The 230,686-nt window shown below is 37.3% G+C and carries 227 protein-coding genes, 2 tRNA genes and 1 pseudogene (2 of these 230 running past the window's edge); 87 read left to right on the top strand and 143 right to left on the bottom strand.

The annotated features are described in order from the left end of the window. The 5 genes from rpsA to AC5YGD_RS04000 form a co-directional block, all read right to left on the bottom strand. A protein-coding gene (gene rpsA / locus AC5YGD_RS04020) for a 30S ribosomal protein S1 (protein WP_416679339.1) crosses the window boundary here: on the bottom strand, positions 1-1,365 show its 5' portion. Its footprint begins 309 nt before the window's first position; only the first 1,365 of its 1,674 coding nucleotides appear in the window; the start codon lies at positions 1,363-1,365; the stop codon falls past the left edge of the window. 90 nt (positions 1,366-1,455) lie between these two features. Next, positions 1,456-2,121, bottom strand: a complete 666-nt coding sequence (gene cmk / locus AC5YGD_RS04015) for a (d)CMP kinase (protein ID WP_496142237.1) — start codon at positions 2,119-2,121, stop codon at positions 1,456-1,458. Positions 2,122-2,144: 23 nt separating this feature from the next. Beyond that, complete coding sequence (gene lysS, locus AC5YGD_RS04010) at positions 2,145-3,638, bottom strand: lysine--tRNA ligase (protein ID WP_496142235.1); 1,494 nt, start codon at positions 3,636-3,638, stop codon at positions 2,145-2,147. Positions 3,639-3,648: 10 nt separating this feature from the next. Then, positions 3,649-4,311: a tetratricopeptide repeat protein gene (locus AC5YGD_RS04005; RefSeq protein WP_496142234.1), complete on the bottom strand. Its 663-nt coding sequence runs from the start codon at positions 4,309-4,311 to the stop codon at positions 3,649-3,651. Positions 4,312-4,328: 17 nt separating this feature from the next. After that, complete coding sequence (locus AC5YGD_RS04000; protein ID WP_271558534.1) at positions 4,329-4,772, bottom strand: cytochrome c-type biogenesis protein; 444 nt, start codon at positions 4,770-4,772, stop codon at positions 4,329-4,331. Between the two features lie 36 nt (positions 4,773-4,808). On the opposite strand from AC5YGD_RS04000, the gene AC5YGD_RS03995 reads away from it, so the two are divergent. Together AC5YGD_RS03995 and AC5YGD_RS03990 are read left to right on the top strand one after the other, a co-directional pair. After that, positions 4,809-6,662 (top strand): ATP-binding cassette domain-containing protein, encoded by a 1,854-nt coding sequence (locus AC5YGD_RS03995; protein ID WP_496142233.1) that lies wholly within the window; start codon positions 4,809-4,811, stop codon positions 6,660-6,662. Beyond that, positions 6,652-7,197 carry a hypothetical protein gene (locus AC5YGD_RS03990; RefSeq protein ID WP_496142232.1) on the top strand — a complete coding sequence of 182 codons (546 nt, stop codon included), beginning with the start codon at positions 6,652-6,654 and terminating at the stop codon, positions 7,195-7,197. Before AC5YGD_RS03995 ends, AC5YGD_RS03990 begins: the two co-directional genes overlap by 11 nt. On the opposite strand, the gene AC5YGD_RS03985 is transcribed toward AC5YGD_RS03990, so the two are convergent. Together AC5YGD_RS03985 and uvrC are read right to left on the bottom strand one after the other, a co-directional pair. Then, complete coding sequence (locus tag AC5YGD_RS03985; RefSeq protein ID WP_271537817.1) at positions 7,194-7,373, bottom strand: hypothetical protein; 180 nt, start codon at positions 7,371-7,373, stop codon at positions 7,194-7,196. The two genes, AC5YGD_RS03990 and AC5YGD_RS03985, sit on opposite strands and share 4 nt — an antisense overlap. An 8-nt stretch (positions 7,374-7,381) precedes the next feature. Then, the gene (uvrC, locus tag AC5YGD_RS03980; protein ID WP_496142231.1) at positions 7,382-9,175 is read right to left on the bottom strand and encodes an excinuclease ABC subunit UvrC; all 1,794 of its coding nucleotides are present in this window, start codon (positions 9,173-9,175) and stop codon (positions 7,382-7,384) included. A gap of 38 nt (positions 9,176-9,213) precedes the next feature. On the opposite strand from uvrC, the gene AC5YGD_RS03975 reads away from it, so the two are divergent. The 4 genes from AC5YGD_RS03975 to hisD are packed head-to-tail and all read left to right on the top strand — an operon-like array spanning position 9,214 to position 13,049. Next, the gene (locus AC5YGD_RS03975; RefSeq protein WP_496142230.1) at positions 9,214-9,852 is read left to right on the top strand and encodes an ABC transporter substrate-binding protein; all 639 of its coding nucleotides are present in this window, start codon (positions 9,214-9,216) and stop codon (positions 9,850-9,852) included. Between the two features lie 3 nt (positions 9,853-9,855). After that, a complete protein-coding gene (gene murA, locus AC5YGD_RS03970) occupies positions 9,856-11,115 on the top strand; it encodes a UDP-N-acetylglucosamine 1-carboxyvinyltransferase (RefSeq protein WP_496142229.1) in 1,260 nt (419 codons plus the stop codon). Positions 11,116-11,136: 21 nt separating this feature from the next. Continuing rightward, positions 11,137-11,754 (top strand): ATP phosphoribosyltransferase, encoded by a 618-nt coding sequence (hisG, locus tag AC5YGD_RS03965; protein WP_496142228.1) that lies wholly within the window; start codon positions 11,137-11,139, stop codon positions 11,752-11,754. Continuing rightward, entirely contained in the window at positions 11,751-13,049 is a 1,299-nt protein-coding gene (gene hisD / locus AC5YGD_RS03960) for a histidinol dehydrogenase (protein ID WP_496142227.1), read from the top strand. The genes hisG and hisD overlap by 4 nt, the downstream gene beginning before the upstream one ends. Here the strand turns inward: hisD and AC5YGD_RS03955 are convergent, their stop codons facing one another. From AC5YGD_RS03955 to ffh, 7 genes are all read right to left on the bottom strand, one after another. Continuing rightward, a complete protein-coding gene (locus AC5YGD_RS03955; protein WP_496142225.1) occupies positions 13,050-13,829 on the bottom strand; it encodes an ATP-binding cassette domain-containing protein in 780 nt (259 codons plus the stop codon). It lies immediately after the preceding gene. A gap of 63 nt (positions 13,830-13,892) precedes the next feature. Next, the gene (locus tag AC5YGD_RS03950; protein ID WP_496142224.1) at positions 13,893-14,807 is read right to left on the bottom strand and encodes an EamA family transporter; all 915 of its coding nucleotides are present in this window, start codon (positions 14,805-14,807) and stop codon (positions 13,893-13,895) included. Continuing rightward, positions 14,804-15,658: an EamA family transporter gene (locus AC5YGD_RS03945; protein ID WP_496142223.1), complete on the bottom strand. Its 855-nt coding sequence runs from the start codon at positions 15,656-15,658 to the stop codon at positions 14,804-14,806. Before AC5YGD_RS03945 ends, AC5YGD_RS03950 begins: the two co-directional genes overlap by 4 nt. Positions 15,659-15,701: 43 nt before the next feature. Then, the gene (locus AC5YGD_RS03940) at positions 15,702-16,580 is read right to left on the bottom strand and encodes a DMT family transporter (protein ID WP_502319141.1); all 879 of its coding nucleotides are present in this window, start codon (positions 16,578-16,580) and stop codon (positions 15,702-15,704) included. 61 nt (positions 16,581-16,641) lie between these two features. Then, a complete protein-coding gene (locus AC5YGD_RS03935) occupies positions 16,642-17,229 on the bottom strand; it encodes a DUF6580 family putative transport protein (RefSeq protein WP_496142221.1) in 588 nt (195 codons plus the stop codon). A 34-nt stretch (positions 17,230-17,263) separates the two neighbouring features. Beyond that, entirely contained in the window at positions 17,264-17,638 is a 375-nt protein-coding gene (locus AC5YGD_RS03930) for a DUF4430 domain-containing protein (protein WP_496142220.1), read from the bottom strand. An 88-nt stretch (positions 17,639-17,726) separates the two neighbouring features. Continuing rightward, on the bottom strand, positions 17,727-19,130 hold the full coding sequence (gene ffh / locus AC5YGD_RS03925; RefSeq protein ID WP_496142219.1) for a signal recognition particle protein: 1,404 nt from the start codon (positions 19,128-19,130) through the stop codon (positions 17,727-17,729). Positions 19,131-19,189: 59 nt separating this feature from the next. Between ffh and AC5YGD_RS03920 the strand changes: the two genes are divergently transcribed. After that, a complete protein-coding gene (locus AC5YGD_RS03920; protein ID WP_496142218.1) occupies positions 19,190-19,972 on the top strand; it encodes a cytochrome c biogenesis protein CcsA in 783 nt (260 codons plus the stop codon). Next, the gene (locus AC5YGD_RS03915; protein WP_496142217.1) at positions 19,969-20,355 is read left to right on the top strand and encodes a GFA family protein; all 387 of its coding nucleotides are present in this window, start codon (positions 19,969-19,971) and stop codon (positions 20,353-20,355) included. The genes AC5YGD_RS03920 and AC5YGD_RS03915 overlap by 4 nt, the downstream gene beginning before the upstream one ends. On the opposite strand, the gene lepA is transcribed toward AC5YGD_RS03915, so the two are convergent. Beyond that, complete coding sequence (gene lepA / locus AC5YGD_RS03910) at positions 20,352-22,139, bottom strand: translation elongation factor 4 (protein WP_496142216.1); 1,788 nt, start codon at positions 22,137-22,139, stop codon at positions 20,352-20,354. The genes AC5YGD_RS03915 and lepA overlap by 4 nt on opposite strands. Positions 22,140-22,191: 52 nt before the next feature. Here lepA and AC5YGD_RS03905 point away from each other — a divergent pair, with 52 nt between their 5' ends. Together AC5YGD_RS03905 and ubiG are read left to right on the top strand one after the other, a co-directional pair. Beyond that, on the top strand, positions 22,192-22,641 hold the full coding sequence (locus AC5YGD_RS03905; protein ID WP_496142215.1) for a redoxin domain-containing protein: 450 nt from the start codon (positions 22,192-22,194) through the stop codon (positions 22,639-22,641). Then, positions 22,638-23,348 carry a bifunctional 2-polyprenyl-6-hydroxyphenol methylase/3-demethylubiquinol 3-O-methyltransferase UbiG gene (gene ubiG / locus AC5YGD_RS03900; protein ID WP_496142214.1) on the top strand — a complete coding sequence of 237 codons (711 nt, stop codon included), beginning with the start codon at positions 22,638-22,640 and terminating at the stop codon, positions 23,346-23,348. Before AC5YGD_RS03905 ends, ubiG begins: the two co-directional genes overlap by 4 nt. 15 nt (positions 23,349-23,363) lie before the next feature. Here ubiG and AC5YGD_RS03895 read toward each other — a convergent pair whose 3' ends face one another. Both AC5YGD_RS03895 and znuA read right to left on the bottom strand, forming a co-directional pair. After that, entirely contained in the window at positions 23,364-23,753 is a 390-nt protein-coding gene (locus tag AC5YGD_RS03895) for a toxin-antitoxin system YwqK family antitoxin (RefSeq protein WP_496142212.1), read from the bottom strand. Positions 23,754-23,793: 40 nt separating this feature from the next. Further along, on the bottom strand, positions 23,794-24,750 hold the full coding sequence (gene znuA / locus AC5YGD_RS03890; RefSeq protein WP_496142211.1) for a zinc ABC transporter substrate-binding protein ZnuA: 957 nt from the start codon (positions 24,748-24,750) through the stop codon (positions 23,794-23,796). 133 nt (positions 24,751-24,883) lie between these two features. Between znuA and AC5YGD_RS03885 the strand changes: the two are divergent. Together AC5YGD_RS03885 and AC5YGD_RS03880 are read left to right on the top strand one after the other, a co-directional pair. Beyond that, positions 24,884-25,591 (top strand): annotated as a pseudogene (locus AC5YGD_RS03885) (ATP-binding cassette domain-containing protein); the annotation flags it as partial. A gap of 34 nt (positions 25,592-25,625) precedes the next feature. Next, positions 25,626-26,471: a metal ABC transporter permease gene (locus AC5YGD_RS03880; protein ID WP_496142210.1), complete on the top strand. Its 846-nt coding sequence runs from the start codon at positions 25,626-25,628 to the stop codon at positions 26,469-26,471. 148 nt (positions 26,472-26,619) lie between these two features. Here the strand turns inward: AC5YGD_RS03880 and AC5YGD_RS03875 are convergent, their stop codons facing one another. The 5 genes from AC5YGD_RS03875 to hutU all read right to left on the bottom strand — a co-directional run bounded on the left by AC5YGD_RS03875 (position 26,620) and on the right by hutU (position 33,039). Further along, entirely contained in the window at positions 26,620-27,201 is a 582-nt protein-coding gene (locus AC5YGD_RS03875) for a HutD family protein (protein ID WP_496142209.1), read from the bottom strand. A gap of 96 nt (positions 27,202-27,297) precedes the next feature. Further along, on the bottom strand, positions 27,298-28,665 hold the full coding sequence (hutF, locus tag AC5YGD_RS03870) for a formimidoylglutamate deiminase (RefSeq protein ID WP_496142208.1): 1,368 nt from the start codon (positions 28,663-28,665) through the stop codon (positions 27,298-27,300). A gap of 21 nt (positions 28,666-28,686) precedes the next feature. Next, entirely contained in the window at positions 28,687-29,898 is a 1,212-nt protein-coding gene (gene hutI / locus AC5YGD_RS03865) for an imidazolonepropionase (protein WP_416688153.1), read from the bottom strand. Next, entirely contained in the window at positions 29,895-31,388 is a 1,494-nt protein-coding gene (gene hutH / locus AC5YGD_RS03860) for a histidine ammonia-lyase (RefSeq protein WP_496142345.1), read from the bottom strand. Before hutH ends, hutI begins: the two co-directional genes overlap by 4 nt. A gap of 7 nt (positions 31,389-31,395) precedes the next feature. After that, the gene (gene hutU / locus AC5YGD_RS03855) at positions 31,396-33,039 is read right to left on the bottom strand and encodes a urocanate hydratase (RefSeq protein ID WP_496142206.1); all 1,644 of its coding nucleotides are present in this window, start codon (positions 33,037-33,039) and stop codon (positions 31,396-31,398) included. 96 nt (positions 33,040-33,135) lie between these two features. Here hutU and hutC point away from each other — a divergent pair, with 96 nt between their 5' ends. Next, positions 33,136-33,831 carry a histidine utilization transcriptional repressor HutC gene (gene hutC, locus AC5YGD_RS03850; RefSeq protein ID WP_416688151.1) on the top strand — a complete coding sequence of 232 codons (696 nt, stop codon included), beginning with the start codon at positions 33,136-33,138 and terminating at the stop codon, positions 33,829-33,831. A 33-nt stretch (positions 33,832-33,864) separates the two neighbouring features. Here hutC and AC5YGD_RS03845 read toward each other — a convergent pair whose 3' ends face one another. Genes AC5YGD_RS03845 through AC5YGD_RS03825 form a run of 5 tightly spaced genes read right to left on the bottom strand, consistent with a single transcriptional unit; the run spans position 33,865 to position 40,286 of the window. After that, positions 33,865-34,434, bottom strand: a complete 570-nt coding sequence (locus tag AC5YGD_RS03845; RefSeq protein WP_496142205.1) for a sarcosine oxidase subunit gamma — start codon at positions 34,432-34,434, stop codon at positions 33,865-33,867. After that, positions 34,427-37,375, bottom strand: a complete 2,949-nt coding sequence (locus AC5YGD_RS03840; protein ID WP_496142204.1) for a sarcosine oxidase subunit alpha family protein — start codon at positions 37,373-37,375, stop codon at positions 34,427-34,429. Before AC5YGD_RS03840 ends, AC5YGD_RS03845 begins: the two co-directional genes overlap by 8 nt. Next, complete coding sequence (locus AC5YGD_RS03835; RefSeq protein WP_496142203.1) at positions 37,372-37,662, bottom strand: sarcosine oxidase subunit delta; 291 nt, start codon at positions 37,660-37,662, stop codon at positions 37,372-37,374. Before AC5YGD_RS03835 ends, AC5YGD_RS03840 begins: the two co-directional genes overlap by 4 nt. Positions 37,663-37,673: 11 nt before the next feature. Further along, positions 37,674-38,936: a sarcosine oxidase subunit beta family protein gene (locus tag AC5YGD_RS03830; protein WP_496142202.1), complete on the bottom strand. Its 1,263-nt coding sequence runs from the start codon at positions 38,934-38,936 to the stop codon at positions 37,674-37,676. 3 nt (positions 38,937-38,939) lie between these two features. Then, positions 38,940-40,286, bottom strand: a complete 1,347-nt coding sequence (locus AC5YGD_RS03825; RefSeq protein WP_496142200.1) for an FAD-dependent oxidoreductase — start codon at positions 40,284-40,286, stop codon at positions 38,940-38,942. Between the two features lie 391 nt (positions 40,287-40,677). On the opposite strand from AC5YGD_RS03825, the gene AC5YGD_RS03820 reads away from it, so the two are divergent. Together AC5YGD_RS03820 and AC5YGD_RS03815 are read left to right on the top strand one after the other, a co-directional pair. Then, entirely contained in the window at positions 40,678-41,568 is an 891-nt protein-coding gene (locus AC5YGD_RS03820) for a LysR substrate-binding domain-containing protein (protein WP_416653235.1), read from the top strand. A 97-nt stretch (positions 41,569-41,665) separates the two neighbouring features. Next, positions 41,666-42,826, top strand: coding sequence for an SRPBCC family protein (locus tag AC5YGD_RS03815; RefSeq protein ID WP_496142199.1), 1,161 nt, complete (start codon positions 41,666-41,668; stop codon positions 42,824-42,826). A 6-nt stretch (positions 42,827-42,832) separates the two neighbouring features. Here AC5YGD_RS03815 and folD read toward each other — a convergent pair whose 3' ends face one another. From folD to bmt, 12 genes are all read right to left on the bottom strand, one after another. Then, positions 42,833-43,666, bottom strand: coding sequence for a bifunctional methylenetetrahydrofolate dehydrogenase/methenyltetrahydrofolate cyclohydrolase FolD (folD, locus tag AC5YGD_RS03810; protein WP_496142198.1), 834 nt, complete (start codon positions 43,664-43,666; stop codon positions 42,833-42,835). Positions 43,667-43,794: 128 nt separating this feature from the next. After that, complete coding sequence (locus tag AC5YGD_RS03805) at positions 43,795-46,206, bottom strand: ABC transporter permease subunit (RefSeq protein ID WP_496142197.1); 2,412 nt, start codon at positions 46,204-46,206, stop codon at positions 43,795-43,797. Positions 46,207-46,224: 18 nt separating this feature from the next. Beyond that, on the bottom strand, positions 46,225-47,286 hold the full coding sequence (locus tag AC5YGD_RS03800) for a betaine/proline/choline family ABC transporter ATP-binding protein (RefSeq protein ID WP_496142196.1): 1,062 nt from the start codon (positions 47,284-47,286) through the stop codon (positions 46,225-46,227). A 199-nt stretch (positions 47,287-47,485) separates the two neighbouring features. Beyond that, the gene (locus tag AC5YGD_RS03795) at positions 47,486-48,427 is read right to left on the bottom strand and encodes an ABC transporter substrate-binding protein (protein ID WP_416653225.1); all 942 of its coding nucleotides are present in this window, start codon (positions 48,425-48,427) and stop codon (positions 47,486-47,488) included. Between the two features lie 165 nt (positions 48,428-48,592). Next, complete coding sequence (locus AC5YGD_RS03790; protein WP_496142195.1) at positions 48,593-50,893, bottom strand: DUF1989 domain-containing protein; 2,301 nt, start codon at positions 50,891-50,893, stop codon at positions 48,593-48,595. Positions 50,894-51,097: 204 nt separating this feature from the next. Next, a complete protein-coding gene (locus AC5YGD_RS03785; RefSeq protein ID WP_416653220.1) occupies positions 51,098-51,484 on the bottom strand; it encodes a hypothetical protein in 387 nt (128 codons plus the stop codon). Positions 51,485-51,498: 14 nt separating this feature from the next. Then, positions 51,499-52,833, bottom strand: a complete 1,335-nt coding sequence (locus AC5YGD_RS03780) for an FMN-binding glutamate synthase family protein (RefSeq protein WP_416653217.1) — start codon at positions 52,831-52,833, stop codon at positions 51,499-51,501. A gap of 35 nt (positions 52,834-52,868) precedes the next feature. Beyond that, on the bottom strand, positions 52,869-53,711 hold the full coding sequence (locus tag AC5YGD_RS03775; protein WP_416679270.1) for a GltB/FmdC/FwdC-like GXGXG domain-containing protein: 843 nt from the start codon (positions 53,709-53,711) through the stop codon (positions 52,869-52,871). Continuing rightward, the gene (locus tag AC5YGD_RS03770) at positions 53,699-54,637 is read right to left on the bottom strand and encodes a class II glutamine amidotransferase domain-containing protein (RefSeq protein ID WP_496142194.1); all 939 of its coding nucleotides are present in this window, start codon (positions 54,635-54,637) and stop codon (positions 53,699-53,701) included. Before AC5YGD_RS03770 ends, AC5YGD_RS03775 begins: the two co-directional genes overlap by 13 nt. A gap of 76 nt (positions 54,638-54,713) precedes the next feature. Further along, complete coding sequence (locus tag AC5YGD_RS03765) at positions 54,714-56,189, bottom strand: glutamine synthetase family protein (protein ID WP_416679266.1); 1,476 nt, start codon at positions 56,187-56,189, stop codon at positions 54,714-54,716. Positions 56,190-56,572: 383 nt separating this feature from the next. Then, positions 56,573-57,223 (bottom strand): helix-turn-helix domain-containing protein, encoded by a 651-nt coding sequence (locus AC5YGD_RS03760; RefSeq protein WP_416679264.1) that lies wholly within the window; start codon positions 57,221-57,223, stop codon positions 56,573-56,575. 93 nt (positions 57,224-57,316) lie between these two features. Next, a complete protein-coding gene (gene bmt / locus AC5YGD_RS03755) occupies positions 57,317-58,333 on the bottom strand; it encodes a betaine--homocysteine S-methyltransferase (RefSeq protein WP_496142193.1) in 1,017 nt (338 codons plus the stop codon). 413 nt (positions 58,334-58,746) lie between these two features. On the opposite strand from bmt, the gene AC5YGD_RS03750 reads away from it, so the two are divergent. Both AC5YGD_RS03750 and sucB read left to right on the top strand, forming a co-directional pair. Next, positions 58,747-61,449: a 2-oxoglutarate dehydrogenase E1 component gene (locus AC5YGD_RS03750; RefSeq protein WP_496142192.1), complete on the top strand. Its 2,703-nt coding sequence runs from the start codon at positions 58,747-58,749 to the stop codon at positions 61,447-61,449. Further along, positions 61,446-62,561, top strand: a complete 1,116-nt coding sequence (gene sucB, locus AC5YGD_RS03745) for a dihydrolipoyllysine-residue succinyltransferase (RefSeq protein WP_496142190.1) — start codon at positions 61,446-61,448, stop codon at positions 62,559-62,561. The genes AC5YGD_RS03750 and sucB overlap by 4 nt, the downstream gene beginning before the upstream one ends. Before the next feature lie 77 nt (positions 62,562-62,638). Here sucB and AC5YGD_RS03740 read toward each other — a convergent pair whose 3' ends face one another. From AC5YGD_RS03740 to AC5YGD_RS03700, 9 genes are all read right to left on the bottom strand, one after another. After that, the gene (locus AC5YGD_RS03740; protein ID WP_496142189.1) at positions 62,639-62,815 is read right to left on the bottom strand and encodes a hypothetical protein; all 177 of its coding nucleotides are present in this window, start codon (positions 62,813-62,815) and stop codon (positions 62,639-62,641) included. 11 nt (positions 62,816-62,826) lie between these two features. Next, positions 62,827-64,236: an ammonium transporter gene (locus AC5YGD_RS03735; RefSeq protein WP_496142188.1), complete on the bottom strand. Its 1,410-nt coding sequence runs from the start codon at positions 64,234-64,236 to the stop codon at positions 62,827-62,829. A 247-nt stretch (positions 64,237-64,483) separates the two neighbouring features. Further along, a complete protein-coding gene (gene def, locus AC5YGD_RS03730; protein WP_496142187.1) occupies positions 64,484-65,056 on the bottom strand; it encodes a peptide deformylase in 573 nt (190 codons plus the stop codon). A gap of 4 nt (positions 65,057-65,060) precedes the next feature. After that, positions 65,061-65,198 carry a hypothetical protein gene (locus tag AC5YGD_RS03725; protein WP_416679252.1) on the bottom strand — a complete coding sequence of 46 codons (138 nt, stop codon included), beginning with the start codon at positions 65,196-65,198 and terminating at the stop codon, positions 65,061-65,063. Between the two features lie 5 nt (positions 65,199-65,203). Continuing rightward, the gene (locus AC5YGD_RS03720) at positions 65,204-65,635 is read right to left on the bottom strand and encodes a glyoxalase (protein WP_496142186.1); all 432 of its coding nucleotides are present in this window, start codon (positions 65,633-65,635) and stop codon (positions 65,204-65,206) included. Between the two features lie 145 nt (positions 65,636-65,780). After that, a complete protein-coding gene (locus AC5YGD_RS03715; RefSeq protein ID WP_496142185.1) occupies positions 65,781-66,182 on the bottom strand; it encodes a c-type cytochrome in 402 nt (133 codons plus the stop codon). A gap of 67 nt (positions 66,183-66,249) precedes the next feature. Further along, complete coding sequence (locus AC5YGD_RS03710) at positions 66,250-67,176, bottom strand: phosphorylase family protein (protein WP_496142183.1); 927 nt, start codon at positions 67,174-67,176, stop codon at positions 66,250-66,252. Between the two features lie 236 nt (positions 67,177-67,412). Continuing rightward, positions 67,413-67,757, bottom strand: coding sequence for a cysteine-rich CWC family protein (locus AC5YGD_RS03705; RefSeq protein WP_496142182.1), 345 nt, complete (start codon positions 67,755-67,757; stop codon positions 67,413-67,415). 92 nt (positions 67,758-67,849) lie between these two features. Further along, positions 67,850-68,569, bottom strand: a complete 720-nt coding sequence (locus tag AC5YGD_RS03700; RefSeq protein WP_496142180.1) for a glutamine amidotransferase-related protein — start codon at positions 68,567-68,569, stop codon at positions 67,850-67,852. A gap of 401 nt (positions 68,570-68,970) precedes the next feature. Here AC5YGD_RS03700 and AC5YGD_RS03695 point away from each other — a divergent pair, with 401 nt between their 5' ends. After that, entirely contained in the window at positions 68,971-71,199 is a 2,229-nt protein-coding gene (locus AC5YGD_RS03695) for a S8 family serine peptidase (protein WP_496142179.1), read from the top strand. A 15-nt stretch (positions 71,200-71,214) separates the two neighbouring features. Then, entirely contained in the window at positions 71,215-71,823 is a 609-nt protein-coding gene (locus AC5YGD_RS03690; RefSeq protein WP_496142178.1) for a serine protease external chaperone, read from the top strand. Between the two features lie 10 nt (positions 71,824-71,833). Here AC5YGD_RS03690 and AC5YGD_RS03685 read toward each other — a convergent pair whose 3' ends face one another. Continuing rightward, complete coding sequence (locus AC5YGD_RS03685; RefSeq protein WP_496142177.1) at positions 71,834-72,718, bottom strand: hypothetical protein; 885 nt, start codon at positions 72,716-72,718, stop codon at positions 71,834-71,836. A gap of 61 nt (positions 72,719-72,779) precedes the next feature. Here AC5YGD_RS03685 and gspC point away from each other — a divergent pair, with 61 nt between their 5' ends. From gspC to AC5YGD_RS03610, 15 genes are all read left to right on the top strand, one after another. Continuing rightward, complete coding sequence (gspC, locus tag AC5YGD_RS03680) at positions 72,780-73,595, top strand: type II secretion system protein GspC (RefSeq protein ID WP_496142176.1); 816 nt, start codon at positions 72,780-72,782, stop codon at positions 73,593-73,595. A gap of 7 nt (positions 73,596-73,602) precedes the next feature. Continuing rightward, positions 73,603-75,447: a type II secretion system secretin GspD gene (gene gspD / locus AC5YGD_RS03675; protein WP_496142175.1), complete on the top strand. Its 1,845-nt coding sequence runs from the start codon at positions 73,603-73,605 to the stop codon at positions 75,445-75,447. Then, positions 75,440-76,900 (top strand): type II secretion system ATPase GspE, encoded by a 1,461-nt coding sequence (gene gspE / locus AC5YGD_RS03670; RefSeq protein ID WP_496142174.1) that lies wholly within the window; start codon positions 75,440-75,442, stop codon positions 76,898-76,900. Before gspD ends, gspE begins: the two co-directional genes overlap by 8 nt. Next, positions 76,897-78,105 carry a type II secretion system F family protein gene (locus AC5YGD_RS03665; protein WP_496142173.1) on the top strand — a complete coding sequence of 403 codons (1,209 nt, stop codon included), beginning with the start codon at positions 76,897-76,899 and terminating at the stop codon, positions 78,103-78,105. The genes gspE and AC5YGD_RS03665 overlap by 4 nt, the downstream gene beginning before the upstream one ends. Beyond that, the gene (gspG, locus tag AC5YGD_RS03660) at positions 78,105-78,497 is read left to right on the top strand and encodes a type II secretion system major pseudopilin GspG (protein WP_496142171.1); all 393 of its coding nucleotides are present in this window, start codon (positions 78,105-78,107) and stop codon (positions 78,495-78,497) included. The genes AC5YGD_RS03665 and gspG overlap by 1 nt, the downstream gene beginning before the upstream one ends. Further along, the gene (locus tag AC5YGD_RS03655; RefSeq protein WP_496142170.1) at positions 78,466-78,888 is read left to right on the top strand and encodes a prepilin-type N-terminal cleavage/methylation domain-containing protein; all 423 of its coding nucleotides are present in this window, start codon (positions 78,466-78,468) and stop codon (positions 78,886-78,888) included. Before gspG ends, AC5YGD_RS03655 begins: the two co-directional genes overlap by 32 nt. Then, the gene (gene gspI / locus AC5YGD_RS03650; RefSeq protein WP_496142169.1) at positions 78,885-79,250 is read left to right on the top strand and encodes a type II secretion system minor pseudopilin GspI; all 366 of its coding nucleotides are present in this window, start codon (positions 78,885-78,887) and stop codon (positions 79,248-79,250) included. Before AC5YGD_RS03655 ends, gspI begins: the two co-directional genes overlap by 4 nt. Beyond that, positions 79,247-79,753, top strand: a complete 507-nt coding sequence (locus AC5YGD_RS03645) for a type II secretion system protein GspJ (protein WP_496142168.1) — start codon at positions 79,247-79,249, stop codon at positions 79,751-79,753. Before gspI ends, AC5YGD_RS03645 begins: the two co-directional genes overlap by 4 nt. Further along, positions 79,746-80,651, top strand: a complete 906-nt coding sequence (gene gspK / locus AC5YGD_RS03640; RefSeq protein ID WP_496142167.1) for a type II secretion system minor pseudopilin GspK — start codon at positions 79,746-79,748, stop codon at positions 80,649-80,651. The genes AC5YGD_RS03645 and gspK overlap by 8 nt, the downstream gene beginning before the upstream one ends. Beyond that, positions 80,648-81,523, top strand: a complete 876-nt coding sequence (locus AC5YGD_RS03635) for a type II secretion system protein GspL (protein WP_496142166.1) — start codon at positions 80,648-80,650, stop codon at positions 81,521-81,523. Before gspK ends, AC5YGD_RS03635 begins: the two co-directional genes overlap by 4 nt. Then, positions 81,520-81,978, top strand: coding sequence for a type II secretion system protein GspM (gspM, locus tag AC5YGD_RS03630; protein WP_496142165.1), 459 nt, complete (start codon positions 81,520-81,522; stop codon positions 81,976-81,978). Before AC5YGD_RS03635 ends, gspM begins: the two co-directional genes overlap by 4 nt. An 8-nt stretch (positions 81,979-81,986) precedes the next feature. After that, positions 81,987-82,703, top strand: coding sequence for a type II secretion system protein N (gspN, locus tag AC5YGD_RS03625; RefSeq protein WP_496142164.1), 717 nt, complete (start codon positions 81,987-81,989; stop codon positions 82,701-82,703). 161 nt (positions 82,704-82,864) lie between these two features. After that, positions 82,865-84,454 (top strand): hypothetical protein, encoded by a 1,590-nt coding sequence (locus AC5YGD_RS03620; protein WP_496142163.1) that lies wholly within the window; start codon positions 82,865-82,867, stop codon positions 84,452-84,454. A 197-nt stretch (positions 84,455-84,651) separates the two neighbouring features. Continuing rightward, entirely contained in the window at positions 84,652-86,229 is a 1,578-nt protein-coding gene (locus AC5YGD_RS03615) for a hypothetical protein (RefSeq protein ID WP_496142162.1), read from the top strand. A 171-nt stretch (positions 86,230-86,400) separates the two neighbouring features. Further along, complete coding sequence (locus AC5YGD_RS03610) at positions 86,401-87,279, top strand: pirin family protein (protein ID WP_496142161.1); 879 nt, start codon at positions 86,401-86,403, stop codon at positions 87,277-87,279. A 129-nt stretch (positions 87,280-87,408) separates the two neighbouring features. On the opposite strand, the gene AC5YGD_RS03605 is transcribed toward AC5YGD_RS03610, so the two are convergent. From AC5YGD_RS03605 to AC5YGD_RS03575, 7 genes are all read right to left on the bottom strand, one after another. Then, positions 87,409-88,167: an opacity family porin gene (locus AC5YGD_RS03605; RefSeq protein ID WP_496142160.1), complete on the bottom strand. Its 759-nt coding sequence runs from the start codon at positions 88,165-88,167 to the stop codon at positions 87,409-87,411. Between the two features lie 37 nt (positions 88,168-88,204). Next, positions 88,205-89,527: an MATE family efflux transporter gene (locus AC5YGD_RS03600; protein WP_496142159.1), complete on the bottom strand. Its 1,323-nt coding sequence runs from the start codon at positions 89,525-89,527 to the stop codon at positions 88,205-88,207. A 22-nt stretch (positions 89,528-89,549) separates the two neighbouring features. After that, positions 89,550-89,900 carry a thiol-disulfide oxidoreductase DCC family protein gene (locus AC5YGD_RS03595; protein ID WP_416696152.1) on the bottom strand — a complete coding sequence of 117 codons (351 nt, stop codon included), beginning with the start codon at positions 89,898-89,900 and terminating at the stop codon, positions 89,550-89,552. Between the two features lie 36 nt (positions 89,901-89,936). Then, positions 89,937-90,206: a hypothetical protein gene (locus tag AC5YGD_RS03590; RefSeq protein ID WP_496142158.1), complete on the bottom strand. Its 270-nt coding sequence runs from the start codon at positions 90,204-90,206 to the stop codon at positions 89,937-89,939. Positions 90,207-90,239: 33 nt separating this feature from the next. Continuing rightward, the gene (locus tag AC5YGD_RS03585; RefSeq protein ID WP_496142157.1) at positions 90,240-90,986 is read right to left on the bottom strand and encodes a molybdopterin-synthase adenylyltransferase MoeB; all 747 of its coding nucleotides are present in this window, start codon (positions 90,984-90,986) and stop codon (positions 90,240-90,242) included. Between the two features lie 4 nt (positions 90,987-90,990). Continuing rightward, a complete protein-coding gene (gene msrA / locus AC5YGD_RS03580; RefSeq protein WP_496142156.1) occupies positions 90,991-91,479 on the bottom strand; it encodes a peptide-methionine (S)-S-oxide reductase MsrA in 489 nt (162 codons plus the stop codon). Between the two features lie 329 nt (positions 91,480-91,808). Beyond that, positions 91,809-92,279 (bottom strand): type IV pilin protein, encoded by a 471-nt coding sequence (locus AC5YGD_RS03575; RefSeq protein ID WP_496142155.1) that lies wholly within the window; start codon positions 92,277-92,279, stop codon positions 91,809-91,811. 691 nt (positions 92,280-92,970) lie between these two features. On the opposite strand from AC5YGD_RS03575, the gene AC5YGD_RS03570 reads away from it, so the two are divergent. The 6 genes from AC5YGD_RS03570 (at position 92,971) to AC5YGD_RS03545 (ending at position 96,270) form a co-directional block, all read left to right on the top strand. Beyond that, positions 92,971-94,053 (top strand): AI-2E family transporter, encoded by a 1,083-nt coding sequence (locus AC5YGD_RS03570; RefSeq protein ID WP_496142153.1) that lies wholly within the window; start codon positions 92,971-92,973, stop codon positions 94,051-94,053. A 16-nt stretch (positions 94,054-94,069) separates the two neighbouring features. Then, complete coding sequence (locus AC5YGD_RS03565) at positions 94,070-94,264, top strand: TIGR03643 family protein (RefSeq protein WP_416679224.1); 195 nt, start codon at positions 94,070-94,072, stop codon at positions 94,262-94,264. A gap of 79 nt (positions 94,265-94,343) precedes the next feature. Beyond that, positions 94,344-94,601: a hypothetical protein gene (locus AC5YGD_RS03560; protein ID WP_496142152.1), complete on the top strand. Its 258-nt coding sequence runs from the start codon at positions 94,344-94,346 to the stop codon at positions 94,599-94,601. Positions 94,602-94,694: 93 nt separating this feature from the next. Next, on the top strand, positions 94,695-95,111 hold the full coding sequence (locus tag AC5YGD_RS03555; protein ID WP_496142151.1) for a tetratricopeptide repeat protein: 417 nt from the start codon (positions 94,695-94,697) through the stop codon (positions 95,109-95,111). 219 nt (positions 95,112-95,330) lie between these two features. Next, a complete protein-coding gene (locus AC5YGD_RS03550; protein ID WP_496142150.1) occupies positions 95,331-95,849 on the top strand; it encodes a prepilin-type N-terminal cleavage/methylation domain-containing protein in 519 nt (172 codons plus the stop codon). Between the two features lie 7 nt (positions 95,850-95,856). Continuing rightward, entirely contained in the window at positions 95,857-96,270 is a 414-nt protein-coding gene (locus AC5YGD_RS03545; protein WP_496142149.1) for a prepilin-type N-terminal cleavage/methylation domain-containing protein, read from the top strand. A 4-nt stretch (positions 96,271-96,274) separates the two neighbouring features. On the opposite strand, the gene AC5YGD_RS03540 is transcribed toward AC5YGD_RS03545, so the two are convergent. From AC5YGD_RS03540 to AC5YGD_RS03480, 13 genes are all read right to left on the bottom strand, one after another. Next, the gene (locus AC5YGD_RS03540; RefSeq protein ID WP_496142148.1) at positions 96,275-97,525 is read right to left on the bottom strand and encodes a type II secretion system F family protein; all 1,251 of its coding nucleotides are present in this window, start codon (positions 97,523-97,525) and stop codon (positions 96,275-96,277) included. An 11-nt stretch (positions 97,526-97,536) separates the two neighbouring features. After that, entirely contained in the window at positions 97,537-99,366 is a 1,830-nt protein-coding gene (locus AC5YGD_RS03535) for an ATPase, T2SS/T4P/T4SS family (protein WP_496142147.1), read from the bottom strand. 12 nt (positions 99,367-99,378) lie between these two features. Then, positions 99,379-100,947 (bottom strand): type IV pilus secretin PilQ, encoded by a 1,569-nt coding sequence (pilQ, locus tag AC5YGD_RS03530; RefSeq protein ID WP_496142146.1) that lies wholly within the window; start codon positions 100,945-100,947, stop codon positions 99,379-99,381. After that, positions 100,931-101,344, bottom strand: a complete 414-nt coding sequence (locus tag AC5YGD_RS03525) for a pilus assembly protein PilP (protein ID WP_496142145.1) — start codon at positions 101,342-101,344, stop codon at positions 100,931-100,933. Before AC5YGD_RS03525 ends, pilQ begins: the two co-directional genes overlap by 17 nt. Then, positions 101,344-102,144, bottom strand: a complete 801-nt coding sequence (locus AC5YGD_RS03520) for a type 4a pilus biogenesis protein PilO (protein ID WP_496142144.1) — start codon at positions 102,142-102,144, stop codon at positions 101,344-101,346. The genes AC5YGD_RS03525 and AC5YGD_RS03520 overlap by 1 nt, the downstream gene beginning before the upstream one ends. Further along, a complete protein-coding gene (gene pilM, locus AC5YGD_RS03515) occupies positions 102,134-103,786 on the bottom strand; it encodes a pilus assembly protein PilM (RefSeq protein WP_496142143.1) in 1,653 nt (550 codons plus the stop codon). The genes AC5YGD_RS03520 and pilM overlap by 11 nt, the downstream gene beginning before the upstream one ends. Before the next feature lie 145 nt (positions 103,787-103,931). Continuing rightward, positions 103,932-107,420 (bottom strand): PilC/PilY family type IV pilus protein, encoded by a 3,489-nt coding sequence (locus AC5YGD_RS03510; protein WP_496142142.1) that lies wholly within the window; start codon positions 107,418-107,420, stop codon positions 103,932-103,934. A 3-nt stretch (positions 107,421-107,423) separates the two neighbouring features. Further along, positions 107,424-107,954, bottom strand: a complete 531-nt coding sequence (locus tag AC5YGD_RS03505; RefSeq protein WP_496142141.1) for a hypothetical protein — start codon at positions 107,952-107,954, stop codon at positions 107,424-107,426. Positions 107,955-107,968: 14 nt separating this feature from the next. Further along, positions 107,969-108,520, bottom strand: coding sequence for a hypothetical protein (locus tag AC5YGD_RS03500; RefSeq protein ID WP_496142140.1), 552 nt, complete (start codon positions 108,518-108,520; stop codon positions 107,969-107,971). A gap of 1 nt (position 108,521) precedes the next feature. Continuing rightward, on the bottom strand, positions 108,522-109,982 hold the full coding sequence (locus tag AC5YGD_RS03495; protein WP_496142139.1) for a prepilin-type N-terminal cleavage/methylation domain-containing protein: 1,461 nt from the start codon (positions 109,980-109,982) through the stop codon (positions 108,522-108,524). Next, positions 109,972-110,427: a prepilin-type N-terminal cleavage/methylation domain-containing protein gene (locus AC5YGD_RS03490; RefSeq protein WP_496142138.1), complete on the bottom strand. Its 456-nt coding sequence runs from the start codon at positions 110,425-110,427 to the stop codon at positions 109,972-109,974. The genes AC5YGD_RS03495 and AC5YGD_RS03490 overlap by 11 nt, the downstream gene beginning before the upstream one ends. A 13-nt stretch (positions 110,428-110,440) precedes the next feature. Next, positions 110,441-110,965, bottom strand: a complete 525-nt coding sequence (locus AC5YGD_RS03485; RefSeq protein ID WP_496142137.1) for a prepilin-type N-terminal cleavage/methylation domain-containing protein — start codon at positions 110,963-110,965, stop codon at positions 110,441-110,443. Beyond that, positions 110,966-111,991 carry a PilT/PilU family type 4a pilus ATPase gene (locus AC5YGD_RS03480; protein ID WP_496142136.1) on the bottom strand — a complete coding sequence of 342 codons (1,026 nt, stop codon included), beginning with the start codon at positions 111,989-111,991 and terminating at the stop codon, positions 110,966-110,968. 69 nt (positions 111,992-112,060) lie between these two features. On the opposite strand from AC5YGD_RS03480, the gene AC5YGD_RS03475 reads away from it, so the two are divergent. Next, positions 112,061-112,816 (top strand): prepilin peptidase, encoded by a 756-nt coding sequence (locus tag AC5YGD_RS03475; RefSeq protein WP_502319140.1) that lies wholly within the window; start codon positions 112,061-112,063, stop codon positions 112,814-112,816. Between the two features lie 30 nt (positions 112,817-112,846). Here the strand turns inward: AC5YGD_RS03475 and AC5YGD_RS03470 are convergent, their stop codons facing one another. From AC5YGD_RS03470 to AC5YGD_RS03460, 3 genes are all read right to left on the bottom strand, one after another. Further along, the gene (locus tag AC5YGD_RS03470; RefSeq protein WP_496142134.1) at positions 112,847-113,272 is read right to left on the bottom strand and encodes a tetratricopeptide repeat protein; all 426 of its coding nucleotides are present in this window, start codon (positions 113,270-113,272) and stop codon (positions 112,847-112,849) included. A gap of 111 nt (positions 113,273-113,383) precedes the next feature. Then, positions 113,384-113,644 carry a hypothetical protein gene (locus tag AC5YGD_RS03465; protein ID WP_496142133.1) on the bottom strand — a complete coding sequence of 87 codons (261 nt, stop codon included), beginning with the start codon at positions 113,642-113,644 and terminating at the stop codon, positions 113,384-113,386. Between the two features lie 104 nt (positions 113,645-113,748). Continuing rightward, the gene (locus tag AC5YGD_RS03460; protein ID WP_496142132.1) at positions 113,749-114,174 is read right to left on the bottom strand and encodes a hypothetical protein; all 426 of its coding nucleotides are present in this window, start codon (positions 114,172-114,174) and stop codon (positions 113,749-113,751) included. A 182-nt stretch (positions 114,175-114,356) separates the two neighbouring features. Between AC5YGD_RS03460 and AC5YGD_RS03455 the strand changes: the two genes are divergently transcribed. Next, complete coding sequence (locus AC5YGD_RS03455) at positions 114,357-114,803, top strand: hypothetical protein (protein ID WP_496142131.1); 447 nt, start codon at positions 114,357-114,359, stop codon at positions 114,801-114,803. 2 nt (positions 114,804-114,805) lie between these two features. Here the strand turns inward: AC5YGD_RS03455 and AC5YGD_RS03450 are convergent, their stop codons facing one another. The 7 genes from AC5YGD_RS03450 to thrS form a co-directional block, all read right to left on the bottom strand. Then, on the bottom strand, positions 114,806-115,096 hold the full coding sequence (locus AC5YGD_RS03450) for an integration host factor subunit alpha (RefSeq protein ID WP_496142129.1): 291 nt from the start codon (positions 115,094-115,096) through the stop codon (positions 114,806-114,808). Positions 115,097-115,101: 5 nt separating this feature from the next. Further along, entirely contained in the window at positions 115,102-117,465 is a 2,364-nt protein-coding gene (gene pheT / locus AC5YGD_RS03445; protein WP_496142128.1) for a phenylalanine--tRNA ligase subunit beta, read from the bottom strand. Between the two features lie 16 nt (positions 117,466-117,481). Then, positions 117,482-118,444: a phenylalanine--tRNA ligase subunit alpha gene (locus AC5YGD_RS03440; RefSeq protein WP_416653521.1), complete on the bottom strand. Its 963-nt coding sequence runs from the start codon at positions 118,442-118,444 to the stop codon at positions 117,482-117,484. 114 nt (positions 118,445-118,558) lie between these two features. Beyond that, a complete protein-coding gene (rplT, locus tag AC5YGD_RS03435) occupies positions 118,559-118,918 on the bottom strand; it encodes a 50S ribosomal protein L20 (RefSeq protein WP_271541909.1) in 360 nt (119 codons plus the stop codon). A gap of 15 nt (positions 118,919-118,933) precedes the next feature. Beyond that, positions 118,934-119,131 (bottom strand): 50S ribosomal protein L35, encoded by a 198-nt coding sequence (gene rpmI / locus AC5YGD_RS03430; protein WP_271541908.1) that lies wholly within the window; start codon positions 119,129-119,131, stop codon positions 118,934-118,936. Continuing rightward, a complete protein-coding gene (gene infC, locus AC5YGD_RS03425) occupies positions 119,109-119,714 on the bottom strand; it encodes a translation initiation factor IF-3 (protein WP_416688412.1) in 606 nt (201 codons plus the stop codon). The genes rpmI and infC overlap by 23 nt, the downstream gene beginning before the upstream one ends. Then, positions 119,714-121,606, bottom strand: a complete 1,893-nt coding sequence (gene thrS / locus AC5YGD_RS03420) for a threonine--tRNA ligase (RefSeq protein WP_496142126.1) — start codon at positions 121,604-121,606, stop codon at positions 119,714-119,716. Before thrS ends, infC begins: the two co-directional genes overlap by 1 nt. 115 nt (positions 121,607-121,721) lie before the next feature. On the opposite strand from thrS, the gene AC5YGD_RS03415 reads away from it, so the two are divergent. The 4 genes from AC5YGD_RS03415 to AC5YGD_RS03400 all read left to right on the top strand — a co-directional run bounded on the left by AC5YGD_RS03415 (position 121,722) and on the right by AC5YGD_RS03400 (position 128,639). Beyond that, entirely contained in the window at positions 121,722-122,894 is a 1,173-nt protein-coding gene (locus AC5YGD_RS03415; protein ID WP_496142125.1) for an MFS transporter, read from the top strand. A 151-nt stretch (positions 122,895-123,045) separates the two neighbouring features. Then, positions 123,046-125,295 carry a hypothetical protein gene (locus tag AC5YGD_RS03410; protein WP_496142124.1) on the top strand — a complete coding sequence of 750 codons (2,250 nt, stop codon included), beginning with the start codon at positions 123,046-123,048 and terminating at the stop codon, positions 125,293-125,295. Between the two features lie 145 nt (positions 125,296-125,440). Next, positions 125,441-128,143, top strand: coding sequence for an FG-GAP-like repeat-containing protein (locus AC5YGD_RS03405; RefSeq protein WP_496142123.1), 2,703 nt, complete (start codon positions 125,441-125,443; stop codon positions 128,141-128,143). 88 nt (positions 128,144-128,231) lie between these two features. Continuing rightward, entirely contained in the window at positions 128,232-128,639 is a 408-nt protein-coding gene (locus AC5YGD_RS03400) for a cell envelope integrity TolA family protein (protein WP_496142122.1), read from the top strand. Between the two features lie 5 nt (positions 128,640-128,644). On the opposite strand, the gene recJ is transcribed toward AC5YGD_RS03400, so the two are convergent. From recJ to lspA, 3 genes are all read right to left on the bottom strand, one after another. Then, entirely contained in the window at positions 128,645-130,339 is a 1,695-nt protein-coding gene (recJ, locus tag AC5YGD_RS03395; RefSeq protein ID WP_496142121.1) for a single-stranded-DNA-specific exonuclease RecJ, read from the bottom strand. After that, positions 130,329-130,889 (bottom strand): Lcl domain-containing protein, encoded by a 561-nt coding sequence (locus AC5YGD_RS03390; protein ID WP_496142120.1) that lies wholly within the window; start codon positions 130,887-130,889, stop codon positions 130,329-130,331. The genes recJ and AC5YGD_RS03390 overlap by 11 nt, the downstream gene beginning before the upstream one ends. A 70-nt stretch (positions 130,890-130,959) precedes the next feature. Continuing rightward, positions 130,960-131,421: a signal peptidase II gene (gene lspA / locus AC5YGD_RS03385; protein WP_496142119.1), complete on the bottom strand. Its 462-nt coding sequence runs from the start codon at positions 131,419-131,421 to the stop codon at positions 130,960-130,962. A 138-nt stretch (positions 131,422-131,559) separates the two neighbouring features. On the opposite strand from lspA, the gene AC5YGD_RS03380 reads away from it, so the two are divergent. Next, on the top strand, positions 131,560-132,345 hold the full coding sequence (locus tag AC5YGD_RS03380; protein ID WP_496142118.1) for an SDR family oxidoreductase: 786 nt from the start codon (positions 131,560-131,562) through the stop codon (positions 132,343-132,345). 28 nt (positions 132,346-132,373) lie between these two features. Here AC5YGD_RS03380 and AC5YGD_RS03375 read toward each other — a convergent pair whose 3' ends face one another. The 7 genes from AC5YGD_RS03375 to AC5YGD_RS03345 form a co-directional block, all read right to left on the bottom strand. Next, complete coding sequence (locus AC5YGD_RS03375; RefSeq protein WP_496142117.1) at positions 132,374-134,218, bottom strand: SurA N-terminal domain-containing protein; 1,845 nt, start codon at positions 134,216-134,218, stop codon at positions 132,374-132,376. 225 nt (positions 134,219-134,443) lie between these two features. Continuing rightward, positions 134,444-135,472, bottom strand: a complete 1,029-nt coding sequence (locus AC5YGD_RS03370; protein WP_496142116.1) for an aminotransferase class I/II-fold pyridoxal phosphate-dependent enzyme — start codon at positions 135,470-135,472, stop codon at positions 134,444-134,446. Positions 135,473-135,529: 57 nt separating this feature from the next. After that, entirely contained in the window at positions 135,530-136,519 is a 990-nt protein-coding gene (doeB, locus tag AC5YGD_RS03365; protein ID WP_496142115.1) for a N(2)-acetyl-L-2,4-diaminobutanoate deacetylase DoeB, read from the bottom strand. A 120-nt stretch (positions 136,520-136,639) separates the two neighbouring features. Next, positions 136,640-137,854: an ammonium transporter AmtB gene (gene amtB, locus AC5YGD_RS03360; RefSeq protein ID WP_496142114.1), complete on the bottom strand. Its 1,215-nt coding sequence runs from the start codon at positions 137,852-137,854 to the stop codon at positions 136,640-136,642. 12 nt (positions 137,855-137,866) lie between these two features. After that, entirely contained in the window at positions 137,867-138,211 is a 345-nt protein-coding gene (locus tag AC5YGD_RS03355) for a P-II family nitrogen regulator (protein ID WP_416653118.1), read from the bottom strand. A 233-nt stretch (positions 138,212-138,444) separates the two neighbouring features. Further along, positions 138,445-139,329, bottom strand: a complete 885-nt coding sequence (locus tag AC5YGD_RS03350) for an EamA family transporter (protein WP_496142113.1) — start codon at positions 139,327-139,329, stop codon at positions 138,445-138,447. A 168-nt stretch (positions 139,330-139,497) separates the two neighbouring features. Further along, positions 139,498-140,394: a LysR substrate-binding domain-containing protein gene (locus tag AC5YGD_RS03345; protein ID WP_496142111.1), complete on the bottom strand. Its 897-nt coding sequence runs from the start codon at positions 140,392-140,394 to the stop codon at positions 139,498-139,500. 197 nt (positions 140,395-140,591) lie between these two features. Here AC5YGD_RS03345 and AC5YGD_RS03340 point away from each other — a divergent pair, with 197 nt between their 5' ends. The 3 genes from AC5YGD_RS03340 (at position 140,592) to AC5YGD_RS03330 (ending at position 141,490) form a co-directional block, all read left to right on the top strand. Beyond that, positions 140,592-140,738 carry a hypothetical protein gene (locus AC5YGD_RS03340; RefSeq protein ID WP_496142109.1) on the top strand — a complete coding sequence of 49 codons (147 nt, stop codon included), beginning with the start codon at positions 140,592-140,594 and terminating at the stop codon, positions 140,736-140,738. A gap of 54 nt (positions 140,739-140,792) precedes the next feature. Beyond that, complete coding sequence (locus AC5YGD_RS03335) at positions 140,793-141,056, top strand: hypothetical protein (RefSeq protein ID WP_496142108.1); 264 nt, start codon at positions 140,793-140,795, stop codon at positions 141,054-141,056. Between the two features lie 68 nt (positions 141,057-141,124). Continuing rightward, complete coding sequence (locus tag AC5YGD_RS03330; RefSeq protein WP_496142107.1) at positions 141,125-141,490, top strand: DoxX family protein; 366 nt, start codon at positions 141,125-141,127, stop codon at positions 141,488-141,490. A 104-nt stretch (positions 141,491-141,594) separates the two neighbouring features. On the opposite strand, the gene AC5YGD_RS03325 is transcribed toward AC5YGD_RS03330, so the two are convergent. Further along, a complete protein-coding gene (locus AC5YGD_RS03325; protein WP_271541207.1) occupies positions 141,595-141,900 on the bottom strand; it encodes a winged helix-turn-helix transcriptional regulator in 306 nt (101 codons plus the stop codon). Between the two features lie 109 nt (positions 141,901-142,009). Between AC5YGD_RS03325 and AC5YGD_RS03320 the strand changes: the two genes are divergently transcribed. Further along, positions 142,010-143,017 (top strand): zinc-binding dehydrogenase, encoded by a 1,008-nt coding sequence (locus AC5YGD_RS03320; protein ID WP_496142106.1) that lies wholly within the window; start codon positions 142,010-142,012, stop codon positions 143,015-143,017. Positions 143,018-143,079: 62 nt separating this feature from the next. Here the strand turns inward: AC5YGD_RS03320 and AC5YGD_RS03315 are convergent, their stop codons facing one another. After that, positions 143,080-143,310, bottom strand: a complete 231-nt coding sequence (locus AC5YGD_RS03315; RefSeq protein ID WP_496142344.1) for a peptidase — start codon at positions 143,308-143,310, stop codon at positions 143,080-143,082. Between the two features lie 215 nt (positions 143,311-143,525). Between AC5YGD_RS03315 and AC5YGD_RS03310 the strand changes: the two genes are divergently transcribed. Next, complete coding sequence (locus AC5YGD_RS03310) at positions 143,526-144,071, top strand: hypothetical protein (RefSeq protein WP_496142105.1); 546 nt, start codon at positions 143,526-143,528, stop codon at positions 144,069-144,071. A 63-nt stretch (positions 144,072-144,134) separates the two neighbouring features. Here AC5YGD_RS03310 and AC5YGD_RS03305 read toward each other — a convergent pair whose 3' ends face one another. After that, positions 144,135-144,911, bottom strand: a complete 777-nt coding sequence (locus AC5YGD_RS03305) for a surface-adhesin E family protein (RefSeq protein WP_496142104.1) — start codon at positions 144,909-144,911, stop codon at positions 144,135-144,137. A gap of 161 nt (positions 144,912-145,072) precedes the next feature. Here AC5YGD_RS03305 and AC5YGD_RS03300 point away from each other — a divergent pair, with 161 nt between their 5' ends. Continuing rightward, positions 145,073-145,441: a cupin domain-containing protein gene (locus AC5YGD_RS03300; protein ID WP_496142103.1), complete on the top strand. Its 369-nt coding sequence runs from the start codon at positions 145,073-145,075 to the stop codon at positions 145,439-145,441. A 43-nt stretch (positions 145,442-145,484) separates the two neighbouring features. On the opposite strand, the gene AC5YGD_RS03295 is transcribed toward AC5YGD_RS03300, so the two are convergent. The 11 genes from AC5YGD_RS03295 to AC5YGD_RS03245 form a co-directional block, all read right to left on the bottom strand. Continuing rightward, on the bottom strand, positions 145,485-146,846 hold the full coding sequence (locus AC5YGD_RS03295) for an MATE family efflux transporter (RefSeq protein WP_496142102.1): 1,362 nt from the start codon (positions 146,844-146,846) through the stop codon (positions 145,485-145,487). Positions 146,847-146,928: 82 nt separating this feature from the next. Continuing rightward, positions 146,929-147,005 (bottom strand) — tRNA-Asp (locus tag AC5YGD_RS03290). A 7-nt stretch (positions 147,006-147,012) separates the two neighbouring features. Next, a tRNA-Val gene (locus AC5YGD_RS03285) sits at positions 147,013-147,088 on the bottom strand. A 57-nt stretch (positions 147,089-147,145) separates the two neighbouring features. Beyond that, on the bottom strand, positions 147,146-147,418 hold the full coding sequence (locus tag AC5YGD_RS03280) for an HU family DNA-binding protein (protein WP_271541196.1): 273 nt from the start codon (positions 147,416-147,418) through the stop codon (positions 147,146-147,148). Positions 147,419-147,575: 157 nt separating this feature from the next. After that, the gene (locus AC5YGD_RS03275) at positions 147,576-148,097 is read right to left on the bottom strand and encodes a DsbE family thiol:disulfide interchange protein (RefSeq protein WP_416688016.1); all 522 of its coding nucleotides are present in this window, start codon (positions 148,095-148,097) and stop codon (positions 147,576-147,578) included. Beyond that, positions 148,094-148,555: a cytochrome c maturation protein CcmE gene (ccmE, locus tag AC5YGD_RS03270; RefSeq protein ID WP_496142343.1), complete on the bottom strand. Its 462-nt coding sequence runs from the start codon at positions 148,553-148,555 to the stop codon at positions 148,094-148,096. Before ccmE ends, AC5YGD_RS03275 begins: the two co-directional genes overlap by 4 nt. Then, positions 148,552-148,719, bottom strand: coding sequence for a heme exporter protein CcmD (gene ccmD, locus AC5YGD_RS03265; protein ID WP_271541192.1), 168 nt, complete (start codon positions 148,717-148,719; stop codon positions 148,552-148,554). Before ccmD ends, ccmE begins: the two co-directional genes overlap by 4 nt. Beyond that, on the bottom strand, positions 148,716-149,453 hold the full coding sequence (locus AC5YGD_RS03260) for a heme ABC transporter permease CcmC (RefSeq protein WP_496142101.1): 738 nt from the start codon (positions 149,451-149,453) through the stop codon (positions 148,716-148,718). The genes ccmD and AC5YGD_RS03260 overlap by 4 nt, the downstream gene beginning before the upstream one ends. A 26-nt stretch (positions 149,454-149,479) precedes the next feature. Then, positions 149,480-150,136 (bottom strand): tRNA (adenosine(37)-N6)-threonylcarbamoyltransferase complex dimerization subunit type 1 TsaB, encoded by a 657-nt coding sequence (gene tsaB, locus AC5YGD_RS03255; protein WP_496142100.1) that lies wholly within the window; start codon positions 150,134-150,136, stop codon positions 149,480-149,482. Next, a complete protein-coding gene (locus AC5YGD_RS03250; RefSeq protein WP_496142099.1) occupies positions 150,136-150,801 on the bottom strand; it encodes a transglycosylase domain-containing protein in 666 nt (221 codons plus the stop codon). The genes tsaB and AC5YGD_RS03250 overlap by 1 nt, the downstream gene beginning before the upstream one ends. Next, positions 150,785-151,462, bottom strand: coding sequence for a copper homeostasis protein CutC (locus AC5YGD_RS03245; RefSeq protein ID WP_496142098.1), 678 nt, complete (start codon positions 151,460-151,462; stop codon positions 150,785-150,787). The genes AC5YGD_RS03250 and AC5YGD_RS03245 overlap by 17 nt, the downstream gene beginning before the upstream one ends. Before the next feature lie 169 nt (positions 151,463-151,631). On the opposite strand from AC5YGD_RS03245, the gene rpsF reads away from it, so the two are divergent. The 10 genes from rpsF to der all read left to right on the top strand — a co-directional run bounded on the left by rpsF (position 151,632) and on the right by der (position 159,716). Next, positions 151,632-152,009 (top strand): 30S ribosomal protein S6, encoded by a 378-nt coding sequence (gene rpsF / locus AC5YGD_RS03240; protein ID WP_496142097.1) that lies wholly within the window; start codon positions 151,632-151,634, stop codon positions 152,007-152,009. Positions 152,010-152,018: 9 nt separating this feature from the next. Beyond that, positions 152,019-152,276, top strand: a complete 258-nt coding sequence (gene rpsR, locus AC5YGD_RS03235) for a 30S ribosomal protein S18 (protein WP_271541182.1) — start codon at positions 152,019-152,021, stop codon at positions 152,274-152,276. An 8-nt stretch (positions 152,277-152,284) separates the two neighbouring features. After that, positions 152,285-152,740 (top strand): 50S ribosomal protein L9, encoded by a 456-nt coding sequence (rplI, locus tag AC5YGD_RS03230; RefSeq protein ID WP_416679118.1) that lies wholly within the window; start codon positions 152,285-152,287, stop codon positions 152,738-152,740. Positions 152,741-152,815: 75 nt separating this feature from the next. Continuing rightward, positions 152,816-154,258, top strand: a complete 1,443-nt coding sequence (dnaB, locus tag AC5YGD_RS03225; RefSeq protein WP_271537521.1) for a replicative DNA helicase — start codon at positions 152,816-152,818, stop codon at positions 154,256-154,258. Between the two features lie 33 nt (positions 154,259-154,291). Further along, on the top strand, positions 154,292-154,993 hold the full coding sequence (locus AC5YGD_RS03220) for a metallophosphoesterase (protein ID WP_496142096.1): 702 nt from the start codon (positions 154,292-154,294) through the stop codon (positions 154,991-154,993). Then, positions 154,990-155,454 (top strand): DUF1249 domain-containing protein, encoded by a 465-nt coding sequence (locus tag AC5YGD_RS03215; protein WP_496142095.1) that lies wholly within the window; start codon positions 154,990-154,992, stop codon positions 155,452-155,454. The genes AC5YGD_RS03220 and AC5YGD_RS03215 overlap by 4 nt, the downstream gene beginning before the upstream one ends. After that, the gene (locus tag AC5YGD_RS03210; protein ID WP_271541173.1) at positions 155,436-156,338 is read left to right on the top strand and encodes a 5'-nucleotidase; all 903 of its coding nucleotides are present in this window, start codon (positions 155,436-155,438) and stop codon (positions 156,336-156,338) included. The genes AC5YGD_RS03215 and AC5YGD_RS03210 overlap by 19 nt, the downstream gene beginning before the upstream one ends. An 86-nt stretch (positions 156,339-156,424) precedes the next feature. Then, a complete protein-coding gene (hisS, locus tag AC5YGD_RS03205; protein ID WP_496142094.1) occupies positions 156,425-157,690 on the top strand; it encodes a histidine--tRNA ligase in 1,266 nt (421 codons plus the stop codon). Further along, on the top strand, positions 157,687-158,304 hold the full coding sequence (locus AC5YGD_RS03200) for a tetratricopeptide repeat protein (protein ID WP_496142093.1): 618 nt from the start codon (positions 157,687-157,689) through the stop codon (positions 158,302-158,304). The genes hisS and AC5YGD_RS03200 overlap by 4 nt, the downstream gene beginning before the upstream one ends. 20 nt (positions 158,305-158,324) lie before the next feature. Continuing rightward, positions 158,325-159,716: a ribosome biogenesis GTPase Der gene (gene der / locus AC5YGD_RS03195; RefSeq protein WP_496142092.1), complete on the top strand. Its 1,392-nt coding sequence runs from the start codon at positions 158,325-158,327 to the stop codon at positions 159,714-159,716. A gap of 36 nt (positions 159,717-159,752) precedes the next feature. On the opposite strand, the gene AC5YGD_RS03190 is transcribed toward der, so the two are convergent. Together AC5YGD_RS03190 and pyrG are read right to left on the bottom strand one after the other, a co-directional pair. After that, entirely contained in the window at positions 159,753-160,991 is a 1,239-nt protein-coding gene (locus tag AC5YGD_RS03190) for an FAD-dependent oxidoreductase (protein ID WP_496142091.1), read from the bottom strand. Positions 160,992-161,038: 47 nt separating this feature from the next. Continuing rightward, positions 161,039-162,673: a CTP synthase gene (pyrG, locus tag AC5YGD_RS03185; protein WP_496142090.1), complete on the bottom strand. Its 1,635-nt coding sequence runs from the start codon at positions 162,671-162,673 to the stop codon at positions 161,039-161,041. Between the two features lie 157 nt (positions 162,674-162,830). On the opposite strand from pyrG, the gene AC5YGD_RS03180 reads away from it, so the two are divergent. Further along, entirely contained in the window at positions 162,831-164,468 is a 1,638-nt protein-coding gene (locus AC5YGD_RS03180; RefSeq protein ID WP_502319139.1) for an ABC transporter ATP-binding protein, read from the top strand. Between the two features lie 111 nt (positions 164,469-164,579). Here the strand turns inward: AC5YGD_RS03180 and AC5YGD_RS03175 are convergent, their stop codons facing one another. From AC5YGD_RS03175 to AC5YGD_RS03165, 3 genes are read right to left on the bottom strand one after another with little or no spacing between them, the layout of a single operon-like run. Continuing rightward, positions 164,580-165,188, bottom strand: a complete 609-nt coding sequence (locus AC5YGD_RS03175; RefSeq protein WP_496142088.1) for a transglycosylase SLT domain-containing protein — start codon at positions 165,186-165,188, stop codon at positions 164,580-164,582. Beyond that, the gene (locus AC5YGD_RS03170) at positions 165,189-165,494 is read right to left on the bottom strand and encodes a cold shock domain-containing protein (RefSeq protein ID WP_496142087.1); all 306 of its coding nucleotides are present in this window, start codon (positions 165,492-165,494) and stop codon (positions 165,189-165,191) included. Beyond that, a complete protein-coding gene (locus AC5YGD_RS03165) occupies positions 165,494-166,150 on the bottom strand; it encodes a thiopurine S-methyltransferase (RefSeq protein ID WP_496142086.1) in 657 nt (218 codons plus the stop codon). The genes AC5YGD_RS03170 and AC5YGD_RS03165 overlap by 1 nt, the downstream gene beginning before the upstream one ends. A gap of 50 nt (positions 166,151-166,200) precedes the next feature. On the opposite strand from AC5YGD_RS03165, the gene ung reads away from it, so the two are divergent. The 5 genes from ung (at position 166,201) to AC5YGD_RS03140 (ending at position 169,243) form a co-directional block, all read left to right on the top strand. Then, positions 166,201-166,872 (top strand): uracil-DNA glycosylase, encoded by a 672-nt coding sequence (gene ung, locus AC5YGD_RS03160; RefSeq protein ID WP_496142085.1) that lies wholly within the window; start codon positions 166,201-166,203, stop codon positions 166,870-166,872. After that, positions 166,869-167,909 carry an NAD(P)-dependent oxidoreductase gene (locus AC5YGD_RS03155; protein ID WP_496142084.1) on the top strand — a complete coding sequence of 347 codons (1,041 nt, stop codon included), beginning with the start codon at positions 166,869-166,871 and terminating at the stop codon, positions 167,907-167,909. Before ung ends, AC5YGD_RS03155 begins: the two co-directional genes overlap by 4 nt. 97 nt (positions 167,910-168,006) lie before the next feature. Continuing rightward, positions 168,007-168,426, top strand: coding sequence for a hypothetical protein (locus AC5YGD_RS03150; RefSeq protein ID WP_496142083.1), 420 nt, complete (start codon positions 168,007-168,009; stop codon positions 168,424-168,426). 9 nt (positions 168,427-168,435) lie between these two features. Then, entirely contained in the window at positions 168,436-168,654 is a 219-nt protein-coding gene (locus AC5YGD_RS03145) for a helix-turn-helix domain-containing protein (RefSeq protein WP_496142082.1), read from the top strand. 19 nt (positions 168,655-168,673) lie between these two features. Next, entirely contained in the window at positions 168,674-169,243 is a 570-nt protein-coding gene (locus AC5YGD_RS03140) for a DUF4389 domain-containing protein (protein ID WP_496142081.1), read from the top strand. Positions 169,244-169,283: 40 nt separating this feature from the next. Here AC5YGD_RS03140 and AC5YGD_RS03135 read toward each other — a convergent pair whose 3' ends face one another. The 3 genes from AC5YGD_RS03135 to AC5YGD_RS03125 all read right to left on the bottom strand — a co-directional run bounded on the left by AC5YGD_RS03135 (position 169,284) and on the right by AC5YGD_RS03125 (position 172,333). After that, positions 169,284-170,681, bottom strand: a complete 1,398-nt coding sequence (locus tag AC5YGD_RS03135) for an aspartate ammonia-lyase (RefSeq protein WP_496142080.1) — start codon at positions 170,679-170,681, stop codon at positions 169,284-169,286. A gap of 88 nt (positions 170,682-170,769) precedes the next feature. Beyond that, a complete protein-coding gene (locus tag AC5YGD_RS03130) occupies positions 170,770-171,531 on the bottom strand; it encodes a TSUP family transporter (RefSeq protein WP_496142079.1) in 762 nt (253 codons plus the stop codon). A 4-nt stretch (positions 171,532-171,535) separates the two neighbouring features. Further along, complete coding sequence (locus AC5YGD_RS03125) at positions 171,536-172,333, bottom strand: phytanoyl-CoA dioxygenase family protein (RefSeq protein ID WP_496142078.1); 798 nt, start codon at positions 172,331-172,333, stop codon at positions 171,536-171,538. A gap of 166 nt (positions 172,334-172,499) precedes the next feature. Here AC5YGD_RS03125 and AC5YGD_RS03120 point away from each other — a divergent pair, with 166 nt between their 5' ends. Together AC5YGD_RS03120 and AC5YGD_RS03115 are read left to right on the top strand one after the other, a co-directional pair. Beyond that, on the top strand, positions 172,500-173,195 hold the full coding sequence (locus AC5YGD_RS03120) for a YczE/YyaS/YitT family protein (RefSeq protein ID WP_416687981.1): 696 nt from the start codon (positions 172,500-172,502) through the stop codon (positions 173,193-173,195). 60 nt (positions 173,196-173,255) lie between these two features. Then, on the top strand, positions 173,256-173,708 hold the full coding sequence (locus AC5YGD_RS03115; RefSeq protein WP_496142077.1) for a molybdenum cofactor biosynthesis protein MoaE: 453 nt from the start codon (positions 173,256-173,258) through the stop codon (positions 173,706-173,708). On the opposite strand, the gene mobA is transcribed toward AC5YGD_RS03115, so the two are convergent. Continuing rightward, complete coding sequence (mobA, locus tag AC5YGD_RS03110; protein ID WP_496142076.1) at positions 173,705-174,283, bottom strand: molybdenum cofactor guanylyltransferase MobA; 579 nt, start codon at positions 174,281-174,283, stop codon at positions 173,705-173,707. The two genes, AC5YGD_RS03115 and mobA, sit on opposite strands and share 4 nt — an antisense overlap. Before the next feature lie 93 nt (positions 174,284-174,376). Between mobA and AC5YGD_RS03105 the strand changes: the two genes are divergently transcribed. From AC5YGD_RS03105 to AC5YGD_RS03080, 6 genes are read left to right on the top strand one after another with little or no spacing between them, the layout of a single operon-like run. Further along, the gene (locus AC5YGD_RS03105; protein WP_496142075.1) at positions 174,377-175,639 is read left to right on the top strand and encodes a molybdenum cofactor synthesis domain-containing protein; all 1,263 of its coding nucleotides are present in this window, start codon (positions 174,377-174,379) and stop codon (positions 175,637-175,639) included. Next, entirely contained in the window at positions 175,636-176,115 is a 480-nt protein-coding gene (gene moaC / locus AC5YGD_RS03100; protein WP_496142074.1) for a cyclic pyranopterin monophosphate synthase MoaC, read from the top strand. Before AC5YGD_RS03105 ends, moaC begins: the two co-directional genes overlap by 4 nt. Continuing rightward, the gene (gene moaA / locus AC5YGD_RS03095) at positions 176,112-177,107 is read left to right on the top strand and encodes a GTP 3',8-cyclase MoaA (RefSeq protein WP_496142073.1); all 996 of its coding nucleotides are present in this window, start codon (positions 176,112-176,114) and stop codon (positions 177,105-177,107) included. The genes moaC and moaA overlap by 4 nt, the downstream gene beginning before the upstream one ends. Continuing rightward, positions 177,104-177,340, top strand: coding sequence for a MoaD/ThiS family protein (locus AC5YGD_RS03090; protein WP_496142072.1), 237 nt, complete (start codon positions 177,104-177,106; stop codon positions 177,338-177,340). Before moaA ends, AC5YGD_RS03090 begins: the two co-directional genes overlap by 4 nt. Positions 177,341-177,348: 8 nt before the next feature. Continuing rightward, complete coding sequence (gene mog, locus AC5YGD_RS03085) at positions 177,349-177,879, top strand: molybdopterin adenylyltransferase (RefSeq protein ID WP_416653027.1); 531 nt, start codon at positions 177,349-177,351, stop codon at positions 177,877-177,879. A gap of 9 nt (positions 177,880-177,888) precedes the next feature. After that, on the top strand, positions 177,889-178,575 hold the full coding sequence (locus tag AC5YGD_RS03080) for a heparan-alpha-glucosaminide N-acetyltransferase domain-containing protein (protein WP_496142071.1): 687 nt from the start codon (positions 177,889-177,891) through the stop codon (positions 178,573-178,575). Positions 178,576-178,732: 157 nt separating this feature from the next. Here the strand turns inward: AC5YGD_RS03080 and AC5YGD_RS03075 are convergent, their stop codons facing one another. The 6 genes from AC5YGD_RS03075 to AC5YGD_RS03050 all read right to left on the bottom strand — a co-directional run bounded on the left by AC5YGD_RS03075 (position 178,733) and on the right by AC5YGD_RS03050 (position 186,042). Beyond that, positions 178,733-179,140: a N,N-dimethylformamidase alpha subunit family protein gene (locus AC5YGD_RS03075; protein ID WP_271541124.1), complete on the bottom strand. Its 408-nt coding sequence runs from the start codon at positions 179,138-179,140 to the stop codon at positions 178,733-178,735. Between the two features lie 20 nt (positions 179,141-179,160). Continuing rightward, positions 179,161-179,529 carry a hypothetical protein gene (locus AC5YGD_RS03070; RefSeq protein ID WP_416653022.1) on the bottom strand — a complete coding sequence of 123 codons (369 nt, stop codon included), beginning with the start codon at positions 179,527-179,529 and terminating at the stop codon, positions 179,161-179,163. Positions 179,530-179,555: 26 nt separating this feature from the next. Next, positions 179,556-181,934, bottom strand: coding sequence for a N,N-dimethylformamidase beta subunit family domain-containing protein (locus AC5YGD_RS03065; protein WP_496142070.1), 2,379 nt, complete (start codon positions 181,932-181,934; stop codon positions 179,556-179,558). 40 nt (positions 181,935-181,974) lie between these two features. Continuing rightward, the gene (locus AC5YGD_RS03060) at positions 181,975-183,969 is read right to left on the bottom strand and encodes a flotillin family protein (RefSeq protein WP_271556576.1); all 1,995 of its coding nucleotides are present in this window, start codon (positions 183,967-183,969) and stop codon (positions 181,975-181,977) included. A 43-nt stretch (positions 183,970-184,012) separates the two neighbouring features. Continuing rightward, positions 184,013-184,720: a bacteriorhodopsin gene (locus AC5YGD_RS03055; RefSeq protein ID WP_271556574.1), complete on the bottom strand. Its 708-nt coding sequence runs from the start codon at positions 184,718-184,720 to the stop codon at positions 184,013-184,015. A gap of 149 nt (positions 184,721-184,869) precedes the next feature. Beyond that, positions 184,870-186,042 (bottom strand): substrate-binding domain-containing protein, encoded by a 1,173-nt coding sequence (locus AC5YGD_RS03050; RefSeq protein WP_496142069.1) that lies wholly within the window; start codon positions 186,040-186,042, stop codon positions 184,870-184,872. Positions 186,043-186,340: 298 nt separating this feature from the next. Between AC5YGD_RS03050 and AC5YGD_RS03045 the strand changes: the two genes are divergently transcribed. The 3 genes from AC5YGD_RS03045 to AC5YGD_RS03035 are packed head-to-tail and all read left to right on the top strand — an operon-like array spanning position 186,341 to position 189,863. Further along, entirely contained in the window at positions 186,341-187,033 is a 693-nt protein-coding gene (locus AC5YGD_RS03045; protein ID WP_496142068.1) for a response regulator, read from the top strand. Positions 187,034-187,044: 11 nt separating this feature from the next. Beyond that, positions 187,045-188,289 (top strand): TMAO reductase system periplasmic protein TorT, encoded by a 1,245-nt coding sequence (gene torT / locus AC5YGD_RS03040; protein ID WP_502319138.1) that lies wholly within the window; start codon positions 187,045-187,047, stop codon positions 188,287-188,289. Between the two features lie 32 nt (positions 188,290-188,321). Beyond that, positions 188,322-189,863 carry a sugar ABC transporter ATP-binding protein gene (locus AC5YGD_RS03035; RefSeq protein ID WP_416653014.1) on the top strand — a complete coding sequence of 514 codons (1,542 nt, stop codon included), beginning with the start codon at positions 188,322-188,324 and terminating at the stop codon, positions 189,861-189,863. 21 nt (positions 189,864-189,884) lie between these two features. Here the strand turns inward: AC5YGD_RS03035 and AC5YGD_RS03030 are convergent, their stop codons facing one another. Beyond that, entirely contained in the window at positions 189,885-191,945 is a 2,061-nt protein-coding gene (locus AC5YGD_RS03030) for an ATP-binding protein (protein ID WP_496142067.1), read from the bottom strand. 84 nt (positions 191,946-192,029) lie between these two features. After that, positions 192,030-193,043, bottom strand: a complete 1,014-nt coding sequence (locus AC5YGD_RS03025) for an ABC transporter permease subunit (protein WP_496142066.1) — start codon at positions 193,041-193,043, stop codon at positions 192,030-192,032. A 310-nt stretch (positions 193,044-193,353) separates the two neighbouring features. On the opposite strand from AC5YGD_RS03025, the gene AC5YGD_RS03020 reads away from it, so the two are divergent. From AC5YGD_RS03020 to AC5YGD_RS03005, 4 genes are read left to right on the top strand one after another with little or no spacing between them, the layout of a single operon-like run. Then, positions 193,354-195,495: an ATP-binding cassette domain-containing protein gene (locus AC5YGD_RS03020; RefSeq protein ID WP_496142065.1), complete on the top strand. Its 2,142-nt coding sequence runs from the start codon at positions 193,354-193,356 to the stop codon at positions 195,493-195,495. A 42-nt stretch (positions 195,496-195,537) separates the two neighbouring features. After that, positions 195,538-197,691 carry an ABC transporter permease subunit gene (locus AC5YGD_RS03015; RefSeq protein ID WP_496142064.1) on the top strand — a complete coding sequence of 718 codons (2,154 nt, stop codon included), beginning with the start codon at positions 195,538-195,540 and terminating at the stop codon, positions 197,689-197,691. Positions 197,692-197,725: 34 nt separating this feature from the next. Beyond that, a complete protein-coding gene (locus AC5YGD_RS03010; RefSeq protein WP_496142063.1) occupies positions 197,726-199,141 on the top strand; it encodes an ABC transporter permease subunit in 1,416 nt (471 codons plus the stop codon). Between the two features lie 50 nt (positions 199,142-199,191). Then, a complete protein-coding gene (locus tag AC5YGD_RS03005; RefSeq protein WP_496142062.1) occupies positions 199,192-201,117 on the top strand; it encodes a sodium:solute symporter family transporter in 1,926 nt (641 codons plus the stop codon). Here the strand turns inward: AC5YGD_RS03005 and AC5YGD_RS03000 are convergent. The 7 genes from AC5YGD_RS03000 to AC5YGD_RS02970 all read right to left on the bottom strand — a co-directional run bounded on the left by AC5YGD_RS03000 (position 201,114) and on the right by AC5YGD_RS02970 (position 208,405). Further along, entirely contained in the window at positions 201,114-202,421 is a 1,308-nt protein-coding gene (locus AC5YGD_RS03000) for a malonyl-CoA decarboxylase domain-containing protein (protein ID WP_496142061.1), read from the bottom strand. The genes AC5YGD_RS03005 and AC5YGD_RS03000 overlap by 4 nt on opposite strands. Before the next feature lie 96 nt (positions 202,422-202,517). Further along, positions 202,518-203,051, bottom strand: a complete 534-nt coding sequence (locus AC5YGD_RS02995) for a hypothetical protein (RefSeq protein ID WP_271556415.1) — start codon at positions 203,049-203,051, stop codon at positions 202,518-202,520. 12 nt (positions 203,052-203,063) lie between these two features. Continuing rightward, complete coding sequence (locus AC5YGD_RS02990) at positions 203,064-203,324, bottom strand: hypothetical protein (protein WP_416687946.1); 261 nt, start codon at positions 203,322-203,324, stop codon at positions 203,064-203,066. Then, positions 203,321-205,684: a VWA domain-containing protein gene (locus AC5YGD_RS02985; RefSeq protein WP_496142060.1), complete on the bottom strand. Its 2,364-nt coding sequence runs from the start codon at positions 205,682-205,684 to the stop codon at positions 203,321-203,323. Before AC5YGD_RS02985 ends, AC5YGD_RS02990 begins: the two co-directional genes overlap by 4 nt. 9 nt (positions 205,685-205,693) lie before the next feature. Continuing rightward, positions 205,694-206,497 (bottom strand): CbbQ/NirQ/NorQ/GpvN family protein, encoded by an 804-nt coding sequence (locus tag AC5YGD_RS02980; protein WP_271556431.1) that lies wholly within the window; start codon positions 206,495-206,497, stop codon positions 205,694-205,696. 77 nt (positions 206,498-206,574) lie between these two features. Beyond that, a complete protein-coding gene (locus AC5YGD_RS02975; RefSeq protein ID WP_271537665.1) occupies positions 206,575-206,934 on the bottom strand; it encodes a ribulose bisphosphate carboxylase small subunit in 360 nt (119 codons plus the stop codon). A 49-nt stretch (positions 206,935-206,983) separates the two neighbouring features. Next, positions 206,984-208,405: a form I ribulose bisphosphate carboxylase large subunit gene (locus tag AC5YGD_RS02970; RefSeq protein ID WP_271537666.1), complete on the bottom strand. Its 1,422-nt coding sequence runs from the start codon at positions 208,403-208,405 to the stop codon at positions 206,984-206,986. 106 nt (positions 208,406-208,511) lie between these two features. Between AC5YGD_RS02970 and AC5YGD_RS02965 the strand changes: the two genes are divergently transcribed. Further along, on the top strand, positions 208,512-209,408 hold the full coding sequence (locus AC5YGD_RS02965; RefSeq protein ID WP_496142059.1) for a LysR substrate-binding domain-containing protein: 897 nt from the start codon (positions 208,512-208,514) through the stop codon (positions 209,406-209,408). Between the two features lie 3 nt (positions 209,409-209,411). On the opposite strand, the gene argJ is transcribed toward AC5YGD_RS02965, so the two are convergent. The 13 genes from argJ to ehuB all read right to left on the bottom strand — a co-directional run bounded on the left by argJ (position 209,412) and on the right by ehuB (position 224,295). Further along, positions 209,412-210,596, bottom strand: a complete 1,185-nt coding sequence (argJ, locus tag AC5YGD_RS02960; protein ID WP_496142058.1) for a bifunctional glutamate N-acetyltransferase/amino-acid acetyltransferase ArgJ — start codon at positions 210,594-210,596, stop codon at positions 209,412-209,414. Positions 210,597-210,685: 89 nt separating this feature from the next. Beyond that, positions 210,686-212,284 carry an ABC transporter permease gene (locus tag AC5YGD_RS02955; protein ID WP_416679026.1) on the bottom strand — a complete coding sequence of 533 codons (1,599 nt, stop codon included), beginning with the start codon at positions 212,282-212,284 and terminating at the stop codon, positions 210,686-210,688. A gap of 30 nt (positions 212,285-212,314) precedes the next feature. Further along, positions 212,315-213,334, bottom strand: a complete 1,020-nt coding sequence (locus AC5YGD_RS02950) for an extracellular solute-binding protein (RefSeq protein ID WP_416652987.1) — start codon at positions 213,332-213,334, stop codon at positions 212,315-212,317. 45 nt (positions 213,335-213,379) lie between these two features. Then, on the bottom strand, positions 213,380-214,261 hold the full coding sequence (locus tag AC5YGD_RS02945; protein ID WP_416652985.1) for a sterol desaturase family protein: 882 nt from the start codon (positions 214,259-214,261) through the stop codon (positions 213,380-213,382). Next, positions 214,254-215,651: a DUF4856 domain-containing protein gene (locus tag AC5YGD_RS02940; RefSeq protein WP_496142057.1), complete on the bottom strand. Its 1,398-nt coding sequence runs from the start codon at positions 215,649-215,651 to the stop codon at positions 214,254-214,256. The genes AC5YGD_RS02945 and AC5YGD_RS02940 overlap by 8 nt, the downstream gene beginning before the upstream one ends. An 83-nt stretch (positions 215,652-215,734) precedes the next feature. Continuing rightward, the gene (locus tag AC5YGD_RS02935; protein ID WP_416652981.1) at positions 215,735-216,385 is read right to left on the bottom strand and encodes an ABC transporter ATP-binding protein; all 651 of its coding nucleotides are present in this window, start codon (positions 216,383-216,385) and stop codon (positions 215,735-215,737) included. Positions 216,386-216,468: 83 nt separating this feature from the next. Next, positions 216,469-217,635, bottom strand: a complete 1,167-nt coding sequence (locus tag AC5YGD_RS02930) for a M24 family metallopeptidase (RefSeq protein ID WP_416679019.1) — start codon at positions 217,633-217,635, stop codon at positions 216,469-216,471. A gap of 19 nt (positions 217,636-217,654) precedes the next feature. Continuing rightward, entirely contained in the window at positions 217,655-218,863 is a 1,209-nt protein-coding gene (locus AC5YGD_RS02925; protein ID WP_496142056.1) for a diaminopropionate ammonia-lyase, read from the bottom strand. Between the two features lie 29 nt (positions 218,864-218,892). Continuing rightward, positions 218,893-219,669, bottom strand: coding sequence for an ectoine/hydroxyectoine ABC transporter ATP-binding protein EhuA (ehuA, locus tag AC5YGD_RS02920; RefSeq protein ID WP_271537677.1), 777 nt, complete (start codon positions 219,667-219,669; stop codon positions 218,893-218,895). A 46-nt stretch (positions 219,670-219,715) separates the two neighbouring features. After that, positions 219,716-221,998, bottom strand: a complete 2,283-nt coding sequence (locus AC5YGD_RS02915) for a molybdopterin-dependent oxidoreductase (protein ID WP_496142055.1) — start codon at positions 221,996-221,998, stop codon at positions 219,716-219,718. Then, complete coding sequence (ehuD, locus tag AC5YGD_RS02910; protein WP_271541644.1) at positions 221,995-222,660, bottom strand: ectoine/hydroxyectoine ABC transporter permease subunit EhuD; 666 nt, start codon at positions 222,658-222,660, stop codon at positions 221,995-221,997. Before ehuD ends, AC5YGD_RS02915 begins: the two co-directional genes overlap by 4 nt. 2 nt (positions 222,661-222,662) lie before the next feature. Next, a complete protein-coding gene (ehuC, locus tag AC5YGD_RS02905) occupies positions 222,663-223,331 on the bottom strand; it encodes an ectoine/hydroxyectoine ABC transporter permease subunit EhuC (protein ID WP_496142054.1) in 669 nt (222 codons plus the stop codon). A 121-nt stretch (positions 223,332-223,452) separates the two neighbouring features. Next, positions 223,453-224,295, bottom strand: a complete 843-nt coding sequence (gene ehuB, locus AC5YGD_RS02900; protein ID WP_271541642.1) for an ectoine/hydroxyectoine ABC transporter substrate-binding protein EhuB — start codon at positions 224,293-224,295, stop codon at positions 223,453-223,455. Positions 224,296-224,431: 136 nt separating this feature from the next. Here ehuB and AC5YGD_RS02895 point away from each other — a divergent pair, with 136 nt between their 5' ends. Next, positions 224,432-224,896, top strand: coding sequence for an Lrp/AsnC ligand binding domain-containing protein (locus AC5YGD_RS02895; protein ID WP_496142053.1), 465 nt, complete (start codon positions 224,432-224,434; stop codon positions 224,894-224,896). 50 nt (positions 224,897-224,946) lie between these two features. On the opposite strand, the gene AC5YGD_RS02890 is transcribed toward AC5YGD_RS02895, so the two are convergent. Then, positions 224,947-225,819, bottom strand: a complete 873-nt coding sequence (locus tag AC5YGD_RS02890) for an EamA family transporter (protein ID WP_496142052.1) — start codon at positions 225,817-225,819, stop codon at positions 224,947-224,949. 154 nt (positions 225,820-225,973) lie between these two features. Between AC5YGD_RS02890 and AC5YGD_RS02885 the strand changes: the two genes are divergently transcribed. Further along, positions 225,974-227,989, top strand: a complete 2,016-nt coding sequence (locus AC5YGD_RS02885; protein ID WP_271537771.1) for a sodium-translocating pyrophosphatase — start codon at positions 225,974-225,976, stop codon at positions 227,987-227,989. A gap of 47 nt (positions 227,990-228,036) precedes the next feature. Here AC5YGD_RS02885 and AC5YGD_RS02880 read toward each other — a convergent pair whose 3' ends face one another. Both AC5YGD_RS02880 and trkA read right to left on the bottom strand, forming a co-directional pair. Then, positions 228,037-229,488, bottom strand: a complete 1,452-nt coding sequence (locus AC5YGD_RS02880) for a TrkH family potassium uptake protein (RefSeq protein WP_496142051.1) — start codon at positions 229,486-229,488, stop codon at positions 228,037-228,039. Between the two features lie 39 nt (positions 229,489-229,527). After that, positions 229,528-230,686: the 3' portion of a Trk system potassium transporter TrkA gene (gene trkA / locus AC5YGD_RS02875; protein WP_416687919.1), read on the bottom strand. Its footprint extends 212 nt past the window's final position; only the last 1,159 of its 1,371 coding nucleotides appear in the window; its start codon lies off the right edge, out of view; the stop codon is at positions 229,528-229,530.

The raw sequence follows: 230,686 nt of genomic DNA, 5'->3' as shown, positions 1-230,686 counted from the left end.
AACAATCGAACCTTTAGAGTTTGCAGTTGCATATTGAGAGAAATCATCCGAAGTCAACTGTTTAATTCCTAAAGAAATTCTTTCTTTTTCAGCATCTATATTAAGAATTACAACATCAAGCTCTTGTCCCTTTGAATAAGTTGAGACAATTTGATCTGCAGACTGCTTCTCCCATGAAATATCTGCTAAATGAATAAGCCCATCAATTCCACCTGGAAGGCCAACAAAAAGACCAAAGTCAGTAATTGACTTAACTGTTACGTTAATCATGTCACCTTTATTATGCGTCCCCTCGAATGCTTCCCAAGGATTTTCTTTTGCTTGCTTCATACTAAGAGAAATTCTATGTTTAGACTCTTGCACATCAAGAACTACAACATCTACTTCTTGGCCAAGCTTAACAAACTTAGAAGGCCTAGCGTTAGCATTTGTCCAGTCCATCTCACTCACGTGAACAAGTCCTTCAACACCCTCTTCAATTCTTACAAATGCACCATAATCAGTTAGGTTTGAAACCACACCCGAAACTTTTTTGCCCATTGGAAGACGCTCTGAAATATTGTCCCAAGGGCTTGGTGTTAACTGCTTAAGTCCTAAAGAAACCCTCATTTTCTCTTTATCATAGTTGAGAATTTTTACTGTAATCTTGTCACCTATAGATAGCTTCTCAGACGGGTGGTTAACTCTCTGCCACGATATATCTGTAATGTGAAGTAACCCATCTACGCCGCCAAGATCAACAAATGCACCATAATCAGCTAAGTTTTTAACAATTCCTTCAACTTCTTTGCCAGTATCAAGATTTTCAATTAAAGCCTCTCTATCAGCTGAGTTGACTTCCTGCATAACAGCCTTTCTAGAAATAACAATATTATTCCTGACTTCGTCCATTTTAATAACAAGAGCCTCAATTTCTTGACCTAGTAAGAAATCAAAATCTTTAACAGGCCTTACGTCTACTAGAGAACCAGGCAAGAATGCTTTGATAACACCAATATCAACTGTCATACCGCCCTTAACAGAGCCTGTAACAATACCTTTAACAACTTCTTTAGTGTTCATTGCGTTTTCAAGCTCTTGCCACATCTTAATGCGTTTCGCTTTTTCACGTGATAAAAGAGTATGACCTAAGCCATCATCAATTGAGTCAAGTGCGACTTCAACAACATCACCTTCAGTGATCTCAAGCTCGCCTTTGGCATTTTTAAATTCGTGTAATGAAATAAAACCTTCAGACTTTAGTCCCACATTGATGATCGCTTTTTCGCGATTCATGCTGACTACAGTTCCCATTAAGAGGGCTCCAGGTTTTACGTTTTGTTGTATTTCGCTATTTTCAAATAGCTCGGAAAATGATTCTGACATATTTATCTCGATGTTGACCGGTAATTATTAAGCTGTGTCGGTTTAAGCTTAACTCATATCGGGTTAATTAAAAAATAAAGACTTGACCGCTCAAGTCTTAACTAGCGCCATCACTTTTGCAACGACTTCATTAATTGTAAGATTCGATGTATCTATAATCAATGCATCTTTTGAAGCAATTAAAGGAGAATGTTTGCGACTTGCGTCCCTCTCATCTCTCTTTTGAACCTCTTCCAAAGTTTGCGAAAGGATACCAGCAATACCATTGTCGTGCAACTGTTTTAGTCGTCTTTGTGCCCTTTCTTCCACATTTGCTGTCAAAAATACCTTAAAGGGTGCACTTTCGAATACAACAGTTCCCATATCTCGGCCATCAGCAACTAATCCTGGAGGCTTCTTGAACTTTTGCTGCCTTATTAAGAGTGACTCCCGAAGAGGGCCAATCATCGCAAATTTTGAAGCGAGCTCTGCAGTTTCTTCAGTTCGAAGTTCAGCTGAAACTTCAATATTATCAAGATAAATACTAAGTTTATTATTGGATAGATCTGACTCAAATTTCAAATCGAGGTTGGATGCTAACTTCAGCAGTTCATCAGTATTATCAATCTTAATATTTCGCTTAGAAGCCGCCAAAGCAAAAGCCCGGTATATTGCTCCAGAGTCCAACAAATTCCATTTCAGCTCATGAGCCATGATATTTGCTACAGTACCCTTCCCTACTCCACTAGGTCCATCAATAGTTAGAACTGGAATCATAATACTAACTAGAGGCTCTTAAACTACTTCTCATACTCAGGTCTCATATGAGGAAATAATAAAACATCTCTAATTGACGCCGAATCTGTAAATAGCATAACTAAACGATCAATACCAATACCTTCTCCTGCGGTTGGGGGCATTCCATACTCAAGGGCTCTAATATAATCAGCATCATAATGCATTGCTTCATCGTCTCCTGCATCTTTTTCACTAACCTGGTCTTTGAACCTTTGGGCCTGATCTTCAGGATCATTGAGCTCCGAAAATCCATTTGCTATTTCACGGCCACCAATAAAGAGTTCAAAGCGATCAGTAATAAATGAATTTTGATCATTGCGCCTAGCCAGAGGAGATACCTCTGTAGGATACTCAGTAACAAAAGTTGGTTGAATTAATTTTTCCTCAACAGTTGCTTCAAAGATTTCAATTTGAATCTTTCCTAAACCCCAGTTCTCTTTAAGATGAATTCCCAAATTGCTAGCAGTACTCCTAACATTATCTTCTGAAAGGTCAGAAGCTGATAACTTAGGATTGTATTTCAAAATTGAATCAAACACACTTAATCGTTCAAACGGTTTTGAAAAATCAAACTCATCACCCTGGAATTTTATTTTTGCTGATTTACAAACATCAATTGCAATACCTTTAAATAAGTTTTCAGTTAGGTCCATATAGTCATGATAATTTGCATAAGCCTCATAAAACTCAATCATTGTAAATTCAGGATTATGCCTTGGAGAGAGCCCCTCATTTCTAAAATTACGGTTAATCTCAAAAACCTTATCAAATCCTCCAACTACTAACCTTTTAAGATAGAGCTCTGGAGCAATTCTTAAAAATAAATCCATATCTAAAGCATTATGATGCGTAACAAAAGGCTTGGCTGCTGCGCCACCTGGAATGACTTGCATCATAGGGGTTTCTACCTCAAGATAACTGTGACGTATAAAGAACTGCCTAATGTAAGAAATTATTTCAGATCTTCTCTGAAAAACTTTTCTCGATCCTTCATTCATAATTAAATCAACATACCTTTGGCGATATATTGTCTCTTGATCAGTTAGTCCATGAAATTTTTCTGGCAAAGGTCTTAATGATTTTGTTAATAATTTAATATCACCCACTCGAATAGATAGCTCACCGGTTTGAGTCTTAAAAAGAACCCCAGACGCTCCAATTATGTCGCCAATATCCCACTTCTTGAATTGCTCATTGTACAAGCCCTCTTCCAGCTCATCTCTAGTCACAAAAAGTTGAATTTGGCCTGAAGTATCTTGAAGCTGAACAAAGCTTGCTTTACCCATTATTCTCTTGAGCATTAATCGTCCAGCAACAGTTACAAATTCTCCCGCTTCTTGAAGGTCTTCATTTGAAAAGCTATCAAACTTCTCATGAATAGAGCTTGCTAGGTTTTGAGGCTTAAAATCATTAATATATGGATTGCCTGACTCTCTAAGCAATGCTAATTTAGATTTTCTTTCTGCTATTAATTTATTTTCGTCTAGATCACTCACTTTAATCCTATTATTTGTTTGATTGTTCAATCTCTAACTGTGCAAGCTCTTTAGCTTTTTTAAAATCTTTTTCAGCTAGCTCAATTTTTCCTAATCGCCCATATACTGAGCCACGATTATAATATGCTTGATAAAAAGTATTGTCTAAATCAATCGCCTTATTTAAATCTTTCAAAGCCAACTTATCCTTTGCTATTTTAGAGTAAGCATTGCCTCGATTATAATAAGCTGCAATATATTCTGAATCTAAAGAAATTGCCTTTGAATAAGTTTTGATTGAGTCATGACTTTTATTTAACCGATCAAAACAGTTGCCCAAGTTATTTATAGCACCAACATCTTCTGGCTTAATCTTTAATGCAGCCTCAAAAAAATTAATTGCCTCATGGAAATTCTCTTTTTCTTGCTCCATATAAGCTAAACAGAAAAAAGCTTCAGAGCTATTCGGGTTTGAACTTATTGCTTTAGTCATACTTTCATAGGCAATATCATTATTACCCTGCTGCAAGTGTAAATTACCAAGATTTAAATGGGCATTAGAGGATAACTCTTGCGTGACTAAACTATGGTTTATTAGCTCATTCCATACTTGTATCGCCATAGAAATCTCACCAATTCTTTGATGCGCATAAGCCTTCACAATTAAATCACTAATTTCAGTATTGTTATTCATAGAAGCATTTTAATTTATCACTTTAATAATTTTTTAGCTCTTTCAATATCGTTATCTGAACTGGAAAGGTAAGTGTTTTTACTTCTTGTTATCCTATATAAATAAATAAAGCATAAAAATAGCAAGAGGAGAGGGGCAAACCATAATAGATATGTTTTGCTATTAATTGGCGGCTTAAAGTTAACAAAGTCCCCATATCGCTCGACCATAAATAAATAAATATCTTTGTCAGATTTATTATCTAATATCATTGTGCGAACTTGTTCACGAAGGTCACTAGCAAGACTAGAATTTGAACCACCAATGCTCTGACCCTGGCATACAGGGCATCGAATATTTTCAATTAAAACCGTGTAACGATTTTCCTGATCACGTGTTTCAAAGTCTTTTGCTTCAATACTTTCAGCTAAAGCTCCTTGAATAAGTAAAAGTGCAAGCACAAATTGAATAAAATAACGCATTCACATAGCTGTTATTTAAAATTTTAATTTTAACGTATGCCACTTATAACCTTAGACAATATTTCCCTTAGATTTTCTGAAAAAGTTATCTTAGATGAAATCAATGCGACCATCCTCAAAGGCGATAAGATAGGCTTAATTGGTCGCAATGGTGAGGGGAAATCAAGCTTCTTGAAGGTTTTAGCAGGACTGATTCATGCTGACGATGGTAATTTAAAAGTTAAAAATAACACTAAGATAAGCTACTTAGAGCAACAACCTCCAGAAGACAATGATCATTCGCTATTTAATATTGTCGCCCGAGGGCTCGGTGAAACTGGAAAGCTTCTTGCTGACTATCACGACTCATTACAAGTCGGCGATATTGAAAAAAGTGCTCAATTGCAAAATGAAATAGAAAGTAAAGATTTATGGCACTATTTACATCAAATTGAAACAATTTTGAATCGCTTTAAATTAGAACCAACAGCAAAACTTTCAACACTTTCTGGTGGCTGGAAAAGAAGAGTAATGCTTGCAAAGGCGATTGTTCAAGAGCCAACACTTCTCTTACTTGACGAGCCAACAAACCACATGGACATCACTGCAATTCTTGATTTAGAGAAAATGCTCAAGGATTTTCATGGAACCCTAATTCTTATCAGCCATGATCGATCATTTGTAAACGGCATCGTTAATAAGATTTTTGACCTCGATCGGGGAAAACTTTCAATATTTGACTGTGGCTATTTAGACTACTTAAAAAGAAAAGAAAATCTTCTTAACAGTGAAGAGCTGGAAAACGCAAGGTTTAATAAAAAACTTGCTCAAGAAGAAACCTGGATTCGTCAAGGAATAAAGGCAAGACGAACAAGGAATGAAGGGCGCGTCAGAGCTCTTGAGGATATGCGAAAACAGTTTATAAATAAACGAAAACATCAAGGTCAAGTTAGAATTCATGCGTTAGAAGATGAGAAACGAGTCTCCAAGCTAGTTTTTGAAGTTAAGAATGTAAGTTATAAAATTGGTCAACTCGAGCTCGTAAAGCTATTCTCTCTTTTAGTCTTAAAAGGTGAAAAAATAGGAATTATTGGAGGCAACGGATCAGGAAAATCAACATTAATTAAACTTCTTCTCGGCGAACTTACTCCAGATGAAGGAAATATCCGGCGATCCAAAACTATTCAGCTCGCTTACTTTGATCAAATGAGAGAGTCACTTAACCCTAACATGAAGGCTATGGATTTTGTATCCGGAGGCAAAGATTTCATAGATATTAATGGAAAAAGTAAACATGTAATTGGCTATATGCGTCAGTTTTTATTTACAGGAAAACAAGCAATGGCTCCGATTAAAATGTTTTCTGGTGGTGAAAAAAATCGTTTAATGCTTGCCAAAATACTATCTCAACCAGCCAATCTCTTAGTTCTTGATGAGCCAACCAACGATTTAGATGTCGAAACGCTTGAATTACTAGAAGAAATGTTAGTCGACTATGCCGGAACACTTTTACTGATCTCACATGACAGAACTTTTTTAAATAACATTGTAAGTTCAACAATCGTTATGGAAGGTGACGCTATTATTGATCAGTATGTTGGTGGTTATGATGACTATATCCTGCAAAAACATGAAAAAATAAATACTCAACCTAAAAAAGATGTAGAACTTAAATCTAAATCTAAAAATACTTCACAAAAGTTATCATTCAACGAACAGCAACTATTAAAATCATTACCTGAAAAGATTGAAGATCTCGAAAATGAAATTTCAATGTCACAAAAATTACTATCTGACCCTGACTTTTATCAAAACCCTGATGCACAAAACTTGACAATCAAATTAAGCTCAATGGAAAAAGAAGTGGGATTACTATATGACAAATGGAGTGAATTAGACAGTGGAAACTAACTCTATCCCATTAATTGTAGATCTAGATCACACACTAATTGATACGGATCTTTTATTCCTATCTTCTTTAGGCGTGTTAAGCAAAAGTCCATGGCTTATTGCACATTATTTTTTTTGGCTATGGAAGGGAAAGGGATATTTAAAAGATCAACTGGTTAGAAGGTTTGAAATTAATATCCCTGAGCTACCCTTCAATGAAAACGTTATAAGCTACATAATGAAGCGAAAAAAAGAAGGCTCAAAAATAGTCCTTGCTACTGCTTCACATAAAAATTATGCTTTTGCAGTTGCTAAGCACCTTAAGATTTTTGATGATGTTATGGCTAGCAATAAAGACTTTAACTTATCGAGTCACAATAAAGCAGTCACTCTGGTGGAGCGCTTTGGTGAGAGAAAATTTGATTATATGGGGGATCACATGAGAGACCTTCCTGTATGGGAAGTATCAAGACTATCAATCATTGTTAATGCAACAAGTCGCATAATAGCAAACACAAAACATCTAAAAACTCTCGTTATATCAAGTAAAGCTTAAAAACCTTCTACAAAATAAGATAACCCCGAAAGTATAAGATAGATCAAAAATGTTGCTGCTAAAACCCATGTTGCAACTTTTGATAACCCAAGGTTTTTTCCCATTACTCGATTATAGAAAAGCCAAATAACATAACTTACTACCATCGCTGCAATTAAAAGTCTTAATATAAACATAGCCAGATTTATTTTTTAAATGATTGGTTTATTTTAATCGCTAATTTAGAATTAATCCCAACTACTTTTTGTAACTCATCGACACTTGCATTTTGCACTTCTTGAAGACCTCCAAAATGGTTTAAAAGAGCACTTCTTTTATTTATACCAACCCCTTTAATTAGCTCCAAAGAAGACGTAGTACGTTTCTTTGCTCTTTTTTTACGATGATTTTTTATTGCAAATCTATGAGATTCATCTCTAATATGGTTGATTAAAAGGAGCGCTGGATCAAAGGGAGAGAGTGTTATTTTTTTGACCTTTTCATCTTCAACTGTAATAAGAGTCTCGAGCCCTGCTTTTCTTCCTTCACCTTTAGCAACTCCAACCAACATTACTGAATCCACTCCAATTGAGTTCATAACCATAATTGCTTGGTTAAGCTGACCTAAGCCGCCATCAATAAATACTATATCAGGCATAGCTTTTTTTGAACTAAGGAGGCGAGAATATCTTCGATATACTGCCTGGTTAATTGCAGCATAATCATCACCCGGTGTTATGTCTTTAATATTAAATTGCCTGTAACTGCTGACCTTTGGAAGTCCCATTTCGAACACTACGCATGAAGCAGTTGTTGCTTCTCCCATAGTATGACTTATATCAAAGCACTCCATAACTTTTGGTATCGTTTTTAATGCCAATGTTTTTTGAATTCCTTCGAGTTGCTTCATCTTAGTAAACCTTAATAGTAGATGTTGTTTTAAATTTTCTTTAGCATTAAGCGTAGCCATCTCTAAATAATGTTTTTTATCTACTCTAGGAGATTGAATAAGTTTTGTAGATAGGCCTGCCTCCAATACAGACATATCTTCCAACTTGTGGCTCAAAACTATCTCTTTAGGCGTTTTTGTGCCCAAATAATATAGCGGCAGGAATGCACTTAAAACCTCTTCACAAGAATCATTTTTTGCATTTTTTGGAAAGAAAGTTTCACTACCAACTTGTTTGCCTCCACGGACAAATACTAATTCGATGCAATGAGTATCAGCATCATTTACAATACTTACAACGTCCATATCAGAGCTAAATTGAGAACCATGCCTCTCTTGAATTGTTCTTAAGCCAATAAGTTGATCTCGATATTTTGCGGCAGCTTCAAAATCAAGATCAATCGAAGCATCTTTCATTTTCTGAGAAACCTTGTTTAAAAGCTTACTCGCCTTACCATTCAAAAAAAGTGACACCATATCAACATCTTGCTCATACTTATTATCTGAAATTTTTCCAACACAAGGCGCACTGCAAAGGCCAATTTGATACTCTAGACAAGGCCGAGAGCGAGCTCTATAAAAACTATTAGTACATTGCCTTACTTTGAATATCTTTTTAAGAAGAGCTAAAGCATCACGAGCAATATGCGAAGATGGGTATGGCCCAAAATAATGATAATTTTTATTTTTTTTACCCCTAAACATTCCTAAGCGAGGATGGACATCGTTACTGAGAAAAATGTAAGGGTAGCTTTTAGAGTCTTTTAAAAGTATATTAAATTTAGGTTTAAACTGTTTAATAAGCTCATTTTCAAGGAGCAGTGCCTGAGTTTCAGTTTTTGTAATAATAATAGAAAAATCATCTATGTTTTTCTGGAGGAGCTGAGTTTTTGTATTATGATTTGAACTAATAAAATAATTTGAAACACGGTTTTTTAAATTTTTTGCCTTGCCGACATAAATAACATCCCCTGTCTTATCAAGCATTTTGTAGACGCCTGGCTCTTTGGTCAGATTTTTAAGTTTTATTTTTAAATTTTGATTATGCATTTAGTTAATTTGTTTAACAGTTATAGTACAATAGCAAAATGAAATTTTTACCTAATATTTTAAAGGCTTTCCTGATCAACTTATGTTTTATCGGGATTATACTTGCCTCAGAATCTTGCCCCTCTATTTCGCCAAAAAGTGCTGGAAGTACACCAGTAGAGCAAGTGAGGGCAATTGCTAATGATATTGTCTGCTCTTTTATTGAATTGCAGTCTAATAATAATGGCACTATGGCATCGACTCTAAACCTCACTAAAAAGAAAATTATTCCTTACATTGATCTTGAATATAGTACTGAAATGGCCTTAGGTAGTTATTGGGGTCAGCTAGATTCAAGACAAAAGAAAATATTTGAACGTGACATGAAGAGTTCTCTAATTAATGAATATGTTGGAATTTTGTCTGATTTAGCAATTTGGAAAGATATTACAATATCTGTCAATGAAGACTTCAGTCAAAATGGAAATCATGCTAGAGTTAAAGTATCAGTATTGCTTGAAGAGGATAATGCAAGCGCCACAGTTACTCTTAAATTGATCCGTAAAAACCGCTGGAAAATCTATGATTTAGAGTATCAATCTATCAGCATATTAGATATAGAAAGAGTCGGTTATGACTCTAAAATAAAGCGCCAAGGTATTGAAAAGTTAATTCAAAAAATGCTATCAAAATCCTAGTATATGTATAAATTAGTAATTAACGGCGGAACTCCGTTAAATGGAAGTATGAAAACTTCTGGATCTAAAAATGCCACCTTACCCATCTTTTTTGCAACAATCCTTGCTGACGGGCCCTTAAAGCTATCAAATACCCCTCAATTAAGTGATGTTTCAACTACGCTTAGACTTTTAATGGATATGGGCTCTAGCTTTGTCTTAGAGGAAGACAGTTCAATCTCAATTGACTCATCAAGCCTTACAAAACTCACAGCAGAATATGAACTAGTCAAAACAATGAGGGCATCGATCTTAGCTTTAGGCCCAATGCTTGCAAAATATAAGAAAGCTAAAATCTCACTTCCTGGTGGCTGCGCTATTGGAACTCGTCCAGTTAATCTTCATCTTAGTGCACTTGAACAAATGGGCGCTAAAATTGAAGTTAAAAATGGATATATTTATGCGAGCACTAATGAGCTTGTTGGTGCGCAAATTAATTTTGATATGATTTCTGTAACGGCGACTGAAAATATAATAATGGCTGCAACTCTTGCTAAGGGAGCAACTACTATTAACAATGCTGCACAAGAGCCAGAGGTAACGGATTTAGTAAAATGCCTAAATAAAATGGGCGCAAAAATTACAGGTGAAAATACCTCTACCATTGTAATTCAAGGAGTTGATCATCTCAGTGGTATTGATTACTCCATTTGTCCAGATCGAATTGAAGCAGGAACCTACTTAGTTGCAGCTGCAATAACTGGAGGTAAAATTGTTGTTAATAATATTGAGCCTGACTCAATGCGCTCCGTTATTGGCAAACTTATTGAAACTGGCGCGGACATTCAAACAAATCAAAACTCAATTAAACTCGACATGAAAGGGAAAAGGCCTCAACCCGTTGATATTCGAACTAGTGCTTACCCAAATTTTCCAACGGATATGCAGGCTCAATTTATGGCTCTAAATTCTATCGCCGATGGAAGTAGTACTATTACAGAAACTATTTTTGAAAATCGTTTTATGCATGTTCCTGAACTCAGCCGTATGGGAGCAAATCTTAAGCTGGAGGGCAACACAGTTGTGTGCAAAGGAGTAAAATTATTAACTGGCGCAAATCTTATGGCAACCGATCTAAGGGCTTCCGCTAGTCTAGTGTTAGCTGGGCTTGCTGCCCATGGATCTACCACAATTGAGCGCGTCTATCATCTTGACCGAGGCTATGAAATGATTGAAGAAAAATTTAAAATGCTGGGAGCAGATATAGAGCGCGTTCAGCACTAAACTAATAATTGATATACTGACATGTTAACGATCGCACTTTCTAAAGGTCGAATATTAGACCAAACACTCCCTCTTCTTGAGAAAGCAGGCCTTTCTGTATCTAAAAAAGAACTTGAAAGTAGGAAACTAATTTTAGATACTAACCTAAAAGATATTAAGGTTATAGTTATCAGGGCAAGCGACGTTCCTGTTTTTGTCCAGCATGGGGCTGCAGATCTTGGAATTGCAGGAAAAGATGTTTTGATAGAGCATGGAGCCAATGGTATTTTTGAATTACTTGATCTTGGAATCTCTAAATGCCGCCTTATGGTTGCATCAAAGGAAAACCAAAACTTAAGCAAAAGTACTTTGAAGGTGGCAACAAAATATGTCAAATCAGCCAAAGAACATTTCTTTATAAAAGGCCAGCAAGTAGAAATTATTAAACTTTCTGGCGCCATGGAGCTTGCACCAATAGTTGGCCTTTCGGACTGCATTGTGGATCTAGTTGATACTGGCAATACTTTGAAAGCTAACAACTTAATCCCGCTAGAGGTAATTTGTGATATTAGCTCAAGGCTTATTGTAAACTCAGCTGCCTTTAATACCAAACATAGTCAAATTAATGACTGGATTAAAAGCATAGAAAAAAACTTATGATCAGCTTATTGTCTTCAAATAGTGAGGATTTTGATGCTCAACTTTCTTCTCTCATCACTCGGGAGAGTAATTCTAATGAAGAGATTAACAACAATGTCAGAAAAATTATTAAGGAAGTTCAAGATAAAGGGGATAGCTCTGTATTAAAATTTACTTCAGAGTTTGATTCACTTAACGCAAAATCAATCTCAGAACTAATAATCTCAAAAGAAAGTCTTAAAAAATCATTCGATAACTTAAACCAAAAACAAAAGAACGCACTTAATATTGCCGCTCAAAGAATTGAGTCTTATCACCTAAAACAAAAACAAGAGTCATGGAATTACACTGAAGATGATGGCACAGTATTAGGTCAAAAAGTTAGCCCCTTGGATCGCGTCGGTTTGTATGTGCCTGGTGGAAAGGCAGCCTACCCATCCTCTGTACTTATGAATAGCATTCCTGCAAAAGTAGCAGGCGTGAATGAGTTAATTATGGTTGTTCCCACCCCAAGAGGAGTTTCCAATGAACTGGTATTGGCAGCAGCCCATATTGTAGATGTCGACATGGTTATTACTATTGGAGGAGCTCAGGCAATTGCAGCACTTGCTTATGGAACTGAGACTATTCCAAAAGTTGATAAGATCGTTGGCCCTGGTAATATTTATGTTGCTACTGCAAAAAAACAAGTATTTGGGCAAGTTGGTATCGATATGATAGCTGGACCCTCTGAGATACTTATCATTTGTGATGGCTCAACAGACCCTGACTGGATTGCAATGGACTTATTTTCTCAGGCAGAACATGATGAAGAAGCTCAATCCATTCTACTTTGCCCTGATGAAGGCTTTATTGAAAAGGTTAGAAGTAGCATTCAAAGGCTACTTCCTACGATGGACAGGGAGCCTATTATTCGAACAGCACTTAAAAATAGAGGCGCATTAATTCTGACAAAAGATATAAATGAAGCAATTAAAATATCCAATAAAATTGCCCCAGAACATCTTGAACTTTCTGTTGAAAATCCAGAATCTATTCTTGATGACATCAAGAATGCTGGAGCGATTTTTATGGGTAAATACTCTTCTGAAGCTTTGGGTGATTATTGCGCTGGACCAAACCATGTTCTGCCAACTTCAAGTACTGCAAGATTCTCATCGCCACTAGGTGTTTATGATTTTCAAAAACGCTCTAGTATAATAATGGCATCAAAAGAAGGCGCTATAAATTTAGGTGAAACTGCAGCTACACTGGCTTATGGTGAAGGCCTTCAGGCTCATGCTATGTCCGCGCTTTATCGTACAGATAAGAAATAATTATCCAGGTAGCGCCTGATAATAGCCATTTTCTTTGACAACTTTAATAGGCCAATCAAAAAGATTAGTAAGGTTGCTATTCGTTAAAATTTCATCTTTATTGCCATCCATAACTACCCTTCCCTTCTTCAATAAAATTACTCTTGATATTTCTGGTGGGATCTCATGCACGTGATGCGTTACTAATATTACCTTCTTGCCCATACTCATAAGCTCTCTCATTATTTCAAGGTACTGAAAACAAGTACTTATGTCCAGCCCGCTTGTTGGCTCATCAAAAACCAATACTGCTGGGTCATTAACGAGTGACCTTGCAAGTAGAAATTTTCGCTGCTCGCCAGTAGACATGGATGAGTATTCTCTATCCTTTAAGCTTGATATTGAGAGAAGCTCCATAACTTCATTTGCACGGTCTAACTTCTCAGTATCAAACTTTTGATGCCTCCATATTCCATCACTAGAATAAAAACCAGATAGGGCAACGTGAAGCCCAACAGCAGTATTAGAATAATTATTTTGAAGGTGCGGCGAAACAACGCCAAGATTGGACCTTAGCTCCTGAACATTCCACCTCTCTTTATCAAATATTTTAATACTGCTACCCTCACTCTCAACTATGTAGAGCTCACGATTTAGTAACTTTAGAAGGGTTGTTTTACCGGAGCCGTTTGGCCCCAAGATAACAGTACTTTGACTCTCATCAATGGTTAAAGAGAAGTCATCAAATACTTTATTGCTTTCTTGAAATACTGTGATATTTTGAAGTTCAATAATATTCATTATATTTAAGTTAAGCCTATATTAATAACACTTAACAATCATACCAGTAGAATGGAAAAGTTCTCAAGTTGCTTTTTTTAAACTCAGATTTGGGAGTAGTTGCGATAAAAGCATTCCAATTAACATCAGCATGCATCCAATAAAACCTCTTGTTGTTAGTGTTTCATCAAGAATAAGCCACCCACCAAGCACAGCAAATGCCCCTTCTAGTCCTAAAATTATTGCTGCATGGGAAGATTTAGCGTGTTGCTGGGCAATAACTTGAAGCGTATATCCAATGCCAATTGACATAACGCCAGCATAGAGAAGTGGAACTGCTGTAATGATAATAGCATCCCACCCAATGTTTTCTTTTATGGCAATTGCAATAATAAGACTTAAAAACCCAGAAACAATATACTGAATGAGTGATAGCTTCAAAGGATCCATCCTTTTAGCAACATAACCTAGCACCAAAATATGGGCTGCAAAAAATACGGCACAAATAAGTTGAAATAAATCACCCTTCTCAATACTAAAGTCTTCATTGATGCTTAGAAGGAATAACCCAATAATTGCAAGGAATCCTCCAAGCCAAGTTCCAGAGTTAGTTTTTTGGCCTAAGAAAATTCCAATTAATGGGACAAAAAAGATATATAAGCCCGTTATAAAGCCAGCTTTTCCAGCCGTTGTGAATTCAATACCAACTTGCTGAAAACTTGAAGCAGTAAATAAAAATAATCCAGCAACAGTCCCAGCAAAAAGTAATTTTTTAGTTGAAACCTCTTTCTTAATTGGCGTTGTGTTTCTTTTAGATAGATACCAAACTAATGGCATTAATACTGAAGCTCCAATAAAAAATCTAGCTGCATTAAAGAAAAATGGCTCCATTGTCTCTGCCGCATCTTTCTGCGCGACAAATGCAAACCCCCAAATGGCTGCAGCAATGAGCATAATAATGTCAGCCCTCAATGCTTTATTTTTGCCTAATATTTTCATTTAGTTTGCAGCTTGGAGCTGTACCATGCATGAAAAAATAAAGTAATAACAACTATAGACCCACCTAAAATTGAGCTACTAGAAGGCTGCTCATTAATCACTAGCCACGCACTTATTATTCCAAAAATCGTTCCTAAAGGCATAAACATAGCCACCTCTGATGCAGGTATGAATCTTGGAGCAAGTGTAATTAGGCTAAAGGCAATCGCAAGCAATATGCCGCCTGCAATAACATACATTAGTGAATCAAAAGGCAAATAAAAGGAACTTGAAAACGCCAGTCCAACACCAGAAACAACGAGCGCATTAACTATCATAGCTGGAACCATATTGACGTTACTGTATTTTCGCGTAAGTGCAAATGAATAACCGCCAGCAATTATTGATATAACTGCCAATGAACTCCCCATAACGTTGAGGGTCCCTGTATCTCCTTTCATTACTATGTAGATACCAGTAACAATAATTAGCATTGAAATCCACGTATAAAGCTTAGGCTTTTCATTTATTATGACCCATGAAATAATTGCAACAACCATTGGTGCTGTACTAATAATAACTAATACTTTAGCAATTGAAGTGTATTGAATTGCAGCAATAAATGTAACGCCGCCAATTCCTGAAAGGATGCCAATCCAGATTCCAGGCCTACCTATATTTTTTAGCTCCTTAAAAGTGTTTTTACGGTATGTAGCAAACAAAATGGCCAATACGCCAAGTGCATAGAATATCCCACGCCAAAAAAGAATGGTAAAGGTGTCTGCATCTGCAAGCCTCACTAGTACTGGATCTGGAGTCAGCATCAAAACTCCAAAAAAAGCAATGAGTAGTCCTTTTAAATGATTATTCATATTTAAAGCTTGCGGAAGTTTATGTTAGTAAGATTATTAGGGGTCAGGTTAGCTGGTCTCTTGCCAGCTTAGTGCTATACCAAGAGTGACAGAATAAAGTCACAATAACAATCGTTCCACCAATTAAAGCATTCGTTGATGGCTCTTCATTTATAACATACCAAGCTATTAAAGTTCCCAACACTGTCTCTAGAGGCATAATCATTCCAACTTCAGCTGCAGGCATATATCTTGGCGCAATTGTTATTAAACTAAATGAAATTGAAAGTATTACCCCCATAGCGATTATGTATTTTACCACCTCGGGTGGAACTGAAATTTTACTAGCCATTACATAGGCTATTAGGGCAGCAATTACCCCACCAATTGCATTTACAGGAACCATATTGACATCTTTATATTTGCGAGTCAAAGTAAAAGTAAATCCCATCATTACTGCTGTAATCAAGGCAAAAAAGTCACCAACGAGGTTTTCTCCCCCAAGACTTCCACTCATAACAATGTAAATTCCAATAAAAACAATGATCATAGAAGTCCAGGTCACTAGACTGGATTTTTCTTTAAGTAGAAACCAAGAGACAATTGCTATCATTATTGGGCCAGTACTTATAATGACAAGAGCATTTGCAATGGATGTATAAACAATTGCGAATACGAACGTTCCTGTACTGATTCCAGAAAAAAAGCCTATTAATAAGCCCCCTCTTCCAATTTTTTTGAATTCTTCTAGCGTCTTTAAGCGATACTTTATAAAGACTAATAAAGAAACCCCTACGGCATATAAGAGCCCTCGCCAAAAAAGAACTGTCCAGCTATCAACCTCTGGAGAAGCCTCCTCAACTAACCTAATAAGAACAGAATCTGGACTTAACAGAATTACCGCAAAAACGGTCATTAGAAGTCCTTTTAGATGCCTAGACATAAGCTATAAATTCACTTTTATTAATGACCATTAGATAAGCTTTAAGGCAAAAAAATATAATCTAGCTAAAAATTGATTTATCTTTTTGATTCAAAATTCTTAAGTTTGAGAAGTTACGTAAAGCAAAGTAGGCACCAAATATAACGCCTGACCATACTAAGTTACCTGCCACTGTATTTTGAAAAAATGGAATTGCCATCGTAAAACACAGCATAAGACCTTCAAGAGTTTTTGCATACATTGGTGAAAATGCCCAAACTGCAAAATTAGTTGCTAAGAAAAAAACAATAGAACTTGCTAAAGCAGCTCCTGCAATTTTTAATACGCTAAGTTTCTTTTGTAGGAAGTTTTTAAATACAATTGGAAATAGGAGGGCAAGATAAACAACAAACATAGACTTAGAGCCAAACCAACTTGCCGAAAGTGAGCCAAAAGCAAAATAGTCACAAAGAAGCATAGTGGCCATAACAGCAACAATAGCCATATACCTTTTTATAAAAATAAATCCTGCAAATAATGCTATTGCAGCCATAGGCGTAAAGTTAGGTGGGTGAGGTAGCAATCTTCCTGCAACTCCTAATGAAATTAACACTGCTAGAATAACTAAATAACTAAAACTTGAATTAAGTTTGTGATCTTGATTGCTCATCATTTCTCTCCTAAATTTTTCAAACAATAATATATTAAAATGCTTCCATATTCAAGCGAATAAATGTATCCTCTAAAAGTATAACATCTTGCGCTCCAACCATTGACATTAAGCCATTAACGTACAATGCCCAATAAGTATTTCCAACTGCTTCAACTCCAGCTAAAGACATGATTTGAGGACCAAAACTTGTATCTTTTACGCCAACAGTAACTAACTCACTTATAGCTTCATATGCGTTAAGCCCCTTATCAACTTGTTTAATCGCCGTTAAACTTAACTCATCTGCAGAAGTAACTACTAACGAAAGCTGAATAGATTCAACGGACTCATCACCAAAAGATAATGAAGGCTGAAGAAAGAGAGAGCCAAGAAAAACTATGGCTAGGAGTTTTAGATTAAATTTCATTTCAATTAAAAATGGCAATATAAAAGTTCGGATTTTATATCAAAAACAATAAACTGCAATAGTCAACAAGCAAAAACAAGTAATTTGCTTAAAATGGAAATTTTTTATTTCCAAGTCCAGGCATCTTTGAAAAATCAGGCATTCCACCTTCACCTTGCATATCACCCATTTGCTGCATCATTTTTTTCATTTTACCGCCCTTCATCTTCTTCATTGTTTTTTGCATCTTTTCAAATTGCTTTAACAATTTATTTACTTGTTGAACATCTGTACCAGACCCATCAGCAATCCTTTTTTTACGAGAGCCCTTGATTAAATTAACATGATTTCTTTCTTTTGGAGTCATTGAGTTAATAATTGCAACCATTCGGCTGCTTTCAGTATCCCCGATTACTTGATTTTTAACACTTTGAGGTATCTTCCCCATTCCAGGCATTTTGTCCATTAAAGCCCCCATTCCACCCATTTGCTGCATTTGCATTAACTGATCCCTCATATCATCAAGATCGAATCTGCCTTTCGCCATTTTTTGGACATTCTTCTGAGCTTTTTTATGATCAACTTTTTTTGAAATCTCTTCAACCAAAGAAAGAACATCACCCATACCAAGAATTCGAGAAACAAGTCTGTCTGGATAAAATGGCTCTAGAGCGTCAGTCTTTTCACCAACACCCATAAATTTAATAGGCTTTCCAGTTATATGTTTTACAGATAGAGCAGCGCCGCCTCTTGCATCACCATCGGTCTTTGTTAATATGATTCCAGTAAGTGGAAGCATATCTGAGAATGTTTTTGCAGTATGCGCAGCGTCTTGCCCTGTCATTGAGTCAACAACAAACAACGTTTCTATTGGATTAACTTGCTTCTGAAGAATTTGAATTTCAGACATCATTTGCTCATCAACATGAAGTCTTCCGGCAGTATCAACTAGAAGAACATCATGAAACTGTGATTGAGCTTGTTTTTTTGCATCTGCAACTATTTTTTCTGGCTTCTCATCTATAGTTGAAGGAAAAAAATCAACACCTATCTGCTCAGCAAGAATTTTAAGCTGCTCAATAGCAGCAGGTCTATAAACATCTGCACTGACTACAAGAACTTTCTTTTTTTGCTCTTCTTTTAAATAACGAGCTAACTTGGCAATTGAGGTTGTTTTTCCTGAACCTTGAAGGCCTGCTACCATTACAACTGCTGGTGGCTGAGTTGCAAGGTTTAGAGATTCATTCTGGCCACCTATTACTTCTGTTAACTCAGCTTCAACTAGCTTAATAAAGGCTTGAGATGGGCTCAGCCCCTCCCCTACTTTAAGTCCAATTGCTTTACTTTGAACTCGCTCTATAAAATACTTAATTACATCAAGCGCAACATCAGCCTCCAAGAGAGATCTTCTGACTTCTCTTATGGCCTCTTTAATGTTTTCATCGGACAGCTTATTTTTGCCTTGAATGGCCTTAAAGCTATTGGATAGTCGTTCCGTTAAATTATCAAACATTATGTTCTAGTTGGGTGAAATATCGTATTATATAATCTTTTGCAAAGACAAAGCTAGAGATGCCTTTACTTCATGCTCTACCATTTATCGCTTATCTACTTTCTGGGCTTTTACTAACCAGATACTTTGTTTTAGATTCAGTAACAAATCAACATCGAACAATTGTGAATTTAATGCTTCTAATAGCTTGCTCTTCACATGGCTATATTTTGTTTGAGTTGTGGCAGCAGGATGGTGTATTTTTTGGACTAACTGTGAGCATTTCATTTGTAGCATGGGTTGTAGCTACGCTTTTATTTCTAACCTCTTTCAGTAAGCCTATTCACTCTTTAGGGATCCTTGTATACCCTCTAAGTGCATTTGCAGTTATTATTGCTTTTTTATTTCCAGGAACCCAAGGTAAGCTTATTTCTATGTCAATTGCAGCTCATGCTTTTCTGTCAATTGGCGCATACGCTCTTCTTGCTATTGCCGTTGCTCAATCTGTCCTTGTAAGCATCCAAGAGCGTTTTTTACATGAACACAACTTTAATACTTTTGTCGATAAGCTTCCAGCACTTCAAACTATGGAAGCGTTCCTTTATCAAACATTAAAGATGGGATTTTTGCTTCTTACCCTCTCTTTAATCTCAGGTTACATCTACATCGATGATTTTTTTACACAAAAACTTACCTATAAAACCATTCTTTCAATCATTGCTTGGATTGGTTTTGCTGGAATTCTGCTTGGGCATAAGATTTTTGGCTGGAGAGGAAAACTTATAGCAGTATCCACTCAAACTGCTTTTTCCATACTAGTTTTATCTTACTTTGGTACCAAGTTTTTTTTAGAGATCTTATGAGTATAAAAACTTTAAATGGAGAATGCCTTTGCGGCATAGTCTCATGGCAAATGAAAGGGCCTTATGAGTTCTTTGGAATGTGTCAGTGCTCCCGATGTCGGAAAGTAACTGGGGCAGCATTTGCAACAAATCTTTTTGTCAAGCCTGAGCAATTTTTATGGCTTTCAGGTGAGAATAAAAGGGGCGAATACACTTTACCTCTTCCAAATACCTTTGGAAATGCATTTTGTAACAAATGTGGATCACGAGTCCCAAGGCAAACTGCAAAAGGCTGGATGTTATTACCGTTAGGCAGCACAATGGAAGCACCCAATATTTCGCCTACTTTAGTTCAGATTGAAGACCATACTGAATGGTTTACTAAATTAAATGAAATAGTTTAATCAATATGAAGAACTGCAAGAAAAGCCTCTTGAGGAATATCCACTCTCCCAATTGAACGCATCCTCTTCTTACCCTTCTTCTGCTTTTCAAGTAATTTCTTTTTCCGAGTAATGTCACCACCATAACACTTTGCCGTAACATTTTTTCTAAGTGCCTTAACATTTGTTCTTGAGATTATCTTAACTCCAATGCATGCCTGGATTGCAACATCAAACATCTGTCTAGGGATAAGTTCCTTCATTTTTTCAGCAATTTCTCGGCCTTTATAAGTAGAGTTATCACGATGGATAATTAAAGCCAAAGCGTCAACACTTTCATTATTTATCAATATATCTAAACGTATTAAATCAGCAGCCTGATAACGCTCAAAATGATAGTCCATAGAGGCAAAACCCCTTGATGCAGATTTAAGTTTATCAAAGAAATCTAAAACCACTTCATTTAATGGGAGCTCATAAACAATAGAGACTTGCCGGCCCATATAGTTTATATTTTTTTGAACACCTCTCTTTTCAACACAAAGGCTTATTACTGGCCCAACATACTCACTGGTTACTAAAATATTTGCTGTAATAATTGGCTCTCTAAATTCAGCTATAGTCTGAACTGGAGGAAGTTTTGATGGGCTATCAATTTTTGTTACGTTGCCCTTAGTATCAAGAATTTCATAGATTACCGTTGGCGCAGTCGTTATTAAGTCTAAGTCATATTCACGCTCAAGACGCTCCTGAACAATTTCCATATGAAGAAGACCTAAAAAGCCAATCCTAAAGCCGAACCCAAGTGCGTCCGAGTTTTCGGGCTCATACTGTAAAGCCGCATCATTTAAGCGGAGCTTAGCTAGTGCATCTCTAAATTTCTCATAGTCTTCACCGGATGTAGGGAAAAGCCCTGCAAAAACTCTTGGCTGTACAGGCTTAAAACCATCTAAAGGCTGATCAACTGGATTTTTACTACTAGTTATGGTGTCGCCAACTGGAGCTCCATCAATATTTTTGATACTGGCAATTAAGTAACCAACCTCTCCAGCCTTTAAGCTATCGGTCTTAGTTCTTTTAGGTGTAAAAATACCTACTTCATCTACTAAATGCTCACTCTTATTAGAGAAGATTTTAATTTTTGTTTTAGCTTTAATTTCGCCATCAATCACTCTGATTAAAGAGACAACACCTAAATAATTATCAAACCATGAATCAATTATGAGCGCTTTAATTGGGGCATCTACATTGCCTTCTGGGGCAGGAATTTTTTCAACAATCTGCTCAAGAATCTCCTCAATTCCAATACCAGATTTAGCACTTGCATGGACCGCATCATGAGCCTCTACACCAATGACATCCTCTATCTCATCCACAACCCTTTCTGGCTCAGCAGCGGGCAAATCAATTTTGTTAAGAACCGCAACTACCTCAAGACCTTGATCTAAAGCAGTATAACAATTAGCGACTGTTTGAGCTTCAACGCCTTGAGAGGCGTCAACAATTAATAGTGCTCCCTCACAAGCAGAAAGAGATCTAGAAACTTCATATGAAAAATCAACATGTCCAGGCGTGTCAATTAAATTAAATTGATATGTTTGACCATCTTTTGCATTATATTTCAAAGAAACGCTTTGTGATTTAATCGTAATACCTCTCTCTTTCTCAATATCCATAGAGTCAAGAACTTGTGACGACATCTCACGATCACTGAGTCCACCGCAATGCTGGATAAAACGATCAGCAATTGTTGACTTGCCATGATCTATATGCGCAATGATAGAAAAATTTCGGATGTTTTGCATATCAATGTTAAAATGACTGCTTTAAAATTAAAGCCAAGAGATTATATCGTATATGAATAAAATAAACCCCACTACATGTGTCGCCACAAGTAATCTAAAAATTGACATTCCCGACAACCAGGGAAGAAACATTGTTCTCTACTTTTATCCAAAAGATGACACCCCTGGATGCACCATTGAAGGCAACGACTTTACTAGACTCAATGATGACTTTACTGCAAATAATTCAGTGATCTATGGCGTCTCTAGAGACTCCATTGCATCGCACGATAAATTCATCAAAAAGTTCAACTACACAATCGACCTAATCTCAGACGAGGACGAGTCTTTGTGTAAGCAGTTTGATGTTTTAAAACTTAAAAAAATGTACGGCAAAGAACACATCGGTATCGTCAGATCGACTTTCGTTATTAGCCCGGACGGAGACATTCTCAAGCAGTGGGATAAAGTCAAGGTGGATGGTCACGCTGAAGAAGTACTCGACTTTATAAAGGCACTATGAACTCAAACGTTGACCACGAAGAGGTAAATAAATTTGCAGTCCTAGCAGCGCGCTGGTGGGACAGAAATTCGGAGTTTAAACCGCTTCATGATATTAATCCGCTTCGTCTTAACTATATCAAAGAGCAGTGTGGTGGATCTCTTCAAGGAAAACGCATTCTTGATATAGGCTGTGGCGGCGGAATTCTGAGTGAATCCCTGGCCCTTGAAGGAGCTACTGTGGTTGGTATTGATCTAGCTGAAGCAGGCCTTGAAGTTGCTAAACTTCATTTGCTGGAGTCTGGCCTTGATATTGACTATAAGTTTATATCTGCAGAAGAATTAGTAGAATCTGAACAAGAGTCTTTTGATGTCATAGCATGTCTTGAAATGCTAGAGCATGTTCCAGACCCATCATTAGTTATTGAAGCTTGCTCTAAATTAGTTAAGTCAAATGGAAGGGTTTTTTTCTCAACAATAAATAGAAATCCAAAAGCATATTTCTTTGCTATTGTTGGTGCAGAATATATTTTAAATCTCCTACCTAAGGGGACTCATAACTACGAGAAGTTTATACGCCCAAGTGAGATTGATGGTTGGGCTCGAACTTGGGATTTATCAATTAGCTCAATGATTGGAATGACTTACAACCCAATTACTAAAAAATACAAACTAGGTGATGATGTAAGCGTTAATTATATGACGCAATACAAAAAAATAAACCTATAAGTTTTTTCTCTGAATTTAACAGCAAGAGCAGGATGGAGGATCTATCTTTGGAGGAGTAGCAATACCCTCTTCTGATATAACGCCGTCTTCATAAATAATATACTTGCCAGAGGGATTTCCTTTTTTCATCATGATTTCTGAACTGAGCTGACCTTTTTCATCCCAAGTTAAAGCCTTGCCATGCTCTAAATTATTTTTATAAGTCAGCTCTTGAAGTAGCTGTCCATCCTCCTTCCATTCTCGCAGTTTCCCTTGAAGAAGACCTTTGGAGTAATAAGCCTCTAATGCAACATTACCAGAGGCATATTTGTAAACTTCTTTCCCGTGCTTTAAACCATCCTTATAAAAAACATCAAGCGTCATACTATTTTCTAAGGTCTGTTTTTGTAATCCATCTTTCAGCATAAATAAAGTCAGTATTTAAATAATGAAACAGCAATTAGCCTTATTTAGAAAGACACTCCTTAAGACTATTTGCCATATTGTTTATCAGAGTAAAGTAGAGCTCAGGACCATCTTTTATTGATGCTCCAAGAGGATCAAGCATCCCTGTACTAGCATTTGTACCCTCTATAACGGTTGATACTAACTTTGGTTCAAACTGGGGCTCAGAGAAAACACAGAGGGCATTCAGCTCATTAATCTTGTCTTTGAGTTCTTTGATACGACTTGCTCCTGGCATGACTTCAGGTGAGACCGTTATTGAGCCTACAGCTGACAAACCAAAGCGCTCCTCAAAATACTGATAGGCATCATGAAAAACAACAAAACCCTTCTCTTTTTCAGGTGCAAGTTTGACTGAAACATCATCAATGAGCTGGTCTAGCCTAACCATAAGTTCATCCGAATTGAATTTATATTGAGCAGCATTGCTTGGATCAAGCTCTATAAGTGAATGCTTGATTTCATTCACCAAAACTTTGGCATTTTCAGGATCAAGCCATACGTGAACGTCAAACTCTCCATGACCACGTTCATCATGCTCGTCGTGTTCATCATGCTCATCATGCTCATCATGCTCATCATGGCCATGATCATCAAAAGCACCACCTTCACGCATTTTTATTCTTTTTAACTCATCAGTATTAATGAGCTCAACAACTTTCGCATTACTCGCAATAGCTTCAAGAGGCTTTTCTAAGAAAGATTCCAATTCATGACCCATCCAGAAAACCAGGTCTGCGTCCTCCAATTGTTTTGCCTGCGAAGGTTTTAGTGAGTATGTATGAGGTGACGCTGAACCTTTAACAATGAGTTCAGGCTTTCCAACACCTTTCATAACTCCCGAAACCAGAGAGTGTAATGGCTTAACTGATGCGACTACATTGATTTCAGCATGTGCACTCATTGAAAGAGCTGCAATTAAAGTTGATGTTAGAAGAATTGATTTGATAGGTTGCATTTTTTTTAAAATAAGTAGTTGAGAATCCGACAATGTTAACAGGAATTTTAATCTATTGCAATAATATTGCATTAATGATATATAATTGCAATAATAAGTTTCTTTAATATAATTACATCTTCATCGAATTATTATGACACCCAAAAATTCAACCTTAATCTCTATGAATAATGCAGGTATTTTTAGATCTGACAGTTGGTTAGTTCGTGGGGTTTCATTTAATTTAGAGCCTGGAGAAATTCTGACGCTCATTGGGCCTAATGGCTCTGGAAAATCCACAACAGCAAAAATAGCGCTCGGTATCTATAGTCCTGATGAAGGGAGTTCATATAGGCGTCAAAAGTTAAAGGTCCGTTATGTACCCCAGAGGTTTTCTATCGATTGGACGATTCCTCTTAAAGTTAGGCGCCTCATGAATCTTACTGGCCGGGTCAGCAATAAAAATGCTGATGAAGCTTTGTCACTGACTGGAACCCTACATTTAGCTAACTCAGAAGTAAGAACCTTGTCAGGGGGTGAAATTCAAAGAGTATTGCTTGCAAGAGCAATTGCATTCAAGCCTCAGCTTCTTGTTCTTGATGAGCCAGTTCAAGGCGTTGACTTTAAAGGTGAAATTGAAATGTATGAGCTTATAAGAAAAATCCGCGATGAGTTGAATTGTGGGGTTCTTCTAATCTCACATGACCTTCATATAGTTATGGCTGCAACGGACCGAGTCATCTGTCTGAATGGCCATGTCTGCTGCAGTGGCTCACCCATTAATGTGGCTGATAGTCAAGAATACAAAGAGCTTTTTGGAAGTAAAGCTTTGTCAGGTCTTGCACTTTATGAACACCATAATGTCAATAGAATTATTAACTAAAAGGAAGTGTTAAATGATGGATGATTTTTTTACTAGAGCCATAATTGCAGGAGTTGGAGTTGCTTTGGTGGCTGGACCCTTGGGTTGCTATATTGTTTGGAGACGACTAGCTTATTTAGGAGACACACTTTCTCACGCCGGTTTATTAGGTATTGCACTAGCCCTTCTCTTTCAAATTAATATTACTTTAAGTATTTTTTTAGTATCTGTTTTCGTTTCTCTTGCACTCATATTTCTACAGCGAAGAGTAACCCTTTCTTCAGATGCATTATTAGGGCTGCTTGCGCATTCCACGTTAGCATTTGGAATGGTAGCACTTAGTTTTATGACTTGGATTAGAGTCGACTTAATGGGTTTTCTTTTTGGTGATATATTAGCTGTAACACCATTCGATATTGCAATCATTTGGGGCGGCGGTTTATGCGTATTGATTGTATTAACAACCTTCTGGAAGTCTCTCTTTGCAGCGACTGTCAACCTTGAGCTTGCTCAAGCTGAAGGTATGAATCCTGAACAAGCTAACATTATCTTTATGCTTTTGTTGGCAGTGGTTATAGCGATTTCTATGAAAATTGTAGGCGTTCTGCTTATCACCTCAATGCTTATATTTCCAGCCGCAATTGCAAGGCGCTTTGCAACTGGGCCAGAACAGATGGCACTCCTTTCAGCTATTGTAGGAATAATTGCGGTTTTTGGAGGTCTTTTTGCCTCACTCCAATGGGACACTCCAGCAGGCCCAAGTATTGTTGTAACTTCCTCAGTATTATTTATCTTGACGGTTCTGCCTGCAATCTCCATTCAAATGCTTGGAGATGAGCGGAATAAAAAAACAAACATTAGTAAAGAAAATCATTTTTAAATTTAGATAATAAATTATGAATCAACTCCTACCTTTAGCTGCACTATCGGGTTTCCTGGGTGCAGTCAAGACTAATGTGCTTAGCCATATTCTCAATAATTGTCAAGGCAAAAAAAAGGGGTAGAAACAAAATAAACAAATTGATATCTTATTTTTTGTAGTTAATTTGAATCACAATTGCCTGAGTTTTATCTAATATCATTGTGTTGTTTATATAGTAATTAAATTGCAACAAATGATTGGCCTCAAGACTAATACTTGCCTCTAACCCAATTTGAATATTGACTGGCTTGATACTGTACACTAGTAATTTATCAGCATTAATATTAAGTAAAGACTCGCTAGTTTCATCAATAGCTGTGACACTTGAGGTACAAATCGAACGTAAAGTCATAATATTAAAATCTTTAATAGGGCCATTATGAAGAGTAGCGTCAATCAAATCCTCACCTTTAAAATTTGCATAATCAAGTAATGAATTTAGCACTTTAAAGACTCCATTAGGCTTATTGAGGGTTATCCCAGAACCTTCGAGTAATAACAAAGTACGATCATAACCACTGAAATCGGAAAAAGGGCCATCGTTGGCAACTGATGCAATACTTAAGCGCCAAGAAAAGGCCTCGTTTTTATTTGGAGTTTCAGCCAATAGTTCAACAGTTAAGCCTAAACCATTTCTCCAGGGGAGTGTCTGAAAACTCTGAGGTGAATATATTTTAAATGGCTTCATCATGATTTCTTAAGGACATTGAGAGCTCTTATCTCAAAATAAATCACTTCAAGCTAATTTTCACAATAAATCTGAACATATGCTAATGTCTCAGAATTAATTAATGTCATTTACAGTTTTGCTAAAATCTTGAGTAATTTCGTCATGAATGATGTGAACACCCTTCTTAACCAACCATTCACCAGACTTTAGTCGACCATAAATAGCAGAATTATCGAGCGCATAGACAATTGTTGATAACCGACCATCATTCGCATCTCTTGTCATTAAAGGCGAGTGAGAGTTGATAATTAAAGCATCTAGATCATCTCCCACTTGAAAATAATCATTTTTACTTTCACCTGATGCCAAATGACCATTATCAAAAATAGTGTCATAAGAAATAGCCGCACTATCACCCGGCTTGTCATTAAGAAGAACATTTCGTTTCTGCTTACTCATTCGCTGGCCATAATCTAACAATCTTAAATCTTCAAAAGGATTAATACCAATGTGAGAATCAGATCCAATACACCAACGACCTCCTGCCTCAATAAAATCTGAAATTGGGAAATATCCATCACCCAAATTACCCTCAGTACTTGGGCAAATCACCACATTAGCTTTTGCTCTAATTATGCTTTGCATTTCATTGTCAGTTATATGAGTACTATGAATTAAGTTAGTATTTTTGCCCACACCTACTTCATTTGCTAGCCACTCAACTGGACGAGCACCAAGATGCTTCAAAGAACCTTCAACCTCCTGAGTTTGCTCTGAAATATGAATATGGCATGGCATTTGGGAGCTATATGCAAAAATTTCTTTAGTCTCCTCAACGTCGGCTGCCCTCAGAGAATGCTGCCCATAACCAATTTTGACTTCAGAATCATCCTGGTATTTGCTTATTAAATCCTCAATCTGAGAAAAATAAGCATCCGTTGACTCATACTGAAAGCGACGCTGCGCTTCAGAAGGCCCCTGATTAAAACCGGCAGTACGATAGTAAACAGGAGTCATTGTAATTTTCATACCTACTCGCTTTGCAGCACTAATTAATCGCTCAGCCATTTCATTTGGATTATTATAAGACTGGCCATTTGAATCTTTATTTAAATAGTGAAATTCTACTACTTGATCATATCCTAACCTTAACATTTCAGCATAAAGCATTGAGGCAATAACTTCCATTTGTTCAGGATTTACTTGGTCTGCAACTGCATACATTCGCTCACGCCAAGACCAGAAGTTATCTCCCTGGTGTCCTTTTGGAATATTCTCAGTCAGGCCAGCCATAACATATTGAAAGGCATGTGAATGAGCATTAGGAATAGGAGCAATTGCGTAACCCTCAACAGATTCATCAACTACTACAGAAGAATGGGAGTCAATGCTTAAAATTTTACCATTATCATCAGTGCTGACATAGGCAGGTGAAATCCACCCCTTCTTAAGATACATTCCTTTAAATTTCCAGTTTTTCATCTAAAAATCCTTTTAATGGTATTACAGTTGATAAATGATATGTCCATTTTTAACCGTCAAACAATTAGCATTGGCTTTAAAATGATACATCCAATGCTCAATTGATGGCGTGTCTATTAACGCAAAATCTGCGCACTTTCCAACTTCTATAGAGCCAATTTTATCAGCCTTATCTAAAGCTTTAGCTGCATAAAGAGTTACCGCCTTTAACGTTTCTTTAGGGCTCATCCGGTTAAGCGTACAACCCAACATCATAGCTAATGGTAAGTGATTACTTGGAGCTGAACCGGGATTAAAATCTGTTGCCAAAGCAACCTCTACCCCAGCATCAATGAGCATTCTTGCATCAAGAGATTTTTGAAAGGTATAAAGACTAGCTAAAGGAAGGGTAACAGCTATAGTTCCTGATTTTTTTAGTGCTTTGATGCCCTCTTCAGACACATATTCCAAATGATCAGCTGAAAAGGCTCCACAATCAGCAGCAAATTCTGCACCACCATCCCCACTAAGTTGATCTACATGAAGTTTTATTTTTAAGCCATGTGCTTTGGCAGCCTCAATAATTGGTCGAGCTTCAGTCTGAGTAAAAGCATGATCATCAATAAATATATCACAAAATTCAGCCAACTTCTGCTCTGCAATTTTAGGAATCATTTCTTCAATTATCATTCGACAATAATCCTCTCTTGACGTTTCTTTTGGAACTAAATGCGCGCCCAAAAATGTCGACACTAAGGTCAAAGAAGTAATTTTTTTTAGATCATCATAAGCACTTAAAATCTTAAATTCATCATCAATATTGAGTCCATAACCACTCTTACATTCAACAGTTGTGACTCCTAAAGCTGTCATTTCAGTTAAAAACCCATTCGCTTTTTCAATCAATTCTTCTTTACTGGCTGCTCGTGTATCGGCAACAGTTGATGAAATACCTCCACCTCGCTTGGTAATTTCAGCATAAGGAGTGCCAGAAACTCGCTCACCAAACTCATCTGCCCTCCAGCCACCAAAAGCTAAATGAGTGTGGCAATCAATCAATCCTGGAACTAAAAAACCTCCATTTTGAAGGACAATATTGCTATGCTCATATTGCTCTGGCATTTCTTTTGTTTTTCCAACCCATACAATAATATCTTCTTGCCAGACAACTGTGGCATTTTCAATCAAATGAACATCATTTTGAACACCTTGATCTAAGCATTGAGCTATTGTAATATTTTCAATTCGATTCATTGAAGCTTACCTATTTTTTTTTCTACCTCTTTAAGGATGAGATTACCTCTTAGCATATCAATACAAGCATCAATATCATCTCCAAAAAACTCATCTGCATCTTTATGAGACACTCTTTTGCGAATCTCCTGATGCGCTGCCTCCACTCCTTTGCCAGCTTTTAAAGGTTTACGAAAGTCGAGTGCTTGAGCTGCAGTAAAAGCTTCAATTGCTAAAACTTGCTCAACATTATTTAACACTTCCAATAGCTTAATAGCAGAAATACTGCCCATACTCACATGATCTTCTTGTCCTAAGCACGATGGAATAGAGTCAACAGATGCAGGATGACAAAGCACCTTATTGTGTGAAACTAATGAGGCAGCAGTATATTGCGGAATCATAAAACCAGAATTGATACCAGAGTCATTCACTAATACAGTTGGGAGTCCATCCAGACCGCGCAATAATAAATAAATTCGACGCTCAGCAATACTAGCAATCTCTGCTATTGCAATAGCCGCAGAATCCATAGCTAGAGCAAGTGGCTGTCCATGAAAATTACCTCCACTGATTATGTCGCCATCACTAAAAACCAAAGGATTATCCGTTACTGAATTAAGTTCTCGCTCAATTACTCCAGATGCGTACTCCAATAAATCACGAGTAGCTCCATGCACTTGGGGAATACATCGAAGTGAATAAGGATCTTGCACTTTATCACAATTTTTATGACTTTCCAATATCGCAGAGTCGGTTAACAGTAGGCGAATATTCGAAGCTACAGCCTTTTGCCCTGGATGAGGCCTTATAGCCTGAATGCGCTCATCAAAGGGACGAGCACTTCCCATCAAGGCTTCTAAAGAAATAGCTGCTAAAATATCGGCATTTTTTAATAAGCTGTTTGCTCTCTCCAAAATATGCGCACCATAGGCTGTCATCATTTGAGTGCCATTAATAAGTGCAAGGCCATCCTTTGCCTTAAGATTAATTGGCTCTAAATTTGCATTTTTAAGGACCGTTTTTGCCCTAAGTTGCTCGTTGTCTTTAGCACTCCAAAAGTAGCCCTTTCCTAATAATGGTAAAGCTAAATGCGCCAAAGGCGCTAAATCTCCCGAAGCACCTAAACTACCTTTGCAAGGTACAACTGGTATCCAGTCATTTTTCAAAAATAGCATGAGACGTTCTACAACCTCAACTGAAACACCTGAATAACCCAAACTAAGAGCAACAATTTTAAGTTGTAACATTAACTTAGTAATATTTTTTGGAATAGAATCTCCAAGACCAACAGCGTGACTTAATAACAAGTTATGCTGTAATTTTTCCAGCTGCTCTGCGTCAATTTTTTTATTTGCTAAAAAACCAAACCCAGTGTTTATTCCGTAATAGCTATTACCATCATCAAGAGCATGATCAACTATAGCGCGTGATTTTTCTAGTGCACTCTTATCTTGATATAGCGCGTCAATCGTTCGCTCAAGGTCTGGGTATATATTATCTAAAGTAATCAATTTTTCACCCTATCATTGGCAAATCAACGCCTTTGTTTTTCGCAGTTTTAATAGCAACATCATAACCTGCATCTGCATGACGCATTACACCAGTTCCTGGATCCGCTGAAAGAACTCGAGATAACCGGCGATCAGCCATTGCCGTTCCGTCAGCAACACTTACCATACCTGAATGAATTGAATAACCAATACCCACGCCGCCGCCATGGTGAATAGAAACCCAGCTAGCACCGCAAGCAGTATTAAGCATAGCGTTCAATAGTGGCCAATCTGCAATAGCGTCTGAACCATCTTTCATACCTTCTGTTTCTCGATTCGGTGATGCAACTGATCCACAATCTAAATGATCTCTTCCGATTACAATTGGAGCAGCAACCTTACCTTTTTTGACTAACCAATTAAATTTAAGCCCCATTTCTTCTCGCTCTCCATACTTAAGCCAACAAATTCTAGCAGGAAGACCTTGGAATTGAATTTGATTTTGTGCCTTATGAATCCACTTAGCAAGAGACTCATTTTGGGGAAAAGTCTCTAAAATAACCTTATCAGTACCGTGAATATCTTTAGGGTCACCTGAGAGTGCAGCCCATCTGAAAGGTCCAGATCCCTCACAAAATAAAGGACGAATGTAGAGTGGTACAAAACCTTTAATATCAAAAGCCTCACTCATTCCACGATGATCAGCAACTTGGCCGCGGATGTTATTGCCATAATCAAAAGTGATAGCACCTTGTTTTTGCATTTCTAGCATTGCACCAATATGAACTTGCATCGAATCTAATACAGCCTCTTGATAACCTTTTGGATCTTTAGTACGAAACTCTTCAGACTCTTTAACGTTATATCCCGATGGAAGATAACCCAACAGCAAGTCGTGGGCAGATGTTTGATCTGTCAATACATCAGGAATAATACCTCGCTTTAACATTTCAGGCAAAACGTCTGCAACATTGGCAACAATAGCTACCGATAAAGGTTGCTTTTGCTCTTTTGCTTTTAGTACTTTTTCTAATGCTTCATCGAGGTTATAGCATATTTCATCAACATAACCCTTCTCTAAACGCTTTTGTGCGCGAGACTCATCAACTTCAATTGCTAAGCAAGAGCCACCATTCATGGTTGCAGCTAACGGCTGAGCTCCGCCCATACCGCCAAGACCTGCTGTAACCACTAATCTACCCACTAACTCACCATCAAAATTTTGTTTAGCACACTCAGCAAAAGTTTCGTAAGTACCTTGCAGAATTCCCTGAGAGCCAATATATATCCATGAGCCAGCAGTCATTTGTCCATACATAGTTAAGCCAGCTTGTTCATATTCTCGAAATTTATCCCAAGTCCCCCATCTAGGGACTAAGTGAGAGTTTGCAATAATAACTCGTGGTGACTCTTCATGCGTTCTAAAAACACCAACAGGTTTACCCGACTGAATTAAAAGTGTTTCATCATTTTCTAGTCGTTGTAATGTAGAAATAATTTTATGATAACAATCCCAATTACGAGCTGCTTTTCCATTACCTCCATAGACGATAAGATCTTCTGGATGTTCTGCCACATCAGGATCTAAATTATTCATTAGCATACGCATAGCAGCCTCTTGATGCCATCCTTTGCAACTTAATTTATTCCCATGTGGTGCTTTAATCATTTTGGTTCCTATTATTTAATTATCTATATACCAAAAGTATACTTGTATATACAAGTATAGACAATCAATTTTTTAAGAGTTGCGTATAATAGAAATATGAAAAAAAATACTCCTCATTATCAAGCCTTAAAACGTCATATTATTGAAGGCATAAGTAGCCAACAATGGCTTGAGCACAGCCAAGTGCCTTCGGAAAATAAACTTTGTGAGCAGTTTGGAGTAAGTCGTATGACGGCCAATAGAGCTCTAAGAGAGCTTACTGAAGAAGGCGTCTTGTACCGTATTCAAGGTTTAGGCACCTTTGTTAACGAAAACAAGCCCATTAAATCTGCCTTACAGATTAGAGATATTGCTAAAGAGGTCAAGTCACGTGGAAATCGCTTTCACTCGATAGCACTTCAACAAAAAGAAATTGTTGCACCATTACAAGCCTGTCATCACCTTAGCCTAAAGTCTGAGTCTCACATATTTTACTCACTGGTTCTTCATTTTGAAAATGACCAGCCTATTCAATTAGAGGAGCGTTATATCAATAAAGACTCGGCTCCTGACTATTTAGATATTGATCTTAGTAAAGTAACGGCAAATCACTATCTCAAAAAAATACTTCCTCTGTCTGGAGCTCAGCATATTGTTGAAGCTATTGCTGCAGATAAAGTGACTGCAAAATATTTACAAATTGAACCGTTAATGCCTTGTATTTTAATTTCTAGAGTGACATGGAGTGATAACATCCCAGTTACCTTTAGCAGATTAACGCATCCAGGTAATCGTTATCGTTTAGAGACTTGATTTTTCTGAAACTACTAATGAAACTAAATTTAATTACAAAACATTCTTCGCTGATACTTCTATAGCATGCAGCATTGAGACTCCGAAAGATCGCATCGTTAGAAGGACATAGGAGTCTTCTTTATCTCTATAAATTATCGTTCCAATATGCTCCATAATAGTTCTAGAGACATTACCAACAGAAAATACATTTTTACTTAGATCGATTGGACAAATTCGTTCCAAAACATCTCTGCTTCTTGGACCATTAACCCTAATCATCGCCCAAGTATCAGATTGATCAGTATAGTAGGCAGGAGCATTTAATCTGTTTGCAATATTTGCTTCCGCATCATTTCCTTCATAAGAAAAATAAGCTAGAACTTGGTTTTTCTGTAAACGCCAAAGCGTTATGGATGAGTCTTTAGATTGAGTTGATTGTTCCATTTCAGGAAGCGATAGGCCACAAGACTTTGTCATTGATGACTCAATCTCTTTAAATTTGAACCTTGGTAATGCAACCATAACTAATGACTTACCAACAACTTCTGAGACAGTTACTCCCTCAAACAGATGCTCAGCAGCATCAAGTGCGGATTCTACTACTAATTCATAATCAGACACGTAAACGCTCTCCTTCTGGATCAACAAAGTGAGGGCTGCATATCTCAACTTCAATATCATTGCCTCTCACTAAGTCAACTGCTCGAACAAATTCGCCTTTACGGCTGTGTCCGCTCTTAATAAAACCAATACCAATATAGTGACCTAATATTGGTGAATAAATACAAGATGAAATCCAACCTTGATCTGTTTCAGTCGATGGCTTATCTCTTAAATTAAGGAGGTGTGAGCCAGCCTGAAGAAGATCTTGAGTATTTACTGGCTTAAAACCAACCATCTGCATGCGATCGTCACGAAGAAGGTCTTCACGCAATCCAAGCTTGTAACCTATAAAGTCTTTCTTGCCAGAAATCATCCCACCCATTCCTAAGTCATAAGCGCTAGTTTGACCATTAAGCTCTGGACCAGCAGCGTGACCTTTTTCAATTCGCATTACGCCTAGGGCTTCGGTTCCATAAGGCACAACATTAAATTCTTCACCTGCCGCCATTAGGACTCTCATGAGTGAGTCGCCATAACGAGTTTGAACAGCAATTTCATACGCCAATTCACCTGAAAATGATATTCTAAACAGCCTTGCAGGTATTCCGCCGCAAACTGTAATCTCACCAGCACCCATGTATGGGAATGCTTCATTTGAAATATCACAATCAGAATCTACAACTTTTTGAAGTAACTTTCGCGAGTTTGGACCAGCAACTGCATACTGTGCAAACTGCTCCGTAACTGAAATCATATGAACATCTAGATCAGGCCATAAGCATTGATGACAAAACTGTAAATGACGATAAACGTTAACAGCATTTGCAGTGGTTGTGGTCATTACAAAATGATTTTCAGAAAGCCTCGCAGTTGTTCCATCATCCATTACCATGCCATCTTCACGAAGCATTAGGCCATAACGAGTTTTACCCACTGGCACTTTTGCAAAAGCATTTACATAGACTTTGTTAAGGAACTCTGAAACGTCAGCACCTTTAATATCGATCTTACCGAGAGTTGTTACATCACAAATACCAACTGATACTCTTGTTTGTTTTACCTCACGGTCAACAGATTCACGCCAATGAGTCTCGCCTGGAAGTGGAAACCATTGAGAGCGATACCACATTCCAACCTCTACAAAAATTGCATTTTGCTCAACAGACCATTTATGGCTTGGAGTATAACGCGTTGGATAAAATTCCATTCCACGCCTTCTTCCAGCAAATGCTCCAATTGCTACTGGAGAATATGGAGGCCTAAATATTGTAGTTCCAGTCTGTTCTATGGTTTGGCCCATATTGTCAGCCATAATACCAATTCCAAGAACGTTAGCAGTTTTACCTTGGTCAGTAGCCATACCTAAGGTTGTATAGCGCTTAACATGCTCAACTGATTTAAATCCCTCTTGGTTTGCAAGCTTAATATCTTTTGCAGTGACGTCATTTTGAAGATCAACCCAAGCACGATTTTTTCCACTTGGGACGCCCCAGTTTGCAGTTACGCTATATAAAACTTTAGGAGTTTGAGCTGGATCTGATTCTTTAACTTTATAGCCTAGATCTGAAGCAACAGAAGAACCCTCATTATGGCCTTCAACAATTGCATCAGACAAAACCATTGTTCCTTTAGCTCTTCCCGCAACTGACATACCAGGAGGATTTGACTCATCTGGAATAAAAGAAGCAATCTCATCATTCCACTTTGGAATCCCTCGGTGATGACATGTTAAATGTAAGTTTGGATTCCATCCACCCGAGACAGCTAGGCAATCCGTATTAATTATTTTTCCATTAGAAAGCTTTATTGATTTAAGTGCTCTTCGCCCCTTAGTGTCAACAACGTCTGTACCCATAAAAATTTCAGCGCCAGGTACTCTTAATACAGGACTAATCGAACGCGAATCAATTACAGCGACAACTCTAACATTTTTTAAAACTAAGTCTCTCGCAGTATTCCAGCCATCATCATTATTTGTATAGACTGAAACTTTATCACCTGTTGTAACTGCAAATCTATTTGCATAAGATCTAACGGCACTTGCAAGCATTATGCCAGGACGATCATTATTACCAAAAGCTATTGATCTTTCAATTGCACCAGCACAAAGAATTGAGCGTTTTGCATAGATTCTCCAATTCACCTGACGAGGCTTATCTTTATCTTCCCTAGCCTCTGAAGATCTATTTTCGATTGCGCCATAAATGCCATGATCATAAACACCAAAAATAGTCGTGTCAGACATCAATGTAACGTTTTCCATTGCGCTCAATGCAGCAACTGTATCTTTTGCCCACTTACTTCCAGACATACCATTAATTTTTATGGACTCAGTATTTAGCCTTCCACCCATTAAAAAATCTTCATCTGCAAGTATAACTTTTGCTCCAGAGCTAGCAGCCGTAATTGCAGCTGATAAACCAGTTGCGCCAGCACCAATAATTAGAATATCACAATAACGAAAACCTTTATCATAAGTATCTGGATCAGGCTCAGTCGAGAGAGTTCCTAGTCCAGCAGCATTTCGAATTGCAGGCTCATAAAACTTTTCCCAAAAAGCTTTAGGCCACATAAAAGTTTTATAATAAAAGCCAGCACCAACAAGCGGAGATAAAAAATCTATAATAGCCATAAGATCAAAGCCTAATGGGCCTTTATGGTTTTGACTATTTGCTTCTAATCCGTCATATAACTCTGTAATAGTTGCTCTAGTATTTGGATCTTTATAGGCACCATTTCCAATCTCCATGATTGCGTTTGGCTCCTCAGAGCCGGCAGTAACTATTCCGCGAGGACGATGGTACTTAAAAGAGCGCCCAACTAATTTTTTATTATTTGCGAGTAAAGCTGATGCAAGCGTATCACCTTCGTAACCAGTTAATATATGGCCATTAAAAGTAAAGCTTATAGATTTTTTTTGATTTACTAAGCCGTCTTTTATTCGATTAATTTGTCTCATTTTCCTCTACCTATGCCTCTTGAAACATCTTGAGCTAACTCAACCTTAAGAATTTCATGTGATAAAGTATTTCTAGTAACAACCAACCAAGACTGATCGCCCTGCTCGTGGTACCAAAGCTCACGATGATCGCCAGCAATATTTTCTCTAATGTATTGGTATTGGTAAAAGTCTTCAGCAGAAGCATCTTCCTCCCAATTAGTGGGACGTTTTATAAGATCAGCTGAACCTAGGTAAACAAATTCTTCAGAATCACGAGGGCCAAGTAATGGATGATTTATTATCATATTATGTCCTCCTAATGCAGATTTGGTTGAGCGCCAACACCTTTCTCATCTATCATTGCGCCGCGTCTAAATCGATCAAGCTTATATGCCGTTGCTACCTCGTGCGATGAGTTTGTAGCAAGTAAGTGGGCATAACAGTAACCACTAGCAGGTGTTGCTTTAAAACCACCATAACACCAACCGCCATTAAAAAATAATTCATCAATTTCAGTGCTATCTATAAATGGTGAGCCGTCCATTGACATGTCCATAACCCCTCCCCACATTCTAAGCAATCTAGCTCGGCCAATCATCGGCATTATAGCCATGCCGCCAGAGCAAACATCTTCAACAACAGGCAGGTTTCCACGTTGAGCATAAGTGTTATAGCCATCAATATCACCACCAAAAACAAGACCACCTTTGTCAGACTGAGAACAGTAAAAGTGTCCAGCACCAAAAGTAATTACATTATCTATTACTGGCTTAAGGCCTTCAGTTACAAAAGCTTGAAGAACATGGCTTTCAATGGGTAGTTTAATTCCTGCTTTAGCCATTACTCTTCCAGATGAGCCTGCAACGCAAACTCCAACTCTTCCAGCTTTAATTTCACCTTTAGTTGTTTGAACGCCTAAACATTTACCATTTTCAATGTTAAAGCCTGTAACCTCACAGTTTTGAATAATATCCACTCCAAGATCACTAGCGCCTCTTGCGTATCCCCAAGCGACAGCATCATGACGAACAGTGCCTCCACGAGGCTGAGCTAAAGCAGCTTTAATTGGGAATCTTGGGTTATCCATATCTAAAAATGGATACCTTTCTTTTACTTCTTTTGCTTCTATAAATTCACAGCCCGCATCAGCAAATAACATGCCGTTACCTCTTCGAATAAATGCATCACGCTGAGCATCAGAATGGATTAAATTCATAATACCGCGCTGAGAAACCATTGCGTTATAGTTTAAATCTTGCTCAAGATTCTCCCAAAGCTTCAGTGAAAATTCATAAAAAGGCTCATTTCCAGGCAGTAAATAATTTGATCTAATAATGGTTGTATTTCTTCCCACATTACCGCCGCCTATCCAGCCTTTTTCAACAACAGCAACATTGGTAATACCATGATTTTTTGCTAAATAATAAGCAGTCGCTAAACCATGACCGCCTCCACCAACAATCACAACATCATAGCCATCAGCTTTTGGCTCAGCATCACGCCAAGTTGGCTCCCAGCCTTTATGACCAGTTAGCGCCTCTTTGAGAACCTTAAAGCCAGAAAAGCGTTTTTTACTCACTTTTTAGCTCCAAGGATAAGGACTATTGGAAACTGGGTGTAACTTGCCTGCTTGAAAGCGGCTAAACCTAAATGGTTCTAGAAGCTCTTGCTTTTCACCTAATAACTCTTCAGCAACTAAACAGCCAACACCTAGCATTTTATATCCATGATTACTATCTGCAATTATTGTTACATTTTCATTGTAAGTATCAATTACAGGGAAACTATCTGGAGTAAAGCAACCAATTCCGCCTGATGCCTCTTTATGATAATGAGGCATCATACCTTCAAATCGTTTATGACAATGCGCAAGAGCAGAAACCCACATTTCAGGGAAATCTTTACTTGCTGTAAACTCTTTACTTTCAGGGCCATATGGATCGATAGCAACTTCATTAACAGGTGTATCAACTGTATAAGGTGAAGCCCCTCCCTGGATGCCACCAAAGCTCCAATCAGGCTTATAATATATTCCCCATAGCTCATCCGTAATAAGAGAGCCATCTACAGTAGAATACAAAGGCGCATCAGTATCAATATGAAGCACTGGTGGAATCTTACCATCATTGGTTACTAAAGTTTCAGGATCAATTTCTAAGACACCCTCTTCCAGTTGCCAAAAACGCCACATATCAATATCTTGATGAACCTCACCTTCAAGATCCTTTAATTCAATTTGAGAAGGAAGGCCTAACATACGCCAAAAATCACGAACCCAAGGACCCGCTCCTATAATTAGGTTGTCACATGCAATTGCTCCTTTATCTGTCTCAACCGCAGTAACTCTTTGGCCATTTCCCTCAGAAACAAAACCTGTTATCTCAGTTTCAAGAACTACAGTAACACCTAAATCCAATACTTTTTTAGAAAGACCTTCCATCGCTTTAACATTATTTGCATAGCCACCTGGCTTTTCATGAAGAACTGAAGTAATTCCTTGAGCTTGCCAATCATCAAACATGTTTAGCATGTAATCACGCGACTCTTCCTCACCCTCAATAAAAACACTTTCATAGCCAATTGCAGCTTGTTCAGCATGGATTTGTTTAACATCCTCACGCATTTTTTCGCATGAAATTTGCATATATCCGTTTGGATGATAACTAAAAGCATCTGGATCACTTTCCCAGATACTAACTGAATGGGCCATCAATTTTCTCATAGCAGGTTGAAAATAATTATTACGAACAACACCGCAAGCAATTCCAGTTGCTCCGGCTGCAATTCTATTTGCCTTATCAATTATGACAATACGACCATTAACACCCTCTCCATTTGCAGTGAGTCGCTCAGCTAATCTCCATGCAGTTGATAATCCATGAATTCCTGCACCAGCAATAACATATTCGGCTTGACTTGGTAAAGACATACTAAAACTCCTTGTATTTTTTTGTTTATAGAAATGAAAGCTTAAATTTAAATAAAATCTAGTTTTTTAGTTATCATTATTATCTTTAAATTGAAAGCACTAAGTAGTTAAAAAATTCAAACTAAAGTGAAAATAATTCTATAGTTATACAAAAAATAATAATATACTTTATTTAAGTTTTGTTAATGTGCCATAAATCAATAATATTTTAAATATATTTAGTTAATTATGCAATATAAGGCGCTAAATAGAGCTTGAAAAAACATGTATTAATAAGTATCAGTTATATTTAATTATGAATATTTGCTCTAATATAGTTAAAAAAGGTCTATTATGAAGGCTGCATATACAAAAAGAAAGTATACTTGGATTCAACATTTAGGAAACAACTATGTCTCGTAGATACTATAAATTACCGCCACTAACCTCTCTTGCAACCTTTGAGACTGCTGCTCGTCATAGAAGTTTTAAGGGTGCTGCTGAAGAACTTGGAGTTACTCCAGGTGCAGTTAGCCACCAAATTAAGTTTTTAGAAACCGAACTTGGTCTTTCGTTATTCGATAGGAAACACCACGGTAATAATTTAACCGATCATGGAGAATCTTTATTTGCCGTTCTTCAAAGTAGCTTTACAGCAATTTCTTCAACACTTGCAAATCTTAGGCGCTCTGCTACAGATAAAGAGGTAATTATTAGCGCTACTACAGCCATTTCTTTTCTTTGGCTACCGCCTCATTTAGCAGAGTTTTGGAAACAACACCCAGAAATACCTGTTAATCAACATGTAACTGATAATCCTGATTCTCAAGGGATTGCTGTTGATTTAAAAATTTGCTACGGCTTTGTTGAGAATGAGTCAAACCAAAAGCACACCCTTTTTCAAGATGAACTTGTTCCAGTATGTAGCCCTAGTTTTGCCAAAGAATACCCAAATATTACTGTTGAAGATTTAGCGCAAGCGCCTCTCATTCATCTCAGAGCAAAAGATAAAAATTGGTCAAATTGGTTCTCTTGGTTTAATGCTCTTGGATACAAAGGAAAAATCTCACCAGGAACTCATGTTAATAATTATATGATTGCCCTTCAAGCTGCTTCTGATGGAATGGGAATAGTCTTAGGCTGGAAGCGTCTGTGTAAACCTAAAATTGATAGTGGAGAGCTTGTTGTTCTGGGCGACACATCAATACCAGCTCCGTCGGCGATTTACATTATGAGTGAAAAAGAAGATTTACTCCCTGAAAATGTTAAAATTCTTAGAGATTTTCTAATTTCAAAATCATAAATTAATTGAAATATATTCAATTTTTTAGAGTAATTTTATTAAGAATAATTACTTTAGGCTGATAGTATCATAGCGTTTTTACTTCAACTTCCTCTTCATGTCTATTCCACTTAGTAACTTAGACTCTGTTCTAACATCAACTGATAAAGCTAAAGGACTTCCTAACGAGCACTATGTCAGTAATGCTGTTTTTGATGAGGAAAAAAAAGCAATTTTGTTTGACAATTGGTCAGCAATTGGCACTGGCAGTGATATACCAAATCCAGGCGATATAAAGCCACTGAACTTTGTTGGAATGCCTTTGATGTTGGTTCGCAACTCAAATGGAGATATTAATGTATTTCAAAATACTTGTCGCCATAGAGGAATGATTTTAGTTGATAAACCAACAAACATAAAAGGAGTGATAAGCTGTCCATATCATAGCTGGTGTTACAATCTTGATGGTGATTTATGTGCAACACCCATGGCTGGAGGAACGGATATAGATACTCATGAGTCTATTAAAAATGAAGAGCTTGGTCTCTTTAAAATTCGATCTGCAGTCTGGCAAGACGTTATCTTTGTGAATATTTCTAATTCTGCAAAGAAGTTTAATGAATACGCCTCAAAAGCAATTGAGAGATGGTCTGAGTTTGAAAAACCCCTTCATCATGGAGGTGAGAGCTCTTCATTCAAACTTAATCTGAATACTAACTGGAAGCTAGCAGTTGAAAACTATTGTGAAAGCTACCATCTTCCTTGGGTCCACCCTGAGCTTAATGTTACTTCAAGTATAGAAGATCACTATCATATTGAGGAGATGGGTCATTTCTCTGGGCAAGGCTCTCATGTCTATAACCAAATGAAAAGTGATGATGGCAACGTATTTCCAGATTTTGAAAATTTGTCAGATGAGTGGGATACGAAAAGTGAATACATAGCATTGTACCCAAACGTACTTTTGGGAATCCATAGAGATCACTTCTACTCAATAATTATTGAGCCCGTCTCCACTAATGAAACAATTGAGCATGTCTCACTATATTATGCAAAAAATCCTTCTGAAATGCCAGAACTAAAAAAACTTATAGACTCTAATGCCTCATTTTGGAAAACTGTATTTAAAGAGGATGTTGGAGTTGTAGAAGGAATGCAGCGCGGAAGAAGTGGATTAATGTTTGATGGCGGTAAATTCTCACCAGTAATGGACAGCGCTACTCATTGCTTTCATCAGTGGGTAGCTAAACTTTTAAAAGACTTTAGGGAAAAACAGTAAGCTAATTTATAACCTTGCTTTGTAGGCTGTTAAAGTATTCTCAAGCAACACTGCAATAGTCATTGGGCCAACACCTCCAGGAACAGGAGAGATAGCAGAGGCCATTCCTTTGACGGCTTCATAATCCACATCACCCGTCAGAGATCCATCTTCAAGTCTATTAATACCAACATCGATAATAACGGCGCCTTCTTTTATCCAGTCAGCATTAACTAAGTTTGCAACTCCAGCAGCGGCAACAATAACATCTGCTGACTTAGTTTTAAGCTTAATATCTTTTGTCTCCTTGTGGCAAACTTGAACTGTAGCACCAGCATTAAGAAGCTCCATTGCCATTGGCCTTCCAACAATATTTGAAGCGCCAATGATTACGCAATCCTTACCCCTTAAGTCACACTTGATAGAGGCTAACATTTTCATAACACCTCTTGGAGTGCAAGGACTAATGAACGGTTTTTTTAAACTTAACTTACCAATATTTTCACTACTAAAGCCATCAACATCTTTTTCAGGAATGATCGACTCAATTATTACATTTGCATCAATGTGAGCCGGCAAAGGAAGCTGAACCAAGATGCCATCAATATTATTATTTTCATTCAGCCTTTTAACTTCAGATAATAACTCCTCTTGAGTAATATTTGATGATTTATGAATTTGGTCTGAATAAAACCCAACCTGGACGCAAGCTTTAGATTTATTTCTTACATAGACCTTAGAGGCTTCGTCATCACCAACTAAAATGACTGCTAGGCCAGGAGGCCTAGAATACTGCTTTACTTCGTTAGCAATATTTTTTCTAAGATTTTCAGCAAGAACTCTGCCATCTATAATCTTCATCTTAACAACTCTCCAGATTTTATAAATACAAAATTGCTATTATCGTGACAAACAACATTTAAATTAGTAATTAATTTCAATTAGGTTTGAATTTTAAAAAAGAGTCTTTAAATCACCTTAGATTAGTTTTAATCTATGCCCAGTAATTTTCTTCTTTGTGTTGCCCATGTTTGAATAAGATGATCGACAGCAAGTCCAATAAAAGCAACACATAAGCCTAGCAACAAGCCATTACCGATACCCTGTTTGTCAGATAAAGCTTTCAATATAAATTGTCCTAAATCATCAGTTCCAATCATTGCACCAATGATGACCATAAATAGGGCAAAAACAACGGTTTGATTAAGACCTAACATGATGTGAGGTAATGCAAGAGGCATTTCTATTTTAAGCCATCTCTGCATCCGATTAACGCCAGACATTGAGCCAGCATCTTGAAGTGCTTGAGGAACGCTTGTGAGGCCCTCTACTGTGTATCGAGTTGCTGGAATAGTCGCATAAACAATTACAGCAATTAGTACAGAAGTATCTGTAACACCAAAAAGCATAATAACTGGTATCAAGTAGATAAACGAAGGAAAGGTTTGAAAGGTATCACAAACCAACAAAATAATCTTACTTGCAATCTTGTTTCTGGCACAAAGAGAGCCAACGGTTATTCCAATTAAACCAGATACAATAACGCCAAAACTTGCCATATAGGCAGTAATAAGAGCCCTCTCCCACCATTGTAAAAGAGCAATAACCAGTAAAAAACCACCAACGACCAGCGCAGACCTGATCCCGCCAATAATATAGCCAACGCCCATAACGAGTGTAAAGGTCGCTATGACTGGCATCGAGAGGTAAGCCGTCTTCATTGGAATAAGGACATCCTGAATTAACCAAGTGTTAAACCCCTGCAATGAAAAGAAAAAAGTATCCCAAATCCAGTCAACACCTGACTGCCAAAAAAGTTGAGATGTGTAACCCTTGTTGTGTGGAATCATATAAAGATAATTGATTCCGTCCCTAAACAAAAACGTTCCAAGATATGCCAACAAAGTTCCAACGAAAAGAATGGCAGCAAAAGATACCGCATACTTATGTCTTTCAATGAAAGGTAGGTCAGCAAAATAATCAGTTTGCTTATTAGCCCATGCCAGAGAAAGTTTATCTAAAAATACCGCAATAAGGACAATACAAATACCAAGCTCTAAAGCTTGGCCTATTTTTAGCTGATTTAGTGCAAGAAGTAAATTAAAGCCTAAACCTTTTGCACCAATAAATGAAGCAATTACTGCCATCGCTAGGCACTGCATAATTACCTGGTTTACGCCAATCAGAATATCTCTTCTAGCTGAAGGAATTAAAACTTTAGACATCAGTTGAAAGTTATTACAGCCACTCATCATCCCCGCATCAATAACTTCAGGAGAAACCTTTTTTAAGCCAAGAAGTGTCAGCCTGATCATCGGCGGCGTTGCAAATATAATAGTTGCTATAGCGCCTGCATGATCGCCTACACCAAAGAAAACCATGACTGGAACAAGGTAAGAGAAATGGGGCATTGTCTGTGCTACGTTTAGCAGAGGCATTAAGACTGTTTCAGTAGTTTTACTCTTATAGGCCCAAACACCAAGACTAAGGCCCAAAATAAAAGATATTGGAGCAGCAACTAGAACAAATGAGAGTGTTTCCATGGCAGGCTCCCACTGACCAAAAACACTGATATATATGGTAGAAAAAGCAGCCAATATTGCTAAACCTCTTCCACTTAAAAAATAGCCAATCATAATCGCTGAAGCAGACACAACAGTCCATGGAAGTCCGGGCCAAACTGCCCACTCATTCGCATCAGACCACTCCCAGCTTGTAAAGGCAACAATTGTTTTAATTCCACCCAATAAGATCTCACGAATAAACTCAATAGCAAAAAGAATAGAGCGAGAAAAACCTCTAGTTATCTCCTTAACCATTGCAGATTCGTCATAATCTTCAATATCTGGATCGTAAATTTCAACCGGCCACCATTCGTACATTACAAATTCTGCGGAATCATTTATGATTTGGTTCATTGACCAAAAACTACTTGTGGTGATGTCACCAAAAAACCAATTCAATAGTGTTGGTAGGATTAGAAAGCCAACAATAATTCCGGCAGGTATATAAACAAATAACTTTGTCCAGTTTTGTTTAAACCAGACAATTGGAAGATCTCTAGTTTCTTTAGTAGTCAAAAGAAAGTTTCTAAATAGCAAGCCAAGAATAGTTAAGAGAGCTATGAGTTTAAATACTAATGAAGTATCAGTAACTGGGTTAAAGAAGTTTAATTCTGGAAGTCTTACTAATTGGGGTGGGAGCTGACCACTTAGAATCATTCTAAATGACTCCGATAAACCAACTACGGCATCAATTTCTCCAGAATTAACTTTATTAGCAAAACCATCACGCAGCAAAATAATATCGTGATATTCTCCCGTCATAGACATGAGAATAAAAAAAACAATTAAAACAATGCCAAATTGAAGTAGTTTAGGATTATTTTTTAAAAATTCCATAGTCAGTTTATCTAAGTATTATGATTTAGAGCGATCACCAAAAAGGACATGAATAATAGTGGAGCAATTTAAAACGCCAACTATATTATTATTTTCATCTAAGACAGCTACCGGCTTTTGTTCACTAAGCACTGCCTCTGCAACAGTTTCAATAATTGCATCTTTAGACACCTGAAGTTTGCTCAACTCTTCATTAGAGCTGCCAACAGGATCCATTACTGACTCAATCTTTAGAACCTTTTCTCTAGGAACTTCTTCAGTAAACTTACGAACATACTCAGTTGCTGGATTAAGAACAATATTAGCTGGGGTATCTAACTGCTCAATAATGCCATCTTTCATAATTGCGATTCGATCAGCGAGTCTTAATGCTTCATCGAAATCATGAGTAACAAATAGAATTGTTTTATTTAATACACCTTGTAATCTCAAAAATTCATCTTGCATTTCTTTTCGAATTAATGGGTCCAGGGCAGAGAATGGCTCATCTAAAAACCAAATATCTGGCTCAACCGCTAATGAGCGAGCAATTCCAACTCTTTGTTGCTGACCACCTGAAAGCTCTCTAGGAAAGTAATTTTCACGGCCAGTAAGGCCAACAAGATCGACCATTTCCATTGCTCTTTTCATACTATCATTAGTACTACTTCCTTTAACCTGTAGAGGAAATGCAATGTTTTCTAGTACGGTTTTATGGGGCAGCAGTGCAAAGCTTTGAAACACCATTCCCATTTTATTTCTTCTAAGTTCGATAAGCTCTTTAGAATTAAGTGCAAGAAGATCCTCTCCATCAATATATATCTTTCCTGCTGTTGTATCAGTGAGTCTGGATATACATCTTAGTAGGGTTGATTTACCTGAGCCTGAAAGACCCATTACAACCAGCATCTCACCTTCATACACTTCAAATGAAGCACTATTCACACCAACTACGCAGCCAGCATCCTGGAATTCTTGAGCATCAACCTTACCGTTGGCTTCTTGCAATAATTTTTTTGCATTATCACCGAAAATTTTATAGACCGAGTCACACTTGATGACAGGTTGTTTGCTTTGAATGGTAGTTCCTTTAGGTGTCATATAAAAATTCCAAAATTGATTTAAATCTTATAACTGTAGTATACAAAAAATATCTTCTGTCTGAAAGTTATTAGTGGGTAATTCTATCTAAAGTTTTTCAAGGGCATAATAAATCTCCCCTAGCTGAGAAAGCCCAGGGGAGATATTTAAAACATTAACAAACTCCTTAAAAAATTAAGAAGTCTAAGCTATAGAAGCCTTATTTAAATGCTGAAACAACATCCTGATTAGCAGCAAGCCATGCAGATGCAGCATCTTGATGGCTCATGCCATCAACATCAACAAGTGCGGCCATTTGACCAATATGAGTTGTTGAGAAAGACATCTTTGTGAAAGCTGTATAAGCAGCTGGATGTGTCTTAGGGAACTTATAGTTAGCTGCTTTTTTCAACCAACCTTTAGGAGATCCACAAGCACCATCACCACCATCAACTGTTCTACAACCATCATAGTACTCAGGGAATTCAATGAATGCAAATCCATCAGCATCTGTAAAGTTTGGAGTCCAGTTAAAGACGATTGTTCCACGGCCTTCTTTTTTAGCAGCAGCTAAATCAGCCCATAGTGCATCTGCACCACCAGCAAACTTAACCATATAGTCATCACCAAGACCTAACGCAGCTATACGCTCTGGCATAAGGTTACCATGCCAACTTTGTGGTCCTTCTAACCAACGACCTTTACCACCTGAGTCTGCAGTAACAAAGACATCTTTACAGTCTTTAAGTGCTTCCCAGTTTGGAAGTCCTGGACATAGGTTTTCGTCCACAACCCATTGTGGAACACCCATCTCTTCAAGAGTCATTGCTTCATGGTTACCTGCATCGACAATTCCGCCTTTCTCCATTGCGTTATAAAAAGATGCGCCAAATGCAGACTGCCATACTTCGTGTGAAATAGTTACGTCTCCATTACGGATCGCTTCATAAACTGCTTGAGAGTCAGCAGGAACATATTCTACATTGTTACCCATGCTTTCAAAAATACCACCGATTACATAAGCCATAACAACTTGGCTTGACCAGTTATGAGTTGGAATGACAATTGGCTTCGAAGAGTCAGCTGCAAGAGCTTGACCCGATACAGAAGCTAAAGTCATCGTTAAAGCAGCAGCAGCTACCTTACTTGTAAACTTATTCATTTATTTCTCCTTTTATTGTTTAATCAAATCTATTTAAGAAAATTATAAAAAAATCTCAAAAAATTCAACTTTAAAATGATTTTTTTAACAAATACTGCCTTAAAAACCATACTTACAGCTTTAGACTTAATTACTAATCTAAAGCATTCTTTTGCCTGAAAATAACTACATTCTTACTCGAGTCTTTTCAGGGTCATAAAACGGAAAACGTACAATTTTTGCTGATATACGCTTTTGGTGTCCATCTAATTTTCCTACCTCAACTTCATTACCAATTTCTGACTCTGATACTGAAATTCTACAAAGTGCAATGTTCTTCTTTAAAATCGGAGAGCGAGTCGCACTTGTAATTATTCCAATTTGTTGTTTCCCAATATACACCCCATCCCCATGAAGTGCAAGCTCATTTGAACCTAATTCTAACCCAACCAGAACTCTCTGGGGAGAATTCTTACGAAGAATTAATGATTCCTTACCAGAAAAATCTTCCTCTTTTGTTTTCAATGGAACCGTAAACGCAATACCCGCTTCAAATGGGTCTGTTTGATCACAGAATTCATAACCTGCAAAAATTAAACCTGCCTCTATTCTTAGCATATCAAGAGCATTCAATCCTAAAGGACATATACCAAATTCTTTACCTGCGTCTGCAATAGCATCCCAAACGGCTTCACAATCATTAGGGTGTGCAAACACTTCATAACCTAGCTCACCGGAGTATCCAGTTCTTGATACCATGACGGGTATTCCAAACTCACCACCAATTCGACCAATAGTAAATCGAAACCACTTAAGGTCAACAAGATTTGTATGTAGTTTTGGCGTCCAAATAATTTTTTCTAGAGTTTCACGGCTCTTTGGACCCTGAACGGCGACATTATGAAGCTGATCTGTAGATGATTTAACGCGGACATCAAATCCTTTTTCATCTGCAATTTTTCGAAGCAGCTTCCCACCATCATCAGAGCCACCAATCCAACGAAAGTTATTTTCATCCATACGGAATAGCGTTCCATCATCAACCATACAGCCATTGTCATAGCACATGGCAGAATACACGACTTGTCCAATTGCAAGTTTTCGAACATCTTTGGTAATTGCATATTGCATTAAAGCTTCAGCATCTTGGCCATAAACTTCAAACTTCCTAAGAGGGGCAAGGTCTATCATTGCGACGCCTTCACGGCACTGCCAATATTCTTTAATGGCGCCTAAATTATCGTACTCAAGTGGCAGCCAATAGCCATTATAGTTATCAAAGTTCTTAGTTAATTTAGAGGTATTTTTATGAAAACCAGTTTCTTTAGTCATAGTCGGTATTGATTGTGGATCAGGCCTAAAAGCCGTCGCCGATGGGAAAGTATTAGATTTGTCATAAATCCTAACATGTATGTCCGTTGGATTCCATCCATTAGAAGAGGTTGTGTCATCTGGGCACGCTGAAGACACGCACACAAGGTCATCAACTGCTCTAAATAATACATAATCGCCAGGCCTAGACCACGAAACATCTGAGGTTAGTGAATGACACTCTTCAATTGCCGTATTAAAAAAGAGATTAACAGCCGCCCAATTTTTTCGAGGCGAAACTCCATGCTGTGAAAGGGATTTATTAAAATTATCAGTACAACTAATATGACCAGGGAATCCCCTGTCATCATAATATTTTGCGTTGCATGCAAGGCCAAAAGTGTCATGCCTACATACAGTGTCTTGAATTACTTCTACTAGCGGCACTGAGTTTTGATTATAAAATTTATCGTGGGTTCCAGGAGCTGGATAACTCGCCATCATCTGAGACCGTGTCACAGTTGGGTCAAGACACAACTCTAAACTGTTATTTAAATCTTCCTGTAAAAATGCTTGAAAATCTGAACACTGCTGGCCTTCAACATCAATAACCTGAATATACTCTCCAGTCTTTACCTTGTAGGCAACTGCACTACTATGATTGACCCTAATCTCCTTTGAGGTCTTAGCTAAAGGTTCTGGAAGACGCTCAGATGGGATTGTTGGGTTTGATCGAGAAACATTAATCAAAATCTCTGTTGGTGAGTTTTGCTTATCTACTGTCATTGGTCCACCTTTAGCATCAAATACGCATAAGGCATCATTTTTAATATCAAAAGATTGGCGAGAATCAGCAGGATTAGAGGATGAGAAAAGTTCAGCACCCGTTAGAGATTTAGATTTTATCTTGTTCTGTTTTAGAATTACTTTGAGCATATCTGAGCAATCATCAGAATTAACTTTGTAGGTTTTATTTGTGGGTTTTGTAACCCAGTTTAACGAGGATAATACAGATGAACTTTTAGAATCAAAAGCCAAGACACTGCACTGCTGATCTCCCTCTACATCAACTATTTCTACTGAATCACCACTCTTTAAGTCAATTGATATTGCCTCACCTCCAAGAATTTGGTAGGTTTCAAAATCTCCATCATATTTAATATTAGAAACTCTCATTTAGTAGACTAATTTAACAGATAGTTTGAGTATACATAGAATAATTTATAGGTCAATTTGAAAATATTCAAGCACCAATGAAATAAATTAAAAAATAGAAAGGTAGTTTATACGGCACTCCAGGGGGTGGAATGCCGACAAACTAAGGAGTTAAGATTTTGAGCTTTACTCTAAACTAACCCCTTTTGAAATCACTTACAGTAGTTAGAATTTACGGTAAGCGTTATTTAGGTCAACCATCGGATGATTTTCTGACATTTGAAACTTAACCAATAATTCACGAGCAATCATATCTCGCTCTTGCTGGTTATTTGGAAGTTTTATATTGTCTGGAATAGTGACCCAACCATTAATATTTCTATCAAAAACAGCAGCTTGATCGCCCTCATAACCCATATGAATATCTTCTAACCAGTTAAGATCTTTCCAGCCCATTTTTTCAATATATTTTTGTAAAAAAGGCGTTATAAACTTAAGATCAGGAACAAGGTTTACATCATATCTATAACCGATATGCTGTCCAATCATTTGCTCGCGATCGGTATCTAAGCCGTCAGCACCAACTTCAAATGTTTCTTCATTTTTACTCATAATAACTCCTTATCTTAAAAACGTGTCATATCAGGACGGCCAACCGTGTGCTGTGAACCTGCAATAGGAACTTGTGCACATGCTGAAGCCTCCATAGTAAGCGCAGCTAAATCTTCTGGCTCTAATGAGTGAATATTTGTCTTGCCACATGCACGAGCCATCATTTGTGTTTCGATTGCTAGTGTATGTAAGAAGTTGTATACACGCTCTGATGCTTCATCCGGATCTAGACGCTTTCTAAGCTCAGGATCTTGAGTTGCCACACCAACCGGACAGCGCCCAGTATGACAGTGATAACATTCACCGGCTTTAACGCCCATTTCAGCTTCAAAATCAGCCTCAGGAATATCTCTATTACAGTTAAGGGCCATAAGCGATGAGTGGCCAATCGCAACTGCGTCAGCACCAAGTGCAACCGCTTTAGCAACGTCACCACCATTTCGAATACCACCAGCATAAACTAAAGAAATTCTGCCGCTCATTCCAACATCATCAATTGCTCTTCGAGCTTGGCGAATTGCAGCAATTCCTGGAATTCCAGTTTCTTCTGTTGCAATATGTGGTCCAGCAGCAGTTCCGCCTTCCATACCATCAATATAAATACTATCACAACCAGTTTTAGCGGCCATTCTTACATCATCGTATACACGCGCTGCACCAAGTTTTAGCTGAATTGGAATCTGACCATCTGTCGCTTCACGAATTTCTTCAATTTTAAGCGCTAAATCATCTGGTCCAAGCCAGTCTGGATGTCTAGCAGGAGAGCGCTGATCAATACCGGCAGGCAAAGAACGCATTTCAGCAACTTGGTCTGTAACTTTTTGACCCATTAGGTGTCCACCTAATCCAACCTTACAACCTTGGCCAATAAAAAACTCAACACTATCAGCTAGACGTAAATGTTGTGGATTGAAGCCATAACGAGACTGGATGCACTGATAAAACCATTTACTTGAGTAGCGCCTCTCATCTGGAATCATTCCGCCTTCACCAGAACAAGTAGCTGTTCCTGCCATCGTAGCGCCGCGAGCTAGAGCAGTTTTAGCCTCATAACTCAACGCACCAAAACTCATTCCTGTAATATAAATTGGAATGTCGAGCTCTAGTGGTCTTGGAGCCTCTGGCCCAATAATTGTTTTAGTTAAACATTTTTCTCTATAACCCTCAATAACAAAACGGGTTAATGTTCCTGGCATAAATGTTAAGTCGTCCCATGTTGGAATTTTTTTAAATAGAGAGAATCCTCTCATTCTGTATCTTCCCAAATCAGACTTAATGTGAATATCATCCATCACTGCTTTAGGGAAGATAAAACTTTTACCTAGTCTATGTTTTTCCGAATCACTCATAATATTTCCTTTTGTTTAATTTGTTAAAAGCACTATTAAAGAATTAGTTTTTTCTCATTAGGCTCTAAGTTAGCGTAGTTCCATAACATTTTTCCAGAAACATGCTTCTGCATTTTCTCAACGCCTCTAGGGCTCTTCATGCCATAAAGGGCTAATTTCTCTGTTAAGTAGCGAACGTCAAGCTCTGTCATATCAGCCTGCACGCAGTCCACTCCAAGTTCTTCAACTTCACCGCCAACATAAATGGTGCCGTCATACATTGAGTCACCTAAGTTCATTCCAGCATCACCCAAAACAATCATACGACCACGCTGCATCATGAATCCAGAAAACGCGCCTGTCTTACCGCCAACAATAATTGTGCCGCCCTTCTGATCAATACCAGTACGAGCGCCAACACTGCCTTTACAGACAAGATCGCCGCCACGAATAGCAGCGCCAAAAGTTGAGCCAGCATTTTTATCAATAACAACAGTTCCAGCCATCATATTTTCTGCGCATGACCAACCAACACGACCTTTAATATGAACATTAGGTCCATCAATCAAGCCGCAACCAAAATAGCCTAAGCTATCTGAGAAAGTTAAGTTAAGTCTGTTTAAGATACCAACACCAACTCCATGCCTTGACATAGGGTTATCAACAGTAATGTCACCAATACCTTTTTCCATTAATTCTCTGATTTCACGATTAATCTCTCTTGGCGTCATGTCAAGTGCATCAATCGTAGCAGTCTTGCTAGTATCAACATCAAATGAGTGAAAATATGTTAAATTTTCACTTTCATCAACAGAGAAGAATTTTTTTTGAGTTCTTCCTTTTAATTGCTCATCGTGAAGTCCCATTTCTTGGGACGTTTCCTTCCTTAGTTCTGCCATACTTTTACCTCTCCGTGATATGGGTCAAATGTATCAATACGATGATCAAATAGAGTTCTAATTGCAACCTCTTCAGAAGCTAGCGCAATCATATCTTCGCCTTCGTATACAACCATTGGTTTAGCAGCCATAACATCCTTGGCCATACCAAGTTGATCTTTTGTTGCAACCAAATAAGTGAAAACGCCATCAAGGTAGTCTATTGAGCCTTTCATAGCAGTTTCTAAATCGTCACCTTGACTCATTCTGTCTGCAAGATAAACAGCAATGAGTTCTGAGTCACAGTTCGATGAAAAACGGTGGCCAGAGCGCTCAAGTGAGCGTCTATTTGTCCAGTAGTTTGTGAGCTGTCCATTATGAACAACTGCAACGTCACTAAAAGGATAAGCCCAATAAGGGTGGGCTGAGCGAATATCTACGTCAGACTCTGTCGCCATTCTGGTGTGTCCAATTCCGTGAGTGCCATTAAAGTCATTTAAGCCATACTGACTAGAAACAACCGATGCATCTCCTAAATCTTTTACTAACTCAAGTGAGTTACCAATAGATAAAATCTCAACACCTTCAACATCTTCGACAAAGTCAGCAACTTTTTTCATGTCACCTGAAAACTCTACCTCATAACGATGGGCATACTCAGTTGGACTCTCTTTCTTAACAACCTTAACGCCTAATTCAGTAAGTCTTGAGTTGACTGTCTCCAAGCGATCTTTAATAGTAGCATGAATATCATAGCTACCTTCCAGATCAGCAGCTTCAGCAACTTTGAATCTTAATATTTGATTTCCATTGTCTTTACCGTACATTGCATATCCAGTTGAGTCTGGACCTCTATGCTTTAAAGCCTGAAGCATTGATGTCATCTGCTGACCAATGTTTACGCCTTTTCCAGCTTTTTTATGAATAATTCCTGCTATTCCGCACATAAAATAATCTCCCTTTTCCCGAAAAATTGCCCACCGTTAAGTGGGCATTCTAAAACAACCTTAAGAAAACTTAACCCTATGGCAAGCAGTCTATATAAGTCTCTAAATCCCAATCTGTAACTGTGGCATTAAATCTTTCCCATTCATCTTTCTTATAATGATGAAAAACTTTATACATTTCATTTGGCATCGATGATTTAATTACCTCATCATTTTCTAACTCATTTAATGCTTCACCTAAAGACATAGGAAGCTTCTTAACTTGCTTTCCTGCCTCCATAGCTGCATAAATATTACGCTCTTCAGGCTCACCTGCATCAAGGTTATTATCAATACCGTCACCCATCGCTTTTAATAGCGCTGATCCCATTAAGTAAGGATTAACCATTGAGTCAACTGAGCGGTATTCAAAGCGCCCTGGCGCAGAAACGCGAAGTGCACATGTACGGTTTTGATAGCCCCAATCTGCAAAAATTGGCGCCCAAAAGCCAGTATCCCAAAGACGGCGATAAGAATTCACTGTAGAAGAGCCAATTGAAGTTAGTGCGGGTAAATGCTTAATAACACCACCGATTGACTGAAGGCCAATTGGACCAGGCATCTTTTCATCAATTGAAGGGTCCGGCATAAATGTGTTCTTGCCGCCCTCTTTATACATAAAGTTGCCAGGCATTCCTGGAAGCTCTCCTTCGCCAGCAATTTCTGGATGGAATACATCTTTACCACCTTCCCATAAAGACATATTATGGTGACAGCCTGATGCAGATACTCCCATAAAAGGCTTACTCATAAAGCATGCAATTAAACCAAACTCACGAGCAACTTGCGCACAAATTTGACGATAAGTCGTCAAGCGGTCGGCATTTCTTAATACGTCATCAAACTGGGTATTAAGCTCTAATTGACCCGGCGCATCTTCGTGGTCACCTTGAATAATATCAAGACCCATTTGCTCTGAATATTCAATAACTTTCATAAACACAGGACGTAACTCTTCAAACTGATCAATGTGGTAACAGTTCGGCTTTGTTACTCCGCCATTTGGCTGACCATCTTCACCGCGCTTTAGCCACATCATTTCTGGCTCAGTGCCGCAGCGCATATCTAACCCATATTGGTCTTGGAATTCTTTGTGTTGTCTATATAAGTTACCACGACAATCTGACGTTAATGCTTCACCTGGATTTTCACGCTCTTCACGGTTTCTATAAAGTCTACAAAAAACGCGCGCTACTCTTTTGTCCCATGGAAGCTGACAAAATGTGTCAGGATCTGGAAGACCTACAAGCTCAGAAGACTCAGGGCCGTAACCAATATAGTCTCCATGACGATCTACAAACAAGTTGGCTGTTGAGCCATATACTAGTTGAAATCCTTTTTCAGCTAATCTCTCCCAATGGCGCGCAGGAATACCTTTACCTACAATGCGTCCTGTAACTGAAACAAATTGATAATATACATATGTAACGCCCAATGCTTCGATCTTAGCCTTGACTTCTTTTACAAGTTTGTCGCGACCGGGCTCGTTAACGTGCTGTTCTAAATCTGTCATTTAATCTCTCCGAAAAAATAAAAAAAATCTCTATTAAAGATTTACCCCCTATGCATGCTTTTATTTTGATTCGTAAGATATAAACCAAAACAGAAACACTAATGAATTTGCTGCCGTTTTAGTAATAGAGGTCAAATAAATTACTATATAAATGACTCTTTTTGACTCCAAATAGATGGAGTAACAGCAAATTAAAGTTTGAGTATACGCCTAAAGATATTCCATTGTCAAGAAATTTTATTGATTTTAAAGAAATATAATAAAGCGTTGATTTTCTTCTAAATAATTACAGAAAAACAAGAAAAAAGTTTTAATTTAGAGAGGGTTTAGGGAAGGATAATTTTAGAAAAAGAAAGTTTAAATTATTAAAACTTAAAGCCAGTCTAATCAGAATTATTTGAGCAAATAACCGTTAGAAACTGGCACTCATCACTAATGATTTTTTTAGGGCCGTGCGGTTTGTCAGAATCAAAGTATATCGAGTCACCCTTCTGGAAGTGGTATATCTCAGTTCCATAGTAATAATCCATTTCACCTTTGAGCATATAAATAAACTCAACCCCTTTATGCTGAAAGTCAGGAAAATCATAATCTCTTGAGGTTACCGTAATAAGGCAAGGCTCTACCTTAAGAGAGCCGCTAACGTTGTGACCGAGTAATTGGTAGTGCCTACTTTCATCTGATCCTGCTCTCTCAATTGTTAAGCCGTTACCTGACTTAATAAAGGTTGGCTCTACGTCTTTATCATGCTGTTTAAATAGTGAAGTAATTGAAATATTAAGTGCATGACAGATCAACTGAATTGTTTTTAAGGAAGCGCTAATTTGACCATTCTCAATTTTTGAGAGCATGCTTGCAGAAAGAAGTGACTGCTTTGAGAGTTGCTGCAAAGTAACGCCAGCATTTTTTCGAGAGATTCTGACTTGCTTTCCAATCGAAGCCTCTAGTTGCTTATCGGTTCCAAAACTAGGAAGATTTTTGTTTACTATGGAGACGCTTTGTGCTTTTTGCGCAGTATTTTTAATTGAAGCCATGAATTAATAATTTACTTAGAATAAATAAAATTACACTATAAAGAAAATTATCTTATCACAAAAACAACTAATTAATTAAATGAATTGTTGCTTTTAAGACCTTGAGCGTCTGCTCCTGCGCTCTTTAGTGGGTTTTGAATCATCACCTTCAAAGATAGCTCTAGACCCATTAGACATAACTCCAACTCGCTTTTCAATTTCAGCTAAAGTTGGAGGCATGGTTACTTGATGCTGGTCCATTGCTTTACGCATTGCCCGAACATGTGCATACGTTGTTCCGCAGCAGCCACCGATAATTTTTGCGCCAGAGTTCATAGCAATTTGAACGTAATCAGCCATTAGTTTCTCTGTTCCAGAATAAAGAATTTTCCCATCATGAAACTGAGGAATGCCGCAGTTTGCTTTTGAAATTACCACCGTACCTGATTCCACATTTCGAGATATGTCATTAATTGTTGCTAACAAGTCTGGCGCCCCAACGCCGCAATTTGCGCCAAATCCCGAAAGGTTAAGCCCTTTTGCTCTTAGAGCAAGATTTGCAGGAGTGATCCCCATCATTGTTTTACCTGCTGTATCAAAACTCATAGTCGCGCAAACTGGCAAGCCAATACCTTTAACGGCATCAAGAGCAGCCTCTAACTCCTCCATTGAGTACATTGTTTCCAGCCACAAAACATCAACGCCTCCTTCAGCAAGTCCTTCAGCTTGAGCCTTAAAAGCCTCAGTTGCTTCACCAGAGGTCATTAAGCCGTGAGGCTCAATCATTTCACCCGTTGGTCCCATTGACCCCGCAACAATGACTAACCGGTCTGCATGATCTGCGACCTCTCTTGCAACAGTTCCAGCAGCTTTATTTAATTCAAACACTCTGCTTTCAAGATTATGGAGTTTGAGCCGAAAAGAAGTGCCGCCGAAACTATTAGTTAAAAATAAATCAGAGCCTGCATCAACAAAGCCTTTATGAAGAGAACGGATTCTATCCCTATGATCTAAATTCCAAGGCTCAGGTGGGTCTCCTGTCTCTAGTCCCATTTCAAATAAGTTCGTACCCGTTGCGCCATCAGCAAGGATATGTTCTTTGTCTTGTAGAATTTTTAAAAAATTATTCATTAGGCTAGTTAGAAGAATTATTAATGATAGTTCTTCAAGAATTTTAAGTCGGATTAACCAATGCCTTAAATAATTTCAATTTTAAGAAATTCAATCTAGATTTATCATCATTCTTATAACAATATTCTATTAATAGCTCATCCAGTAGAAAAAAAATTTAAATGCAAACTAGAATTCATTTTGAATTCTAAAATTTATTGCAAGAATAGTAATTATTTATTTTAATAATTAACTACTCACAAACCCTATTCTCTATATAATTTCAAGTTAAATATTTAAGTCACAAATTGTGAATATTTTGATGTCAAAGCAAGTGCCAAATTGCATACTATTAATTAGTAATATAACTGACCTTGTTCAGTCAAAAATAAATTTAAATCTCCCCCTCTTCCATCACTTAATTCTTCCAAATAATGAATAATAATTCTAGCTCACACGATGATGTGATTAACCGCTTTATTGATTATGGTGAAAACAATTTTGAGTCAACTTCCAATACTAAAGTTGTCAGTCAAAGTGCTGCTCAGCTTGGAGTTCTTCGTTTAATTTACGCCTTTCGATTTTCAGGCCACCTAAGAGCAGGGCTAGACCCTTTAGAGAGGCCAAGGCACCACTCAACGCCGCCATTCACTCTTGAAGAGTTCGGCTTAAGAGACTCTGACCTTGATAAGACTTTTGATATGGGCTCATACCAAGGCCCAAACTGCAGTACCTTGAGAGATCTTTTTACTTCTCTTAATAAAACTTATTGCAGCAGTCTTGGTGTTGAGTATATGAACATTCCCGACCTTGAAGAGCGGAAGTGGGTCCAAACTAAAATTGAAACCATGTCTCTTGAAAAAGAAAATTCAGCGGACTATAAAAAATGGCTTCTTCAAAGACTTACAGCAGCCGAAGTATTCGAAAAATTTCTACATAATAAGTATGTCGGTCAAAAACGCTTTTCTTTAGAGGGGAGTGACACCTTAGTCCCACTATTAAATGTTTTAATTGAGCACTCAGGAGAGCACTCAATGAAAAGGATATGCCTAGGCATGGCTCATAGAGGACGCCTTAATGTCCTAATTAATATCATGGGCAAGAGGGCTGAAAGCTTATTTAAAGAGTTCGCGGGAGAGCTTGGACTGGGCAAGAATCAAACGGGTGACGTTAAATATCACCAGGGTTTTTCCTCAGACATTAAAACGAGCAAAGAAGATGTGCATCTTGCGCTCATGTTTAACCCTTCTCACCTTGAATTAGTGAACCCAGTGATTGAGGGCTATGCACGCTACCATCAGGACAAGATTAAGGATGCTGAGCGTCAACAAATTCTGCCCGTGCTTATCCACGGAGATGCCGCTTTTTCTGGCCAGGGAATTGTGATGGAGACCCTAAACATGTCTCAGTCAAGAGGCTACAGAACGATGGGCACAGTTCATATTATTATCAACAATCAGATTGGCTTTACTACCTCCAAGCAGGATGACGCAAGGTCAACGGATTACTGTACTGACGTTGTGAAGATGATTAATGCGCCGGTATTTCATGTGAACGCTGAAGACCCAGAAATGGTTAGCTTTATCACCAAGCTTGCACTTGATTATCGTATGAGGTATAAAAAAGATGTGGTTATTGACTTGATGTGCTATCGAAGACATGGCCACAATGAGGCCGATGAGCCAGCTGTGACTCAGCCCTTAATGTATGAGGCAATTCGAAAGAAACCGACTACGCGCGCAAACTATGCGACTACTCTAATGAAGCAAGGCGTCATTGAGCAAAAAGAAGTTGATGCAATGATCAGCGATTACCGTCAAGAACTAAAAGAAGGTGAGAGGGTTGCTTACAATATTATTCAGCCCAAAGATAAAAACAAGAGAGCCTGGGAAATGCTATGGGAAGATTACTTTGATGCTACTTGGCTCGACCCTTACGAGTCCGCTATCAGTAAAAAGCAAATTAAAGACTTAAACAAAAAACTTCAAAAAGTCCCAAGTCACTTTGAGATTCACCCGCGCGTTAAGAAGATGATGTCCGAGCGACAAAAGATGGCTGATGGAAAAATTAATGCAGACTGGGGTTTTGCTGAGACTCTAGCCTACGCAAGTCTTACTGACTTTGGAACGCCAATTCGCCTTACTGGTCAGGACACTGGAAGAGGAACATTTTTTCATCGTAACGCAGTACTTCACAATCAACTAGCAAACGAGGACTACACGCCGCTGCAAAATATTAGTGACAAGCAAGGAAGAGTTCAAATATTTGACTCCATTCTATCTGAAGAGGCGGCCCTTGGGTTTGAGTATGGTTACGCCACTGCAAATCCCGAGTCACTGGTTATTTGGGAAGCTCAGTTTGGTGACTTCGTTAATGGGGCTCAAGCGATTATTGATCAATTTATTGCTTCTGCTGAGGCTAAATGGGGGCGCCTATCTAACCTAGTTATGCTTCTTCCTCATGGACTTGAAGGACAAGGGCCTGAGCACTCATCTGCAAGACTTGAGCGCTTCCTTCAGCTTTGTGCGAGTCACAATATGCAGGTCTGCGTGCCATCAACCGCGTCCCAAATATTTCATTTGATGAGGCGTCAAATATTAAGAAAATTTAGAGCGCCTCTAATTATTATGTCGCCAAAAAGTCTTTTAAGAAACCCTCTAGCAGCTTCACCACTGCACAAGTTTACTGAAGGCAGATTTAGAGATGTTTACGAAGAGCAATATGACAACATCAAACCTAAAAAAGTTGACCGCGTTATTATGTGTAGCGGTAAGATATTTTATGAATTATTAACTCGCCGTCAAGATGAGCAGCTTAATAACGTCGCAATATTGAGACTTGAGCAGCTCTACCCATTTCCAGAAAAGCAGCTTATCAAAGAGCTTGAGAAATTTCCAAATGCAAAAGATATCGTTTGGTGCCAAGAAGAGCCAATTAATCAGGGCGCGTGGTACTCTTCCAGGCATAACTTTATGCAAAGTATTGTTAAAGGACAAACCCTTCATGTCGTTGCGAGAGACCTTTACTCTGCTCCTGCAGAGGGCAGCATTAGGCAGCACAACATTAACCAAAGCTATATCATTGAAAAAGCGTTAGGTATTCAAACTATGGGTACTGCTAGGAGCATTAAAAAATGAAAGAAGTAAAAGTACCGGTCCTCCCAGAATCTATAAATGAAGCGACAGTCGCTTTATGGCATAAAAAACTTGGAGACTATGTTGAGGTTGATGACGTCATCGTTGAAATTGAAACAGACAAAGTTGTCCTAGAGGTTCCCGCAGAAGAGGCAGGTATTCTCACTGAAATCTTAGCGGAGGAAGGTGAAACAGTTAACGCTCAGCAGGTTCTTGCTCTTTTAGATGATGACGCTGAAATGACGGCTGAAAAGACTGAGGCGCCTAAAGAAATTATTAAAGAAGCTCCAATAGAGGAAGCAAAAGAATCTCCAGTTGCAGCTAGTGAAGAGCCTCCTGAAATAAACCTTCAGGAGAATGTTCAAGAGGAGCCTATAAGCTCTCCTGAGCCAAGCTCGTCCAAGCCAACGAGTAATCGAATGGAAGAAAGAGTTCCAATGAGCCGTATTCGCAAAACAATAGCCAAAAGACTTCACTCTGCGACTCAAAATACAGCCATGCTGACAACCTTTAATGAAGTTGACATGACAGAGATACTGGCTATGAGAAAAAGTTACAAAGAGGCTTTTGAGAAGAAGTACTCGGTTAAATTAGGCTTTATGTCGTTCTTTGTTAAAGCGGCAGTCGAGTCACTAAAAAAATTCCCAACAGTAAACGCATACCTTGATGGCGATGACATTGTCTATCACGCATACTGCGACGTTTCAGTAGCTGTCTCTTCAGATCGAGGACTGGTTGTTCCTGTGCTTCGTGATGCGCACAAAATGGGAATGCACGACATCGAGAAAGGCATCGTTGATTACGCAGTTAGAGCGCAGGACGGAACCTTAGGAATTGAAGAGATGAGCGGAGGGACTTTCACTATATCCAATGGCGGCGTTTTTGGCTCGCTGCTTTCAACGCCAATCTTGAACTCACCTCAGAGCGCAATCCTTGGAATGCACAAAACGCAAGAGCGCGCAGTCGTTGTTAACGGCGAAATAGTCATCAGACCGATGATGTATCTTGCGCTCTCCTATGATCACAGAATTATCGATGGCAAAGAGGCGGTTCAGTTTTTGATCTCAATCAAAGATGCTTTAGAGGATCCAGCAAGGCTATTACTAAAAGTTTAAAAAGCTGACTATTTCAGATAAAAAAAAAGGGCGGTATTTTCATACCGCCCTTTTTAGTTTATTACTTTTACAGATTACTATTTGTAGTGATCTTGTTCGTCATTGTTTCCTTTGACTAAAATCGCTACCAACATAACCGATGCAATGACCGTATACCATCCAGGCATTGAACTGCCCGCACCAATATACATACCCATATCCATCCAAGCACCATCAGCATTTAGTTCAGTAAAAGATTCAATAAAATATCCCATATTATTCCTCCTTATTTAGAATCAGAATCGCCACTAACCATTGACTCAGGATAAGCCTGAGCAGGAACCTTGACTGAGTCAAGACCTTTGATTTGGACAGCATCTGGAATACGTAACATTCCAGCTTTGTTAACCAACCAGGATACAACGTATCCAGGAACGAATCCAAGCAAGAACATAACTACAGCGCCAACAATTTGGCCAAATAGGCTAATTGCAACTGTATCTTCTGGGGCACCTGCACCAAGTCCTGGTATACCAGAACCGAACACACCAAGAACAACAACGCCAAACAGGCCAATTGTTCCGTGGACCGTAACAGCGCCAACAGCATCATCAATGCCTAAGCCTTCTAGCCAGTCTGCACATGGTTTTAAAATCATGCCCGCAACGATTGAAATAATAATTACGTGTGAACCGAAGTAAACATCAAGGCCAGAAGCGACTGAAATAATACCTGCTAGACAGCCAGACATCATCCAGAAAGGGTCTCTAGTAAATACCCATGCACCGATAATTCCGCCTGATGCAGCTAAAGTTACGTTAAATGCTAGTGCTGAAAGCGTAATTGGCGTTCCATAAATAGTTGCTCCAGCATCACCATACCAACTCCAACCTTCACCAGGCAGAATAATACATGCCATTAGGAAGCCGAAGAAACCAACAATAATTAGCATTAAGCCAGTGATTGTTAGTGGGATGTTATGACCCGCAATTTTATTTGCAGAACCGTCTGCGTTGAATTTTCCAACACGAGGACCTAAATTTAATAGGATACCAAGCGCGAAGAATCCAGCAACCGCATGAACGAGACCAGCAGCACCAAAGTCATGAAAACCGAACTCTGTTACTAACCAACCATCGGCATGCCAGCCCCAAGCAGCAGCTACAACCCAGGCAAAAGAACCAAGGACAATCGCACAGATTACCCAACCTACAGTTTGTATTCTCTCGATTAGCGCGCCAGAAGCAATAGACGCAGTCGTTGCAGCAAATAAAGCAAAAGCACCCCAGAATACACCTGAAGCATGATCACCCATATTTGGACCCATATACTGAGCTGATTCGCCCCATGGTAATGCTATAGCACTTGCATACTCTAAACCTGAAGTTCCCATGAAACCGGCACCTGATACTAGGGACGTAACTGGAAACGTTGGTAAGGCCCAATAGAACCACCAACCGAACAGATAAAACGTTACGATTGTAAACGCGAACGCAAGTAAGTTTTTGATTCCTGATGACAGTACATTTGCCACACGAGTTTGACCCATCTCATAGAGAAGGAAACCAGCATGAATAAGAACCATCAAAGGAATTGTTAAGTAATAGTACGCTTCAGCAAACATGGTGTTTGTGACCTGAGCCGCACTTTTGACAGCAGCTAACTCTGCCGTTAAAGCTAAGATTTGATCTTCCAAAACAATTTCTCCTTTTTTTTGTTGTAAGTAAACTCTCTCCTTTTTACTTATAAGAACTTTTTGCTCTTACGCCCTCGAGTATAAACAATTCAAAACGACAAATCTATCAAATTTATCTCTAAATTAAGTCAATTACAGAAGGTTTTTAAAGTAAGTTAATAAATAACAAATACTTACGGAAGATAATTAATTTAGTAAGTCTAGTAGAATTGGCTTAGTTAAAGCTCATAGTGATCTATGACTTCAATTAACTGCCATAATTTTTAACGATACTGATGACTTGTTGCTTAAATTCTTCCTCTTGATTTGCAGCAAACTCATCAATAGTTGTCAGTGAGCTGGCATCGTTCATTCGATCGGTAAAGACAAGACCATCAAGATGATCAAGCTCGTGCTGAAAGGTTCCAGCGCTTATACCCTTTGCAACAAAACTGAGACTTTGGCCCTCTCGATCAAGGCCTTCAATTAGAACTTCAGGGCACCGATCAACCCTTCCTCTTAAGTTTGGAACCGACAGGCAGCCCTCATAAACATTGATTCTTTCTTCTGTTAAAAAGGTTACTTTAGGGTTAATTAAAACCGTCAAAGGAATATCTGGCTTGTAGGGATAGCGAGGGTTTTTATTGACTTCTATAACGCATATTCGATAAGGAACTGCAATTTGAGTTGACGCTAAACCTGCGCCATTTGCATCTCTCATTGTTTCAATAAGATCATCAATAAGACTTTGAATTTCCTTTGAAGCAATCTTACTTTCTTCAACAACATTTGCAATCACGCGCAGAGCTGGATTTCCAATTTGCACTATTTGTCTAATCATTTATTTAAATAAAATCCACAACAAGAATTAACAAAAGTAATATGCTTGCGCCCCAAAATAATTGATAGGCCTTATTCATAACGCCGCGTATATCTCTGAGCTCTTTTAGTATTTTTTCTACTTGGTCATCATTCAACTTCATACTCCTTATTGAGAGTCTCTAGAATTAACCATGTGTTTAATCTCTAAGACATTATGATTTGGATCTTTAACAAAGAATGTTTCCTGCTGGTAATCTGTTCCTTCAAAACGGATATATGGCTTATCTAAGAAGCCATTATTATTAAGAACATTTTCACGAACCTGCTTGTACTGATCCATTTCTAGGTGGACGCCAAAATGAGGAACAACAACATTTCCCATTGCAACATCATGTCTATTCATATCTAAATTTTTTGCTTTCCTAGGAGTTGAGCTGTGAAGCGTTAATTCATTTCCCCAAAAGTCAACATCTTGCCATAGCCCTTCCTCTGAGCCTAACTCTGACATATCTAACTTACATCCAAGAACCTCTTGATACCATACAACAGTTACCGATAAATCTCCGGCCTCAACAGCCAGATGAAATCTATTACTCATAATTAAAAACTCCGAAACTGGAAAAATATATTATTGTATAGAAAATAATGCGCTGAATTTGAGGATATTGATGGGAATCGTTCGAAAAAATGGTATTTAGGTAGAATTTTTAACTACTTAGATTGTATTTATATGGAATTTTTAACTACTTAAAGGTCTTGTCGTATTTTGTTTGAATTTCACTTGGCCATAAACTATAAATATAATCTATTAGTGCTAATTTTTCTTCTTCAGAAAGTCTTTGTTCGAATCCAGGCATCATTCCTCCCATCTCTCCCCCACCCTTATTAATTGTATAAAGCAGATCAGAAGGTGAATGATGCCAAGTATGCGCCGTGCCGTTCAGCGGCGGCGCTGGATAGTTACCGTTCTCATCTTTTACTTTCCAATCCTTAGCAAGGCCGACCCCTTTTGAGCCATGACAGCTGACGCAGTTTTTATTAAAAACGTCTTCTCCAAGTGCTATATTTAGCTCTGAGCTCTTTTCCTTTTCTCCAGAACTACACCCGGCTAAAATCGCAATTATTGCAATGATAAATATTTTCATAGAGGCGATTCTACTCTAAAGAAATATAAGTTAAGTGAATTTTAAATGTAGTTATTAAGCTTCTAAATTAGCTTGCTTTATTAAGGTCAACTAGCGTCTTCAGGCCAATTTTAATTGCGCTTCCTATAGCAGCGTCATAGTCTACAACATCATCGCTCGATGTAGAGGCACTAATCACCGTACAAATTGTCCCAGCGCGATAACCCATCTGGCCACATAAGTGAAAAAATAGACTGGACTCCATCTCCATATTAAGCACCCGAAGACCATCGACTTCAAGCTTTGAAAGGCTGCCCTTAATGTCAGGAAAGGTATATTTTAGGCCCTCAATAAAGCGCGAGGACGGGCCATAAAAGCCTGGAGAGGAAACCGTTATCCCGACTTCAAATTTAACATTTTGCTTCGTTGCTTGTTTTGCCAATGCCTCTGTAATTTCAGTAGATGCTTTTGATGCATAGGGAATAATTTTTCCTCTGAATCTTGAGTCTTTAAGCGCTGCATCAGTCAAAATTTTTCTTGCTTTAATCTCAATTTTTTCAACTATTTCATCTACTGGAGCCTCATCATAGTAGAGCCCAGTATTATCCAAGCCAAGTGCATAGGATGAGATTGCAAGAGTATCAGGAGCTATATCTGGGTGAACGCCACCAGACGTACCAAGCCTTATAAATGTCATCGGCGGACAGTCACTTTTACGGGTGTTATCTTTAAGGTTAAACTCATGGGCAATGAAGGCTTCAACCAAGGCAATTTCAACATTGTCTGTGCCAATTCCTGTGCCAATTACAGAAACTGGAATGCCCTTATATGTCCCTGTAAACGTTAGATATTCTCTATTTGAAATCTCTCGCTCAATCGTATCGAACTCTTTAGAAACGCGAATTGCACGCGCCGGGTCTCCAACGATAAAGACATTCTGCGCAAGGTCTCCTTTTTTTACTCCCAAGTGGTAGAGACGCTCATTAACAATTACGATCTCAGATCTATCAGTCATATGTATTAGGATTATTTTTTGTCATGCCAGTATTATATTAATAAGGCTCTAAAGATGCAATCGAAAATACTGTAAGATATTTGACATTAAAGGGAGGAAACATGGCTAAGGGAAAAGATTCTAGAAAAGAAAAGAAAAAACCAAAAAAAGATAAACCCATAAAGTAAATATTATTACAAAGGTTTACTCATAATACCTTGGAAGCTTTATCATCAAATTTATGCATAGTTCAAGTTTTAGTAAGGGCAGTTCTTACAGCCATTTTTACAGCAACTCCCCTGTTTTATTAGATACCATTTACTAAATACATACAACTCGTCTTCAATAGTGAAGTCCACATTCTTAATGAGCTTAGGTTGAGCGCGATAGGACTCAGCAAGTTTTTGAAGACTCTCCATACCATTCTCATCAATAAGTGGCTCAATTCTATTGCTAATTGCATCTCCAAGGCACGATGGACAAAAACAGTCTTGCTCTAGGGTTGGAGACATAATTGCAGGAAAACTCATACACCAGCAGTTGCCAGTCCCAGCATCACAACCAAATGATTGATTGCACTTAGAGCAATGTTTAGCAGTCATAGTTATAAAAAAATTAATTGATTCTAGATTTTGACATTGATTCTATTGCAATGCAACAACAATATATCTAATGCATAAAATAGGAAGTTGATTTAGTCAAACACTAAGTCACACCAATTTTTAAACAGGGTAAATGAAGCCTTATTATTAACCACTAAATTATCAGTAATACTGCTCGTTAAATCTTCAAGGCCGTTAACACTTAACTCTTCAAAAAAGTTAGGTACGCCAGGAATTTTCATCCAGCCATCCAAAGTGTGACTGCAGACCTCAGGATGAAACTGGCATGAATAGGCATTATCTCCAACCTGCATAATATGATTTTTACAAGCCTTAGAGGTTGCTAATATAACAGAGTTCTTAGGTGACTCGATTACCTCTACTAAGTGCGCATTGACCCATTTTTCAGAATCTTTAAGGTTATGAAGGAGTGGGTGATTTAGTCCTTCTTGGGTGGGCTCAATTTCAAATAGACCTACCTCATACCTTCCAGTATTGATCGCCTTTCCACCCATTGCTACCGCAAGGAGCTGATGCCCAAGGCAAATGCCTAAAAATGGCATATTTAAATCTTCAACCGCATGGCGAATAGCTTCTTTCTCCTTAATCAACCATGGAAACTCCTCCTCTTCCCACACGTTCATCGAGCCTCCCATCACCCAGAGACCATCAAACTTTTCTAATTTAGGAATTTTATCGCCAGCATGAAGATCAATCTCATGAAAACAAACATTTTGAATATCGGCAAAATCTCGAAAGATCCCAGGATTCTGAGAAGTCATATGTTTAAAAACCAGGATATTTTTTTTCAAAATAAAAAACTTTAACTAAAAATAATATTCTATTTTAGAATAGTAAACAGAGTGAGGCTTTATTTTGAAGCTTGAAGTGATTATATTTCAACTTACAAATGAAGTGCCCGACTACCCTCTTAGTCAGAAATAGAGACTCCATTTATTCCTTAATAGGCTTATTTATTAACCTCTCAACTAAATTTAATATAATTTCTTTATTTAATAATTATTCCAATATAAATGATTGATATTAATTTATGTTCAGCTAACTTTTGAATCTAGTTAGCTATAATTAGTAAGTATAGTATGAATTTATTTATACGGTTTATTTATACGGTTTATTTTGCAATATAGTAATTTTTTATATGAATTCAATTTTTAAAAAATAATAATGAACTTCACTGCCTTGCAGCGTTAATATGAAAAGTTTTAAATTAATTATTGTTTTTTCTTTATTTTTTCTACTTTCTGCATGTGGAAGCAAGAGTGGTGGCTCGGGGTTTAACATTGCTCCAGTCCTTGCAAGCATTAGTGCTCAAGCTACTAGAACCAATGTAGCGAAAACAGTCACCCTTTATGGCTCAGATGCTGAGAGACGATCACTGACTTATTCAGCAACCAGTTCAGCATCACAGATAACCATTGGAATTTCTGGAGCAACGCTCACACTAACGCCCGATAACAACTGGCAAGGCACTTCAACCATTACCGTCAAAGCGAATGATGGCGTGAAAGATTCTGCAGCAAAAACCTTTGTTTTGCAGGTCGGCAGCTCCACCCCTACCCTTGGAAGTATTAGCGCACAGGCAACCAACCAGAGCGTCAAAAAGACCTTAACTATTGCTGCTGCTGATGCAGATTTTGACCCACTAACCTATACCGTTACCTCAAACCCAACTGGCAAGGTTTCAGGCACCGTTGCAGGATCAACACTAACGCTAACTCCATTGGCTTCCTATAACGGAACAGCAGCGGTCACTTTAACGGTTAGTGACGGAACTAATACTGCTGCAAGAACCTTTAATTTAGTGGTTACCGCTAATGACCCTTTGTATCAATACCAGTGGCATCTCGATAACACCGGTCAAAAAAACTTTGCGACTAACGCTGGGACTGCAGGCCAAGACATAAATGTTGATGGAGTGATTACTGCTGGCTACACAGGAACGGGAATAACTGTTGCTGTAGTTGATCAGGGACTTGAGCTCGCTCATGAAGACTTAGCCAGTAATGTGGTTTCGGGTGGCTCTTGGGATTACGTACAAAATGATAATGATCCCACACTAATTTCCACTGGTGGAGATCATGGAACTTGGGTAGCAGGACAGATCGCATCGGCTGGCTGGAATGGCAAAGGTGGACGCGGCGTCGCGCCTTCAGCCTCACTCAAGGGCTTTAATATTCTTGGTTCTTCGACCACATTCACTACAAATAATGCTGTTGCTTCTCATGGAGGCGCAAGCTACGCTCAAGACGTTGATATCTTTAACCAAAGTTATGGGCTTACTACTCCAGTCTCTTCTGTAATGAATGCAACTATTCATGCTCAATACGTCTCAGCGGTTAACAGCCTTAGAAGCGGCAAAGGTGCAATTTTTGTTAAGTCATCGGGTAATGGTTATACTAGAGTGAAATATGGTGGAGTGTTTTACTTTTGTGACACACTGTGGGGCTTCAGTACTGGTTTAACATGCCAAAATGCAACTGCAGATCCTACTAACGCAATGCCTGAAAATATAGTCGTAGGAGCGCTTCAGGCAACAGGTATTAAATCAAGTTACTCTACCTCAGGAGCTGCTCTCTGGGTTTCAGCCCCTGGAGGTGAATACGGAAATACCCACCCAGCAATTATGACGACTGATGATTCGGGCTGCTCAAGAGGCCGTGTTCAAAGCGGTGCTTCAGGAAATGCCTTCAATAACCAAGGCAATCATTCAGAGAATTCAAGCTGTAATTATAATTCTCAGATGAATGGTACTTCTTCTGCTGCCCCAATAGCTTCTGGCGCTATCGCATTAATGCTTGAAGCGAACCCTGCCTTGACATGGAGAGATGTTAAGCACATTTTAGCCACAACCTCAACCCAGGTTGACGCCTCCAAAGCGAACATTTCAACAAATATTAATGGTCTAGGCTGGGTCGCTATTCCAGCTTGGACAACAAATGATGCTGGCCACAAGTTTCATGACTGGTACGGTTTTGGTAGAGTCGATGTCAACGCTATGATTACTGCAGCTAAAGCATACACTGCAGGAAGTCTTGGAACTTTAAATATTACTGACTATGCTGATAATACCAGTGGCACTATAAATATGGCCATTACTGATAATAGCGCTACTGGAATTACTAATGCAGTTACCGTCTCTGAGAGCGAAATCATTGAGGCTGTTCAAGTAAAAATTAATATATCACATGCCTGTTCTGGAGAGATAGGAGTTGAACTGGTATCACCAGCAGGCACAAGGAGTGTTTTATTTACCCCTTTTAGCTTTTTTCAATGCTATGATAATATGGTAAATTTCATACTGACTTCTAATGCATTTTATGGAGAGGAGACTGATGGAGACTGGACTATAAGAGTTATAGATGCTAGCAATAATGATGTTGGTTCACTGACTGACTGGTCTATTCGTTTCTATGAGCACTAATAAATGGAGTCTACAATGAAAAATATAACACTAATTTTACTGATCTCTCTTTCAGGGCTTTCCCATGGAACTGATAAATTAAATGTATTCCCGTCACTTTCAGTAAGCCCAATTGTTGTTCAGCAGGCACTTGCAAGCGGGGTAACATTTTTAAACAGTCAGGAGGAATATCAATTAATTTTAGGTGGAAGAGCATTTAATAAAAATAATAATATAAACAGTAACACCTCTTCTCTTTCTGGAAATGCAAATAGTAATAACCTATGGACTGGAGAACAAGGGAGCTTCCTACTCTCCATTGTTGGAAATGATACTTCAACTAATTCAGCTTCAGCGTCAATGGCTAATAGCAACTTCAATCAAATTGCCTACAACCCAAGAAGTGGGCAGATTGGTGTTATTATTGGTGACATCGTTGTCAAATTAAGGCCTTATTATAGGGCTGAGACAATCGCTAACATCTTCACTATTAACTTAATAACTAGCTTTGAAAATATCAATACGGCTATTTTTCGAATAAAACCAGGACAAAATATATTTACTATTGCCGAACAACTAAGCGGTTATGTAGGGGTTGAATTTGCAGAAATTGATATTATTGACAACCTTAATCAACTCCTTTAATTAAGAGTAGTTAAAATAAACTTCGGTAAATTAGTTTTACTTCACTACTTTTCCAGTTAACTTGGTTAAGCTTTTGACTAGCATCGCTTGAAGTCAGATGAAAGGTGTGGACTCCCTCTGCCTTGTATTTGTAATAGTTGCCCACCAAACTTAAGCTGCTGAAGTTTGAGACCGCCCTCTCATAAGAGGCGCTTATTTTAGTGCCGCTCCCATCACCCTTCTGGGTCATACTCTTAGGGTGTTTTAAGTCTGACCTTAGGTTCCAGTCGGTATACCCATTAAAATTTATATCCTGAAGCCTATAATTCAAAGAAAGAATACTTTTATTTATTTTATAATTAAGTCCTAAGCCTAATTGTGGGCCGCTCCAGTTTGCCTCATATAAGCTGTCTAGTCCGGTTAAATTTGCAGAGCCAATGACCATGCTGCCGTCGTAAATTTTTAAATGCTGACGGTGAAAGCTATAACCAATCATTGGGCTTAGTTTTAACCTACCCGAAATAATATAATCTTTTCCATAGTTAATCCCAGTGTCAAGCATGTATCCCTTCCCAGCATTGTTAAGAGAACGTGAAAACTCATCCCTTCGGTTATCTAGGTTATAGTCTGAGTCCTGATTTTCTCCATCATAGATGCGCCCATACTCACCAAAAATATTAAGAAAATAATCACCGTCCTGCCAAATACTTCCTAGCAAGAATTGATTGGACTTAACCTTACGCCAATCCAACTCTGAGATTATATTAGGGTTTGTTCCAGCTAGGTTTCCAGCGATACTCCAGTCAACCTTAGTTTCTCTATCTCCAAAACCATAAATAATCGAATTGCTTGCTTTACTTGCGTTTGCAGAAATACTAAATAACAATAATAAACTTGGGAAAAAAAATTTAGTCATAGCTTGTAAATATTCTCTAAAAGTATAAAAAAGCTCAAATTTAATTTAAAATATGGCTTAAATGAACACATTCAACCTTAAAAAAATTAATAACGTTACTGCCTTGATTTGTACTTTGGCATTAATCATAATCTTAGCCTCAATTATATCTAAGGTAGTTTGGCAAGTCTTGGATAAAGAGAATTCTTTTCCGATAAATAAAGTTTTGAGTAACACTCTCAAAATATCACCCCCATTACCCCTTCCAACAAATCTTTTTGGAGCATTAAACTCTCAAGAAGAGGTGAGCCATAGCAAGATAGAAAACACCCGCCTAAACCTAGTCTTGGTCGGAATTCTTTCTAAACAGGAAAACCCTTCAGTAATTATTATAAAAGAAGGTGAAAAAGAAAAAATTTATCAAATTAATGACCTCATAACCCCAAACACGATTTTGAAGGAAGTTTTCTCTCAATATGTAATCATTGAGCGCAATGGTTTCATTGAAAAGTTAGAGATAAAGCGCGAAAAAATGGATACCTCCAATACTGGCAAGGCATCAAGTTTTAAAATTACTCAATCGAACAAATTAAAGCTAAAAGACTATCTTAAAGATTTAAAAACAAGTCCTGAAAGCTTATTTGAGGTTTTGTCGGTTCAGCCTAATTTTGATAATGGAAAGCTTCGTGGATTTATTATTGCTCCAGGAATAGAGAAAGAGTTATTTAGGGATCTTGGATTTCAAAAAAATGATAACATAATTAACATAAACAATACTGATCTCAATAACCTACTAGAAGCAATTAAACTAAGAAGCATATTGGTTGAAGAAAAAATATTCAATATTACATTCAAGCGTAAAGGACAAATAAAATATTTAACAATCAATCTAAATTAATAAACCTATGATAAAAATATTAATCAATTTTTTCCTTCTATTGTTTTTAACTTCATCAGCAAGCGCGGTAACTTTAAATTTAAAAAATGCTGAGTTATTAACTTTTATTGAAACTGTATCTCAAGCCACAGGGAAGAATTTTATTATTGACCCTCAAGTTCAAGGCAAAGTAAACGTCATAAGCTCAACAGAAATAGATAATGAAGAGCTTTATCATTTATTTTTATCCGTACTTCGCGTGCATGGCTATATCGCAGTTGAAGGAGATGATTTTACTAAAATCCTTCCCCAGTCTAATCTTAAAGAAAACAGCTCGTTTATATCTAGCACCTCTAACGATGTCATCGTAACTACTACAATTGCTATTGCTAATGTTCCAGCAAATCAACTAATCCCTGTGCTGCGTCCAATTATTTCTCAGTACGGACTCCTTGCTGCTTATATGCCTTCAAATTCAATCGTTGTTACTGACACGCAGGCAAACATCACAAGATTAAACAAAGTAATTACTGAGCTTGATAAGGAAATTGATGAGGATTATGAGGTTATTGCCCTTAAAAATACCTCTGCTGAAGAAATAGCTCAAGTAATTAAGTCTTTGTTTCCTGATAATCAGGCCACTATTCCTCTTACCCTTGCCGTTGACAAATCTAATAATCAAATAATCGTTGGTGGAGCTCCTGCTAAACGACTAAAGGTAAGGTTTTTAGTGAAAGAGCTAGATAAAGTTCAAAACAAAGAGGGTGAAACCTCCGTTGTCTACCTGCGCTATGCAAATGCTAGCGAGATACTGCCTATACTTCAGAATATTGTTACTCTAGTGGATGACAGCACTGATGCTGCAAGTGAGAGCATTAAAACCAGTATTCAGGCGGACGAATCCACCAATGCAATTATTATTACCGCATCTATCTCCTCTACTAATAATATTAAAAATGTTATACGGCTTTTAGATATTCGCAAGGCTCAGGTTCTCATTGAAGCAATTATTGTTGAGATAAGCTCAAGTGACGCTAATGAACTCGGAATCCAATGGCTCGCTAAGGGAGGAAGTGTTATCGGCTTGACTAATTTTAATGGCGCAATTCCAGCGTTACTGTCTGCCACCACTGGAGACGCATCAAATATTGCAAATGCCCTTAATAAGGGAGTTAGTTTTGCAACAGGCTCTATTGATTCAACTGATAATAGCGGTTTTGGTGGAATTTTAAATGCGCTTGCGGGATCAGGTAAGGCAAATATCTTATCTACCCCTTCTATTGTAACGCTTGACAATGAAGAGGCTATGATCATGGTGGGTAAAGAGGTTCCATTTATTACCAATACAGAAATTAAGTCTGTAGGCAGTAATCCTTTTCAAAACTTTGAGCGTAAAGATGTTGGCTTAAAACTAACTGTCAAACCTCAAATTAATGAAGGTGACACTATCAAGCTAGATATTGAGCAAGAAATATCCAACATTCTTCCAGGCTCTAACGCTTCAGATTTAGTCACATCAAAACGTAAAATTAACACCTCTGTTATGGTCTCTAATAACAAAATATTAGTGCTCGGCGGGCTAATGGATGATACAGTTATTGACAGCGAATCAAAAGTACCTTGGTTTGGAGACCTCCCTATTCTGGGAGATGCATTTACATACAAAACGAAAAAGACCGAAAAGAGAAATTTATTAATCTTCATCCGTCCAACCATCCTTACAGACCAATCAACAGCTGACAGCGTTAGCGCACAAAAATATAAATACATCCGCGCTCAACAACTTCTCAACAATATTAATACTGAATCAGATCAAAATTTTGACTCTAGTTCCAACAACATAGAGTTACCTCTATGGATGGACTATGAGTAGTGCACCATTGCTGCCCTTTGCATTCGCAAAGGAATTCAATGTTCTTCTAGAGCAAGCCAATGAAAACAAAATTCTGCACTGCGTAACAACGCCTAAATACTCAATCCTTGGTGAGTTGCAACGCAAATTTGGCGCCTTTGAAATTCAAAATTCTACCAAAGAACTACTCCACAATAAAATCCAACGCCACTATGAGTCAAGCTCTGCCCATGAACTAGATTATTTTCAAGATGGGGCTGAAAGTGATGAGTCACTTGACGCCTTAGCGATGGACCTGCATGAGCCAATTGAGCTACTTGGCAATGATGATGATGCGCCTATTATTCGATTATTAAATGCATTGTTTGCTCAAGCTATCTTAGAGAAGGCCTCTGATATTCATATTGAGTCTTATGAGGGACGAATTCGAGTTCGCTTTCGAGTCAACGGGACCCTTAAGCAAGTATTAGAGCCTGGTGTAAAGATTGCCCCGCTCTTAGTCTCTCGAATCAAAGTAATGGCTAAACTGGATATTGCTGAAAAAAGACTCCCTCAGGATGGGCGAATCGCGATACAGCTCGGTGGCCGCGCGGTTGACATGAGGGTATCAACCATCCCTTCAGGTAATGGCGAAAAGGTTGTTCTGCGCCTACTAGACAAGCAGGTAGGTCGTCTTGAGCTTACAAAACTTGGTATGGATGACAAGACTTATGAAATGATACTAAAAATCATCCACCAGCCTCATGGAATTTTATTAGTGACGGGGCCAACTGGCTCTGGAAAAACTACAACCTTATATGCCGCACTTCAAGAGCTTAATAACAATGAACTTAACATCTCAACAGTGGAAGATCCTGTCGAGTATTTTATTGATGGAATTAATCAAACTCAGATAAACAATAAAGTAAAAATGAGCTTTGCTAGAGGCTTACGCGCCATTTTGCGGCAGGATCCTGACGTGGTGATGCTTGGAGAAGTGCGCGATTCTGAGACCGCACAAATTGCTGTTCAAGCAAGCCTGACTGGCCATTTAGTTTTTTCAACGCTGCACACGAACACAGCTGTTGGCGCTATTTCTCGTCTCAAAGATATGGGAATTGAGCCATTTCTTTTGTCCTCAAGCTTATCCGCAGTTCTTGCCCAGCGCTTAATTAGAACGCTGTGTCCTGATTGTAAACAGCCCCACTCAACCGATACAAAAGAAAATGAAAAACTAGGCATTAATAAGTCAATTGACATTTACCAATCTTCTGGTTGTGATCAATGTAATCAGACCGGCTATACTGGTCGAAGTGCTTTATATGAGTTATTGAGTATTGATGAAGGCATTAAAGAGCTGATTTATAATGAAGCGAGTGAGGCTCAAATACTAGAATCATCTAAAAGCCATTCAACTCTTTCAGAGCAAGCTATAAAAATGGTGATGAATGGAAATACAAGCCTATATGAGGCCATCAGAGTAGTCTCTTTGTGAGCTTTTTTGACTATAAGGCTATTGATGCCAATGGCAAAGAAAATAAAGGCGTCATAGAGAGTGACTCTCAAAAATCTGCTCAGAGTCTACTCCAATCAAAAAATTTAACCGTAGTTGAGATTGTTAAAAGTAAGCAGAAAATAAACCAAGCAAGAACGTGGCTAGCTCCTGAACTTAATAAGACTGATATTTCATTTTTTATGCGTCAATTAGCTTCGCTTCTGCAGGCTGCTATGCCAATTGACGAGGCACTTAAAACAATTGAAACTCATAGCAATAAGAAAGAGACCAAAAAAACAATTCAACAAATTCGCTCCTCTGTTCTAGAAGGCAAGAGTCTGGCTGTATCCCTTCAAATTAACACTAAAGGGCTTCCCCCCTATTTTATCGCTACAGTTGAAGCAGGCGAGCGCTCCGCTAAACTTGGGCTTGTCCTAGAAAATCTTGCAGATGAGGTTCAACAGCAAGAATCATTTAAGAAAAAAATATCAACCGCTCTTATTTATCCTTTGTTAATAAGCCTTGTTGCATTTGCTGTGGTAATCGCTTTATTGTTATTTGTGGTTCCTCAAATTGTCTCAGTGTTTGATAGTATGAATCAAATATTGCCGCCGCTTACAGTCGTCGTTATTGATCTTAGTAATTTTTTAACAACGTATATTGAGATCATAATAATTTCAGTCATCGCATTGGTTATTAGTTTCAAGATTGCCTCAAAACAAAAAATAATTAAAATTAAAATTCAAAAGGTACTCGCTCGTCTGCCTGTAATTGGAAAAATTATGATTGGCAGTAACGCTGTCCGTTTTTCCAGAACTTTGGCGCTTCTTCATGACAGTGGAACGCCTATTTTAATTGCACTTACTAATTCAGCAGAGTCATTGGACTACCTGCCAATGAAGGAAGGCGTTCTAAAAGCGACAGAGAAGGTTCGAGCCGGAAGCACCCTATTTAAAGCACTTGAAAGTCAAAACGTCATACCGCCTATGACCCTCTATATGCTTGCAAGTGGAGAGAAAAGTGCCCAGCTAAGTGAGATGCTAAATAAGGCTGCAGACATTCAAGAGACTGAGCTCGATATTTATACCGTTAAGGTCATTAGTTTATTCGAGCCCCTAATGATTTTATTGATGGGTGCTATTGTATTATTGATTGTCCTTGCTATACTGTTACCAATTTTTGAACTTAATCAAATCCCTCTATAATGAAGACCAATAAACCCAATAATCGCCCATCCTTTACTTTAATTGAGGTCATGGTTGTGGTCGTCATTATTGGCATCTTAGCAACCATCATTGTGCCAAGAATCATGGACAAGCCTGGGCAAGCAAGGACTCAAAAGGCTCAGAGTGATATTCAAACTATTAGTGCAGCGCTTGATTTATATAGACTAGATAAGTTTAATTATCCAACTACCAATGAAGGCTTAGATGCTCTCGTTCAGGATTATCTAAGTAAAAAACCTACTGACCCATGGGGAAAGGATTATTACTACTTGAGTCCAGGTGAAAATGGAGATTTTGATCTGTACAGCCTAGGTGCTGATAATAGAATTGGTGGTAAGGATGAAAATACCGACATCAATAACTGGGAGTAAGGGCTTTACTTTAATAGAGCTTCTAATTGTTCTATTAATTATTGGTGTTTTAGCCTCCTTTGCAACGCTAAGTGTTAATACTGCGAGACCCTCAGAATCTCAAGCACTCTTAACAAATTTGCAAAATCAGCTTAGTCAATCTCAAAAGATTGCACAGCTTAAGAATGTTAAGTTACGATTAATCATCAAAAATAACCAGAGCAGAATTGAACAGCTCGATCCAGAAACTCAAATGTGGCTTAATCTTCCTAAAGCTCAAACCTTGCAGTGGCAAAATATTGAATTAGCGCCAAGTGAATCTATAATATATATTTCTCCCAATGGCCAAACCACTAATGCCTCCTTGAGAATTAGTAATGAAAATGAATCTTACCAGCTCGAAGTTAAATGAATAAAAAAGCATTTACCCTAATAGAGGTATTGGTAGCCCTTAGTATTGTCAGTATTGGGCTTATAGCACTCACCAAATCTGAGTCTCAGCAATCTCAGAATTTGCATCGTCTAGAGCAAAAAACCATTGCCAATCTTGTCGCCTCCAATCTTGCAGTTGAGAATCGTCTTAGCGCAAATCATGCAATCGGCTTTAAAAACGGAAACTACCCTATGGGTAATCAAATCTGGTACTGGCAAAGCAACCTAAATGCCACTCCTGATGATCAAATTCTGAAACTCTCGTTGCTTGTTTTTGCTGATAAAAAAGCGATGGATAACAAAAATTCAAGTGCTCAGTTAGAGTTATATTTATCCAAATGAGTAGCCAAAGAAAAGCCTTTACCCTAATTGAGTTGATGGTGACAATATCAATTTTCGCTCTAATTGCTAGCATTTCATACTTCACATTAAACACCTCTTTCAAGAACAATGAAGTGCAAAATAATCACAGTGAGGATCTTTTTATACTTCAAAAAACACTTAATTTTCTTGAGCGTGATATTACTCAGATCTCTAATCAAAACATCACACTTGATGGCAATGGCCTAACCTTGTTTTCGCTGCAAAATGATGAGCTTCTGGTTATTAATTACTCAGTCATTTCAAATCAGCTCCTTCGTAAAGATATTACCAACCCCTCTGAGCCGATAACTCTGGAGCTATTAGATAAAATTAATATGCCAACGATTAGACTATTAGACCATCAAAATCAGTGGCAAATTGAGTGGACTCAAAACCTAAAAAAATCAGTTAAAGCTATCGAAATTAAGTTTAAACACCCTTTTTGGGGAGACCTAACCAAACTGGTCTTGCTCGATGAATAGCAGCTCTCATAATCGCCGAGGCATTGCAATCATCTCCGTTTTGATTGTCATTGCACTTATAAGCGCATCCGTTAGCCTAATGCTTCAGCGTTTTGGTAGAGACCTTAAGCAAACGCAATTTATTGTTACTCAGACGCAGAGTCTAAATCACCTATATAGTCTCGAGGCATGGGCAAAAAGCATTCTTTTGAGTGATGATTTAAGCGTTGATAGCCTGGATGAGGTCTGGGCAACTTCAATTACGCCCATTCAAGTTCCTGGCGGCTCAGTCTATGGCAAATTAACTGATTTACAATCAAGACTTAATGTCAATAACCTGATTGATTTAGAAACCAATATCTATTCACCACAATACCGCTCATTTTTTTATGACTGTATCAACCTTATAAACACGCAGCTTCAGCAACAATTAATGGCAGATACAATTTTTAGTTACGTTGTTAGTCAAAGCCCGAAGCCAAAACTATTTGAGCAATCAGTTGAAATAAGAAAAATTAAATCAATTAGTATCGAGGACTATATAAAAATTAAACCACACCTAACCGCCCTGCCTAGCCTGACCCCTATCAATATTAATACAGCAAGCAAAGAGGTTTTGTCTTGCATTCACCCCCAGCTATCGGGGCCATTAGTTAATAAAGTTATCCAAAATAGAAAAAATAAAGCATTTGGTATAATTGATGAATTTTGGACATTTACACACACCTTGCTGCCTAATTTAACACTCGATGAAATTAAAGAAAACTTCCCAGCTAAATTTGTTAATACAGTCAGCGACTATTTCTTATTAGAGACTCGTATTGTCCTTGAAAAAAATAAACTCATAGGTCGCACAATTCTTTATCGAAAAGATGGCAAAATAACCATCATGAGTCGCAGTTATCATCAGCCACTATGAATATTATCCATTACTCAAAAAATGGTAAGTTTTCTGAAGAAATTCTTGAGAATGCTAAAGACGTTGTTATTGCAATTGACTCTCAGTGCATTTCGTCTCACCAAGTAACTCTTCCTAAAATGAGTAAATCAAAGGCGCATAAGGCAATTCCTTTTGCACTTGAGTCCCAACTTCTGGATGAAATTGACGAACTGAACTATACTTTTCTAAAGTCGCTGACACAAAATATTTGGGATGTTTTTGTTATCTCTAAAGAGATCCTTGAAAATATTGAAAATCAACTCTTTAAAGTAAAATGTAATCCCGCTGCCATAGTTCCTGACTTTATGCTGCTGCCTTTTTCTGAGGGCAATATTAATTACTACGAACAAGATGGCTTTATCAAATTTAGAAACGGTACTAACCAAGGTGGGTGCTTAGCAAGCAAAAATTTTCATGCACTCTTCGCGGACTCCAATTTAATTAAAGCTGATTTTTCTTACTCTAGCGATAATAAAGTAAACATTCAAACAAGTAACTCTCCAAAAGGCGTTTCAGGGTTTTTGAGCGCATGGCGAATACCAGCGACCATTGCACTCATTGCTTTACTTTTAGCTACTTCGCAAATTGGGGTAAAAAATAACCAACTAAACAAACTATTACTTCTGCAAAAAAATGACAATGAGACTCGCTTCCTTGCCCTTTTTCCTGAGGTCGATCGAGTCGTTAATATTCGCGCGCAGACTAAGCAAAAACTTTCTGAGGTAGCTGAGAAGGATTCAAATTATCAGAACGACTTATTAGGCAAACTTTCCTCTGAAGTAATGCCCAACTCTAAAGCAAGAAAAATTACATTTGAGAATCAAATGCTCACCTTAGAGGTCTCCAAATGACATTAACAAGTATCACCAAGGTCGAGAATAGCGCAAGGTTATTAGTGACAATCTTATTAGTTATGGTGGTTATCTACTTAGCTATCATGACTCCACTATTTGATCAGAACAAACAGCTACAGGATGACATCAAGATTGAAAACGAATTATCACTTTACCTTGACACAGCTCAACAACAGCTCTCTATTGCATCACAATACCCAGTCATATCTCTGGAACAAGCTAATCAGATAATTGGAGACACTTTTAAGGCTCAAGGGGTCACGCTAGATAGCCTTAATATCAACAATGAAACAAGCATTACCAATATAAAAATCATTCCCTTTTCTCAGCTACTTGAAACACTTCAGCAACTCAAAGATCAGCATGGTGTTGTTGTCACTAAAGCAATCATTGAGATTGTTGAGCCTGGCCTGGTTAGCGCTCAATTAACCTTCTCAAACCCTTCTAGATAGAATAATCAATGCGTATTAGTAGAATCTGGGCCATACTCATAGCTGCTTTAGTTTTCTTTTTAATAGCCAACGCGCCTGCGCAAATACTTAAGCCTTATCTTAAAAATTCATTCAATTTTCCATTTACTCTTAGTGGAACTATTTGGAATGGCTCAGTGCAATCAAAATATTTTAACAAAGCAAGCTGGCAAGTTAATGCGCTCTCACTATTGCTACTAAAAATCTCAATAGACATTAAAGTAGAAATTGATAGTAAGAACGAATTAAATGCCAATGCTGAAAAGAATCCATTCAATAAATTAGAGCTTAATAATATTAATGGAGTCTTAACAACCCAATATCTTCAGCAGTTTTTACCCAATACGCCTTTCTTGTTGAGTTCAAATATCAATATAGATCAAACGAATGCCAAGTGGAGTAGCCAGCTACCTCCAAACACCCCCTCAGAGGCTGAGGGCAGTTTGATGCTTGAGAAAGTAAATTTTTTAGGTGAAAATTTGGGCAATTATAGATTTAATTTTGTCTACTTTGATCGATCACTTGCAGGCGATGTAACATCAACAGACAGCAGCGCTGTTGAAACTTCATTAAAGCTTAACATCTCTAATAGTAATCTTCTAACTCTTGATGGAGAGATTCTTCCCAAAACAAAAGGATTACAGTCTATCTTTAGAGAGCTAAATATCAACCTTAGTCCAAGAATCTCTTTTCAGCTTAATTTTTAAAACAATTATTGAAATTTTAATAGCCATAGCTAATTGTTTTCTGATTTTTTTATAGTTTATTATGGTCTACTTCCCTCAAAAAAAGGTCAGATAAAGTATAAATAAAGAAAAAAACGATATAATGGTCGCTGAATATTTATCATTAAGGAAACTTATCAACAATGAACATTAAGAACATATTAGTTATTTCATTAACCGCATCATTGGTTTACGGTTGCAATTCTACTACTCCTTCTTCTTCTTCTTCTTCTCAAACAAGTGGTATGTCACTACCTAATAACATTGAGTTGATTCCAGATAACAACGCTACGTCTTCGAACCTTGCTGCCGTTAATATGGCGGCCTTTAACAGCACAGGCACTGATTACTCTAACGCCATCGCTGAAGTTTTCCTTGATGCAGGTGATTGGCAAGATCCTTTGAATATGGCTGATTTTTTAATTTGCATTATGAACGCAACGGGTCCTGATATAGTTCCTAATGGCACTTATAGTGCGCTGGTTGATATGTCGCAGTGTGATCCTGCAGAAGGTGGTAGTCAAGCCGCTAAAGTGACACGTTTTGCTCAAGCCACCATTATAGCCGCAAGAGCAAGCAACACTGCCAACCAAACTGCAACGGCGTATTTCTTAGATGGTGAAGATGAAAATGGTAACGGCGTTATAACTGAAGCTGAAAATGGTAAGTACGTCGCAAATATAACAATTTCCGAATCCTCATCAACCACTAATCCTTTTGGCGCCTTTGCCTTTAACTGGAATCGCGTTGATGCGGTGGCTGATGGCTCAGCTGGAGACTACGAAAGAGGCTCTATGTCCTTTACTAGTAATAGTGCTACCGAAATGGGTTTTAGCCTTATTGAGGAGAGGTTAGTTGATGGTGAGAGCGATGATACATACACTATGTGGGGCAAGGGAGTAGGAGCTAAAAATGGTGACTCTGGAAAAGTATATGTCAATGATGACACAAACCGAGTTCATAAAGTTAACTTTAATTCAACCCATGCAAATGTCGTTACAAACGGCACTGCTGCTTGTATGGGTCTTGCTGAAAACACAATGGCAAACTATGTATATAACTACAATCTATACAACGCGACAACAGGCGCTCTAATTGATATTGTTGCAGGTGTTGAACTAGTTTATGGTACTGATAAAGATAAGCGAGGCTATGTAGGATCTTACTGGGATGACAGTGCTAACAGCTTAAAACTATGGATTCATACTGAGGACGGCACAATGCCTACTACTGTTTATAAAGAGAGCGACAAGGAAACTGCTCTTTCAGTCACGTGGTCTGGTCGCACGCCAACTATAAGCGGTATAACCCTGGTAGAGCCGATTCGATTTGAAGCTGACTTTTTAGCCACAGTCACAGCTGCAGGCGGTGCTTCTGCTGGAACTAAAACCAATGATCTAGTCTACGAAGGTGCTGGACAGTTATGGGGCATTCCTTGGACTCAACAAAGCGATGGTAATTGGCAGCCTGACTATAATCTTGCAGATGAACTTATTCTAACGGGATCAAATGGTATTTATGATGGCGTATCTTACAGAGTTAAGAGATTAGGCGCCTGGAAGTCGCTTGCAGTAGATAACACTAGTGGTGCTTGTGACTCTCTTCCGATTGCAGACTCGGAGTTTTCTACATTAACAACTGCGCCAACAATCACTGCTGTTTCAGAGACTTGGGCTTCCAAGCCAACAGTAACCACAGCAGTTAAAGTAATTCACGGCATTAAGCAGTATTAATTAAGTTGTTTTGGTAACTTAAAAAAACCCGCATAATGCGGGTTTTTTTTATTACTAAATTTAAGACATACCTATTAAATATTATTTATATTAATCATACTACAAAAAAAATAGCCTAAATTTACTCCCTTTTTTTTCTTTAATAAATTATAATCGAGGTATTTTTTTTTTAAACTATTAAATTGAGGATACAAACTATGAATTCTAAAAGTCTATTAATTGTGGGATTAGCGTCCTTAACTCTTTATGGTTGCTCTAGTAAAACACCTGCAACTTCTACTGAACAAATTGCAGGTCTAGCACTCCCACAGAATGTTATAGTAATTCAGGACCCTAGTGCAAGTGCGAGCCTTGCAGCAGTTAATAATGCAGCCTATAATTCTTCTGGAACCGACTACTCAAAGAGGAAAGCTGATATGTGGGTTGATGCTGGGGAGTGGCAAGAGCCACTAAACATGGCAGATATGTTGGTATGCATTATGGGGGCATCAAGTCACTCAACTCTTCCTAATGCCACTTATCGAGCTCTTGTTGACATGACTATTTGTAATAATGACGCTGGTGATCAAGCATCTGCGGTTGCAAGTTATGCTGACGTGGTGATGACAGTTTCTCGTGCAAGTAACACCGCCAATCAAATTGGTACAGGGTACTTCACTCAAACGGAAGATAATAATAGTGATGGTGATACTACAGATGCCGGTGAGAAACAAGAATTTGTAGCTGAAATTGTAATGACTGAAGGTGCAAGCGCTACTAATCCTTACGGCGTTGCAACCATGAACTGGAATTTGGACAATGCGTCTGCAGGAGATTACAATAGAGGTTCTCTAGCATTTACCAATGCAAGCACTACAGAGGTTGGTATTTCTTTTATTGAACAAAACAAAAACCAAAATGAGGGATATGAATATGCCCAGTGGGCTTTTGGTTCACTCAAGAAAGATGGGTCTGGAGGCTCTATAAAAGTTTCTAAGGTTGATGGTAGCACAACTAAAGTTTTCAAGGTTGCCTTTAATGGAACTCACGCTAAAATTCAACAAGATGCAGCAACTGCATCTTGTGTTGACTTAAATTCTATGACTACAATTATCCATAATTACGATCTTTTTGATTCCACAAGTGGTGCACTAAAAGATATCACTGCCGGCCTTCAGTTTCTTCATGGCGCTAGCAAAGATGTGCGTGGTTATGCGGGCACATACAAAGACGGTAATGGTGCTGTAAAATATTGGATGTGGACGGAAGACGGCTCTGCTCCAACAATCATCTACAAGGAAAGTGACCTTGCAACATCATATAATGTATCTTGGGCTTCAGGAATGCCTACCATTTCAGGAATTACGTTTGATGCGCCTATCAGGTTCGAGGCGTCTTTTGTAGGCGTAACGCCAGCTGGTGTATCTGCTACAAGAACTGATAACCTTAACTATGAAGGCCCTGGTCAGCTATACGGCATTAATTGGGCTATTTCAGGTGATACAAACACCAATGGTGAATGTGATCCGAGTGAATTTGATTGCGAATGGAACCCAGATTACAACCTTACTGACGGTCTTCTGTTAACTGCTACTGATGCAACACAGTGGCGGGTTAAGAGGACACAAGGTAAGTTAGTTCCTGCAGTCGTAGCTGCTTCAAACTGCAGCGCATTATCTCTTACAGCTGCAGATGCTTTCACAGCACCAACACTAACTGCGGTAACAAAAACGTTTACTACCAAGCCAGCACTTACTGCCAAAGCAAAAGTAATACACGGAGTGTTGCAAAACTAAACACTAAGGAAACGTTGATTTAGATTAAAAGCCCGCTCATGCGGGCTTTTTTATTGTTAAATTTCATTAGGACCTAGAGCCCTCAAAAGTCAACACAGTGTTTCAATAAATAAACAGAGTAATTAATAGAATACATCTATAATTTTATCTTTTAAGAGCACAACTAAGACAATGGCATTTAGGACAATAGAAGCTGTAATAGCACCAGGCAATCTTCATTTTGTAGGGGACGGCTTTAGGGTTCATGGAATTCTTGGAAGAGAGGAGCCTCTCACAATGAAGCGTTTGAGCCCTTTTCTATTAATGGACTATGGTCCAACGCATTACTTTCCGCCAAATAGTGGCGCCCCAAGAGGTGTTGGCTCGCACCCTCACAGGGGCATTGAAACCGTTACGATTGCCTACAAAGGAAGGGTTGAGCATCATGATAGCAGTGGCGGTGGCGGAATTATCGGTGAAGGCGACGTGCAGTGGATGACCTCAGGTTCTGGCATCCTTCACAAAGAATATCACGAGAAGAACTTTGGTAAAAAAGGCGGCGAAATGCAGATGGTTCAGCTCTGGGTTAACCTGCCCGCTAAAGACAAAATGACAACTCCAAAATATCAAAATCTTAACAAGAACGATCTCACCAAAGTTAAGCTAGAAAATAACGTAGGTTCAATTGACATTATTGCTGGAGAATTTGAAAAAAATAAGGGCCCTGCCTCGACTTTCAGCCCCCTAAGTCTTTTTAATGTTCATCTTAATAAAGGCAAAGGAATGGGCTTCAGTTTTGATAAAAATCACAATACTGGCCTCTTAGTTATCAAAGGCAGCATCACTGTCAATAACATTGAAAAGTCTCCAGCAAACCATTTTGTACTTTTTGAGAATGACGGCAAAGAGTTCACTATAAGGGCAGATGAGGATGCAACCATTCTTGTTCTAAGTGGTGAGCCTATCGATGAGCCTATTGCATCTTACGGCCCATTCGTGATGAACACCAATGCAGAGATAAAACAAACAATTGATGACTTCAATAGCGGTAAGTTTGGATATTTAGACTAGCAACTATTTAAAATGCCTCATCTACTGATTAGATTTTTACATAATAAAGCGAAATAGAGCAAGATGTGCCATTAAGTGTCTATAAAAATTCACAGTAAAGGCTTATAAGAAATAAATTTTACAAAAGGTTTAAAAGAAGACTCGATAGTCAATTGAATAGAGGATATTTTTAAACTCTGTCTTGTAGCCTTTAGTGAAGCTGCGAAAAGAGTCGCCATCACAATCGAGATTTTGAGACTTAACTGAAGCCCCAAAACCCTTTAAAAATCCTGAATTAGCAAACACACCTAGATTAGGGTTTAGTCCCCAACAAGTAGCCTTTGTCTCTGGACCACCCACACCATAGGTGCCAGTTCCAGAAACAGTCGGATAATTGGTATTCGTTACTTTTCCAGAAAAATATGAAACATTTAAACCTAGATAAGGGGTAAATCTTGACGAAGTATCAAACCTATAGCTTGGACCTAAATTAAGAGTTAAGCCCTTCGTTGTGAATGTTGGAAAAGGCGTAACAACATATCCACCCTCAAAAGTAGCTGCCGTGTCTTTAGTCTTCATGCTGCTTTCAGTCATTCCAGCATTAAAGTAAATGTTGTCACTAATTTTTCTATAGTAATCAACACTGAGAGCATAGTCTTTATTAGTTACAGTGTTGTCGTTGAGTGTGCCTTTTTTAACGTTTGTACCCAGGTTTCCTGGAAGCGCGGTATGCATACCGCTTGCAAAGGTGAGTGAGCCATTGGCAGAAACTGTGATACCGAATGAGAGCTCATTAACGCTTTGATCAGAAGAATCTTCTGCAATAGCGCTTGTTGAAAATAGCGCTGAGACTAAGAACAGCCCCACAAGCATTATTAGTTTATTTAGGAATAATATTTTAATTTTCATGAGTAAGAGTATAAATTAAAAATATGACTTTATTGGATTAGTTAGGCCCCACTGATGCCTCAAGCCTAGGATATTTAAAACCTAAAGTAATTCCCCTTGCTAAGGAAAATATAATCAACGAAGCCCAAAGCCCATGATTGCCATATTTAGGAAGCAAAATAGCGAGTGCTATTAGATAGATACAAAAAGAAATAAACATCATATTGCGCATATCAGCAGTCCTTGTAGCGCCAATAAAAATTCCATCTAACATCCATGCGGCAACCCCAGCCAATGGAGCGATCACCATCCAAGGCAGATACTCATAGCCAACAGTCCTCACATCCTGTGCAGTTGTCATGATATTAATGATACTATTACCAAAGACAAAGAATGCTAGCGCCATTAGGATCACTGAGCCAAGCCCCCATTGACTTGTCATTATTACTGCTCTTCTAAAAAGAGGTCTGTTTTTAGCGCCAAGAGCCTGCCCTACCAAAGCCTCTGCTGCAAAGGCGAACCCATCAAGGGCGTAGGCAGTAATATTTAAAAATTGAATCAGTACCTGGTTGGCAGCTAGCGTCGCATCATCAAAACTTGAGCCTAGAAATAAAAAGCTGACGAAACTAATTTCTAGCAAAATTGAGCGAATCATTATGTCACTATTTACTTTGGCCATTTGAATTAGGCGTACTCTATCAAATATCTGTAGCCAGTTTTTCCAGTAGCCATTATTAAAGCCCTCCCTTGCGAGCCAGAGTCCAAATATAAGGCCTGACCATTCTGCAATGAGAGTTGCAATAGCGACCCCTTCAACGCCCCATCCAAGCTTTAAAACAAACACTAAATCTAATGCAATATTAATCCCATTGAGAACCAATTGAAGTAGCAGAACTGCTCGAGTTTTTTCTTTAGCAATCAGCCAGCCGGTAATACCAAAAAGAGCAATAGCAGCAGGCGCGCTATAGACCCTAATCTGTAAATATTTTTGCGCTAAGCTCTCTACCTCCATAGAGGCAGGAGATAACTGTAGAGCCCCTAAAAAAATAGGCACCTGGGCAATGATTAATATCAGGCCAGCTGTGAAACCAATAATGACTCCTCTAACTAGAAGGGCTGATGTTTCAGGTTTGTCACCAGAGCCGATGGCTTGGGCGGTAAGCCCTGTTGTGCCCATCCGTAAGAAACCGAACAGCCAATAGATTGCGGTGATGATGATTGCGCCAATACCGACAGCGCCGATAGGAACAGCCAGTCCTAACTGCCCGACAACCGCAGTATCGACAGCGCCTAAAATTGGGATTGTGGCGTTAGCCAATACGATTGGAATAGCCACACCCAAGACTCTCTTATGCGAAAGGTCTCTAGGATTTGTTTGCATTTTTATGACTTAATTAATGCCGTTAAAGGGCGTCTCTTTTAAACTTTTGATTAAAGAGTTTAAATCGCCAGTACAGAATAAATGCAAGGAAAGCATAGACTAGCTTCGCAATACTAAAGACTCCTGGAGTGCTTACAAATCTGGCGAGCCAGTTATAGCCCTTGGTGTTACTCCACACATAGATAAAAGCCTCGACGCCTTTTATTTCCGAGCCATCTGGAAATTCAACATAAAGCGCCTTTAGGTACTTATCACCTTTCTGACTGCAGTTTTCATATTCGAGCTGTGAGCGTTTTTTGTAGTGCTTAATTTCAAAGTTACAGATACTGCACTCTTCATTAAACAAAACCTTTCCCTCTGATTCAGTTTTCATAATTCTATTCATTAGTTATTGAGATAGTGTTAGTAATTACTTACTAAACTTTCCATAAAGATAGCCAGCGATTGCTGCAAAAATAGCAAATGGCGCTGACATCATAAGCCAGTAAATTATATTATTGATACTCTGATCAACAACAAAAGGCCGAACATAAAAGGAGGTCGAAGCGAAAAGGCTCCAAGCAACAAAGGTTCGCGCGTAATAAATAGATTTAGATCCAGACTCTACCTTCGGTCTTGCAATCTTAAAGAAAAGATACCCAAAGCCAACTGACACAAAGATACTTATAAAGTTAATCATTTTTTAGATCTCCGAAAATATAAAAAATTAGGTCTACCTTGCGTTACATATGGGGCACTTTAAATCTTTACCAATTTTAACCTTTCTAAAACTTAAATCCAAGCCGTCAACGAGTAGAAGTGTTCCGCATAGCTCATCCCCTAAGCTCAATATAACCTTGATAGCCTGCAAAGCCTGAATCGTGCCAATGAGTCCAGCTACTGGCGCTAAAACGCCATTTTGAACGCAACTCTCATTGTCATCTCCCTCTTCAGAGTAGAGGCACTGGTAGCAAGGCTGATCCTTCTCGTAACCCTTAAAAACAGAGACCTGGCCTTCAAAGCGAATCACCGCAGCTGAAACGAGAGGCTTTTCAAAATCAACGCAGGCCCTGTTAATTTCAAAGCGACTTTCAAAGTTGTCTGTGCCGTCAAGAACAAGGTCAACATCTTTAACTAAGGAAGAAAGGTTGCCCGTATGAACGAGTTCATTTGCAATCGTCACTTTAATTTCTGGGTTAAGCTCAATCAATTTATCTTTAGCAGAATTGACCTTGTCCTTACCGATGTCTTTAGTTTGGTGAATGATTTGACGCTGAAGATTTGAAAGCTCTACCTGGTCAAAATCAGCAATAATTATATGGCCTACTCCCGCAGCTGCTAGATACAGCGCCGTAGGAGACCCAAGACCGCCCATACCAATAATCAGTACGGTCGAGTCCATAATTTTTTGCTGCCCCTCAATATCAATCTGAGGCAACATAATTTGCTTAGAGTATCTGAGTAGCTCCTGGTCTTTCATTAATTTATTGCTTAAAGTACTTATTAATTTTTGGCAAAATTACCATTTGACAGTACGGCTGATTGGCGTTGTTGTTGAAGTAATCTTGGTGATAAGCCTCTGCAGGATAGAATACATCAAGCTCTGTGACTTCAGTTACCGCGCCCTTTATGTTTCCAATCACTGAGGTTGCAATTTGCCTCTGTGAGTCATTGGTATAAAAGATAGCCGATCGGTACTGCGTTCCTTTGTCTGCGCCCTGCTGATTTAGGGTCATTGGATTGTGAGTCTCAAAGAAAACCTCTAATAAAGACTCATAGCTAACTTCGCTCTCATCAAAGTCAACTTTTAAGACTTCTGCGTGTCCAGTTTGGCCCGTACATATTGCCTCATACGTCGGGTTTTGAGTCGACCCATTACAATACCCATTTTTTACTTCTTTGACGCCGTTAACGCGCTGAAAGATCGCTTCTACGCACCAAAAGCAACCGCCAGCAAGGTAAGCTGTTTGCATAATTAATTGTCGTTTATTAAAAGAATATAGTATAACTTATGATGACAAAAGAATGAATAAATGGACTCTAAATCTTAGCTTTCAGACAATCCACTTAAGTCAAATAAATGTACTGGTTCTCTACCGGTTCATTAATGCAGACTTCGACCCTTCTTCTTTAACCCGCTTAATCGGTAATAATTATATATTTAATAATTGTTTTCTAATTAATACGCATTAACCAGTGGTTTAGTTAAATACTATTAAAGAGCTACTATCCCTCGCATATTTATACAGACTATGAAGGTATGGGGGAGAGGCTCATTGAACTCGGCTAACTATTAATAATATTACTCTCTTCTAATTTGAACCCACATATTACCTGGACCGCCAGGGACAGGGAGGAAGGCACTTCCCCCAGATTCATTGCCGATATTTGTTCTTATAAAAATAGTGTTACCTGTAGCAGTACCAGCAATCCCAGTTAGGCCTAATCTCGGGCCTCCAGACGGTGTGGCAGCGTCGGTTCCATTAAATGCGTTCTCACCATATGGGTTCGTGTTAATAGAGTTAAAGTATGTTATGAAATAACCAGCCCATAAGCTCGAATTATCACTACAATCTCGGACAGTACTTCCCAGCGTAACAGTTGTAGCACTAGTTGCACACCTGGTAAGCGTTGCTGTTACAAAGGATACTACGTTGTTGTGGTTTGTTGTGGCACTTTGCACTCTGGCAGAAGTCATATAGCCGTTGTACATTGGAACACCAACTCCAGCAAGAATACCAATAATAGCAACTACAATTAGCAGTTCAATCAATGTAAATCCCTTAATTCTTAATTTGAAATAAGTTTTGATAGTAAAGAGGCTCTTCTTGCCATTAATTTATTAAGATATAGAGAATCATATACTTAAATTACTAAAGATATAGAGGAAAATGAGCTACGTATGTATAAATAATTAATTTATAGCTATACACTCTAACTTCAGAGCAACCATCCCTCGCATATATATACAGACTTTGATGGTACGAGGGGAGGCTCATTGAACTCGGCTAACTATTAATAAACCCTCCCTCACAGATGAAACAAAGTTTGGAATTTAGTATTACGGCTCATTGCAATTGTGTCTTAGCGTAAAATATTTATTATACAATGTTAAAAATAATTTTACTTTCTTTTGCTATTGCTGCGCCCCTTGTAATAACTGGGGGAGAGAGTTTAGAGGAGTATCTTAGATATTCTTTAGTGCTAGTAGAAGCTTTTTTTTCCCCTGAATTATCATTTGATACCAACGAAGTAATTAATGAATAGAGCCACCCTCAAATATATATACAGACTTTGAAGGCACGAGTGGGGAGGCTCACTCAACTCGACTTCGATTTAATTGCAAATGCCGGTACTAAGTCTTTTCAAACTAAATCTCCGCACAAAATCCTATAACTACTTTAAGATATGCGTTTGAGTGTCTATAATTCTCAATAAGATATATATAGTCTAAAGGAGTGGTTTTGCAAGGAAGCATCAACAAAAGGCATGGTAATGGCCTAGTATTAATTCTTTTAGCGCTCGCTATACTCGCTTTAGTTTGGCTATTTACCCCCTTCATTGCCTACCTTTTCCTGTCCCTATTGATCTGCATATCGACTTTCAGTAGCTTTTTAAATCTGTCTCAAAAATACTCAAAAAATCGTGCTGCGATTTTAATGACGCTGCTTGTGACTACGCTCCTAATACTGCCCCTTGGATACATCCTGCTGGTTAGCGGAATAGAGATTACTGCTCTCATTAACAAACTGCAAAACGACTTTCAGATGAGTGAAATCAGCAGAATAACCGATGAGATAATTATGGGACTGCCTTTGTCAGACACGATACGTGAGTTTCTTGATAGCTCTCTACGCAACAACCTCGAATCAATTGCAATTGCCGTTAAAGACTTTTCGATCGTAATTTTGAAAAGCATTACTAAGCTCTCTAGCCAGTTTATCTTTTTCGTGATTATTACAATCTTCTCGCTTTACTACTTTTATATTGATGGCCCATCCTTCATTGACAAGATTAAAAAAGTGTCCCCTCTCGATAAAAAAATTGATGACCTGCTTCTTAATCAATTCTCTGGATTGTCTTTAACCCTTGTAGGCAGCGTCTTTTTAATTTCAATCACCCAAGGAGTGGCTTTTGCAATAGGGGTAATGATTGTTGGATTGCCGGCCTTGTTTTTTGGGGTTGCGATGGCTCTAGCAAGCTTTATTCCGGTACTAGGGGGAGTCCTAGTGTGGCTTCCGTTGTCGATCTATTTGTTTGCAACTGGGGAGTCGGTAAACGCCTTAATCATTATCTTTTTTGGGGCAGTTTTAGCGGGAACGCTCATTGATAATTTTCTTAGGCCCATTATTATTATGAAATTATCAAGCTCTATGAACCACAAAAGCGCGTTAAATCATACCCTTATTACTGTACTTTCAACCCTAGCTGGAATAATTAAGTTTGGCATCCTAGGGCTCTTTATTGGTCCAATCATTGCCGCAATGTCGATTACTATATTTGAGATTTATCAGATTCAATTTGGTAGCCCTGAGCGGCCTTCTTAATAAATAACTCAAAACTATGAATGTAAATGGATTAATTGAAATGGCTTGGAGCGATGAGGCAACTTTTTCAGATATTGAAAGAGAATTCGGCATCAAAGAGCCCGAGGTCAAACGCATCATGCAAAGCAACCTGAAGCCAGGATCTTATAGATTATGGCGGAAACGAGTGCGCTGGATAAAAGAAAAACAAAAGAAACACCTTAAAGTTTAAACACAATACTGCTATCTAACGGACAGGTATTTTCTAAAACAGCCAACTAAAAATTTGACTATAACAGTAAAATAATCACATGGGATTAAATACAGACATTAGTGAAGTTATCACTCAGATTGATAAGGTTATTGCATCACAAGATGGCAGATGGCTTGACGTGTCTGACTACAACCTCAAGAGTAAAGATCGTAAAAATATGAAATCAGTGTATGGTTTAATCCATGATATCCTGCATCATGTCGAAAATGACCAAAGAATTGTTGACCGGACCCATAAAGATAATCTAGAATATCTTTATAAAAAAACTGTTGAGCACGTAAAAAACCTTAGTTAGAAAAAGGCTCACTAATAAAAATCGTTACCACTGAATCCTTGACATCTTGAGGCCTCTAGATTTTTTAATTTATTAATTTAGTTTTTGTTCATTATGAAAGCACCGTTTATTCTATTACTTTTTCTATTTTCTTTTGGGCCTATAGGGGCCGTCTCAGCTGATTACTCCGATGGTTGGGACGCCTATAAAAAAGAAAACTATTTAAAAGCACTGGTTGAATGGCTTCCCCTTGCAGAACAGGGCGTCTCTCAAGCGCAATATAACTTAGCTGGAATGTATGCAAAGGGTTATGGGGTTAATATAGATGACGCAATGGCAGTTTACTGGTACAAAAAGGCAGCACAACAAGACCATCCCAGGGCTCAGTATAATTTAGGCGTCATGTACTTACTTGGTACTGGTGTTTATCAGTCCTATGATGAGGCAAAGAAATGGCTTCAGTTGTCCTATGCGAATGGGATTGATGAAGCTGAACTGCTCTGGAATAAGAATCAACTCTGGAAATATTGACTCTTAGTTTAAGGCTTTTAATTAACAATTCAGAATGAACCATAAAAAGAAATCACTAAAAATCATTGGATAATCTGGGTTTAGAAATAACATTTTTTATGGTATATTTAGCGAAAGGGTTATATGTAGTAAATTATCTAACCTTGTTTTACTTAATGATTTTATGAAAAATAAAATGATTAACCTTAAGAATTAATGAATTATAAAAAGGAAAATAAAATGAAAACAATCAAGACAATGATTAAAGATACCAAGAAAAAAGCTTTTACGTTAATTGAGCTTTTAATCGTAGTTGCAATTATTGGCATTTTAGCAGGAGTAGGGATACCGATGTATAACGGTTATATGACTGGTGCCAGAATCGCTAGTACAGAATCTAACCACGCAAGTGTACAATCCTTTATAGCTGCAACAGTTACCAGGTGTGCAACTGGTGCTGCCACCGTTAGAATTGGTACTACGAATAGAGCCTGTAATAGAGGAACTACAAGAACATCAGCTCAGCAATGGAGTGTATGGTTTGCCGCTTACTTTAATGAGCTCAATACTAACCCATGGTTTCCTGACAATCCTTCCACGATACGAAGTGGTAATGCGAATCCTGCTCTTGGCGTAACTCATATATCTAACAACGGTAATGCTGTTATTCGAGTTAGAACCAATATTGGTGATGATAATGCTCCAACTAGACGTGTTAATGTACCTTTGAGAAATTGGTTAGAAATTAGAGTTGAATAATTTATCAATGAAGAATAAAGCTAATAAAGCCCGCATTATTGCGGGTTTTACTTTAATTGAACTTTTAATTGTTGTTGCTATTATCGGTATTTTAGCAGGCGTAGGCATACCGATGTATAACGGCTATATTCAGGGCGCTAAAGAAGATGTTGCGCAGAATAACCTTAGATCAATTTCACTAATGGAAGCGGACTTTTTTTCTGACAACAATAGTTTCTATTTATCAAATAGAACTGCAGATATTAACACCAATCTCTTTAATAACAATACTCTGGATATCAATAGTGACTATGATTACCTAGTTTTAAATCATGCCACCGGATTTCAGGCAGTTGCGAGAGCGAAAGCTGGCATGAATGTAACGGCGTTCTGCCTTGATCAAAACAATAACTTACGAAGTGGAGCCCAGTGTCCAAGATAGAAGATTAAAAAGTATCTCCCATGGCAAACATTGGGGTGTACATTGCAACCAGAATACCTCCCACAGTAATGCCCATAAAAACCATCATTATCGGCTCAAGCATAGCGGTAAGTCTTTCAATTACAATATCCATCTCACCCTCATAATAGCTCGCAATTGAGCCGTACATTTCTTCCATATTACCCGTCCTCTCACCGACTGAAACAAGGGCCACAAAAGAAATAGGAAAGATATTTGGGTATTTCTCAAATAATTTAGATAATGGCTCGCCTGAAAAAACGCCACGACGCACGTTCACCATCGCTTCTCTGATAACAAGATTATTACTAGCACTCGCTGCAATGTCCAAAGCCTCCATTTCAGGGACTCCTGCCGCTCTCAAGTTGCCTTGGATCATCGCAATCTTAGAAAGCGAAGATTTATTAACTAAACCTCCAAATAGAGGCAATTTAAGAACTAATTTATGCCACACCTTCTTAGCCTTAAGGCTCTTTTTAATTGTAAATGATAATGACATATATGAAACCACTATTGAAATTGCAAGGACGCCACCTTTTAGCGGGTCTCGCAGAAAGTTACTCATATTAACAACAAACTGGGTAGCTGCAGGAAGACCACCCGCCTTACCTGCAAACATTTCTTCGAATACAGGGACAACAAAAACTAGCATCAAAGCAACCACCGCAATGGCAACAGTTAGGAGAATCATTGGATACATCATTGCACCCTTAATACTACTTTTGATTTTTTCCTGTTTCTCCATATTAATAACTAATTTAGACAAAAACAGCTGCACCTTACCACTCGACTCTCCAGCCCTAAGAAGATTGATATAGATATTATCAAAAGCCCCAGGAAATTTTTCAAAAGAGTCAGATAGGGTGTTACCTGTCTCAACAGATTGATGGATGTCACTAACAATCAACTGAAAACCTTTATGCTCTGTTTGGAGCTCAATCATCTTAATACTTTCAAGAATAGGTAATCCAGCACGGACCATGGTTTCGAATTTTTTCGTAAAGGTAATGACCTCTTTTATAGGGACTTTTTTTGGAATCTTTTTTACTTTTTTTGTTGCTTTTGCCTCTTTTTTTTCTTTAATGACTTCTTCTTTACCTGATACTTTCTCTAAAGAAGTAATGATAATCTTATCTTCCTTTAACTTAAACGCGGCCTCCTCTTTATTGATAGCAACAATTTTACCATCAGTATATTTATTACCGAGTATGCCTTTATAAGAGTATGTTACTGCCATATATAATCTAATTAATCGAGTATCAGTATTCTTTTGTATTCATCAATACAAATAGAGCCATCTTTAAGAAAAGTTCTACCAATCTCCTGCATGTTTAAAAATTTGTCTTTTTCTAATGCAATCTTTTTCAGTTCAGGAGTGGTTTTCTCTTGCAATATCCCTTCAATTAAATTATCAGTGATTCTTAGAACCTCATAGATACCTTTTCGACCTTTGTAGCCAGTATCATTGCAAGTATCACACCCCTTACCTTTAAACAAAGTAACCCTTGTAGACTCTTCAGCAGAAAAACCAACAGCACGAAGCTGACTTTCATTAATATTTTCGTCTTCAACGAGACAATCAGAGCAATTTTTTCTTGCCAAACGCTGAGCCACTATGAGAGTTAGGGCAGAGGTAATTAAGTACGGCTGGACCCCCATATTTAGAATTCGAGTAATAGTGCTTACCGCGTCATTGGTATGAAGCGTAGAGAGTACAAGGTGACCAGTTAAAGCAGCTTTAATCGCAATTTCAACTGTCTCTTGATCTCGGATCTCACCAACCATCACAACTTCAGGATCTTGCCTTAGAAAAGATCGCAGAGCAGAAGCAAAGGTCATCCCATAGTCTGGCTTAACATGAACTTGTCCAACACCATTAAGTGTGAATTCAACTGGATCTTCAGCTGTAAGAATATTAATATCTTCTTTGTTTATTTTATTAAGCGCTGCGTAAAGGGTTGTTGATTTACCTGAACCAGTTGGGCCGGTCACAAGAACCATACCTTGAGGCGAACTGATTGCATCAATAAATGCTTTTTCATCTTCCTCATGAAACCCTAGTTTTTCAATAGACAAGTCGATCCCATCAGTATCTAAAATACGCATTACAACCCTTTCACCAAAGCTTGTTGGCATACAGGACACTCGAAAATCGACTTCTTTTTCATCAACCTTTAGAGTAATGGCACCATCTTGAGCCTTTCTTCTCTCTGCAATATCAAGCTTTGACATAATCTTAATACGAGTAATAATTTTCGAATAATTATCAAATAACACCTTACTGGTTCCGGGCTCTTCCTTTAACACACCATCAAGCCTAAAGCGCATCCTAGCAGAATGCTTAAAAACCTCAAAATGAACATCACTGACACCTTCTTTGATTGCCTTCTTAAGGTTTGTATCAATAAATTGAACAACTACAGCGGAGTATTTTTCATCAGCCTCCTCATCGCTCATCGCAGCCTTAGCTTTAGGAGTCTCTTTCGCTTTATTATTTAATGGGGTTGGTATTTGAGGCTCAGATTTTTTTGCAGCTGCAATAGCTTTTTCTTTTTCAGCTAACTTGTTAGAGCTATTTGTTTTTAGAGGCTTTGGAGTTCTTGGAGCTGACGCGGATGATGGATCAATAGCGTTAAAACTATCTAAAATTTTAGAAATTTGACTAATAGTAACCAGATAAGGATTAACCTTCTTATCTGTCAGCAAAGCAATACTTTGCATTTGATTGAGTGCAGATGGCTCAGAAATAGCAACATCTAAAGTATGCCCATGAATGCTAATTGGGACTATTCTATTTTCAGTTATATACTTTTTGGGTAATATATCAGAAGTAGAAAAATCTATATTTTCTGCATCAAGGTTAGGTAGGTACTCAATGTCATAACTACTTGAAATGGCATCAGCAATTGTTTTTTCATCTGTAAATCTAAAATCAATAAGAGTCTCAATCAAGCATTTCTCACCCTCATCACTCGAGACCATAGCACTTTTTAAGTCACTCTCACTGATCAAACTATTGCTATGAAGTAAGCTCGCAATTTGTTCAGCTGATTCTGATGGTATTCCAAGAGTCGCCATATGAATAATATATTAAATTATAGTAGGGGCTAAAAAAACCAAAATCTCTTTTCGTTTATCTTTTTTAGTTTCTTTTTTAAATAGATTTCCAATAAGCGGTAGGTCACCTAATATTGGTGTTTTAGATCCTGCACCGACGAAATCTTCTATATATAGCCCGCCAATTACAACAATAGTTTGATCTCGAATTAGTAATTTTGTTGTGATCGTATTACTGGCTATTGGTGGATTCACAATAGTTGTATCAACGGTTGATTTTGTAATTGAAACTGTAAGTATGATATTCCCGTCACCCACAATTACTGGCGTTACTTTCAATGTGATCCCTGCATCTTTTAGCTCAACCGTCTTTTCTCCGTCTTCTACTTTTGTATACGGTATCTGATCTACTTGTTTAATTTGTGCTTCTTTTCCGTCTAGTGTAAATACTCTTGGGTTAGATAGAATCTTGGTAATGCCCTTAGTTTCTGATGCTTTTAAATCAATCGCTAAATTTTTAGTAGAAGTACCCAGGATTAATCCAAGTGCATTTCCAACAACAGTACCATCACCATCATTTTCAAACAAACCTTTTACATCAACCGTATTAGTGCTACCATCCCTTAAGCCTAAGATATTAGCATTAGGCCCAGTAATACCAAACTTTGCTCCAAGAGCCTCACCAAATTCCTCTGAAGACTCAACAATAAAAGCTTCAATTAAAACTTGTTTGGTTCTAACATCTAATTCACCGATTAAAGTTTCAATAAAATCTAGTTGCTCTTTGGTTGCCTTAACAATTAAGTAATTAAGTCTCTCGTCAATAGTGATCTCTACACCTAAAGACGCCTGAGTGTCTTCAGACGTACTAGCCCCATTTAGAACGCTTTTAATGTCTGTACTCACGTCACTGGCAGTTGTATAGAAAAGCTTAAAGACTTCAGTGTATAAAGGTTCAATTGAGCTTTGTGCCATGTTTGTTTTTTTAGTTGCTTCAATAATCTGAAGGTCATAGGCTACTTGAGCTACCAGAACCTCTTGACTATGAATACGAATAATATTCGCATCATCATCAACGTATTTTGCTAATTTTTTAATTTTTAGGATTGAATCAAGAGCCTTATCCCAAGGAACATTATTAAGCTTAGCAGATACTAAGCCATTAACCTCATCTCCAATTAGAATGTTCTTGCCAGTTGCCTCAGAAAACATTCGTAACATATCTTTGATTGAGATATTTTCAAAATTTATTGATATTGGAAACGCAACACTTTTATCAACTTCTGATGAAACATTATTATTATTTTCCTGCTCTTCTTTATTAATCTGCCTTCTACTAGAGGTTTTTACACTTTTAAATTTTAAAGAATCAGAATCTACAATTGGACCAGTCAAAGCAGATGCTTTAACCTGCTCTGAAGTATCTACAATAAAAGTTTCTGAATCTATTAATTTGTGAACACTAAGTGAATGGCCCGAAGTCCCATTAGAGCCTTTATTAAGCTCTAATAAAGCGCCTTTATTTAGTTGTCCAGATGGTACGCAAGATGACAGAAAAATTACTAGTAGCCCTAATATTAATTTATTATTCTGCATTTTCATTTGCAACACTCCTATTTCTTACAGATAGAGATATAACCTTACTATCTTCAGTCACCTCAATTCCTTCGTAATTAATACCTGTTATTGACCCATTTGCGTTACCTAGCTTATCTCCAATTCTCACAAAGTAATCATCGCCACTTGCAGTCCTTATGAAAGCGGTTTTGAAGGATGAAGAGATCATAATACCAATTATAGTGTTTGATGTAATTGCATTTTGAAGAAGGGGGTGAACGCTCTGATCTATTGGTTCACTCGAGAAACTATTAGTTGGTTGGGATGAATTATTATTAGTCGAAGGAAGCGAACCAAATGCATTGTCTGCAGCATACGTAACACTGACTAATGATGCTAATAATAATAATAAAGATAAGATACTTACACTTTTAGTTTTCATTAAAACTCCTCTTCATTTATTATAGCTGATGAATCTGCACATTGCTCAGCCTCATTCTTAGGAAGACGATATGTTGCAATTACCATCGCAACTTTAACATCACCACCTTTTGACTCTGACTCAACTGTGATTGTCTCTTTGTTTATGTTAACAATTTTGTTTAGTTGTGCTAAACCATTTCTGAAATTAGTGAACTGCGTATAGTTCCCAGTGATTTCAAGATTGACAGAAAAATCATAATATCCAACATTTTGAAGCTTGCCCTCGCCTTCCATTTCTTCATCAAGAAACTGCTCTTCATCAAGAAACTGCTCTTCATCAAGAAACTCATCTTCACTATCTATGGAATTATTTGAACAATCACCCTCAGAAAAAATTGGCCTTTCGCTGCCCTTGTCAATTTTAGTTATAGTCAGCTTATTTTTCATAGCCAGTAAGCTGATTTGACCATAAAGGTCTTCCAATTCTTTGTCAGTATAAAATAAAGTAGAGCGCCTTTCATACTCAGCTTGAGCTATTGTTAGTTCTTTTTGAATCTGCTCAATATTTGCTGAAAGATCATCAATTTCAAACTTAATAGATTCAATTTGCGCTATTTTTTTATTCTTAATTCTCAAATCTTCTTGCGTTGGAAGGTATACCAAATAAACATACAAGGCAATAAAAATAAAGACAGCAACAACTACTAGTATTGGTTTAGTATAAGGATTAGGGGCACTTTCAACACCTTTTTTTCCATCTTTCTTTGAAAAAAGACCTTTGACAAGAGAGCCCACATCAATATTCATATCAAGCGCCATTATCTTTCTCCCTTGAATCAATAGTTTCTTGCTCAATTAAAATAATTTTAATAATAAACGCTTTAACATTTTGATTAGAAACAGTTTTAACAGACATTGTTGCTAACGAAGCCTTATTAATTACATCGATTATGGCTAGGTTATCTATAAAGGCTAAGATGCTTCCATCATTTGATGAAATACCCTCAAGCTGAATTTCATTACCACCACTATAATCAATTTTAGTTAATTTCAAAGAATTACCTGGAATTGCGGAGTTAATACCAAGCAATACTGAGTACATAAACCTTTGGTTTGAAGTTAAATTGTTTGTAGCATCTAAGGTAGTTTCAAGTGCTTGTTTTTTAGAATTTAGATCATTAAATATAAATTGTTTTTCATCCCTAATAGGCGCTAGTTCGTTGTATTCAATCATGAGGCTATCAACTCTATCAACCTCAGATCCACTAGCTAGAAAATTCCATATCCCAAACGAAACCACTAAAACTGCAAATATAACTACGCCCCAACGTGACAAGAATTTCATTTTTTCTTGGTTTTTAACGCTATCTCTATCGGGCAATAAGTTAATATTATTTGTGCCTGTGACATACTCGAAATAGCCAAAGACATCTAATTTTCTTGTAGCCAAACCTAAGGCGGATGAGAATATTGAGCTATTGAGTTCGGCAGTAGCTTTTTCTTTTAAATTCGCAGGTACCTCTACATTCTTTAATGAATTAAAAACCTCAACGTTGATTTTAGGGAGTGCTGCATTAAAATTAACGACAGTTTTCTCAATATTTGGCATTGATGATGAGATCAACAAGGTGTCAATAGGCTGCGTTTTATATTTTGCAGTGTACGAGGAAATCATTTGGTTAACCTGCATTGAAAAACGATTACTTATCCCCATCACTTGGTCATCGGTAGAATCTTGATCCATCAGAGTATTTCTATCTTTCTCGGACAAATATATATCAGAAATGAATGGCGAGTCCTTATGGAGAATTAAAATATAATTTTCAAATGCTCCAAACTCAACAATAGCAACAGGAGACTCTGATTTGGTTAAGTCAGTTCTAAGTGCAAGAGCATTTCGAGTTGCAAAGCAACGCACATCCACAACGACTGGGTTAAGGCCTGCTTGCCTTACAATGTCAAGGTAATTATCAATATCATCTAATTTAGATGCTACAAATAATAAATGCATTTGATTTTCAGTATTGTCTCTCTTTAGCACCTGCCAAAAAATAGAATACTCTTCTAGGCTATCAGACAACTGGACCGCATTCTCCCAAAGTGAATCTGAGGCAATAGCTACTTTTAACTCCTCATCTGTCATCATTGGAAGCGGTACTACTTTAATTATTGCACTGCTTACTGGGATCGAAACTGCAGCATTTTTGGTCTTAATTTTACTAGCGGTTACAAGCTGAGTAAGTTTATTAACATAGGTCTCAGGGTTCTCAATAATTGAATGATTTGAGCCACCATCAATGTATTTATAACCAACCTTGGATAAGGTCCATTTTTTCTTAGCTGAAGATAACTGTGCAACTCTAATACAATTTGGCGTTATGTCTATACCAACAACGTCCTCTTGCTCAACAGTAAGCTTACTAAGGTAACTTACAATTACTTTAATTAATTTTTTAAACATGTCGAATATTATATAAACAAATGAAGCTCAATAAAGCCTGATTAGCCTTATTAGATGAATAAATTTGCAATTCTTTAAAAGTACATTCCATAACTAAAATTAAATGATGTCATTAAGAGCTATAAAAAATCTTAATAAAATATAATTAAAAAATTTCTCTCCATGATTCTTGTGTAATGACTCCATCTCCAGCAGTTCCACTCTTTATCGGCGCTATTGTAATTATATTCCCCTTTCTCTTGCCAACAACATTACCCTTATCATCCTTCACATCAGCAGAGCCAGAGCCGCCGATACCAACATAGATTTTATTTTTATGGACTACGACTCCGGTAGCAATCCCCTCCCCTAATTTTATTTCTCTCGATTTACTCCCACATGACATAGCATGCTCACTAAGAGAGGCAGATCCAGGAGAACATAGTTGTCCCTGTTTAGGAATATATTTGGATGCATAGATTGTTGAATTATAAAGACCTAATTTTCCAGTTATCCTTTCACTTGCACCTAGGTTGTCATACCAACCCAACTCAGCACCAGTTGGACAAATTCCATTAGCCGCATTTACAAGTGAAGATGAGTTAGGGGTTTGGCCATTAATAGCTAAATAGTTTGGAAAATTCTTATCTTTTACAGCAAAGATTCTATTTTGAATGTCACTCGAAATCCGCTGATAATTTTTTTGATTACCTGTTCCATAAAAAGCCCATAAATTCCCATCTGCCCCCATGCCAGGGGTTGCTTGGAAAAACTCTAAACGATCATTTGCCAACGTCGCATCTGCAGTAAAAAGTGATGTAAATTCATACAGGGTACCCTGATTAGTTAGGTTAAGCTTCCAAAGCTTTCCCTCAACATCAGCTCCATAAATCATTGCTCCCTTATAGTTTGCAATACTCGTCGTATCTGGGGTAATAGCAACCATATCTGCAGGCATTGAGTTTGTAATATTATCTGATCCAGTATCCGTTAAATCAATTCGCTGCAAAATCTTTCCACTGTCCTCCAGATCAATAACAAAAATAGAAGACCCCCTAGTGTTATCTGTTGATGAGTAACCAGCGCCAAAAACAGCCACCCATTTTGTAGCTACTCCATTAGGCATAGCTACAATTAGTGGAGTAGACACAGAATCTCCTAATCTTGAATAATCATATTCAGGGCTAATACTAATCGCATACCCCTTTTCTATTCTAGCTCCAGAGGAGTCCCAATGATAAATCTTTCTATTTAAAGGTTGATTTTCAAAAGCAAATAAAAATGAAGGAATTGATGGGTTAGTTATATCTAGCGCAAAGTAGCCATTCCCTCCCAGGCCCATTCCAGAAAGCAGAACTGTTCGCCAACGATTATCATAAAATATATCCTTAACAATTGGCGAGCCATCCACTCCATAAATACTGTTAGATTTATTTGCCGAAAATGAAATCATTTTGTCCAAGGACTGGAGCATTGTTGGTGGAATAAACGCCCACATCTCTTCGCCTGTTTCTGAATTAAAAGCATGGAGCATGCCATCATTTGCTCCTACATATACAACCTCCTGGCGCATCCCACAATTTCCACCGCAACTACCTCCAGTCTTGAAGTTTGAATAGCCATTTTGATAACGATAATATGCCTCAGTATTTGATCTTGTTGCAGTAGTTGTAGTTTTTGATTTCGGCGCTCCAACAACTACAAGCCTTGAGTGGTAGACATCACCAAGTTTCCAGCGTTTTTCAGTTTTATCATTGTCAGCATTCTCATCGTAAGCATCAATACCACGCACAAAATTAATCAAATCGGCCCCTTGCAGATCTGTTGGAGTTTGCCCACTATTTTCCCATAAAGCAGTTTTCAAATTAGCAAGATTAGCTATGTTAAAGTTATTAATTGAAGTACTAATACCAAAATGGTTTGCTATTGTCCAAATATTTCTGCTGGATTCGCTCTTAGCGTTTAGCTTAACTCCGGCATCCCATTTAAGACCTCCAACATCACCCGAAGCGTCTAGAGCATATTTTTGTAGTTGGCCTTTCCACTGATGATCCTCCTCATAAGTAAATGTTGATTGGAAGATATGGTCTCCGCTAGCAATATTAGGCATTATCACTGGAGCTGAGAAGGTTAATTTAGAGGATATTGCTGAGCTAATGTAGCGCGCTAAGGACTCAGACAAGTGCTGATAGTTCTCTGAGTACAATGGCGACTCTGGAAACGTTCCACCTGCTTTAGCTAGACTTACGTATCTGGCATGCGAACGTGAACCAACACCTACCTTTGGACCAAAACCTATAACAATGGTTTGAATACCTTTACTAGCAAGAAGATCTGTTGCAATTGCATTTGCCTGAGATTCATATTGCCATTCGCCATCACTAATTACAATTAAAAAGTTTTTCTGGCAACTGGCAGCAGGATCGATTGGAGTTTTAGCGCCCTTAAAGTAGTCACTTGCCTCCTGCATAGCTCTTCTCATATCAGTACCGCCTCCAGGAGAATACCAACAAGGCCCATACCTTATATGACACTGATAAGCTGCATTATTGATATCCAAACTGTTTTGAAGGGTTATTGCTCCAGTTGGGCTTACATCAACCCTTCGTTTTGGCCTTGTATTCCACATCTGCAAGCCAAAGTTTGCGCCGTCTGTTAACTCTGTATCGCTGACAATGTTTTTAATGACCTTCTTTGCCAGCGGCATTAACGCAACTGTTTCACCAAATCTATCCTGAGAAAGCCCCTCAGAGTTAAATTTTACAACAATATTTTTGCTATAAAGTGCTACAAAAATATCGCCAGTAGCGCTCGCACCTAGCCCATAGGTATTAAAAGAACTTTTACTTGAGTCTGATGCAGAATAGGCATCCCATGATTTAATCCATGCCATATTGGAAAGTGCATACTTATGAATTTTAGTATTAGCTCCAGTGCTTATATAGATACCATCAGAGGTGACCTTAATATCATGCGCAGTTGGATTACCTGGAGTAGCTTGAGTAGACTGAAGGACTAACGAAGCATTAAATTTTTTGAAAGATTTGGTGCCATTTTCAAGTGCATAAATAAAACCCCCATACCAATCAATCCCCTTTAGGTTAGATTGACCCGCGACCACTGCAGTTTGGGTGCCATTAACATTATACTTATAAATAGAAGTGTCTGAATTCACATACAGGTTGTTCGATGAATCAATTGCAAGGCCTCTAGCAAACGAGGGAATGTTGTAAGTTTGTTGCCAAATGCCCTCATTATTAAATTTCTGGATTCGCTCAGTAGAATCACTAACATAAACGTTGTTATTAGAGTCACTAACTATAAAGTTTGGATTTCTAAATCCACCGTTTGAAGTTCCAGAATATCCCCAAGACTTAACGTAAGTCCCAGTAGAATCATATTTTTTGACTCGATGGTTTTGGAACTCAGTCACATACATATTACCGAGTGAATCAATAGCAACGTCTCTAGGCCTGCTTAGTTTATCATTTGATCTTCCTGGAACGTCCCAGCCCATTGAGCCTGAATTATCAAGCATAATGTAAATATTCGCCTTAACATCTGCCACCCCTGTTCCAGGAGGGGGCTGCTTTGCTTCAGAATTAAAAGTAGTTAATAGTAAGAGTGAGCTAAATAATAAGCTAATTTTTTTCATTTTTTATTGCTCCTCTTGCTCTTTACTAAACTTACTAAAGTATGACTGATGGTTTCGTGATTGAATGACTACCATCTCTAGGAGTGAGTTGGCATCTGGCTCAATTGAATAGTAAACAACACTTTTTGGATCTACCCAAAGCCATTGAGCATTTGGCTTTGCATCATAAAAATTAGTTGGCTTGTCAGGCTTTACCCCAAAAACAGACTCCGCCCAGTTAACCAGTGAAGGGCTTTCTGATAATTTGCTGATTTGTATTTCAACGAGCTTATCATAAAGAAGTCCAAACTCAATTCCAGCTCCTTCAAAGCTCTTTTCATTCTTGCAGACCTTCTCTCCAGGGGCATAAACTTCCTGGTTAGAGGCACCAATTACCTTAGGCATCACATAGAAATCATCGAGCTTTAATTTATCCATTAGCGCTTTGTGAGAAATTCCAAAACGAAACGATTGCAAATCACATGCCGCCTGCACACTCCCTATAAAAAATAGCTGAGCTAATAAAATTAAAATTAGTATCTTATTTTTTTTCATTTTTAATCTATAGTTTAAAAAATCATCGAATCAACAACTTCAACTTCACTTAAGAAATTATTCATACCTGAATTATTGATTAGGCTCCCTTCTGACCTAATTCTATACATATATTTGGTTTGAGTTGCAGCATTTCCATAACCGCTTCCTTCGCCAACATCAAAACCAACACCCTCGCCGCCCTCATAAGCAACTTGTCCTAATAAAGCTATACTACATTGATATACCTGATTAACTGTTCTATTTCTAAAAATTTGGCTTTCCGCAGTTAACTGCCAATTACTCATTGCGGTAGAAGCAATATTGTGACATATAGTTCCAACAGCAGTATTTATACATGGCGCTCCAGAGGCGGACTCAACCCTTAACCATAGCCTAGCCTCTGCAATGCAGCTCTCTGCAGAGTAAAAGGAATCTGCCTTGGTAACATTTGCACCAACAAGTTCAGCAGATTGTTTAGATGAGAAATAAAGGCCAATTCCCATTGTCATCATTACTAGCATCAAGGTTAGTGAAATAACAATGATAAAGCCTTTTCGATTACCAGAATTTAGAGAATTATTCATACTACAAGTTCCTCACTGCAACAGTCGATTCAAAAACATCTCTTTGAAATTGATCATTCCTAATAAAGTTAAAGTTTCCAGCATGATAAGTCTGCTTATTAACTGCTCTATTCCTACCATATCCTTCTCTTGATCTTAAGGCGATATTTATATTTATTAATGTACCATTACCCATTTTATTAACAAGAAATGCTAAAGCAGATGCCTGGCTAGTATTAGCAATAGTTCCTGTTATTGCGCCTGTGGATGGATTAATAATTTGTATAACTTTAGCTCCATTAAAGCCAGCATATAAACGACCTAAAATACTAAAATCTAAAGCAGATGCCTGGCTAGTATTAGCAATAGTTCCTGTTATTGCGCCTGTGGATGGATTAATAATTTGTATAACTTTAGCTCCATTAAAGCCAGCATATAAAAGACCTGAACTGCTAACAGCTAAAGCTGATGCCTGGCTAGTATTAGCAATAGTTCCTGTTATCGCGGCTGTAGATGGATTAATAATTTGTATAACTTTAGCTCCATTAAAGCCAGCATATAAGTCACCTGTACTGCCAACAGCTAAAGCAGATGCCTGGCTAGTATTAGCAATAGTTCCTGTTATTGCGCCTGTGGATGGATTAATAATTTGTATATCTTTAGCTCCATTAAAGCCAGCATATAAAAGACCAGTACTGCCAACAGCTAAAGCAGATGCCTGGCTAGTATTAGCAATAGTTCCTGTTATTGCGCCTGTGGATGGATTAATAATTTGTATATCTTTAGCTCCATTAAAGCCAGCATATAAAAGACCAGTATCACTAAAAGCTAAAGCAGATGCCTGGCTAGTATTAGCAATAGTTCCTGTTATCGCGCCTGTGGATGGATTAATAATTTGTATAACTTTAGCTCCATTAAAGCCAGCATATAATCTCGCATTAGTAACATAATTTAACTGCAAATCCTCTATATAATCTGCCATCACTTCCCTAGGTCGTACCGTAGGCCTTGGTAGAAGTGCATTATTTTGCCCTAGAATAGTTCTGCGCTTAAATAAACGAAAACGATCTCCCCTCTTATTACTGGTAAAGGCCTCAGTCCAGAAACGAGTTTGAATTCTTTGTACTTGGCTAGAAGTAACAACTCCTTGGGCATTTAAGGTATCGTCAACTTCGTCATAAATTATTGTCACTTCATCGCAGCAGCTGTCCCCACTATCAGTAATAACGAGTGGCTCAAGAATCTTGCCATAAGTCATAACTCCATTGCCATCACGGAACTCATATCCAGCCATACGAATTTCACGCTCAAGAACCTGCATGATAGCTCTTCCTGATGAATGAAGCTGTGAGATATCTGTATTTCTTTTGTATTGATTTTTAATGAGCTCAAATGAGGCGTAAGTCGCTGAAATTATAACCGCGCTAACTGCTAGAGCAACCAACATTTCAACTAAGGTAAAAGCTTTTTTGTTATGGCGCATAAAGCACTCGCTTCATAAAAACTGATTTGCTAGAATTCCTTGCGTTAAACTCTAATGACACTATATGAACAAAGTTCTGACCAACTTGACGCCTCTCAACTCGAATAATACGCCTATCATTTAACCTTTTAGCGCCAACTTCACCATTTATTTTATTGCACCAATTTTGAAGGAGCTCAAGCTGATCATCTCTTCCTGAGGATGTTGTGAGAGCCAAACAGTTACTTAAATCCTGGCCGTTATACTCCATAATATTAGTTTGGTCGGCGCTTAAAGATTCAATAATTTCTGTATTTTGAAATTTGAGTTTTTCTTTATCTATGGTGTCACTCATAACTGAGTTTGAAGTTGCAACAAGTCCGTAAACCCCGGCAAAACCAATTGCAGTAATACCAGCTGAGACAAGCGCTTCAATTAGGGTAAATGCATTTTTATAATTTTTCATGATCTAGTTGAATTTATAAATCTAGATAGCCGGCAGTGCCAGCAAAAAAAACTCTCTTTTCAAATAAACCAGTAGCACCAAAAACTACAGTTTGATAGCTATGGGGTTCACCAGAGCATGTTCTTTGAATCTGGTGTACCTGATTTGCTTGGCTCGCTGTTGCGCTTCCATCAGCATGAAAACATTGGAAAGCAGGACCAAAAAGTCTGTAGTTATCTGATATAGTTAAATTTGGAATAACAAGCGATAATGATTGTCGGGCCTGCGTAGCACTGCAATTGTTTTCAGTAAGTTGAAATACAGAATAAGTTGCGCCAACAGATGGTAGCCGGTTATTTGGTTCTATAAGAATTGATCGATTTCTATTGACAGCCTCTACTCGTGCGTTTTCAAAAACACTATTTAAAGCCTCAAATTCATTGCGAAGTTCTTGTTTGCAATTCCAACCAGCAAGAGATGGCCAGCCAAATCCTGCAATAATCCCAAATAAAGCAATAACAATTAGTAATTCAATAAGTGTGAATGCGGACCTCACCATTTAATCTCTAAGCTCTACGTCTTCATAATTAATTTTTCCAGAGGAAACAAGCTCGTCTACAGAGTTTTTCATAGTAACCATGCCCTCTCCTCTTGCCGTTTGCATAACACCGGCGATCTGGAAGATCTTTCCTTCTCTCACAAGATTCCTAACAGCGTGATTACAAACCATAATCTCAAATGCAGCAACTCTTCCGTTGCCATCGGCTGTTTTAACTAATTGCTGAGTAACAACTAGCCTCAATGATTCAGCAAGCTGAGATCTGACTTGGCCCTGCTGTGCAGCTGGAAAAACATCGATAAGACGGTTAATCGTATTAGGTGCTCCAGAAGTATGAAGCGTTCCAAATACGAGGTGACCAGTTTCTGCAGCGGTAATTGCCAGCTGGACGGTTTCAAGATCACGAAGCTCTCCAACAAGAATAACATCTGGATCTTCTCTAAGTGAGGCTTTAAGTGCACTAGCAAATGATTTAGCATCTCTTCCAACTTCACGCTGGGATATAGAAGACTCTTTTGAATGATGAATGTATTCAATTGGGTCCTCAATTGTTAAAATGTGACCTGACCTAGATGCATTAATTGCATCAATGATCGAAGCTAATGTGGTCGACTTTCCAGAGCCCGTTGGGCCAGTAATAAGAACTAAGCCATTTGGCTTGTCAACAATTTCTTGAATCACATAAGGAAGTTTTAGATCAGCCATCGCAGGAATGTCCGTTTCAATTTTCCTTAAAACTGCAGAGAGCCCATCTGACGTATAGAAAAAATTTACTCGAAAACGATACTCACCAACCACAATTGCAAGATCAACATCACGAACCTCAGTAAGCTGAGCTAATTGGCCCTCAGTGAGTGATTCATTAGCAAATAATCTAAGATCTGATGATGAAATAATATCCTCTTCTGGAGTTATCATATCACCATTAACTCGCAACATTATTGGCTTATTTTCCTTAATATGGATATCAGAAAATTTATATTGCTCTATATACCTTTGTATAATTTCGTTCACTAAACACCCCATTTTAATTTTATTTTGAAATCCATTATATAGGACTAAAAAAAACCTTTCTAAGATAAAATAGTAATGATTATGATGATATATTTAATTATTCTGTTAATTGGCCTTGTGTTTGGCTCATTTCTAAACGTCTTGATTCATCGACTTCCTTTAAGCATATCCCTAGTTAATCCTGTAGGCTCTGCTTGCCCTCATTGCAATAATGGAATTAAGTGGTATGAAAATATTCCAGTGGCTTCTTATCTAGCTCTTAAAGGTCGTTGCTCAAACTGCTCTGAATCAATCTCAATTATTTATCCCATTGTTGAAATAATAACTGCAATAGTTACACTCACTATTTATTTAAATTTCTTGTTTAACTGGGAATTAATAGCAATAATTGCTCTTTTCTATACGCTTATTGTATTGTCTTTTATTGATCTGAAATACAGGGCAGTCCCTGACTACCTTCTAATTATTGCTGTTATTCTTGCTATCATGGTTGGCGACATAATTAGCGTCTTGATATTTACCGGGGGGCTAGTATTACTTGAGCTCGCAATAACCTTTTATATTCAAAATATTAAAGCAAAAATTACTGGAAACAAAGAACTAGAAGTCCAGCGCGCCCTTGGAGAGGGAGATATGCCAATTGCTGGCGTTATAGGAGGCTTGCTTGGAGTGCAGTTAGGTGTTTCAGCAATATTTTTAGCGGCCATACTGGCATTATTACCTGCAGTCTATAACTTATTTTCAAAAAAACAAATAGAGACCGCCTTTATTCCATTTTTATCTTTAGGATTATTTATCACTCTTTTTAGTGGATTTAATCTATTCTCTTTAGTTTAGAGCGCTATTAAAAGTGCAGATCCAAGTGCACTAGTATTTCCATAACTTATAGTCATCCCAAAGAGCTTCAGCACCATCAAAATCATTTTCGAATGCCAAATTTATCCAATATTTTGCATTCTTAAATGATCTGGTCACACCGTCGCCTTCAATATAAATCTTACCAAGGATGAACTGGGCTTCAGCCTCTCCCTGATCTCCTGCCATTTTTAATAGCCTTACTGCTTGCTTATAATCTTTGAGAACGCCTTTACCATTAAAGTACAAGATCCCTAAGTTTGTTTGTGATTTTGCATCACCCTTTTCTGCAAGCGGTCGCCATTGTTTTGAAGCCGCTTTAAAATCGCCCTTAGTATATGCAATCCACCCATCATTAAAGTCAGCATTAATTGGGCTTATAATTCCTAGCGTGCAAATTAAAAGAGTTACAGGTATTAATATTTTTTTAAATTTCATAATTGTTAATATTTAAAAATAGATAATAATATTATATAGAAATAGATTTTTAATAAAACACTTCATTTAGGGCTATTAATTTTTTTAAAATAAATCTTTAAATAGTAGGGTTTATTTCAAGTCAGATTTAAACCTAAAATTATATTTTTTCCAATAAAAAATACTAATAACTCTTGTTACTACACCTAAGATTACTAGCCCTATAATTGAATTGGTAATTAACATTGATAGGTAATAGAATGAATATGAAGTATTTATCAATAGAAGACTAATAGTCATCCCCAGAGCAACGCCAATAAAAAGGGTTGGCCAAAAAGAAAAACTAATTAAAGCTTTCTCCTTGAATGAATAATTTGACTTTAGTTTTTTCATATAATTCTCCTTAATAATTTAGAATAACAATGAAACAATTTTATTCTTATCCAAGTCTAGAATAAAAAAATACCAAAAAAATCACACATACTGGGTTTTTAGTATCACGAAGTTTCAAGACTCTTTAATTTATTTAAAGCACTATCAATATCCTCATCACCGCTTAGGGACTCATGAATGAAGTCAAAGTAATTAAACTCTTGGTCCTGAAATTCTATACTTGTCATTGGGTAGTACCATCTTTCACTCATTGCGCCAAGAACAAACTCTTTGTCTCGCCATAAAAACTTACGGACATGGCTGAAAACTCTCTCAATATCATGCTCTGCCTCTAAGCATGCCCATACAAGAGACTCATCCTTCCAAAACTCTATTGAAAAAGCGCCGTATTGCTCTTCATTTAACGAGCCATCAGCAACCCCCTCTTTAACATCTTCTAGAGTTTTTTGAGCCCACACCTCATAACGCTTTAATTTTTTTTCTTCCTGCTCTGAATAGCCATCTTGATAAAAGTATTTCTGGTCTGCCATTTTTTTACTTTTCTATAATTAATCTAACGAGTAGGATACAGTATGACAAAAATATACTAAAGCAATAATTAGAAAGTATCTAATTTAAATGAGTAATAAATCGTTCAATTAATGTACTTTTGACTCAACTTTGTAGTGGTTTTTCGATAAAATTCCAACTTACTTTTCTCATTTACCAATTTATGCTTAAAGAGTTAATTCAATATATTAAAGAATACGAAGGCGACAATGATCTTGGTGATTACCTTGATACCAGATATGTAAGACTAACCGATCAGCACTATGACCAAATAGCGGGAGCTATGTCAGAAGGCGAGTTAGAGCTTAAAAAATCTTCAAGCTGTCCTGCTGAAAGGTTTTTTCTGCACTTCAATGAGACTATTCTTTTTGTTAACAAGCTAACGCAAGAGCCAAATTCAATTTATGACGTTGAGATGATTCAAAATGATGGTGAGTCAGATGATGACAAGGAGCTGTTATTTGTATCATTTTCTATAGATGATGACTACGCGTCCACACTCAAGAAAAGAGTTGCGAGCGGAAAGACAGCTGATGAAAATGCTCAGCAACTTGTAATGCTAAGCGTCATTCCAATATTAAAAGGATTTATGATCGCAATAAGCGACTAGACTTAATTTTTACCGAGCTGGGTTGCTAACTTTAGCTTAGGGCCAGCCTTAAACGTTACAACCTTTCGAGCACTGATCATAACCTCTTCGCCAGTTTTTGGATTTCTTCCAGGTCGTGATGTTTTTTCTCGAACTACAAAATTACCAAAGCTTGATAATTTAATCTCTTCACCCCTTTTAAGAGTCTCAATAATTTGGTCAAAAAACTGATTGGTTAGCGCCAACGCTTGAGTTTGAGTTAGTTCGGTTTTCTTAACGAGGGTGTTGGCAATATCTTGTTTGGTAAGGGACATATTTTTTATCTAAGTTTAGCGGAAAATTTTGATTCTAAGTGAGCCACTATTTTACTAACTTTTTTGGCCAATTGTTCATCAGTTAATGTAACTTCTATCGATTGATAGGTCAGGTTCAAAGCAACGCTCTTACTGCCCTCATCGATATGCTCACCTTCATAGACATCAAACAAGTTAACGTCAACTAGGTCCTCCTGTTTTAAAGACCTGATTGAATTGATAAGTTGATCGGCAGTAATCTCTTTAGATACCACAATTGCAATATCCCTTTGCGATGCTTGAAAGGATGAAAAAGGCTCATAGCATGAAATTTCACCCTGCTCAATGTCCTTTTGATTAACCTCAAAAAGAAAGGAATTTGGCATTGATAGTGACTTTTGAATTTTAGGGGATAGTGCGCCAAGCCAGCCAATAATTTTATTACCTTTAATAATTTTAGCTGTCTGCCCCATTTGAAGGGCAGGATGCTCAGCTGCTTCAAAGGTGTATTCATTCTTGCTATGAAATAATAGCGCCTGGACATCCGCTTTTGCATCAAAAAAATCAACCTCTCTTTCGCTTCCAGCCCACTGCGACTCATGGCGATTGCCGCAAATAATACCAGCAATTTTTTGAACTTGGTCTTCAACCAAAGTCCCTGTAAAGCATTGACCTAATTCAAAGAATCTAGCGTTATGGTGTCCTCTTCTAATGTTTGATTTAGCAGATTGGATTAATCCAGACCACAAACTTGAGCGCATAACCGCCATATCATCGGAGATTGGATTCTTTAGCAATATTTTTGTTGAGTTAGGATCAACCAACTCATGCATCTCGTTTGAGATAAAGCTATAGGTAATGACTTCTTTATAGCCTCGATTGACCAAGGAGCTTGAAAAGTCATTTGAGCTTATCATTGCTTGTGATGACGCTGATATATTGGCATTAATCGAGAGCCTTTGGACTGGAATTTTGTCGTACCCATAAAGCCTCGCTAGCTCTTCAATTATGTCCGCAGGAATTCGAATATCAAAGCGAAAACTTGGCGGTTTAATCGTCCACGAATTATCACTATTGGTTGTGAATTCAAATTCAAGAAATGTAAACTTAGACTCAATCCAAGACGACTCTAGATCAAAACCCAAAACTCTTGAAATCTTATCATTAGAAATTTCAATTGGCTCTAGAACTGGAAGTGACTTCGAGTCAACACATTCATTAATCTGTGAAGCGGTGCCGCCGCAAATCTCAAGCACTAACTCAGTTGCTCTTTCAATAGCCTGTCGAGTAATATTAAAGTCGACTCCTCTTTCAAAGCGCAGAGAAGCTTCAGTATGAAGTCCATATGACCTCGCTATACCTGCAATAGATATTGGATCAAAGAAGGCACTCTCAAATAAAATTTCAGATGAATTTTCAAGAGTAGCGGTCTTCATTCCGCCCATAACTCCTGCAATTGCAATTGCTGATTTTTCATCCGCTATGACCAGGGTTTTTTCAGTTAATGAAACCGTTTGTCCATTTAAGAGTTCAAGTTCTTCATTTTTATGTGCAGATCTAACCTCAATGTCGCCGTTGATTGTTTTAAGGTCAAAGGCATGCATCGGCTGGCCAAGCTCTAATAACACATAATTTGTAATGTCTACTATTGGCGAATGTAATTGCTGAGAGGCTCTTAATAGTTTTTGAGCCATCCATTTTGGGGTTTGTGCGCTATTGTCAACACCCTCAATGACTCTTGTTAGGTATTTTGCACACTCACTAGGGTTTGCTACTTTCGAAGTAAATGACCTAGAGCCTTTTTGCTCTGCCTTAAAATTTGTTGATGGCATTGATAGGTTGTAGTTCACACAAACCTCTCTTGCAACACCAAGCACACTGAAACAGTCGCCCCTATTTGGCGTAATGTCCAGCTCAATGATTTGATCATCAAGGTCAAGAACAGATCGAATATTCTCTCCAAGAGTAGCAGCCATATCTAGCTCTATAATCCCTTCATGGCTTTCTGAAAGGCCAATTTCTGATTCTGAGCAAAGCATGCCATTAGATTCAACGCCTCTTAGTTTTGCGCGTTTAATTTTGAGTTGACTGGGAAGCACCGAGCCAACGGTTGCAACAACGACTTTCAAATCTTTTCTTACGTTAGGAGCGCCGCAAATTATTTGCAGATTACTGCCATCACCAATATCAATTTCGCATAGGCTAAGCTTGTCCGCGTTCGGATGTTTATCGCAACTAACAACATGGCCAACAACTAGGCCTTCAAATGGAGGGGCAACGGGGGCAATTCTGTCTACTTCGAGACCTGCCATGGTTAGCTTCTCAGAAAGTTCACTATCACTAACGTCTGGGTTAGCCCACTCTCTTATCCATCTAGTTGAAATATTCATGCCTTATTCCTTCACACTAGAATTGATTTAAAAAACGAACATCGTTTTCAAAGAATAATCTTAAGTCGTTGACGCTATATCTTAGCATCGCCAATCTTTCAACGCCCATTCCAAAGGCCAGCCCTGAAAATTCGTTTGGATCTATATTAACTGCAGTTAGAACGTTTGGATGAACAACACCGCAGCCAAGAACTTCAAGCCACCCTGACTTCTTACAAACGCGACACCCTTCTCCGCCGCAGATTACGCACTCAATATCTGCCTCAGCCGAGGGCTCTGTAAATGGAAAGTATGATGGACGAAAGCGAACCTTAAGGTCATCTTTTTCGAAATAAGCCCTTAAAAAATCAATCAACAAACCCTTGAGCTGAGAAAAAGAAGCCTCTTTGTCTACAATGAGGCCCTCTACTTGGTGAAACATAGGAGTATGGGTCACATCCGAGTCATTACGATATACTTTACCCGGAACAATAACTCGAACGGGAGGCTGCTGCCGCTCTAGAGTTCTAATTTGAACGGGTGATGTGTGCGTTCTTAAAACGGTATTTGAATCAAAATAAAACGTATCATGCATTGCCCTTGCAGGGTGATGCTCTGGAATGTTTAGTGCACTAAAGTTATGAAAATCATCTTCAATTTCAGGGCCAATTTCTATTTCAAAGCCGGCCTTTGTGAAAATGTCTTGTATATGGTTTAGTGTTTGAGTAATCGGATGTAGACTGCCTTTTTCAAAATTTCTTGCTGGAAGCGTGACATCAATTTTTTCATCAAGAAGTCGTTTTGTTAGAGCTATTTCTTCAAGCTCACTCTTGCGACTTTCTAAAAGCTTTTGAATTTGAACTTTGGCTTCATTGATCGCCTCACCCATGACTGGACGCTCTTCTTTAGAGAGCTTACCCAATCCTTTCAATAGGTCAGTTAGTGCACCTTTCTTGCCCAGATAGAGTACTCTTGAATCGTCAAGAGCCTTTAAGTCCATAGCATTAGCTATAGCTTTCTTGGCGTCGGTGATAATCTTCTTAATCAAAATGCCTGCTTTGTTATTCGGTTTAAAAGACTGTAACCTAAGTTACAGTCTTTTAGTAAGATTTTACTACTCAGATAAACCAGTTTTTGCCTGATCTGCAATTTTTGCAAAGGCATCTTTATCAAAGATGGCAATATCAGAAAGAACTTTACGATCAATCTCAACACCAGCTTTATTAAGGCCATTGATAAATTGTGAGTAGCTTAAGCCATTATTCCTTGCCTCAGCGTTGATACGTACGATCCATAATCTACGGAACTGACGACGACGTTGACGACGGTCACGATAGGCATACTGTCCAGCTTTGATTACCGCCTGCTTAGCAACGCGATAGACTTTTGAACGAGCGCCATAGTAACCTTTGGCTTTCTTTAATATTTTTTTATGTTTGGCGTGCGCCTGCACACCTCTTGAAACTCTTGCCATAGTATTACTCCTAGTTTAGCTGTACGGTAACATTCTTTTGACCATCGGAACATCAGCCTTCTCAATGAAGTCTGGTGAACGCAATGAGCGTTTTCTAGAAGTACTCTTCTTGGTCAGAATATGCCTCAAGTGCGAGTGTTTACTTTTGTACTGACCGCTAGCGGTCTTTTTGAAGCGCTTTGCAGCACCTCTATTTGTCTTTAACTTCGGCATCATTTACTCCTTCACCCTTTTCGGGTTCAATTTTTCGGGCGACAGGCGCCTTACTTTTCTTCGATATGGGTGCTAGCATCATGCCAAGCTGGCGACCCTCCATTTTTGCACGCTGCTCTACAACGGCAAATTCTTCAGTATCCTTTTCAATTCTATCTAACATAAGCGCACCAATCTCTCTATGCTGCACTTCTCGTCCACGAAACCAAATAACGACCTTTACTTTGTCTCCGTTTCCTAAAAATTTTGTCAAGTTCCTAAACTTGATCTGATAATCTCCTTCCTCAGTTCCTGGACGATACTTAATCATCTTAACTTGAGTTTTTTTCTGTTTCTTCTTAGCGTCGTTCTTTTGCTTCTTTAATTCATATTGAAACTTACCAAAGTCCATAACACGACAAACTGGAGGATCTGCACTTGGTGAAACTTCAACTAAGTCTAAACCGACGCTTACTGCTAATTCAAGAGCTTCTACGTTACTAAGGACTCCCATTTGTTCACCCTTGTCATTGATGACTCTGAGTGTTGGTGAAACAATTTTTTCGTTAATCCTTGTCGTTACCTTATTTGGTCTTTTAATAATTACTCCTGATTTATTAATTCAATCAACGCCTCTAAAGACATTGAGCCAAGATCCTCTCCACCCCTTCGGCGAACAGACACCTGGTTATTTTCTACTTCTCGATCACCAACAACTAAAATATAAGGATAGCGTTGCATCGAGTGCTCGCGTATTTTAAAGCCTATCTTCTCATTACGCAAGTCTGAAATGACTCTAAGTCCTTGTTTTTTTAGATTCTTCTCTACATTTTTACTAAATTCTTCTTGTTTTTCAGAAATATTAAGAATAACGGCTTGAATTGGCGAAAGCCATGATGGAAATGCGCCTTCGTAATGTTCAATTAACATTCCTGTAAATCGCTCAATTGAGCCAACGATTACTCTATGAAGCATAACGGGTACTTGTTTAGTGCCATCTTCAGCGATATACTGTGCATCAAGCCTGCCCGGCATGGAGAAGTCGGCCTGTATTGTGCCGCACTGCCATTCACGATCTAAGCAGTCTTTCAAAACAAATTCTACTTTAGGGCCATAAAAGGCGCCTTCCCCCTCTTGAAGCTCCCAATTTATTCCTTTTGCGTCTAATGCTTCAGACAATGATGCTTCTGCTTTATCCCAATCCTCGTCAGAGCCGACTCGCTCTTCGGGTCTGGTTGAGAGTTTAATATCAATGTTTTCAAAACCAAACTGTTTATAAACTTTAAACGTAAGATCAATAAATTTAGAGACTTCGTCTTGTATCTGATCGATTGTGCAAAAAATATGAGCATCATCCTGAACAAAATTTCGAACCCTCATGAGTCCGTGAAGCGTTCCAGAAGGCTCATTGCGATGACACGACCCAAACTCAGCTAAGCGCAACGGTAGATCACGATAAGACTTAAGGCCTTGTTTATAAATCTGAACATGGCCAGGACAGTTCATTGGCTTAATCGCGTAGTCACGATTCTCTGAGTGCGTGGTAAACATAGCGTCACCAAACTTATCCCAGTGGCCTGACTTTTCCCACATTGATCTATCCATCACCTCGGGCGTGTGGACCTCATGGTAGTCATTGTCTTTGAAAACTTGGCTCATATACTGGACAATTATTTGATACAGAGTCCAGCCCTTAGGATGCCAAAAAACCATTCCTGGAGACTCCTCCTGAGTATGAAAAAGATCTTGAGTCTTACCAATCTTCCTGTGGTCTCTTTTTTCAGCCTCTTCCAAACGATGCAGATGAGTTTCTAGGTCATCCTTATTTTCCCAAGCCGTCCCGTAAACCCTTTGAAGCATTTCATTGTTCGAGTCACCACGCCAATAAGCACCGGCCAGCTTCATAAGCTTGAACGCTTTAAGTTTGCTGGTTGAAGGCACATGAGGGCCGCGACAAAGGTCTACAAAGTCACCCTGCTTGTATAGCGATAAAGCCTCATTAGAAGGAATCGATTCAATAATCTCTGCTTTGTAATATTCACCCTTTGACTTGAAAAATTTAACCGCCTCTTCACGGCTCATCTCCATTCTTTCAATCGGTAAGTTTTGCTTAACAATTGCGTTCATCTTTTTTTCAATCTTTGCAAGGTCTTGCTCTGAAAAACCATCTTTATAAGCAAAGTCATAATAAAAACCATTATCAATGACAGGGCCAATAGTTACCTGGGCCTTTGGATAGAGCTGCTGGGTGGCTTGCGCTAATAGGTGGGCAGTAGAATGACGAATAACTTCAAGCGCCCTCTCGTCTTTATTAGTAATAATTGCAAGCGCTGCGTCACTCTCAATAAGGAAAGACGTGTCAACCATTTGGCCATCAATTTCACCAGCAATAGCAGCCTTAGCGAGACCAGAGCCTATTGACGATGCAACCTGAGCAACGGTAAGCGCTTGCTCGTAAGATTTGACTGTGCCGTCAGGCAGAGTTACGTTTGGCATACTACAATATTAAAAACAAAAAAATCAATTTTACCTTGATAGCGCCGTTGTCTAAGTCAAAATTAAGACTTTAAATAACTTTTGAAAGCTTACTTTAAAGGTATATTAACACGCTATGAAAATTGCTCGCAAATCTCCCGAATTACTGATCCTCATTATGACTATTGGTGCAGGAATAAGTTGGGCTGTCTGGCTCAACCTGCTTAATAACTTTGCCATAGAAAAAATCGACTTCAATGGTGCAGAGATGGGGATATTGCAAAGCCTAAGAGAGGTCCCAGGGTTTCTAGCCTTTACTGTCATTTTTGTTTTAGCCTTTGTCAGAGAGCAAAAACTAGCCTATATCTCTATAGCTTTAATGGGTTTTGGAGTTATGGTAACGGGTCTGGTTAAAATAAATATGACCTTTTATTTAGCAACGATTGTCATGTCAATTGGCTTTCATTACTTTGAGACAATCTCTAGCTCACTGACCCTTCAATGGATTGATAAAGATAAGACAGCGGAGTTTTTAGGTAGGGTCATTGCTACGCGCTCAGCTGCCTCAATTGCAGGATTTGCTTTAGTTTGGATTATGTTTGAACAGTTCAATATTGATTATTTTTGGCTTTATATCGTTGGTGGAAGTTTTGCAGTCATTGGAGCTCTTTTCTGTTGGCAACACTTTCCTCTCTTTCCACAAAAGGTCACCCAAACCAAAAAAATTGTTTTGAGGAAGAGGTATTGGCTTTACTATGCCCTTCAATTTATGGGAGGTGCGAGAAGACAAATTTTTGTCGTTTTTGCAGCCTTTCTAATGGTCGAGAAATTTGAATTTAGTGTTGGTGAAATATCATTACTTTTATTAGCAAATGCAGCAATAAATGTGGTCTTGGCTCCAAAGATTGGAAGGCTGATTCACAAATTTGGTGAGCGCAATTCTCTAATCTTTGAGTATATTGGACTGGTCTTTATATTTATTGGATATGCACTAGTTGAAAGTAGTACCTTTGCAGTATTTTTATACATTGCTGATCACTTATTCTTCTCGATTGCTATTGCTCTTAAGACCTATTTTCAAAAAATTGCTGACCCTGCTGATTTTGCATCAAGCGCGGGAGTGTCCTTTTCAATCAATCATATAGCGGCCGTTTTTATACCGGTTGTATTTGGGCTTATTTGGCTCTATTCGCCGTCTCTAGTTTTTCTTGCAGGCGCAGGAATGGCGATTTTATCTCTTCTACTCGCTCTTAACATGCCATCTAAACCGGCAGCTGGAAATGAAGTATTACTGGGAAAATTTTCCTAAATAGCTTCTGTTTCTTAAGCAAGTCTCATAAATAAAAAAAGGCTCTTATTTTCATTTCTAGTAAACCTTAATCATTATTTTAATAATAGTTCAAAATAAGCTATAATAATTATGTAGAACTTAAATATTACCAAAATAATAAGGATTAAGTATGAACTTTTATAAGCTATCAACTATTTCAGTACTTTCAGTTTTTCTTTCAGCATGTGGTGGTGGTGGTGGCACTCCAATACCAATTGAAGGTATGACTTCTCCATCGCAGATTAGCATAGTAGTTGATCCTGAGGCAAGCTCGGCTGAACTATCCTCTGCAGTTAAAGCCTCATTTTTAAACTCAGCTGGAGTATCTGCTGCATTTGATGCCGCAACTACCGAATATTCGAAACAAAAGGTCAACAGCTGGATTAAAACGGCGGCTGGGGCAGGCCTACTGGAAGAAATGAACTATGTGCTGTGTATTGTTAAAACGGCCAATACAGGGGATTACCCTAACAAAGTATACCGTACACAACATAATGCAAAGAATTGTCGTCGGGCCGATTCAGCTTGGCCTTTGTATGGTGAAGGGCCTCTTATGCGCGATCTGATAGTAAGCTCATCCCGCGTTGCTGGAGAGCCGCAAAAGCAAACTATGTGGTTTCAGATCCCTTACGGCGGTCGCTTAGATAATACAGACTGGAATTTTGTCATGGATATGACAATTGTTGAAGAAAAATCTACTTTAAGCCCTTTGGGTATTTTTGAAGCTTCTTTCAAGTCTATTCGCAATCCAGATACAAATCCTGCCGTTGATTACACTGGTACATCTGATTATGATGGGGTGATAAAGGTCTATCGAGAAGGAGCTAAGAACTATGTGTCTTTTGTCTTTGTCTACAAAGATTTATACTCCACGCCCTCATCGCGCCAGTATGAAACCTATAGATCTATTATTATTGAACTGGATCAGAGTGGTGGTTTGACTGGAAAGGCTCTAGTAAATGCTCCAAGACAGCACTGGGATAACGCACATCTTACTCGTTATATAAGCAAAGTTAATTTTGATGAGGATTATATTCACAGCCAAACAAATAGTGAGACCGCGATTTGCTCTTCACGTACCGGTATGCATAGTAATGTTTGGGATTATAAAATGTTTTACAAAGATACTGGCAAGGAGCCAAATATGAATGGAGGCTTTCCAGTCACATACACTTTAAGTGGTGTTTCAGGTAAGCGTGGCTGGGCAGATAAGTGGGGACTCTATACTGACGTTGAAGGGGACACACCTAGCGTTGTAACTAGAGACAATGGCGATAAAGCAATCTATGATATTGTGAGAGCTGGAGGAAAGCTAATCAAGAAGACCAAAGGTACAAGAGATCTAACTAGTAGTGAAAAATTAAATTATTGGCACGATGGTGAAGAATTCGATGTTACCTGGGGTGGATCTACTTTTACTATTGAAAGTAAGACAGGATCGAGCGCTGCACTGACACATTTAAATGCGGCCTCAACTTCTAGCGGAAGATGGCCCTGGTCAAGGCGTTTAAATCAGGGTGTAAAGTATATGGGAACAAAGTCAATTATCTATTGGGCTGAAGAAGACGTAAAGCCTTGGCATGAAGATTTGGATGGTGGCAACTTATCACTAAAGTGTTATCAATTTTGCCCTCAAGGACAAGTTTCACAAGCTTTAGCGGCTGTGGAAGACTGGAACCAGACTGCGGTTGAGGCAGTTGACTCTAATGCTTTTTCTAGAACCGGTAAATCTTACACCTTTAATGCAACAGATCAACTGCTTAAGTACGGAACTACTAATGTCATATTAGACCCAAGCATAAGCAATACTGTCGAATCTGAATTTCGAATGAAACTATTACCTTCTAGCGTAACGCCGTCAAATTACTGGGGTGCAGATGAAGAAGATGTTCATTACATATGGCGAAGTGGAACAAAAGAGTGGCAAAAAACAGTAAACTTTAAAAACCAGTCTACGAGTGCATTCTATGAGTTCTCAGATCCTGTAAAGTTTGACTATACGCATCTGACTGCAAATGATTTGAATGATTCTGCAACTTATAACAACGTCAGCTATTATCTAGAATACGACGGTGGTCTTCATGGTATCCCTTCCAATGAAAATGCAGATGGTAATTTTGTGCGTGAGTTTAGCCTTAAAAGTGGTGATATTTTTAATGGCAAAGCAAAGCTTGACGGAAGAGAGTTAGTTCTTAAAGCCGTTGGCATTGAGAAAAACCCACTAGCTGTAGATGTTGGATTTTGTAGTGGCTTGCCTTTGGGCAATTTAGGGCTGACTTCACCTAGTTCATCCCCTACTATCTCTGTTAGTAAGACTTATGCTGATCGGTTGATCTATAGCCTAACTGATTACTTACTAATTGAAGGAGTAATTCAGTAGAAGATTATTTTAGTGCCACTTTTAATAACGAGGTTAAAAGTGGTGCAAATTTAATTTAAGTACTAATAGTTAGGTCTTTTATTACTAATACCCCTCCAAAAAAACGAAGTTTGGATTTTAGTTCAAATTGATATACACTCTTAGTATGAAAAAACTACTCCTACTTCTAGCATTATCCTTTTTATCAATACAAAGCTTTGCAGTAGGCTGTCCTGATGGCAGTGAGCCAGTCAAGAGTATTTCTGCAGATGGTAGTTATTTTGTTTATAACTGTGGTGGAGGTAATAGTAGTAATACTAATGCTGTTGATAATAAATCAGAGAATTCGACAATAGGACAATCAATATATATAACAATAACACAGGGTGATCCTGAAATATATGAGGCTCAAATGCTATTGAATAGATTTAATAGCTACCCAGTTGTATCACCCAGTGGGCAATGGACATGGGAAACACAATCCGCTATTCAGAATTTTTATAGTGATTCAAATCAAAGCTTTAATGGACAATGGAGTTCGCAAGTATTATCTGATTTGAAGGATAGAAGATTAATTACTATGCCTCGTTCTGGACCTTTATCATTTGCTGAAAAAGGCAAAATCCATGATGAAATAAAATTAAAGTATGATGATATTACGAAATTAGAAAAGCCTTGGTATAACTTAAATCAACTAAAATTTGATGTCGTGACTTCGGATGAAGTGGGTCAACCATTTTGCTACCCAACCCCTCAGGATTGTACCGATAGTAATCTTCTATTCACCCCTGACCCCCACAAAGCTGTTGTAGGCGACTTTAATGGAGATGGATTAGAGGATCTGGCAATCGCTTGGATTTACTTTACCCACACCACAAAGCGTGAAAAAACCCCATCCCATATAAGGTTTTATCTCAACGATGGAAACAACAACCTAATCTCTTCTCCTGAAATATACGCTTTAGGAGAAGTTCCTTTGAGGCATTTTTTATACAAAATGACTGTTAATGATTTTAATAGTGATGGGCGAGATGATCTATTTGCAGGTTCTATGGGTGTAATCAAGCGTCTTAAAAACAAGGGGAATATCAGTGATTATGAGCCAACTTTACTACTTTTAAGCACAAAAGACGGAAAGATGGAGGATGCAAGCCACCTTATTGAAGGTCAAGAAAATGGGGGTATGATTAAGAACTACACGTTTTCACATTCAACTACCAGTGGTGATGTGAATTGCGACGGAAATATTGACATATATTCAGGTAATGCTTTGTTGATTGGTGATGGGACAGGAAAATTTACCCACCAATCAAAAGTTTTGCCAGATGGAATGTATAAAGGTATGAAGGTAAATTCTATGGCTTCGACAATAGCTGATTTTAATGGCGATGGTTGTGGGGACATTGTAATGTCATCTAGAGGCTTGGCAAAAGTTTGGATGTCTAAGTTTGGTAAGCATCATCTGAGAACTTACAAAGAATTAAAGATGGAGAGCTACTATGGTGCTAAGGATAATATGAATATTAACCATCTAACCTCTGGTGATTTGGATGGTGACGGAGATCCCGATCTTGTTGTTGGAATTACTCGAGCAAATCCATATTACAAAGGACGCAAAATACTGATATTCATCAATGAAGATGGAGAGCTTATTGAAAAAACTAATGAATTAATTCAAGATAATCGAGATCAAGTTATTAAAGGAAAGCTTCAAAATCATGGCGAGGGTTCGATTCGACTAGTTGATCATGACAGAGACGGTGACCTAGATATTATTGACTCTACTGGGGGGTCTTTTGAAGAAAATGGGCGTTTCGGATATGCAATTTTTGAGAACGATGGCTCTGGCTACTTTACTGAAATACCTGAAAGTGAATTTGTAGTCCTTGAAGATGAAATGTTCGAAGGCATAAGTTTTAACCGCTTTAGAAAGACTGGCGCCTACCCTATAGATATAGATGGAATGGGACGACTTGATTATGTAACGTTTAAGAGGTCGCCGTATAATCCTGAATCAGCCTCAGTGTATGGCTATACTGTGCTTGGAAGAGATAAGCCAATTGATATGGAGAAACTTGCCGCCGAAGCCGCAGATGTTAAGGCTAAAAGAAAAGCAAAACTCGCAGCAAAACTCGCAGCAAAAGCCAAACGTATCGCTGAAGAAAACAAAAGCAGCCCACTATTTGATGGACGCTATAGTTTTGATTTATTTCGCTATCATGATGATGAAGATTGGCAAGAACTTGGTAGTGGATTTGTCGAGATTAAGAATGGTGAAATAATGATAGACAAAGACAATAGTGACCTAAAAACAGGCTCCACTGAATTGTATGACACTTTTAGTGGTCAAATTAACAAAAAAGGAAAAATTTCTGCATCAACTGAGCTTGATATATTGGGAGGAGGAGTAGACCGCTCTGAAGTTTATAATTTATCTGGACAAATAGATGAAAAGATATGGGGTGATTCTCCTAGAGAAGACTTCTTTAGGGTTTACATGCGTTTGGAAGTTGTTGACACTATAGTAAGCAGTCCACTATTTGATGGACGCTATAGTTTTAATTTATTACGCTATCATGATGAAGAAGATTGGCAAGAACTTGGTAGTGGTTATATTGAAATTAATAATGGAATAATGACTATAGCAAAAGAGGGTCGTATTCTAGATACGGGTTCAATAGACCTTTATGATTCATTTGCAGGTCAAATTAATAAGAAAGGTAATATCATCAGTTCCCTTAAAATATCTGCCTTATTTGGAGTTGACTCTACTCCTTTGGTTGATTTAAATGGAAGTGTAGACAATCAATTACAAGGCAAGTGGGACAATTATTTTGACGTGATTTTGAAGTTTGGAAAAAAAGAGTAAGTCAAAACCACTCTCCCTCACAGATGAAACGAAGTTTGGGCTTTGGTTCAAGTTGATATAAATTTAAGAATCTATATATAATCATCTTATGAGAAAACTACTCCTAGCAATAAGCTTTGTCTTTATTCTAAATGTCCAAGCTGATAGTAATGAATCGTTAATGCTTGATGATCAGTTAAACATCTCACAAAATACTTGGGTTGAAAGTGTTATTAAAAAAATAAATACATACTGGCGTTACTCAGGCGCAAGAAGTGATTGGTCTTGTTATGTTTTTATCACTCAAGATAGAAATGGAAACGTCAATACTGTGGATGTTGATAAATGTGGAGATTCGATAATGAATATAGACGAAAATCCAAAACTAAACTCCTTTAAAAACTCAATTGAAAGAGCTGTTTATAAAGCCTCCCCATTTCCTTTAGCGCCCTCTGAGAATGCATTTAGTGAACAAATCATATTTGAATTTAGAGTGGATGGTGTTGAAATAATGTAATGAAGTTATTGAATAAGTATCGACTCAATCATGAGCTGAAGGGATTCATTACCCCTAAAAGAATTAACATTTAACTTGTAAGCAACCTTAACTTTTTTTGCATCAAGCCTTTCCTGAAAAAAAGCGATCCCCTCAAAAATTGAGCTAGCACCATTAAGTTTTAGAGTGCACTTGAGATGTTTTTCACCAACAATTTTTTGATCGACAAGCTCAAAATCACCATAAAAGATTGGCTCCTCGAAGCCCTGACCCCAGGGAGAAGCGCTTCGAAGCAGCTCTGCGTTCTTAAGGGTTATTTCAGAAGCCTCAAGCTCGCCATCAGTCATCAGCTCGATAATTGGCTTCTTGCCCTCAAGATGCTTTTTAATCGCCCCAGAAAAAGCCTCACTAAACTTCTCAAAGTTCTCTGGGGGGAGCGCCAAACCGGCGGCCATTGCGTGACCGCCAAACTTATCAATCAGTCCTGGATTATCGCGATCAACCAGGTCCAATAAATCTTTAATATGTACGTCAGGTATTGAGCGGATTGAGCCCTTTAGTACGCTGCCTGATTTTGCAAAAACGGCGCACGGGCACTGATACGTTTCTTTGAGCTTCCCTGCAACGATGCCGACAATGCCTTCATGCCATGTCTCGTCATAGAGAACAATTGCAAACTGACTCTCATCGATGGTCTGCCCCTCAACTATGGCTAGCGCCTCATCCTGCATTCGGGTCTGTTCCTCACGCCTTTTTAAATTGAACTCCTCAAGCGTTTGAGCGTACCTTCTGGCATCATTCATATCCTCTGATAAGAGGCATCGAATTCCCTGTGATATGTCACTTAATCGCCCTGCTGCATTAATGCGAGGAGCAACCGTAAATCCGAGGTCAGATGCTTGCAGCGTTTCAATAGGACGCTTGGTTAACTCAAGTATCGCTAGAATGCCTTTTGAGCAGAGTTTTTGGCGAATGCGTTTAATTCCCTCATTAACTAGAATTCGATTGTTTTGATCTAGTTTTACGACGTCTGCAACGGTTCCAAGAGCAACAAGATCAAGAAGCTCACGAAGGTCTGGAACCTGGATGTTGTGCGCTTCAAAATAACCCTTACCAGCAAGGTGAGTCTTAAGCGCTGAAAACAAATAAAAACACACGCCAACGCCCGCTAAGTTTTTAGAAGGGAAGTCGCAGCCCCTTAAATTCGGGTTAATGATTGAGTTGGCTTCAGGAAGAACTTTTGGGGGAAGGTGGTGATCGGTAATGATGACATCAATAGCAAGTGACCTTGCGAGCGCCGCGCCCTCGTTACTGGATATGCCGTTGTCAACGGTAATAATTAGATTTGGGTCTTTGTCGGTCTTTGCCTCCTGAACAATCTCTGGACTTAAACCGTATCCATGCTTAAAGCGGTTCGGAACTAAAAAATCAACATGCTTCGCGCCCATTAAGCGCAGAGCCTTAATTGCAACGGCGCTTGCTGTCGCGCCGTCGGCGTCAAAATCTCCAACGATGAGTATACGGCGGTCTTCAAGAATGCATTTCTCAAGAAGGTCGAGCGCAATATTTAACTGATCAAAGCTCGGCTTAAGGAGTCCTGGAAGCGCCATTGAAAGCTGTGACTCAGAGACAGACCTGGCTGCATAGACCCTCTTAAGAATTAGAGGTATGTCGTCAGAGTACGACTCAAACAGTTCGTTATCAAGCTCTCTAGTCAGCACTTCTTACAAGTCTTACAAAAGTATCGATCGTTTTATCTCGAGCTGTTGAGCCGCCAAAAAAGAAGGGGATCTCATAAGCAAGCGATGGATTGTCCTTTAACGAGGTTGAGGTCCAGTAAGTATCTATTTGAGTGTTTGGGAAAAAATCAGTATTTATGAGCGCATCGCTATCGCCATAATAATCAACGATCGAGTTTAATTCACTTCTGGTTGGCAGGCGCCAATCCGAAAAGCTGCAAAGTTCGCGTTTATTAATATCCTCGATAAAAGATTTTGTATTGCAGTTTTTACCCCAATAACAATTCTTAGTAAATGTTCCGCTATCTCTTCCGCTCTGTCCATCAAACCAAGTGTAGGTATTAAGTGCGTATTGCAACCCCTCATCTGCACTTTTAACTTCCCAGACAAGGGAATTCTTTTTATCCAGTACGCACGACCACTCTGAGCTGTCAGACTTTAAGGTTTCTCCTTCATCAGACATCTTCTGAAGTTCTGCACTTACAGAAAGGCTGGTGAGCAAAAGTAATGAAAGTAGGAGGCCTGTCTTCATGAAAAAGTAGTTTGTATAAAACGTAAGTTAATATTCTACCAGTTAAGATCATTACCCAAAGATAATCCCCCTAAGCAGTTGATTTCCTCTCAAACAAAAGAAGCATAACGCCCAGGAAAATAAAGCTATCCGCTAGATTAAAGACCGGCCAGTAATAGCCATTAACGTGCACATCAATAAAGTCAACAACAAAACCGAACTGGGCTCTATCGATTAGGTTTCCAACGGCGCCAGATAGCAAAAGGAACTGACCAAATAATTTTTGCAGATGAAGAGATGAGGTTCTTTGAATCCAAAAAATGACCCAAATAGAAACTAAAACAGATACCGACAGCAGAAAGGTTTTTTGGATAATTCCGCCATCAGCCATAATGCTGAAAGCGGCGCCTGTATTTTGAAGATACGTCCAGCTAAGATATGAGTTAACGGCAACCGACTGCCCTAAATCATAAGAGGACATGAAAATTTGTTTTGAAACCTGATCAAGCGATACCAATACTAAAAATAAGAGGTAGTAAAGTTTGTGCTTCATTAGTGTTAGCATAAAAAAATAGATTTATTAAAAAGTTTACTTTAAATCTTGGCCAGCAATGGCTAAGTAAACATCACCACTGTAATCAATGTGTTTATAATTTATCAGTAATTGTATTATAAATATTGCGGAGATTTTATGGGGTTTTTAACAGGTAAAAAAGCACTAATCATTGGCGTTGCATCTAATCGCTCAATTGCATGGGGTATTGCTGAATCTATGGCGGAAAATGGCTGCGAAGTTGCCTTTACCTATCAAACTGACAAACTCAAAAGTCGCGTTGAAAAATGTGCTGAGATCTGTAACTCATCAATTGTCATTCCCTGCGACGTCTCTAGTGATGCACAAATTAATGAGACCTTTGCTGAACTGAAGAAGTCTTGGGCTAATTTTGACATCATCGTTCACTCAGTTGCGTTTGCAGATAGAGCAGAACTAGATGGTAATTATGTTGAAGTGACAACGCGTGAAGGCTTCCTTAAAGCTCATGAAATCTCATCATACAGTTTTACGGCTATTGCAAAAGCTGCCCTCCCAATGCTTAATGAAAATGGCGCGTTATTAACACTTAGTTATTTAGGTGCTCTTAGGGCAATTCCAAATTACAACGTCATGGGCGTTGCAAAAGCATCACTTGAAGCTAACGTTAGGTACATGGCTGCGGCCTTGGGTGGTGAGAAAGGCATTCGGGTTAATGCAGTATCTGCTGGCGCGATAAAAACGCTTGCTGCAAGCGGCATTAAAGGTTTTGGTAAGCTGCTTGATCACGCGGCTGAAAGCTCTGCCCTTAAAAGAAATGTAAGTATTCAAGAGGTTGGAAATGCTGCTGCATTTTTATGTTCAGACTTAGCATCTGGAATCACAGGTGAAGTCACCTATGTTGATGCAGGTTACAACTTTTACGAAAAAGGGCCTGACCTTTAAGGATCAAGCTTTAATTGATAGAGATAATTTAAAGAAGATCAGAAAATATTCTTATCTCAGCGTTCTCTCTTAACTGCTCAATCAAAGATACAAACATTTCACTGTTTTCTTGACTAAGGTAAAGTTCTGCAACTCCGCTATCTGCAACTTCCTCTGGAAGCCTAACACCACTTACATCAATAACTAAAGAAGTTAAATTATTAACATTTCGAGCACTATAAGTGTGCTCTGAATCAATAGGTTTAGGTATTGAAAAAGCGAAACTTGTTACGTTAAAAGGCAGCTCTGTAGCTCTTGAAATCCAGCCCTCGTTATTCCACTCTAGCCCATTATCAGTTAATAGCTTATTAGTCATCAACTCGTCACCACTCACTAGCGCAGTGGCAATTGAAAGTGATAAATTTTCAATCAATATTTTTGCAGCAATGTTATTTAAAATCAATGCAACTTGATCCTCAACCTCATCTAATTCTTTTTCGCGCTCAGGCTTAATAGATGAAAGAGCAAGAACGACAAACTTTTCAGCGCTAAGCTCAATTACCTCTGAATTCTCGCCCTCATCAATAACTGCCTCACTAAACGCGGCAGATACAAACGCATCATCGTACGCCTGACTTCCATTTGCAAAGTAGTCACTTGTTTGAAGTTTTAGGCCAAACTGATCAGCAACCATATCAAGAGACTCTTCATAAGCTAGACTTGTAAATTCTTCCAATAAATCAAACAACATTTTTTTACTAACATTGTTCTTATTAAGGGCGATTAACTGCTCGGTAACAGCGTCAAAAGACTGGACTGTTTCAGCCTCAATATCAGTAAGCTTAATGATATGGAAAAAACCATAGTCCGTAGCGACAACCTCACTGACATCACCTATTTTCATAGAAAATGCAGCCTCATCAAACTCAGCCCCTATTAGGCCTTTCTCATTAAATCCAAGATCACCGCCCTTCTCATTTGAAGAGGTGTCTACTGAATTAGCAGCTGCAAGCTCATCAAAATTAGCGCCCTGAGTGATTTGCTCTAGTAAATCATTCGCAAGATCTTCACTCTCCACAAGTATATGTTGGGTGCGCCTTCTTTCTGGATTCGTATAAAGCTCAGCATTATCATCGTAAAGACTTTGGAGTGTTTCCTCGTCTGGTGTTGCAGGCTCCTCCATATCTCCTAATGACAGCTCCACAAAATCAACTTTGACTTTTTTACCTTCAATAAAGTTTGATCGATTTTCGTTGAAATAGTCTGAAATTTCACTTTTTGAAACAGAAACCTGACTCTCAAAATCTGAAGTATTAAGGGCAATATATGAAACCTCTCTCTCCTGAGATGCAAGATTATCAAGCTGCTTAATTTGAGTTGTTGAAATAAACGCAGAGCCGCTCAGATTACGCTTAATTTGGTCACGCGTTAGTGCCTTTGATTGAGCAATTTCATAGCCAGCTGGTGAATAACTATTTAGTCTTAAAAGCTGACTATAACGGTCTTCAGAAAACTTACCATCAACAATAAATGCTTGGTTCATCTCAATAACAGAGCGAACCTCATCATCTAGAGTCACAATACCTAAAGAATTCGCAAAATTCTCAATGAGTTTTTCGTTAATCATTGAATCAAGAAGTGACTGCTTGATCGCATTATCAATCTCTTGCGAATACGCAGTACCAAGCTGCTGCTGTAGGTTTCTTTGCTGTGTATTTAATTCTTGATAATAAACATTCACGTCAATATCTTCACCGTCAACTGTTGCAATCGACGAATTCGCAGAGCTACTTACATAGTCCTGTATGCCAAATAACGCAAATGGAACTGTTATAAGACCTACTATGAGATACGCGACCCAACCTTTAGATTTATTTCTTATTGCACTTAACATAATTATTTTATCTACCAATAGTGTTGAGACATAACGTCATCAAACATTTAAACTTTAACTCAAAAATACAAATTGAGCTCCCTTTAAAGAGTTAATAGTTAACCCTTAATTATTAATTTACTAGCTAGGAGGATCTTACAATATTACCCATCTCACTAAACTTGTTCAGATGCATTATACAAGGCTAGGCTCTTTATCTATAAAAGATTTAATCCTTTATCAATTTCAGTATTTTTGAGCTAAAGTATCTAAAAGATCATTAATATCTTTCACCTCAGAATTCCACGCAGTTACAAACCGAACTGCTTTACCATCGAGCTCCTCTTCATTAATGTCGTAACCAGCATTATTTAAATAATCTATAACATCTCGCGGAAGATGAACAAAAACTTCATTGGACTGAGTCGGATATGCCAGCTTAATATTTGCAAATGAATCCAAACCCTCACTCAGAATTTTTGCCATAGCATTGGCGTGGCGAGCATTTCTAAGCCATACGTCATCGGTTAAGTAAGCCTCAAGCTGTGAAGAGATAAAACGCATCTTTGAAAGCAGCTGACCTGACCTCTTATGAAGAAATGGAAAATTACCAACCATCTCAGGTTTAAAAAATACAACCGCTTCAGCAGCGAGGCAGCCATTTTTTGTGCCGCCTAACGTAAGAACATCCACTCCAGATTTCCAGGTCATCTCTGCAGGGCTTACGTCAAGAGAGACCAGAGCATTTGCAAATCGAGCGCCGTCCATATGTACACTCATTTTATTATCATGGGCTATTTTAGAAATAGCTTTTATTTCATCCAGCTGATATACAGTGCCGGTTTCACAGGACATGGTAACGCTAACCACTGATGGCTGCGTAACATGGACATTACCAGACCCTCTTATAGTTTCAGCGAGATCAACAGTATCAATTCTTCCATTACTACTGCGCATAGGAATTAACTTAGCGCCACCCGTAAAAAGTTCAGGCGCGCCGCACTCATCCGTATTAATATGAGATAGCTCATGGCAATAAATTTTTCCAAAGACTGGCGCAAGAGCAGAGAGCGCTAAAGCATTTGAGGCGGTTCCGGTCACCGCAAGAAAAACCTCTACCTCAGTTTCAAAAATCTTTGACAATCTATTTTTTAATGCTAGAGACCATTGATCATCACCATAGGATCCTGCAATTCCTGAATTAGCAGCTATGACGGCGTCCATGACCTCAGGGCAAGCACTAGTTACGTTATCTGATGCAAATAATGCATTCATTCAAAACTCCTTAAAGTGTAATTCATAAAAAAATTTATCGCTTGAGATGAATAAACCCTAGACAGGCACTGCGACGATACCAAGAAAATCACCATTAACAACATGTCCTGGAAAGTGGCGACCTGTATATATACCATCAATTCCAGCAAAATACTCAACAGGCTCTGTTCCTGTTCGCTCTATATTATGGACTTTAGCAACAAGCTGACCTTTCTTTACTTTATCACCAAGATCAACACAGTGCTCGACCAGTCCCGTTGTTTCACTAAAAACATAACAGCGCTCATCAGGCATATCTAAATTCAGCGTTTCATCGACTTCCATCTCACCTTTAGTAATTCCGGCATGACGAAGAATATTTCGAATTCCTTTTTTAGCAATACCGACAGTATAGGCAGAGGTCGTTCCACCACCAGCAAGTTCGGTACTAATAAAAACTTTACCCATATTTTCAGCTGCAGTGTCGTACATATTAACCGCATCTATCTCTAAAAGCATTACAGAGTGTGGAGCATTAAAAGCCTTCATAGCTGCGATGCATTTAGCCTGCTGCTCTTTGTCCTCCAATACATGAGCACAACAAAAAGGCAGAAAATCAAGCGTCTTTCCGCCAGAATGAAAATCTAGAACAAAATCAGCAAGCGGAAGAAGGTTGCGATTAAAGTAGTCCGCAATTTTCTCAGTAAAAGTGCCCTCAGGATCTCCAGGAAAAACTCGGTTCATATTGCCGCCATCAATTGGGGATGTCCTCTTGCCTGCTTGAAAAGCAGGATAGTTCATTCCAGGAACAATGATGACGCGCCCAGAAATATCTTCAGCTTTGATTTGACTCGCCAAATCAAACAGAGCTATTGGACCTTCGTATTCATCGCCATGATTGGCGCCAGTAAAAAGAATGGTTGGACCCTGGCCATTTTTTGCAACAGTTATAGGTATTACAATTGACCCCCAAGCAGAATCGTCATGAGAATGCGGAAGCTTTAGAAAGCCATGCTGAACGCCATCTTTTTCAAAGTCAATGGTTGAACTTATTGGACTATCTTTCATGTCTAATTAAGATGTAAAAATAATATAGCGTCATTGTACTAGAGCGCTTTAATATTATCAATCTTGCGTGGCGGTTAGCCAGTGGACAAAAAAATCCACTGGCAAGTTTTTAAAACTCCTCTACTTAGTTACAAACTCTGGGTAAGCCTCTAAGCCGCACTCAGAAATATCAGCGCCCTCCTCTTCATCTTCTTTACTAATACGAATTCCCATAACAGACTTAAGAACATACCAAAGAACTCCAGAGGAGATAAATACCCAGGCAAAAATGGTTAGTGCTCCAATCAACTGTCCAGAAAATGTCGCATCATTATTAGTAAGTGGAACTACTAATAGACCAAACAACCCAACAACTCCATGAACTGAAATTGCACCAACTGGATCATCAATTCTGAGTTTTCGATCAAACCAGACAATTGACAAGACGACTATTACTCCACCACCAGCTCCAATGAGTGTTGCCACTAAAACACTCGGCGTATCTGGACCAGCAGTAATTGCTACAAGCCCTGCCAAGGCTCCATTTAGTGTCATTGTTAAGTCTGCTTTTCCAAACCACAATTTCGCAAAAAGAAGCGCTGCAATTACTCCGCCAGCTGCTGCTGCATTAGTATTAACAAATACCATTGCAACTGCATCTGCACTCTCTTTACTAGCCATTGCTAATACCGAGCCACCATTAAAGCCAAACCAACCCATCCATAAAATAAATGTTCCAAGAGTTGCTAAAGGTAGGTTTGCACCTAAAATTGGCATTGATTTTCCGTCTTTGTCATACTTACCTTTTCTCGCCCCAAGCAATAGAACGCCTGCAAGTGCTGCTGAAGCGCCTGCCATATGTACAATTCCAGAACCTGCAAAGTCGTAAAATCCAAAGTCACTTAATGAATATAGACCGAAAACGCTTGCTCCGCCCCATGTCCATGAACCTTCTAATGGATAGATGACTGTTGTAAAAATTACTGCAAAAGCAAAGAAAGCAAACAGCTTCATTCTCTCTGCCACTGCTCCAGAGACGATTGACATTGAGGTTGCAACAAACACTACTTGAAAGTAAAAATCTGCTGCGTTTGAGTAGGACTCACCTTGCCCGCTAATCCCTGATAAGAATGCATCACCGCCATACATTACGTCATAGCCATAAACCATGTACATCGTACATGCAATAGCAAACAAACCAATATTCTTAGTTAAGATCTCTGCTGTATTTTTACTCCTAACCAGGCCAGCCTCAAGCATTGAGAAACCCGCAGCCATCCACATGACGAGAGCACCCATTACTAAAAAATAAAAAGTATCCATAGCATATTGTAATTCTAATATTTGATTTTCCATAGCTACCTCCCCCTATACCGCTTCAGGACCAGTTTCGCCCGTACGGATACGGATGACCTGCTCTAGACTTGATACAAAAATTTTACCATCGCCAATCTTCCCACCATTGATCTTACATGCTTTAATGATGGTCTCAATGACCTGCTCGAGCTGCTCATCAGTGATGGCAATCTCTAGTTTTACTTTGGGTAAAAATTCAACCACAAACTCTGCTCCTCGATAGAGCTCTGTGTGCCCTTTTTGTCTACCAAAACCTTTAACTTCAGTTGCAGTAATTCCAGTTACTTCTATCTCAGAAAGAGCTTCTCTTACGTCACTTAATCGCTTTGGCTGAATAATCGCTGTTACCATTTTCATATTAATACTCCATATAATAAAATCAAAAAAGCCCACTTCCTTAAAAAAAGAAAGTGGGCTTCTATACCAGTTCAACTCAACTTTAAGCTGACGAAAAAAAACGCTTACCTAGGAATAAACCCAAATAAACGTCATTGTTCTTGCTTAACAACCAACTTTGGATGTTAACTACTGACTATTTTAACAGTTTCATTACGTGATATTCTTTTATATTTCAAAACCTGGAAAGCAATTTATTGTGTTGTTGGTTTTCTACTAACCTTTTGTTCTCGATGAAAAGTATAAATGCCTGTACTTACTATAATAAGGGTTCCAACTAAAGTCGGTTGGTCAGGCCAATCGCCAAACATCAAAATACCTAACCCAATCGCTCCAAGCATAGAGGTATAACGAAAAGGAGAAACGAAGCCAATGTCGCCAATTCGCATAGCCATGACACTCAATAAAGTAGCAATCAAAATGGCAACAGCCGCACCAAGAATGAGCAACCATGACACTGCGCTAACAGTATCCCACTCTGAACCAATCATCATAATTCCAGCAAACAAGGTACTGCCAACAGCCGTTGATAGAACCACGGTGATGGTCGGCGCTTCGCTTTTTAGTTTACGGGTGGAAATTTCTCTTATAGTAAGAAAAATAATCGCCATAAAGGCTGAAAGCGAATAAATATTAAAACCTTCCAGACCGGGCCGGACAACAATTAGAACACCAACAAAGCCAACAAGTATGGCACTCCAGCGTCGCCACCCAACAGGTTCTGCAAGGAAAAGTGCTGCAGCCATTGTTATAGCAAGCGGTAAAGCCTGTAAAATTGCGGTGACATTGGCTAATGGCATATGCTTGAGGGCTGTCAGGAAAGTGATTGTTGTAAAAATCTCAGCACCCACACGCACCAATATGAGGCGCTTGTCCTGTTTTGAAAGATTGCGTATCGCCACTTTGGTGATCCACACCATGATCAAAATTGGTGGAACAGTAATTATACTTCGTAGAAATACTGCCTGAAATAAAGCAATCTCAGAAAATAGAAGTTTCATAAAAGCATCATTAATAACATATGCAGATACACAGGCCGTCATCAGAGCGGCGCCTTTCATATTGCTGTTAAGGCGCATCAATAACTCCAAATTCTAGCAAACTCTTCCCAAGTCTTATATCTACAACTTGGAAATTTGCAAAAATAGTCTGCAAAAACCGCAGGAGAATTAAGAAAGAATAGTGAGAGTAGAAGTAGGAGTATTTTTTTCATAATTTATTGAAATAATTGATTTAATGAGAGCTAATTATTGCAATAAATTTTGATCAAGTTCTTTTAAGTATTTTAAAAATACGCGGAGTTTTTCAGGCATCCACTCTCTACTGGCATAGACCGCATAAACCGAGACTGGCTCAATTTTCCAGTCTGAAAAAATCTCCACAAGTTCTTTGTTTTTTACTGCGTTAGATGCGCTATTTTTTGGTAAAAAACAAATACCAATACCGGCAATAGCAGCCTCCTTAATAACCTGTCCATCATTTACTTTAAACCGATTATTTTTATTGGGAATTGTGTGTGAAATACCATTCTTTGAAACTGTTATTTTAGGTCTTCCAGGCACATTAAGATCAAGCATATTTGCGTGATCAATTTGGTCGAAATTATGAATTATTCCATTCTCTTTTATAAAAGATGGGGAGCAATAAAGTCCAATATCTCCAGTAAAAATTTTTATTGCAATTAAAGATGAGTCTTGTAAAGGTCCAATTGCCAATCTCAATGCTACATCAATGTTATCTTTATAGAAGTCAGTGGTTCGATTTTCAATAACCAATTCAACACTAATTTTTGAGTGTGTATCCATAAATGGTTTAATTGCTGACTCAATTAATGTTTGAGAAAAAGTATTTGTAGCTGAAATTCGAAGAGTACCTGACACCTCAACCCCCAAAGATGATGAAAATCTATCAGCCTCCTCTGCTATTTCAACTACCTGCTTGCAATATTCATAGTATTTTGCACCAGACTCAGTCAATGTAATCGTTCGAGTGCTTCTATTTAACAACCGAACACCTAGATGACTTTCTAACTGTGAGAGTTTTGTGCTGATAGTAGATTTATCCATACCTAGAACTTGCGCAGCTTTAGTGAAGCTTTTATGCTCCACTATTCTTGCAAAAATTAGTAGTTTATTTAAATCCATAGCCTATTTTATTGTTTACATATAAAAACATTGTTTTAATATTTTACTATATTGTTTATTTATTAGAAACAATAAATAATAAGTAAATAAAGAATTGACACGATTAGATGCTATTTATGCGCGCAGGCATCTTCTTTAGTTAGTCCGCCAGAACTGATAATCATAATCTGGTTTTTACAATATTAAAGGAAAAAACAATGGAAAACGTTAGAAATGAAAATGGTACATGTGGTTGCGGTAGATCACCAACAGGAGATTGTATTGGTTGGCATGAGTTAACGCCAATGGAATATGAAGCTAAAACTGACGCCGAAAAAGAGGCTACATTTGGAGATTCAGAGTAACTCAATATAGCGTAGCCCTCTTTTGAGGGCTATTAATAAAAAATTAGGGGATATATGAAAGTAATATCAAACTTTGAAGTGACTAAAGGTTATGAGGCCTGGAAGAAAGAATTTGAATCTAACGAGGCTATGAGATTAAAACATAACGTTACAGTATTGGCCTATGGTCATGAAAAGGGCAACGAAAGTAATGTATATACAGTTGTCAAAATGAATTCAATCGAGGATAAGCAACTAAAAGAGCCTAATATGATTGAACTTAGAGAGAATGCTGGCGTTAATCACGCTTCGTTAAGAATCACATCACTGGTTGAATAAAGGCACTAATCAAAAATAACACGACTCTCTTTTTAGAGAGTTTTTTATATAAATCATAGGAATAAATTATGAATAAATTAAATAAATATTTAATACCGCTTGTAAAAATTCTTTTGTCGCTGGCCTTTTTAAGTGCAGGCGCGTTTAAAATTATAGGCGATGCGCAAATGGTTGGTATGTATGAGCTTATCGGGTGGGGTCAATGGTTCAGGTATGTAACAGGTTTAATCGAAGTTACTGCAGTTGTATTGATATGGCTACCAAATAAACAAGTTTTTGGAGCGGCACTTCTTGTATGCACCATGATAGGAGGTTTCATTGCTCACATTGCGCTTAGCATGCCTGGAGCATTTGCGCCTGTCGTGCTTGGAGTTTTAGCTGCCTATATTCTGTATTTTTATAGAGATCAGTTAGGCGCCTCTATAAAGAGTTAATTTAATTTTTTTATTAACCTTCCTTATTTATTAAGGAAGGTTATTGCGGCCTAAATTAGCACAAACCAAATTATCGTCACTAAAGCCTAGACCCTTTAGATGGGTTATTTATTAGCCCATTCACAAAGATTTGTAAGTACTGGAATACCCGACTTTCCATAAGAGGTTAATGAGTACTCTACTTTTGGAGGGATAACCTCATAAACCTTACGATTAACAAGATTGTCTTCTGCCATCTCCTTCAATTGCTTAGAAAGCATTTGCTGAGTAATACCCCCAATTGATCTTTGAAGTTCACCAAAACGCATTTTTTTTTGTGATAAATGCCATAGAATACAAAGCTTCCATTTGCCACCAATTAACTTGATAGCAACGGTTGTAGGAGATTCATTATTTATATTTTTACTCATATCAGTATGATTTTATATAGTAGTATTAAAAATATTTGTACTTGTATATTTGTAATATACCACTAAAATACCTATCTTACAATTTATTCAACACATAAGGGTATAAAAAATGAAATCACTAATGATGACAAAATATGGCGATGCAGGCACAAGCTTAAAGGTGCAAGAAGTTCCTATTCCTAATTTTGGTAAAAATCAAATACTTATTAAAACTCATTCTGCGAGCTTTAATCCAATTGATTATAAGATTCTTAGAGGTGACTTTAAGGCTATGGGAAAGATACAATTTCCTAAGGGTATTGGAAGAGATGTCAGTGGTATTGTTGAAAAAGTCGGGAAAAATGTAAAAAACTTCAAAGCTGGAGATAAAGTATATTCAAGAATAGCAGAGGACTTTGTTGGAACTATTTCAGAGTATGTGATTTCAAATGACAACGACGCTGCCCTCATTCCTTCAAATCTTAGCTTTGATGAATCCGCCAGTATACCTTTGGCTGGTCTTACCTCTTATCAGGCGCTTGTAGATGTGGCAAAACTATCCTCTGGAGAAAGTATTTTAATACACGCTGGATCTGGAGGAGTTGGCAGTATTGCCATTCAACTTGCAAAACATCTAGGGGCAAATGTGACCTCTACCACAAGCACTAAAAATGTTAAATTAGTGAAGGATTTAGGCGCAGATAAGGTTATCGATTACACCAAACACAGCTATCTTGATGAAGGTACTAAGTTTGATGTTGTGTTTGATACTTTAGGAGGCGAACACACACTTAACGCATTTAAAGTTTTAAAAGATGGCGGTCGGGTAGTATCTATATCAGGAGCTCTTGATAGCATTACTGCAAAACAGTTTGGCCTAAACAAGTTTGTACGTTTAATTTTAGCTTTCCAAGCTAGAAAAGTTACCAAGGCGGCTGCAAAAATGAACGCAATGTATCGGTTTCTATTCATGTCATCGAGTGGCGCTCAGCTGAAACAGTTAGCAAAATTATATGAGTCAGGCTCAATCAAGCCAGTGATAGACAAAACGTATGATTTTAAGAGTAGTATCCAAGCACTTGAGTATCTATCAACAGGCCGCGCCAAAGGAAAAGTTATCGTGAAGATAGTAGAATAAGTTTAAGCCCAGTTAAGATCAAATTTCTCTCTAACTTATAGCTAGAGGGAAATTTGTTAATGCTAGAAATAATAATTAGCTATGCCGTATGTATAAAGCCCAGTAAAGATTATATTAATCCATTTCAGTTGTTTTTCAGTATGAAGCCAAGCACAGTAAACCCAGATTAAGCAAAAAGGAAGTCCAATAAACATTGTGTAAGGATACAAGTCATTGATAATTGCAATTGTACTGAGAATGCCTAGGAATAACGCTAACCACTTCAACTGTTGTTCATATTTAGCCAATCGCATCACTCAAGTCTTTCCTAGAAAAAATAGGATTATATGCCAACTTGAACCAAATTTAAAGTTTAGTTTAATTTTTGAGAAATAAGTTATTGTTGATTACTCAGATTAATGAACTCTGATAGTGTCTAAAAATTAAAAATTTGAGATTGTTATAGCGTATATTTGTCTTAAGTCAGATTGAGTGCTGACATTAACTATTCTCATTAATAGGTAAGAATATGAACAAAATAATTAATCCAAAGAATCACAAAAATCTATATTTTGCTATAGGATTTACCTTATTATTTGTCTTGTACATATCATTTGTTTGGGTGCCTCTAAGTAGCTGCTTCAGCATAGATATTGGGATAAAATCACTTGGTCTTGCTAATTATAATATAGAGATGGTTCAAGGTTTTTTTCAGGCAAGGGACCAGGCTCAGCTTTTTTGCTATAGCCAATTCCTTAAGTTTTGGGACGTAATTTTTGCCGTTGTTAATACTGTGATGTTTGGCTCTTGGATTGTGTATTTCTTTAAAAGCAAGCGTCTATTATTAGTAGCTCCTACTGTCCTTGGTATGATCGCCGATTGGTCTGAGAATTTTCTTGAATTATTGATGTTAAAAACTTATTCAATTTCAGGCGCAATATCTGAAACATTGGTTTCATTGGGCTCTGGACTTAACATATTTAAATTGACTATGGCAGGCCTAACTTATTTGATTATCCTTGTTGGAATAATACTTGCCTTGAAAACTTTCCTAACCAAGCCTAAACTAACTTAATAAACCAGTTCAGACAAGCGAATGAGAAGCTTACTTTCACTTGGATGAATGAACGTTTAAAGATTATTTAACATTAAATTTAAATACAATCTCTCTATCAAATGCTCCCTCATCTAGAGGAAGTGGAAGAGGCGATGATTTGAAGACTGCTCTTCTGATGGACGCCCCAAATGCTTGTGCATTGCTTTTTGACATTAAAGGTAAAGCACACCCTAGAATTTTTACGCTCTCTACAGCGCCATTCTCAGCTTGATTAATTAGAACATCACAACTCCAACTGTCTTCTGCACCTTCATAGCGCCAAAACGCTTTAATATTTGCTTCAACACTCTTAATGTAGGGTGACTTTAAAGTACTCATTCGAGATGAGCTTTGTTCTACTTCAGAATCTTTATTAAGCCCGTTCCTTTGTCTTTCAAACTCTTCATTTCTTTTTGTTAACGCCTCAATACGAATTGCTTGTTCTTCAGGATTTAGCTTAGCCATTTGACATATGAAATTTAATAAGATTTCATAACCAGTGTTTGGCTCATAGTATTCCCAAGAACTAACCATATTATTTTCAATACCTTCACCCTCTCCCATAGGCATTGAAAAATTAACTCGTTTATTAACTTTAAACCCCTTTAAATTACAATCACCCTGTGCATTAGATTTGGCACTCCCATCAGTCCATGAATCCATATAAAGCCAATAAATGAATCCTTCTCGCTCTTCCAGTGTTTCAAAGTCGATATATAAAGAGGAATTATTACCTGGCAGTACAGTTGTCCACTCACCATAAGCGCTGAATGAGAGCATTAGAGAAGACAATAATAATAAGAGTAATTTATTTTTCATAGTGAATATTCTAAATGGAACATACAAATGATAGATGAAGATTAGGAGTTATTTAGATAAAGATTTTACTGAAACAAATCTGAATAAAATCTCTCTGATATATGAGGTAGGATTAATTTTGAGCTATAATTAAATTTCTTTAAAATAAAAGGAGAAGTTTTATGGCGAACTTAGTTAGAAAATCTTTTGATACTCCTGATGATTTAATATCACCAGAAAAGACTCGTGCAGAAGTGCTTGAATTTGGAACAGTAAAAGCTATTAGAGTAACAGCTCAACCAGGATGGATGTGGTCGGAGTGTATTAAACCTCATGTTGGAGGTGATAGTTGCCAAGCAGGACATTTAGGTGCTTGTATTCAGGGAAGTATGCGTGTTACTCATGATGATGGCACCGAAATGATTGTTAATGCGGGTGATGCGTATTCTATTGCTCCAGGCCATGATGGTGAAGTCATTAGTGACGAGCCTTTTATTGGCTATGAGTTCAATAACCAAGGTAAGTCATTCGCAGTATGGGATAACAATTAACAGCTATAAAAAGAGCTTATAAATAAGGCGCTATCTTTGGGCCTTATCTTGCTCTGGAGATTGCTTTTTGAGGACTATATAGAAGAAATAGAGCTATAGCAAGGATAAAGGCAACACCTTCTGCGATTGAAAGAGCAGCAATAAAACGAAAATCGGATAGCAAGCTATAAAAAATTATTAAAAGACCAGTCGGAAGAATCAATCCTCGACTCATTGCTAAAAGCGCAGACTGAAAAGGCAGATGAATAGCAGTTAAGTAACCAGTTATCATCATATTAAAGCCAGCAAAAATAAAAATTGGCCAAACATAAGTCACAAATTCCAAAGCCAAGATCACAGTCTGGTCGCTATCCTTCTCATTAACAAATAGATAAATCAAAGGCTCACTTGCTGTAAGCAATATAGTTATAAAAAATAAACTTAATAAAGCAACTATAACGCAAGCAGTTTTAAGAAAGGCTCGAGTGCGCTGTGCATTTTGAGCTCCATAATTTTGAGAAATCATCACCTGACTCGTGTCCTCGATGGCAAAGAACATCATGAATCCTGTCATCAACATATAGTTTACAACAGTAATGGCTGCAACGCCGTCAACTCCAGCCCTCTGAATAAGCATCCAGTTAAAAATAAAGGCAATAATAGCTCCAGATACCTCATTAATAAATTCAGAGATTCCGTTGTATGCTGCCTTGAATACTTCCATCCAGTTGTTCTGTCGAAAACTAAAACTTAACGTTCTTTCTGGCATAAAAAAATAAAACAAAATAACTAATAGCGATAAAACTTCTGATATGCCTGTTGCCCACGCTGCACCAGTTAATCCCCAATCATAAACTGCAATAAATAAATAATCCAATGCTATATTAACTACTGCGCCAACTCCAAGTGCAATGGCGGCAAGATTAGGTAAGCCATCTAAACGGATAAAGAAATACAGAGGGATAATAATCAACTGGAAAATGACAAATGGCATGATGATCTGGTAGTACTCACTCATCACTGGAAACAGCTCTTTAGTAGCACCAAGACTCGCAAATATCTGCTCTTCAAATACTAAGGTCAGAGCAATAGATGCAATACCATAAAGAGTCATAAAAATTAGTGACTTACTGAAAATTGAGGATGCAGCTGCCTTATTTCCCTCGCCAAGATACTTTCCACCTCTAACTGACCCACCAATCGACATCATCATACTAACGCCGAATAGCAGAGTAATTATTGGAATAATAAGATTAACTGCAGCTAGAGCAGTAATGCCCACATAGTTTCCAATAAAAATGCCGTCCACCAATGAGGAGGATGTCATGGCAATTAATCCCAGAACAGAGGGAATCAGATATCTAACGAACGTAGGGAAAATTTCGCCATTAAGCGCCTCATTATCTTTAGTTAGGTCAACATTCATTGGAATTCGAATCTATATTTTTAATGAATGCCATTTTCACACAATTTAATCAAAGCAATGAGAGCTTGTAATCTATTAAAATTGGCGGAGCGGACGGGGGTCGAACCCGCGACCTCCTGCGTGACAGGCAGGCGTTCTAACCAACTGAACTACCGCTCCAATTTTTTGGTGGGCGCTACAAGACTTGAACTTGTGACCCTCGCCTTGTAAGGGCGATGCTCTCCCAACTGAGCTAAGCGCCCAAAAAAAATGCCCGAATCACTTCAGGAATCGGGCATATTATACTGACAAAAATCTATCTAGTTAACAGATTCCTTTAATAATTTGCCTGCTTTAAATGCTGGAGCATTTGAAGCTTTAATTTGAATCGTAGCACCTGTTTGTGGGTTACGGCCGCTTCGAGCTGCACGTGCTCTAACTAGAAAACTACCAAAACCTGTAATGGCAACTGAATCGCCTTTTGCTAATGCGCCAGTAATAGTGCTAGTTGTTGCATCTAAAGCGCGAGCTGCGTCTGCCTTAGATAAACCTGAGTTGTCAGCAATGGCTGAAACTAAATCTGATTTATTCATTGTTCATAATCCTTATATGTTTGTAAATTTAACAAAAACCAAAATATATTATGGCGTTCAAAAAGAATTATACATCATTAAACCCCTGTCTCAAGCCATATCTAGCAATTAAATACAAATAAAATATTGCATAATATGCAATTTTCATAAAAATACTTTAACTTTCAATGGATTTCAAGTGAATAGCAAATTTTTCATCCCAAACATTTTGGTCAATTTCACCAATATGCTTATACAGAATAACGCCTTCTTCATTAACTAAGAAAGTCTCAGGCGTTGCATAAACTCCAAGATCCATTCCAATCTTACCAGTTGGATCAAATATAATTTCATCAAAAGGATTGCCCATAATTTCTAAATACTTTGCACCATTTTCCCTAGTATCTTTGTAGTCAATACCTATCATTTGTAAGTCTGTATTTTCAGCAATATTCATAATCATTTGATGCTCTTTTCGACAGGTAGTGCACCATGAAGCCCAAACATTTACTAAAGTCATATTACTAGCTAGCAGATCTGAAACTTCAATAGTCTCATCTGTGTAAAAATCTTTACCTTGAATACTAGGAAACATTTTTCCTAGAAGTGGAGAAGGCAGTTTGCTTGGATCTGAATTAAGACTCAAAAACAAAAACACTGCAATAATAATAAATACAATTAATGGAATTAGTTTTTTCATTCTTTTGCCTCAATCGATTGTAATGCGGCGGCAACTTCAGGTGGCATATAGTTTTCATCGTGCTTAGCCAATACATCTGTCGCTAGAAATGTATATTTGCATTCCTTATCAAGCAAATTTTTAACGCACTTTGAAGTCAATGATCCACTCGTAACAACCCCCTGCCCCTCTCTAAAAAGATCAGGCAGAATGCCTTGATAGTTTACTTCAATTGATTTATTATTATCTGTCACAACAAAGCTTACCATCATGTCTCGTCTTAGAACACTATCTTTTTCAACGAGCCCACCCACTCTAAAACTTTTTCCAATTGGCGCCTTCCCATTAGCTACATCAGTTGGGGTATAGAAATATAAAAGATTTTCATTGAACGCTTTAATGCCTAAATAGCCAGCTGAAAACACGCCAAATAAAAGAAGTGCAACAAGAAGCATACGGTTTTGTCTTCGGGTCATTATTTTCTTGAGTACTTATTTTGTAGATTGATTAAGGCTTTTTTATGATTCCTATTAGCACTTAAGAACAGAGTAATAACTGTTATCGCAGAAACGCCGTAAGCTAGCCACACATAAAATGCATATTTACCATAAGGAAGAAAGGAAAAATACTCTACCATTGTCATGAGACTGCTCCAGTAACTTCTTCTTGAACCCACCGCGAATTTTGCTCACGAATTAAAACCTCAGTTTTAGCTTTAATAGCGACTAATAATGCATAAAGAAATATAGAGGCAACGAACATTAGCGCTAGTGCAATTTGCATATCAGGATCTTTTAAACCACCAGTGCCAACTGAGTAACCCTGGTGAAGTGTATTCCACCACTTAACTGAATAATGAATAATGGGTAGATTCACTAAACCAACTAACGCTAGGATTGAGCTTGATTTAGCCGCAGTTCTTGGGTTATCAAACGCATTATTTAGAGACATATAAGCTAAATATAAAAAAAGCAAGATAAGCTCTGAGGTTAGTCTTGCATCCCAAACCCACCAAGCGCCCCACATTGGCTTTCCCCAGACAGCTCCTGTCACTAATGCAATAATTGTAAAGGCAGCACCAATAGGAGCTGAAACCTTTGCAACTACTTCAGCCATCTTAATCTGCCAGATAAGTCCAATACCTCCAGCAATAGCCATAATTGCATAAACCATCATTGATAAAATCGCACTAGGTACATGAATAAAAATAATTCTGTAGCCATCTCCTTGTTGATAATCCGCAGGAGAAACGATAAGCGCCCAGTATAGACCAATAACTAAAAAACCAATAAAAGGCCAAAAAAACCAAGGGGTTAAGTTGGAACAGGTTTGATAAAAAAATTTAGGAGACGACTGCCTTTGAATCCATTTCCACATAACTAAAAAAAGCTAAAAAAAAGATTTTATTTTAATGATTTTTGAGCGACGTTGTTTCGTAAATATATTGGTTGTGGGAGTTCAAATGTTGGATTTTGACCCAGCTCAATTGCATGAATCGACAAATCTACCAATTCGGATGCTTCGGGGCATATAGTAAGGTCAGTTTCCTCAACATTAGAAGCTGTATGTAATTTATCATAATGAACTGCCCATCCTGTTCCTACGCCCACAAAATCATCTCCTAGGCAATCAACATCTTCAGGGCCACAAATTTTCATCTTATTAATAACACCATGATCATAAACTGCCCAGTAAACCTCTCCCATACGAGCATCAAGCGCAATGGCAATTTTCTCTTTTTTAAGTATTTTAGATGCCCTAAATCCTAACAATTCAAGTGTTGAAAAACCAATGGTAGGAATACTGCAAGAAAGTGAAAGCCCCTGAACAACACCAATACACATTCTCACACCTGTAAAAGCACCTGGGCCTTTTGAATAGGAAATTAAATCAATTTCTTTTAGTTGCTTTCCTGACTCATGAAAAACTTCGTCACAGAGCTTTAAAATGTGTCCAGAGCTTTTGTCAACGTTTGTTAGCACTCTACTCGTTCTGAATCCAGAAGAATATAATGTAACTGATGCAACCTCAGTACAAGTATCTATGGCAAGTATATTCATCAAATTATTCTTTTATAGTTTTTATGCATCGACAAAATCATTTCAACACGACTTTTAAGGCGATCAGGAAAATTCGCAGGATTATAATAAGAAGGGCCTTTTAATAATGCAATAAGCGTAGCCATTTCCTTTAAATTTAAACTACTTACATCTTTATTAAAATAGTACAAGCTTCCACTAGCAAAGCCATGAAAAGCAGTGGAGCCTTGTTGGGCTAAATATACCGTATTCATATATCTCTCAAGAATGAATTTTTTGTCATATGACAGCTCTAAAAAGATTGCCATCAATGACTCTTTAGTTTTTCTAGTTAATGTTTGGTCTCTTGAGAGAAGTGAATTTTTTATTAGCTGTTGGGTTATTGTGCTTGCGCCTCTAAGCTCTTTTTCATCGAATAAATACCCATATAAAACTCTTAATATCTCCTTAAAATCAACACCATAATGATTAAAAAATGATTGATCCTCAACCAATAAAAGCATATTAACCAAGTCTTTAGGATAATCATCAAAAGAATAATCAGCTTGAATTACATCCTCTATTGATTCTATATCTGAAGAAAATTCAGCCTTTACTAAACTATTTAAATACAAAGCATATGAAATAAAAATGACTAAACATAATAAAAGTATTCGTTTAATCCATGAACTAGTAATTGGTTTCATTTTTTATACTTATAATTTTATTAGCGTCAGTAAACGGACTATTTTTGAGTAAGCTCGAGCAAGAAGAATGAAGCCACTTAAAGTTAGAGCTCTTAGCAATCTTGTGAGCGTTTTTTGGATTAACACCAGAGCCAGGCATAATTTCGATTTTACCCAAAGCTCTTCTTTGCATATCATTGAGGACTAATAGACCTTCATTAGCCGTTTTAAAACCTCCTGAGGATAGAATACAATCAAAACCTAAATTTGTAGCAATGTCTACTGCTGCAATTGGGTCAGCTACTGTGTCAATAGCTCTATGTAAAGTTTTTTTTAATCCAAGAGCGTGCTTGACAAGTTTCTCTAGAAAAGTTTGGTCAATCTCCCCATTGACTAACGTAGCTCCAAAAACAACACCTTCAAAGCCAAAAGAACGAGCCATATCAATATCGTTTTTCATTTGTCTTAAATCTATGGATGAATAATGAAAATTACCACTTTTTGGGCGAACCATAACACGAACAGGAATTTCAGCATGTGAAGCATGTTTCATTAAATTAACTTCTGGAGTTAGTCCGCCATGAATTAGAGAGCTACAAAGCTCTATTCTATCGGCATTGCCCTTAATACAGGCCTCCAAACCAGCTAAATTATCAATGCAAACTTCCAGTTTAGTTTCCATGTAGTCAAATATAAAATAGAGTTATTTTAAACAGTTCATCTTAATGCCTACATAATACGATATCAACAACAAATAATTGATAAATATAAATTAAGTAGTATAAAATACCCCCTTCCTTGCTTGATCAGCTTACGTTGGCAAGCTTTTTTTAACCCATAAGGAGATGTTAATGAGACATTATGAAATAACCCTCATTGTCCACCCTGATCAAAGCTCTCAGGTAACGACAATGATTGAAAAATACAAAGAACTAATCACTGCAGGTGGTGGAATGGTTCACAGACATGAAGACTGGGGTCGCAAACACCTCGCCTACCCAATCGATAAAATCTATAAAGCACATTATTTAATGATGAATATTGAGTGTGACAAAGATACTCTCGATAAATTGAACTATAACTTCCGATTTAATGATGCTATTCTTAGAAACTTAATAATTTCTAAAAAAGAGGCTATTACTGAACCATCAGTTATGGTTACAGAATCTGACAAAGATAAAGATCATGGTAAAGACAAAACCAAAGATCGTGTTGCTGACAAGAAATAGGAGATTGTAATGGCTAAAAAACAAGTAACTAAAAGACGTAAATTTCAAATCCCTATCAACCGTTTTTGTCGTTTTACAAAAGCTGGTGTTAAGGAAATCGATTATAAAGATGTTGAAACTTTACTAAGAAACATTGATGACAGTGGAAAAATAACTCCATCAAGAATAACTGGCACAACTGCTAGATTCCAAAGACAGCTTACTACTGCGATTAAACGAGCTAGATTCTTGGCGTTAATTCCATACACTGACAAACACAAAAAATAGGAGACCTCATGAAAGTAATTTTATTAGAAAAAAATGAAAAATTAGGTAGCCTTGGTGATATTGCAAACGTTAAGTCTGGATATGCCCGAAACTATTTAATCCCTCAGGGTAAAGCTAAGCCAGCAAATAAAGCTAATATGGCTACTTTTGAAACAATACGTGCAGATCTTGAAGCTAAAGAACTTGCAGCAATGACGGACGCTCAATCAAAAGAAACTGCCATGTCAGATGTTGTATGCACAATTACAGCCAATGCAGGTGAAGAAGGAAAACTTTACGGCTCTGTTAGTCCAGCTGATATTGCTGAAAATCTTCTTGCACAAGGCTTTGAGGTTGAAAAAAGAGACATTAATATGCCTGAAGCCATAAGAAATATAGGTGAATATGAAGTTACAGTTTCTCTTTATGCAGAAGTTGTTGTAACAGTTAAAGTAATAGTTATCGCTGCGACTGAAGCAGAATAAGTTAATTCAAATCACATAAGTAAGTTAAAATAAAGAGCCCTTTTTGAGGGCTTTTTATTTTTCTAAACTGCGCTAATGGATATTGAAAACCCAAAAATACCGCCAAATTCAATTGACTCTGAGCAATCAGTTCTGGGCGGCCTTTTATTGCATAATGATTCTTGGGATAATGTAGTTAACATAATTAGCTCTGATGACTTCTATCAAGCCTCTCATCGCATCATCTATGACGCAATAGTTATCCTGCTTGAACATGACAAGCCCGCAGACATTCTTACCGTTAAAGAGCAAGTTATTAAGACACATGATGAGGAATCTATTGGAGGTTTTGCTTATCTAGCTCAAATTGCAGAAAACACGCCAAGCGTTTCAAATATTGATGCTTATGCAAAGCATGTAAGAGAGCTATCAATCTTTAGACAATTAATCAAGATTGGAAGAGAGCTTGCCGATACTGCCTTCCACCCAAAAGATATCGAAGTAAACAATTTACTAGATTTATCTGAAAGAAAAATCTTTGAAATTGCAGAACAGGTAAGTCGTAACAAACAAGAAATTACAAATGTAAAAGATATTATCAAAGATGTGGTTAATCGCGTTCATGAAATGCAAGAAAAGAAAGGCTTTAAGGGAACTGAGACGGGTTTTTCTGAATTAGACAAATTAACATCAGGACTTCAAAATGGCGATCTTATTATTATTGCAGGAAGGCCAAGTATGGGTAAAACAGCCCTATCAATGAATATTGTAGAGCATGTAGCTATTCATAATTCAACGCCTGTTGCGGTTTTTAGTCTTGAGATGCCGATGGAACAATTAGTAATAAGGATGATTTCATCATTTGGACGAATAGACTCCAGTAAGTTACGCGATGGTGATATGTCTGAAATTGATTGGAATAGCTTTAATCATGCAGTAAGAGCCTTTGAAGAGAATACAATTTTGATTGATGAAACGCCTTCAATCACGCCAACTGAAATTCGCGCAAAATGTAGAAGACTCAAAAGAAAATATCCTGATCTTGGCTTGATCATGATAGATTACTTACAATTAATGACTGTTCATGGAAAATCAGAAAATAGAGTTCAAGAAATCTCAGAAATTTCCCGCTCATTAAAAGCACTTGCTAAAGAAATTAATGTTCCAGTGATTGCACTCTCTCAGCTTAATCGAGGTGTAGAGTCGCGCACAAAAACTGGTAAAGGAAGAATACCTCAAATGGCTGATTTACGTGAATCTGGCTCCATTGAGCAAGATGCTGATATTATTGGATTTATATATCGTGATGAAGTTTATCATGATGATGCTTATACTAATCCAGAAGAAGTGGGAAAGGCTGACTTAAGAATAGCGAAGCATAGAAATGGTGCGACTGGTAATATAAAACTAGCCTTTGTAGGACAGTATTCTAAATTTGAAGATTTAGCTTTTGAAGATAGATTTCAGGGTGTAAGTGATGATCAAATGGACGCATCCTATGTTAAAAATATGACAAATTTTGATCAAGGCGACTTCTAAAGTACCTTTAAAAAACCTTTCAAACTAGATTCCATGAACTACTCCTTTATTCAAATCAGTGATTGTCACATAGATGATGAAAAAAATGTATGGGGTACTGACTCTCAAAAAAATCTTAACACTATAGTAAAAAGTATTTCTAATAGAAATTATAACGCACTAATAATTAGTGGTGACTTGGCTCATAATGGAACCGCCTCTTCCTACTCAACACTTAAAGACATAATCCAGCCAATCAGTGATAATCTATTTATTCTCCCCGGAAATCATGACAATAAATTAAATTTATTCTCAGCATTTCGTGAGCATTATTTAACAAAACTAACAATTGCTGATTGGGAAATAATTTCAATAGATTCTGTTCAAGAAAATAAAACTAGTGGTTTTTTAAATAAAGCAAAACTTGAATTACTAACTAAAAAAATTTTATCTTCAACTAAAAAATTTATTGTTCTTTGCCTTCATCACCCACCAATTTCTATGGAAAGTGATTGGGATGATAAAAAATCTTTAGAAAATTCAGATGATTTTTTTCATACTATAGATAAGTTTAGTAAAATTAAGGCAGTTATTTGGGGTCACGCTCATCAAAGCTCTGAATTTAATAGAAATAATGTAAAACTCTTTTCATGTCCATCGACTACTCTTCAATTTAATGGTCCTGAAATGATTGGCTATAACCACTTCAATTTGAGTGATAAAGGTGAGATTAATTGTGACACAGTGTGGCTATGACAAACGATCAAATACTAAATAAATTAATTCATAACCAAAAAAAAGTAACTTACTCAAATATATCTGACATTTTTGAACTTAACTTTAAAAAAATTTCTAGACTTATACCTCTTCTACCTTCTATTAAGGATGACTTTGTTGGAATAAAAAAACCATCTAATGACCTGTTTTTACTTTGCCATGATAAGGCCCCATATACTGGTACATATACTTTAACTCATAAGATTAAGTCTCAAGAGGTAATTATTAATCGGCCAGATATTTGTTTCAAGATTTATTTTGATGCAAGACTTTTAGAGGTTACCTCAATCTGCAAAGAAACAAGAATTAATGACTCTCATCCTTTAATTACTGACTGCAGTGATTTAGCCTTTCAATTAGAGCTTAATCTCTTCATGCTAAGGTGGCTAGATTATTGTTTGGAAAGGTACAATGGTGCTGAATGGTCAAAAAGCAAATAAAAACTGAAAGCACGAAATTAGTCATTGCAATCTCCTCAAGGGCATTGTTTAATCTTGATTACTCACACCAAATTTTTAAAAATGAAGGCATCAAGGCATACGCAAAACACCAACAAGAAAATGAGCAAGTAGTTCTTGAACCAGGTGTAGGGTTTACTTTGGTTAAAAAATTACTTAAATTAAATAGTAAAACAACGCCAATTGATGTCATCTTACTTTCAAGAAATAGTGCTGATACAGGCCTAAGAATTTTTAACTCAATCGAGCATTATGGTTTAAATATTTCAAGAGCAGCGTTTACTCGTGGTGAAAGTACCCACCCTTTTGTTGGTGCCTTTGAAGCGGATTTGTTTCTATCTAGTAACTATAATGATGTTCAAAAAGCTTTAAAGTCAGGCTATGCAGCTGCATCAATTATTGAGTCAAAATCAAACCATAGTCATCCCTCTCAACTCAGAATTGCCTTTGACGGGGATGCCGTTATTTTTTCGGATGAATCTGAAAAAATATTTCAAGAGAAGGGTCTTGAAGCTTTTCATGAAAACGAAGTCCTGTCTGAAAAAATTAAACTAAAAGCTGGTCCATTTAAATCTTTTCTGGTCTCTTTACAAAAAATTCAATCAACATTTCCTGAAGAAAATAATCCTATAAGAACTGCATTAGTTACTGCAAGATCAGCCCCAGCGCATAAAAGAGTTATTCACACCATGAGAGAATGGGGGATACGCATAGATGAGTCATTTTTTCTTGGTGGTCTTGAAAAAGGTGTCTTTCTAAGAGAGTTTGGAGCAGATATTTTTTTTGATGATCAGCAGCAGCATTGTGACTCAGCATCTCAGTATGTTTCTACTGGTCATGTCCCTAGTGGAATTAAAAATTTATAGCATTTTAAATAGAACTTAATTATTGCTTAAACTCACCATGAGATTTAATTGGTAAAATACGAATTATTATTATTTAAAGTTTACTGATGTCAAATAAAATCCAAGCCATTCGAGGAATGAATGATCTGTTGCCAGCAGACTCCACCCTTTGGAATTCTTTGGATGAAATTATTAGTAATCTCCTTATCTCTTACGGCTATAAATATTGCCGCACTCCAATTGTTGAAAGTACTGAAACTTTTTCTCGTGCAATCGGAGAAGTGACAGACATTGTAGAAAAAGAGATGTACACATGGGAAGACAGTAATGGTAATTCTTTAACTTTAAGGCCTGAAGGCACAGCTAGCGTAGTTAGAATGATGATTGAGCATAATTTGCCGCGCGAAGGAATACAAAAGGTTTTTTATAATGGCCCAATGTTTAGGCATGAAAGACCTCAAAAGGGAAGATACCGACAATTCCACCAAGTAGGGGCAGAAGTTTTTGGAGCTTCTGATGCCAAAATTGATGCTGAATTAATATCTATTACAGATTCACTCTGGAAATCTCTTGGAATCAATGCAAGATTAGAAATTAATTCACTAGGCTCAAAAGAAAGTCGATCTGCTTATAGAAATATTCTTACAGCCTTTTTTAATGAAAATATAAGCCAACTGGATGAAGATAGTTTGCGTCGATTAAAAACAAATCCCTTAAGAATTTTGGATAGTAAAAATAAAGACCTTGAGTTATTAATTTCAAATGCCCCCAAAATGATTGATCATTTAGATGATGAATCTAAAGAGCACTTTACTATTTTAAAAACCTATTTAGATAATCTAGATATTCCTTATGAGGTTAACCCAAAACTTGTAAGGGGATTAGACTACTACAATCAAACTGTATTTGAGTGGATTTCAAACGATTTAGGGTCACAAGGCACTATTTGTGGTGGTGGGAGATATGATGGTTTAGTTGAAAAAATGGGTGGCAGTCCTACACCAGCAATTGGCTTTGCAATGGGCTTAGAGAGAATAGCTCTTCTAATTCAAGACAAAAAAAGTCAAATTGTTATCAAGAGATGTCAACTCTATTTTGTTACCCTAGGTGATAAGGCACAGATTGAGTCAATGAAGCTGTCCAAAAAAATTCTTCAGGCACTCCCTAACATTACACTTAGTAACGACTTAAGCATGGGTAGCCTAAAAAGCCAAATGAAAAAAGCAGATAAGTCTAATGCTGACTTTGCTTTAATTCTTGGAGAAGAGGAGTTATCAAATAATCAGTTAAGTATTAAGCCCTTAAAAGGCCAAGGAGTCCAGCAATCGATTAAGCTTGAGGGTATCATTCAGCATCTTCAGGAGATATTATGAAAAATTTTATAGAAATTAGCGACACGGAAGAAGAGCAAGTCGACAAAATTAAAAAATGGTGGAATAGTAACGGTAAGCAAATTATTAGTGGAGCAGTTCTTGGTCTTGCAGGAGTATTTGGCTGGAATTCATATGGTGATTATCAAGATAGTCAAGCTTTGAATGCTAGAACTTTATATTTAAGTTATGCTTCAGATTCCACTAATATTGGGGCTTACGATAAGCTTATTAAGGATCACTCTTCAAGCAGTTATGCTGATCAAGCAACGTTCTTAATGGCTAAATATTTATTTGAAGCTGGTAATTATGCTCTTGCTCTAGACGCTCTAAAGCCTCTAATAAGTCGTGAAAATGTTGTTATAGCTTCAACTGCCATTTTAAGATCAGCTTCACTTCACTTAGAGCTTGGTGAACATAATGAAGCACTTGCAATTCTTGATGTTGATGCTGGGGAAGGATTTTCTGGTTTATTTTACAATCTAACTGGTGATATTTATTTAGATCTTAGCAACAAAGAAGAAGCTAAAAAATACTATAGCCTTGCAATCGAAAATATAACTGCTAACTCAAGCCTTACCCAACTAATTCAGATTAAGTTAGACGATCTGAATTAATATAAATTTTTTAGAAAATTGTGAGCTACCCCATCATCTCATTGGTTGGCAGGCCTAATGTAGGCAAGTCGACACTATTTAATCGTCTTAGCAAGTCTCGTCAGGCCCTCGTTTCTGATTTTGAAGGTTTAACGCGTGATCGTCAATACGTTAATATAGAGCTTGAAGATGACATTCATTGCACAATTGTTGATACTGGCGGAATGACACACGAAGAATCAGTTATTGATTCTGGGATACATGCCCAAGTACTCAATGCGCTTAATGAGTCTGATGTAATCTATTTTATTGTCAGCAATAAAGATGGCGTTACTTCTCTTGATCTAGATATTGCTTCTCAGCTGAGAAAACTCCGCAAAAATATTATCTTAGTATGCAATAAGGCCGAAGGGTTAAATAAAAGTTCAGCTGCAGAATTTTATGAACTCGGACTAGGGGATCCTTGCCTTATATCAGCTGAGCATAATCAAGGAATTCCAGATCTTATTGAAAAAACAATTCCACTTCTTCCCGCTGCAACAGAAGACATAATCCCAGAAGTTAAGGGAATTGCAGTAGCTGTTTTGGGTAGACCTAATGTTGGTAAATCAACACTCATAAACCGTATATTGGGAGAAGAAAGGGTTATGGCGGTCGATCTTCCTGGAACAACTCGTGACTCGATTTTTATCCCTTTTGAGCGAGAAGGTCAGCAGTACACACTAATTGATACAGCTGGAATAAGGCGCAAAAGAAGTGTCAGCCATAAAGTTGAAATTTTTAGTATTATTAAAGCTAAAGATGCCATTGAAGATTCTCATGTTGTGGTTCTAGTTTTAGATGCTCACGAAGGCGTGACTGAACAGGATGCTACTCTTTTAGGAATGATAGCAGACAAAGGTCGTGCACTTTTAATAGCAATTAATAAGTGGGATGGTTTGGATGATTATCAAAAAAGTGAAGTAAAAAGAAAACTTGATATTAAGCTTTCATTTATAAACTATGCCTCAGTTCATTATATTTCAGCCCTTCATGGATCTGGTGTTGGAAAATTATTTGAACCCATTAAAAGATCTTTTGAGCATGCTGGACGTAGACACCCAACTTCACAACTTAATAGAATTCTAGAACAAGCTAATAAAGCGCACTCTCCTCCCCCCGTTGCTGGCAGACGACTTAGATTAAAGTTTGTAAATCAATCTGATGTTTTTCCACCAACTTTTACCTTTCATGGTAATCATGTTGATAGCGTTCCGAGTAGCTATGAACGATTTTTAAAGAATTTCTTTATTACATCTTTAAAACTTACAAATACACCTGTAAAAATCCAATATAAGAGTGGTGAAAATCCATTTAAAGATAGGAAGAATATTCTTTCAGCCCGACAAGTCCAAAAAAAGAAACGCCTAATGAGATTCGTTAAAAAGAAATAAACTTGAAATGTAACAAAGTTAAAGGTGTGATTATTATCAGAACCTTTGGACTGAGAATTCAGAAATTGGAATTGGGGGCTTAGACTTGGTAATAATCGACTCAACAATTTCTGCGGTAACTGGCGCCAAAGTTAGCCCAATATGACCATGTCCAAAGGCATAAATAATATCATTACCTTTACTAGATTGAGAAATAACTGGTTTACTATCTGGAATTGATGGACGAAAACCCAGCCATTCCCTACTTGGTTTTCCTAGGTCTGGAAAAAAACTTAAAGCTCCTTTTTCTAAGTGGTTTACTCTATGCCTAGAGATTTCTGGACTGAGCCCTCCAAGCTCAACAGTTCCAACAACTCTTAATCTTCCAGTCATTGGAGACATATAAAAACCGCTCTCTGCAGAGCAACAAGGTCTATTTAATAATGGATCTTTCATGTCATATTCAACATGATATCCACGTTCAGCATCTAAAGGAATATTGTCCCCAGCCTGTTTTGCAAATTTCTTGGAGTATGCACCAGCCGCTATGACTAGATGTTTGGATATAACTTCTGATTTATCTGCTAAAGTTACCTTAACTCCTTCACTAATCCTCTCAATTCTATTGGCTGCTTTCTTAATAACCTGACATCCTTTTTTAACACTTGCATCTAACAATAGTTTTGTCATTTTTCCAGGATCACTCATATAAGCTCCATCTGGAAAATAAGATGCGCCGCCCTCAGAAAAATTCAAATTTGGCTCTAGCTTATTAAGTTCTGATGGGTTTAACATTTCGGCATTTAAACCATACTTCTTCCGATTATTAATATCCTTCAAGCCAGATTCATAGGAAGAATCTGTTTTATATAAGTAGATATTGCCATTCCTATTTAATAAAGATTTGCCATTTATCTGATCTGCAAGCTCTTCCCAACGAAGTCGTGAATTTGCTAGAAGATCTGTAATTGCCTGGGCGTTTTTAGCAGCTTGCTTGGGCATGGATTGGTACAAAAATCTAATCAGCCATGGTGCTAATGAGAGAATTTCAGAGCGCTTTATAGAAATAGGGCTATTTTTATTAAACAATAAAGATGGTATTTTTTTTATAATTTCAGGAGAACCAATAGGTAGAACCGCATATTCAGCTATTGTTCCAGCGTTACCGTAAGAGGTTCCAATTCCTGGCTCTTCAGGATCTAAAAGAATTACCTCTCTGCCAGCATTTAGCATCTTTAGAGCAATGGATAAGCCTATTACTCCTCCACCCAAAATAACTACATCAGTTTTTAGCATTGGACAAGATTTTAATAACGATTAACAATGTTTAATACAAATAAAACTTAAGAGAGTATTAGATTATGAGCTTGCTTTGCTGCCTTGATAAAACTTTCAAATAAAGGATGGCCATCTCTTGGCGTAGAAGTAAATTCTGGATGAAACTGGCAAGCGACAAACCAAGGATGGTCTTTAATTTCAACCATTTCAACTAAAAGGCCATCAGAAGACCTTCCTGAAATTTTAAGGCCAGCCTCTTCAACTTTAGAGATAAGGTTATTATTAACTTCGTATCTATGGCGATGCCTTTCAACTACCTTATCTGAACCATAAATTTTTTGAGAATGAGTACCCTTTACTAGCTCACACTCTTGACCACCGAGCCTCATAGTTCCGCCTAAGTGTGACTCTGAATCACGTTTTTGAGTTTCTCCATTTTCATCTTGCCACTCAGTAATAAGTCCTATAACTGGATAATCTGTGTTTTCATCAAATTCTGTACTATTTGCTCCGTCCATTTGCGCCATATTTCTAGCAAACTCAATTACAGCAACTTGCAGGCCTAAGCAAATCCCTAAGAAAGGAATATTATTTTCACGAGCAAATTGAACTGCTTTAATCTTTCCTTCTATACCGCGTAATCCAAAGCCACCAGGCACCAATACTGCGCTCATTTTACTTAAAGCGCCAGCACCATTTTTTTCGATCTCTTCAGAATCAAAATAATGAATATTTACTTTGGTTTGGGTATGGACTCCAGCATGAATTAGCGCTTCTGAAAGCGATTTATAAGACTCTGTTAAATCCATGTATTTTCCAACCATCGCAACATCAACACTATGGTTAGGTCTTTCTAGTCTAGAAACAACATTCTTCCATTCTGATAAATCTGCTGGACCACATTTAAGTCCTAATTTTGATACAACAACGTCATCAAGACCCTGCTCATGAAGGTCTTCAGGAACCTTATAAATGGTGTCTTTATCCAAAGACATGAAAACTGAATTTTCAGCAACATTTGTAAATAAGGCAATTTTTTTACGATCTGAATCTTCAAGTGGGTATTCTGATCTACAAATAAGGATGTCTGGTTGTATTCCAATCCCACGAAGCTCTTTTACAGAGTGCTGAGTTGGTTTAGTCTTTAGCTCACCTGCTACTTTAATATAAGGAAGGAGCGTTAAATGGATGAATAAGGTATTCTCACGACCAAGTTCTAAGCTCATCTGCCGAATTGCTTCTAAAAATGGAAGAGACTCAATATCGCCTGCCGTCCCGCCAATTTCTACAAGAGCTACATCAGCATCTTCAACACCTTCCTTCATTAATTTTTTTATTTCATCAGTAATATGAGGAATGATTTGAACCGTTGCGCCAAGATAATCACCTCTTCTCTCTCGCTCTATAACATTTTGATAAACTCTTCCAGCTGTAAAGTTATTCTTTTTCCCAAGTTGAGTTCGAACAAATCGCTCATAGTGACCTAAGTCTAGATCAGTTTCAGCGCCATCATTGGTAACAAAAACCTCACCATGCTGAAATGGACTCATTGTTCCAGGATCGACATTTATATAAGGGTCTAATTTAAGAAGGGTAACTTTGAGGTCTCGAGTTTCTAGAATTGAAGCCAAAGATGCTGAAGCTATCCCCTTACCTAAAGAAGACACAACACCACCAGTTATAAAGATGTATTTTGTCATGTAAAACTAACAAAGTTTGAAATAGTTATGATACACAAAATTAGGTAGAATATGGGCACATCCAAACAAACAAATCACGATGGATTATAGACAATTCGTAAAGAGACTCTTTCAATACTTAAAAAACCATATTGGAAAGCTTGCCTTTACATCAATAATGATGATATTTGCTACGGTATTGGAGACATCAATACCTGAAATTACAGGTCAAATTGTTGACACATTATTCTCTAATAATCACACCACTAAAGATGCACTTTCTTACTCAACAGTCCTCTTTATTGTAATTGCTTTAAGCTCTATATTCGCTTTAATATCAGTCAGTGCAAGCTCTTGGATTTCAAACAAAGTAATACTAGACCTAAGAGTTGATATGTTTTCCAAGCTTCTAAGACTTCCTAAAACTTACTTCGATAAAAATACAACAGGAGAGACGCTTTCAAAACTGACCTTTGACGTTGAGCAAATTTCCGCAGCAGCATCAACCATGTGGTTAGAGCTTATTAAATCTTCATTCTCTGTTGTAATACTAACAGGCTATCTATTCTACAAAAATTTTCTATTAAGCCTCACTCTCTTAGTGCTACTTCCGCTGGTTTATTTTGCAGTAAAACTATCCACATCTCGAATCAGAAAAGGCTCAAGAAAAGTTCAAGAGTCAATGGGGAAAATGACTCATCTTTTAGATGAAAATATTTCAGGCAATGATCTAATTAAGATCTACAACGCTCAATCTAGTGAGCAAAATAAATTTTTTAATATTATCAATACAATTCGTCAGCAAAGGTTCAAAGTCGATGTGGCTGCAAGTCTTAATACCTCTATTGTAAATGCTCTAATTGGCTTTTCTCTAGCCTGTGTTGTGTATTTTTCATCAACCCACCTAATGATGAGTGCTGGTGACTTTTTAGCTTACTTTACAGCTATGGGAATGCTGGTTAAACCCTCTAAAACGCTTATAAATATTAATAAGCCATTGCAACAGGCTCTAGTTTCTGGAACCAGTGTCTTTAATTTGATTGATGAAAAATCTGAATCCAATCTCGGTAATACCAAAATGAAACAAACAGGTGGTGATATTTGTTTTGATAATGTTAGCTTTTCATATGCTAATGAAAAGCCTTCATTAACAAACATTAATCTAAATATTAAGCAAGGCGAAACTATTGCCCTTGTTGGCTCAACTGGAAGCGGAAAAACTACTTTGGTTAATCTTCTTACTCGCTTTTATAATCCAACAGGTGGAAAAATTTCTATAAATAAAGAAAATATTAATAACTTTGATCTAGAATCTTTCAGATCAAATTTTTCTTTTGTCGATCAAAATGTACGACTATTTAATGACACTATTAGTGGTAATATTGCCTTTGGACAGAAAGATAAGATGTCTATGGATTCAATTATTAATGCAGCAAATGTATCCAATTCTATTGAGTTCATTGAAAAATTGGATAATAAATTTGACTCTGATATTGGGGAAGACGGAGTAACCCTATCAGGTGGTCAGCGCCAAAGACTTTCCATTGCTAGGGCAATTGCAAAAGATAGTGCTATTTTAATTCTTGATGAGGCAACCTCAGCGCTCGACTCTGCAACTGAAAAACTTGTTCAGTCAGCAATCACTAAAATGCAGAAAGGACGAACCACAATCATTATTGCTCATCGATTAAGCACAATTCAAAATGCAGATCGTATTATCGTTTTAAAAGATGGTGAGATTATTGAGCAAGGCTCTCATAAAGAGCTCATTAAGGCCTCTGGGGAATACGCAAAGCTTAACCAGCAGCAACTTTAATAAGTTAACTTTCCTTATTTTTTATTCGATCTAGTACGTCTGATAAATCTCTTTCATTAAATTAGGTAGCAAAGGCTATTTAATGAATCAAATCACTTTTTACAAAGTGATCTAGAAAAGCGTCCAGATTCTATTACTATCGAGCTCATCTCTGCACTGGGAGAGCTGAGTCTTATAAGTATTAGATTTATTTTCAACTTTTTTTGCGATATCAATTAACCAGGCCTTGCTTTCATAGCTTTTCTTATTAAAGCCACCATGACCCTCATGGTAAGCAAGATACTGGCGATATGCATCTGACTTACTGATCTTAGAGCGTAATGAAGACTGGTTAGCATACCAACCAACAAAATCAATCGCATCAGCAAAATCATCTCTCTTAGCAGTCTTGTTGCCAGTTTTAAGTTGGTACCAGTCCCAAGTCGCTTTTTTAGCCTGGGTATAGCCAAATGAATCTGTAGGCCTTGCACCAGGTATGATTCCAAAAATTTTATTTCGTGGCGGCTTTGCTTTTGAAGCAAAGCGAGACTCTTGATGAATGATTGCCATCTGCAAATGCATCGGCACTTTCCATTTCTCCTCGCTGAGCTTAGCTGCTCGATACCAACTAACCTTCTCATCAAGCAAATTACAGATGTTAGTAACTTCTCTAGCAGGCGTTGAAAAACACCCAGATACAGAAATTACAACTAATAAACTTAGGACAAACAGTTTTTTCATTTAAGCAATAAAAACAAAGTAAGCAATAATCAACTGAAAAACCAATAAGACACCAAACATTGCTTTAATATCATTGTCAGTTAAAGGTTCTGACTCTTGAGTAACCTTCTCTAACTTGACATCAATAGCAACTAAACCTTTATCAGAGTTTTCAACTTTAAATTTAACTCTAGTATCACTTCTTAAACGTGATTTGTTAAAAACATTTTTCTGGTGAACGAAATACTTTTCATTATCGTCTCCCGTAATAAATCCATAACCTTTTGTACCAAATTGGGCGACTATGCCCGTCATTTTTTTAGCCATTACATTCTCACTTTTTGCAGACAATACACTGCTTTTTCAACAAAATCTACTCCTTGAAGTAGGAACATTGGCTCATTTTCAATATCACTAATATTTTGAAGTTCTTGACATTGAAACGAACCACCATAAAGTGAGTCAACCTCCAGTTTACTAACAGCATAAGGCGGGCCAACCCATTGATGTTGAGGATAGTTCAAAGTTAACAATAACACCCTGACATCATTTAATATTATATCATTTAAATGATTAACATATTTCTGTCTTAACGCCTTATCTAAGGCAATAAGTGATGCACGATCATAAACTGCTTTAACGTCAACTAAGTGGTTTGCTTTTAAAGTAAAGAAGTCACCACAGAATATTTGAATTTTATCACCCTCATAAAGTATTAAATCATCAACTTTGGAAACAGAATATTCTAATTTATTCTCGCTAAAAAACTGCTCAATAGCAATCTCACTCATCTCTACGCCGACAACTCTGATACCTCTTTTTAATAGATAGAACATGTCAACACTCTTACCACAAAGTGGCACAAAAATCTTATCCCCATCGACTAAGTTGAGCTTGGAAAAATAATCAATCAAATTCTGGTTAACTTGATCTGCATGCCAACCAATTTTATTGCTCTCCCATCTACTGTGCCAGTCTGTCATATTTATTCCTTGATATAATAGAGTGTCATATTAGTTAATCATAAAACATTATGACCCATTTTAAAAGTGGCTGGTCAGATTATTTAAATCCTGAAAAAGAAAAACAATATTTCAAAGCTCTAGATTCTTATCTTAAATCAAAAAAGAATTTAAGCATCTATCCGCCTATTGACTCATGGTTCAAAGCGCTGGAGTATTCAAGCTTTGAAAAAACCAAAGTAATCATACTTGGGCAGGATCCTTATCACGGAGAAGGTCAGGCAGAAGGCTTAAGCTTTTCAGTTCCAAAAGGTATTCTTATTCCGCCGTCACTTAGAAATATCTTTAAGGAGCTGCAAAATGATGATGTGAGTTTCTCTAAACCTGAGCATGGAAATTTAGTTTCATGGGCTAACCAAGGCGTACTTCTTCTTAATAGCGTTCTTACAGTCGAAAAAAATAGCCCTGCTTCGCATGCCAACCAGGGCTGGGAAAACTTTACTGACAAAGTTATTCAAATTTTAAGTAGTCATAAAAATAATTTAGTGTTTATTTTATGGGGCACTTACGCAAATAAGAAATCTGAATTAATTGACAGCAATAAACATCTGATACTTAGCGCCCCTCACCCTTCGCCCTTATCCGCTTATAAAGGCTTCTTTGGCTCTAAGCATTTCTCTAAAACAAACAATTACCTTAAATCAACGGATCAAGAGCCTATTGATTGGAGCATTAACCCATGAAGCTAATGATTGATGATGCAGTATGGGGTTATAAAGAAATCTTCTCTGGTTTTGGTGAAATTACCGCCCTTCCAGGTAGGCTAATTACCCGAGAGAGTTTATTAGATTGCAAGATACTTATTGTCAGATCAAGAACCAAAGTCAACAAACAGCTCCTTGACGGAACTAAAGTCAGGTTTGTTGGCTCGACAGTTGCAGGACTTGACCACATTGATGAAAATTATTTAAAAGAAAATGCTATTTCATTTGTATCTGCCCAGGGCTGTAATGCCAATGCAGTTACAGAGTATGTCATTAGTGCTCTTTCCAATCTAGCGAATGATTATAACTTTGATTTATCAACTAAAACGCTTGGAATAATTGGTGTTGGAAATGTTGGCTCTAGGCTAGACTTTAAAGCAAATCAACTTGGGATAACGACTCTTCTTAATGATCCCATCCGTGAAGCTAATGAAGGAAAAAATAAGTTTGTTGGCCTTAATGTTGCGCTAAGTGCTGATATTGTAACTTTCCATACCCCTCTAACATTTTCAGGGGCCCACCCAACTCACAACCTTCTTGGAAGTCAAAACTTTAACCTCATTAAAAAAGATACGATATTAATCAATGCAGCTCGAGGAGGCGTAATCGATGAAAGCCTATGGGAAATGACCAAAACAAAAGAAAATATAATAGACTGCTGGGAAAACGAGCCCAATATTAATCCTAAACTGCAAAGTAACGCATACTGGGCAACACCTCACATTGCAGGGCACTCAATAGATGCAAAATTTATGGGTAGTTTTATGATTTATAAAGAGTTATGTAGCTTTACAAAAGCTCCATTTAATAAAGAAATTGAATCGCTTATTAACCCTGAAATAAGAGCCATTAATGAAAGCTCTCTTCATGAAACACTCAACTCAATATACTCATTCTTTGATGACCATGAAGTCCTCAAAGACAGTTCAAAGTTTGAGGATTATAGACGTCATTACCCTGAGCGATATGAATGGAAGCATTATCATACAAATTTTATTATTCCTCATAAACTATAGTAGGTTCATCCCTTATTATGTAATATATTATTGACATAAAGTATGTTATATATTACATTAAGTATGTTATAATTTACATATTAAATAACTTATAGATATGAATATAAAAATTAGAAATACTTTAACCGAAATAATCTCAGCTGCAATAGCAATTATCTGGATGTACTCTAAATTAAATGCAGCCGCTAATATGAGTATCGCTTCAATTACTCAAGTGCTTGTTCAAGGCATTGGAATATCCATACTTGCAGCTATCTTTTTTGCCATAGTTATCGCCATAGTTTCAGCAATCATTACTGAGAGCAAAGAAAAAAATATCGTAGATGAAAGGGATAATATCATTGAGTTCTATGCTTTGAGATTAAGTAGTGTCATATTTGGTATCTCCCTTGTAATTATTCTTGTTCTATTAGGGTGGTTTAACTTACATATAAACTTTGGAATAATTGCTATTACTTTTTCAGTGTTCTTAGCAAGCATCTGTAGTACTTTTTTGAAAATATATCTCTATAAATAGTTATTTACAATGGCTAAGAAAAAAATCAATATAGAAAATTCTGTCAGAAAACTCAGATTTAATAATAACGAGATGACACAACAAGAACTTGCTGACTTTGTTGGTATTTCCAGGCAAACAGTTGTTGCCATTGAGAAATATAAGTACACCCCATCTCTAGAGTTAGCTTTCAAAATTGCATTAGCATTCAACAAAGAAATACAAGAAGTTTTTTATATTAGTAAATAACTTTCTAAGAGGATTAAAAATGAAGCAATATCCAGTAAACCTAAAGATTGATTACCCAGAAAAATCTAATAAATTAACTGCCATGTTTAGATTAGTATTAATAATTCCAATTGTTATTATTCTTTCTATTATTTCTTCTTATGCTGAGGCTTTATCACTGGCAGTAGTTTTAATGATTCTTTTTAGAGAAAAATACCCAAAGTGGTGGTTTGATTGGAATCTCGCTCTTACTAAATTCTGGCTTAGAATTGCAGCCTATGGTTTGTTAATGAGGGACGAATACCCTTCAACCGAAAATGACCAAGCATTACAAGTTGAAATACCATATCCAGATGTTAAGAAAGACTTAAATAGATGGATGCCACTTCTTAAATGGTTTCTAGCTATCCCACACTATATCGTTTTAGTACTTATGTTTATTGCTGTTGTTTTTTGTAGTATTTTTGCTTGGTTTACGATTCTATTCACAGGACGATATCCTAAAGGCATATTTGATTTTGTTGAAGGCTTCCTGCGCTGGTCATTAAGAGTAAATGCTTACGCATTTTTATTAACAACAGATCAGTACCCACCATTTAAACTCGGTTAACTTAAAGTCTTTAAAGTGTGGTCCCTTAAGCTTCAATAACTCAACGAATATTAGGCTTTGTAAGATTGTCCACATGCAAAACTTCATTCACTTGCTCTTCTGTCATAAGCCCCTCTTGAATAATAATTTCTCGAACAGTCATTCCATCTTTTAGAGCTTTTTTGGCAATACGAGCTGACTCTTTATAGCCTAAATGAGGCGTAAAAAATGTTGCTATCCCAGGACTTTGTTCAACATATCTTGCACAAACTTCAACGTTAGCAGTAATTCCGTCCACACACTTTGTCCTTAGCATAACCATCGCATTTGTCATATAGCGTAATGAGCGTAATATATTTACGGCTAAAACAGGCTCAAAAGCATTGAGCTGCATTTGACCAGCTTCAGCTGCCAAAGTAATTACTAAATCATTTCCAATTACTTGAAAAGCAGTTTGATTAACAGCCTCAGGAATAACAGGATTAACTTTCCCAGGCATAATTGATGATCCAGCTTGCACGGCGGGAAGATTGATTTCGTTAAACCCAGCAATTGGGCCTGATGATAATAATCTTAAGTCATTAGATATTTTTGAAAGTTTTATAGCTACTCGCTTTAAAACAGATGAGAATGAAACAAAGGCACTAGTATCAGAGGTTGCAGCAATTGGGTTTGGAGCCAGCACTAAAGGCAGTCCAGATAATTCTGCCAAAGCCTCTACTGCTATTTTTGGATAATCTAAATGGCTATTAATTCCAGTTCCAATAGCGGTAGCCCCTAAATTAACCTCTAAAAATAATTGTGACATCTCATTAAGCCTTTTAATGTCATCTAACAGAGTATTACCAAAAGCAGTAAATTCCTGACCAAGGCTCATTGGCACAGCATCTTGAAGTTGTGTTCGCCCCATTTTAATGACTCCAGAAAATTCAATGCCTTTGGCATGAAAAGAATCAGAGAGAGCTTTAATTGCTTCCAATAAAGGATCATATTCTTTTAAAAATCCAACCAGCAAGGCAGTAGGATAAGTGTCATTCGTTGACTGTGACATATTTACATGCATAAGCGGGGAGATGGACTCGTAATCACCCTTCTCTTTCCCTATCATTTCTAGTGCAACATTAGCAATGACTTCATTTGCATTCATATTTGTTGAAGTGCCAGCGCCTCCCTGGATTATCTCCACAATAAACTGATCATGAAATTCACCATTAATAATTCTCTCACAAGCTCTGACTATAGGCTCAAAAATTTCATCCTCTAATAGGCCCAATTTATTATTTGCTCGAGCGCAAGCAAGCTTGACCATTGCATAGGCTATAACTATATTTGGATAAACTGAAATCGCAACATCCGCTATCGGAAAATTTTCAACAGCACGCTTAGTATGGATTCCGTAATAAGCATCAAAAGGTATTTTCATTTCACCTAAAAAATCTGTTTCTATTCTATATTCCATAATTTTCAATATTGAAAAAATATTACCTTAATCAGTAGATTGAGCAAATGATACGCTTAAGAGAATCATATTTTTAACAGCATTAATGCTAAACCAGAGAATACAAATACCGAGTAAGCATTGAAATTGACGTAATGACAATTAAAAACCGAATAACAAGTGGGTTAGCCTTCAATAAATAATGGGTTCCAAAAAAAGCGCCTATTAATTGTCCTACCATCATTACCAGACCAATTAAAAAGGCTATATGGCCAAAACTAAAGAAAACTATAAATCCAGCAATGTTTGATGCAAAATTTAATGGCTTTGCTAGAATTGTTGCTTGAATAATTTCAAGTTTTTTTAGCATAACTGCTGTCATTACAAAAAAAGATCCAGCGCCAGGTCCAAACATGCCATCGTAAAAACCAACTGCTGGAACAGCATATTTATCAAAACTTTTGCTGGATACCGAGCTCTTCGAGGTTTTCTTTGGCTTAGGTGAGATAATAAAATAAGTTGAAATAAATACCAGCACTATTGGTATTGCAAAAGAGAGCGCTTTGGTGTCAATAAACTGAACTATAACTCCGCCTATTACCGAGCCAATAAAAGACACTACCATTAAATATTTAATAGCACTCCAATTCAGCTTTTTTTTACGAAAAAGGAGGAGTGTTGCAATTCCAGTGCCCATACTACCTTGAAATTTATTTGTTCCCAGGACATAGATAGGCGGAATACCACTTAATAGTAATGCAGGCACTGCTAACAAACCACCTCCTCCAACCAAGGTATCTAGAAATCCTGCAACCATACCAACGAAAAATAAAAAAGTTAGAATCTCCAAAGAGTAATTTGCTAAATCCATAATCTCAATTGCCCCAAATAATAGGGAACCAGTCCTCCCTCAATCGCTCACCATCTTTCTGGCTAATACCTGGAAAATTAGGTGAAGTTCGCCCTGGTCTATTACGATAAACTACATCATCCCCGAGCAAACGAAACGAAAGAGTGCGGCTAACATCATCCACCTTATTAGCATTTACACCGTGTATTGTCTTAAAGTTAAATACAACAACATCACCTGGCTCAGTTTCCCATTGCTTGATTTTAAAATCACCATTATCAATATTTAGCATATCCATAAAAGCATTATTATCTTCATAAAAGCTCTCATTGTTCGCCCAGCTTGTTGGCCGAATCTCTTTATTTAAATGATGACTTCCTGCCAGTGATCTCAACGAAACACTCTTCTTTCTTGACTCAAGAGGCAGCCAAAAACTGACTGTTTGATGCCCTGAAACGCAGTAATAAGGAAGGTCTTGATGCCAAGGAGTAGGGGCTCCTGAGAGCGCCTCTTTATAAAAAAAGTGATCATGAAAAAATTGTGCTGATTTTGACTCCATTAAGTCTGCTGCAATTGAAGCAAGGGGTGAATTCAATACAAAGTCTTTATACTCTGGAATCCTCTGCCAATTACAAAAGTCCTCCAAAAACTTGCCTTGATAATCTTCTCCTTTATGTACCAATGCACCTTCGCTTGGATTCTTAATATGAAAGTCAGCTCCCTTAGATAAAGTATCAATCCACTCATTAAAAACACCTCTAAGAACAACAACACCATCATCTTTAAAGTCTTGTATTTCTGATTGAGTAAGAAGTGTTTTCATGAGGGTTGACTGGTTAATATTGATAATTTATGAGTTCATTTTCAATAAACCTATGATAATCATTAAAACTTGAAACTTAGAAGATAAATATAATAATTAATACACAGCACTAGAGTTGACATAAACAACTGTATTATTAGTGTAATTTTTTCAGCCTCAATGATCCATGAAACTTTTTTCTGAGACCTTTACTATTAAAACAATTCCTAAAGTTGCTTGGAGCTCTGAAGACTCGTTTAATCTTAAGCCTAAGCCACTAACTTTTATATTTTTAGTATTTGGATTATTTTTATTTGGTCTTGGAGAAAGTCTTTTAATAACCAGTGGTGCTGGTGTTGGCCCATATACTGTATTAGCCCAAGGGATATCAAACCTTACTGATTGGTCAATTGGCTTTTCTACTTTTGTTATCAGCATATTTGTGTTATTCATGTGGATTCCGCTTAAACAAAAACCTGGGATGGGAACAATTCTCAATGCCTTCATAATAGCACTAACAATTGAGTTTTCAGTTTATTACTTGCCATATCCTGAAGCGTATCCAATGCAGGTTTTACAGGTCATTATTGGTATTCTTGTTATTGGACTTGGAAGTGGGTTTTATTTGATTTCAAACTTAGGCGCAGGACCCAGGGATGGATTAATGATTGGCTTACAAAGAATAACTAATATGCCAATATATTCAATTCGAACAACGATTGAAATCAGCGTAGTAGTAGTTGGCTCTCTCTGCCTCCTTAATAACATTGACAAATTATTGGGTGAAGTTGTTGGGCTTGGAACGGCATTGTTTGCACTTGGAATTGGGCCATCAGTTGCACTAGGAATAACTCTTGTAGGAAAATTATCAAAGCAAAACTAGTTTGAGTCATTTTTAAATATTTAATTCCAGTAATAATCTTAATAAAGATAAAATCAAATAATGGATAAAATTCTCATTCAACTCGATGACTTTGACTTAACCACTGAAGTTAAGCTTGCTAAAGCCAATAACTCTAGTATTGGCGCTGTTGTAAGTTTTGTTGGCACAGTTAGAGACCTTCAACCAAAATCGCTTAGCTCTATGACTCTTGAGCACTACCCAGGGATGACTGAAAAATCTTTAGAATCAATTGTTAAAAAGGCGAGAGATAAATGGGAAATTGAAAATGTCACGATTATTCACCGCATTGGAACTCTTGATGTTAACGATCAAATAGTTTTGGTTATAACAACTAGTAAGCATCGTCAAGAAGCATTTGACTCATGTAATTTCATTATGGATTTCCTAAAAACTGATGCCCCTTTTTGGAAAAAAGAAGTAACAGAAAATAATGAAGAGTGGGTTGGTGCGAGATCCAAAGATGAAAAGCAAAAAAAACGCTGGAAATCTTAAATATTAAAGTCTTCTGGACTGTTTAAATTAGTTAACAACTCTAAATGACTTGAGACATTAACTCTTTCAGTTTGCTGCTGACGATACCAGAGAGCCATTTTACGACCCCCTTCTGCTAAAAATTGATCAAGACTTTCATTAAGATTTGATTTCATAAGCGCAAAGGTTGCGTGCATTCTTTGCCCATCATGAGCAACACAAATATCACACTCACTAGACTCCATTCTCTCAATAAGAGAATCGATTAAGGTCACTTCAATCATTGGACTGTCACAGGGGAGAACCAACAAATAATTAGAAGTACAGACTTTTAAAGCTTTAGAAATTCCAGCTAGTGGGCCCTGATAGCCTTCTAAGTCGTCTTCTATTACTTTTCCATATTTAGAATAATCCTCTAAACTTCTATTTGCACTTATAAATATTTGACTTACCCTATCCTTAGCAACACTGGCTGCATATGAAATTAATGGAAGGTTTCGAAACTCAATAAGCCCCTTATCTTTTCCGCCCATTCTTGAGCCCATACCCCCAGCTAAAATGACAGCTGAAATCTCATTTTTTGATATTTTATTCACTTAATGCTTGTGCTTTTTTCAAGTTATTTTTAATTAGAAAATTTACTTACAATTGTATAATATACCGTATGAATATTAAATCCATAGAACCTAATGAATAGTCAAAGCACTAACTCAAGCTCAGCAATGTTTAGTGATTCACTGATGAGTGCAGATGATGCTTTGTCCTTTCTAATTGATTCTGCTAGTGTTACAGCAATGACAGAAGCGGTTTCTTTGGATGACTCACTCGGTAGAATTTTAGCAAGCGATATACATTCAACAATAAACGTTCCAGGTTTTGATAATAGCGCAATGGATGGCTACACTATTGCACTTAATGACAACCAAATAGCAAAAGAAAACTTGAGCTTTGATGTTGTCGATAGAATTGCTGCAGGCTCAACTGGAAATGACTTAAAGATAGGCAACGCTGCTAGAATATTTACTGGCGCTTCAATTCCAAATGGGGCTAATACAGTTGTAATGCAGGAAGAATGTACTCTCTCTGAGGATAAATCTCAGATAACGGTTAAAAGAGCTATTAATTTAAATGAAAATATTCGCCCCACTGGAAATGACATTCTTAAAGATAATATTATTCTGAGTTTAGGAAGGCAAATCAAGCCTCAAGATATTTCTTTAGCCGCCTCAGTTGGTGTTGGTGAATTGGTCGTTTTTAAAAAAATTAAAGTAGGTGTTTTTTTTACAGGTGATGAATTGGTTGAGCCTGGAAACCCTTTGACACCTGGAAAAATTTACAACTCTAATCGTTACGCTCTTGTAGCGCTTCTCAAGCAGGTTGGATGTGATGTAATAAACCTTGGAAATATAGAAGACAAGTTGGATGCAACCTGTGAAGCACTTGAAGCACTTGAGAGTCAGTGTGATTTAATTATGACAACTGGCGGGGTCTCAGTTGGCGAAGAAGATCACGTTAAACCTGCTGTTGAAAAACTTGGAGAGTTAAATCTTTGGAAAATTCGAATGAAACCTGGAAAACCTTTGGCTTATGGTAAAGTTAAGCAGACTCCATTTATTGGGCTGCCAGGAAACCCAGTATCAAGCTTTGTAACTTTTTGTATTTTTTCATTGCCATTTATAAAAAAAATGCAAGGAAACAGTAACTATGAATCTAAAATTTTAAAGGTGAAAACTAACTTTGACTGCAAACGTGCTAAGCCTAGGCGTGAATATGCGCGCGTTCGTATTGACCATTCAACGGAGACTCCTTTAGCGAATCTCTTCCCAAAACAAGGTTCAGATGTTATGAGCTCGGTTGTTTGGGCTGATGGAATTATTGAGATACCTGAAAATACAACCTTTGAAACTGGGACTATACTCAACTACTACTCAATGAGTGAATTAACAAGATGAGTAAATTAACCCACATCAACGCAAATGGTGAAGCGCAAATGGTAGATGTTTCCGATAAAAATGAGACTGCACGCGAAGCCAAGGCTTCTGCGCGAATAGTAATGAAAACTGAAACGCTTGACTTAATTGTCTCTGGCTCCCATAAAAAAGGTGATGTCCTTGCTGTTGCAAGAGTCGCTGGGATTCAAGCTGCAAAAAAATGCTCAGATCTGATTCCACTTTGTCATCCACTAATGCTATCTAAAGTGAGCGTAGAGCTTACACCTAATACTCAAAATAACTGCATTGATATTATTGCTACAGCAAAACTAACTGGCAAGACTGGTGTTGAAATGGAAGCGCTAACTGCTGCAAGTATTGCAGCTCTTACCGTTTATGATATGTGCAAGGCGGTCGATCGCTTCATGCTCATTGATAATGTCCAGCTTTTAGAAAAAAAAGGCGGCAAGTCTGGGCACTGGATATTACCAAAATGAACAAGCTAATTGATCCATACAATCGAGAAATCACTTACCTAAGGGTCTCAGTTACAGACCACTGTAATTATAGATGCCATTATTGTAGAGATGAGGATCACCAAACCCACACTAAAAGATCTCAGGTCCTCTCTTTTGAGGAGACTGCAAAAATTGTTCGTTTATTTTCAGAGCTAGGTGTTACAAAGGTGCGCCTTACTGGCGGAGAGCCCCTGCTACGAAAAGACATTCTTGAGCTAACTAAAATGCTTGGAGATATCCCTGGGCTTAACGATATTCCGCTCTCAACTAACGCGCATCTTCTACCCCCACTAGCAGCCAAGTTAAAGGCTAATGGCGTTAATAGAGCCAATATTTCAATTGACTCTCTTATCCCAGAGCGCTTTAAAGAAATTACGAGGGACGGTGACTTGGTAACAGTTATTAAAGGAATTGACGCGGCGATATCTGCTGGAATGAGTCCTATCAAACTTAATATGGTCGTCATGAAGGGTGTTAATGATGATGAAATTGAGTCCATGATAGATTTTGCTATTGGTCGAGGAATTGATATTCGTTTTATTGAGACCATGCCTATTGGGCTTGCTGGCATAGAAGCAGTTGATAGACACTACAGCGAAAAAGATATTCTTGAAAGAGTCTTTAAAAGGTTTGGAAGTAAACTTGAATCCAAGAAAGCCCAGCAAACTGATGGACCAGCAAAAGCTCTTCACATTAAAGGTACCAACACCAGTGTAGCTACAATATCAGCTGTTTCAAATAATTTTTGTAGTAGCTGCAACCGCGTCAGATTAACGGCTAAAGGTGAGCTAATTTTATGCCTTGGTCAGAAAGACTCAGTTTCACTTCGTGATGCCCTAAGATCAGGAATGACTGATACAGAAATTAAGCAATTAATCGTTGACGCCATAACAAAAAAACCAGAAAAACATTTCTTTGACTCCGTAATTGATAATATTAGCAGCAGTCAAATGGTGGAGATTGGTGGATGAAAATTATCTACTTTGCTTCTCTAAAAGAAAACTTAAAGACAAGTCATGACTTGATGAATTTTGACGCCCCAGTTTCAATATCTTTTATCAAACAAAAACTTATTGAAAAACACGGGAGTGAATACTTTCCAAATAACATTTTGTGCGCAGTTAATCAAGAAATGGCGGCGTCAGATACCATTGTTAAAGAAGATGATGAGGTGGCTTTTTTCCCGCCCGTTACTGGAGGCTAGAAGATTATATGACCGATTCTAAAATTAAAATTGGATTCCTTACTATTTCTGATAGAGCTGCACGTGGAATCTATGAAGATATTAGTGGACCTGCCATGCAGGAATGGATATCAAAAGCAGTAACTAGCCCATATGAGGTGGTTTCAAAAATAATTGAAGATGAGCAGCCTTTAATAGAGAAAACTCTCAAAGAGATGAGTGACAGTCTTGGTTGTAATTTAATTCTTACAACAGGCGGAACTGGTCCAACTACTCGAGACGTAACGCCCGAAGCTACTAAAGAAGTTTGTGAAAGAATCTTTGATGGATTTGCAGAGCAAATGAGGATTGTTTCACTTAGGACGGTTCCTACAGCAATTCTTTCACGGCAAATCGCAGGCACTCGAGGTAATAGCTTAATTATCAATCTTCCTGGCAAGCCAGTCGCAATTTCTGTATGTCTTGGAGCAGTTTTTTTAGCTGTACCGAAATGTCTTGAGCTCCTTGATGAGTCGGTCATAACAATCGATAAAAATTATGTCTCTCAAGTGTTTGAGTAAATTTATTTGATGATCAATACAAGAGATTCAGCACTTGATTTAATGCGCGGCATTGCAATCATTATGATGATTGCCTTTCACTTTATCTATGATCTCAATTCTTTTGGCTTTTCTGATATTCCATTATTTACTCATTGGGCTGGGATAGCGTGGCGCTGCTTAATTGTTTTTCTTTTCTTGAGTGCTGTTGGAATTAGCTTGGTTATTGCTCATGGCAAAGGCATTAAGTTTAAAAAATTTCTTAAGCGCTTATTATATTTAGGAATTGCTGCTCTTTTTGTTTCAGCTGGAACTTACGTAATGTTTCCTGATGGATGGGTCTATTTTGGAATCCTTCATTTAATTTGGTTTTCTACTATCATAGCAATTTCTTTTATAAATCTTCCTAAGACCTCCTTGCTAATTGCTGCATTAATTCTGATTGGTGCGATTTTTGATCAACCTAACCTTAGTTTTATTTCATACTTCCTTGAACCTTACTTACCGCTTGGTAGTGTTGATTATTACCCTCTATTCCCATGGCTATCTTTTGTCTTTATTGGAATTTATCTAGGACACAATCCTTATTATCAGAAGATATTTATATTTCGATTAAATTGGCTTGAAGTAATAGGAAAACATGCTCTAATTATCTATCTAACTCACCAGATAGTACTGTTTAGCATTGTGAGCTTGGCATACAACCTATTGAATTAATTGGCTTTGTAATACTCTAACTTGATTTAAGCTTTGAATTGGTGATTCTTGTAATCGTAGTTAATATTTCTGCAGGAGAAAGCGACTATTCAGTAAGATCATTACTGTAATTAAAAATAGTATATTAAAAAGAGAGACGATTACAAGAAACCAAAACCTAACCGTAGTGATTCATTAAATTAGCAATTCTTTTTAAAAAAATTGCATGCTCACAGGCCTCTTCTGAAGAATATATTTCTTCTTGTATATCAACTGGAACACCACGAATTCCTGAAACAATTCCTATCTTATATTTTTCAAACATACGAATACAGACAGTAACATATTTGCCAGCCATTGGTGCTCTTCGTAATTTATCAAGAACTTTTCTAAGATCATGACTATGCTCAATAGCTGCCCTTCCATTTGATGGAGCAGTTCCAACAGGACTATTTCTATGCTCTGAAATCAATTTTCTGCGTGATTCATCATCAAACAAAAGAGGCATCACATAAGTCCTCGTAATATAATCATCTGTCTCGGCATAAGATTCGTTTGCAATTACACCTTTTTCTTTATTTGTCATAATATATTCCTATTTTGTAATTAATGGTTGCGACAAGGTACTGACTCTCCTCGCTCCTCTTTTAATCGTCCTGCCTCAATTTGGGCGCCTTCAGGGGTGTTAAAGATCTTATCTTCAAAAAGTATTAATGGCTTTGCTCGATCTGCATTCAACTGGCCAACACACCACTCTTTTCCTTCAACAATGCAAACTGCAACATAAGCACCTGCAATTGGCCCAATGTGTCTATTATTAAGTGTAAATAAATATTCTGACAAATCACTAACTTTATCCTCATCTAGAGGGCTAATTACTCTTTTCTCTAATTCATTAAGAGGCTCAGTGCTTGTTCCAACAACTGACTTACCAACAGGTGGATCCATCATATTAGGGTGTTTATTAGTAATCATTTTAATATAACTCCTTATCTATATTATTAAGGTAAAGGTCCATCTTTTAAAAACCCTCTAATTGCATTTTCTGTAATACGAGAAACATTATTATTGTAATTATTATGCGAAAGACTTCCACACCACGACAAAGATCCTGGAGCAAAAACTCCACCATCATTTGGTGTTTTATAAAATACCATATCAGCTCGAACCATAGGATTCTCAGTACCACTTCCGTGATATCCTCGAACAGAAAAGTGAATCTCTTCATTAACTTGCAACATTAAATTGGTATGGCCAACTGAATGCGCTAATAAATATGAATCATGTGGAGTTCCGAATTCAATGTCATACCGATCCAACTCTACTCCTGCAGCCCCACCGCCAACAAGCCCAAAATCACCGATTTTTTCACCATTCCCTACCCCTTCCATTATCCAAGCTGTCTCTGGTCTTTCACTATCCTTATCTCTAACATAGTAAGATGAAACATCAAAACCGTAAGCCGTAAAAGTTAGTCCACAAAGCTTACTTGGAATTCTTCCTCGAGCTCGCCACATGCCTCCATATTTTCCATCAAAAGCATTATTATATTCCCCAGGATTTGCTGTCCAAGCTCTAGTTCCAGCCTCTCCTTTACGAACTTCAATAATGTTAGTATTATCAGGGTGATACTCACTACACCAGTAGAAACCATTTGCACCTAAATAAATCCATCGACCACCATCTTGTTGATATTTTTCATAAGCAGAAAACATTTTTTCTGAAGTATATTCTGGATGACTTCCAGTAAGTACAGTTTGATATTTATTTAATAGCCCAACTCCTTCTCGATGCAAGTCTTCATCAGTATGAATATCAAATTCAAAGTTTTTTTCTTCAAGCCAGTCAACAAGATGAAGATCACCATTAAGCTGCCATAAAGATGGAGAGAGCCAATGACGATATTTAGGGCGCATATTTAAAATTGGTCTAAGTCTTGATGAGTAGCAAACGCCACTTCCATCTGAATGAAGTGAATAAGTAGAAAGTCCATATTCTCTATGCTCATTTAAATATAGATCAGCTGCAGTCATTACAGGAACCTTTCCAGCTAATAACTCAGCCACAACACAGTTAGTACAAAGATTATCATTTGAATATGCTAAATATGAATTTGTAGGCAAAATAAAAGCCAATTTTGAAGTAGTTTTTCCTTTTGGAGGACGAACAACAAAAGGAATATAATCTTCTGTTTCTGGAGAGTCTTCACCACCAATCCTTAAGCGAGCAGCATAAATACCACTTTTTAAGCCATCAGGAATTTTAAGTTCAAAATCAACTTCCCAGCGTGCGTCATCTATATCATCGTCATGAAAATGAATTGCACCATACTCTTCAGGCTTATGATGATAAACAATTTCATCTCCAGTCCAGTTAAAACCTGTCATAGCCCTAACAGGCATATTAATAATGACACCATTTAACATAGAAGGCGACGTATCAATTATGCAAGTTGAGGCGATGTTTGTAGTTATATTCGCATGAAAATCCCAAGCTCCAACAACGTCGTTACGTAATTCTGCCTTACAACCCTGGTAACCACGTGCTAAAGATTCTATTTCAGACCTAGTTAAAGCTCTTCTTGAGAGTCTTGGGCGATCTATTTTTCCGTTATATGTATGAATTTGCTCTGGCAATTCTATAGGCTCCAACACCTCTTTAAAATGTCCTCCAGAAATATGTCTTCCTGACCTCTGATATTTTGTACTTGCTGCCATTAGAAAAGGGGCATCATTGATACCTGGCTTTATACTATTAATAGACTCCACCACAGCAGTAGTTTCTTCTGCTGGATTTAATAAGCCTTGGCCTAATCCGCCATTAGTTGATGTTACAACAGGTTCTTGAAATAACGTAACTTTACCTGTGCGCGCATCATAACTAACTGCTGCAAGATACCAAACCTTCCTTAAAAGTTTTTTATCACTTGAAAGCTTCATAATCTGGCCACTGCCATCGCCTATTTCGACAGACAAACAATTATGCTCGTCTATAAACAACCCATAGCCACTTTTAGTTTCTTCAACCCATTTAGTTAAAACGCCCTGGCGTCCTTTTTGTGGAGTACCAAGACCAACAACAGGTGTTGTTGGGAATATATAACACTGAAGTGTAAAGCTTTCTAAATTAAGACGCTCATCTTGAGGCACGATCACATAAGAGCCGGCATGTATTTTTTGATTTTTTCCTGGATAATTTTTATTACATTCAGCTTGAATTTCTTCTTCTTTGTATCCAGGACCGTCAGGGTTAGTATCACCATGTATTAATCGGACTATTTGTGTTTCGTAAACTTCACTATCTTCAGAGTTAATATAAAATTGTATGTTATCTCCAGGACAAACAGAGTATTTGTCGCTATAACCAGTAATTCTCAACATAATATTTCCTTAATTTTTTATTAATTTAAAGTTAAACTTTTTAGGCTTTATCACCTTCTATATCATCGCCTTTTTTTTCATCCTTCTTATAATCCCCAAGAATGTTTTTAATATTGCTTATCTCTTTAGATGACATTCCAATTTCATCAAGAAGATTGTCAACAAAAGGAGCCTGTGCGCGATAACGTAACGCGGAATTTACTACATTTTCAGAAAAATTTCCGCCTCCATTTACTGGTCCAACAAAATCTCCATTGGAACTATTTGAATTGAAGCCAGGCATTCCATTAAGTTCATAAATTTTTATGTCATCAATATTTTCCATTGGCTTAACAGCTTCTCGAATAATTGAGTCAAGATTCTTAGCAATCTCCATTCTTAGATCGCTTTGACGACTTTCATCACTTCGAGCATTTTCAGCCTCATTTAGCATCAAATTTCCTGCTGCATCTACTTCATATCGAAGCTTACTTGCAAGGGAGGCATATTTATCAGTTTGCTCTTGCTCCTGTGCTGCTTCTTTTTCAGCTCTAGCAAGGGTGGTAATTTGTATTGCTTCACTCTCACCCTCTTTTTCAGCATTAATTATCTGAAGCTTCTTTTGTCGCTCTGCGACTTCAACCTCCTGTGCTGATTGAACCTGCTCCTCTGCGACAACAACTTGAGCCCTAATATGTTCTTTATTTTCTACTGCCTTTAATACTTCTACAGTTTTGGCTATAATTTCAAGCTCACGATCTTTCTCTTCAATCTCAAGATTTTTTCTCTTTTGTATTTCAGAAGCTTGAGACAATTGATCATTATTAATTCGAGAGATTTCAAGAGATCTCTTTTGATCTATTTCCATCTTTTTAACTTCTTCGTTTGCTTTTATTTGGGCCTGTTCAGATTCTATATATTGCTCAGACTCAACCTTAAGAACTTCAGTTTTCTGTTTTGCCCTTTGAGAAGCAATATCTTCTTCCTGTTGGAGTCTTGCAAACTCATTTTCTTTTTGAATATCTAATGCTCTAATTTCAGCCTCAAGATTTTTTTGCTTAATGTCAGTTTCAGTTTGTCTTTCAATTTCGTTTCTTAATCTTTTTCGCTCTTCAATCTGAAGTGTTAGCTCATGCTCCCTCAATGAACGCTCAACTTCAATTGTATCTTGTTGTTGAATACGTGCTTTTTCAATATCCTCTTCAGACTGGATTCTGGATTCTTCAGCTAAGCGCTGCTGTGTTGAGGTTTCAATAGCCATATCAGTACGCTCTCTATCTCGTTGTTTGGCAATTTCACGCTCCTGTGACAACCTTGAAAACTCTCTTTGTTGATCAATTTCCAGAGCTTTCTGCTCAGCTTCCAGATTTTTTGCTCTAATTCTTATTGTTGTATCTTGCTCAATATCATTACGCTTTTTCTTTCCTGCTTCAATTTGCTCTGTAAGCTGAGTAAGACCTTCCGCGTCAAACGCGTTAGATGGGTTAAATACCTCTAGTCCAGCTTGATCTAAACTAGTTAGAGAAACGGCTTCAAGCTCTAGTCCTGTCGCACTTAAAGATTCAGCAACAATAACCTTTACTTCCTTTATATATTCGCCCCTCTTCTCCTGTATTTCTTCCATTGTCATTTGTGCTGCAACAATACCTAGTGCGTCTACAAATCTACCTTGGACTAATTCTCTTAAACTTTCAGGCTCCATTGTTCGCTTACCTAAAGTACCCGCTGCAATTGATACTGCCTCCTTTGATGGAGTTACGCGTACATAGAATTCTGCAATTATTTCAACTCGCATTCTATTTTTAGTAATAAATGATTTATCACCACCACGCTTAACTTCTATACGCAATGTTCGCATTCCAACAGAAGTTATATTGTGAATTATTGGTAATACAAATGCTCCCCCACTTAATATAACCTTTTCACCTCTAAGTCCAGTTCTCACAAAAGAAACCTCTTTGGATGATCTGCGATAAAGCCAATGCAGCAAATATACAAAAATTGCAATTGCTAATGCCGTAAGAATAATGGCTGCAATAATATCTGCACCAGTCATAATAATTTCTCCTTATAAAATTTGTATGTATTATTTTTCATAGTTAATTGCTTTCATTTACTAGCTGAGTATCATTCATTGCAGCTTTATAAATTACGAATCCAAAAATTACTTTATTTAAAAAATCACTTAAGTTATAAACAATATTTAAGCTATTCACATCAATACCGCCCCCAAGATTGTTTATAAAATAACCAAGTGGGTAAATTGCCCATCCAATAGTTAAAATTAATCTGAGGCCATTAAATGCCATATGTGTAGCTTCATTACCACTCTCTAAATTTGCACGTCCTGCTTCTCCCATATACAGTTCACCGAGAATATAAAGCCAACCCACAACTCCTATAATAAATCCTAACGTAGCGCTCATATAACCAGCTGCCCCTAGAAATTCGCCAATCACCATTACTAATGATCCAATTAATAATCTCCAAAACAAAGCTGATGAAACTTTTGTAACTGCAGACAAGATGACATAAAACAATACAATTTGCATCGTATGTGTGAGTATCCAGTCTAAATATCGTAGAATAATTGGTGCTGAACCAGTGTCCACCCACATTGTTTTAATATAGTGGTAGAAGACTGCTGAAACCAGCATTACCACACCTAGTAATGTCATAGTTGTATGCCACTTAGTAGCAACCTTTGTTCTTTCAAGAAGAAAGAAAATAGATGCACCAAACATTGCCATAGATAGGAGCCAAAAAGTACCTCCTACAATGTCTGTTGGTAATAATGTGCTGTTCATAAAATATCCTTGGTTTTAAATTCTATTTTTATTACTTCAATCTTTAATTCAATTTAAAAAATATTTTTAATAACTCTAAAAACTAAATGTCGAGCTTAAAATCCATAAGGCCCAGAAAAAAGTTTCTGGGCTTTATGAAGTTTATTTACTTATGAATTTGGATCGTATGCCTCTGGATCCGCAGGTCTCAGGAAGAAATTATCAAGATAGTCTTTACCACCCCAAATATCTATCCCTGGATTGTACCAACCAGTAGAACCTCTATCACAATCAGTACCCATCATTGCCTCAACATCAGAGTAAGTAATTTTGCGAGGTGGTACTAAAATTGATTGAATCTTAGGACCTTGACCTTGCAATGTGCGCATCATGATGTTCCAGCCAAGCTCAACATCATCACCCGGAGGCCATGTTTGAATTGCCGCACTTATGTAATCTGGATTATTACGCCAGTAACATAAAGCACCTAACTCACCACCAATTGATAATGGAACCATTTCACGACCTGATTGCTGAAGTGCAGCTAATACTCCTGTTTCACCAGAAGACTGAACTGCCATACCGTCAAGCTGACCAGGATGAGTTGCTAACCATTTTTGTGTTTCTGCTTGACCAACTTGTGATGTCCACATATGGGCAATCTGTCCAGTAACCTTAATTCCAGGATATTGAGACAAACCATCCAAAACTCCACGGTTCTGAGAATCAGAAGCAGAATAACCAGGAATACCCTCTACTACAAGAACATTACCCTCTCCACCAATTTCTTCGGCCATCCATGTACCAACATCAAATCCTGCCTGATGATAGTTAACTGATGAACTGACTGAAAGTGGCGATGTTGTATATCCAGTAAATGAAAAGACGGGAACGCCTCTATCAAATGCATACTGAATAGCTTGATTAAGAGCTGTCGGGTTCGAGCAACAAATAATAATTGCATCTACGCCCTGATCAACTAGCTGTCTAATCTGCTGGATTTGTAAAGCATCTTTTAGATTTGACTGTGTAACAACAATATCATTAAGTAGACCGAGCTCTTGCCATTTTGGCTTGATCTCATTCAATAACCGGTCCATTGCGCCTTTACGCCAAGTATTTCCAGCATAAGTACTTGCATAACCTACTGTCCAAGGTGGAGAGCGGTCACTCTTCCATTCCCTAAAAGCACTCTCACCTAATGGCTGCATTGAATCCATTAGATCTGGGTTATACACTGAATCAGTAATACTTTTTGGAATTTCATCTAGACCAGCAAGAGTCATTGTTGAAAATCCTAATGATAAAAAACATGCTAAAGTAAATTTTATAAATTTTTGCATTTTTATCTCCTTTTTTTGACAAGTATCATTACTTGTTTTGTGTACTTTAAAAAACTTTGATTTATAAGCTAGGTACGCTTTTAAAGCAAATTTACATAGTCTAAAGTATATGTGAGTATAGCATATTGTATATATTAGTCAACAAAAGTATGTATATTTTATTTATTACATTACATTAGTATGTATATGAGATTAAAGTATGCAGCCCTGCATTCTTATTAACCAGTAAAATAATGTACAATTAATGAGAATGCCTCATTAAAGCTTTAAAATTCAATTACTAAGAGAATAAAAAAATATGCAAAATCAAGTTCAAGATAATTCAATTCGTCATCAAATCGTTATAGCGGATGACCATGCATTAGTCAGAGGTGGGCTAGAATTAGTTGTAAAAATGGCTGTACCAAATTCAGATATATTTCAAACTAATAGCTTTGATGAAACAATAAAAATTCTCTCAGAAAAGCCTTCTATTGATTTATTGCTTCTAGATCTTATGATGCCTGGAATGGATGGAGAAAAAAGCATCCTCAATATTATCAATTTGCATCCTGGCGTCCCAATAGTTATTGTTTCAGTTAAAGAAGATTTTGATTCCATCCATATGGCCATCTCTTCTGGAGCATCAGGTTACATTCCAAAAACTTCCCTACCAGAAATTACTATTAGCGCTATTAAGCTTATCTTGGCTGGAGGTGTTTACATTCCTCCGCATGTCTTGCAATCAAGAATTGATATCAAGAATGATGTCTCCCAACCAGTATCAAATATTATTAAAAAGTCTGGCATCCTATCAAAGAGACAAGAAGAAGTCTTTAATCTTATAAAGGTTGGTAACTCAAACCAGTCTATTGCAACTGAATTGGGTCTTACTATTCCAACAATTAAAATGCACGTATCAGCAATATTTAAAAAACTCAATGTTAAAAATAGAACTGAAGCAGTTGCTAAATATTCCAATATCCAAAAAGTTTCGGAGTTAATTACCTAGAGGGAGGTTTATTGAGTTCTATTTTTAAAAATGACAACTATATTTTCTTTTTAGTAGAATATTTTAAAAATATATTCATAAAATATTCAAGACTTCCTTGCGCGTCTTTATTTTTTTTATTGTTCTTAATAAGTTATATTTCGCCCACACAGGCCAATGAAGGTGGTTATTGGTCTCAAAGCGTAAACGTATTCAATTATTCTTGTACAGACGGTGACGTTGATTGCTGGACTGATAAAAGAAACTCTCTAGAAACGCTTCCCCTTCAAATTTATGCTCCTTTAAAACCAAACCAAGTTAATAATAAACATCACATATGTGTTTCATTCCCTCACCTTAAAGACTCTTATTGGGTTGGAGTAGCCTATGGGATTATTACTGAAGGTCGTCGTCTAGGTCAAAAAATCACATTATTTGAAGCCGGTGGATATACAAATCTAGACGCACAATTAAATCAAGTCGATGATTGTATTACTAACGGAGGAGAGGCTTTAATTATTGGTCCAATCTCAAGCAATGGTAATGCCAAACAGATAGAAATAATAAGAGAAAAAGGAATTCCTGTTGTTGTTCTTGTTACTGGAATAAATACAGCTGTTGATGCCAACTCTTTACAAAGTTTTATCGATATGGGTTATACCTCATGCAAATGGGTTTTAGATCAAGAAATAGATAATCCGAATGAAACCAACATAGTTTGGTTCCCTGGACCGCCAGGCGCAGGATGGTCTATTGCCTCAAACGTAGGCTGTTTAAAAGCTTTAAATGGATCAAAAATTAAAATACTTGAAACAAATTGGGGGGATACAGGGAAATCAATCCAATTGCAATTGGTTGAAGAGACCCTTCAGAACTTAGCTTCAGGGCCTGAGCCAGAATTTAAATACATTGTAGGGACTGGAACAACAATTGAAGCTGCAGCAGGAGCCCTAAGAGCCAGAAAACTTCAAAACAAAATTAAGCTAGTGTCCACATACTATACCCCTGGTATTGATCTTTTTATAAAACGAGGGTTAATTTCAATGGCGCCATCAGATCAAATGATTTCTCAAGCCAGAATTGCCGTTGACCAGGCAGTAAGGCTATTAGGGGGAATTGAAATGGCAACAGGAGGCCGCCCAGAATATAATACGGGTCGAATTACAGAGCACATACAGCAACCAATATTAATTGTAACACCTAAAAATTTTAATAAGTTTGACTCCTCAACAACACTAGCCCCTAAGGGGTGGTCTCCTGTTTTTTCAGTGAACTAAAAGATAATCTTAGTAATTAAAAAAACTAAATTATGAATCAATCATCAATACCTCTATTAAAGCTTAATAATATATCAAAACAGTTTTTTGAAACTTCTGTATTGGATGAAGTCAATTTTGATTTGTACCCTGGTGAAGCTCATGCCATCTTTGGTCCAAATGGAGCTGGAAAGTCTACTTTAATTAAAATTATTACTGGTGATTTACAGCCTACAAGTGGAAAAATTATTTTAAACAATGAAGAATTAAAAATTCATTCTGTCCATAATGCGAGAGAGCTTGGAATTAGTGCAGTGTTTCAAGAGTTCTCATTAGTTCCTCAACTCACTGTTGAAGAAAATTTATTTCTAGGCTCTAATGTTTCAAAAGGGCTATTTCTTAACAAGAAAAAATTGCATAAAATGGCTTGTGAGACCATGGATAGACTCGAGTTCTCTATTAAACCTGAAGAAAAAATAATTAACTTATCTCATGCTGAAAAAAGAATGGTTGAGATTGCAAAAGCATTCCACACAAGGCCCTCAATAATGATTCTTGATGAGCCAACTGCTTCTTTAGCGGAAAATGAAACAAACCATCTTTTTTCAATGATTAAAATTTTAAAAGAAGAAGGCATTGGTGTGATTTATATCACTCACCGAATGAAAGAAATTTATACAATATGTAATCGCGTAACAATTCTTCAAGATGGTAAAGTAGTTGAGACTGATAAGGTCTCTAAAATTGATGAGCAAAAATTAATTGAGCTTGCTACTGGCCGAAAAATCAAAAACTTTTTTCCTGAGATAAAAAGCCATCCTGGCAGGACGCTATTAGATGTAAAAAACCTAAGCATTCCAGATAGTTTCTTAAAGGATGTATCAATCAATGTAAGGGCTGGAGAGGTAGTTGGACTTGCAGGACTTGCTGGATCAGGAAAATCTGCAATTGGTCGGGCATGCTTTGGTATTAATAAAATTAATTCAGGCAACATAACTTACTTAGATGATGTTGTATATGACAGTTCTAAAAATATCAATGACATTAGTCCAAGAGCAATGCTTGATAGAGGAATGCTTTATGTACCCTCTGATAGAAGGGCTGAAGGACTTGTAATGGAACACAATATCAGAGAAAATATTTCTTTACCATCACTAGGGCTTCCAAAATTTTCAACTGGCTTCATGGTAAATAGAAAAAACGAAAAAGATATTGTTGAAAAGATTGGGCAACGATTAAACTTCAATAAGGGTATTGAAAATAAAATAGAGCAGCTATCTGGTGGTACTCAACAAAAAGTAATGCTTGCTAAAAGTTTTGCTCGAGACGTTCAATTATTTATTCTTGATGAACCAACAATAGGAGTAGATATTGGTACTCGAGTGTCAATTTATGAACTGATAAGCGACTTTTGTGATGCAGGAGGAGCAGTTCTCATGATCTCTTCTGATTTAACCGAACTAGTTAACTTATCTCATAGAATCTATATTATTAATGAAGGCAGCTTAAGTGCTGAAATAAACTCTGAAGAGTCAAGCGAACTTCTAATCCAAAACTATTTTTTGAAATCTAGAGAAACTGAAATCAAAGTCTAACTTTTAAAAATAAATTGAGAGCTAAGAGTTAATCAAATGTGAAAGAATAGCTCTAAACTTTGCAGGTTGAATTGGTTTTAATAACACTGGCAGCCCTTTTTCTTTAATGCTTTGTATATGAGACCTTTCTACATCTCCAGTTATTATTATGCTCGGAATTACAGACTCTAATTCTTGCTGAACTAGTTTAACTATATCAATACCTGAAGCATCTCCTGGTAATCGATTGTCAGCCACAATAATGTTTGGCAATAGGTAACCTGGAGATCTAATGATATTTTTGATTTCGTCCAGGTCTCTTCCAGCATCGACAATACAGCCCCAAGATTCCATTAACTGAATTGAAGCTTTTAAGACATCAATATCGTCTTCAACTAATAAAATTCTAGCACCAGTTAAATCCATAATGTTAGAAATAGCTTCAAGTTGAACTTCACTATTCTTCGCTTCACCAATTTCAACTAATACAGAAAAGCATGAGCCACTTCCAAGACTAGATTTACATTCTATTGTATGGTTAAGGCTAAGAGATAAACGCTTCGCTAGGGCCAGACCAAGACCAAGCCCCTTGCTTCTATCTCGCTCTTTATTTTCAATCTGATAAAAGTCCTCAAAAATATTTGGCATTTGATCTTCTGAGATTCCACAGCCCGTATCCCAGACTTCAATTGAAACCTTATTGCCTCTCCTTCTGCATCCCATCATTACAGATCCAGCTTCAGTATAGCGAATGGCATTTGACATATAATTACCTAATATACGTTCCAATAAATCAGGATCACTTCTAACAGTAATACTAGAAGGAACGATTCGAAACTGTAAGTTTTTATCTTTTGCTAAAGGTGCGAATGATTGAAAAATACTAGTAAAAATATTATTAATTGAGAAGTCTTCATATCGTGGCTTAATAGCTCCAACCTCCAATTCAGAAACATCTAAAAGCGCGTTTAGAAGTCTTGCAGTTGAGGCTGAAACTGAATTTATATCTTCAATAATTGTAAGAATTTTTTCATCTTTAACTTTAGATTTTAACGCTGCTATATACATCTGCATTGCATTTAAAGGTTGACGTAAATCATGGCTAGCTGAAGCCAGAAATAGTGATTTGGCTTTATTGGCTCTATCAGCATCTTCCTTAGCTTTTTGAAGTCCGACTCCTTGCTCCCATAAGTCCTCCTTCAGCCTGTTAAAACTGCGCCCCATTCTTCCAAGCTCATCCTCTCTTTCTAATATATTTTGCTCATCCTCCAACCTTGTCACTTTTCTTAACGGGGTGTATCTATTTATTGAGTCAGTAAGTAACTGTAAAGGCTTTGAAATATTCATCCTTACAATAAGAAGAATCATTGATATAGCAAATAAAATAGAAATAATTGTTGTTATAACTATATAACTAATAGCGATTCTTTCAACATAAATTATTTTTTCTTTAGAGGCATTAATAACATTTTCTAATTCTTTACTTACTTTTTCTGCCTGAATAATAAGAGACTCTTCAGTAGATAAAATTTCATTGAGGTTTTTGATATTTAGAGTAAGTATTTGTAAATTATTTTCAAGGAATAAGTTACTTACAACTATTTGATTATATTTTTGAGAAACTACTCTCAGCTCATAGAGTTCTAAAAGTAATTGCTCTTGATTATCTACAATTATGTCGTTATTTGAAGCTACGTCATTTTTAACTTTTCTAATAAAATCCTCAGTATCAGCAATTGACTCCTTCAATTTTTGACTAGCTAATAAAAATTTATCCTGGATTAATTTACCACCTAAGAGCTGCACATATTTATCATAAAAACTTGTTTTATCACCATCCTGGTTAACGATTTGGGTAACCGTTATATAGAGCTCATTGAGACTAAGCCTTTGGCTATAAACACTATCATCAATTCTATGAACGGACTCGATTAATGGAATTGTGATAGAAGACATTTGTTTGGTTTCGCTGCCAACTGTGTAGATTTGCGAAAAAGCAACTAGCATTAATGAAATAAAAGCAATAATTTCAATAAATATTAAAGCTAAGATTTTTTGATTAAGAGATAACCTATTAAAGAGATTTTTTTTATTTTTTTTCATATATTAATTGTGAATTTTTAGATCTCAGAATCTAAGAAAACATTCAAATTTAATGAATTATAAAAAATCATTCTTATTCGGTCACTATTTTTTTAGGGTTGATAACATTTGCTGCCTAAAATACTCAGCACTAATAGCTACTATAAGCAACACACCTATAACAACCATCTGTAAGTATGAACCAACTCTCATTAGGTTCATTCCATTTTGTATTAAGATAATAAAAAACGCCCCTAAAACAACATTCTGAACTCTACCAACACCACCAAGAAGGCTTACCCCTCCAATCGCACAAGCAGCAATGGATAGCAATGGATAACTTGCACCAATGTTAGGCTCTCCAGTTTCCAGCCTTGCAGTAATCAATAAAGCCGCAAAACTCGTTATAACTGCAGAAAAAACATAAGCACTCACTATATAAATACGAACATTAATGCCAGAAAGTTCTGCTGCTCTGATGTTTCCTCCTATCGCATAAAAGTACCTCCCCATCTTTGTCATATTAATAAAAATATAAACCAAAATAATAAAAAATAGAGTGATCCATATAGTTAATGAAATACCTAGAAACGTGCCATAGCCAAAAATATTCGTGAATGATTCGGGCATTCCATAGATTGGAATTCCTCCAGTAATAGTAAGAGCTAACCCAAATATAATTGAAGACATGCCAAGAGTCATTATGAATGGGGGTACTCGTAAAAAAGCAACACCAAGGCCATTGACTAGGCCAATACACGCTCCAACCAGAAGACCTGCTAAGCAGCCTATAAAAATTGCCTCCCAGCCGGAACCGTATCCAGACCACAAAGCCACCATTGTCATCGAAGCCACTACAGAAGTCATTGCAAGAATTACACCAACAGAGAAATCCAACCCTGCAGTGAGCATAACTACCATCTGAGCCATGGCCACAAGAATAAGATCTGAAGAATGCCGTGCTACGCCTAGAATATTTTGTGTAGTTAAAAAATTATCACTAGCGAATGAGAAAGTAATTAGAGCAACACCAAGAAACCAGGGTAATACTCCAGCTTTAATAAATGAATTGGACAAGAATTTCTTTAGTATTGAAAAATAATTAAAAAATTCACTCATATTTATATTTACTTAATAAACCCAAGAAAATGACAATGTATCTAAGAAAGTTAAAAAAATAGTTTTAAAAAAAAACATACTGGCCATCATTTTTATTCATGATTGTAACATTATTAAACATTACTTTACTAATAATGTAAGAATTAATACATACTATTGACTATGGTATGTGATAGTAGTAAACTGCACCTATACTTTTGGATGTTTTAAAATAGAATTTGTGTATTTATAAATTTCTAAATAAATACATAGCCATTAGTCTGAAGTGACTCCTATTTCAATTTAGAGGTGTATTTAATTGGCCGAACAAGTGCAAAAGACAGTAGAAGATGATCCTTCAGATCTACCTGAAATACTAACCAAATTTCCGGGTGAGCTTCATGTTAAAAATGTAAGCAAATCATTTGGAGTAACTAAAGCCCTTGATAATGTGTCCTTTACTGGATATTTTGGTGAAATCCATGCAATTATTGGTGGAAATGGCTGTGGGAAAAGTACATTAGCTAAAGTGCTAGCCGGTGTCTTGCCAATTGATTCAGGGAAAGTGTCAATTAATGGCCATCACCCATCCACACCAAAGGAATCTCGCGATTTAGGTGTTTCAATGGTATTTCAAGAGGTTCTTGTAGCAGATGAAGCATCGATAGTTGATAACTTATTTATTGGTATTGATGGTTTTTTCTCAAAATCCATGTCGGATAAAGACAAACAAGATAAAGCTAGAATTTTATTAAGTGAATTAGCTGATGAAGATATCGACCCCTTAATGCCAGCTGGAAATCTTCCACTAAGTACTAAAGCCTGGATTACCATTGCTAGAGGATTACTAAGTGAGCCAGATTTACTAATTTTAGATGAATCATCAGCTGCATTAGATTTCGACTCAACTGAGCGTCTTTTTAATAAGATGAGAGTTCTACGTGATAAGGGTACAGCAATAATAATAGTAACTCATAGAATTGCAGAGTTAGTAAGAATCAGTGATCGTTGTACAGTTATGAGAGATGGGAAAGATGTAGGTGTTTTAGAAAAAAGTCAAATTACTGAAAAAAATCTTTTACAACTGATGACAGGAAAAGATCAGAGCAAAGACTCAACTAAACAAGATGCTCACAAATCATCTCACTCACAAGTAGCGCTAAGAACTCAAAATATGAGGGTTTGGCCAACAAGTGATTCTTCAAATTTTGAATTAAATAAAGGCGAAATAGTTGGAATCACTGGGCTAGATGGCCATGGTCAAGATGACTTTGTTCGAATATTAGCTGGTATTGCAACAGCTGCAGAAGGAGTAGCTGAAGTCAGCACAAACCATGGTGTTGATTTTTCTTCAATTAACACTCTTGCAGATGCAAAAAAATTTGGAATTGCATTTGTTTCAGGTGATCGAAAAAGAGAAGGAATTTTACCAAATCTAAGTATTGTTGAAAATTTAGCAATTTCTATGTACGACAAAAATACCAATATACCCGGTGTTCGCCTTATTGAATGGGGGGCGATAAATGACATTTACGATTGGGAAGTAGAGAGATTAGCGATTAAAGCAGGCGCCAAAGAAAATTTGATTACATCATTAAGTGGCGGTAATCAACAAAAAGTAATGCTAGGACGTGCTTTTTCCACCCATCCCAAGACTTTGGTTTTATTAGATCCTGCTCGAGGAATAGATTTGCAAACTAAAAGAGATCTTTACAAACAATTAAGAGAATTTGCGGATGAAGGAAATTCAGTAATTTACATGTCAAGTGAACTTGAAGAGTTCATAGGGTTTTGTTCGCGTGTAATTGTATTTCGCAATGGCAGCATTTTTGAAACATTTTTAGATCAAAAAATTAATGCTGATGGAATTCTTGAATCAATGTTTGGACATATTCAAAATCAAGATAACTCTGATATAGAGCATAAAGAGTTGGTGAACTCTAAATATCCTGAAAACACAAAAATGGAGAATGAAATGAGTGAATATAACGTAAGTAAATATTTCAAAAATGAGATTAAAACAGAAGCCTCAACTAAATCTTCAAAGCAGGATTTCTCACCTTCTGATGAAGAAAATTTTAATTCAATAATCAATTCTTCTGAAAATCAAAATAATGATGGCAAAAAAGTTGAAAAGAAAACAGCTGAGGAATTAACTGAGTCTTTTGAATATTCTAAAGATGATTCAAATCAATTTGAAAAGTTAATGAAATTCAAAAAAAATCCTAACCAAAAAATTACTTTGGGTCAGGCAAATAAAGTAGATGGTTACTCAGCAGCCGACGAAGAGCTGTTCAAAAAATTTGAAATTCAAGAAGATAGTCATGAAATTAAAAATAACCTAGATAGAGGCTTAAGTAGTCAAAAAATCGCCTCCTCTAATAATATAGACAATAAGAGCGTTAAGTCAAATACCCAGGAATATAGTAAGGAAGATTTAGAAAAATTTGAAAAATTATTCTCTAAAGAATAGGGCAATTTAATATAAATATTACAAAATGAACTTTTAACGATAATGGAATTAATCAAAAAACAAGAATCAAATTCTGGGGCTAGTACATATCTTATAGTTCCTATAGTCATATTCTTCCTATTACTTATATTTGCAGTTATTAGAGGCCCATATATGGTTTCAAGTACTGGATTTGGTGGTTTAATAATTGTTGTGGCTCCACTAATACTTGCAACCTATGCATTAACAGTAATAGTTATGGCTGGAAGAGCAGGAGTTGATTTATCAATTGGGCCATTAATTGGATTTATCAATGTTGGTATGATTCAGCTAATCGGGCTAGGTTTAATTGAATCACCAATTGCAATATTTTTATACGCCATTGGTGTGGGTATTGCTTATCAAGTTCTAATGGCTTTAATAATTGTATTTGTTCGAGTGCAGCCAATTATTGTGTCATTAAGTGGCTACCTCTCGCTTGTTGGATTGAATCTCATAATTATGCCTCGACCATCTGGCTTAGCGCCTGATTGGATGTATAGCTGGGGAGCTGGTACTACTATTTTTTCTCCCGTTTTAGTAATATTAATAGTTGCAACAGCAGGATGGTACTTGCTTGCTCAAACAGCCTTTTGGGGTAATTTAAAAATGATGGGTTCTGATGAGCGAGCAACCTACACAAGTGGAGTTAATATAAACATGGTTCGAATTGGCGCTCATGTTATAGGCGGTATTTATGCAGGACTTGCTGCGATTACATTTACATCCCTAATTAGCTCTGGTGATCCAAGTCAGGGAACAACTTACACACTAATGGCAGTTACTGCACTTGTCCTGGGTGGAGCAAATTTAGCAGGTGGTCGAGGAAGTGCATTTGGAGCCCTTCTAGGTTCACTAAATATATTTTTAATTACCTTTGCACTTTCAACTTTTAACTTTGGGAAAATGCAGAGTTTCGTTACCGATTTCTCATATGGACTTATGCTGGTGGTTTCATTATTAATTAGTATTGCGATTCCATTTCTTCAAAAACGTGCTCGAGGACTATCGCCATCCCTAGTGTTTTTAGTAATGGGAATAGTTTCCTTAGGGGTAATGGTAAGCGTATCGATGGACAAATCATTCGGAGTAAAAAGATATAAGGCATTTGTAGCTGCTGTTGAGCAGGAAACTATGTCAGCAGGAACAATTATGTTTCTTATAATTATTGGGGTGGCATTGGCTGCCTATATTATCAAAGTTGCTTTTAAACATATAAGCGGACCAATGATTGGACTAATGATTGTTGTAATAATTTCTGCTTTTGGTCTAATATTTAATCCTGATTCTACTTCAGAAGTGGTTTTCTCACCAGCTATGATTGATTATTCAATAATGATATTTAGCATGGAGGAAATCTCAAGCTCTTCATCATTCCTCTCTATTAATGCACTAAGTAAGACAACATATCTATTAATCGGTCTAGTAGGTGTAGTGCTATTGTCATCACTAATAATTCTGACAATGCTTCCAGGAATAAAAACTAGTATCAAGCGTTTAGCAATGATAATGTGCATCGCTATTGTTCCAGTTATTGCAATTGGAGCTATATTTTTTCAAGATGCAAATAAGGGATATTTAACAAGTAGTTTCTCAGGTGAAGTTTTTGCAATACTAATGGTCTCAGCACTTCTCTTCACAATTACCATACCTTTAGTTCATACAAAAATAAAAAATATCAACAACATTTTTATTGGGGCAATCTCAATTACTTTCTTAATTGTTATGTATTTCTTTATAGGTAATAGCATGGGTACAACTGACCCTAATATAGGCGTATTAACGAACTATTCAATCCCAATTATCCCTACTGGAATAGAAAGTTTACCAGTCAAGCTTATCGAATATATGGCGCCAATAAGGATGAATGTTGATGCCAGTGGAATGGCACTAATTACTGAAATTGCCTACATTGCCATTATTATTATTTTATTACAAGTATTTTTACGTATTGCTATGGGAGAAACTAGTTTTAATAGTTTTTGGAAATATTGGTATATAGCTGCTTTTGCTATTCTAGCTTGGGGCAGTTTATTTTATGCAATAGGTGTGCCAGTATGGAAACTCATTGTCATTATTGGAATCACAATTATTTCAGCTCCAAATGTAATGCACATAATAAGCACATACATTATTGGCGATCATAAAGATGATGCAATAAGCAAATGGGAAGGATAAATAATGAAAATATTTAAAAATAATTGGGTTAAAAATGCGCATTAATAGAATGGGAAAAGCTGCCTTTTCATTTTATAAATGGCTGGGCTTTATTGTTGCTTTAATAGTTTCAGTTGTCAGTGCTGTTTTAGGTTTTATTGATAACACTCCCTCACAACTTGTTATGCTTTATACAGTTGCAATCTTTGGTTCAATCTTATGGGGCTGGCATCACCTTTCAGTAAGATGGACATACATTGACGGCCTTGAAGAGGAAGATCTACAATTAGTAGAAAATATAGAAATCCAAGATAAAGAGTCTACTGAAAGCTATTTTAGTTTCCTTATCAAGAGTAACAAGGGTGCCATTATTGGCATATTAGCAATGATTATTGCATTTGTTGGACTTGCCTTTGCTATGGATGATTTTCTTCAATGGCAAAACATACTTTCATTGGTGGTATTTTTTCTAACTCTCTTAATATTAATCATCACCAACTCAGTTGCGAAAAATAATAAAAGTGCGCTTATGGGATTAGCAGTATTAATTGGACTTTTTATTATGGGTTCATTAATTGTAGATGGCTTTATCTCAACTTTGAATCTGAAATCAATGCTTCTTTTTGCATCATTCCTTGGACTTGCATGTATTGGACAAACACTTGTAGTATTACTAGGCGGATTAGACTTATCAGTTAGCTTTGTAATTGGAGCTGCAAATATTGGCTTAATGTATTTAATCACGCTAGGAATTCCTCCATGGATCTGCATAGTTACTGTTTTATTAATGGGATTAGGTGTTGGTATAGTTAATGGCTTATTAAGTTTTCGTATTCAAGGTCAAGCACTTATCTTAACTCTAGGTGTTGGATTTGTAGTTACTGGAGCTGTTCAAGCATTAACAACTATTGGTTCAGATTTTGGAGGAAGCGTTTTTGGTGTAGTGCCAAAGTGGTTGTCTAATATAGCCGCAACAAATGGAACTTTTATTGGCATTAGTATCCCGCCTGTTGTTGTAATCTGGGTTGTATCATCAATCCTTATGATTATTGCACTATCAAATACAACTTGGGGAAGAAACTTATACGCAGTAGGTGGAAATCGGACAGCTGCAGCAAGATTATCTATATCAGAGAGGGCTTACTGGATAGGAGCATTTGCAATAGGGGGGTTTGTTTCTGCACTAACTGGTGTTTTACTTTTAGGATGGAGTGGTGGTGGGTTTGTTGGCGTTGGTGGCCCTTATCTTTTTCAAACAATAGCTGCTGTAGTAGTTGGTGGTACTTCACTTCTTGGAGGAAAAGGAGGGTATGGATTTACAGTTATTGGTGTTCTTGTTTTACAAGTTCTATCATCATTTTTAGTAGGCATTGGATTAAGCTATGAAGGACAACAATTTGTTTTCGGACTTTTAATCCTCCCTATGGTAGCTTTATATGCCAGATCACCTCATATCAGAACACAAATTTAAATATAAATTAATCATGATGTCTAAAAAAATAATTCAAGGAAAAAAATAAAATGACAAGTGCGATAACATGGATATTTATATTTTTAGTCCTATATTGGTCTTACTGTTTTTTTTGGGGAGTTCGAGCTTCGAAGCAAATTGCTTCTGCAGATGACTACTTCCTATCTGGCCGTAACTTATCGCCATGGGTATTTGCTATAGCAGCTACAGGAATATCTTTTGCAGGATGGACTTTTATTGCCCACCCTGGACTCATTTTTAGAGATGGTTTTCAGTTTGCAAATACTTCATTTTTTGCCATAGCTGTTGCAATTTCGGGAGTTGTTCTTCTTAAAAGGCAATGGATGCTCGGAAGGCGTTTTAGATTTACTACATCTGGTGAAATGCTTTCAGCATATTTTAAAGACGATACTCTAAGGATTATTTCAGTTTGCATTGCACTTTTATTTGGCATTCCTTTTGCTGCATTACTCTTTGGATCTTCAGGATTCCTAATAAGTGAATTAACTAATGGTATTTTTTCACGTAATGTAGCCATGTGGTCATTATCTGGACTTGTTCTTTTGTATTCCATCATGGGAGGAATGCAAGCAATAGCAAAAATTTCAGTAGTGCAGACTATATTATTTTTCCTTGGAATGATTATATTAGGCTTATTTGCTCTTGATCTAGCTGGAGGCTTTGATTCATTAAACCAAGGCTTAGCCAACATTGCAAAAAACACAACTAGTCATCTTGGGAAAACTAAAGGCATGGGTGGAGGAAACTTCCCAGGATACTTTGCTATTCCTGGTGTAATTCAATTTACAGATGGTATAGGAATTGAAACCCCAAAGGGTGGCCCATGGACTGCAATTATGACTCTTACATTTATGATGTCAGTTATGGGAATTCAATCCTCACCAACATTCACAATGCTTGGATTTACCAGCAAATCAACTAAAGGCTTTTCAATTCACCAAATATGGGGTGCAGCAGCCTGTGTGGGTATTATTATGTTTTTATTTTCTACTCTGCAAGGAATAAGCGCAAACTTACTAGGGGCAAATAGTGTCGTTAATGAAGCGGGATTTGCTATTGCACAGCACTTGCCAGAATTATCTAAGGCGCAATATACGGAGCTAGTAATGCATTATATTAAACTTGTAGGAAGCACTACACCATGGATGGTTGGCTTCCTTGCTATCTGCGCTATAGCAGCATTACAAGTCACTGCAGCTGCATTTATGTCTACTACTGGAAATATTTTATCTCGAGATATCTATGTTCATTATTTTAATAAAGACTCAGATTATAAAACTCAAATTAAAGCTGCAAAACTCTTTACAGCGTTAGTGTTCTTTTGTGGAATGCTTTTAGCTTCATTTTCGATGGAAGCCACTCTCATTCTTGGAAGTCTAGCAATTGCTTGCTCATTCCAACTTTGGCCATCATTACTAGGTGTCACATGGTTTCCATGGATTACAAAAAATGCTGCAATTGCAGGTGTAATTATTGGAATTATTGTAGTTATCTTCACTGAAACATTAGGACAGAAAATAACTGGTGGGCGACTACCTTGGGGAGTGTGGCCCTGGACAATTCATTCAGCTGTATGGGGTATGTTTTTTAATATTTCAATCTGCTTAATTATCTCTTTAATGACCAGTCAAGATCCTGACAAACAACATAGGGATACATTTCACTCATTTTTCCAAAAACACTCTGTAACAGCTTCTAATGATCGATGGTCTAAGCCAGTTGGAGGTCTTTTATTAATGGTATGGATGTTTTTTGCTATTGGCCCAGGATCAATATTTGGAAACTTCACCTTTGGCAAACCTAATGCTGGTTATGATTCTTGGATGCTTGGAATGCCATCAATTTGGGCATGGCAAATTATTTGGTGGGCACTAGGTGTAGGATTAATTTGGTTTTTAGCTAATAAATTAAGAATGTCTACTGAGCCTGAAAAAGAAATTGAATCAATTAATTAATAGGCTAAGATTTTTTTCTTATTATTTTGAATAGATTTTGTAAGTTTTGATGACACTGCAACTGGCTCTTGATTTGCATAGTCTTCATGGTTCTTAGCGACTGACTCTAGGTCATATAAGTAATTAACCATCACTCCCCAAGAATCATCTAGAGCACTCTGATTAACATTTGCATTTGCATGAATTTTATAAAGAGATGCGCCATTACCAAGATGAAAATGAGCAACTGGATTAATAGCTTGACCATTTTTACGTTTAACTTGAGTTAAGTAATAATAAGTTAGTCGATTCAATACTAAAGGATTTGGCTTATTATCTTTACAACATTCGCTAATATCATTAATTATATTTTCAGGCAAATCTTTATCTTCTAATAGGTTAATTTTGTTAGACCATTTCTTCAGCCCAGGAACAGGTGAGAGAGTAACAAAATGCTTGATTTGTTTGAATTCCTTCTCAATTTCAGTGACTACTTGCTTAATCAAAAAACTCCCGAAAGAAACGCTCTTTAGTCCCATCTGGCAATTAGAGATAGAATAAAAAACTGCTGTTGTGGCGCTAAAAGGATCAATTGGTTTAACGCTTGTATCAAGTATTGGCATAATTGAATTTGGCGTATCGTCCATCAATGCAACCTCAATAAAAATAAGAGGCTCATCTGGAAGTGCTGGGTGAAAAAAAGCATATAACCTTCTGTCATCTGCAGCCACCCTATTTTGTAAATCCTCCCAATCTGAAATATCATGGACAGCTTCGTACTGCATGATTTTTTCCAACACTCTAGCACTTGTCGACCAATCAATGCGTTCAAGTCTTAAAAACCCCCTATTAAACCAAGACTTAAATAAATGAACAAAATCAGAATCAAGTGATTTAAGCTCTGGGGAAGTTTTAATGCACTCTAACAATGACTCTCTCATCTTTAAAAGCACTGATGTTCCATTTGGAACTTGATTTAACCTTCTAAGAAGCTCATGACTCTTAGGTTCAATTAATTGATGAAGTTTCCTGAGCTGGCCTTCATCATCAATATTTAATTCAATGAGAGCTTTTTTGAGAGTAGGCCGATCGACGCCAAACTGATCAAGAAACTGTAAAAAAAATGACTTTTTTTGCTCTTCTGAAAGAGTATTAAAATCTTCCAAAATTATTTTTGCAAGAGAAAATAATGTTGCCTCTCCATTTTTACTTACTAACTGATTGCAAAGCGTGATGATACTTTCAGGACTGGATACTTTCTTATTTGAACGCCCCATACGGATACGCTGAATAAGAGAGTTTAAAAAGTTTTGATGCTGAGTCATGTCTAAATAATAATTTTCGTTTAATTTTATACTACTTTTTCTTTCTAGCTTCTTAGAAAGAATTGGTTGAAAAAAATGAAAATATATACTTAATAACTATTCAATTGAACTAAATCTAAAAACATTAACAGCAATATAGTCATTATATGCAGCGCCTGATTGAAGCCAAGTTTTTGCCTTTAAGGCTGAAATTTTAGGGCTTAAATTATCTTCAAGGTTTAAGTATAAGCCATATTTAAAAGTATAGTCTTCTTCGGTTAAGACTAATAAATCACCATTTGAACTAATGAGGGTTTTCTCTGGCATGCGTCCTTGCTGAGATACAAATGCAGTCTGGCCGTATTCATCCATTAAGCTAGATAATTTAGCTTCGAAATATTCCTTACTAATAGGGCTATGTTTGTAATAATTCGCGTGAAGATCTTCAGCCTCTTCAGCCAAATAACTTCTTAAATCTTCAACTGAAGAAAACACCTCATCTTCAATCCAAAAAATTACAAATGCACCATTTGAACTACCCAGACCCAATGACTGGTCTTCAACCATCAACAGCGCAGAGCCATCTAGTATCGATTGCAAAAAATCTTTGTCTAAACTTCTTATCTCTTCATTGAACTGACTTAGATTCATAATTTTTTCATCCTAGCGTGATTGAAAAAGGAGCGACTTAATAGTTTGATAATTTGTAGCAATATTTCTTAAAGCTTCTTCTCCTAGTTTATTGCTAGTAACGCCCTCTTCAATCTCTTTTACTTTGTCAGCATACATTCTTTTAAGTGTATTTGTTGTAGCTAATATTTCGTAAACACTTGGGGAATTCTTTTCTTTCCAATCATCTGGCAAAATATAAGGATATTTTGGATCAAAATCTATTAAATTATCGTCTTCTTCAGCAACCATCATTTAGTTAATGAGATAAACAATTGAGGAAGTCTCTCAGGTAATTTTTGAATATTATCAATTACCATAAAACGATTTTTACCAAAAATTCTCGAAACATATTCATCAGCGTGAGGATCTAAACTAATACAGAACGTTACAATTCCATGACTTCGTAACTCTTCAACCGCTTTTTTTGCATCCATACGAAGATGCTGTGGATCATCAACGTCAATATCTGCAGGCTCTCCATCCGTTAAGATCAAAAGAATTTTCTTAGCTGAAGATTGAGTCAATAAATTGACCCCAGCATGCCTTATTGCAGCCCCCATTCTGGTTGATAGGCCACCTTTTATTCCAGCCAATCGGCCTTTTACTTCATCATTAAAACTATAATGAAATGGCTTAAAGCGATAGTACTGAACATCGTGTCTTGAATCCGATGCAAACCCTGAAATAGTTAAATTATCTCCAATCTTGTCAATTGCCCATGAAAGTAATGAAGTTGACTCTTTCATTAGCTCCAAAATTGTTTTATCACTTCCAATAACCATATCAGTGGTAGATTCAGATAAGTCCATTAATAAGTTCACAGAGACATCTCTAACATGCTGCACTTTCTTTACATAAATCCTGTCAGATGGGGTTATGCCAGATCTAATATCTGCTAAAGCTGTTACGCATGCATCAAGATCAAGCTCACTTCCTTCTTGTTGCTTCTTGAGTTTTATGAGACCTTGAGGCTGCATTCGATCAATCGCATTTTTAAGTTGATTGGCAATAGGTTTGTGAGTTTTTAAAATTTTATTAATTAACTCTGGATCCCCTTTTCTCAAACGTCTTTCATACAGAGTTGCCCAGTTTGGCCGATAGAGCTGAAGCTGATAATCCCACTCATTGTAATGAAAAGGCTCACTTACTGGCTCCTTACCCTCAATTTCATTAATACTTACGCCATCGAGCTCATCAGGAAAGTACTCTGACTCTAAAGTCCAAATTTCCTGCGCATCATCACCTGCGGTTTCAACATCAAGCTCGTTATACATCTCCATAATATTGACATTTTTACGTACCTGTCTTTGACTAACAGGGACATAATCATTGCCCTCTGACAACCAATCAAGCTCTTCGTACTCCCAAATATATCTATTATCATCTCTATATATAATTGGCGTTGATACAAGAGCGGAAGCGCTTATTTTCACATCTGTTTCAGTCTTAAGTAGCTCGTAATAATTCATACCCAACTCATAGCTCATTGCTGATGATTCAGGCATTTTGGTCATTTTTTTAATAAATAACTTAAGAAAATCACTGTTAAATGACTGCTTTACTGTGTATTTTTGATCTAATGCAGCCCTTGAGAAATCAACCAGATCTACTATGAAAGGATTTAAATCTTTTAAGTCCTCATCTTCAGGATGAAGCGCAATCCAAGTTTTCTTCATACCTGGAAATTTTTTTAATGTATTAAGCTCAACCCTTAAGTCTTCTATTAGAGAAATGCATGCAACTTGCAAAGGATTTAAGTCATCCCCTTTAAAAGCCACTCTAGTTTCCATAATATGAGCTGCGGCATGAGCACAAACCGCCCTATAACAATCTATACCAGGGATAATTCTTCCAGAAGTATGCTTATAGTCATCATAAGCATCTGGAATATGCATAACTCCATATTCAATATAAGGTCTTAGACCTTTCTTAGTTTCGTAGTCACCTGAAGTCGGTCGTAGAAAAAAATCACGGTTATAAAACGCTCTAAGATAAAACTGCAACTTTCTTTGATTATCAATAAATAGCGTTCCGCGCCTCTCCTGCTCAAGTATTTGCATTGATTCTGCACTACTTAATTCAAAATAGGCGATTTGGGCTTTAAAATCTCGTTTGAATGATTCAGCTCCATAAAGAACCCATCTTCTTAGGCCGCCAAGAGTAAGCTTACTAGTTAACTGATCAATATTATTTAGCATTGGCCTCATACCTCTAGGGGCTAGAGCTATCATTCGCTCCATTAACCTAAGGTAGCCTTTTAATAAATCAAAGTCACTCATCCGCCTTGCAACGTTTGGAAGGCTTGCAATCATCAGCACCAAGACAGAAGAGGATGTTTGTGAAGACATTTTCATAATTGAAAATACAATCTCACCAATTATGGACTCGCCAACCTCTCTAACGACCATAGGCGTCTCTTCCAAGAAAGAGATAACCATGTCTTCACCTTTACCCATTGCATGAAGAGCACCAGCACCATCTAAATAGACTTTAAGTCCATTTGGGGACATAACCTTAGAGGCTTCAACAAAGCTCCCTGCAAGCGCATCATGAAGAATGTCAGAGGAATCTCTAAACTTTTGTTCAAAATCGGAAAGTTGAACCGCACTCATTACTAATCCTTAATCAAAAAAAGTATCGATTGCAGCATTAAGAGTGTCGACAATATCTAAGTCATCCGTAATAGGATTAACCATTGCAATTTTACAGGCAGACTTTTCATTAACCTTATTAGCAATTAATTGTCCTGCATAGATACATAATCTAGTAGATATTCCCTCATCCAGCCCATGGCCGACAAGATTTCTAGCTCTTTGAGCAATTTGGACTAGTTTCAATGCTATTTTTGGATCAACGCCGGACTCTTTAGAAATAATATGTGCCTCAGTTTTTTCATCTGGGTATTGAAAGTTAAAACCACAAAATCTTTGCTTAGTCGATTGCTTAAGGTCTTTCATTAAATTTTGATAGCCAGGGTTATAAGATATAACCAATTGGAAATCAGGATGCGCTTCAATCAACTCGCCTTTCTTGTCGAGCGGTAAAGTACGGCGATAATCTGTCAAAGGGTGAATCACAACGGTTGTATCTTGCCTGGCCTCTACGACCTCATCTAGATAACAAATACCGCCATAACGAGCGGCCATTGCAAGAGGACCATCTTTCCAAATTGTACCTTCCTTATCAAGAAGAAATCTCCCTACTAAATCACTGGCTGACATATCTTCATTGCAAGCAACTGTAATTAAAGGCTTACCTAATTTATACGCCATATATTCTACAAACCTAGACTTACCGCACCCAGTGGGGCCTTTCAACATAACCGGCATACGATTCATATACGCAGCGGTATACATATCTATTTCATCATTTTGAGGTTGGTAAAAAGGCTCTTTTGCAATTTTATATTGATCTAATTCATTCATTTTTATATCCTCTTCAAAAAAAAACCCCTGCACTTAGACAGGGGTTTATCCAATCAAGCTTACCTAATTTTACTTGATTATTTAAATCCTTTGCCTCTGTAAATAACCATTGAAGCGCCCTGTGATTGAGCGTAATTATCATAACCAATTAGTCGAACATGATTATCTGGGTTAGCATCATGGCACTCCTTACATTCAGCAAGAATTGTATCAACATCTGTCTCACCAAATAAAGGAAGTTTCCACATATACCAGTAATTTTCCATAGCATTTTCAACTTCAGTATGCTCTACGCCAGGGTTATAACCCTGATCAACAATGTACTGTACTTGTTGTCGAATTTGTTTATCATTCATTGCAGGTAAGTATGAAAATGTTTCAAACTTTCTGCTCGAGTTATCGCCAAGGCGTGATGGGTAATCTTGAACTTTGCTCATAATATTTTCCTTATATTAGTTTTTATTGTAATAAAAGTTGATTGATGCATTACTTGTGCACTATGTCCAGCTTATCAACTGTATCGAACTCAAATTTAATCTCTTTCCATGTCTCCATTGCAATCTTAAGCTCAGGTGAGTGTTTTGCTGCACTAGTAAGAATCTCTTTAGATTCCTTTTCTAAGTCTTTTCCAGCGTTCCTTGCTTCAACACATGCTTCAACAGCAACTCGATTCGCAGCAGCACCTGCTGCATTACCCCATGGATGGCCAAGTGTTCCGCCGCCAAATTGGAGAACTGAGTCGTCACCAAATATATTTACAAGTGCTGGCATATGCCAGACATGAATTCCGCCTGAAGCTACAGGTAGCATCCCTGGCATTGACCCAAAGTCCTGATCAAAGAAAATACCTCTTGAGCGATCTTCTTTAATAAAGCTATCGCGCATGCAATCAATCCAGCCCAAAGTGGATTCACGGTCACCTTCAAGTTTTCCTACTACCGTTCCTGAGTGCATATGATCACCTCCAGAAAGGCGTAAACACTTAGCAAGCACTCTGAAGTGAATGCCGTGATTTGGATTTCTATCTACAACAGCATGCATTGCTCTATGGATATGAAGCAATAAGCCGTTATCGCGGCACCAATTTGCAAGACCTGTATTTGCTGTAAAGCCTGCCGTAAAGAAGTCATGCATAATGATTGGAGTTCCTAACTCTTTCGCATACTCAGCTCTTTTGTACATCTCTTCTGGCGTAGGAGCTGTTACATTTAAGTAGTGGCCTTTCCTTTCACCTGTTTCTCTTTCAGCCCTTTCAATTGCATCCTGAACAAAACCGAAACGATCTCTCCAGCGCATGAAAGGCTGTGAATTTACATTTTCGTCATCTTTTGTAAAGTCTAATCCACCACGCAGTCCCTCGTAACATGCGCGTCCATAATTTTTAGCTGATAAGCCAAGTTTGGGTTTAATGGTACATCCCAACATCGGCCGGCCATATTTATTCATTTTGTCTCTTTCAACCTGGATTCCATTTGGGGGACCTCCACACGTCATAACGTAAGCTATCGGAAAACGAATATCTTCAAGTCTAAGAGCTCTTAATGCTTTAAAGCCGAATACATTTCCTACGAGAGAGGTAAGAACGTTAACGATTGAGCCCTCTTCAAATAAATCGATTGGGTATGCAATAAAAGCATAAATTGCATCATCTGATCCTGGCACGTCTTCAATGCGGTAGGCGCGTCCCTTGTAGTGGTCAAGATCTGTTAACAGGTCAGTCCAAACTGTAGTCCAAGTTCCTGTTGAAGATTCAGCTGCAACAGCGGCTGCAACCTCTTCTCTTGGAACGCCTGGTTGGGGCGTAATTTTAAAGCATGCCAGAATATCAGTATCTTTTGGCTCATACTCGGGCATCCAATATGTATCGCGGTATTCCTTTACACCTGCATCGTAACCTTTCTTAGCCATAGTCCCACTCCCTGTTTATTAATATTAATATAAAAATGAAATCATTATAGTAGGTGAAATAAATAATGTAAAATAATATTTATTTAAATAATCATCAATTTATATTATGATTAATTATACATTAAAACAGCTCTATAGCTATGAATCAGTCATTAGATTAGGCGGATTTACAAGCGCGAGTAAAGAGCTCCATATCACTCAGCCTGCAGTATATATGCAGATACAGCAGCTTCAAGATAGTATTGGAGCAAAATTATTTGATATTAATGGAAAAAAAATCAGCGCTACATTTATTGGAAAAAAGCTTTATGAAACTGCAGTAAAAACGATCAGTACACTTGAAAATTCAAAACTTGAAATGGATGAAATACTCAGTCCAGATTCTGGCCATCTTCAAATAGCAGTTGCAACAACTGCAAATTCATTTATTAGCGCATTACTTGCAAAGTTTAAAAAAGAGTTTCCTAAAATGACTTTCTATATCGATGTTACAAATAGGCAGTCACTTCTTAACAACCTAAAAAATAACAATGCTGATCTCGTAATAATGGGAGAGCCTCCAAAAAATATTCCATTAATTTCTCAAGCATTTATGAAAAATCCTTTGATTGCAATCGCTCACCCTGAGAATGAGCTGTTAAATGAGAAAAGAGTCACAATTAAAGATTTAGCCAAGGAAACTTTACTTACGAGGGAAGTTGGTTCAGGCACTCGCATAACAATTGAAAAGTTTACTGGTTTAAACTTTAATTCAGATATTCAAATTAACTCGAATGAAGCTATTGTTGAGGCGGTTCAAGCAGGATTAGGGATTGGTTTTGTTTCGATGCATTCTGTGAATCTTCAACTTAAAAACAATATTATCAAGCAGCTTAATGTTGCCCCCTTTCCGATTGTAAGGCAATGGCATATTGTTCATCATGCAGAGGCAGAGCTGTCTCCAATTGCAAGAAAGTTTAAACAGTTTGTAATTGAAAATACAAAGGCTGAAAAATATCTATAAACCTTAACTGCGATATTCCGCATTAATCTTGACATAGTCATACGAAAGGTCTGTTGTCCATACACTCTCACTAGTGTGAGCAGCCCCCAAACTAATCCTAATTGTGATCTCAGGCTTTTGCATTTCCAAGCTTCCAGCGGCCTCTGTGTAGTCTTTACTTATCTCACCTGAGGAGATAATTTGTAAATTATTTAAGAAAATATCAATATTTTCAATAGAGATTCCATCTACTTTTGACCTTCCTACCGCAGCCAAGATCCTGCCCCAATTTGCATCACTTGCAAATAATGCAGTTTTAACTAGTGGAGAGTGGGCAACGGTATACGCAACTTCCAAACAATCATCAACTGAAGACAGACCACCAACTTTTATTTCTACAAATTTAGTAGCGCCCTCTCCATCTTTAATAATCATTTGGGCTAATGTTTTTGTTATTTCATTCAGTGCATTTTGAAATTCTTCTTTACAATCGTTGAGCTGAACGCTAGATTGATCGGTAGCACTTAAAGTGCAGGCATCATTTGTTGAAGTATCACCATCAACTGTAATCCGGTTGAAAGACTGATTTACTGCAATATCTAAACAGTCATAGAGCTCTTCTTTTGAAGCCCCAATATCACTAACTATAAAACTTAGCATCGTTGCCATATCCGGTCGAATCATTCCTGAGCCCTTAGCAATCCCTGATAGAGTGACATTATTTCCATTTATAACAAAGGAAATAGAGCAAGATTTTTCTACTAAATCAGTAGTTAATATGCCTTTAGATACATCACTCATGTTACTTGATGAGAGGTCATCAACTAGCTTTTCTGTATTGTTTTCAAATGGCTCTAAGGGTAATAACTGTCCAATTACTCCAGTTGAAAATGGCAAAATTTGATCTGAATTAATATCCAATTTTCCTGCAAAAATCTCACACGTCTTCAAACAAGCCTCCAAGCCTTTTTGACCGGTCCCTGCATTGGCGTTTCCACTATTGATAAGAAGAGCTTTTACATTTGAATTCAAGTGATTTTTTGCAACAATAACTGGAGCAGCACAAAAAATATTTTGAGTAAAAACTGCAGCAGTTTGCGTGCCTTTGGTAAATGAAATTAGTGACAAATCTAAAGCATTATTTTGCTTTATGCCACTTGAGATTGAAGCGAACTTAACGCCTCTTACTTCGAGCAAATCACCAATCATATAAAAAATATTATGGAAAAAATAATTATTAGTATTTTACCCAATTCATATATCAGCTAATCATTTTAAAAAATTTATAGAGCTAGGCTTTATTTAGTATCTCTATCAAGTTTATTAAATAAAAGCATAATGACTGCTCCTAGAAATACCATAATCAAAGCTGGAATCGCCGCCCTTTCATATAAACCTTCAGCGCTTAACTCGTAAACCCGAATCGCTAGTGTATCCCAACCGAATGGTCTTAATAAATAAGTTGCGGGCAGCTCTTTCATGACGTCTACTGAAACTAATAAAGCTCCTGCTAATATTCCAGGAGTCATCATTGGCAAATACACCTCCTTAACTAAACGGAAGCGACTAGCACCCAGTAATCTTGCACTTTGCTCAAAAATAGGCTTGATTTGCTCACTAGAAGCGATAGTTGAGTTAAAAGCAATCGCCATAAATCTAGATACATACGCAAAGAGCAACAACGCAACAGAGCCAAAAAGTATGTGATTGATTGATGAGCCACCAAAATAAATACTAATTAATGAAATATTTTGGACTCCATAAAGAAGACCTACTGCCATTACTGAACCTGGTAAAGCGTAACCAAGTGTTGAGAATCTAATTAATATCTGGAGGACTTTGCTATTAGACTTTCTTCTGCTAGGGAGAGCCAGAAGTGTTGCAACAAAAACTGTCAAAACTGTTGCGCTAATTGTCAATATACCTGTAGAAGATAAATAATCAAGATACCTTGGGTTCCACTCTTGGGTGAATTTTTCAAAACTCCAAATTATGATCTGAAGCATTGGCAGTGCAAATGAAAGCATAAAGACGCCAAATACAAATACAAAAAGCAACCATCCAATTAGGCCATTTGCATGATATGGCTTTATATTAGAAACATCTGATGAGTAATACTTGGCCTTGCCACGCGCTTTTTTTTCAAAGTAAATAAGAAGGAATGCAACCAATACTAATAAGGATGCCAGCTGAGCAGCTACTTCAATTGATCTAAAGTCACCCCAGGCAGAATAAATTGCTGTTGTGAAAGTTGGGTAATTAAATAATGAAACAACCCCAAAATCCGCCAAAGTCTCCATTAACGTAACAAGCAATCCAGCAGCTATTGCAGGCCTTGCCAAAGGGACAGAAATCTTCCAAAAAACACTGATAGGAGATGCGCCTAACATCTTACCAGCCTCAATCATCTGTATCTTTTGTCGCTTAAATGAAGCCCTGGCCATCATATAAACATACGGATAGAAAACCAATACGAATGTTAAGATAATCGCCCAATGACCAGAACGAATATCAAATCCTGAAACTCCAGTAAGCTCTCGTAACCATACCTGTGCATACCCTGAATAGTCAAAAACTCCAAGATATACAAAAGCTAAGACATAAGCGGGTATAGCAAAAGGAAGAAAAAGAGCCCACTCAAGCCACTTTCTTCCTGGAAACTCAACCATGACAACTAAGTATGCAAGAACTGTCCCAAGGACACTAACTCCAATGCCAACGCCTAGAAGCAATATTAAAGTAGAGCTAATTAGTTCAGGAAGAAGATTTTCTGAGAAATGCCCCCAAAGCTCTGTCCCAGGTAATAACCAGGCAGAACATACAACTATTATTGGGAAAGCAACCGAAAATGCTAAGAAGCCCATTAAGATATTTGAATTATTCTGTTTAATACTCATTGGGCTATTTAAATTGTAATACCTACCTAATTATCTATAGCCTTCTCTCTGCATTAAGGCAACCGCATCTGCTTGATTTTTTCCAGCAACAGATAAATTCATTTTATCCTGATTAAAATCACCCCACTGCGCAATTAAATTATCAGCTTTTAATTTTTGACTTGCTGGGTACTCTTTATTTAACTCTACATAAATCTTTTGGGCTTCGATTGAAGATAAAAATTCTAACAACTTAATAGAGTTTTCTTTGTTACTAGAGTGTTTTGTAACTCCAGCTCCCGAAATGTTTACATGAGTTCCTGAAGAGCCTTGGTTCGCCCAAAATAGTTTAAGCGCAACATTTGGCTTTTCAGCTTGGAGGCGTCCAAAGTAATAGGTATTCACAATACCAACATCACACTGACCTGCCAGGATAGCACTCATAACATGATTATCCTCTGCGTTTGGAGTTGCGGCCAAATTATCAACCCAGCCCTTTACAACGTCTGTAGTAGTTTTTTGTCCGTCATGATAAATTAAAGATGCTACGAGAGATTTGGTATAAACTTTTTTACTTGTTCGTAAACAAAGCCTACCTTTCCATTTTTTATCCGCTAAGTCTTGATATGTAGATAATTCTGAAGGGTCTACTCTTTCAGTACTATAAATAATTGTTCTTGCTCTAACCGATAAACCTGTCCAAAATCCCTCAGGATCCCTAAGATGATCTGGAATATTATTATTAATAATTTCACTTTTTACTTGCTGAAATAAATTTTGTGAAGCTGCATACCAAAGATTACCCGCATCAACAGTAATAAACATATCTGCCTTGGTTCTTTTGCCTTCTAGTTTAATACGTTCAATCAAAGCTCCACCATTGCCTGTTAGATATTTAACCTCAATTCCAGTATTACTAGTAAAAGCATCAAATAGTGGTTTAATTAAGTGCTCTTTCCTAGTGCTATAAACGGTAATACTATCACTAGTCGCTGCTAAAACAGCAGTTGAAAAAGATGTAGAAAAAATTGCAAAAACCAGCACAGAAAGAATTAGTTTTAATTTTGTCACTTTGCACTCCAAAAAGGTTAAGTTAAATAACTTTAAAAGGTAAATTTATGATCCAACAATTAGATTCTTAAGGTTATGGGCTGCTTCAGATTGCCCCTTAACTCCAAATTCAATTTGCTGATCTTTATTGGACGTTAAACAACTTCCTCCAATAGTATCCCATATTGAAAGAATCGCACCAAAATTACAATCAAAATGCTTTGAGTTAATTGAGTGGTGAAGTTGATGCTGAGCGGGAGAGACTAGAATTTTTTCTAGCCAATTCCAGTAACTAATACTCACATGAGAATGCCTAAGATTAGAACCTAGGGCATGAAATACTACAACAAATAAGCTTGCTCCAAAAATTTCGATCAGAGAAACGCTTCCAGAGAAAAAGAAAAAACAAACTCCTAGACATAACGAGTGAACCACTAAAGCTCGAAAGCTAAAAAGAACTGCCTCAATAGGGTGAGTTCTAAGTACTGTTAATGGGGTTAAATTAGTTGCCGAGTGATGGGCTTTATGAAATCGCCATAATATAGGAACACGATGCATCAGTCTATGGACTAAATATCTTGAAAAATCATCTACAACAAAAAGAGTGGTAGTAAAAATTATCATCACCATCCAAACAGGAATTGATTCTGAAGGTCTCGAAAATAACAGGTGCATATTTTCAAAGACAAATAAGGTTAGAGCAAGCTGACCTAGTAAGATAGGTGCTAAAAGCTTTATGAAAAATTGATTGAGAACCATTAATTTATAGTCGCCAATTGCTGATTTAGAAAACCAAATTTTAGAATTGAAAAAACCACTGACAATAGTTGTCAGTGGTTTTTTTTGAACTGCCCTAAGCCAAATTACTGCTATAAAGGCAGCGCTTATTAGGTATCCAACAAATAAGCGCTTTTCAGGGTTAAGAAAATTTGCGAAAAAGTCAGTCATTCTCCGCGCTAGATTTTCCACCAAGAGTTTTCACTAATTCAGCTAAACCTGCAGTCTGATCATGAGATTTTGCAACAACTGCAAACTCATCAACCATTAGGTTTTGAACTTTCAACATGTGCGCCATATAGCCACCCCATGACTCAGAATTACTCTGGATATACTCTCCATTTGAATCAACTCCAGTAACTTGGGTGTTACCTAAAAGTAGTGGGCTGTGTCCAATTAATCGGTTTAGCCTAACAGATACTGCGCCCATGTCTTTTCCACCAACTTGAAGCGCTAACGCAAAACCTTTTAGCTCACCCCAATGCTTCGCATAGTTACGCCATGCTTTAGCAACATCTCCATTAGATTCAAGGATTGCCTCAATTTTAACCATGTCCTCATAAGTCTCACCTGCGTACTTGAATACTGCCTCAGCTATTACTTTTTCCCAGTTAGTCTTAATTATTTTAGCGTAAGCTTTAAGCTGATCACGTTGAGAATCACTAAGAGCGTTAGCATCTGCCTCCACTAGCATATCTCTTCCATCCATGTATGCCCCGACAATGTCATGAAGGTAAGTTGTTTTTCCACCCTTATCAAATGAAGATGCATAATAGGCATGACCAAAAGCCATTTCTTTATATAAGTCTACTTTGCCATCATAGTTATAATCAGCAGCAGTTACATCTTTTTGTTTAGCAATATTGTAAACATCTTGAGCTGAAAGAGTTAGTGTGTGCGATGGAGCGCCAAAATAGCCAAATGCCTCATCCCAAACATGCTCTTTACCCGTATAGGCAGCACCATCTTTGTATGGCTTATTATTAGGCTTAGTATCTGCCTCAAGCTTTTCATCAAGATAGTTATCAACTGCCTGGTTATACATCACAGCACCCATTAAAAATTTAGATACTAATTGAGTATAGTCATAAGCATGTGCAGCATCATAACCAGCCTCAGCATCAGCAGCTTTCTCAAACATAAAAGCGACTACTTCAGGGCCAGTCATATTCCCAGGCCAGCCTGGAATTAAACCTTTATACGTTTTTCCGCTAAGATTTTTACTAGAGAGTTCACCAATGGTAGACTGCATAATAACAAAATCACCTTTTGTTGCTGGAGCAATAATCACTCGATCTGCACTTCCACCAGAATAATAGCTTTGCATTGCAGATACATCACCCTTAGAAATTAATTTCTTAAGAGAGCTTTCAAGAGCATGTCTCGCCATTTGTCCTTTATATGATGTAGAGGTTGTTGCACTTCCAGAGTAGTCTTTAAGTGTAATTGGAAAATCAGCATAGACATTTGATCTAGCAAATGATGCTGATGAAATCAAAATTGCTGACGTAAGAACGACAGTTAGTGGAACCGCTTTGGCGGTAAATCGCTTTATAAACATTGCTTATTCCTTAAAAAAAGTTAAAGTTAAAGTATTTCTTATTGCAAATGATAATCACTATCATTTGCATATGATACCTATTTTCATTTAATAAGCAACTTCTTTTTATGAATAATTCCAACCCTATCTGCAAAGGCTTCTGCTTCGCTTTCATCATGTGTCACAAGGATAGATGTGACCCCAGCATTTTTTAAAATAACCCTAACTTCTTGGACTAATTGATCACGATGAGATTTGTCTAAACTTGAGAAAGGCTCATCAAGTAGCAATAGTTTTGGAGAGGTTGCAAGTGATCTTGCAAGAGAAACACGTTGTTGTTCACCGCCTGAAAGTTGGTGAGGGTATTTTTTTTCGATTCCTTGAAGGCTAATTAACTCTAAAAGGGTTTGAACTCTTTCAATTTTGTCTTTTTTAGAAAGATAGTCAATCCCAAAACTAATATTTTGAAAGACTGTCATATGAGGAAATAGAGCATAATCCTGAAAAACCATTCCGATTTCTCTTAACTCTGGTTTGACAGAATGATTTCCATCTAAACTTAAGTTATTACCATCTAAAGCGACTCTTCCGTTACTAGCGCTTTCAAGTCCAGCTATGAACCTAAGGGCAGAACTTTTTCCGCTTCCACTATCGCCCAGAAGTGCAAATATATCACCACTTTGGAGATCCAAATTAAAGCCATCTAGAACATGATTTTCATCAAATGAGACTGATAAATTACTAACACTAAGCATTGTTTAAATACAAATAATAATGATTCTCATTATTATATAAGAGTAATTCTCTTTATGTAAACTTATGAAACAAAAATTTAACTCTACTGAATGATTGGTAATTCCTCTGCAGCCCTTATACTTAACCACTCAGGTCCGTTTTCAGTAATGACAATATTTTCTTCGTGAACCATTTCTTTACCTGGAAGAAACGCCATTCCTGGCTCTAAAGTCAAAACAACACCCGGCTCAAGAACAGTATTGTCAGTTGAAGTATTTGATGGCCACTCAGTTAACTGCATTCCGAGCCCATGCCCAAGCCTGCCAACTGTGTTGCCTAAAGCTCCACCTTTTTGGAGGATATCATTCATTGCATTAAAAATATCTGAGGTTGTGTTTCCGACTTGAGCAGCATTAAATCCTGCCTCAGTAGCATCATAGGCAACTCTATAAGCTTTTTTAGCTTCATCTCCTATGTGTCCAAATGCATAATTTCTATCAAAGTCACAGAAATAACTGTCAAAAACTGAGCCAGTATCTATTATAAAAAGATCACCCTCTTCAATGATTTTCTCTGTTGGCCCCATAATAATTGAGCCATATCCTTCTTGTCCCGAACCTGAAACAATATAAGGAGTGTCATCTGCCCCCAAAGAAAGAAGGTGCTGCTTGAATCTCTTACAATTTTCACGCTCACTTTCACCAGCCTTAAGAAAACCTTCTAAATCTATAAAGCCTTGTGAAGTTAGCTGACAGATATGTTTAATCTTTGCAATTTCTGCTGCTGATTTTACAAACCTTACTTTTCTGAGAATTTTGTTTGCATCTTTAATCTCAATACCATTTAAAGCGTTTATTAAATATTCGTAATCACCCAGTGGCATCCTTAGAGTGCTTTCGAGGGTTTTAGGAACACCAAGACATTTATGAGTCTTCGTTAAGGAGTTTATTGAAGACAAGAGAATACTAATTCCATCGTCTTTTGGGTTGGGAGAAGTCCACGTCTTTATATCATCAACCCATGTTTCTCTCATTCCAGACTCACCGATCGTAGGAATAATTGCTTGAGGTTTGCCACTGACTGGAATCAGAACATACCAAGGCCTTGTTGGACTTTGAAAGAATTGAGTTTTAAAACCTGTGTAATACTCAATATCAACCTGAGTAGTCAATAAGATAACATCCATCTTAGACTCAAACATAAGTTTTTGAATTTTATTAAGCCTATTTTCATATTCAGAAACTTCAAAGCCTCTAGTTGGAATAATCATTTCTTTATCTCCTGTCAAATTAAAGGCCGCTTAAAACTTCGGATGAAGACCTGCCCACTAATTCTTCGTACATCGTTTCATCGGTGTCACCCTCTGTCCCAAAAAATAAAATCTTTGAACTCTCATTAATTGACAGTTTTTCTTTAAGGTCACTATCATTACATGCTATGAGGAATCCTGCCAGTCCAGTAACAGCAGACTCTCCAGCAACAATAGGCTTGTCTCGATTGGCAAGAAGTTGCATCACTTTAGGGATTGATTCATCAGTTATTGACATAAAGTGGGGCACATAACTCTCAAGTATAGACCATGCTAATAAAGATACTTCTCCACAAGCAAGACCGGCCATTATGGTATCTAGATCACCGTGGATAACAGTTGGCTTTTCATTAACCGCACTCTGAAATAAGCAATCAGCATTTGTCGGCTCTACCATCACGAAAATAGGAGGAAACTCGAGGCTCTCAACTATGAAGGAAACAACAGCTGCTGGGAATCCTCCAACGCCTCCTTGTAAAAAAACATGTGTTGGCATTTCATCCAGCTGCTTGAGAGACTCATCCACCATTACAGTGTATCCCTGCATTACATCTTTTGGAATATCCGTATAACCTTCATAGGAAGTGTCAGATACAACCGTATAATCATTTTTATCGGCCACTTCAGCAGCTAAACGAACTGAGTCATCATAGTTCCCTTTAATTCTATTAACTTGTGCTCCATATTTAGCAATCGCCTCTTCTCGCCCAACACTGACATTTCGATGAATATAAATTTCACAGTTACAACCAAAATGAAGAGATCCCCAAGCAACTGACCTGCCGTGATTTCCATCAGTTGCGCAGCAGACAGTAATTTTTGAAGTTTCATGTTTATATGTACCAGCAATAAGATCCTTTGAGCTAGCTGTAATTCCAATTTCCTTTAGTTTCTTAATTAAAAGATTGGCTACTGCATAAGCACCTCCAAGGGCTTTAAAGCTTTTGAGAGAGAAACGAAAGTTTTCATCCTTGTATGCAATTGATGAAACGCCGGCATCTTTGGCCATATCAGGGAAAAAATGGAGCGGTGTTGGCTCATAATTATCCCACGTGGTGATTTCATTATTTGCTCGTTCAAATGCCTCTAAACTCAATATATGCTGATGCTTATATTCAAAGTCAGCTTGAATGTTTAAATTCTCAAAATGTTTTGTTGAATGAACTAAGTGCTTGTATTGTTTAATCATAATCGTAAAAATATTTGGTAGGTTTAGTATTAATTGACGTTGTTAATAAATTTTTTAAGAAATTCTTTAGTTCGTCTCTTTTCTGGATTTGCAAAAATATTCTCAGGCTTTCCAGACTCCACTATTTGACCCGCATCAAAAAATAAAACTCTATCTGCAAATTCTCGTGCAAAGTTCATTTCATGAGTAACCGTTAACATCGTAGTATCCGTATCAGATGCTAACTTACGAAGAACAGTTAATACCTCATCAACAAGCTCTGGATCTAGAGCTGAGGTAACTTCATCGAACAACATAATTTTTGGCTCCATAGCTAAAGCTCTAGCTATTGCTACGCGTTGCTGCTGGCCACCTGATAATTCATGAGGATAATGATCTTTTTTATCGTTTAGCCCAATTAAATTAAATAATTCTTCAGCCTTATCTTTCGCCTCAGGCTTTGATCTTTTCTTTATTAAGATCTGGGGCTGTTCAACATTTTCAATAGCAGTTAGATGAGGAAATAAATTGAATTGCTGAAAGACCATCCCAATATGATCACGCATTTTGTGAAGATGATTTTCAGAGGCCGGGATAATTTTTCCATTATTTTTTTCATGCCATAAATATTCACCGTTAACTGAAACAAAGCCATCATCAATAGTTTCTAGTGTCATCAAAATTCGTAAGATTGTTGTCTTTCCAGAACCACTTGGCCCTATCAAAGCTAATTTTTCACCATCTTTCACTTCCAAATTTAACTTATCTAAAACCTTTAAATCTCCGAAAGATTTTGAAACATTTTCAAACTGTATAATATTATTCATAGTATTAAATTTTTAGTTAGTTATTAATTTTGTTTAAGTATTTTTATCAATTAAGGGTTTCTGGAGTTTTAAAAATATTCACATCCACAATTTCCTCTCTCTTTGCTTTTTCTACTTGTACTAAAGTTGTATGGCAAGTTGGTCCTTGACTTAAAGACGAAGTTCCAACATCTTTTGTGAGAACATTAGGGTTACCATGTCTCTCTAAATTTAAAGCATAGTCTGGATCAAACCAGGCGCCAGTTGACAGTACAACAACTCCAGGCATAACACTATCAGAAATATTTGCGCCAGCCAATACCCTTCCTCTTTTATTAAATAACATCACAATATCACCATCCTGAATATCTCTTTCTAGAGCGTCTGATGGATTAATCATCACTGGCTCCTTGCCTTTTATTTTACTGTTCTGACTATTGGCAGCGTTATCAAGCTGACTGTGGAGTCTATGCGTTGGCTGATTTGAAATTAAATGCAATGGATATTCATCTATGTTTCCTAACCACTCATATGGCTCAAACCAGTAAGGGTGGGAGAAGCAATCACTTAATTGAAAGTTAGATATAGTTTCAGAAGATATTTCTATTTTTCCTGAAGGGGTATTTAAAGGAAAATTAATTGGATCTTTTCTAAAATCATTAAACATAATTTTTTCAATCTTTGGGGCTGGAAGTTCAAAATACCCTTTTTCCCAGAATTCTTCAAAACTTGGAAAACTTATATTTTTTTGATGTGCTTTTGAGCTGTTATTCCATATAAATTTTATCCAATCCAATTCACTCTTATCTTCAGTAAATGATTCTAGAAAGCCCAGTTTTTTTGATAACCCTGAAAATATTTCAAAATCAGTTTTTGAATTTTTATAGCTTTTCATGGCTTTTTTATTCGCTACAACTGTTGGATCTCTTGGATTCAACATTAAATCATTTCTCTCTAAAGCGGTGTTAGCTGGGAAAATAATATCGGCATGACGAGCCTGAGAATTCCACCAAATTTCATTAACAATAATTGTATTGGGTTTTTGCCAAGCTTTAGTCAGTCGATTTAAGTCTTGATGATGATGAAAGGGATTTCCTCCCGCCCAATAAATTAATTTTATATCTGGGTATGTTAATTTCTTTCCATCATAATCAAACTCCCCTCCTGGGTTTTCCAGCATATCGGTTACTCTTGCAACTGGAATAAAATCTTTAATCTTATTTTTACCTTGAGGCAGGCTTTGCCAAGGAATTTTATCAAATGAATCACCTGTACTATTTACACTAGAGTATCCAAATCCAAAGCCACCACTGGCAGTTCCGATTTGGCCTAGCATTGCCGCAAGAGTAATTCCCATCCACAAAGGCTGCTCCCCTCTCGATGCTCTTTGTAGGCTCCAAGATAAAGAAATCATGGTTTTTTTTGTTATTATTTTATTTGCTAGCTCGTAGATTGTTTTGACAGGAATACTTGTAATTTTTGATGCCCATTCAGGGCTGCATTCTTGATTATTTTTTTTGCCTAGTACGTAGTCAGAAAAACTATCGAATCCCACAGTATATTTATCTATGAAACCCTTATCATAAGATTGATTTTTAATCAAAATATGAGCTAGAGCCAACATTAAAGCGGTATCAGTATTTGGCCGAATAGGAACTTGCTGTGCTTTTAAAAATTTAGGCGCGTCATCTATAAGAGGGCTAATATTAATAAATTCAACCCCTTTATCAAAACACTTTTTTATGCCTAACTTGGTAACGTGCTTTCCTACGCCTCCAGCTGAAACTTTAGAGTTTTTTAATGGCATTCCGCCAAACATTAATATTAACTCACACTCCTCAGATAGAGCATTCCAGGTCGTATGCTCCTCTAGTGTTGTATATAAGTCTAAACCAATTATATGAGGGAGGAGGGTCTGCGCTGCAGCGTATGAGTAACTTTGAAATGATGAGCTAAAGCCTCCAAATAAATTAAAGAAACGATTAACTTGGCTTTTAGCATGGTGAAATCTTCCAGCACTTGCCCATCCATACGACCCGGCATAAATTGCTGAATTACCATAGGTATTTTTAGTTTTTAATAGCTCTTTAGATGCAAGCTCAAAAGCCTCATCCCAACTGACAGGTATAAACTCATCTTGGCCCCTTCTACCATCACTTTTACCTATATTATCTAGCCATCCTTTTCTTACATGAGGCTGAGTAATTCTTAGATTATCGATAGCAGCATCAGCTAAACCTAAACCAAATTCTGTTGGAGCCGAATCTAACCCCCAATTATCTAATTGTATTTTTTTATTGTTATCTACTGAAAAATTATAAGTTCCCCAGTGCGAACTTACGAAATTCATCGAGTCACCTTTATTGGCTTAAATTTCTTTTCTAATTTCATTGCTAGCATTGCTGAGGGAATAGATACGATTAAAAAGAACACCCCAACAAGGGTCATAGGCTCAAGATAAGTGTAATAACTATTACTATATTGATCCGCTGCTCTAAATAATTCAACTACTGTAATAAATGCCAACAATGGCGTCTCTTTAAACATTGTGATCAAATAGTTTGCAAGTGGCGGAATCATAGGGGGGATAGCTTGAGGCAAAATAACATGCTTCCAAGCTTGATATGGATTATAGTTTAGAGACTTTGCAGCTTCCCACTGACCTTTAGAAACATTATCAATGCCAGCCCTAAAAACTTCAGACGTATATGTACTAAAGTGAATACCTAATACAATTACCCCGCATGTAAAGGCTTCTAGGAAAATTCCAAAATCAGGAAGGACATAAAATACAACATATAACTGCACTAGGATTGGTGTTCTTCTAACAAACTCCGTCATCCAATATAAGGAAACACGCACAAACTTGCTTTTAGACATCTTGAAAATAGCTATCGCTAATCCTAAAATATAAGCAATTAAAGATGCAACAATCGTAGCTTCAATTGTAATGACTAAGCCTTTAAGAAGCTGAGGTAAGACTGCATATGCATGATCCCAATTCCATTCCATGACTACTTATCTCCTGCGGTCATAATATTTCTACCTTTAGAAAACTTCTTAGCAATCATGTCTACTATCTGAACTAAGACTGTAGCAATAATAAAATAAATAATGAGAATTAATAGGAATGGTTCTAATGTTAAAGCAGTCTGAACCCTAATTATTTGGGCCATGAAAGTAAGATCTGAAATAGTAATAAGAGAGCATACTGCTGTTAATTTCATCAGCTCAATAAGTAGATTCCCAAATGTAGGAATCATAATTGGAATTGCTTGAGGAATAATAACGTATCTATATTTCTCGTAACTTGAGTAGTTTAAAGCTTTTGATGCCTCATGTTGCTCCTTGCTAACAGCAAGTAAAGCTCCTCTTACAGCTTCTGATCCATAGGCACCAACATTCAGGCCACAAGCAATAACGCCCGCTGTTATGGCATCAAAATAAATGCCCCACATTGGTAAAACAAAATAAATAAAAAACATTTGAACAAGAGCTGAACTGCCACGAAAAAATTCTAAATAAACAATTGCTATTACTCTTACTGAGGCAAATGATGATATTCGTGCAATTCCAACAATAAATGAAACAATGAGTGCTAAGATTGCACCCATTACAGTCAACTGTATCGTTGTGATAGTTCCTTTAATAAGTAGTGGGTAAAACTCTAAAACTTCATTCATAAAAAACTCTAAAAAAAACTGCCCTGTAAAAAACGACAGGGCAGATTAGGTTACTAAATAAACTCTAAAAACAAACACTGCCACTAATATTTACAGGGCAGAATAAGGTTAAAGAATAAATTTACATTCCATCAGGACATTGAGTCAAATAAGACTTCGAAGCAGTTGCAGCCGCAGAGAAACCATAAGGCGCAATAATTGCCTCAAACTCTCCAGTAGCCTTTAACATAGCTAAAGCCATATTGTATTCAGACCTGAACTCTAAATCATCCTTGTTAAATGCTGCACCAGCACAACCCATTGGAACACCTGTAACAGGCATTATTAACTCAAGGTTTGGATCATTAGTTTTATTAAGTAGATCTGCTGTACCTAAACCTGATAGAGCAAAAACGTCAACTCTACCTTGTTGTAGCATCTTAATACCACTTGGAGGCGCATCAAAATAAACAATCTGATCAGCACTTACACCGCGCTCTAAAGCATATTTTTCTTCAGCACAACCAGCACATGTAGTCATTTTTAAAGCTGGGTTAGCAGCAATGTCTTCATAAGTTAATAGGTTGTTTGGGTTTCCAGCTGGAACAGCAAAAGCTTCAGCGCCACATAAATCAGGCTCAGAATAAATGATAGACTCACATCTGCCAGGCTTAATGTAAAGACCAGAAGTTGCCATATCTACTCTTCTTGCTTGTAGAGCAGGAATCATAGCACCATACATAATAACCTCAGCTTTTAACTCTGGAACACCTAGAACGGCAAGAACAGCACGCGCAACATCTGGTGCAGCACCAGTAACATAGCCATCAGATTTAATATCACTGTAAGGTGGTTCATTTGCAACAGCAACTGTTGCATATCCTTGTTTCTTAAGTCTTTTTAATGTATCAGATTCAGCAGAAGATGTTTGTGCTAAACCTAAAACAAGAAAAAAACATGTAAAAATCGAAATGATTTTTTTCATAAAGTTCTCCTTTTTTATTTATGAAGGCAAAGTTTAACACTATCATTAAGATTAGAAAGATTTAGATTTGCTAAAATTTGCATAATTTACGCATTATTTTGATTTTTTTAAATAAATTATGTGATAACATCGTATTATGAATAAATTAGATAGTTTTGATTACAAAATTCTAAAAATTGTCCAAGAAAATAATAAGATTACTTCTCAGCAGTTAGCGAAAGCAGTGGGATTATCATCTTCGGCCTGTCAAAGAAGATTAAATTCAATGCGTAAAACTGGCATTATAGAAAGAGATATATCAGTTTTAGATCGCAATCAACTGGATAGAAAAATTACCATTATAGTGCAGATACTTAGTGATATAGAGGGCACAGCGCCTGATATTCAATTTAAAAAAACAATGTTTGATGCTCCAGAAGTTATGCAGTGTTACTACGTTACTGGTGATTATGATTATGTTTTAATGGCTACCTTTAAAGAAATGGGAGATTATGAAGATTTTACAAAAAAATATTTTTTAGAAAATCCAAATATCAAACGCTTTAGTTCAATGGTGGTTATGAATAAAGTTAAAGAAAATTTATCTATTCCAATTGACTAGCTTTGTTTCTCAGTTAAAGATAAATGAGCTATTAGCTTCTAAAGGATAGTTTACATCTTAAGTCGTTTATCTTGCTTTAATTGCCTCCTCTCAATTGTAATTGAAGCAATTGCTACCATGATTACCCCTATTCCCTGAGTAATAGTAATTGCATCTGAATATGCCATAAAACCGAAAACTAGCACCAATAGAGGTTCTGTATAGCCAATATTAGCAGTTCTTATAGGGCCATATTTACGAACAGACATGTGATAAAACATCATTCCTGTAGCAAAAAAAGTTCCCGAAATGAGAGACAGAATTATTCCTTCATTTTGCGGCCAATAAAAACCAGTTTCATTTATAAACAAGTATAAGAAGGTAAGCGCTGGAATAAGAGTAGTGTATTTAACAATTTCCCAGTTTTTTAAACTACTTACTTTTGGCGTTGTAATTAAAATTAAAGAATAGGTCATTGCTGAAAGTAAGGCTAAAACTATCCCAATTACCATTGTGTAAAAGCCTTCTGAACTCTGAGAGAGCGCAGCAATTCCTAGAGTTGCAAGTATAAACATAAGTATTGTTATTAAATCGAGAGATCTTCGCTTTGTCAGTGAAACTATTAAATAAGTAATTAAGGGATAAGTAAAAAGCACAACACTAGCAAGCCCTACCGACATATATTTTACTGCTTCAACATAAAGCCAGGACTGCACACCGAATAAAACAGAAAGAATAAGAATCCAAATGCCCAGTTTTTGATGCTTAATTTCGTTAAAAGAGAAAAGACTTTTGGTAACAAGCAGTGAAGTACAGAAAGTTGTGCCAAAGCGAACAAATAAAAATAAAAAAGCGCTAATCTCAAAAGTATAAATTAACGGCACCATAGTTACATTAAGTGCATAAAAAAAAGAGGATAGAAGTGCAAATCGAATTACAAACATTTTGAATCCAAAACAACAAAAATTTATAAATTTAATTTTATAAGATAAATTTATAGCTAATTTAGTTCATTTCAATTCAAAACTGGTATTTTTTTTCCAATTTTTAAACACTTTAGGATATCATTGCCGCTTCATTTTATTTTAAGGAGAGGAAATGGATTTTGATCAAAATTTAATAGCACCTGCACTTGGTGTTTTAGGCTTACTTATTGTTGTATTTATATATCAATGGATAAGTAAACAAGATGGTGGAAGTGGTGACGTTAAAAAAATTGGTGAACAAATTCATATTGGCGCGATTGTTTTCATGAAGCGTGAATATCAAATGCTAAGCATGTTTGCTTTAGCCCTATTAGTATTACTTTATATATTCCTTGGCCCTTTAAGTGCCTTATGTTTCTTTGTTGGAGCTGTTACTTCTGCCACCGCTGGTTATATAGGCATGAACACAGCAACTATTGCTAATGTAAGAACAGCTCAAGCGGCTCATGATAGCGGAAGCTCTGCTGCCCTAACTGTTGCATTCTTTGGTGGCTCAGTAATGGGTTTGTCGGTTGCGGCTCTTGGTTTATTAGGACTAGGCGGACTTTACTACTTCTTTGGTGCAGAGCATTCAGAAGCACTTCATGGTTTTGCTATGGGCGCCTCAGTTGTTGCACTATTCTCTCGTGTTGGCGGCGGTATCTTTACCAAGAGTGCTGATGTTGGAGCTGACTTAGTTGGTAAATTAGAGGCAGGGATACCAGAAGACGATCCTCGTAACCCTGCAGTTATTGCTGATAATGTTGGTGATAATGTAGGTGATATAGCTGGTATGGGCTCAGATATCTTTGAGTCATATTGTGGCTCAATGATTGCAACAATAGCAATTGCATCTACTCTTGCTATTGATGGTCTTACTTCACTTGGTGGAAACCGAGCTGAGTTAATGTCTCTTCCCTTAGCGCTTGCATCACTTGGCCTGGTTTGCTCAATTCTTGGAATTTTATTTGTTAAATTATCTTCAAATAAATCACCTGAATCTGCTTTGAGAATGGGAACAATTGGCTCTGCTTTATTATTTATCGTTACATCTTATTTTCTAATCGATTTTTTAGATGTCTCAAATTCTATTTGGGTAGCTGTCCTAATGGGAAGCTTTGGCGGAATCATTATTGGTCTTGTTACTGAATACTATACTGCTGGAAAGCCAATTAGAGATATTGCGGAATCTGGAAAAACTGGTGCTGCAACAGTAATGATTAAAGGCCTAGCAATAGGAATGCAATCTGTTGTAATTCCAGTATTGATGATTTGCTTAATTATTTATGTCTCTAATCTTTTTGTTGGCTTGTATGGTGTTGGTATTGCTGCAATAGGAATGCTTGCAACGGTCGGTATGACTATGGCAATTGATGCTTATGGACCAATTGCAGATAATGCAGGCGGCATTGCAGAAATGGCTGGACTTGGAGAGGATACTCGTAAGATTACAGACTCTCTTGATGAGCTTGGCAATACAACTGCAGCTATTGGTAAGGGATTTGCGATCGGCGCTGCTGCTCTTGCTGCCCTTGCGATTATTACTGCCTATACTGAGACGGTTAGTGCTAATTACGCCGCAATGGGTATGAACTTTATACTCGAGTTAAATAGTGCAGACGTTTTAATTGGCCTATTTATTGGTGGCACGATTCCATTCTTAATAGCCTCTCTTACGATGACTGCTGTTGGAGATGCTGCTTTTGAAATGATTGAAGAAGTAAGAAGACAGTTTAAAGAGATAAAAGGACTTCTAGAAGGTAAAGCAGAGCCAGATACTGCTAAATGCGTTGATATTGCTACAACTGCAGCACTTAAGAAAATGATTCTTCCAGGAGTCATTGCAGTAGCAGCCCCCGTTATTGTAGGGTTCCTTATTGGCCCTGAAGCACTTGGCGGAATGCTTGGTGGCGCTCTTCTTGGCTGTGTTCTAATGGCTCTAATGATGGCTAATGCGGGCGGCGCTTGGGATAACGCTAAGAAGTATGTTGAAAAAGGAAACTTAGGCGGCAAAGGTACAGATACTCACGCAGCTACTGTTGTAGGTGATACTGTTGGTGACCCGTTTAAGGATACCTCTGGTCCAGCGATGAACATTCTTATCAATGTAATGGCGATTGTAAGTTTAGTTATTGCGCCGTTATTGTAAAAAGTTACTCTATCGGCCCTGCCATCCTGGTGGGGCTGATAAACTTATTAATGCCTCCAAAAAGCTCTATGGAAAATGGCAATAATGGTCAAAACCTCAAGCCTTCCAATCAGCATTGAGAAACTCAAAATCCACTTAGCTGTTTCGCCCAGAGATCCGTAGTTCTGTGCCACTTCTCCAAGGCCTGGTCCAAGATTATTCATCGTTGCTGCTGTTGCAGAATAGGCAGTTACCTGATCTAAACCTGCAAACATTAACAACATCATAATAAAAATAAAAGAAATAGCGTAGAGTGAAAAGAAGCCAAGTACTGAAACTAGAGCTTTTTCATTGATACTAGCATTATTTAACTTAATACTAACCTGAGCATTAGGGCGGATAAACTTATGTATTTCTTTCATTCCTAATCTAAACATGACAAGCACCCGAACCACTTTAATTCCGCCTCCAGTGGATCCAACACATGCACCAATAAAACTAACCATTATTAGGAAAACAGGTATTGCTGCTGGCCAGTTACTGTAATTTTGTGAGGTAAAGCCAGTTGTGGTAGCTATTGAAATAGTTTGAAATAAGCTGTGCCTTATTGTTTCTGAAGTTGAGCCATACTCACCATTTAGAGAAAGGGCAGTTACTACAATGGCAGACGCAGAAAGCAAAACCATTGCATAGGTTTTAAATTCAGAATCTTTAATATAGTCAACAAGTGAGCGGTTATTCCACGCTACAAAGTGTAATGAAAAATTAATACCCGCTAAAAACATAAAAAACATAGTAATCATTTCTATTGGTATCGAGTTGAAATAACCAATAGAGCTGTCATGGGTTGAAAAACCTCCAATTGCAACCGTAGAAAAACTGTGACTAACCGCATCAAAAATAGACATTCCTGAAAAGAAATAAGCAAGTGCGCATAAAACAGTCAACGAAAGGTAAATTTTCCAAAGAGCTATCGCAGTATTTCGCAACTTTGGCGTGAGCCTATCTTTCGCAATACCACTAGACTCTGCATGATAAAGCTCCATTCCTCCAACGCCTAATAGAGGCAGGACTGCAACAGCAAGAACAATAATTCCCATGCCTCCAAGCCACTGAAGTTGCTGCCTATAAAAAAGAATACTTTTGGGTAAATCATCAAGCTGACTTAAAACAGTAGCGCCCGTTGTTGTTAAGCCAGACATTGACTCAAAAAATGCATTTGAAAATGAAAGATTACTAATCGATTCAGTAATTAGAAAAGGAAGCGTTCCAAAAAGAGACAAAACAATCCAAAAACTAACGACTATTAAAACGCCTTCTCTAAGTCGAAAGCTTTTCTTTATTGCTCTAAATGGCCACCATAATACAAGGCCTCCAAATACAGTAAGGATAAATGAAAATACAAAAGTTAGATACTCGCCTTCAGAGTATATCAAGTCTACTAATATTGGAGGTACCTGGGCAAAACTGAAAACCATTAAAAGAAGGCCTAAAGTTTTTGCAACAATACTTAACTGCATTTAGTCCATACCTTTTTAGTATTTGATTGAAAGCAACAACTAATCATTCTCAAGGAATAAAGTCTCAACTTCATGAATTTTACCAACATCCATTAATACCATTAAAACGTGGTCTCCCTCTTCTATAACTAGTTTTTTTGAGCCCATTAATAATTCATCATTTCTTACAATAGCTCCAACAACTACATCTTCAGGTAAAGGTAAATCTTTAATTTGAACTCCAACTACCTCAGATGTTTTTTCATTGCCATGAACCACTATCTCTATCGCTTCAGCTTTTCCATGCTGCAAGGAATGAACCTTCATACAGTCACCTTTCCTAAGATGAGATAAGATTCCACTTACTGTAATTTGGTCAGGAGAAACAATAATATCTACATCTCCACTTTGCTCAGCGAGAGCAGCATAAACATCACGCTTGACTAGTGCAATAGTTTTATGAGCACCCAGACGCTTAGCTAAAATTGATACAATAACATTTACTTCATCTGAGTCAGTTAAAGCTAAAAATAGATCTGTATTTTCAATGCCTTCTTCCTTTAGCAGGTCTTCATCAGAAGCGTTACCTTGAAGCACTAAGGTATTATTAAGCTTCTCACTTAAATACTTAGCTCTATCTTCACTTAGCTCAATAATCCTTATATTGTGAGTGTCTTCAAGAAGTCTAGCAACATTAATACCAATACTTCCTCCTCCAGCAATGAAGATTTTTTGATAAGTATTTTCAGCACGCCTAAACTCTTTTAAAGCTCTAGAAATATGATCTTTTTTAGCTAGGAAGTAGACTTGGTCTCCCTCTCTTATAATAGTATCACTTTTGGCAGGGATAGCTTTTTCATTTCGATAAAGGCTTACTATGCGTATTTTGACATCAGGCATATGCTCATGAAGCTCTTTAATAGGCCTATTGACAATTGGCGTTCCAATGAAAGCACGCGTTTCAACAAGTTGCACCAGCCCATTTTCAAAATCAAATACTTGAGAGGCCCCAGGTTGCTCAACAATACCCTGGATATATTCGGTAATTAAATTCTCAGGGGTAATTAAAAAGTCTATTGGTAACGCATCATTAGAGAATATTTCCGGTCTGAGTAAATATTCAGTAGTCCTTATTCGAGCAATCTTTTTCTTTACGTTATATAAGGTATGCGCCATCCTGCAAGCAACCATATTTCGCTCATCAGAGCGCATTACAGCA

It is taken from the genome of Candidatus Pseudothioglobus sp. uisw_070 (assembly GCF_059512545.2).
The sequence above is the reverse complement of the archived record's forward strand: the minus strand, read 5'-3'. Positions and strand labels throughout refer to the sequence as shown.

Coding starts and splice junctions, on each gene's coding strand:
- AC5YGD_RS03115 (WP_496142077.1), top strand. CDS start 173,256: ATGGATAAAATTCTCATTCAACTCGATGACTTTGACTTAACCACTGAA.
- AC5YGD_RS03695 (WP_496142179.1), top strand. CDS start 68,971: ATGAAAAGTTTTAAATTAATTATTGTTTTTTCTTTATTTTTTCTACTT.
- AC5YGD_RS03335 (WP_496142108.1), top strand. CDS start 140,793: ATGAAAGTAATATCAAACTTTGAAGTGACTAAAGGTTATGAGGCCTGG.
- AC5YGD_RS02985 (WP_496142060.1), bottom strand. CDS start 205,684: ATGAGTGCGGTTCAACTTTCCGATTTTGAACAAAAGTTTAGAGATTCC.
- AC5YGD_RS03895 (WP_496142212.1), bottom strand. CDS start 23,753: ATGCTGAAAGATGGATTACAAAAACAGACCTTAGAAAATAGTATGACG.
- AC5YGD_RS03465 (WP_496142133.1), bottom strand. CDS start 113,644: ATGAAAAAACTAAAGTCAAATTATTCATTCAAGGAGAAAGCTTTAATT.
- lspA (WP_496142119.1), bottom strand. CDS start 131,421: ATGAAGCACAAACTTTACTACCTCTTATTTTTAGTATTGGTATCGCTT.
- AC5YGD_RS03935 (WP_496142221.1), bottom strand. CDS start 17,229: ATGAGCAATCAAGATCACAAACTTAATTCAAGTTTTAGTTATTTAGTT.
- AC5YGD_RS03915 (WP_496142217.1), top strand. CDS start 19,969: ATGAGTATAAAAACTTTAAATGGAGAATGCCTTTGCGGCATAGTCTCA.
- AC5YGD_RS03540 (WP_496142148.1), bottom strand. CDS start 97,525: ATGGCAGTAACATACTCTTATAAAGGCATACTCGGTAATAAATATACT.
- AC5YGD_RS03280 (WP_271541196.1), bottom strand. CDS start 147,418: ATGAATAAATCAGATTTAGTTTCAGCCATTGCTGACAACTCAGGTTTA.
- AC5YGD_RS03390 (WP_496142120.1), bottom strand. CDS start 130,889: ATGAAGACAGGCCTCCTACTTTCATTACTTTTGCTCACCAGCCTTTCT.
- AC5YGD_RS03170 (WP_496142087.1), bottom strand. CDS start 165,494: ATGGCTAAAAAAATGACGGGCATAGTCGCCCAATTTGGTACAAAAGGT.
- amtB (WP_496142114.1), bottom strand. CDS start 137,854: ATGGAAAATCAAATATTAGAATTACAATATGCTATGGATACTTTTTAT.
- AC5YGD_RS03005 (WP_496142062.1), top strand. CDS start 199,192: ATGACAAGTGCGATAACATGGATATTTATATTTTTAGTCCTATATTGG.
- AC5YGD_RS03495 (WP_496142139.1), bottom strand. CDS start 109,982: ATGCGCCATAACAAAAAAGCTTTTACCTTAGTTGAAATGTTGGTTGCT.
- lepA (WP_496142216.1), bottom strand. CDS start 22,139: ATGCAAAACATCCGAAATTTTTCTATCATTGCGCATATAGATCATGGC.
- AC5YGD_RS03475 (WP_502319140.1), top strand. CDS start 112,061: ATGATGATATATTTAATTATTCTGTTAATTGGCCTTGTGTTTGGCTCA.
- AC5YGD_RS03710 (WP_496142183.1), bottom strand. CDS start 67,176: ATGACTGATAGATCTGAGATCGTAATTGTTAATGAGCGTCTCTACCAC.
- AC5YGD_RS03350 (WP_496142113.1), bottom strand. CDS start 139,329: ATGCGCCTTAACAGCAATATGAAAGGCGCCGCTCTGATGACGGCCTGT.
- AC5YGD_RS03175 (WP_496142088.1), bottom strand. CDS start 165,188: ATGAAAAAACTGTTTGTCCTAAGTTTATTAGTTGTAATTTCTGTATCT.
- AC5YGD_RS03250 (WP_496142099.1), bottom strand. CDS start 150,801: ATGAAACCAATTACTAGTTCATGGATTAAACGAATACTTTTATTATGT.
- AC5YGD_RS03155 (WP_496142084.1), top strand. CDS start 166,869: ATGAAGCTAATGATTGATGATGCAGTATGGGGTTATAAAGAAATCTTC.
- AC5YGD_RS03725 (WP_416679252.1), bottom strand. CDS start 65,198: ATGAAGTTGAATGATGACCAAGTAGAAAAAATACTAAAAGAGCTCAGA.
- argJ (WP_496142058.1), bottom strand. CDS start 210,596: ATGATTGGTGATTTGCTCGAAGTAAGAGGCGTTAAGTTCGCTTCAATC.
- AC5YGD_RS03300 (WP_496142103.1), top strand. CDS start 145,073: ATGGCGAACTTAGTTAGAAAATCTTTTGATACTCCTGATGATTTAATA.
- AC5YGD_RS03010 (WP_496142063.1), top strand. CDS start 197,726: ATGCGCATTAATAGAATGGGAAAAGCTGCCTTTTCATTTTATAAATGG.
- AC5YGD_RS03985 (WP_271537817.1), bottom strand. CDS start 7,373: ATGTTTATATTAAGACTTTTAATTGCAGCGATGGTAGTAAGTTATGTT.
- AC5YGD_RS03125 (WP_496142078.1), bottom strand. CDS start 172,333: ATGAAAACACTTCTTACTCAATCAGAAATACAAGACTTTAAAGATGAT.
- AC5YGD_RS03015 (WP_496142064.1), top strand. CDS start 195,538: ATGGAATTAATCAAAAAACAAGAATCAAATTCTGGGGCTAGTACATAT.
- znuA (WP_496142211.1), bottom strand. CDS start 24,750: ATGCAACCTATCAAATCAATTCTTCTAACATCAACTTTAATTGCAGCT.
- AC5YGD_RS02975 (WP_271537665.1), bottom strand. CDS start 206,934: ATGAGCAAAGTTCAAGATTACCCATCACGCCTTGGCGATAACTCGAGC.
- rplI (WP_416679118.1), top strand. CDS start 152,285: ATGAAAGTAATTTTATTAGAAAAAAATGAAAAATTAGGTAGCCTTGGT.
- pilM (WP_496142143.1), bottom strand. CDS start 103,786: ATGTTTAAAAAATTAATTAAAGTAATTGTAAGTTACCTTAGTAAGCTT.
- AC5YGD_RS03820 (WP_416653235.1), top strand. CDS start 40,678: ATGTCTCGTAGATACTATAAATTACCGCCACTAACCTCTCTTGCAACC.
- AC5YGD_RS03920 (WP_496142218.1), top strand. CDS start 19,190: ATGCCTTTACTTCATGCTCTACCATTTATCGCTTATCTACTTTCTGGG.
- AC5YGD_RS03795 (WP_416653225.1), bottom strand. CDS start 48,427: ATGAATAAGTTTACAAGTAAGGTAGCTGCTGCTGCTTTAACGATGACT.
- mog (WP_416653027.1), top strand. CDS start 177,349: ATGACCGATTCTAAAATTAAAATTGGATTCCTTACTATTTCTGATAGA.
- AC5YGD_RS03310 (WP_496142105.1), top strand. CDS start 143,526: ATGAACAAAATAATTAATCCAAAGAATCACAAAAATCTATATTTTGCT.
- AC5YGD_RS03065 (WP_496142070.1), bottom strand. CDS start 181,934: ATGTTGAGAATTACTGGTTATAGCGACAAATACTCTGTTTGTCCTGGA.
- bmt (WP_496142193.1), bottom strand. CDS start 58,333: ATGAATAATTTTTTAAAAATTCTACAAGACAAAGAACATATCCTTGCT.
- AC5YGD_RS03400 (WP_496142122.1), top strand. CDS start 128,232: ATGAGAAAACTACTCCTAGCAATAAGCTTTGTCTTTATTCTAAATGTC.
- AC5YGD_RS03190 (WP_496142091.1), bottom strand. CDS start 160,991: ATGCTAAAAACTGATGTAGTTATTTTGGGTGGAGGAGTAATAGGCTTA.
- AC5YGD_RS03380 (WP_496142118.1), top strand. CDS start 131,560: ATGGGGTTTTTAACAGGTAAAAAAGCACTAATCATTGGCGTTGCATCT.
- AC5YGD_RS03690 (WP_496142178.1), top strand. CDS start 71,215: ATGAAAAATATAACACTAATTTTACTGATCTCTCTTTCAGGGCTTTCC.
- AC5YGD_RS03415 (WP_496142125.1), top strand. CDS start 121,722: ATGAAAATTGCTCGCAAATCTCCCGAATTACTGATCCTCATTATGACT.
- AC5YGD_RS02885 (WP_271537771.1), top strand. CDS start 225,974: ATGGATTTTGATCAAAATTTAATAGCACCTGCACTTGGTGTTTTAGGC.
- AC5YGD_RS03770 (WP_496142194.1), bottom strand. CDS start 54,637: ATGTGCGGAATAGCAGGAATTATTCATAAAAAAGCTGGAAAAGGCGTA.
- AC5YGD_RS03050 (WP_496142069.1), bottom strand. CDS start 186,042: ATGCAAAAATTTATAAAATTTACTTTAGCATGTTTTTTATCATTAGGA.
- AC5YGD_RS03105 (WP_496142075.1), top strand. CDS start 174,377: ATGAATAGTCAAAGCACTAACTCAAGCTCAGCAATGTTTAGTGATTCA.
- AC5YGD_RS03405 (WP_496142123.1), top strand. CDS start 125,441: ATGAAAAAACTACTCCTACTTCTAGCATTATCCTTTTTATCAATACAA.
- hisD (WP_496142227.1), top strand. CDS start 11,751: ATGATCAGCTTATTGTCTTCAAATAGTGAGGATTTTGATGCTCAACTT.
- AC5YGD_RS02945 (WP_416652985.1), bottom strand. CDS start 214,261: ATGACTGACTTTTTCGCAAATTTTCTTAACCCTGAAAAGCGCTTATTT.
- AC5YGD_RS03775 (WP_416679270.1), bottom strand. CDS start 53,711: ATGGCAGAACTAAGGAAGGAAACGTCCCAAGAAATGGGACTTCACGAT.
- AC5YGD_RS03780 (WP_416653217.1), bottom strand. CDS start 52,833: ATGAGTGATTCGGAAAAACATAGACTAGGTAAAAGTTTTATCTTCCCT.
- gspC (WP_496142176.1), top strand. CDS start 72,780: ATGAACACATTCAACCTTAAAAAAATTAATAACGTTACTGCCTTGATT.
- uvrC (WP_496142231.1), bottom strand. CDS start 9,175: ATGCATAATCAAAATTTAAAAATAAAACTTAAAAATCTGACCAAAGAG.
- rpmI (WP_271541908.1), bottom strand. CDS start 119,131: ATGCCGAAGTTAAAGACAAATAGAGGTGCTGCAAAGCGCTTCAAAAAG.
- hutF (WP_496142208.1), bottom strand. CDS start 28,665: ATGAAAAACTGGAAATTTAAAGGAATGTATCTTAAGAAGGGGTGGATT.
- AC5YGD_RS03520 (WP_496142144.1), bottom strand. CDS start 102,144: ATGGCGCTTGATATGAATATTGATGTGGGCTCTCTTGTCAAAGGTCTT.
- AC5YGD_RS02970 (WP_271537666.1), bottom strand. CDS start 208,405: ATGGCTAAGAAAGGTTACGATGCAGGTGTAAAGGAATACCGCGATACA.
- ehuA (WP_271537677.1), bottom strand. CDS start 219,669: ATGAATAATATTATACAGTTTGAAAATGTTTCAAAATCTTTCGGAGAT.
- AC5YGD_RS03750 (WP_496142192.1), top strand. CDS start 58,747: ATGAATAATAATTCTAGCTCACACGATGATGTGATTAACCGCTTTATT.
- gspG (WP_496142171.1), top strand. CDS start 78,105: ATGAAGACCAATAAACCCAATAATCGCCCATCCTTTACTTTAATTGAG.
- doeB (WP_496142115.1), bottom strand. CDS start 136,519: ATGAAAGATAGTCCAATAAGTTCAACCATTGACTTTGAAAAAGATGGC.
- folD (WP_496142198.1), bottom strand. CDS start 43,666: ATGAAGATTATAGATGGCAGAGTTCTTGCTGAAAATCTTAGAAAAAAT.
- AC5YGD_RS03555 (WP_496142151.1), top strand. CDS start 94,695: ATGAAAGCACCGTTTATTCTATTACTTTTTCTATTTTCTTTTGGGCCT.
- AC5YGD_RS03620 (WP_496142163.1), top strand. CDS start 82,865: ATGAACATTAAGAACATATTAGTTATTTCATTAACCGCATCATTGGTT.
- AC5YGD_RS03275 (WP_416688016.1), bottom strand. CDS start 148,097: ATGAAAAAACTAATTCCATTAATTGTATTTATTATTATTGCAGTGTTT.
- AC5YGD_RS03150 (WP_496142083.1), top strand. CDS start 168,007: ATGAATATAAAAATTAGAAATACTTTAACCGAAATAATCTCAGCTGCA.
- AC5YGD_RS04005 (WP_496142234.1), bottom strand. CDS start 4,311: ATGAATAACAATACTGAAATTAGTGATTTAATTGTGAAGGCTTATGCG.
- AC5YGD_RS03930 (WP_496142220.1), bottom strand. CDS start 17,638: ATGAAATTTAATCTAAAACTCCTAGCCATAGTTTTTCTTGGCTCTCTC.
- AC5YGD_RS03480 (WP_496142136.1), bottom strand. CDS start 111,991: ATGGGGTGTTTAGTGAACGAAATTATACAAAGGTATATAGAGCAATAT.
- AC5YGD_RS03955 (WP_496142225.1), bottom strand. CDS start 13,829: ATGAATATTATTGAACTTCAAAATATCACAGTATTTCAAGAAAGCAAT.
- AC5YGD_RS03760 (WP_416679264.1), bottom strand. CDS start 57,223: ATGGCTTCAATTAAAAATACTGCGCAAAAAGCACAAAGCGTCTCCATA.
- AC5YGD_RS03615 (WP_496142162.1), top strand. CDS start 84,652: ATGAATTCTAAAAGTCTATTAATTGTGGGATTAGCGTCCTTAACTCTT.
- ehuB (WP_271541642.1), bottom strand. CDS start 224,295: ATGAAAAAAATCATTTCGATTTTTACATGTTTTTTTCTTGTTTTAGGT.
- AC5YGD_RS03370 (WP_496142116.1), bottom strand. CDS start 135,472: ATGAATGCATTATTTGCATCAGATAACGTAACTAGTGCTTGCCCTGAG.
- AC5YGD_RS03835 (WP_496142203.1), bottom strand. CDS start 37,662: ATGATAATAAATCATCCATTACTTGGCCCTCGTGATTCTGAAGAATTT.
- AC5YGD_RS03220 (WP_496142096.1), top strand. CDS start 154,292: ATGAACTACTCCTTTATTCAAATCAGTGATTGTCACATAGATGATGAA.
- AC5YGD_RS04000 (WP_271558534.1), bottom strand. CDS start 4,772: ATGCGTTATTTTATTCAATTTGTGCTTGCACTTTTACTTATTCAAGGA.
- AC5YGD_RS03375 (WP_496142117.1), bottom strand. CDS start 134,218: ATGTTAAGTGCAATAAGAAATAAATCTAAAGGTTGGGTCGCGTATCTC.
- AC5YGD_RS03600 (WP_496142159.1), bottom strand. CDS start 89,527: ATGCAAACAAATCCTAGAGACCTTTCGCATAAGAGAGTCTTGGGTGTG.
- dnaB (WP_271537521.1), top strand. CDS start 152,816: ATGGATATTGAAAACCCAAAAATACCGCCAAATTCAATTGACTCTGAG.
- AC5YGD_RS03975 (WP_496142230.1), top strand. CDS start 9,214: ATGAAATTTTTACCTAATATTTTAAAGGCTTTCCTGATCAACTTATGT.
- rpsR (WP_271541182.1), top strand. CDS start 152,019: ATGGCTAAAAAACAAGTAACTAAAAGACGTAAATTTCAAATCCCTATC.
- hutC (WP_416688151.1), top strand. CDS start 33,136: ATGAAAAAAAATACTCCTCATTATCAAGCCTTAAAACGTCATATTATT.
- AC5YGD_RS02880 (WP_496142051.1), bottom strand. CDS start 229,488: ATGCAGTTAAGTATTGTTGCAAAAACTTTAGGCCTTCTTTTAATGGTT.
- AC5YGD_RS02935 (WP_416652981.1), bottom strand. CDS start 216,385: ATGCTTAGTGTTAGTAATTTATCAGTCTCATTTGATGAAAATCATGTT.
- cmk (WP_496142237.1), bottom strand. CDS start 2,121: ATGATTCCAGTTCTAACTATTGATGGACCTAGTGGAGTAGGGAAGGGT.
- AC5YGD_RS03840 (WP_496142204.1), bottom strand. CDS start 37,375: ATGAGACAAATTAATCGAATAAAAGACGGCTTAGTAAATCAAAAAAAA.
- AC5YGD_RS03945 (WP_496142223.1), bottom strand. CDS start 15,658: ATGAATAATCATTTAAAAGGACTACTCATTGCTTTTTTTGGAGTTTTG.
- AC5YGD_RS03940 (WP_502319141.1), bottom strand. CDS start 16,580: ATGTCTAGGCATCTAAAAGGACTTCTAATGACCGTTTTTGCGGTAATT.
- gspI (WP_496142169.1), top strand. CDS start 78,885: ATGAATAAAAAAGCATTTACCCTAATAGAGGTATTGGTAGCCCTTAGT.
- AC5YGD_RS03315 (WP_496142344.1), bottom strand. CDS start 143,310: ATGCGATTGGCTAAATATGAACAACAGTTGAAGTGGTTAGCGTTATTC.
- AC5YGD_RS03950 (WP_496142224.1), bottom strand. CDS start 14,807: ATGAAAATATTAGGCAAAAATAAAGCATTGAGGGCTGACATTATTATG.
- AC5YGD_RS03740 (WP_496142189.1), bottom strand. CDS start 62,815: ATGGGATATTTTATTGAATCTTTTACTGAACTAAATGCTGATGGTGCT.
- gspE (WP_496142174.1), top strand. CDS start 75,440: ATGAGTAGTGCACCATTGCTGCCCTTTGCATTCGCAAAGGAATTCAAT.
- AC5YGD_RS03180 (WP_502319139.1), top strand. CDS start 162,831: ATGATGATATTTGCTACGGTATTGGAGACATCAATACCTGAAATTACA.
- AC5YGD_RS02890 (WP_496142052.1), bottom strand. CDS start 225,819: ATGTTTGTAATTCGATTTGCACTTCTATCCTCTTTTTTTTATGCACTT.
- AC5YGD_RS03130 (WP_496142079.1), bottom strand. CDS start 171,531: ATGGATTTAGCAAATTACTCTTTGGAGATTCTAACTTTTTTATTTTTC.
- AC5YGD_RS03815 (WP_496142199.1), top strand. CDS start 41,666: ATGTCTATTCCACTTAGTAACTTAGACTCTGTTCTAACATCAACTGAT.
- hutI (WP_416688153.1), bottom strand. CDS start 29,898: ATGAATCGAATTGAAAATATTACAATAGCTCAATGCTTAGATCAAGGT.
- pilQ (WP_496142146.1), bottom strand. CDS start 100,947: ATGAAAATGCAGAATAATAAATTAATATTAGGGCTACTAGTAATTTTT.
- AC5YGD_RS03655 (WP_496142170.1), top strand. CDS start 78,466: ATGAAAATACCGACATCAATAACTGGGAGTAAGGGCTTTACTTTAATA.
- ubiG (WP_496142214.1), top strand. CDS start 22,638: ATGAACTCAAACGTTGACCACGAAGAGGTAAATAAATTTGCAGTCCTA.
- ffh (WP_496142219.1), bottom strand. CDS start 19,130: ATGTTTGATAATTTAACGGAACGACTATCCAATAGCTTTAAGGCCATT.
- AC5YGD_RS03875 (WP_496142209.1), bottom strand. CDS start 27,201: ATGAAGCCATTTAAAATATATTCACCTCAGAGTTTTCAGACACTCCCC.
- AC5YGD_RS03320 (WP_496142106.1), top strand. CDS start 142,010: ATGAAATCACTAATGATGACAAAATATGGCGATGCAGGCACAAGCTTA.
- AC5YGD_RS02955 (WP_416679026.1), bottom strand. CDS start 212,284: ATGAGTATTAAACAGAATAATTCAAATATCTTAATGGGCTTCTTAGCA.
- AC5YGD_RS03245 (WP_496142098.1), bottom strand. CDS start 151,462: ATGGAAACTAAACTGGAAGTTTGCATTGATAATTTAGCTGGTTTGGAG.
- gspN (WP_496142164.1), top strand. CDS start 81,987: ATGCGTATTAGTAGAATCTGGGCCATACTCATAGCTGCTTTAGTTTTC.
- AC5YGD_RS03340 (WP_496142109.1), top strand. CDS start 140,592: ATGGAAAACGTTAGAAATGAAAATGGTACATGTGGTTGCGGTAGATCA.
- AC5YGD_RS02980 (WP_271556431.1), bottom strand. CDS start 206,497: ATGAATGAATTAGATCAATATAAAATTGCAAAAGAGCCTTTTTACCAA.
- AC5YGD_RS03355 (WP_416653118.1), bottom strand. CDS start 138,211: ATGAAAATGGTAACAGCGATTATTCAGCCAAAGCGATTAAGTGACGTA.
- AC5YGD_RS03590 (WP_496142158.1), bottom strand. CDS start 90,206: ATGATTAACTTTATAAGTATCTTTGTGTCAGTTGGCTTTGGGTATCTT.
- AC5YGD_RS03485 (WP_496142137.1), bottom strand. CDS start 110,965: ATGGTGAGGTCCGCATTCACACTTATTGAATTACTAATTGTTATTGCT.
- rpsF (WP_496142097.1), top strand. CDS start 151,632: ATGAGACATTATGAAATAACCCTCATTGTCCACCCTGATCAAAGCTCT.
- AC5YGD_RS03605 (WP_496142160.1), bottom strand. CDS start 88,167: ATGAAAATTAAAATATTATTCCTAAATAAACTAATAATGCTTGTGGGG.
- AC5YGD_RS03685 (WP_496142177.1), bottom strand. CDS start 72,718: ATGACTAAATTTTTTTTCCCAAGTTTATTATTGTTATTTAGTATTTCT.
- AC5YGD_RS02895 (WP_496142053.1), top strand. CDS start 224,432: ATGAATAAATTAGATAGTTTTGATTACAAAATTCTAAAAATTGTCCAA.
- ung (WP_496142085.1), top strand. CDS start 166,201: ATGACCCATTTTAAAAGTGGCTGGTCAGATTATTTAAATCCTGAAAAA.
- AC5YGD_RS03345 (WP_496142111.1), bottom strand. CDS start 140,394: ATGGATTTAAATAAACTACTAATTTTTGCAAGAATAGTGGAGCATAAA.
- AC5YGD_RS03090 (WP_496142072.1), top strand. CDS start 177,104: ATGAAAATTATCTACTTTGCTTCTCTAAAAGAAAACTTAAAGACAAGT.
- AC5YGD_RS03410 (WP_496142124.1), top strand. CDS start 123,046: ATGAACTTTTATAAGCTATCAACTATTTCAGTACTTTCAGTTTTTCTT.
- AC5YGD_RS03440 (WP_416653521.1), bottom strand. CDS start 118,444: ATGGACTTAAAGGCTCTTGACGATTCAAGAGTACTCTATCTGGGCAAG.
- AC5YGD_RS03030 (WP_496142067.1), bottom strand. CDS start 191,945: ATGAAAAAAAATAAAAAAAATCTCTTTAATAGGTTATCTCTTAATCAA.
- AC5YGD_RS03765 (WP_416679266.1), bottom strand. CDS start 56,189: ATGACAGATTTAGAACAGCACGTTAACGAGCCCGGTCGCGACAAACTT.
- AC5YGD_RS03045 (WP_496142068.1), top strand. CDS start 186,341: ATGCAAAATCAAGTTCAAGATAATTCAATTCGTCATCAAATCGTTATA.
- def (WP_496142187.1), bottom strand. CDS start 65,056: ATGATTAGACAAATAGTGCAAATTGGAAATCCAGCTCTGCGCGTGATT.
- pyrG (WP_496142090.1), bottom strand. CDS start 162,673: ATGACAAAATACATCTTTATAACTGGTGGTGTTGTGTCTTCTTTAGGT.
- rplT (WP_271541909.1), bottom strand. CDS start 118,918: ATGGCAAGAGTTTCAAGAGGTGTGCAGGCGCACGCCAAACATAAAAAA.
- moaA (WP_496142073.1), top strand. CDS start 176,112: ATGAACAAGCTAATTGATCCATACAATCGAGAAATCACTTACCTAAGG.
- gspD (WP_496142175.1), top strand. CDS start 73,603: ATGATAAAAATATTAATCAATTTTTTCCTTCTATTGTTTTTAACTTCA.
- AC5YGD_RS03305 (WP_496142104.1), bottom strand. CDS start 144,911: ATGAAAAATAAATTACTCTTATTATTATTGTCTTCTCTAATGCTCTCA.
- AC5YGD_RS03825 (WP_496142200.1), bottom strand. CDS start 40,286: ATGTCTTTACCAAGTCAAGCCGAATATGTTATTGCTGGTGCAGGAATT.
- AC5YGD_RS02995 (WP_271556415.1), bottom strand. CDS start 203,051: ATGAATCTAAGTCAGTTCAATGAAGAGATAAGAAGTTTAGACAAAGAT.
- AC5YGD_RS03995 (WP_496142233.1), top strand. CDS start 4,809: ATGCCACTTATAACCTTAGACAATATTTCCCTTAGATTTTCTGAAAAA.
- pheT (WP_496142128.1), bottom strand. CDS start 117,465: ATGAATATTTCAACTAGATGGATAAGAGAGTGGGCTAACCCAGACGTT.
- AC5YGD_RS03055 (WP_271556574.1), bottom strand. CDS start 184,720: ATGAACAGCACATTATTACCAACAGACATTGTAGGAGGTACTTTTTGG.
- AC5YGD_RS03715 (WP_496142185.1), bottom strand. CDS start 66,182: ATGAAAATATTTATCATTGCAATAATTGCGATTTTAGCCGGGTGTAGT.
- AC5YGD_RS03460 (WP_496142132.1), bottom strand. CDS start 114,174: ATGGCAGACCAGAAATACTTTTATCAAGATGGCTATTCAGAGCAGGAA.
- AC5YGD_RS03805 (WP_496142197.1), bottom strand. CDS start 46,206: ATGGAATTTTTAAAAAATAATCCTAAACTACTTCAATTTGGCATTGTT.
- AC5YGD_RS03260 (WP_496142101.1), bottom strand. CDS start 149,453: ATGTGGAAATGGATTCAAAGGCAGTCGTCTCCTAAATTTTTTTATCAA.
- hutU (WP_496142206.1), bottom strand. CDS start 33,039: ATGATTAAAGCACCACATGGGAATAAATTAAGTTGCAAAGGATGGCAT.
- AC5YGD_RS02940 (WP_496142057.1), bottom strand. CDS start 215,651: ATGTTTATAAAGCGATTTACCGCCAAAGCGGTTCCACTAACTGTCGTT.
- AC5YGD_RS03535 (WP_496142147.1), bottom strand. CDS start 99,366: ATGGCGACTCTTGGAATACCATCAGAATCAGCTGAACAAATTGCGAGC.
- AC5YGD_RS03645 (WP_496142168.1), top strand. CDS start 79,247: ATGAGTAGCCAAAGAAAAGCCTTTACCCTAATTGAGTTGATGGTGACA.
- AC5YGD_RS03000 (WP_496142061.1), bottom strand. CDS start 202,421: ATGACTCAGCATCAAAACTTTTTAAACTCTCTTATTCAGCGTATCCGT.
- ehuD (WP_271541644.1), bottom strand. CDS start 222,660: ATGGAATGGAATTGGGATCATGCATATGCAGTCTTACCTCAGCTTCTT.
- sucB (WP_496142190.1), top strand. CDS start 61,446: ATGAAAGAAGTAAAAGTACCGGTCCTCCCAGAATCTATAAATGAAGCG.
- AC5YGD_RS03905 (WP_496142215.1), top strand. CDS start 22,192: ATGAATAAAATAAACCCCACTACATGTGTCGCCACAAGTAATCTAAAA.
- AC5YGD_RS02990 (WP_416687946.1), bottom strand. CDS start 203,324: ATGATGGTTGCTGAAGAAGACGATAATTTAATAGATTTTGATCCAAAA.
- AC5YGD_RS03500 (WP_496142140.1), bottom strand. CDS start 108,520: ATGAATAATTCTCTAAATTCTGGTAATCGAAAAGGCTTTATCATTGTT.
- AC5YGD_RS03470 (WP_496142134.1), bottom strand. CDS start 113,272: ATGAAATTTAAAAAAATATTAATACCTGTAACTCTTTTAATTTGCACG.
- murA (WP_496142229.1), top strand. CDS start 9,856: ATGTATAAATTAGTAATTAACGGCGGAACTCCGTTAAATGGAAGTATG.
- AC5YGD_RS03325 (WP_271541207.1), bottom strand. CDS start 141,900: ATGAGTAAAAATATAAATAATGAATCTCCTACAACCGTTGCTATCAAG.
- AC5YGD_RS03595 (WP_416696152.1), bottom strand. CDS start 89,900: ATGAAAACTGAATCAGAGGGAAAGGTTTTGTTTAATGAAGAGTGCAGT.
- AC5YGD_RS03120 (WP_416687981.1), top strand. CDS start 172,500: ATGAAACTTTTTTCTGAGACCTTTACTATTAAAACAATTCCTAAAGTT.
- AC5YGD_RS03145 (WP_496142082.1), top strand. CDS start 168,436: ATGGCTAAGAAAAAAATCAATATAGAAAATTCTGTCAGAAAACTCAGA.
- ehuC (WP_496142054.1), bottom strand. CDS start 223,331: ATGAATGAAGTTTTAGAGTTTTACCCACTACTTATTAAAGGAACTATC.
- AC5YGD_RS03450 (WP_496142129.1), bottom strand. CDS start 115,096: ATGTCCCTTACCAAACAAGATATTGCCAACACCCTCGTTAAGAAAACC.
- AC5YGD_RS03525 (WP_496142145.1), bottom strand. CDS start 101,344: ATGAAAACTAAAAGTGTAAGTATCTTATCTTTATTATTATTATTAGCA.
- AC5YGD_RS02930 (WP_416679019.1), bottom strand. CDS start 217,635: ATGATTATTCCAACTAGAGGCTTTGAAGTTTCTGAATATGAAAATAGG.
- gspM (WP_496142165.1), top strand. CDS start 81,520: ATGACATTAACAAGTATCACCAAGGTCGAGAATAGCGCAAGGTTATTA.
- AC5YGD_RS02915 (WP_496142055.1), bottom strand. CDS start 221,998: ATGAATTTCGTAAGTTCGCACTGGGGAACTTATAATTTTTCAGTAGAT.
- hisS (WP_496142094.1), top strand. CDS start 156,425: ATGTCAAATAAAATCCAAGCCATTCGAGGAATGAATGATCTGTTGCCA.
- AC5YGD_RS03140 (WP_496142081.1), top strand. CDS start 168,674: ATGAAGCAATATCCAGTAAACCTAAAGATTGATTACCCAGAAAAATCT.
- AC5YGD_RS03550 (WP_496142150.1), top strand. CDS start 95,331: ATGAAAACAATCAAGACAATGATTAAAGATACCAAGAAAAAAGCTTTT.
- AC5YGD_RS03490 (WP_496142138.1), bottom strand. CDS start 110,427: ATGAAAAATTATAAAAATGCATTTACCCTAATTGAAGCGCTTGTCTCA.
- AC5YGD_RS03330 (WP_496142107.1), top strand. CDS start 141,125: ATGAATAAATTAAATAAATATTTAATACCGCTTGTAAAAATTCTTTTG.
- AC5YGD_RS03610 (WP_496142161.1), top strand. CDS start 86,401: ATGGCATTTAGGACAATAGAAGCTGTAATAGCACCAGGCAATCTTCAT.
- AC5YGD_RS03455 (WP_496142131.1), top strand. CDS start 114,357: ATGCTTAAAGAGTTAATTCAATATATTAAAGAATACGAAGGCGACAAT.
- AC5YGD_RS03545 (WP_496142149.1), top strand. CDS start 95,857: ATGAAGAATAAAGCTAATAAAGCCCGCATTATTGCGGGTTTTACTTTA.
- AC5YGD_RS03510 (WP_496142142.1), bottom strand. CDS start 107,420: ATGAAAAAAATTAGCTTATTATTTAGCTCACTCTTACTATTAACTACT.
- AC5YGD_RS03505 (WP_496142141.1), bottom strand. CDS start 107,954: ATGAAAAAAAATAAGATACTAATTTTAATTTTATTAGCTCAGCTATTT.
- msrA (WP_496142156.1), bottom strand. CDS start 91,479: ATGCAAACAGCTTACCTTGCTGGCGGTTGCTTTTGGTGCGTAGAAGCG.
- AC5YGD_RS03785 (WP_416653220.1), bottom strand. CDS start 51,484: ATGAGTAAAAATGAAGAAACATTTGAAGTTGGTGCTGACGGCTTAGAT.
- AC5YGD_RS03165 (WP_496142086.1), bottom strand. CDS start 166,150: ATGACAGACTGGCACAGTAGATGGGAGAGCAATAAAATTGGTTGGCAT.
- AC5YGD_RS03880 (WP_496142210.1), top strand. CDS start 25,626: ATGATGGATGATTTTTTTACTAGAGCCATAATTGCAGGAGTTGGAGTT.
- AC5YGD_RS03200 (WP_496142093.1), top strand. CDS start 157,687: ATGAAAAATTTTATAGAAATTAGCGACACGGAAGAAGAGCAAGTCGAC.
- ccmD (WP_271541192.1), bottom strand. CDS start 148,719: ATGACAATGGTAGAGTATTTTTCCTTTCTTCCTTATGGTAAATATGCA.
- AC5YGD_RS02925 (WP_496142056.1), bottom strand. CDS start 218,863: ATGATTAAACAATACAAGCACTTAGTTCATTCAACAAAACATTTTGAG.
- AC5YGD_RS03705 (WP_496142182.1), bottom strand. CDS start 67,757: ATGACTGCTAAACATTGCTCTAAGTGCAATCAATCATTTGGTTGTGAT.
- AC5YGD_RS03135 (WP_496142080.1), bottom strand. CDS start 170,681: ATGGAATATAGAATAGAAACAGATTTTTTAGGTGAAATGAAAATACCT.
- AC5YGD_RS03210 (WP_271541173.1), top strand. CDS start 155,436: ATGGTCAAAAAGCAAATAAAAACTGAAAGCACGAAATTAGTCATTGCA.
- AC5YGD_RS03070 (WP_416653022.1), bottom strand. CDS start 179,529: ATGATTACTAATAAACACCCTAATATGATGGATCCACCTGTTGGTAAG.
- gspK (WP_496142167.1), top strand. CDS start 79,746: ATGAATAGCAGCTCTCATAATCGCCGAGGCATTGCAATCATCTCCGTT.
- tsaB (WP_496142100.1), bottom strand. CDS start 150,136: ATGAATATACTTGCCATAGATACTTGTACTGAGGTTGCATCAGTTACA.
- AC5YGD_RS02965 (WP_496142059.1), top strand. CDS start 208,512: ATGATTAATTATACATTAAAACAGCTCTATAGCTATGAATCAGTCATT.
- AC5YGD_RS03060 (WP_271556576.1), bottom strand. CDS start 183,969: ATGACTGGTGCAGATATTATTGCAGCCATTATTCTTACGGCATTAGCA.
- AC5YGD_RS03035 (WP_416653014.1), top strand. CDS start 188,322: ATGAATCAATCATCAATACCTCTATTAAAGCTTAATAATATATCAAAA.
- AC5YGD_RS03560 (WP_496142152.1), top strand. CDS start 94,344: ATGGGATTAAATACAGACATTAGTGAAGTTATCACTCAGATTGATAAG.
- AC5YGD_RS03585 (WP_496142157.1), bottom strand. CDS start 90,986: ATGAAAGACCAGGAGCTACTCAGATACTCTAAGCAAATTATGTTGCCT.
- hisG (WP_496142228.1), top strand. CDS start 11,137: ATGTTAACGATCGCACTTTCTAAAGGTCGAATATTAGACCAAACACTC.
- AC5YGD_RS03635 (WP_496142166.1), top strand. CDS start 80,648: ATGAATATTATCCATTACTCAAAAAATGGTAAGTTTTCTGAAGAAATT.
- AC5YGD_RS03720 (WP_496142186.1), bottom strand. CDS start 65,635: ATGAGTAATAGATTTCATCTGGCTGTTGAGGCCGGAGATTTATCGGTA.
- AC5YGD_RS03215 (WP_496142095.1), top strand. CDS start 154,990: ATGACAAACGATCAAATACTAAATAAATTAATTCATAACCAAAAAAAA.
- AC5YGD_RS03080 (WP_496142071.1), top strand. CDS start 177,889: ATGATCAATACAAGAGATTCAGCACTTGATTTAATGCGCGGCATTGCA.
- AC5YGD_RS03790 (WP_496142195.1), bottom strand. CDS start 50,893: ATGAGAGTTTCTAATATTAAATATGATGGAGATTTTGAAACCTACCAA.
- AC5YGD_RS03565 (WP_416679224.1), top strand. CDS start 94,070: ATGAATGTAAATGGATTAATTGAAATGGCTTGGAGCGATGAGGCAACT.
- moaC (WP_496142074.1), top strand. CDS start 175,636: ATGAGTAAATTAACCCACATCAACGCAAATGGTGAAGCGCAAATGGTA.
- AC5YGD_RS03800 (WP_496142196.1), bottom strand. CDS start 47,286: ATGACACCTAAAGGAACTACCATTCAAAGCAAACAACCTGTCATCAAG.
- AC5YGD_RS03295 (WP_496142102.1), bottom strand. CDS start 146,846: ATGAATGTTGACCTAACTAAAGATAATGAGGCGCTTAATGGCGAAATT.
- thrS (WP_496142126.1), bottom strand. CDS start 121,606: ATGCCAAACGTAACTCTGCCTGACGGCACAGTCAAATCTTACGAGCAA.
- AC5YGD_RS03075 (WP_271541124.1), bottom strand. CDS start 179,140: ATGACAAATAAAGAAAAAGGTGTAATTGCAAACGAATCTTATGCCGAG.
- AC5YGD_RS03025 (WP_496142066.1), bottom strand. CDS start 193,043: ATGAGTGAATTTTTTAATTATTTTTCAATACTAAAGAAATTCTTGTCC.